Here is a 230,686-nt window from a genome sequence, read left to right on the forward strand (position 1 = left end):
AAGGTCTGCTGATTCCCGGATTCGTTGATGTGCACGTACATGGCGGGGCCGGCCACGACTTCATGTACAGTGATGAAGCCGCTCTTGATACGATCACACAGTTCCACGCTTCACACGGGACTACCTCTATGCTGGCTACGACAATGACGGCTGCCAAGGCGGAGATTGATCAAGTGCTGTCTGAGGTGAATGCTTACCGTGCCCGCGAAGGCGGTATGCCTTATGCAAGGCTGGTAGGCGTGCATCTGGAGGGACCGTTCATCAGCGTAAGATGGCCTGGCGCGCAGAATCCCGAGCATATTGTTCCGGCTAACCTGACCTGGCTGGAGGAGTGGGAAGCCCGGTATCCGGGAATGATCCGCCAGGTTACGCTGGCCCCCGAGCGTGAAGTAGCCCTTGAAGCCATCCAGTGGCTGCGCCAGCATGGCATTACGGCAGCTCTTGGTCACACGGATGCCTCATTCGAGCAGGTCATTGCTGCGGCAGATGCCGGGCTGAATCAGGCGGTTCACATGTTCAACGCCATGACGCCGCTGCATCACCGCAAGCCTGGAGCCGCCGGTGCAGTCCTGTTCGATCCCCGGATTCGCGCCGAGGTGATTGCCGACGGCATCCATGTTCATCCGGCAGCCATCAGTATTATCACCCGGCTCAAGAACAACAACAATCTGCTGCTGATCACAGACGCCATGTCAGCGACCGGACTTCGTGACGGAGAATACGCCATCGGCGATCTGCCTGTCATTGTCAAGGACGGCATAGCTACGCTGAAAGAGCATCCCGAGGCTCTGGCCGGCAGCACACTGACGATGATAAGGGGCTTCCGTTACCTGGTTCAGGAGATCGGCCTCAGCCTGCTGGAGGCCTCATTGGCGGCCAGCTATAATCCAGCGTTGTCGCTTGGTATGCAGCGTTCTATCGGGTCACTCGAGGCTGGCAAACGCGGTGATATCCTGCAGCTGGACAATGACCTTAATCTGCGCGGCGTATGGATCGGCGGACGCAAGCTGGAGGATGAAATCCAGTAAGCGGCGCTATGGTCTGCTTCTGTGGTCCAGTATGTTATGTATAGTAAGCCAAGAAGCCACGGTCCCTCTTTGCAGGGAGCTGTGGCTTCTTGGCTATTTTGCTGTCCTCACATTTGTTTGTATTGCTTTATGTGTCCATCCATATGCCCGTCAACTGAATAAGCCTCATATTCCTCTGGAATACTAGCGTTATTCAAGGCATAAGGGCTGCTTATTCTCCGCTGCGCGCAGGGAAAATACGTTCGGCCATAATCCGGAACTCATTGGCGAAGCCTTTGAGCGGATGTCCGGCACGGAATTCCCGGGCATAATAATCGGCCCGTTCCACAAAATCCGGGTTCGCTGAGACATAGACGTTATTAACGTAAGTGTTTCCTTTTTGTACCTCTGCGGCAATCTTGTCCTTAACTTCCCCGGTAAGCGTGTCTTTATCGGCCGCAGTCCCATTACCAGGCGTTACGCTGCGTGTTCCGATATTGCCGCCCAGGCTCTCGTCAATGTCGCGCTTCATGTGCCGTCCATCGACCATGTTGCTGCGGGACATAATGCCGTTATTGCCGTTCCCCAGATAATCTCCGGGAGTTGCCGTCCCCGTACCGCCAACGGTCCCAGTGCCCGTCAGATTCTGCGGAATTCCAGCCATCGAACCGCCTGTACCCGTCATCCCGGGAACCCCTGCAGCCGTTCCTCTTCCGGTCCCCATATCGCGGGTATTCCTCGTGTGCACACCACCTGAAGCATTCTCCAGTATTACGGCTACATAAGCACTTCTGCCTACCATGATTACGTTAGCCGAACGGACTTCCGGCATGGCCGCTACACGGTCAGCCAATTCCTTGCTCATCTCCATGCTGCCGAAGTCATTGTCACGCATTCCGTTCTGTACAGAGTTCACGTGGATACGCCCGTCTGCCCCCCGTACATTTTTGGTCTGCATATTACCGTTGTCACTTGCAGAGTTATTGGCACCGCAACCGGTAATACTGATGGCACCAACCAGCAGGGCCGCAGAAACCGACAAACCGAATTTCGATCGCAACATTCATTCATCCCCCATCACAGAATAATTAAGTGCGGCGTAACAACCTTAGCATGGCTCCTGCTCTGCCAAGCTATCCTGAGCAGGATTTGGCAACCCTGCCCCAATTAGTCACGCGCGGGAGAAATCCGGCGTATCTTATAAACAGCAGACTGTGTTTCTCCGCAGGGTTAATGTCAGGAGGGGTGAACTTGAAGGTTTTATTTACGTTCTATGTGCCGAGCGGCGGGGTGGAGACTCTGAACAGGCTGCGGTGTGAGACGCTTCAGAAGAACGGCATCGAATGCCATGTGCTCTATCTCATGCCGGGGTTCGGAAGTCACAATTCGGTAAGCTTCCCGGTGTTCATAGCTCCGCAGGATGAGGATATCAAGGCTGTACTGGATACCCATCATTATGACGCCATTATTGTAACTTCTGATTATATACTGATGGAACGCCTGCGCCGGCTGGGGTATGGCGGCATCCTGATCTACGAGTCACAGGGGCTTGGAACAAGAGACGAGGCCAGGAATCTGATTATAGAATCCGTCCCTTACCTGCAAGCCTTCTGCAATGCCGTGCTGCTTCCTCCGACAGATCATTTACTCGAGCTATTCATCGAAATCTGCCCTTGGCTGCAGCGTTATGTCATTCCGAACCTTGTGGATGTACACACCTTCCGGCATATCCCCGGTGAGAAGCCTGTTGATCCGGTTATTGCCTGGGTCGGGCGGCTGGAACCCAACAAAAACTGGAGTGAATATCTGAAGATTGCCCATGCGCTCCGCAAGCATAAGTCTAATCTTCATCTCTGGATGTTCCATGATCCGGCTCTGGCCTCAGAGGAGCAGAAGGAGAGATTCAATGAAGAACTGTATGCACTTGGACTGGATGACCGCCTGATTGTGTTCACGAATATACCGAATCAGACTATGCCTTTATATTATTCATCCATTGCAGGTTCCGGGGGCTTCCTGCTGTCGAGTTCAGTCACAGAAGGGTTTGGATATGCGGTAGCTGAGGCCGTCTGCTGCTCCTGTCCTGTGCTCAGTACCGATTCGGACGGTGTCCGCTCCTTCATCACCCATAATATAACGGGCAAATTTTACCCCATCGGCAATGTGGAGGCCGCTGTTAACGAAGGTCTGGAGCTGATGGATAACATTCCGCTGCGTGAAGCCATATGCTATCAGGGCCGTCAGCATATGGTCACACATTTTGGATTCGATCAATACGCCCATTCCTTCCGGGAGATGATGAACTCCTTCGCAATCTTTTAACTTATGTATACAAAAGAACCCTTAACCCGATCAGCTAACCGGGGTAGAGGGTTCTTTGTGATTGCTGTGATCCTCATCTTGCGCCTTGTTTGGATACAATATCAAACAGCTCTGTCTGGAAAATCTGCATGCTCCGCTCCCAGGTAAAGCGCTGAGAATCCAGCTCTCCCCTGGCGGCCAGACGACAGCGAAGCTCTTTGTCATCAATAAGAGTCACGATATCCGCAGCCAGACGGTTCTCATGACGGTACGACATCAGGCAGTTATGTCCATGTGCGCAGTATTCAAGGTTCCCCCCTGAATATACTGTAACCAGAGCCGCACCGCAGCGCATGGCTTCAAGCCCCGGCAAGGAGCCGGCGTCATTGGTACTGGAGCTGACAAAAATATCGCTCTCATTATAATGATAAGCCAGCTCCACATCATTCCCGGGTGTCCGAAGCTGATAGCTTCGGGTGCTTAACAGCTCCTGCAGACTCTCTGAGGCAGCGTATTCGGCAGGAGGAACAATGATGTAGATTATAACTTCAGGATGAAGACGCTTGACCCTATCCAGCTGCTCAATCAGGTATTCCTGTTCGCGGTGGCCTGAGAATCCGCCCTCCGGCCGCCGCATGATTGCCGAGATGATAAGCGGTCTGTCTGCCCTGTCGCGCAAATGCGTATTATTGAAATCGGGGTTGACTCCCACCGGAACAATTCTGCCCTTAATGCCGTGATTCATTCTAATGATCTCCTGCTGCCAGCGTGATAGTACAAGCAGATTACGGGTGATGCTATAGGAGGAGAACGACAGATTATTATCCGGCAAAAAGGTTGGCTCATAACATAAGGCCAGCCGGATATGCAGCCCTTTCCCCTGCTGGCTGGCCCGCTCTGCAACCGGCACGGTTGTATAGTAATTGGAGATGATCACATCCCCGTAGGGGAAATCTTCCTCCGACAGCACCGGCCTGGGGGCAGTGATGATCGGGCATTTCATCTCATATTCCACCACACCGTTGCTGGGAATAAGTACAACAACCTTATGGCCCATTATAGCCAGACGGTTAGCCAGCTCGGTCAGCATGCGCTGCGCACCGCCTCTGGATAACGTCAGCGCCGGAAAGGTCAGTCTCATGTGCTTCTCTCCTTTCTCAGCAGCCGGGTCAGATTGCCCCTATGCATGGACTGCACCTGTGCAATTTCCCGGCGCTGCGCTTCGCTGTGCAAGACAGAGCCCATCTCGTTATGCACGCGGTAATCAAGCAAAGGCTCGTCAATATAAGACCATTCAAAATGCGGCAGAATCCGCAGCCACAGGTCATAATCCTGGGTATACAAGAGACTTTCATTAAACAGTCCGATCCTGGAGAAGATCTCCATATCACACAGAACCGTACTGCCGTTAACCGGACAGCTTGACATCATGGTCTGAATGAAAGCCTGCCTGGTGAAGGCCGGCATCCGGATGATACCGGAGAACCGTTCCCCGAGCGCATTGATATAATAATAAGCCGTATGATTGAAGAAGGTTCCAGAGCTGCGGATGGTCTCCATTTGCCGTCTGATTTTATCGGGATGGAACAGGTCGTCCGCGCTTAACCAGGCAAAATAAGCCCCGCTGGACACCTGGATTCCTCTATTGAGTGCCGAGGCGGTTCCGCCGTTTGGTTTGCGGATATACACCATTTGGTTCTTATATGCTTCCAGCTTCTCCATATAGAGCGTAGAACCGTCATCGACAACAATCAGCTCAATATCCGTATAGCTCTGCGCCAGCACGCTTTCGACCGCCAAATTCACGTAGGGACAATTATAGAACGGAATCACCACCGAGACCTTGGTCTTATGCTCCATGCGCCGGCCTCCTCACTGAGTTCATTTATACTGTCTTGCAGGCAAGCAGAGCATCCAGCGGCGCATGATTCTCGCCGAATGCTTCCCGGAATGAGGGATTCTCGGCATGGTGGAAGCCCTTCAGCACAGTTACAGCATAGCCCAGCTTCAGGAAATCCTCGGGCTCCCAGCCGCTCCAGTGCTTCTGGTAATACTCCCCGTGCAGATTGAAATGGTCCTTTCCTTCCTGCGGGAAGAATCCCCGCGGTGTAAATACAACCACCCGGTTTGCAGCGATAATCTCTGCCTTGCGGAGCAGCTCCATGCCCTCACTCATCGAGAAATGCTCCAGGGAATCAATCAGTGTGACCGCAGAGAAGGTTCCCGGCAGAAACAGCTTATCAATGTGTCCGGCATCGGCATGAACCGGAATGATATGGGGGGACTTGTATTGGCGGTGTAGCAGATAGGGCCGATGGATATCCAGCCCCAGCACCACAGCGGCTTCATACCGCTCCAGCAACGCACCGGTACCGCTGCCGATATCCAGAATACTCTCGGAGAATTTCAGCTGCTCCAGCAGGACCGGCAGGAAGTCTTTCACTTCTATTTCCCGGTACATAGACTCTCCCTCCTAAGCATTAAGCGGCTTGTATATAGGCTATACCTGGCTTTCATGGGCAGCTAGCCGCCCATGGAAGCAATCAAGCCGCTTAGCGGGGCGTGATAACGGGCACTGGTGGCCGCAGCTTCCGCCATGATAACATCATAGTACTTAAGCGTGCCCATACCGTCATGCCGGCGGTAGGCAGTCAAGGACTGGTTCAGCATCACCGGTGCGTAACCGTTCAGAATGGCCCGGTACCACAGATCATAATCATGGGTATACGGAAGGGCTTCATCAAACAACCCGATGGCGCCGAATATCTCCCGCTTGAACATCACCGTACATCCGTTGATAGGGTTGCCGTGCAGGAAGCAGCGCAAATAGTCAAGCTGGTTATGAAACACAGCCGCCGCATTCAGCTCAACAACCTGCGAGTTTCCATTAATGAAGTTGAAATTAGTGTAGGTGATCAGCAAACGGTTCTGTTCCATGAACAGAACCTGGTTATTGATCTTGTCATGGTAGAACATATCATCCGAGCTGAGCCAGACAACATAATCTCCCGAAGCATGGGCAATCCCGTGATTGAGCGCGGAAGCAGTGCCACCGTTGGCTTTGCCCAGATAGTGGATATGGGGCAGGTAAGGGATTATCCGCTCTGTATGCATCGTTGAACCGTCATCCACCACGATAATCTCATAAGGCCGCCAGGATTGAGCCAGGGCGCTTTGCAGCGCCTGCTCAATATAAGGACAATTATAAAAAGGAATCACTACGGATACTCTGGGCTTCATAACAACCTTCCTTCCTCACCGGCCCTTGTATAGCCGATAATATCCGCCAGTGACCGGTCAAGCCCAATCTCCGGCTTCCAGCCGGGAATGGCAGCATAGTCTTCCGGTTCCACAGGCGGCACCTCTTTACCAGCAGATTCAAACGGAGGCTTCACCGGAACGGCAGATGCCGGGGAGTCCTTCCCCCGGCTGTGCTGCTCCTGATCCGGTCCCCAGTCCATCATAACCGGAGCTGCAGCATGAGCCAGCAGCTTCGCGGCAATATCCCCAAGCTCCCGCTGGGCTCCGGAGTCGATACGGTAGACCTTACCCGTCTCTCCCGAATCCAGAATGAAGCCATAAGCCCGAACCGCATCCCGCACATCCAGGAAGTCACGCAGCGTATGGCGCGAGGAGAGCCTGAATGCTGCAGGAGGCGCCTCTCCGGCTGACGCAGCTTCTTCACTGCGCACAATATGGCGTGCCAGGAGGGAACAGAAGCCGGTCGATGGACCGGGACCGATCAGATTCGAGGGCTCCGCCATCAGCACAGGCTGCTTGAAAAGTGTTCCCCAGGCCAGCGATACCAGCTCCTCCAGCGTCTTGCTAAGGCTGTAGGGATGAGGCGGTTCTTCCGTACCCGGTCTGTACTTAAGCCGGGAGCCGGCCACCAGGATACGGCTGGCCGGCTGGAATCGCAGCGCCTCAAGCAAGTATAGGGTAGCCATTACATTGGTCTCCATATAGAGCAGCGGGTCACGCCAGGACTCCGGGACCGAATTCTTCCCTGCCAGGTGCAATACCAGGTCCGGCTTAACTGCTTCAATCATTGCTGCCACAGCCTTGCGGTCCCCAAGATCGCAGACATACCGCCGAACCCCCGCCGGAAAAATACCCGATTCCGCTGTCTTGGAGCGTACTACAGCTGTCACCTCTGCTCCTCCGGCAGCAAAATAAGCCACGGCATGACGGCCGGTAAATCCGGCAGCTCCGGTAATCAGCAGTCTCCGCCCCTTCATATCGGCAGCTCTGAGCGGGTCGGTATCTCTGAGCGGGCCGGTATCTCTGAGCTGGCAGGTATCTCTGAGCTGTACATAAAATCGGCCAGCTCCCTAAGCATCTGGGGATAGGAAGGCAGCTTTATAGTCACATCGCTTCTGGTACTGACCAGCGTCCGGTCCTGAACCGGATTCTGCTGCGGAAAGATCTCGACATCCTCCTTATGAAATGCAGCCTGCATCATCTGCAGCAGCTCATATTTGCTTACCGGCTGCGGATGGGCCAGATGTATCAGCCCCGAGAGATCGGAGCCAAGCAAGGAATCGACGGCTCTCGCCAGTTCCAGTGTGGTGACTCCATTCCACATCACATGTTCATACCCGGCCACCCGGCCCTTCTGGGCCAGGAACCATTCCATCAGTCCGATCCCGCCGGAGCGGATCTCGGGCCCGATGATTGAGGTGCGGATTGTCAGATGTCCGGGGTCCCGCACTTCTCCAAGACTCTTGGTAAGCGCATAGACCGATGTGCCGTCAGCAGGGTCATCCTCCGTGTAGCTTCCGCGCGTTCCTTCGAATACACAATCAGAGCTGATGTGAATGAGCCGGGCACGGATCTGGTCTGCCACCCGCCGCAGACGATGGGGCAGGAATCCGTTGACATGATACGCACCGATCCGGTCACGTTCGGCAAATTGATTGAGTACCCCCATTGCATTAATGATGCAATGGGGGGAGACGATTTCGACCAGCTTCTCTACGCCGGCAATGTCATCGGCATCTATATACAACCCTCCAAGATCGTTCTTATCCCGGGTTGTGTGGAAGATGTGATGCTTGCCCTGGCGGCGGAAGTATTCCGCCAGCATGTGACCCGCCATACCATTTCCGCCGAGGATAAGGAGTTTCACTGGAGGAACCCTCCCCGCACCAGGATATCCCTGATTTCCGACTGCTGCATCAGGTTATCCTCCGAGCTGAAGCTATTGAAGGACACATGGGGGAAATGGCGGTAATGCTCTTTCAGCTCCGGCATATCCAGGGTTGGCAGAATAACCAGATACTGTTCATCATAGACCACCGTAGTCAGACTCTCGAAGTCACTCATGAGAATCTCGTGGATTTTCTCACCCGGCCGGATGCCTGCCTCGATCATGGTGACATCTCTTCGGCCGGAAGCCTCGATCAGCACCTCGGCCAAATCCACGATCCGGCAGGTCGGCATGGTCATGACGAAGATCTCGCCGCCGAGACTGACCTCGGAAGCCTTGAACAGCAGAGTAATGGCGTCGCGCAGCGTGAAGAAGAACCGGGTCATATTCATGTCCGTGATCCGCACCTGTCCCTTGTCCTGGATCTGCTTCATGAACAGATGGACGACACTGCCGTTCGTTCCCAGCACATTGCCGCCGCGCACCGTGACAAAGCGGGTCCCCGAACCGATCAGGTTGGCGTATACGAACAGCTTCTCACCGATGGCTTTGGTCATGCCGTAGAAGTTCGACGGATTGGCAGCTTTGTCGGTGGAGATGTAGATCGCTTTTTCCACATTATTGGCAATTGCCGCTTCAATCACATTCTGCGTGCCGACTACATTGGTCTTCAGCGCCTCGTACGGCTGGTCTTCGCAGACTGGAACATGCTTGAGCGCCGCCAGGTGGAACACATAATCCACACCGCGGCATGCCGCTACCAGGGCATCCTTGTCACGGATATCGCCGATGATGAAGCTGAGGCGCTTATCTTCAAATTCACGGCTCATGGCTACCTGTGCAGACTCGCTGCGGGAGAATACGATGATTTCTTTGGGATGCTGCGGCAGCAGTTGCCGGATAAGCTCATGCCCCCAGGAACCGGTACCGCCTGTAACCAGAATCCGTTTATTATTGAACATGCAGGTTCCCTCCAAGCAGAAATTTAACTACTTTGACCGAGACACCTTGGGCAAGATACCCTTCCGGCGCCTCCCAATCGGGCTTAAGCGACGTCATCAGCACGGTACAGCGCAGAATACTGTTCTGTTCTACCCCGGACACTACATTACTTCCGCAATCAACGGTCTCCGGACGTTCTGTGGTCCGGCGGATCGTCACCGTAGGCACCCCCATCAGGCAGCACTCCTCCTGAACGGTACCGCTGTCCGTAATGGCGCATAGGGCATAACGTTCCAAATGGACGAAATCAAAAAATCCGAAAGGCTCATGAAACTCCACCAGCGGGTTCATCGTCAGCGGGAACTGCTCCGTAAGCTTGGAGCGTGTACGGGGATGAATGCTGCAGATCAGGCGGAGTCCCAAGTGTTCCGCCACCAGGTTCAGGCCAGACATAATCTGGAGCAGCGACTGCGGATCATCGACATTCTCGGCCCGGTGGGCCGTCACCAGCAGATAGCGGCCTGCTTCAAGCTTCAGCCGGGACAAAATGTTGCTGGACGCGATTTGCTCCTCATAATGTGTAATGACCTCATGGATGGGATTGCCGGTTAACACGATACGCTGGCTGGGGAACCCTTCGCTGAGCAGATGTCTTTTACTCTGCTGGGTATAGGGCATATTTATGGTCGAGACGGCATCTATGACACGGCGGTTTTTCTCCTCCGGCACTTTCAGATCGTAACAGCGGTTGCCTGCTTCCATGTGCACCACAGGAATGCCCATCCGCTCGGCAAGAATGGCACACAGCGCACTGTTGGTGTCGCCCAGCAGCAGAATACGGTCCGGCTTCTCCTGAAGCAGGATACTCTCCAGGCTTCCGAACATGGCGGCCAGCTGGCCCCCGAGTCCGGCCTGCTTATCCTGGAGCACATAGTCCGGTGCACGGAGCCCCAGCTCGGCGAAGAATACCCCGCTGAGGCTGGCTGTGAAATTCTGACCCGTATGCACCAGTACATGCCGCTCCGCATACCGGTCAAGCAGCGGAATGATAACACTGAGGCGGATGATCTCGGGCCGTGTGCCCAAAATCGTCATGATCTTCATGGGTTCACTCCCCTTTGATTATGACCTGCCCTTATGGTAGGGCAGGCGGTTCTGTCCGAGCTGGCGGCCGGACCGGCGCGTCGGCGGTGAAGGAGCGGCCCGCCGAAAGCGGCGGATTCAGAGGGATTTATACCTCTGATTCGCGCGGTTCCGGCGGAGGCGGCAGATTCAGAGGGATTTATACCTCTGATTGGCGCGGTTCCGGCGGAGGCGGCGGGTTCAGAGGGATTTATACCTCTGATTAGCACGGTTCCGGCGGGGGCGGCGGGTTCAGAGGGATTTATACCTCTGATTCGCGCGGTTCCGGCGGGAGCAGCGGGTTCAGAGGGATTTATACCTCTGAATCGTGCGGTTCCGGCGGAGGCGGCGGGTTCAGAGGGATTTATACCTCTGATTGGCGCGGTTCCGGCGGAGGCGGCGGGTTCAGAGGGATTTATACCTCTGATTAGCACGGTTCCGGCGGAGGCGGCGGGTTCAGAGGGATTTATACCTCTGATTAGCACGGTTCCGGCGGGGGCGGCGGGTTCAGAGGGATTTATACCTCTGATTCGCGCGGTTCCGGCGGGAGCAGCGGGTTCAGAGGGATTTATACCTCTGATTCGTGCGGTTCCGGCGGGGGCTGGCGCAGCGCCGGCAAAACGCCGGTCCGCGGCATCCCCCGCGGACCTCAGCCCGCCTTGCGCCGCCGCTTGCTCCGGCGGCCCGCTGCCTGGCCCGCGCGGCGCTTCTTGCCGCCGCCGCTGGCCCTCCGGCGCGCGGAGCCTGCCGCGCGCTTCTTACGGCCCGTGCGCGCACCGGCACGGGCACGGGAAGCGGCGCGGCGCAGCCTGCCGCGCCGGAGCTTCGCGGCCCGCAGCCGTGCGGCGCGGCGCCCGGGCCGTTCCCGCGGCGGCTCTGCCGCGGGGGGGCCTCCGCCCGCAGGCGCGGCGGGCGGACCTCCTGGCCCGCCGATGATCTGCGGCGGGTTCAGGCAGAAGCGGAGATGCCATCTCTCCGCTAAGCCCTGCAGGCGGGCGCGGTAAGCCGCCGGGCCGTAGACGGCCTCGATGCGTTCCCGCGCCTGGCTGCCGATGCCGGCCGCCAGGGCCTGATCGGCCAGCAGAGCGTTCACCCGCTCTGCCAGCGCTCCGATGTCTCCTGCGGGTACGAGCAGATCACCGCAGCCAGCAGCGTCCAGAATCTCCCGCAGGCCGCCGGAATCATACGCGACCACCGGCTTGCTGAAGGCGTAGCCCTCCAGCGCCGTCATGCCGAAGCCTTCACGGATCAGGCTGGGCACGACCAGCAGATCCATAGCGCAATAGGCAGCCGGGAGACATTCCTCGTACCCGACAAATCGGAACCGCGAGGTCAGACCCTCCAGCTTCACCTTGCGGACACAGCGCTCATAGTAGCTTTTATCCCCGGGAGTCCCCACTACAAGGTAGCGGGCAGCCGGATGCTGCTGATGAACCAGTACGGCCATCTTAACGAAATGCTCCAGGCCTTTCTCCTTATTAATGAAGGAAGAGACGTAACCGATCAGCGGTTCGCCCGGAGCGATCTTCAGCTCACTCCGCCGTTCTCCCCTCAGCTTGCTCCAGGCTCCGAACATCATTTCTGCGTCATCCCAGGAGGGAGGAAGCTGGGCCACCTTACCCTCACGGATATCCTCCGGGAAACAAGCTGCCGCCGTCTGCGAAATGGCCAGGATCTCATCGCTGTTGCTCTGGATCAGTTCTACGCTGATCGGGGTGAACTCGTTGTCTGTAATGGTCTCTGAGATCTTCCATATTACTGGTATACCAAGTGATTTCGCGGCCAATGGCGGCAAGGCATGCACACAGGTACTGGTAATTACAAAAGACGGACAGACCTCCGCAAGCCAGGCACACAGCTCATGATACTCCCGGCCCTCCTGTAGCTTGCGGATATCTGCCGGGAGACCTGCGTACGGGGTATACACTCCATAGACCAGTGGAATAGGCATCAGCCGGACATGGAGTCCATAGCTCCGGGCCAGGCGGGTGAGCTTCCCCTCCTGCGGAGCTACAAGGATACAATTGAAGTAAGGTGACAGCTCCCGGCTGAAGAACAATAGCAGCTTCTCCGCACCCGTTATACTGCGTGTATTGGAAACATGGGAAAAGAGGACGATTGTAGCTTTGTCGGCCATGGTGTCTCGGCGCTCCCCTGCGAGGGGCTGTGGAGCAGCCATTCACCTCCCTAAAAGTTTTACGAAGCTTAGCATCAGAGCATTTACATCGCAGTAAAACTCACTTCGGAAGCATAAACTTAAGTTTTACGAAGCTTAGCATCAAGGCATTTACATCGCAGTAAAACTCACTTCGGCATTTGCGTACAGGCTAACATCACTGCCCGGTACTCCAGTATATTGAGGGGGCACAGATGCCGGCACGACACCTGTCCCCTGTGATACGCACATTTTTGGAACAGCCTAACAGGACATTCCCCGCCGCATTACCCGTAAATAACACTAAGCAGCTGATTCAGGCGTTTGGTGTACGTGTGATCCTTCAGCGTCCGTTCAAAAGCGCGCAGCGCCATGTCCCGGCGTTCCTCTTCATGAGTCAGGTAATACTGGATTTTGTCCATCAGCTCCCGGGGGCTGGAGAAGGTATCTACTTCTTCCCCGACCTTGTAGAATGAACCCAGATCACCCCGGGCATCGCTGAGCTGGAGCGTACCGCTGGCAGCAATTTCGAATGTGCGCGGATTCGGCGATAGGGCCGGAATATACAGTGTGTTATTGTTGACGACCTCGTCAATGTGCGAACGGTGGAGGTTGATGACAATTTTCGAGCCGCTGTAAGTGACGGCCGTCTCCTGCGGAGACATCCACTTGCCAATCTCAATCCGGTCGCCATAGAGCGGGGCTTCAGGCAACCGGTCCCACCAGATTCCGTTAATGACCGTGTTATAGCTCATCAGCTCCGGCATAATTTCACGGAAGAAATTAATCCGGTTCCAGTAAGCCGACCCGATGAAGCTGACATCACGGCAGACCGGCGATCTTCCGGTTGTCGGACGGTAATGTTCACGGTGCGCGGCAAAGGGAAGATAATGAACCTCCGTGCAGCCAAGACCGCGGTAGAACTCCACGCAATTAAGCTCCAGGGTGAATACATAGTCATAGTGGGCAACGATTTTCATCGTAAAATCGGTGTAATACGGATCATCCGTGAGCCATATCGCAGTCTTGATGCCCCGGCCGCGCAGAACGGACACCTGCTCCAGCGGCAAATCCAGACCATCCAGCACCAGCACCAGATCAGGACACTGGGCGGAAGCCAGCTCCACCAGATTCTGGCGTACATCGGTAATGGTCACATGAGCCGTTAATCTTTGCAGTGCGCAGAGCACCGCATCATCCAGCGGAGAATACGGATACCCTTTACCCGAAGCCACATACATCACATGGAGATTGCGTACCGGATACGGTTCCTCCGGACGTCCGTCCAGCATCGCCAGACGGCCCCGCAGATAACCTTCATCGTATCCGCTCCTGAAGCCGGTCAGGCGGCCCCGCAGCTTCTCCTCCTCGGCAGGGGTCCTCGGCAGCGGCGGTGTTGGCATGATAAATTGATTATTCATGAGTATTCGCTCCTTTTGATTCATATTGAAATTCACCCTCTTGAAGTAAGAACACCCAGTAAGTGAGGCAGACGCGAAGTAAAGGTATGACGGCGAAGGGTAGTCTGTAATCCCCGCAGCGCATACATACGGCGCTCCTTCTCGTGCTTCAGGTAATAGTCAATTTTGCGCTTCAGCTCATCGGCAGAAGCAAAGGTCTCCAGATCACGGCCCGGCGTATAATGGCTCTCCAGATCCTCACGGACATCCGTCAGCTGCATCGTTCCGCAAGCACTGATCTCGTAGGTCCTGGGGTTAATCGAGAGGGAGGGAAGCTGGAACGTATTCCGGTTGTCCTGCCCTCCCTCCCAGGGACGGTGGATATTGATGACCAGCTTGGCGCCGCTGTAATAATTGGCTGTCTCTTCCGGAGGAATGAAGCCGTCTTTGATGAAGGAAGACAGCTCCTCGAAGTTGTTCAGCCGCTCCCAGAATCCCCCGGCAATCAGTACCTTCTTCCCCCGCAGAAACGGAGTGAGTTCATCGAACAGCTTCGTCCGGTTGCGGAAGGCATTGCCGATAAACACCACATCATAGTGATACTGCGGTCCGGTATGGCGCGGATAGAACATCTGGGGATTGACGCACAGCGGAAGGTAATGCACAGACGCCGTACCCAGTGAACGGTAGAACTCCACACAGCCCAGTTCATGCGTAAACACATAATCATAGTGCCGGCAGATCACCGAAGTGTCCTCGGTAAAATACGGATCATCCACAAACCAGATCGCTGCCGGAATACCCAGCTTCCTGATTTCCGTAATTTGTTCCAGATGATTCGCCGGAAACACATGCAGCCCGTTCATCACCAGCACCGCTCCCGGCGATTCGCGCGATGCTACCTCCAGCATGGTGTCCGGAGGACAGATGATCAGTTCGCTTACCAGCAGCCGCAGCGCTGCTGCCACTCCCGCGTCGATCGCCTGAAATCCCTGGGGAACATACATCAGCTTAAATGGCTGGCATGCTCCCACTTCCGGAGTATTCAGGCGCTTCACGGCTTCGCACAAGCCGAGCTGGTATCCTTCCAGATATCCCTCCCGGTAATCCTGAGGATGCTCGCCTCTCTTTTTTGTTTTCACGGCCTTCACCCTGCCCCGTTATATTCTCAAGACAGTAGTACTATATGCGGAGTCAGCATCCGCCTCATGGACATCTGTCTGTATCGCTGCGAAATTGGCATATGCCCCGGGGCATTCGCCTGCTTGGCCCGAACACTTGCCGAATCCATCCACTTTCTTCCCCAAAGTGAGGCTACACTCCGAAGCTCATCCAAGTACTTTGCGGGGACCCCATAAATCATTTACAATCGGAGGGACAAGCCTTTGCGGGAGAAGATTCTACTAAGGAGGAATTGAGAAATGAGTTCAATCTATGGTCCGATGCTGTATCTCCGTCATGTGGAGCTGCTGCGCGCACTGGTCCCTTCCTTCGGGAGCTATCCGTTTAATCTGCCGGTGGTGCGTGCTTTGGAACGGCTTGCTTTTCAGAAACAGGTTACTTTTCTGGTAGGGGAGAACGGAAGCGGAAAGTCTACCTTGCTGGAGGGAATTGCTGCGGCCTGGGGGTTCAATCCGGAAGGGGGGACGCTGAATTTCTCGTTTAATACCCGTGCCTCGCATTCCAATCTCTATGAATATTTGCGGATTGCCAAAGGGGTGAAGCGGCCGAAGGACGGCTTTTTCCTGCGTGCGGAGAGTTACTACAATGTGGCTTCTTATATCGATGAGCTGGATGAGGAGCCGGGCATGGGGAACCGGATTAAAGACTCCTATGGAGGGAGCTCGCTGCATGAGCAGTCTCATGGAGAATCCTTCTTCTCGACGTTCGTCCACCGTTTCGGCGGACAGGGGATCTATATTCTGGACGAGCCGGAGGCGGCCTTGTCTCCCTTACGTCAAATGTCGCTGCTGGCGCGGATGTATGAGCTGGCTGAGCAGAACTCCCAGTTCATCATCGCTACCCACTCGCCGATTCTGATGTCCTATCCGGGTGCGGAGATTCTCCTGCTGGAGGGAGAACACATTACACCTGTTGCGCTGGAAGACACGGACCATTACGCGGTTACCCGCGCCTTCATGACCGACCGGCAGAAGATGCTCCGTGAGCTGCTGGGCGATGAGTTCGATCCCGTATAAAAAAAGACACCCCGCGGTGTTAACCGTCAAAGTGTCTCTTGTATTGGCATAGCTGCTCAGTAATTCTCTAATAAAGCTGGTCATCCTTCTCTGTATGACAATCACTGTATTCATTCAGAAGCGCATCCAGCTTCACCGATTGGCGGAGCACCCGGACATCCTGCATCCCGTACTCCAAGGCCAGTTTGTTCAGTTCCTGTCTTGCCTGTTCAATCTTATCCTTATATTCGTCATTACCCATAGCGGCCCCCTTATAGGATGAGGCTGTATCAAGCCATTTCCACTCTTTTACTAAAGTTCCAAACACATTGTATTCTATAATCCGCAACGGGTCAATTAACGCTTTGCCCGGGCAGCAGATTTCAGAACTACGGTCAGCTTGTGCAGGATCCAGCCAAACATGGCCACCGCCATCATATCGAAGCAGACATTGAACAGGAACAGGTGCTTGCCGATATCCGCCCGCCCGTCACCGAGGATCGGTACCAGGAACGAGAACAGCCCGATCAGCCCCAGCAGCATCATCAATTCTCCGGCAATCCGCCCGGCAATCTCTCTGCTGCGGAAGTACTGGAACAGTACTCCGCCATAATACACCAGATAGAACACGACCAGGAACCCAAGGGAATGAGGCAGATGCTTGTTCTTGAGCTCGCTCCATCCGCTGTACATACCCGCTACCGCGCCTGGAGGCTTGCCCTCGCTTTTCTCATAGCTTCCTAGATAATAGGGGCGGATGGACATGCTGTTCTCAGCAGCATACTGCATATTATCTATTAATCTGCCAGGATGCTTCATATAAAAGAAAAGTACGTCCTTATGCGACACACGGTCATAGAAATCCGGCGTAAGCGAAGGATCATCCTGTTTGATCACCGTATCTGTCTGGAAATAATTCGTTCCCGCCAGTACCTCCAGCCGCTCCGGCAATCCCAGATCTTGCAGATCTCCGCGCACATCCGGCGATTCATTCAGAATTCCAAAAAACACGGTCTGGTACAAATTGATATGCTTAAGCTCCTTCGGCGCCGCCACATACATGACTACGGATACCAGCGCCGTGGCCACCCCAAGGCTAAGCGCAAGCTTACGCCAACTGCCTGTCCCGTTCAGGGTCCGCAGACGCAGGAAGATCAGCGCAAAGGCGAGACCGACCGGTGCATTCTGGATTTTGGAGCAGATCAGGAACAGCACGGCAATGAAGAACAGCGTCAGCCCTTTGGGTGTTGGCCGTTCTTGCCCTGTAAGTCTCAGTCCCAAGGCGAACGTAAGCAGCATGAAGACCATGGATACCGGTTCGCCATACAGTGAATTGAAATAAGCCAGATATCCGATATCGTAGAATACAAACAGCATTGCCGCACCGAGAAGCAGTCCTGTGGTATAGGAGGCCTTCGCCCCCAGCTTAACAATCATCCACGTGGCAGCCAGCAGCAGCAGCGCATATACAGCGCCCAGTATACGAATATCGAAATAACTGCCATGGACCAGCCCCGCAAGCAGTCTTGGGATCAGCACGACAAGAATCTGCGAGGACGGATAGAAGCCGCTGAACAGATTGTCATAGGAGAAGCTGGAATGACTGAAGCTGAAAAAGCGGTCGGCATAGCTCTCCGCAGCCTCATAATAGTTCAGTCCGATCGTATTCATCATCCGCAGGAAATCGCCGTTGTCGGCCACTCCGATGAAAGGCTTCATGAACAGCAGGTAGATGATCAGTACACCGCCTGCCAGGGTAATGAGATATTCTGATTTTAATAGTCTTTTCATAAGTTCTCCTAACGCTGCGGAAGCAGCTTCACATATTCATCCGAGTAGCCCATCAGCTTCAGAATATAGTCATAATCGCTCTGATACTTATTGAAATCCGCCACCGGCTCATGCGTATCCAGCGAGATGGCTTCTCCGTCCTCGAAGCTTTTGCCAGGCACGAACATGACTTCATTGTTGAAAAAGGAGCCTGTCGGCAAATAATACCGCATGCCTACCACATTCTGGTCAATATTCAGCAGATCATGCCCGAATGCCGTGAACCCTTCGTCCTTCAGCGATACCCCCAGCAGATTAGCCACGGTAGGAAGCACATCCAGCTGTCCGCCGGTCTGCTCCACAACCTGTCCCTGCTTCATGCCGGGCGCATGAATAATGAGCGGAATGTTGAACCGGCTAATCCGGTTATCATACTTGATTCCTAGCGCCCCCTCCACCTGCTCCTCCGGGACATCCTTCGGCTGCAGGCCGAAATGGTCGCCGTACAGCACAAGCACCGTATCCTCCCACATGCCCTGCCGCTTCAATCCGTCAATCAGCGTACCTATCGCATAATCCGTATAATTCACCGCAGTCAGATAATCGCCCAGCATCGTATCCTGGAGCTTGTCCGGCATCTGAATTCTCCGGAAGCTGTCCGGCACCTTGAACGGATGATGGCTGGAGGCGGTCACGAGCTGCGCATAAAAAGGCGTCCCCTTCTTCTCCAGCTGGGCCAGCTTCTCCACAGCGGTAGCATACAGCTGCTCATCGGAAGCACCGAAGGAATTGAACTGGTCATTCTTAAAGTAACCTTTATCATAATACCCGTTGAAGCCAAGCGCCGGATACAGCTCATTGCGGTTCCAGAAGCCCACCTTGTTCACATGAAAAGTGTAAGCCTCATAGCCCTTATCCCGTAGCAGACGCGGCAGGCTGGGCAGCTCACGGTCTCCGAAGCCTGTTGACATCGCCAGGGTGGCAATCGGATAAACCGAGGTGTTGCTTATGAATTCCGCATCCGAGGTATTGCCCGGGCCGACCTGCTGGAAGACATGCGGGAAATAGAAGCCCTCATCAGCCAGACCGTTCATCACCGGTGTCAGCTCTTGCCCGTCCAGCGACTGATGCAGCGGGAAATTTTGAAATGCCTCCAGTTGGATGACGATCACATTTTTACCCTTTTGCGATCCAAAATGTTCCGGCAGTCCGCCTGCAATATCCTTGTATGGATAAGTAGCCTCCAGTGCCTGCACCTTGGCTATGGTTTCAGCAATATCACCGGTCCCGATCAGGCCGCTATCCTCTTGGGCTTTGATCGCCGCGACCACCTCATAATTCAGGAATCCGGCGCTTTCCGCCTGAACCAGCTCGTTGGTGATTCCCCGGGCAGAATCTATGGAATAAGCCGACAGCGAACCGCCGCCGATAATAGCCACCAGCAGCACCACCAGATAGACTCTCCGGGCTCTGCGTGAAGGCTGACTGCCAGGCTGCTGCTGTACGGGACCCTTCTTCCATCTGCGGAAGAGCAAATAGCTAATCATAATCATCAGATCGGCCAAAAACAGATAATCAATCATTTCAATCGTGGATTCCACGCTTTCTTTGACCTGGAATACCTGATGCAGCTCATAGAGCGCCAGATAGGTCGGCACCGAGCCGAAGTGGTTGAAGTACACACTGGCCCCGAACAGCAGTAGTGACAATAGGCCGTTGAAGCTCCAGAAGACAGCCTTTTTCATCCTCCCGGGCGTAATGACGGCCAGCACTCCCAGAATCAGCAGCACCGGCGCGATATCCGCAGCAATCCATTCCCAGGCAATCCGGTCAAAGAACAGCCCTCTCAGCAGCAGCAGCTTCAGCCAGATCAGTCCCGCTACTATATAGAAATGAAACTGCACGGACGCAGGTTTCTTATCGTTCATCATCATCCGATCTCCTCATGCTCTCTTTATTGAAGGTCTGTGTAAACTCTATTGCATTTCTCTGTAAAAGTTCAGATTTCTCTAGTATAACAATACTTGAAATAGTTATCAAAACTGGGTCCTGCCCCAAGTGAATAAGGGTGCTTCCGCGCAGCCGCGTTATTTTGTGAATCTGCTAATTTAAAATCCTGACTATAATACAACATTCCCCTGTTTATTTCGGCTCCATTTCAAAACTGTTGCCCAAAAGTCAGCAATCCTCTCCTCCAAGAGGGTTAGCGGGGACAATTGTTGCAATTTGTGCAACAAGCCTTACGGACACATGGCATCTTGGAATTCAAGCTGCAAAAAGTACAATATCTCCACTGACGTAGCGTGTATAAACAAAAAATCAATAAAAAAACAGAGGACCGGAGTCCCCTGCGTAGTATATAGCTTGACCGGATAGTCGCCCACTCCAACCGATCCTAATTCGGTGAATATTTAGATCTCCAGCCGCCAGGTTACGGATTCTCCAACAGCCTAATTTTAATAAACAGAAGTGCCACCCGTTACCCCAGCGGGGTGTTCACCAGCAGTCTTTTAATGGAACGGTTGGCTTCATGAAGCACGACTTCCTTATCGACGGTCTTCAAGAGGCCCTTAAGCATGAGAAGCTCACCATCCACAATGGTCGTCTCCACATCGGCACGGGTGGCGGAGTAGACGATCCGCGAGACCGGGTCCACATCATAGGAAGGAAACGTGTGAAAATTGCAGAGGTTGAGAATCGCCAGATCCGCTTTTTTGCCGACTTCGATGCTGCCGATCTGATCTTCCATGCCTACCGCCTTCGCTCCGCCGATCGTTGCCATCCGGAATACGCTCCGGGCATCCATCGTAGTCGGGCCATGCAGCGGTTTCTGGATGACTGCCGCCAGGCGCATCTCGTTGAACATATCCAGGTTATTATTGCAGGGGGCACCATCTGCGCCAAGACTGAGGTGAATATGATCCTGCAGCATCCCCGGAGTATCGGCGATGCCGGAAGCCAGCTTGAGATTAGAACCCGGGCAGTGACTGACATGAACACCACGGTCCCGCAGAATCCGCTTCTCTTCCGCATCGAGCCAGACGCAATGGGCCAGAATCAGACGCTCGTTAGCCAGCCCCAGGTGATCCAGATAGACCACATTGCGCATACCGGTCATCGCCTGGACAATCTCAATCTCGCCCAGGTTCTCGGAAGCATGAGTGTGTACTTTGACCCCGTAACGCGCCGAGAGATTACGCACCTCCTTCAGCAGCGGCTCCGTGCAGGAAATGACAAACCGCGGGGAGAACGCATACTGAATCCGCCCGTTCCCGTATCCGTTCCACTTCTCCAGCAGATCCACGCTCTCCTGAAGGGACACCGCCGTCTCCTCCTGGAGGGCCGCCGGGACGTCCGGGTTCTTCTGATCCATCATCACCTTACCCGACAAAGCGCGGATACCGCTCTTCGCAATCGCCTGAAAAGCATAATCCGTATGGTGTACCGTCTCCATATCCACGATGGTCGTTGTTCCGCTTGTAATTAACTCACCAATGCCGAGCATGGCGGAATAATACAGCGACTCTTCATCATGCGCCGCCTCCAGCGGCCAGATCCGCTTGCGCAGCCAGTCCATCAGCTCGAGGTCATCGCCTTTGCCGCGGAACAGCGTCTGGCACAGATGAATATGGGTCTGCACGAAACCGGGGATAACCGTCCGGTTCCTCGCATCCAGCACCGTCTCCTCCCCCTGCACCTCAAGGCCGCTGCCGATCTCCACAATGAGGTTATCCCGGATACGGATATCCCCGTGTATAATGTCCTCCTCCTTATTCATCGTTATGATCTCTGCTTGCTTGATCAGGATGTTCGCCATGGTCTTCTCCCCCTAGTCTGGTTGATATCCGGCTGACGGGTAACACAAAAAGGCCACAAAAATATGCCTCAGCATATTTTCGTAGCCAGAAATTTACGGTTCCCGGTAGAGACCCTTAAACCAATTATTAAGGATATACGAAAAGGACTATTCAGTTGCTTATGAATAATCCCATCATAAAGTAAAGACAGATTATATGTCAACATAAGTTATTAAAGTTAACACATTAACTTTTTTATTATGAAAAAAGGTTTAAATCGTAACTAATAGGTCTTTAACTCGCTAAATATGTAATGTTACATAACACAACCAACATTAATTCTCGGCATTCTCCGTGAGGACCTTCTCAAATACAGGAAAAGCAGCGGTACGGCCGGGAAAATGAATCTCGCCTCTTAGGGAGTACCCCAAGGAAGGATATAGCTTAAGGACCCTGTGATTCTTCGCATAAGTGTCCAGCCGGATACTGGTGTACCCGCCACTTCGGGCGAACTCTTCGGCAAAAGCAATGAGCTGCCGGGCGATCCCCTTCCCCTGAAACTCAGGATGAACCGCCAGCCGGTGCATGATCAGATGCGGCCCCTGTGCCTGTGTCCATTCAATGCTCTTATACTGCTCCGCCTGATTCTCATCCAGCACAAGAATGCCGGCAATAGCTTCACGGTCTAGACAGACAAACAAGGTACCCTTATGGATATCCTCACTGATGACTTCACGGTTAGGGTAGCTCTCATTCCATTGATCGCTTCCTCCGGCCTGCATAACTTGTACACATTTAGAAATCAGATTCATAATCTCCCCGATCTCCCCGCTGCGCGCTCTCCGTATCTCATTTCCAATCATATACACTCCCCGCTTTCCTGTCCGGATGGTGAACCCGATAAAGATTCTGGTAAGAAGTCTACCATATCCGGGCGGAAATTCCGATACTCCGCTGTATGCCAAAGTGTCCCATGAGCTATAGAGGCGGCACAATAGGCGCCAGCCTCTATAACTGTTGTTCTAGGCCACCGCTGTGCCTGCGGCTCTGTCAGCCCAGCTCCAGCTTATGCCCGTCCTCGAAGCCCTTGGCGAAACCGGCGTCGAACCCCACGTTGTATGCTTCGGTGTAGCCCTGCTGAAAGGCGTCTCCCGGCGGCATTTCCGGAGGGACGCCCAGATCCGGGGGGAGCGGAACCACCTGCGGAACCAGAGGTGTCTCTACTCCCGGTATGACCTGAAGGGCACGAGCCCTGCGGAGCCGTCTGCGGAGCCTTCTTTTCTTGCGCAGCAGCAGTGAGTTCCTCCCTGTCTTGCGGAGCAGACCTCTGCGCGTTTTGCGCCCAAGGCTCTTGCGTAACCGTGCCTTCCGTGATAACAGCGGTCTGCGTTTGCGAACCTTGCTTGTGGAACGAAGCTTGCCCTGTTTCTTTCTCTTCATTCTTCTACGCCTCCTGTACTTCATCTACTCCTGGCGGTCCCCTCCCGAGCAAACCTTGCTCAGCCAGGGTGCGGCAGGTACTCCTTCTTTGGGCTCATGCAGCGAAATACCGGATATCATCCGGCACATCGAGCTCTGGTACCCACTAAGAATCCTGATGTTGTCGCTTAGCTTGCGGGCCGTCAGCTCCGATTGCCCCGTCACTTCGGCAATGCTCTCCAGGATGGCCGCGAGCGCTGCCTGGCTACGGGCGATCGAGCGGATCATCTCCAGCTTGACGGCATGTTCGGAGAGAAGCCCGCCGCTCATTTGCTGTCTTCTCCGAAGCTGAAGCCATCTCCGCCATCTCCGCCGAAGCCGCCGCCCTCATCTTCACCGCTGCCCAGCACTGCTTTCAGATTACTGTACAGCCCGTTCTCCAGCTTCGTCAGTCCCTCTACCATTTCCACGATGACCTCATGAATGGAGATGGATTCCTTCAACTGGTCTTCGTGGGAGTCGAATGCTCTAGCGTGGATATGGTGATGGGTCCACTGCTTCACTTTTTCTGCTTCCACCGCTTTGGCCTCAAGAATCATCGCGATGTTCCACTGGATGGCAGCGGTCGACTCCAGCATTTGCAGATATGCCTTTTCTCTGCTCATCCTCCGCCTCCTTGCTCAAGTTACACGACGTTACTCCTACTCTTCTTCCTGACCGTTTAATTCCTTAATTACCCTGCCAACACCCTCAGCCATGGCCTCTTCAAGATCAGCAAGTGCATTCAAGTAAGCAATGATGTTTTTGTTGACTTGACCTGAGCTTTCCACCAGCCCACTGAATCCGCCGAAATCAGGGTCCGCATCCGGCAGATCGTGAACTATTTGCGACATACGGACGGCTACGTGGCGTTCGGCGTCGAGAATCCGTGCCATTTGTTCGTGCGTATGGGCCATGTGCTGCAGGACTTTTGTAATTTTACTCTGCACCTTCATGTCTCCTTTGCTCAAACGCCCTGCTACAGCATATGCGGCATCAGCCTTGGCGGTGCCGGAGAAGCACCGTAAGTTGTAGAGGGATATCTGCGTCAGGGCAGTTGAAGTTCACAGCTTGCCGTGCGAGATTCGCTTCGGGTATAGCGGGACAAATCCCGCGCTGGAGGATATTGACAACAGGCTGAGCCGCAGACTATGCTTGGCTGAAATAAGAGGTTTGAATCCGGAGCTATGTATGCGGATCAGAAGGGGAGGTTATAGATGACACATACAGACAACCGCCTGATGCTGCGGCCCCTGAATGCTGCCGAGCTGGCGTTAGCCTTGGAGGACTATGCGGAGCTGGAGCTTGCGCTGGGCTTGAGAGTTACCCCGGCTGCCACTCTGCTGGATGACGAAGAGATGCGTTATGCTATGCGGGTGAGGTATGCTAAGGTGCTGCAGGATGAGCAGAACTATCCATGGCTAACCCAGTGGGCCGTTATTCACCGGGAGGAGCAGCAGATTATCGGCTTCCTCATTCTCAAGGGCCTCCCGAATGAACAAGGGGAGGTTATTGTAGGCTATGTCATTGATGAGAGATATAGGGGCCAGGGCTACGCTTCAGAAGCGCTGAAGCAGATCACCGCCTGGATCTTCAGCCACCCCGGTACACGCTGGGTCATCGCGGATACTGAGAAGGATAACTTCGCCTCGCACCGTGTCCTCCAGCATCTGGACGCTGAGCCGTACCGGGAGACAGAAGACTTATTCTGGTGGAGAATCGCCCGCCCGGACAAGAGTTGACGACGGGAGGCAGAGTTGACGGCGAGAAGAAGAGTGGATTCAGGATTCAGGTGTACTATTGCTCCTCCTTCGCGCTCCACAGCCACTTTCGGCGGATTCAGGTGCACTATTGCTCCTCCTTTGCGATTCCCAGCTACTTTCGGCAGATTCAGGTGCATTATTGCTCCTCCTTTGCGATTCCCAGCAACTTTCGGCGGATTCAGGTGCACTATTGCTCCTCCTTCGCGCTCATGTAGCCAACTTTCAGCTACATTTGTGGGATTTATCCCCTTGATTTTCCCGTTCAGCCAACTTCCAGCCTCATCTGTGGGATTTATCCCTTTGATTCCTCCGTACAGCCAACTTTCACCCTCATTTGTGGGATTTATCCCTTTGATTCCACCATACTGCCAACTTCCAGCCTCATCTGTGGGATTTATCCCCTTGATTTCTAGTTTCAATGTGAGAGGCGAAGCATGTCCATCCATCTTAACCAAAAAAAGCCGCCCCTCAGGGCAGCGTATCTCTCAGTTTCTCTCCGGCTTCGCGCAGAGACTGGAAGGTTCCCGCGTCACTCCACCAGCCCTTTAGCACATCATAGCTCAGCTTGCGCTCTGCGGCATAGATGTTGTTCACATCGGTGATCTCCAGCTCCCCCCTTCTCGAAGGGGATATGCGGCGGATAATATCGAACACAGCTTCATCGTACATATAGATGCCTGTAACACAGAATTTCGTCTTCGGCTGCTCCGGCTTCTCTTCGATATAAGCAATCAGGGAAGCATCTGCGCTGTCAAACACCGGAACTCCGTACCTCCGCGCATCATCGACAGGCTTCAGGAGCACCTTGGCCGTTCCCTCCGGCTGCTGCAGATAACGCTCCACATAAGGCTTCAGATTATCCATAAACAAATTATCACCCAGCAGCACAACGAACCGTTCACCTGGCAAAATAAAACCTTCCGCCAGCTCCAGCGCTTCCGCAATACCTCCTGCAGCCTCCTGGATTTTGTACGTCAGGGATACGCCAAATTCCGCGCCGCTGCCCAAAAAGTCAGTATACTGTCCTGCGGACTGCTTGCTGATAACCAGGAGAATATCGGTTATTCCCCCCTGGCGCAGCCGTTCAATACCGTAGCACACCATAGGGTATTTGCCGACCGGAAGCAAATGTTTGTTCATAAGCCGGGTCAACGGGTATAGCCTTGTTCCTGTTCCGCCCGCCAGTATGACTCCTTTCACTTACTTTCCTCCTCTTTATCTACGTCTTTAGCCTTTGGCCGGGGTGCCTCAGATGAACTGCGACGGGTCCACTTGCCATTTCTCCATAAAAAGTCTGCGGTTGCGTTCCACAAGCTCCTGCAGCGAGGCCGAATAGACCTCCTTGAAGCTGGCGCTGCCTTCATGATGAACCAGACAATCTCCGGCGATCAGCAGCCGGTATCCCTGCAGCCGTGCACGGTAGCAGTAATCATCATCCTCATAATGCCCCGGCGAAAATCGTTCATCGAGCAGGCCAATCTCGTCCATGAGTTGTCTTTTGAACAAAAAGCATAGACCTACAAGCCTTCTGGTCTCCAGCCACTTTGCCGCATCCGGAAGATTCGCCCTGACCGCCTCTGCATGAAACCCTGAAATATCCGTATAGCTGGTCTTCACCTGCTGCCGGCCGCTGGCATAATTCGTCACCGGTCCGACAATTCCAATATCGGGGGCACTGTACAAGGCATTCTTCAGATTATCCAGCCAGCCCTGCGACACAATGACGTCATTGTTCAGCAGCAGCAGCTCATCTCCCGCAGCCAGCTGCAGCCCGGCATTACAGGCCAGAGGGAAGCCGCGGTTCTCCGGAAAAGAGATGAACTTCAATCCGCTGGCGCGGCAGTAGGCTTCTGTACCGTCGTCCGAGGCATTGTCCACTACAATAATCTCATACGCAGACCCGGTGTACGCTATGATTGATTCTACACAAGTGCGGAGCAGGCCGAGCCTGTTATACGTAGGAATAATAATACTGGTCAGTGTCATAAGGCGTTCCTCCAGGCTGCGATCTGGCGGCGGTGCTCCAGCAGGCTCTCTACAGACAGCTGCCCGCGGGTCCGCTGCTGGGCAATCACCCAGACCAGGGCTTCGGCATGATCGCCGGCAATCAGCTGCTCCATGGCATTACCGGCTCCCGTGTTGCCCTGGCGCAGCCGGTTATGCTTGATCACATTAACCATCCCGGCCTTCTCCACCCGCAGCCCGCCCATAATGGAGAGTGCCAGCGCTTTGGGCGGAACCATCAGCTCACGATACCCAATCTGCTCCAGAGCCCGGCGGGACAACGCATGTGGCACAGCCGTCATCGAACTGGCTCCAAGATCACTGCGCCCGAGAACTTGATTCAGGTACAGCTTGCAGCGGGTAACCGCATCGCTTAGCCCAAAGGGAGGCAGCAGGGGGTCAAGATCATTGAGCGCCACATCCACACCCCGGCCTGCCGCCTCCACGAAGGAGAATAGCTGCCCGGCAGGAATCACCATATCGCCATCCAGAAAAAGCAGAAGGTCTCCCCGACTAAGCTTGGCGCCAACCGAACGCCCCACATCATGTCCGGCCGATTCCGGAATGTATATGACCGTCGCCTGACGGCACAGCCGGGTACGCTGAAAGCTGCGGTCACTGCAGCCGTTCAGCACCACGATAATCTCCTGCGGCTTCAGCCGCATCACCTGCTCCAGCAGCTTCGGCAGAGTCTGCTCCTCGTTCCTTGCGGAGATAATAACCGACAACGAACCCTGACCTGCCGGAAATGGCAGAGCTGCCTGACCGGAAGCAGACTTCCGCTGCCGCTTGGACCTGGAGAGTCCCCGCGCCGCTGCAGCAGGTCTGCTGCGGCGCCGGGCTGACCGCTTAGCCGCCGGTCCCCGGACTGCACGGCGCCTTGCTGCGCGGCCTTTAGAGCTGCCGCTTCCGGCCGCAGGTCGTCCGGATGAAGTATGGCCGCTGACGGATACTTCCCGCTGTTCCATCATCTCACTATCTCCCTTCGCCGGGTGCCGTCACCGAAGCCCGCCCGGCCGCCCCTGCGTTCCAGCACCATTGCCACGGCATCGAGGTGATCCGTAAGGATGACCTGCTGCAGAGGATCATTGCCGCTCATTTTACGGCGGGCGGCGTTCATCTTGCCTACAGGCACATTATGCACCGCTGTCACAAGCAGACCGTCCAGCACCGCCTGCGCATGCGCGAGCGGCGGTCTGGACAAGAGGCCGCTGCCCAGGACGTTCAGCGTCCTGCGGTTAATGGCATGGGGGACGGCTGTCAATGAGCAGCCCTTCAGATCAGGTCTTCCGAGCAGAAGATTCAGCGCATGCTTGGATAACACTACCGGATGCGGAAATCTGCTGCGCACCGGGCCCGAATAATCATTCAGCGCTATATCTGCCCCGCTGCTGACCGCCGTCACGAAAGGACGCAGCTGCGAGGCGGGAATTACCAGATCCCCATCCGTAAACAGCAGAATCTCTCCCTTGGCTGCTGCAGCGCCTACACTTCGCCCCACATCATGCCCGAGCGGCTGCTCATACATGATTACATTCGCTCCGGAGGAGCGCGCAATGTCTGCTGTCCGATCCGCAGAACCGTTAACAATTACAATAACCTCACAGCGGGAATGAACGCCTCTGGCTCCGGCTATCACCGCGGCAATCGTCGTCGCCTCATTCATAGCCGGGATAATGACGGATACATAAGGCTCCGGATGATTCACCGCAGGCGGCGGCACAGCAGGCCGTACCGGCACGATCATCGTCCGCCGTGTTCGCGCTGCCCGCCGCCCCGGGCGGCGGGCAGATGTTCTTTTACGTTTCATACTCATCCACCTTCCTTCAGAGGGCTGCTCCCGGGCTGAGGGTTACACCATAGTCTATGTATTCCGCCACACCCGGTAACGGCAAGTGTCTCCCTGGACTTAGATAATTGGACAAATGCCGCTATGCGCCTCCGACCGGCAATAAGCCGGCAAGTGAACGTTTGCAGGAGCAGCAGAGCCGTATTCGTCCATCAGCAAGCAAGTGGATAAATGCAGCTTAATTTCCCGATATCTAAGGAGAGTACTGAAGCAAGCGGAAAAACAGCATTTAATACTAGCGATTTTGCCGCTTTGGAGGATTTGTCATGATTTAAGTGTTGTTTGTCCACCTGTTGTTGCAGGAGCGTCTATTCGTCCATCAGCAAGTGTACAAAATCCAACTGCTGTCTTGTACTAACATCATTCGGATCTATAATTTCCAGCACATAAAAAGAGCGCAGCCACTGGCTGCGCCCCATGTACATCCTATCCTGTATCTATCAGTCAAACACGCGCTGTTCCACAGAAGGTTTGACCAGCGGAGTCCCAAGCGCGATCCAGGACAGCACTCCGTAGAAATGCTGTGTCTCGCGCAGCCGCACCACTTCAATAGTAGCTTCTCCGCCTGTTCTGTTCTTCAGCGAGGCATGAAAATACGGTTGATTGGCCATGGCAACCAGCACATAGCCGGTATGGCCGAAGCCCTCATCAAAAGAAACCGTCACCTCCACACTCTGGGCATCCCCATTGAACATGAACGCCGTCATACCGAACTGCTGCAGTACCTCCCTGTTCCCTGTACTTTGCACGGGACGGAAGGACAGATGCTCCGGATGAACCGATCCGGGAGCCAGGTGGTCTCCGTTCACTGCACCCTGAACAATGTGATAGCCCTGTACACTGTCTTCTTCAAGATGCCGGGACTGGACCGCAAAGGGGGCGATTTTGGCAGCATCCACCGCTTCATTCTGCAGCTCCGAATTTCCAACTGCCCCTTCAGCCAGATGTCTGGTTCCGATGCTGTCCAGAGCCAGCTTCTCCCCGGTAATACTGCCGTCCGGCAGCAGCTTGGGGCTCAAAGCGTTATCGGCCAGATGCTCCCGGCTGATGCTGCCGCTTCGGATATGACGCCCGTCAATGGCATCCGGGGCCACATGTCCGCCATAGACGCTGCCCGGGGCCAGATGGTTAGAGCCCACTGCACCTTCCGCGAGCTTGCTGCCGTCCACACTGCCTTCTCTGAGCAGTTCAGAAGTCAACACATCTCCGGCCAGATGCTCCCGCTTGATGCTGCCTGCCCGCAGATGGCTGCTGTCCACGGCTTCAGGAGCCAGATGATCTCCGTTCACTGCACCCTGAACAATGTGATAGCCCTGCACGCTGTCTTCTTCAAGATGCCGGGACTGGACCGCAAAGGGGGCGATTTTGGCAGCATCCACCGCTTCGTCCTGCAGCTCCGAATTCCCTACAGCTCCTTCAGCCAGTTGTCTGGTTCCGATGCTGTCCAGAGCCAGCTTCTCCCCGGTAATACTGCCGTCCGGCAGCAGCTTGGGGGTCAAAGCGTTATCGGCCAGATGCTCCCGGCTGATGCTGCCGCTTCGGATATGACGCCCGTCAATGGCATCCGGGGCCACATGTCCGCCATAGACGCTGCCCGGGGCCAGATGGTTAGAGCCCACTGCACCTTCCGCGAGCTTGCTGCCGTCCACACTGCCTTCTCTGAGCAGTTCGGAAGTCAACACATCTCCGGCCAGATGCTCCCGCTTGATGCTGCCTGCCCGCAGATGGCTGCTGTCCACGGCTTCAGGAGCCAGATGATCTCCGTTCACTGCACCCTGAACAATGTGATAGCTCTGCACGCTGTCTTCTTCAAGATGCCGGGACTGGATCGCAAAGGAAGTGATTTTGGCAGCATCCACCGCTTCGTCCTGCAGCTCCGAATTCCCTACAGCTCCTTCAGCCAGTTGCCTGGTTCCCACCGCGCCTGGCGCCAGCCTGCTGCCGTCCACACTGCCCTCTTCCAGCAGCTCTGAGGTCAGCACATCCCCGGCCAGATGCTCCCGCTTGATGCTGCCGGTCCGCAGATGGCAGCTATCTACTGCTTCAGGAGCCAGATGGCCTCCATAGACGCTGCCGGAAGCCAGATGGACAGACCCTACAGAGCCGGCCGCCAGCTTACTTCCTTTAATACTGCCGTCCGGCAGCAGCTCGGCACTGCGGACTTCGTTCGCCAGATGCTCAAGCTTAATCGCACCGTGTTCCACATGCCGTTCCTGAATGGCTCCGTCTGCGAGATGCCCCGCGTCTACGCTCTGCGGATGCAGATGCTGCGATTGCACTGCCCCTTCAGCCAGCTTGCTGCCTTCGATGCTGCCGTCCGGCAGCAGCTCGGCACTGCGAACCTCGTTCGCCAGATGCTCAAGCTTAATCGCACCGCGTCCCACATGCCGTTCCCCGATAGCCCGGTCTGCGAGATGCACCGCCTCTACGCTCTGCGGATGCAGATGCGGTGACTGCACTGCCCCTTCGGCCAGCTTATTGCCTTCAATGCTGCCATCCGGCAGCAGTTCCGCACTAATCGTCTCGGAAGCCAGATGGCTTAACTGGATGCTGCCGGTGCGGATATGACGGCTGTCTACGGCATCCGCTGCCAGATGTCCTCCATATATACTGCCCTGCGCCAGATGGAAAGAGCCCACTGCCCCTGCCCCCAGCTTGCTCCCGCCAATACTGCCGTCCGGCAACAGCTCCGCACTCCGCGTTTCCTCTGCCAGATGCGCAAGCTTGATTAACCCTGGACGCAGATGCCGTTCCTGCACGATACCGTCTACCAGATGTTCTCCATAAATACTCTCTTGCTGCAGATTCAGTGAACCCACCGCACCGGCTGCCAGCTTCCCGCTGTCTATACTGCCGTCAGGCAGCAGATCCGTGGTCAGTGTATCCTTGGCCAGATGATCAAGCTGGATGCTGCCGGTGCGGATATGACGGCTGTCTACGGCACCTTCTGCCAGGTGCCCGCTATACACACTACCCGCTGCAAGGTGGAAGGCACCTACTGCACCTGCTCCCAGCTTGCTTCCGGCGATGCTGCCATCCGGCAGAAGGTCGGCACTGCGCGTCTCCGGTGCCAGATGGGCAAGAGTGATCTCACCTGCACGGATATGGCGGCCTTCCACCGCTTCCTGCGTCAGATGAACGGACTGCACGCTGTCTTCAGCCAAATGAACCGAACCTACAGCCGCCGCTGCCAGCTTTTCTGCCCCAATACTGCCGTCCGGCAAGATCCGGGCACTGCGGGCCTCTTCCGCCAGATGCGCCAGGCCGATGCCGCCATCTACGATATGCCGCCCTTCCACGGCTGCTTCAGCCAAATGGCTTCCGTCCACGCTTCCGGGTGTGAGATGACGGGAGGCCACCGACCCTTCGGCCAGCTTGGCGCTGCCGATGCTGCCATCCTGAATCTGAATGGATGAGACAGAGCTAGGAATGATATGTCCGTTGCCGATCGACATGGGCCGGATCTGTGCACCGCCCACACTTCCAGGTGCGAGATGTCTGCCTTGTACAGACAGGTCACCGAGAGAATCCGGGCCGACAGCACCTGCTGACAGATGCTCACTCTGTACGGCAGAAGCCGCCAGCTTCGCAGCACTCACACTCCCGTCGGCCAGCTTGATTGCAGTAACGGACAGGTCGCCTAATTTATCCGTCGAGACACTCTCCGGCGATAACTTCAATGAAGTCACGGCATGGTCGGCCAAATGATGCGGCTGCACAATAGCAGCAGCGAGATGCGCCTCCCTCACTGCACCGGAAGACAGCTTATCTTCCGTAACCGCACCGGATTGCAGCGCGGACGAAGCTACGCTGTGGTCCCCCAGATGCCGGCGTTCAATCGCGCCGGATGCCAGATGTTCAGCTGCTACCGCCTCTTCCTGCAGCACCCGTCCACTGATACTGCCGTCCGCCAGATGCTTCTCCTCTACAGCGCAGACCGCGATATGCTCGCCGCTTACCGCCTCTCTTGCGATCACATTTCCGCCGACTGCGCCTGTAGCCAGCTTAGCGGATATGATACTGCCGTCGGCCAGCTTGGTTGAGGTAATGCTCTGGGGACTAAGATGCTCCCCTGTAACGGATTCATACCCCAGTTGTTCTTCGGTTACTGCCCCTTTAGCCAGGTGGCCGGTCAGCACGGAATGCTCCTGCAGCTGGACAGATCCAACGGATTCTGCAGCCAGATGGGAATGGTCTACAGCATCGCGTTGCAGATGAGCCGAAGTGATGGCCTGCAGGGCAATCTGCGGACTGCGCACAGCGGATTTCGCAATATGGCGTGTTGTTACCGCTTCATCCGCCAGTTTATGGGCCAGAATGCTCTGATCCGCAATTTTGGAAGAAGTGACCGCCTGCTCAATCAGCTGAGTAGTGCCCACTGCCCCCTCCGCCAGCTTCACGAAGGAAATACTGCGGTCTGCCAGATGGCGGCTGCCAATCTCTCCTTCGGCAATATGCTCCGCCGTAATGCTCTCCGGGTTGATATGCTGGCTGCGGATGGCCTTCGCCGCGATCTGCCGTGACCCGGCTGCTCCATCCGAGAGGTGCCCGCTCTCAATGATTCCGGGCTGAAGCTGTTCTTTGCCGATGAGGCGTGTCGCCAATTGTTCCCGTCCAATGGCACCCGGTGCCAGATGTTTGGCGGTAATTACGCCTTCACCCACATGCCGGCTCTCGATCACAGCATCGCCCAGCTTCACACCGCTGATCTCACCGTCAGCGATTTTGTCGGCGGACACGGCTTCATCGGCCAGCTTAGAGCGGTCAATGCTGCCGTTGGCGAGGTGACGGCTGACAACGCTGCTGCTGAGGATTTTCTCCCCGGTAACGGCACCATCATCCAGCAGCTCCGCCGTGATGATACACCCGCTGAGATGCCGGCTGCTGATCGCAGCGTCGGCAATATGCTCTCCGCCAATAATCCGGTCTGCCAGCTTCTCCGGACCGATGCTGCCGTCCTTCAGCTTCTCGCCGCCGATGGAATGATCAAGCAGCTTCCCCCCGCTGACACTGCTTTCCGCCAGATGCTCACCGGTAACCGACTCCGGCGCGATCTTCGGGGAGGTAACCGCGCGATCCGCAAGATTGATATTCTGCACAGCGTAGTCCTGCAGCCAGGGAGTACCGATGATGCCATGCTTCAGCTTAGACCCGTCGATAGTCCGCGGGGCAATTTTGGGACCGGTGACTGCGGCATCGGACAGATCATCGGTATATACGGGCTTCAGGCGTTCTTTTTCCACGGGAACATATGCAGGCACTTCAGGCAGAGAATCAGTGTCTTCATACTGGTACTCCTCTTCCGCCGCCGCTTCCTGACTCCCCTCCCGTGCATGCAAAGTCTGCTGAAGCGGTTCCGTCACTTCCAGCGTCTCCACCGCGCTCACCTGCAGCTCCCATTCCTCTGCGTCCAATACTTCCACCTCAGCAGCTTCTCTGCTTTCCTTCATTCTGGGACTGCTGCTCAACATGCTAAGTTCAGTCTTGTTGGGATCATCTACATAGTAGAGCGGTCTTTTTGAACTGCGTTGCCGATTTCGTTTGGAGCCCTTCACAAGCAGTCTCCTCCTTCCATCTGTTGTTTCTTCTAGGCATCATATGCAGCTACATGGGCGGATGACACCATTCCTTCCGTTAGGAACACATTCTTATCCTTCCAAAAAAGGGCATCTGCCGCCGCGCATCCGTCCAACCCTTACAGGCACGTACATACATACAATGACAGGAGACAAGTGGAAACGAATACCGTCCTTTTATAAGGACGGTATTCGTTTCAGCGAGAAATATAAGGATAAGTTATCGTGTGCAAGTTATAAATTCTTATATTTCAAAAAAACAGCCGGGAAACTACTTCAAGATAACAGGAGGAACGAACATGGGGCAAAAGCTCGTTGGAATACTGCTAAATGCCGCTATGCACGGGGGCGTTCCCCGGTTAAAAACCGGACAGGAATCTCTGGCAAACTACGAAGAGGCCGCCGCCGCATACGGATTAACCCCTTGCTTTTTGAAGCTGTCCGACATAGATACACAGTCCGGCTTCAGCAGTGTATATATGAAGACAAATTCACAAGGATATCGCAGACATATCATCCCGACGCCAGAGGTCATCCATAACCGGGCCATTTACGATCAGCGCAGCAGCGGCGTCGAACGGCTGCTCCGGCAGGGCATTCATGTATACAACACCTGCAACCGTTACGGCAAGGATCAGATTCACGGACTGCTGGAGCAGAACCGGGAACTGCAGGCCGTGCTGCCGGTCACATCAGCCGGGATATCCGGCCTGAAGGAGATGATGGGCAGCTATACGGATCTGATCCTCAAGCCTTGCCGGGGAAGCGTTGGTAACGGCGTTATGCGTCTCACCCGGAGCGGAGGGGAGCGGTGGATCTGGAGCTACTCTCTTACCGGTTCTAAACGCTCCATCCGCACACCGGTTAACCCGGGTGCTCTTCCCCGGGCGCTCCGCGCACGGCTCTCTTCCGTGCCCTACCTGGTCCAGGAGCGGATTCCGCTGGCCGAGATCAACGGACGCCCGTTCGACCTGCGCGTCACCGTACAGCGGGGCTGGGGCGGAGCGTGGCAGGTCACCGGAATGTTCGCCAAGCTGGCCGCACCCGGCGGCTTTGTCTCTAACATTGCCAGAGGGGGCGAAGCCCTGAAGGCATCATCCGCACTGGAGAAGGCGTTCTCCGGGGAGGAGGCTGCCAGAATCCGCATGTCTGTGCTCTCCCTGAGTCTCTCCATCGCCCGTGAGCTGGAGCAGAGTCTCCCGGGTCTCGCAGATATCGGGCTGGACATCGGGGTCACGAAGCACGGACACCTGTTCTTCATTGAATGCAACGGGCGCGACCAGCGTTACGGCTTCCGCAAAGCCGGACTTAGCGGAGTCTGGAAAGACAGCTACCGCCAGCCTATGGGCTATGCCAGATATCTGCATGAAGCGGCTATAAGAATTAACTCTTATTGATTTGTCTCCTATTCTATGTCAATATAATGCAGAGCGGGTGGAGTCCCTTGGCACGGGACCTTACTGCTGCATGATGGAAGGGAGATGGGCATGGTTAAACAATTGCTGCGGCTGATGACCGAGCTATCCTCGCACAGATGGCTTTCCAGGTTGATGGGGGCTTTTTCCCATAGCAGACTCAGCCGCCTTATGATTCCGGTATTTATACGTTCCTATCAAATTCCTGCCTCCGAGGCAGAGAAGACGGCCGGGGAATACCGCACACTGAATGAATTCTTCAGCCGCCGCCTGAAGCCCGGCATGCGGCCGGTTGCCGGCGGTGACCATGCCGTGGCCAGTCCGGTGGACGCCATGATTACGGCAATGGGCGACATTAACTGCGGAACGATAATGAATGTGAAGGGGCAGGATTATACGCTGGAGGATTTGCTTAATCACTCGCCACACCTCGAACTGTACAAAAAAGGCTACTATTTCGTCCTCTACCTAAGCCCTACCGATTATCACCGGATTCACTCCCCGTTAACCGGACAGCTGAGGGAGAGCGATTATATCCGCGGACGGGCTTACCCCGTGAATGAATTCGGCATGCGACATATGAAGAGTGTCCTGAGCCGCAACGAACGGCTGATTACTTATATAGCCGGCAGCTATGGCGAGACCGCCGTGGTCAAGGTAGGCGCAATGAATGTGAGCAGTATCCGCTACACCGATGAATCCGCCCGTGAATGGCAGCGGGGCGACGACCTGGCCTATTTCGAATTCGGCTCTACGGTAGTCCTGCTGATGGAGAGCGGCACCTTCACCCCGCGTCCAGGACTTACCGTGGACACCAAGGTGAAGATGGGCGAGCTGCTGGGTGAGATGCGGCGGGCTACTTAGCTTCCGGGCTGCATCCTGCCCGAAGAGCGCAGCGTAAGACGTAAGCGGCATGACTGTGCCGTTCTCTTACAGGACGGACCCTGCCAGCGAGAAATATATTTGAAAACAAACCCCGCCCAAGGAACACGACAACGTGTCCTTGGGCGGGGTTTGTTTGGACTTCAGGAGATCCTTCACAGAGAATTGGAGGATTTGCGTTTGCGTTTGCCTTGCCTTTTACCGGATAAAGGTGTTCCTTACCCGTCAGACGCCAAAAAGGGAGTATCCCTCAGCCATGAGATGGCTGGAATACTCCCTTCATTATTATTGTTTCAGGAGACATCATGGATATCTCCAGCTCTACTGTCTTCAGTTACTCCGTAACCTTGCTCTGATTAGCCACCTCGCGGGCTTTTTCCTGGACCTCTTCCGGGACGCCGAGATAGAAGCGGCTAATCGGCTTCACATCGTCGTCGAGCTTATAGACCAGCGGGACGCCGGTTGGGATGTTGAGATCCAGCAGGGCGGTCTCATCAATGTCCTCCATGTATTTGATCAAGGCCCGCAGCGTATTGCCATGGGCGGAGATCAGGACCCGCTCCTTCTTGCGGATCAGCGGCACAATGCGGTTGGCCCAGAAATCGCCGACTCGGTGCACGGTATCCTCCAGGCTCTCCCCGCGCGGGATATCTCCCGGACGGACTTCCTTATAGCGGATATCATTTCTGGCATACCGCGGATCATCCGGCTCCAGCATCGGGGGCCGGACCGAGAGGCTGCGCCGCCAGATATGGAGCTGCTCCTCACCGTATTTCAAGGCGGTTTCACTTTTGCTGAGGCCCTGCAGCGCCCCGTAATGGCGCTCATTCAGCTTCCAGGATTTCTGCACGGGAATCCACAGCAGGTCCATCTCATCCAGCACATAGTTCAGCGTCTTGATCGAACGCTTCAGCACCGAAGCGAAGGCAAGGTCAAACGTATACCCGGCATCCTTCAGCAGGGCCCCCGCTTTCCTGGCCTCTTCCACACCCTTCTCCGTCAGATCGGGATCACTCCAGCCCGTGAACAGATTCTGCCGGTTGTATTCACTCTCTCCATGCCGTATCAGGACGATTTCGTACATAAGTATTCTCCCTCTCCTGTCTTTTGTGTTCATACTTATATTCTGTCACAGACGGATGCCCGCTTCAACTTTTGATGAACCCGATGACGCGGCATTTAGGCGCCCGGGTCAGCGGATTTCCGACGGGCTTTTGCCGGTGTGCTGCTTGAACTGGCGGCTGAAAAAGAAGATATCGCGGTAACCCAGCGCATCCGCCACCTCGGTTACATTCATGCCGGCATACAGCAGCAGATGCTGCGCCCGTTCAATTCTCGCACGGATCACATAGGACTGGACCGAGGAGCCGGTGATCTCTTTGAACTTGATCGAGAAGTAGCGCGGCGACAGCCCCGCCCGGGCGGCCAGATCCTCTACCCGGTGCGCAGCACCCGGATGCTGGCTGACATAGTTGGCGACCTCATGGATCACCTCAGCCAGCTGGTTGCTGACATGGCGTTCAACCGGCACTACCTGATCCTGCCGCAGCAGATGAATCATCAACTGCTTCAGAATCAGGCGGCCTTCCTCCTCCGCGGCATAGGTCTGCACCAGGAACAGGCGGACATAACGGGCCAGCAGATGCTCGAATTCCACCGTCTCCGTCAGCTCATGGTACGGTGCCGGAATCTCGGTTACCTCCTCGGTAACATCGAAATGAATATATGTAAGCACAAGCGGCTTTTGCGGATTGTGTGTCGCACTGGTGTGGTCCCCCGGACGGAACAGGAAGCAGCTTCCCTTCCCCACCTGATAAGGCACCCCGCTGCGCACAACGGTCCCCTCTCCGCTCCAGACATAGAACAAATCATAATTTTGCAGCGGCTTCTCTCTTTTTTGCCACTTCCAGCCCGGTTCACAGACAATCTTCGCCAGGGCCGGGAGGATGACAAAAGAGGATGGCGATGCATGCAGCATATGGTTCCCTCCTAAACGTATAGCGTAAGCTTACTTTTCATAATACCTTGTCCGGTTCCCTTTTGTACATCTTCACGGCTTCAGGCCGTTCCCGAACCTGTCACAGAAAGTCTTGCCCGGCGCGTGATGCCAATGTCCGGCTGAAGAGGAGGCGCTTGCCTGATTCCAAAAGTATTTGTGAAAACGCAGCATTCCTCAGTGACGGCTGCAATCCACGGTGTTATAATGTTAGGCAATGTTAGCGTATATATCCCAGAAGAATACCGGAAGGATGAAACTGATGAATCCACTGGCTGGACAATTGAATGACAGCATCAAGGCAGGCAATGAACATGTGTACGATATGCTCTCTAGTCTCGGTAAAGCAATCTATTTCCCCAAAGAGGGGATCCTGAGCCAATCCGCAGAAGCCACGGCTCATGCCAAGAAGTATAACGCCACCATCGGAATCGCTACCGAGAACGGGTTGCCGATGCACCTTGGTGTGATCCAGGATAAACTCTCCGCCTACAGTCCCAAAGACCTCTACGGCTACGCGCCTCCAGCAGGCAAGCCGGAGCTTCGTTCCGTATGGCGGGAGAAGATGCTGCGTGAGAATCCGTCGCTTGAAGGCAAGTCCTTCAGCAATCCTGTCGTAACGAATGCGCTGACCCACGGGCTTAGCATCGTTGCCGATCTGTTCGCTGAGCAAGGGGATGCCGTCATCTATCCGGACAAAAACTGGGAGAACTACGAGCTGACCTTCGGCATCCGCCGCCTGACCGAGACCGTTAATTATCCGCTGTTCACCGAGGATATGAACTTCAATAGTGAAGGTCTGCTCGATGCGCTGCTGTCCCAGAAGGACCGCGGCAAAGCCATCGTCCTGCTTAACTTCCCGAACAATCCGACCGGATATACACCGGGCATTAAGGAAGGCGAAGCCATCGTTGCCGCTATTCTGCGTGCCGCCGAAGAAGGCATCAATGTGGTCGTGGTCAGCGATGACGCTTATTTCGGACTCTTTTTCGAGGATTCGCTCAAGGAATCCCTGTTCGGCAAGCTGGCGAATCTGCATCCGCGCGTGCTGGCGGTCAAGATTGACGGAGCCACCAAGGAAGAATTCGTCTGGGGCTTCCGTGTCGGCTTCATCACCTACGCTTCAGAGAACAAGGAGCTGCTGGCAGCCCTGGAGCAAAAAACACTGGGCATCATCCGGGCCACCATCTCCAGCGGAGCACATCCATCGCAGACCTTTGTCCTGGACGCGCTGAAGGCGCCGGAATTCGCCGCACAAAAGGAAGAGAAGTTCCAGATCATGAAAGGCCGGGCCAACAAAGTGAAGGCGCTGCTGGACAGCGGCAAATACGGCGGCGACGTATGGACGTATTATCCGTTCAACTCCGGGTACTTCATGTGCCTGAAGCTGCTCACCGTGCCGGCTGAAGCCTTACGGCTCCACCTGATCCACCATTACGGCCTGGGCACCATCGCCCTCGGTGAAACGGATCTGCGCATTGCCTTCTCCTGCATCGAAGAGGAGCAGCTTGAGGATCTGTTCGATCTGGTCTATGCGGGCATCCGTGATTTGGAGAAAGCCTGATCACTAAGCTTTGACATAGGCAAGTAAGTAGCCCCGGAAACCCGGGGCTACTTTTTTTCGCCTGCCCCTATGGCATTGGCCTATACACGTTCATCCCTCCGCACATACAATACGGTGTGTACTCAAGTACAACAACAAACAATCGAAAGGGGAATGAACATGAGCGAAGAAGTTAGAGGCGGATACGGATACGGACACGGTGCATTCACAAGCACAGGCGCAATTCTGGTTCTCTTTATCCTGCTGGTTATCATCAGCCGTTCACTCTTTGTCTAAACCGGGAATCACTCCCTGGAGAGAGCCTTGCGCTCTCTCCACTCCGTGTTACCGCATTCCCCGCTCCATAACAATGGCCTCACACTCTGCGGTAGCGGAGAATGAGGCCATTTGTCATGTGTATAGCATTAGGCACATAGGTGCATAGGTGCATACAGTAAGTTCTATAAGTCATCCTCATCCACGCGCGCTTCCTTGCGGGTGGACGAGACTCTGAACAGATACGCCAGCAGGAACCCGCAGGCGTAGGTTCCCAGGGCCGGCAGCGGCCGGTCCCCCAATTCAAGCAGGAGGGGAAGACCGGTCAGCAGGGCCAGGACCAGATGGGCCCGGAAGACAAACTGGATCGTCCCCTTCCCCTTGCTGCCTTCCGGCAGCGGGTACACGGTCAGCCAGAACGATTCACTGTGCAGCTTGCGCAGCGCTGTCAGCTGAATGCCCATCAGAAAAAGGAAAAATACATAAATGCCGCTGCCAAGGTAGCTGCCTCGTGTCATCCAGACCAGGAACAGATCGAGCACCGCAATCCGCAGGACGATGCCGAAGATGTCGCCGCGGGCGAAGCTTTTGGTCAACAGGAAGCGGTAGGCCGAATTCCGCTGCCAGGTGATGCCGCTCCCCCACTTGCTCAGATAGCGCCGGGCATAGACCCGCTGCTCGCGGCCGGGAACATCGACGAACCAGCCAAGAACCATCAGCGCCCGGGTCCCCTGATTCTTCTCCATGGTAATCAGGCGTTCCCACGGAACGGAATGCCGGCCGGGAACGGACAATGCTGCCGCGTAGGCTGCGGCCAGAATCACGATGAAGATCAGTGCGCGGATGGACGGCTGCCATACCCAGGCGGCAACCATCAGGGTGCCTACTGCCCAGCGCAGCAGATTGTAGCCGGTGGCTGCCGGACGCGAGAGCATAGCCGTCTCCCGCCATAACCCGTAGCTGGACAGCAGCTTCACCAGGATCAGCACCAGAAGCGTAGCCAGCAGCCCCTTAGGCGACTCCTCCGTGCGTATGTACAGCGGCCATAACGTAATGAGTATAAAGGCCAGGCGCAGGATCTTCCACACATTGCCGCTGACCCAGGAAGGGGCGAAATACTCCCTCATCCGGTGACCCTGCGGCAGCAGGAAGATCGTGTCCGGGGTCTGCAGATACGTCCGGAAGCTGCTGTGCACCGCCGCAGGGATCAGCAGAAGAAGCATAATCCAGCGGATGGGTATGCCTGCCGGAATATCGCGCAGCAGTGCAGTATACCAGGCGGAGAACATAATCAGTACCAGCAGGAACACCATCGCTACACCGCTCTGAATAATATAACCCACATAGGGAATCAAGCTACCTGTGAACCGGCTGCGCCGCTGCCGGCGCAGCTCCTTCAAATCCATATCATTTCCCTCCCTGAACCAGCTCGTAGAACAGCTGCTCCAAATTCAAGCCCTGCAGTCCGGCCTTCGCAGTCATCTCGGCAAGCGTTCCCTCTGCGATCACCATTCCGCGATGCAGCACAATGAACCGGTCACAATAGTTCTCGATGGTGGAGAGAATATGCGAGCTGAGCAGAATCGACGCCCCGGACTTCTTCAGATCCAGCATGAAGTCCAGCAGCGAGCGGATACCCAGCGGATCGAGGCCGAGGAAGGGTTCGTCGATGACATACAGGGCCGGGCGCGCTACGAACGCGCACATAATCATAACCTTCTGCTTCATGCCCTTGGATAGATGGGAGGACAGAGTATCCATCTTGTCCTCCATATTGAAGAGTGCGGCCAGCTGGCTGGTGCGTGATTCATAATCATTGCGTTCAACACCATAGGCCCGGGCAGTGAATTCTACATGCTCACGGACCGTCAATTCCTCATAGAGCAAAGGGGATTCCGGCACAAAGGACAGCGCGCTGTGGTAGCTCTCGGGATCGCTGCCCCGGGTCTTCCCCTGTACAGTAATCTCACCCTTATGCGGGGACATCAGCCCCAGGATATGCTTCATCGTGGTGCTTTTGCCCGCACCGTTCAGTCCGATTAACCCGACCATCTCACCTGGCTGCACCTGCAGGCCGATATCATGAAGCACCGGCTTATTCAGGCTGTAGCCTCCGCTTAAGCCCGTAATTTGCAATACGGGAGCTGTATTCATTGACCGTCACCTCTCGGGGTTTTGTTCTTGAGCCACTTCGGGGCTCCCTTATTCTTGCGGTTCTTGTCGCGCTCTGCCTGGCTGCGCGCCTTGCCCGCGGGCCCCGCCGCGCTGCGCGTGCTTGCGGCAATCCCCGGCCGGTGCTGCTCACGCCGCACCGTGCCCTCACCGCTGGCAGCCGCTGGTCCCGGCTGCCCTGCCGGCGCTGCGCCGCCGCTCCCTCCGGCTGCTGTTCCAGCAGCCTCGCTGCGCACCTGCGGCTTGCCGGTGCGCGGGGCTTCGCCGCCGCGCGGTAGAGCCCCCTCGCGGCGGGCGTTTCCGCCCCCGCCGCTGCGCAGTTCACTGCGCTCGCTGTCCGCCAGCGCCTTGCCGAAGGCCATCGCCCGCTCGTCCAGCTGGATATCCAGCTCGCGGGCGAATTTGCGCATGATGAACGTCTGCTGCTCCGTAACAATCGTTACGGACATCCCGCGTTTGCCCATGCGCCCCGTCCGTCCGGCACGGTGGACATAGTGCTCGGAGTCAAAGGCCGGATCGAAGCTGACGACCAGCGTCAGATTCTCAATGTCAAGACCTCTGGCCGCCACGTCACTGGCGACCAGCACCTTGAACTTGCCGCCCTTGAAGCGGGCCAGCACATTGCTGCGCGTCACCTTGTCCGCATCGCCATAGAGCGCGGCGGCCGGAAGTCCAAGGTGGTTCAGCTTGGCCGTCACCTCGGCGATGTCGTCGGTGGCGTTCACGAACACAAGCGCACGCTCCGGCTTGTAGTGGCGGATCACCCGGCGAAGCATATCGAGCTTGTTCCGCTCCTCGGCGACTACATAGTGATGTTCAAGACTCGCCGCGGTCATCATGCCGGGATCAATACCCACCTCGGCAGGATTCTTCATCTCCCGGTTCGCCAGCAGCCGGGTCTCCGGTCCGATCGTTGCAGACAGCATGACCAGCTGCCGGGTACGCAGCGCACTGCTGACAATCTTCGTCACTTCACCGGCGCCGCTAAGCTGGAACATCTGATCGGCCTCATCGAGTATAATCGTGGTTACCTCATGCATCTTCAGCTTGCGCAGCCCGATCAGCTCCCGCACGCGTCCCGGTGTACCTACCACCAGGTGGGGATGCTCCCGCAGCTTGTCAATCTGGCGCTTGATCGCCGCCCCGCCGATCAGCCCTATCGCCCGGATGCCCCGGTGTTCCCCGTAGCGCTCCGCTTCGCGGAGGATCTGCATCGCCAGCTCCTGGGTCGGTGCCAGCACAATTTTTTGCACCGATTTCTGGTCCGGGTTAATCCCTTGCAGCAGCGGCAGCAGATAAGCCAGCGTTTTGCCTGTTCCTGTCTGGGAAGCGGCCAGAACATCTCTTCCTTCCAGCAGAAGCGGAATCGTCTGCTCCTGTACGGGGGATGGTTCGGTAATGCCGAATTCAGACAACCGGGCAGCAAGATCTTCCTGAATGCCGATAGCTGCAAAAGAAGCTTTATTCATAATAGGTATTCATCCTTTTCACTTAAGATAATATGTTCATTATATGCCAAAAAGGCCTCTCCACCAAATGGAAGGCCATAAATCTAAGTCCAAGCCGTATTTATCAAGGGGGACATCTTCCTGTATGCAAAAGGGGACAAGCACTTTGCTTCCTGGCCGGTCATCATTTCCGGTTCATAACATTGTAGGTCAGCTTGTCCGCCAGCCGTGGAATCAGGCCATAGAGACGGATGCCGAAGCCAGCCAGACCGGGGAGGTCGATTTCCTCTTTGCCCTTCTCCATCAGCTTCACGATCTTCGCAGACACATGCTGCGGAGTCATCATGATCCGGCTTACACTTTTCTCATAATTGCCGGAAGGGTCGGCGGTCTTGAAGAATTCGGTGGCAATCGGTCCGGGGTTCACGGCCGAGACAATAATTCCGCTCTTGCGCAGCTCCTGACGGAGCGCATTGGTGAAGCCGAGAACCGCATGTTTGGTGGCGGTATAAGCAACCGCGCGGGCTGTGCCGATTTTGCCGGCCATCGAAGCCACATTCACAATCTGGCCGCTGCCGCGCTCCAGCATATGAGGTACTACCGCCTTGGTGCAGCGGACAATCCCCATATAGTTCACATCCATCATGGCGTCGAATTCGCCCGGCTCCATCTCCGTAAAAGCGGCGAACTTGCCGTAACCGGCATTATTGAGCAGAATATCAATTCTGCCGAACTGCTCCAGGATCTCCCCGAAGGTGCGTTCAACGGCCGCCTCATCGGTCACATCGCAGACGAACAGTCCATGTGCGCCCGGAATTCCCGCCGCGATCTCCTGCAGCTTGTCCTTCGAACGGGCCAGCAGAACCGGGACCGCCCCGCGCTGGCTGAGCATCTGTGCCGTAAGCGCGCCAATCCCGCTGGATGCTCCTGTAATGACCACAATTTTACCTTGTAATGCCATGGAATATATTCAACTCCCGATTATCCGCCTAAGAGATCATTACCTGAATATCAAGCTCTCCGATGCCCTCCATCACAAGAGGGATACTCAGCGCTCTGCGCGGCAGTATGGACATGCTCTCCGACTTCATCAGCTTCGGCGGGGTAATGTCTACAGACACCCCTTGGTTGGAGAGAATAGTACTGGCATTGCCGCTGATCATATTGCCAAGCTCGGATATGGCACTCTGCCCCATCTCATCCATTTCCGTAATTACATAACCGCCCATCATGGCCGACACCATCTTAAGCGCTACCGGTTCGGCAATCCCGAAGATAATATTCCCGCTGAGCTGACCTGTCATTCCCACTTGAATCCATATATGATTATCGATCAGTTCAATATCCTTAATCCCCAGCATACCGGTGGACGGCGAGACTTGGATCACCTGTTCAATTACAATGCGCGCAGACTCTAAAAACGGATTAATTACTTCTGCTTTCATGAAAGTGCTGTCCCCCCTCAACCAGTCTTTAGTCATATACCAAAAGTCCTAAGCAATAAAATTTATTATACTTCATATATCGGTATTATTCACCAAAAATTAATGGTCTTGTCGAATGATTTCTGAAGATAGTTTGGGCGGCAACATTGCCCTCCCGGGAGGAATCTCCTATAATTTAAACAATAAACGTAAAACCTGCGGCGTCAAACCCTCCGAGTGCAGCACTCACAGCAACTATATTTTCCGTTCACCGTGTCAGAATTTGCAGCTAGCCGACTCTAATTCTAAGAAGCAGACATGTGCGCATACGTCCTCTGGAAAGCTAGGGCTTTCCCTGTTTGTACAAATATACGGCGGCACCATCCGGTAGCCATAAGGGGGCAAGTCCATGAATATCAGCCAGCTCGAAACACTGATTACCATCTCCAAAACGATGAGCTTCCGCAAGGCGGGTGAACTGCTCAACCTTACCCAGCCCGCCGTCTCGGCGCAGATCAAAAGCCTGGAGGAAGAATTCAAAACCCAGCTTGTTGACCGGAACCAGCCGGTAACGCTGACGGACAGAGGCAAGGTCTTCCTTGCCCACGCAGAGCAGATTGTAGGTATCGTAGATGAGCTTAAGCAGCGCCTTGCCGATCTCGATGAGAATCCCCAGGGGCATATTATTCTCGGTACGACCACCTCCATCGCTATCCAGATTCTCCCCCGGGTGCTGTCCTATTTCCAAGATCAGTTCCCGCATATCAAAACATCGATCTCATCCATGTCCTCCTCCCAAATCTACCAGCATGTCGAAAACGGGATTGTCGATGTCGGCATCGGCTATCTGATCGGCCGCAACCCGGGGATGACTACTTCAGTCCTGTATTATGATACTTTTGAACTGGTTGTCTCCCCCCGCCATCCGCTGGCCCAGGTCAAATCGGCCGGGATTGAGGCACTGGGGAGAATACCGCTTATCCTGCTCTCGCCGGACACGGTCGGACGTAAATTCGTCGATGAGGTGCTGGCGAAGCACGGCATTCAGCCGCTCGTGATCATGGAGCTGACCAGCAGCGAGGAAGTGAAGCGGATGGTTGAGCTTGACCTGGGCGCGGCGGTCATCTCCAAGCAGTCTGTCATGGCCGAGGTTAGACTTGGCACACTCCGCATCGTTCCGATCATTGAGCTGGAGGTGACCCATCCCGTAGGTGTCATTACCAAATCCGGCAAGTATGTCAATTCTGCGATGAGACAATTCCTGAGCGATCTTAAGGGGATGCCCGAGACCCAGTTCATCGGCTCAGAGTAACCTTTACCCATTCTGCCATATTGGCCTAAGGAGATGTTCCCTGTATGAATTTCGACCTGCACACCCACCATTTCCGCTGCGGTCATGCGGACGGCAATATCAGAGACTACATTGAAGCCGGAATAGCAGCGGGGCTGGATGTCATCGGTATTTCCGACCATTCGCCTTACTTCGGAAGCCCGGACGAGCAGGCTTTTCCGCGTATCGCCATGGCCAAGTCCGAGCTGGCCCGTTATGTCCAGGAAGTTCTGTCGCTGCAACAAGAGTACGAAGGCCGCATAGATGTCCTGCTTGGCATGGAGTCGGATTATTTCCCGGAGCATGCGGAGCTGTACCGCAAGACCTTCGCCGCATATCCGTTCGATTATGTAATCGGCTCAGTGCATCACGTAGAAGAAGTCAGCATCTTCAACAAAAGCCGCTGGAAGGGGCTTGGCACGGAGCAGCAGCTTGCAGCCAAAGCGGAGTACTACCGGCTCATAGCGGAATCTGCGCGCAGCGGCATGTTCCAGGTTCTCGGTCATATTGATGCCATGAAAGGGAATTATCCCCCCTTCTCCGAGATTGCCGCTCCGCAGGAGATTGACGAAGCCTTGCGCATCATCGGCGAATGCGGGCCGGCCATTGAGATCAACACCTCCGGCGGCACCAAGCTATGCGGCGGCTGGTATCCCTCCGATGAGATTCTGGAGCGGGCCCTGCATTTCGGCGTCGAGGTCACCTTCGGCTCTGATGCCCATAAGCCTTCCCGTGTGGCCGATCAGCGTAATCAGGTCGCTGCCAGGCTGAAGGAGATCGGATTTCAGTACTGGGTCTATTACAAGCAGCGCGGGAAGATCAAGGTTGCGCTGTAATCGTGTAACGCCAAAAAACCGTTCCGCAAGAAACTTGCGAAGCGGTTTTTTTGTTATTCAGCTACGCCCATCCCACCCGAATTCGAGCTATCCCGCTTCAATTGTACGCGAAGGATTACTCCTTCTTCAGATTACTGCAGGTGAAGCCCTGCTGCTTCAGCGTATGCTGCGCATCCCCGTACTGCGGATTCAAGGCATAGAAGCGGGCAATCGTACTGCTCCAGTCCCTTTCCGTCAGCCCCTGCGCCTTCAGCGACGCACGGTGGGCCGCATTATATTCTTCAATCAGGCCCTTCTGATCGGGATTATAGACTTCTTCATGATATACAGCCGCGATAGGCAGGCGTGGTTTCTTCGGCTGCTCTTCCGCCGGATAGCCGACGCAGAGACCGACGACCGGGAATACATATTCGGGTAATTGCAGCAGCTCAATGACTCCTGCTGTGTTGCGGCGTACGCCGCCGATGGGGATAATCCCCAGGCCCAGCGATTCGGCGGCAGCCACTGCGTTCGACAGGGCAATGCCTACATCGGTGGCGCCTACCAGCAGGGCATCGACATCCCGGACCGTTTCGAACGGCTGATCTTCAAGCTCCGCCGCAAGCCGGGCCCGGTGAAAGTCCATACAGAACACCAGGAATACCGGCGCGCCTGCCACATGCTTCTGGTTGCCGCTCAGTACCGAGAGCTGCTGCTTCCGTTCTTCGCTGCGTACGGCAATAATGGATACCTGCTGGCCGTTCACCCAGGAGGGGGCGGCCTGGGCGGCCTCAATTATGGTCTTCAGCTTCCAGGGCTCCACCGCTTGCCCTGTAAATTGCCGGAAAGAGCGGTGGTTCATAAGTAGTCTAATCACATCGTTCAAGAGTTCAGATCCTCCCTGCTTACATCATGTTATCTCTATCATCATAGCCTAATCCCCCTGGCGGCCGCCAGCAGAACAAACGGCTGTCCCGCGTCCAAGAGGCAAAAACGCAAAAAAATGGACCCGAATCATCGGGTCCCAACAGCAGTTATATTTTCAAAAGGGGGTCATGTACTTAGTTTAACCGCTCTCTGTTAGAGTTTGATAACGGCATTATTTCATTTGTATGACAATGTGAATACTTTCATTACATCGCCCGAGCCGTCGGCCATCGGGAGAATCCGCTCCAGCGTCAGGCCGTTCTTCAGCATGACCCGGGCCGACCGGAGATTATCCCCGCGGCAGCGCCCCTCGATCTGCTTCAGTCCGAGTTCCCGGAAGCTGTAGTCCAGCAGCAGCCCCAGTGCCTCTGTCGCATAGCCGTGCCCCCACCATGACGGACCCAGCATATAACCCAGCAGCGCCTTCCCCTCATGCCGGTTCCAGTTCTGCAGAGAGACCGACCCGATCAGCTCCGGCTGTCCTTTGATATAGATTCCTGCATGCAGGGCATGGGGATCATAGCCGTGAAGCATCCGGTTCACCAGCTTATCCAGTACCCCCTGCTGTGAAGACGATCCATGGCGTAGCTGAATATGCGGCTGAACCTCAGGGTGGGAGAGCAGCGATCTCAGCCGCACTCCGTCGCCGGACGCCATATTCTTCACTTCGACCGCCGGTCCTTGCAGCGCCATCCGCATAATCATCTCATATGTGCTCATGAACTTCTCCCTCTTCTGATCTCGGGTAGACTTCCCTTCAAGACAGCCCGGCTACCCCCGGCGCAGGGTCAGAACGGTCAGCTCCGGGCGGCACAGGAAGCGGAGCGGCATCAACGTCTCACCGAAACCTCTGTTCACATACACCGGCATCGCCTTATTCCCTGTATAATACAGGCCGTCTATGTATTTCTGTGATCCGTAAGGCGTGAAGGGCGCTCCTATCAGCGGCAGACGGATCTGGCCGCCGTGGCTGTGTCCCGAGAGCTGAAGGTGAAAAGGGTACGCTTCCGCAACCTCGGCGTAATCCGGCTCATGCATCAGCAGCACCGTGAATGTCCCGTCCGGAATCCCCTTGATCGCTGCTTCCGGGTCCGGCTGGCCATGCAGCATGTCATCCAGTCCGGCTACGGCCATCACAGCTCCGCCTTGCTTGATCAGATAGGACTGGTTACGTAATACGCGGAAGCCGGCTTCCGTCAGCAGACGGGTCAGCAGCTCCGTATTCTTGTAATCATGATTCCCGAGGATGGCATACTTCCCCAGCGGGGCTTCAAGCTCAGCGAGAACCGGGACCGAGTCGGTCAGATCCTCGGCATAGCTGTCTACGATATCTCCGGTGAAGCAGATCAGATCCGGCTTCTCTTCCTTGATGTGCTTGACCAGCCGGGCCAAATCGCGGGCATCCTTGTTGAAGCCCAGATGCACATCGCTGAACTGAACCAGCCGGGTCCCGGCAAAAGCGGAAGGCAGCTCCTTCAGAGGCAGCTCCTTGCGGGTAATCTCTAACCAGTTCGGCTCTCCTTGCCAGGCATAGCCGCCGGCAAGCAGACCGGCGCCAACCACCGCTCCCGCCCCACGGGCCAGGAACTGCCGCCGGGTCATCTTCCGGCCTCCCCGGCCTTCCGGCTTCCGGGGGCCAGGTTCGCCGCTGCCCTTAACAGCGGGAACAGAACTGCCGGGAGAGCCCCCGAACGATTGTTTGCTCATAGGGAGATTCTCCTTTCTATCCTTGCAATCTATGCGGTTAATATCACTAATGATTTCCTTACGGACCGTGCGGGTCCATCTCCTCCTGCTTCTCCGATACCGCTTCATCCACCTTGTCATCAATATCCACTTCTATCGCTGCCTCAACCTCTTCTTCCGTACCGGGTCCAAGGATTTTGCGGAACAAGCCCAGCATGGACAGCGCATAGGCGACGGTAATGAAGCTGAAGCAGATCTGCATGACTACAACAAGCCTTGAGGTGTTGTCTATGGGAGCTATATCCCCGTAACCCACGGTTGTAAAGGTTGCTACGCTGAAGTAGAGAAAGGTAATCAACTGGCTAAGCAGATCCTGCCCCAATCCCTCCCCCTGGAAGGAGGACTGTCCAAACAGCTTATAGACGGATGTATATACGACTGTAAAAAAAAGAATGCAGGTAAACGCAGCAATGCTGATGCGGATCAGGGTCTGCTGGAGCCTGACTTCCTTGCTGTTGGAATCCTTGATCTCATGAAAAATAAACAGAATGTAGAACAGGACCGAGGCCAGAACAAACAGCAGAATCAGCCCGCGCAGTCCCCGGTCTCCAGGCACAATAGTGCCCAGTTCGATCAGGTTCAGCAGATCCTCGACCGAGATCAGCGCATAGATCAGGATGGGAGCCAGCAGGACTCCCCTGCTCATCCAGCTCAGCTTCATCCGGGTGAACCACAGTACCAGCATAACTATGACAACCAAATTGAAAGTCCATACCCACCAACCCATGGCCTTTACGCTCCTGTTCTATGGTCCCGGACCCGCCTTACCTCTGCTGTCTCTCCGATGGCTGGCTGGCTCCGGTCTTCACCTGGGAATCCTCTTCCGCTCCGCTAATGACAGTAATCCGGCATTCCTCCTCCGGAGCGTTCCGGTAGGCCTCGGCAATCCCTTTGTCCTCAATCGCCTTCCGGCTGACCCGCCGCTGCTTGAAGCTGACTTCGATCTCCTTCGTGAACGGGAACGGAGTCAGGGTCAGTGTGGTGCTGTCCTGCCACTCAGCCTCAATGGCACGGCCGGAGGTGAAGCTGAACTCCTCGCTGCCCGAGAAGCCGTCTACGAACCAAGGGTGCTTCTCGGATTCAATGCTGCCCGGCTTGCTAAGTGCCAGGAACAGCGACAGGTCATCGCAGAACTGCAGCAGTCTGGCGTCATAGTATAACTCGCCTTCTTCAAGCGGCTTGCTCTGCTCCAGTCCGCGGTGAATACGTGCCCTGCGGTCCGCCTCATCCTGCAGATATTGCGTCAGCTCCGGGCATTCCTCACCCGACACCTCAATCAGCCTTTCAAAATGCGAACTGCACAGCAGCGCCCCGTAAGGCGTCTGTGCTTCAATCTCATCAATTCCCCGTCTGTAGAAGGTCAGCTTCGGCACAACCGGGAAATCGAGGAAGCTATACGGCAATCCCTCCGCATCGTTCCAGAACGGTGTCTCATCCAGGTCGATCCAGCCCCGGTCATGATTACTTACCGCCCACAGCACCTCGGCCCGGCGGCCTTCCGCCGGCGTGTGCTCTTCCTTGAACCATTTCGCGAATTCCCCGGCCAGCAGCCCGTGCTCATGCTGCTTCGTCATTATCAAGACTCCGTCCTGTTCACGGCAAATCACAGTCATTCCTCCCCGTTGTCTAAGTCCCAGAATGCTTTTCTCAGCTATGTAGATTATAACATATCCACCCATATTTATTGGAACCTGCCATACGTATGGCTATTCTATGCATTAACAGGCTCTTCATTACAGGCTGTCTAAAAATGTACCCTGTTTGATCCCCCCCAGAAACACCGGGCACGCTGCCAGTCCTTTCCTCAGCTCTTCAAGCGGTGACATCTCCTCATCCCCGGCATAGCCAAACAGGCCATTTCGGGATTCACTCCCGGATGGCCTGTTGCAGGGTTGCCTATGAATAATAGTCTAAGTTATCTGTCCCCGGTCCTGCGGGTTATACACCCAGCCAGCGCTTGAACATATGCTTCGTAGTCTGCTTGTTGATCTCGGCAATGGAAGTAGTGAGCGGAATGCCCTTAGGGCAGGCGCGTACACAGTTCTGCGAGTTGCCGCAGCCGTCGATACCGCCGTCATCCATCAGCGCATCCAGGCGCTCTTCGGCATTCATCTCGCCCGTTGGATGCGCGTTGAACAGCCGCACCTGCGAGATAGCCGCAGGCCCGATGAAGTCGGTCTTCTCGTTGACGTTCGGGCAGGCCTCCAGGCAGACGCCGCAGGTCATACATTTGGACAACTCATAAGCCCACTGGCGCTTCTTCTCCGGCATACGCGGTCCCGGACCCAGATCATAGGTGCCGTCAATCGGAATCCAGGCCTTGACCCGCTTCAGGGCATTGAACATCCGGCTGCGGTCAATCACCAGGTCGCGGACGACCGGGAAGGTCTTCATCGGCTCGATGCGGACCGGCTGCTCCAGGTTGTCAATCAGTGCGGCACACGCCTGACGGGGTTTGCCGTTGATCACCATCGAGCAGGCGCCGCATACTTCCTCCAGACAGTTGGATTCCCAGCATACGGGAACCGTATTGTCACCCTTCGCGTTCACCGGATTACGCTGGATCTCCATAAGTGCGCTGATCACATTCATCCCCGGACGGTAGGCAAGCTCAAATTCCTCCGTATAGGGGTTCGTTTCCGGTTCGTCCTGGCGGGTAATAATAAATTTCACATTTTTGGGAGCTGCTGCAGTTTCCGCCATGTCAGTTACCTCCTAAAAGTTTGGATTGCTTATCCTTCTTAACCATCGGCATCATTGCATAAATGGTCGGGTTTCGAGATTGGAATAGATTGAAATCTATTCTATTGTATTTCATACAACCAACTCAGGTATTTTCAGCCTGAAATTGAATTCTGCTGCATTTTGTACAATTGTTTTTTGCAATTTGACCCTATTTGGGTCCTATTGCAATATTCTATTGCACAGAATACATTAGTTTGCTTTTTAAGCGGTTAATCGGACGATTCTACTGTACAAAATACAATCGCACAGTATATTCCTATGCTACGCTCAAAGCTCCAATTAGTCCTTCGAGTAATCCCGCACGCGCGGAGGAATCAGCGATACATCCACTTCCTCGTAAGAGATCTGCGGGCCGTCGGCAGTCCAGGCTGCCTTAGTGGTCTTCAGGAATTCTTCATCGTTGCGCGTCGGGAACTCCGGCTTGTAATGCGCTCCCCGGCTCTCGTTGCGCAGCAGGGCTCCAAGCGTCATCGCCTCCGACAGCTCCAGCATGTTCCATAGCTGGCGGGTAAAGGCCACGCCCTGGTTGCTCCAGCGCGAAGTGTCGCTCATATTGATATTTTTGTAGCGTTCCTTCAGCTCTTTGATTTTGCCGATGGTTGCTTCAAGCTTCTTGTTCTCACGCACCACGGTCATGTTGGCCGTCATCCATTCGCCAAGCTCCTTGTGGATTACATAAGCATTCTCCGTACCTGTCATCCCCAGCAGAGACTCATATTTATCCGTCTGCGTCTTGTGGAAGCTGTCGAATACCATGGAGGAGATATCCTGAACCGACTTCTTGAGGCCCTTGATATATTCCACCGCCTTGGGTCCCGATACCATGCCGCCATAAATGGCCGACACCAGCGAGTTCGCGCCGAGGCGGTTCGCCCCGTGGTATTGATATTCACATTCCCCTGCGGCGAAGAGGCCGGGGATATTCGTCATCTGATTATAGTCAACCCACATGCCGCCCATGGAATAATGCACAGCAGGAAAGATTTTCATCGGAATTTTGCGGGGATCGTCTCCCATGAACTTCTCATAGATCTCGATAATCCCGCCCAGCTTCACATCCAGCTCCTTGGGGTCCTTATGGGACAGATCGAGGTACACCATGTTCTCGCCGTTAATGCCCAGTCCCTGATCCACGCAGACATTGAAGATCTCACGTGTAGCAATATCGCGCGGCACCAGGTTGCCGTAAGAAGGATATTTCTCTTCAAGGAAATACCATGGCTTGCCGTCCTTGTAAGTCCAGATACGCCCGCCTTCGCCGCGCGCCGATTCCGACATCAGCCGCAGCTTGTCATCCCCGGGAATGGCCGTCGGGTGGATCTGGATGAATTCCCCGTTCGCATAATGCACACCCTGCTGATACACAGCACTTGCAGCGGTTCCGGTGTTGATGACGGAATTCGTTGTTTTGCCGAAAATAATCCCCGGGCCGCCGCTGGCCAGAATGACCGCATCCGCCGGGAAGGTCTGAATCTCCATCGTCTTCAGATTCTGGGCGCTGATGCCGCGGCATACCCGCTCGTCATCCAGGATCACGGAGAGGAACTCCCAGTTCTCGCTTTTGGTGACCAGGCCTTCGGCTTCCCAGCGGCGCACCTGCTCATCCAGCGCATACAGCAATTGCTGGCCGGTGGTTGCACCGGCGAACGCGGTGCGGTGGCGCTTCGTCCCGCCGAAGCGGCGGAAGTCGAGCAGCCCCTCCGGGGTGCGGTTGAACATAACTCCCATCCGGTCCATCAGGTGAATAATGCCCGGTGCGGCTTCGCACATCGCCTTGACCGGAGGCTGATTCGCCAGGAAGTCACCGCCGTAGACGGTGTCGTCGAAATGCTCCCAGGGCGAGTCTCCCTCGCCCTTTGTATTAACAGCGCCATTAATGCCGCCTTGGGCACAGACCGAGTGGGATCTTTTGACAGGGACCAGTGAGAATAGATGTACATGCGCGCCGGATTCAGCGGCCTTAATGGTAGCCATCAGGCCGGCCAGACCGCCGCCCACGATGATGATATCGGCTGATGCCATGATTGTTCCCTCCTAAAAGTTTTGCGGAAGATCCGCTTCTTAGAGATAGCTATGCAGCAAAACTCGCTTCGGAAGCATAGGCTTAAGTGGTGTCAGCATAAGTTAATCGCATCCACACACCTGTATATTCTAAATGAAACTGCGCAATGACTGCATCGCCGCAGCGGTGGCCTGGAATTCATCGTTACGGAACGTTACCAGTGACAGTACGAACATGAAGGTAACGAGAACAAAAATGCCTAGGCAAAGAACGGATGATACTCTCTGGGAACGCGGGCCAACCGTAATTCCCCAGCTGATCAGGAACGACCATAGTCCGTTGGAGAAATGGAAGCAGGCGGCTACGATACCGACGATATAGAGCGTCATCAGCAGCGGCTGGGTCACAATGTTATGCATGACACCGCCAAGCTCATCATGCTCCACCTTGCCGAGCGCTACCTGGACACGGGTGTCCCACAGATGCCAGACAATGAAGATGAAGGTGACCACTCCACTGATCCGCTGCAGCGTATATCTCCAGTTTCTCTCGAGATTGTAGCGGTTCAGGTTCGGCTTCGACTGGTAGGCGATGTACAGGCCGTACACCCCGTGGTACAGCAGCGGCAGCCAGATGCCGAACAATTCCAGGAAGAAGACCAGCGGCAGGCTGTTCAGCCATAGCACACTGTCTGTGAAACCGGAAGCGCCACCCTCTACTGCTGCGAAGTTCGTCAGCATGTGCTCAAGGAAAAAGGCCCCAAGCGGGATAACGCCGAGCAAGGAATGAATCTTTCTGGAATAAAATCCTCTCATGCAAAGTGTCCCCTTTCCATATAAAACAGCGTTTTCACAAGTAGTCTTTGTAAAGAGCATACACTGCCGGGAGTACAGTTGAAACAGGGAAGCGGCAGGCTTGATTCAGCGGCAAATAGTCTGTTTGCACCACTATCCATTTGTTTTCCCGGACTTTGCTCTATTATTCACAATATGTGAATATCTTGTGTCACTTTTCATGTTACTCTTTTTTCGCTTATAAGGGAATTGCAATCTAATTATTAATCGTTATACAATAAACGCATAAGAATATTTTTTATGTGATAATAATTCTCATTTAGATTCGACATATACGTACAATCCAGGGTTGCCATCCTGTTCGGCAGGAGAACTGCGGTTCACCGGCTATGCTTTTTATCACAGTCTGAACACAAAGGAGCGCTATCCAATGTATGATGATCTAGATGCTTTTGCTGCGGTAGTGGAGCACTCCAGCCTGAACCGGGCCTCCCGCCAGCTCAATCTCTCCCAGCCGGCCCTCTCCCGCAAAATCTCCAAGCTGGAGGAACGGCTCGGTGTCGCCCTGTTCAACCGCTTCGGCAAGCGGCTGGAGCTCACAGAGGTTGGGCGCCTCACCTACACCTATGCGCTGGAGCAGCGGCAGCAGCGTTCCAAATTCCTCGAAGCCTTATCTATATTCAAGGAAGGCGAGCCGCAACTGGTGACCCTCGGCGCCAGCCTGACTACCCTGCAGACCACACTGCCTCCGCTGGTGAAAGCCTATACGGAGCAGTATCCGGCAGCCGAGCTGAAGCTGATCACCGGGAAGACGCATGAGATGGTCACCGCAGTCAGCGAAGGCAAATGCGATGTGGCCATCATTGCCTCCCAGGTACAGGAGCCGGGCCTGCGCTGCATCCCGCTCTTCGAGGACCAGCTCCGGCTGGTCGTCTCCGAGCATCATCCGCTGACTCTGACCCAGCGGCTCACCATGGAGCATCTCTCCCGGCTGCCGATGATCCTCTTCTCCAAGGGCACCTGGTACCGCCGGACCACCGACGATCTGTTCCAGCGATGCGGGGTTGATCCCGATGTACGGATGGAGATCGACTCCTTCGAGGCCATCGTCCGTCTGCTGCCGACCATCAAGGCTGCGGCCCTGCTGCCGAATTCGTATCTGCGCCCGGAGCTGCTGAATGGCGGGGGGCTGGTCTCCCTGCACATCAAGGAGCTGGAGCAGACGCAGCGGACCACTTGTCTGGTCTACCAAGGCAGCGGCGGACTCAGCACGGCAGCGCGCTGCCTGGTGCAGGTCACGGAGGATGTCTTCCTGAACAGCCGCGAGTAAGCCGCGATGAAAAGAGAAATCACCCGGCAAGTTCCGTAACACTACGGATCGACCTGCCGGGTGAGGATATTGCCGGGTAATTATTTTGCTATACTAAGCCAGGCTTACACCGAATTAACGGAATTTGCCTGCATCAATTGCTGCCTGCTTCTCATCGAGAATCTCCTGGTAGCCTGCCTCCAGGTACGTCTTCTTGGCAGCTTCATACGTAGCATCGAATTCAGCTTCCGGAGCGAGCACCACCTTCACATACAGCTCCTGGAACAGCGTGTTCAGATCCGCCTTATATTCGTTCACCTTCTCCAGCACCACATTGAACAGGGCATCCGGTGTGCGGAATTCGGCCACCTCGTCATAGTACTTCACCAGATCATCAGCCAGTGTCTCGTAGCCGGCCGGTGCCCAGTTCCGCAGGTTGGCCGTGCGGGTCTTGGCCGCATCCGGGTACTGGGCGATTTCGGTTACAAGGCCCCAGTAGTCCTTGTTATTGTTCTGTGCCAGAACGGCTTCGCCTTTGTAGTCCGGATTCTTCAGCGCGATGCCGTCTGCGTCGAGCGTATAGTTCTCCCCTTCGATCCCGTTCTGGAATTTGAACAGGTTCTCCGGCTGGCTGAGCCATTCAAGATACATCCAGACTGCAGCCCGTTCTTCCGGCGTAGATTCATAGTTAATCCCCATGATGAAGCCGAATGGCCAGTAGGCGCGCCCTTGAGGCTTATTGCCTTCAGGAACACCTGCATAAGGAGGCACTACAGCAAACTCGGCATCCGGGTTGTTCTGCAGCGTAGCTGCAAAGACATCCGTGTTATTGGCGAGGTAGAACGCAAAGTTGCCTGTTTTGCCCGCTACGAATTCCGCTTTGGTCTTAGGCTCATCGTTGCGCAGGTAGAATTCCTTATCGAGCAGTCCGTTATTGTACTGATAGTTGAGGTTACGCAGGTAAGCCTCCGTATCCTTCGTAGTCAGATCGGCCACGCTAAGATCGGAATACAGCGCACGGTATTTGGCGTCCACCGGCCATTCCCGGAACGGATAGTTGAAGTTGAAGAAGTTCTGCAGCAGAGTACCGGCGGTCACACCGAGTCCGGCTTCTTTCCATTTGACCAGCATCTCATTGTACTTCTCAAGCGAGGTCAAATCCTCAACCTTCATGCCTACCTTCTCCACCCAGTCCTTGCGGATAATGTTGACAAAGTTGTCGGCCTCAGGGCGTGCCGCGAAGAAGAAGGTTTTCTGGTCATCGACGGAACCATACTGTTCAATCGTCTCGCCCATGTTCTTCCAGTAGGTCGGCGCATAATTTTGAATCTCGGCATAGTCTAGCGGCTGCATCACATCCTCACCATAGTAAGTAAGCGCTTGCGGCATATCGTAGTGGAAAATGATATCCGGAGCTTTGTGCGAAGCCAGCAGCTGCTCGTAATCCGTCACTTCCTTGGCGCGGGTAATCGGCACATAGTTAACCTCTATATTGTATTTGTCGCCGAATTCCGCCTGCACCCAGCGGGTATAGTAGTTATCGGACACATTCCAGCCTTCATAGGCGCGCTCGTATACCGGAATATCTAGCGAGACTTTTTGCCCGAAGCCCTTGGAATGATCAGGATAGGCGCCTTCGGCCTGGTTCGTCGCTGCGGCTGTCCCGGCCGGTGTACTGCTGGATTCTGCAGCCTTCTTGGTGTTGTTCCCCCCCGAGCATCCGGCCAGCAGGCCGGCCGCCATGACTGACGCCATCATTAATGAATATACGCTTCTTGTATTCATCTTAGGTTCCCCCCATTTATTATTGTCGGATTCCACAAGATCAGCTATATATCAGAGCGCCGGATTACTCCTTAACGGCCCCGAGCATAACCCCTTGAACGAAATATTTCTGGACGAACGGATACACGCAGAGAATCGGTAAGGTAGCAAATACAACCACGGATGCCTTCAGGACTTCGGGATTGCTGAGCTGCACCTGGCTGGCCTCGAGCTGGAAGCTTTCACTCGCCTGAATGACCAGATAATACAGCTTGAGCTGCAGCGGCCGGAGGGAGATTTCATGCTTGATATAGAACAGTGCGTCCTGATAAGCATTCCAGCGCCCAACGGCGTAGAAGAGCGCAAGTGTAGCCATGATCGGCTTGGACAAGGGCAGTACAATACTGAACAGGATGCGGAAATGTCCGGCACCGTCAATCCGCGCAGACTCTTCCAGACTTACGGGAATCCCGCTGGTCAGCGAGGTCTTCATAATCAGCAGATTGAAGGCGCTGAAGGAGAGCGGCAGAACCAGTGACCAGATCGTATCCATCAGTCCCAGATTATTGATGTTCATATAGTCGGGAATGATGCCTCCGCTGAAGTACATGGTGAACAGGAAAATGAAGGTGATCACCCTGCGGCCCTTGAACTGCGCCCTGGACAGCGGATAGGCGGCACAGATCGTCAGAATCATGCCCAGAATCGTGAACAGCACGGTAACAATGATCGTGATATACAAGGAACGGAGGATGCTGGCATCCGCGAAGATTTTACGGTACGCTTCGATCGTGAAGCCCTGCGGCCACAGGAACACCTTGTTGGCAATGACAAAGGAGTCCGAGCTGAGCGATTTCGATACCACATGAATAAACGGCAGCAGACAGATTAACGAAATAATGACGATGACGAGGCGGATCAGCGATTCCCAGATATCTATACGTGCTTTATGGGGAGCGGCAGAGCCTCCGGCTATTGCTTTCATGGCTCCTCTCCTTTCTACAAAATCCCATCCTCGCCAAGCTTCTTGGCCACGCGGTCAGCGGAGATGACCAGTATAATGCCGATCACGGACTGGAATAATCCGATGGCGGTTGCCCGGCTGAAATTGCCGCTCTCGATCCCCCAGCGGTATACCAGAACCGGTATCGTGGTGGTGAACTCCGTGGTCGCCTTATTCTGCAGCGCGTATATGCGCTCGAAGGAGCCGTCCATTACTTTTCCCAGCGCCATAATCAGCAGGGTTACAATCGTCGCCCGGATGGAGGGAAGCGTAATGCTCCATACCTTTCTCCAGCGGCCTGCCCCGTCCACCGTAGCTGCTTCATACATCTCCGGGTTAATCCCGCTCATCGCCGCCAGATAGATAATCGTGCCCCAGCCCATACTCTGCCACACCCCGATGACCAGATAGCTGATCAGCCAGTTGGTGTCCTGCTGCAGGAACGGAATCCGGGTGCCGCCCATGAGCTCTATCAGATTGTTAACAACGCCGCCGCCCTCACTGAGAAGCTGGTAAGCGATGGCTCCGATAATGACCCAGGACAGGAAATGGGGCAAATACAGCACCGTCTGATTGATGCGTTTGAACCGGATGCTTTTGATCTCATTCAGCAGCAGCGCCAGCACGATGGGCATCGTGAAGCTGAAGCAGAGGTCCAGCACATTAAGCAGCAGTGTGTTGCGGACGGCCCGGATGAAATCAGGCTTGGCGAAAAGATCCTGGAAGACCTGCATCCCGGCCCATTCACTGCCCCAGAAGCCTCTGGCGATCTTGTAGTCCTTGAAGGCGATAACAAGCCCGGTCATCGGCAAATATTTGAATACGATTACAAAAGCCAGCGGAAGCATCACGAGCAGATAAAGCTGCCAATCCCGCTGTAAGTAATAGCCGAATCCCTGTTTCCTTCTTAATAAAGGACTGTGATTTGTTGGTGAAGCGCTTGCAGCTTTCAACCTATTCACCCCCTCTTTGAATTCTTCTTGAATTGGCTTTTGATTGGCTTGCATTAGCTTGCATTGGCTTGCGTGGGCTTACATCGGCTTGCCTTAGCTTGCATTAGCTTGCATTGGCTTGCATTGGCTTGCGTGGGCTTACATCGGCTTGCCTTGGCTTGCCGGCCTCTGGCTTCCGGCCCGATTCCTATGCTATCCCCTTTGCCCGGGCTTGAATATCATGAGTAATGATGATCACCCGTCAAAAATGATTGAAGCCCGGCCCCCAAGGCCTCCACAGCAGCGCCATAATCAAATCTGATAGGTATTCCCAAAATTAATAAAGCGTTTTCATTTTATGGTTAGAACGTAACCTGAACTACCGGGACAACCTCCCGCTCTAATGGACGATCAATGGGTCCGCTTCCTTTCGCAGTGGCCTATTGTATTCGGTTTTCTGTGAAAATACTTCTGGCACAACCTGCGATAAACGCACGACCTTCCAATTGTGTTCGGTTTTCCGATTACATTCGGCCTACGCGGCGCTCACAGTCCAATTGTGTTCGGTTTTCCGATTACATTTGGCCTACGCGGCGCGTCCAGTCCAATTGTGTTCGGTTTTCCGATTACATTCGCCCTACGCGGCACGTCCAGTCCAATTGTGTTCGGTTTTCCGTTAAAATTTGTTAAATAAATGAACAGATTACGTTCTGTTTTTAGGCGCGCTGCTCATTTTCATGCTGGAGTTGTGCCTTGAAAGACATGTTTGTTTTCGCATACAATGGGTCCGGTTCTCTTCGCGGTGGCCCATTGTATTCGGTTGGCTGAACGTTTGGGTTGTAATTCATATTTGTATTAGAGGAGTTCTGTCCTTCTAGCGAACGGTGCTACATCAAACAAAGGCTCCTATGAACTCTTGCTCTTCGCCGATTTGTAGCCGCTTGGCGGCATTCCTTCATACTTACGGAAGAAGCGGTTGAAGCTCTGAACATTATAATAACCGACCTCTGCGGCAATCTGCTTGATCGTCAGTTCGGAATCCCGCAGCAGCTCCTTGGCCTTCTCGATCCGCAGCTGATTCACGAAATCAATCATGCTGCTTCCGGTTTGCTCGTAGACAATTTTGCGCATATAGGAGTAGCTGATGCCAATCTGCTTGGCCATATCCTCGAAGACAATCTCTTCCCGGTAATGCTGCTTCAGATATTCGGTAATCCGCTGCGCATAATTGGTCTCAGGGGTGCTGTGGTCCAGACTCTGTACAATCTCACAGTAAAAATCATACAGGTACTCCTCCAGCTCATCCAGAGTATCCATGGCAGCGAGCATTGAGTATACATTGCCCCTGCCCATAATCATCCGTCCGGTCCCGAGATGGTTCTCCCGGAGATGCTTGAGGGTCGCCCCCATCAGCTGATAATAGATGAACATTATATTATCGTAGGAAATATTGTCCTCTGCGGAGATCCGGCTGCGGATATTCTGAAGTTCTTTGTAGATTCCGGCCAGCTCACCGGCATCCAGGAAGTTGAGAATCCGCCGCTCGCTGCTCTCGGAATCCAGATACTTGCGGCTGTTCTCCTCTTCGTCATGCCAGTACATAATGGCTCCGGCCCCGTTGATCATCCGGCGCTTGATCACTTCCATCGCTTCAAACAGCCGCAGGGTCACCCTCTCGGGACCATCCGCCAGTTCGCTTACTCCAACCGTTACCGAATGCTCCAGCAGTTCGAGTGACTGGTCCCGGACTTCTTCGAGCGCCTGATGCACAAGACGGCCGTGCTCATCCCCCTCCTCCAAGGCATAATTCAGTACGATCACCATACAGCCTTCATTGTGGTAGACGCTGCGGGCGACCATTCCATCCGGGAACAGGCTCTCATACCTGGCACCCAGCAGATACCGGTGATAGCTGCGAGTCTCCACATTGGTATTGCCCACATACCTTCTGTACTGGTCGATGGCGATAACCACCACCCTATAACACGGATGCGGAAAAACCTCCATGATCCGCGGCGGAAGCTCACCGCGCAGAAGACGGTGTACAGCCAGACTGCGGGTATCCTGCTCACGCTCCTGAAGCAGCTGGAACAGGCTCTCCTCCTCCTCCTGCATCCGCTTGAACGCCAGCTTCAGGAAGGCCAGCTCATTCTTGTTCACGACGCCCAGATCGCTCTTAGAGCGTATCATCTGTACCAGCTGCCTCAGCGGCCTGGACAGCCAGGTCGCCAGGAAGACGGCAAGCAGCGTCCCGAGTACGATGATCGCTCCGGTAAGCAGAATGATATTCCCCTGCATCTCCCTTGATTTGCTCATCAGCTCATCCATGGAGCTCCAGCTGACATTCCACCATCCGGACAAGGACGAGCGGTTCCAGGCGTATACCATCCGGTTGCCGTCCAGCTCGCGGAACGTGTAGCCTTCACTGGATTCCTGATTCAGGATCTCCTGCAGGAAGGGCAGCTTGCGGCCGTCAGAGAGCAGCAGGGACCGGTCATTGAAGGAGATCACTTTGCCGTCAGCGTCCAGCAGCAGATCGTTGCTGTTGCCGGCCTCAGCGGCATGCAGATATTTGCCGATCTGGCTCTCCTTCATATTGACGACAATAGTTCCGCTTGTGGTGGTAGAGAGACGGTTGAGCGGGTACACATACGATACAACATGCTCACCCGACGCCAGCTTACGGGGAACCCACACCCCGCTGATCCCCCGGCGTCCTTCAAGCGCTTCTGTGATCCATCCGATGGATTCATAACGCGCCAGTGTCGTGATGCTGTTGTCCGTGGAGAAGACATAATCCGAATCCTTCAGGTAAAAAAAGGAGGAGTACACACCGTCTACCCGGCGGTTCAAATTCAGCAGCTCCTTGGTCACCGACAGCGCCAGGCTGACATTGTTGTAGTTGGCGTTAATCTCATCGTACGTCTCGAAGCTGCGGATGCGGTCAAAAATATTCGTCGCCGCCAGACGCGATGTATCCTGGGCCAGATTGGCAAGCGCATTCTCATTTAATCTGCGGTTGGCATTGAGCCCGGCCAGTGTGGATTCCCCGATGGCCGCTTCGGAGTTCTGTATAATCTGTGACCCGCTGTACCAGGTCAGGATCGCTGTCGGAATAGCCATAATGCAGAATAGAATTAAGGCCAGCTGCAGGAACATCGGTGTCTTTTTCATCACATATCCCCCTAAGGATTTCTCTGTACCTAGCTTGGAGCTGTCTTATGTATGTCGGACCCGTCTTTTGCCGCTGTCTCCGCTGCTGGAGTTATATGTTAACGCTTACAATCCAGAGTTTCCAACCCTTCCGTTATTGCTTTTACGCTCCCTGCTCCCCATACGGCTGCCTCAGTAATTCAATATTTTTATTTTATCATTTCAGGATACATTTTACATATGTGTGTAGGAAATTTTTTCAAAGCGGGAAATTCATCGCACTCAGCGCAGCAGCCGGCTGGCTGGTGTACCGCCGCACCGATGTGCGGATGTAGAGAGCTCCCGGACAAACCAAAAACGCCCGGAGGCATGTCAGCCGGACGTTTTTGGTGTTCCTTTTATATAGATAGTCAGCTCTACTCCGCATTCACCGCTTCGTCCTCGAATTCCTCGATGCTGTGATTGGAGCCGATCACCACCATGATATCCCCCTGATGCACATAATCATGCGCGGTCGGGGCAACAATGATGCCGTCCTCGCGGTTCAGGGCAATGATGCTGCAGCCGTATTTGGCGCGGGTGTTCAGCTCGGAGAGGCTTTTGCCGTTCATGCAGGCGGGGACCGTCAGCTCAACGACCTTGTAATCCTTGGAGATCTCGATATAATCCAGCAGATTCGGCGTCACGAGCTGATGCGCCACACGGACACCCATATCACGCTCGGGAAAAATCACCCGGTCCACGCCCAGCTTCGACAGCGCGCGGCCATGCAGAATGGAGATCGCTTTGCCGACCACCTGCTTGACGCCAAGCTCCTTAAGCAAGATCGCGGCCAGAATACTCCGCTCCATATTATCACCGATCGCCACAATACCGCAGTCGAAATTACGCACCCCGAGGGAACGCATAATCCCTTCATCCGTAGCATCCGCCATTACGGCATGGGTCAGCCGCCCGCTCATTTCCTCCACCCGCTCTTCCTGGTGGTCAATACCAAGCACCTCATAGCCCATGGACATCAGCTCCAGCGCCAGGCTTGAACCGAAGCGGCCCAGGCCGATTACAACAAACTGCTGTGGTTTCATGATTCACTTCCCCTTATCCAATTATCATTTTGCCTTCCGGATATTTATACAAAGGTTTACCCTGTTTGGGACCCAGCGCATAAGCCAGCGTCAGAAGCCCAAGCCGTCCTGCGAACATGGTCAGGCAGATCAGGATTTTGCCGACCTGCGTAAGCTCAGGTGTCAGCCCCAGGCTTAGTCCAACATTGGCAAAGGCCGAGGTCGTCTCGAACAGAATCATCAGGAAAGGGAGACCCTCCGTGGTCGAGAGCATCATGGATACCGTGACGATCAGCAGCAGAGCCAGCAGGGTAATCGTCAGCGCCTTGAACACGCGCTCCTGAGCCAGCCGGTAACGGAAGAGCACGATGTCTTCCCGGCCGCGCAGCATGGAGATTACAGCTCCGATCATCAGCGTGAAGGTCGTCGTCTTGATACCGCCGCCGGTTGAGCCCGGCGAAGCCCCGATGAACATCAGCAGCAGAATGAAGAACTGCGACGCCTGACGCAAGCCCGTAATATCCAGCGTGTTCGCTCCTGCTGTACGCGGTGCTACAGATTGGAACAGGGATGCCCATAGCTTGCTCCCCAGATTCAGCGGTCCCAGAGTCGCCGTATTGGTGAACTCGAAGATGAAGATGACGGCCATGCCTGTAAGGATCAGTCCGGCAGTCATTGACAGCACAACCTTGCTGTGCAGAGACAACCGGCGTTTACGGCGGAACTCGGCCAGATCGGAGATCACAATGAAGCCTATTCCCCCGGAAGTAATCAGCAGCATGACCACCAGATTGATTACAGGGTCACCGACATAGCTGATTAAGCTGTTGTCATGCCCGCCGAACAGATCGAATCCGGCGTTATTAAACATGGATACCGCATGGAATATACCATAATAGATCGCCCGGCCCGGCGGCATATCTACTGCCCAGCGAATAGACAAGAGGACTGCTCCCGCCGCTTCAATCACCAGGGAATAGAGCAATACCTTACGGATCAGCCGTACAATCCCTTCCATCGAGCTCTGGTTCATGGCTTCCTGAAGAATCAGCCGGTCGCGCAGTGAGATTCTGCGCCCGAATACTAAGGCAAACAGCGTGGCCATCGTCATGAAGCCAAGCCCGCCGATCTGTATCAGTACCAGAATGACCGCTTGTCCGAATCCGGTGAGATGGGTTCCGGTATCCACTACAGCCAGCCCGGTCACACATGCGGCGGAGGTGGCGGTAAACAGCGCATCCATGAAGCCAAGCGGCTGACCCGGTACGCTTGATACAGGAAGCATCAGCAGCAGCGTCCCGATGAGGATGACCGCAGCGAAGCTTAGCACCAGGATTTGCGGAGGAGCAAGCTTCAGGAACCGGAAGCCGGTGATTTTGGGAAACGGTGAAGCCAAACTCCTCATCCTTTCAGGTGTTATTATATGGGTAATCAGATCATTGAAGAATGAATGAGAATCAGGGCAAGCATACAAATTATATACGTTATTGCCTAACTTCACAAAGACTCATTTTCACAAATGGAAACAGCAGTACTGCTAAAGGGACTTCCCGGCAGCCGGCGTCGTCACGTGAATTCGCTGATTTAAAAATCCTGCCTATATTACAACATTCCCCTGTTTATTTCGGCTCAAATTCTAAATTGTTGCACAAAAGGATGCATTCTCTCTCCTTCAAGCGGGTTAGCCGGGGCCATTGTTGCAATCTGTGCAACAAGCCTCATGAACGCATGGCACCTTGGGCTTCATGTTGCACAAAGTACAATATTCCCACCGATGCAGCGTGTATTTAACCAGGTTGAACCGGCTGCACCGTCCTTCACAAGGACGGCAGCCGGTTCAGCGGAAAAGATAAGGAATATGTATTGAGCGGAGCGTATAAATACACTTATCTTTTAAAAATAACCTGCCTTCAAGCATAAGCCTGTACTTCTTCACGTAAAAGAATAATACGGCAATTTTTTGTAACTGCCCGGCAAGTAATACTATAATGAATGAATAAGAGCATTTCATTTCAAGGAGGCGTTTCATGAATCCCGTCGGCCAGCCCCTAGAGCAGCGGCCCCTTACTACCAAACTTATCCTTGCTGGAATTCTCGGACTGATCGTATTTGTCATGTTCCAGATCGCTCCCCAGCTCCTCTCCAGCCCGGGCGGGGATACAGCCATCCTCAGCAAAAGCGAAGTCCGGGAGAAAGCTGCCGCATTCGCAGCCAAGCAGCTCGGATACGAACCCGGAAGCCAGGATGAATGGGTCATCCTGTATAAGACAGACTCCTCTTTCTACGGATACATGTCCCGGGAGAAGCTGCTCACAGATTATTCCAAGAACAAGCTGGACCAGCGGTACCCGTTCGATGTTTACCATGCCGTACTCTACACGTCCGGGGAACCGGCGGCCCGCCTGGCTGTCGATCTCAATATGTACACCGGTGAGGTTGCAGCTTTTGCCGTTGGCGCCGATGCCGATGCTGCAGCCGGGCTTGATTACGGAGAGAGACCGGCAGCTTCGGCAATCAAACGTCCAGGTACTATAACCTCTGCAAGCAGCGAACCGGATCTGAGTCTCGAGAGAAAAGAAAGCCTCGCCCGCCCCTGGCTGCAGTTATGGGGGGCCAACCCCGCCAAGCTGAAGATTGAGGCTAACGCTGAAGGCTACGGGCTTGTCTATTCAGACAGCTCGGTCAAAGTAGGCGAATCCCGGCTGAACTATCAATTCAATTATCTGGACGGTGAGGTCTCTTATTTCCGCGCCGGATTCTCTGCTCCCGCCTGGCATGATACCTACGTGGCCGGACAAACCTCGCTCGCCAAGAAGCTCACCTTGTTCGGGTACGGTCTGCCTACAGTGCTTCTGGGTATTCTGGCGCTGATCTACAGTATTCTGCGCAGGAAGCACACTTCCTGGAAGCGCGGCGTCTTCCTGAGCTCGGTTCATTTCCTGATCATGATGGTCAGCAGCTATAATGTGCTGTCCGAATCCGGCAGCGGCAGTGCCGAAGCCAGAATTACGGCTGTTGTTATGTTCATCATCTACGTACTGTATAGTCTGCTGATGTCATTGATGCTCTACTTCTCCCTGGTCGGAGGCGACGGCCTGTGGCGTTCCGAGGAGAAGCTTAATCCCTGGCCCCATGCCAAAGAGCCGGGCTACGGCCGATATGTACTGAACAGTATCCGTGCCGGTTATGTCTGGGCCTTCGTGCTGCTCGGTGTACAGACGGTTATGTTCATTATTCTCTCCTACACTATGGATAACTGGTCCACCACCGACGCCAGCCAGTCACCCTACAACATGAAATATGCCTGGCTGCTGCCTATCGTCGCCTGGCTTGCCGGACTCTCTGAAGAGGCAGTCTACCGGCTGTTCGGTATCCGCATGCTGAAGAAGCTTGTCAAGAACACCTTCATCGCCGCACTGATTACCACCCTGATCTGGGCGCTGGGGCATACCCTCTACCCGATCTATCCGGTAAGCTCACGGCCGATTGAGCTGACTGTGGTTGGGCTGCTGTTCAGCTATATTTTCCTGCGTTACGGGTTCATCACCGTGATGTTCAGCCATGTCGTGTTCGACAGCATCCTGATGGGGGCGACCCTGATCTTCATGCAGGATAAGGTTAATATAGGCGCCGGCATTGTCACGATTATTCTGCCGTTCATTGTCGGTTATCTTGTGTACCGCTTCAATCCTCCGCGGGGGCAGGCGCCGGCGGAACCGGTTAAGCCTATATAGCAGGAGCTGGCCTAAGCAGGTGCCACACTTACGGCTTAGGCTGGAACAAAAATTGCGAGTACTTTCGGCGGATTGGGAGGGATTTATCCCTCTCATCCTCGCGTGCTGCCCACTTTCGGCGGATTCAGAGGGATTTATCCCTCTCATCCTCGCGTGCTGCCCACTTTCGGCGGATTCAGAGGGATTTATCCCTCTCATCCTCGCGTGCAGCCCACTTTCGACGGATTCAGAGGGATTTATCCCTCTCATCCTCACGTGAAGGCCACTTTCGGCGGATTCAGAGGGATTTATCCCTCTCATTCTCGCGTGCTGCCCACTTTCGACGGATTCAGAGGGATTTATCCCTCTCATACTCACGTGAAGGCCACTTTCGGCGGATTCAGAGGGATTTATCCCTCTCATCCTCGCGTGCTGCCCACTTTCGGCGGATTCAGAGGGATTTATCCCTCTCATCCTCGCGTGCTGCCCACTTTGGGCTTATTCGAGTGTACTTTTGCTCCTCATTCCTGCTGGAACCAAACAGCCACGGCAACGCCTCCTTATACCAGGAAGGCGCAGCCGTGGCTGTTTGTAAACTTTTTATTCTATTATAAGGACGGCTCCTCGTCCTTGAGTGCCTCCAGAATCTGACCGGCCAGCTTCTCGCCGATGGACAGCACCTTGAAATCCTCGACGGAAGCTTCCTTAATCTTCTTCAGCGAACCGAAATGCTTGAGCAGCAGCTTCCGGCGTTTATCCCCGATCCCCGGAATCGAATCCAGCTTCGAGGTGACCATCGACTTGCCGCGCTGCTCCCGGTGGAACGTAATAGCGAACCGGTGAACCTCATCCTGGATACGCTGCAGGAGATAGAACTCCTGGCTGTCTCTGGCGAGCGAGACCGGCTCGGCAGCGTCGCCAACCAGCAGTTGGGCCGTTCTATGCTTGTCATCCTTGACCAGCCCGCAGACCGGAATGAACAGTCCCAGCTCATTCTGCAAAATATCAATCGCTGAAGAGATCTGGCCTTTGCCCCCGTCCACTACGATCAGGTCAGGCTGCGGCAGATTCTCCTTCAGCACCCGTTCATAACGCCGCCGGATGACCTCGCGCATCGTCTCATAATCATCCGGCCCCTGAACGGTGCGGACCTTATATTTGCGGTATTCCTTGCGGGCAGGCTTCCCGTCGATGAAGACCACCATAGCCGAGACCGGATTGGCCCCCTGGATATTCGAGTTATCAAAAGCTTCAATCCGGTTAAGCGACGCAAGCCCCAGGCTCTGTCCCAGACTGCTGGCCGCCCCCGAGGTGCGCTCCTCATCCCGCTCAATCAGGCGGAACTTCTCATTCAGCGCCACCCGGCTGTTCTGGCAGGCCATGCCAACCATTTGCTTCTTGAGCCCGCGCTGCGGCACCAGCACCTTGATGCCCAGCCATTCCTGCAGGGCTGCTGCCCCTCCGGCCGCATCCACGGTCCCTTCAGCAGCCGCTTCCTGCTCCAGTTCCGCCTGCTCCTGTGCCGCTTCCGCCGCTGCGCCCGGCCCTGCTGCCCCGGACAGATCAGCCGCAAGCCCCTCACCAGCGGCCGCCCCGCGGGATAACTCTCCGGCCTCCGACTCGTCCTCTGCGCCCAAGGCTGCCATCAGCGCCTGTCCACTCGGCATTCCCCCCGCCTCCGGTCCGCCGCTTCCCTGACCAGCGGCGCTGCCTGCTTCCGGCTGGAGCATCCCGGCACTTGCCATATCCGGCAGGAGAATCTCCTGCGGAAGGGCAGGATTGTCGCTGTAATACTGCGTCACATAGGACATGAAGTCACTGTACGCTTCCCCGTAGAACGGAAAAGCTGACGAGTGGCGCTGAATCATTTTACCCTGCCGCATGTACAGGATCTGCACACACATCCAGCCCTTATCCACCGCATAACCGAAGACGTCACGGTCCTTGGTATCGGCCGTATTGATCTTCTGCTTCTCCATCACGGCGTCAATGTGCATAATCTGGTCGCGCAGCTCCTTGGCCCGCTCGAAATACAGCTCCTCGGCAGCCTCCTGCATCTTCTTCTGCAGATCCTTCTTCACCGCGTCATGTCCCCCGCCGAGGAAGGATGAGATATTCTGGATGATCTCCTCGTACGCAGACTTCGGCACTTCCTTCTCGCACGGCGCCAGGCATTGACCCATGTGATAGTACAGGCAGACCTCCTTCGGCATTACCCCGCATTTGCGCAGCGGATACATCCGGTCCAGCAGCTTCTTCGTCTGCTGGGCCGCGTAGCTGTTCGGATACGGGCCGAAATATTTAGCTTTATCTTTCAGCACCCGGCGGGTAACCTCCAGGCGCGGATGGGCTTCGTTGGTTATTTTGAGATAAGGAAAGGTCTTGTCATCCTTCAGCAGCACGTTGTAGCGCGGCATATGCTTCTTGATCAGATTACACTCCAGAATGAGTGCTTCCATATTGCTCGACGTCACGATATATTCGAAATCCACAATATTGGCGACAAGCCGCTGCGTCTTCCCGTTATGGCTGCCGGTAAAATAAGAACGCACGCGGTTCTTCAGCACCTTGGCCTTGCCCACATATATAATCGTACCCTCTTGATTCTTCATCAGATAGCAGCCGGGCAGATCGGGCAGCAGCGCAAGCTTGTTGCGGATATTATCCATATAATCCATAAGTTCTCCCCCACCTGTTACTACAGCGTTATAAGGTAAGTGTAGAATAGAATGTACTACAGATTCAAGCCTAAATATAGAACATCCGTTTGTATTGGACACACAAAGCGCCTTCGGTAGACCGAAGGCGCTTTGTGTGAAGGGGCCGTAGGCCCCGGTTACAGCAGGTTATAATCAATTATTGATGTTTGGCTACGATATTCTTAAGGGAGTCCTTGGAGTTCAGTCCTACGACTTTGTCCACAGGCTGACCGTCTTTGAAGAAGATCAGAGTAGGAATACTCATTACTCCAAAACGGGAAGCTGTCTCAGGATTCTCATCAACATTCAATTTAGCGATCTTCACATCGTCTCCTAGCTCGGTGGACAATTCCTCGAGAATAGGGGCAAGCATTTTGCAAGGGCCGCACCAAGGTGCCCAGAAATCTACTACTACAGTACCTTGACCTTCCACTTCGTTCACGAAGGATTGGTCAGACACGTTCACGATAGCCATGATATTGTTCCTCCTCAAAAAGTTTTGTTGAGCTTAAGCTGTACGAAATAACTTCCGCTTCTCTAGCCTGAGCCAAGTCTGCCGAAATTACTCCGAGAATATAGCGGGATAAAATGCTTCATGTAATATGATAACCAGATTATCATTTACCGACACATCCCCAGTATAACATAAATACAATGCATTTGTTATATATTTCAGAAAATTATATTGTATAAAATTAATTCGTGCATCTTATTGTAGCGCGGATCTTCTCTTTACATCTTCCTGGCAAGTTCGTATACTTGAAGAAAACGCATTAATTGTCAATGACTTCTCTCACACATGTATAACTGTACCCCACTTTATGCAGTCATGCAACAGCAAGGAGGAAGAAGCGATGGACGTCAATGTCAACGCACAGGTCCGTGACCCGCGGGAGCATATTAACGAGGAGCCCCGCAACGATCTTGGTGATCTGCTGGTCGGTTTCTTCGGAATGACCGGCTTCATGACCGTGGTATTCTTCGGAATGGTCATCATCAAGTTTTTGTCCGAGTAGTCAGGTTAGAAGGCTGGAAGTCCGGCTGTTTCGCTCTGTTCCGAGCGGGATGCCGGATTTTTTTTGCGTTCCAGGAAGAAGCGCCCGAAATAACATAAATTCACAATTTTATAAAAAGAAAACACATTTTTGTTTCCACGGAGCCATGTTACTCTTTATGCGAAAGCGCTTTTATATAATCCATTAAGGAGGCAAGAAGGATGAAAAAGCTATTGGGCATGGCTGTAGCAGGGGTATTGGCATCTGCGCTCTATTCCCCGGTATCATTTGCCGACAACCCTGTGGTACAAACCATCTATACGGCGGACCCGGCTCCGCTGGTATACAACGACACAGTATACCTGTACACCGGACATGACGAAGACAACTCGACCTACTATACGATGAATGATTGGAGGGTCTACTCTTCCAAGGACATGGCGAACTGGACAGATCACGGGTCGCCGTTATCCTACAAGGCTTTCAGCTGGGCAAGCGGAGAAGCATGGGCAAGCCAGGTGATAGAGCGCAACGGTAAATTTTATTTCTATGTGACGGTTAAAAGCACTTCGCTCGGGCGCCCCGCCATCGGAGTCGCCGTTGCAAACAGTCCCACCGGCCCGTTCGTCGACGCCATCGGCAAACCGCTGGTATCCAGCAGCTGGGGCGACATTGACCCGTCGGTCTATATAGACAGTGACGGCCAGGCCTATCTCTATTGGGGGAATCCGGCACTGAAATATGTGAAGCTCAACCCGGATATGATCTCTTATAACCAGAGTACCGGAATTGTCCAGGTGCCTATGACCACAGCGGGCTTCGGTGTACGGAGCGGCAATGCCGACAGACCGACTCTGTACGAAGAAGGACCCTGGTTCTACAAACGCGGCAGCTTATACTATATGGTCTATGGAGCAAGCGGAATTCCCGAGAATATCGCCTATTCTACCAGTTCTTCTCCTACAGGCCCGTGGACGTACAGAGGAATCATTATGCCTACACAGGGCGGAAGCTTCACGAATCACCCCGGCATCATAGATTTCAAAGGGCGCTCCTATTTCTTTTATCATAATGGCGCACTGCCTGGAGGAGGGGGCTTCACCCGGTCGGTCGCTGTCGAACAATTCAACTACAACGCCGACGGCAGCTTCCCGGCCATCAACATGACAACCGCCGGGCCGCAGGCCCTAGCGAATCTTAATCCCTATGTCAGAACACAGGCCGAGACGGGCGCGTGGGCATCCGGGGTAGAGACCGAGACCACCTCTGACACGGACGGCGGGATGAATGTAGGCTTCATAGATCACGGGGATTTCATCAAAATTAAAAATGTGAACTTCGGCGCTGGAGCCGCAGCCTTCGAGGCGAGAGTGGCTTCGGCAGGCAGCGGCGGTACTATCGAGCTGCGGCTGGACAGCCCCACAGGAACACTGATCGGCACCTGCGCGGTCCAGAATACAGGAGGCTGGCAAAGCTGGAAGACCACAACCTGCGCAGTGAGCGGCGCAAACGGGACTCACGACCTCTACCTGAAATTCACGGGCGGCAGCGGGTACCTGTTCAATATCAATTGGTGGAAATTCAGCGCCAGCTGAAATAGAAACGGAGTAGGATCAATGTGAGCACTTGTGTGGACGCTCCGCGAACGGCCCGTTGTTCCAATCGCTGTGGTCTCCAGATTTTATTTATATTCCTAAGTGGTAAAAATCCGGAGACCAAGGCGACCGCTGCCGCTTTTCCACAATCAGTCCGTCCGCTCCGCTGTTTAAATGGAAAAAGTTTCTTCAAACCTTTCTAAAATCACCTTATTCATCGTGATGCTGCCGTTAAACGGCTGGGTGACATCATTTTACGCTGCCTATCCCTGCGGTGGCTGCGACAGCCAAAAACAAAAAAACAGCGATTCTCCAATAACAGGAGTCGCTGTTTATTTAATGTTTGAAGCTTTTGAGAAATTTCTACTAACCTCTGGCTCTGCCCCGCTGATTCTCCCCATGCAGGGGAATAACCTCCACAAACGGGGCGATCCGGTCCATCAGCCGCTGGCCTTTATAAGCCTCTTCGCCATCCTTGCTGGTGATGCTGAGATGCTTCTCCAGCCCGTCCAGCGGATAATTCGAGGTGTAGAAGGTGGGTTTGCGGTTCATCCGGTAGTTCAGGATCGCTCCCAGCACATGGTCACGGGCCCAGGGATTCAGGTTCTCCGCGCCAATGTCGTCAAATATAAGCAGATCGCAATTCTTCATCGTATCAACCATTTCCTTGAGCTTCTGGTTATCCATCATGATCAGCTTCAATTCCTCAATGAAATCGGGCATATACACGATCACACCGCTATAGCCTGAGATCGCAAGCTCATGGAGCAGGTAGCACATCAGGAAAGTTTTGCCCGTCCCGAAGCTGCCCTGCAGATAGATTCCGCGTGAAGTCAGACCCTCCGCCCGCACTGCTGCAATATAGTCAAATATCTTATTCACGGCTGAGGCCCGCCGGGGGTCCTTGCCCATTATATCCATCTCATCATATCCGCCGTTCAGCACCCGCTCGTCCACATAGAAGCTGCGAATCCGCTTGCGGATATTATCCTGGTTATCCTGTGCGATCTTAAGCTTGCACGGGGTTTTGCGTTCATATAGATCCGTTACACCGTTCACCGTCTCCACCGTAAGCTTGCTGTAGTGTCCCTGGAAGTCATTAGGACAATTCGCAAGGCCAGGACAGTTCTTACAGTGCCGGTCCTCCTCGACATACTGGTACAGACGGCTTAAGTGCAGCCGCAGCCGGGACTCGTCCAGCTCGGGATGCTCAGCCTGGAGCTCCTTGACCAGGGGATGATTCAGCAGGGTCTGCTCCAGGTCACGGGAGCGCTGGCGCAGAGCAGGGTTGTTCATCGAACGCAGCACTTCGCCCATGGACTCCATCGCTGCACCTCACTTTCTTCAGGGCGTTCTCAGAACGCCTTTTTTCTTACTGGCCTTGATCTCGGCCGCTTTCTTCATCATCGCCGCGAATTCCTCTTCCGATACCGTTCCGGCACTGCCGTCATCAAGCACAATCGGGATCTCCTGCTTGCCGGAACGCCCGCCGTTCTTCGTATACGAACGCTGCCGGGTTCCCGGGGCGCCTGTGCCGGACGAGGCGGAAGCCGCCCCTTTGCCCTTCACTTTGGACTGGTCGCGGATATAACGCACGGCCTTCTCGTAAGTATTCACCTGCTTCACCAGCATATTGGAGGCAATCGCCTCCACGAAGTTGCGGTTCATCCGCTGATCGCCGCCCGAAGCCACCATCGTCATCAGGTAATGGATCAGCACGTTGATCACTTCACCGTTCAGCTTATAGTTCAGATCAATCTTCTCGAAGATATCCATTAGCTGGCCCGGAACCGCCCCGGGGAAGAACGTCTGCAACAGGCGTGTATAAGGCTCGTTGCGCAGCATCATATTATATTGGTGAATGTCACATTTGGACAGAAATTGCGGAGGCACTTCTACATAAAATTCCATTTCGACCGATTGTTCCACCGGCGCGCCGGAAGGATCACTCTCGTCAACGGCAGAACGCAGCGATACCACCTTGGCCGCGGCGATCTCTCTTTTCTCCTGGCGCTTCAGATCCTGGCGGAAATGCTGGCTCGCCTTGTATTGCAATGTATCCAGAATCACCTCTCCGTCCGGCGTGAAGACATCGTCCTCATCCAGCAGACGGCAGACATCCTGCGGGCCAAGCTCGTATTTGTGGGCCACATAATTAATCACGCCCATCTGATTATGGTCAAACCGCAGCTTCTCCACATGGGCACGGTTAACCGATTCGCGCGGAAAGCGCAGAATAATGTCGCTGTAGGCTATATCCGGCTCACCCGCCAGCGTTATGCCAGGCTGACGCACGGAGGCCACCTCGGCCAATGCCTGCTCCAGCTCATAATCAATCACATGAGTATTCAGCTCAAAAATATCGTAGAAGGGCAGCGATATATTCTCTTTACCGACCGAACGCCGGCTCCATTCCTCCGGTTCCCGGTTCCAGAACTGCTCACGCAGCGACAATACGGCAAATTTGCCGATCTTATCCCGGAGCAGCAGCGTCAAATGCTGGGTCGCAAAAAAATCAGCCGGTGACAGCGGCGGCATTAGTTCATACTCATACATATAATCATCGTTCTCCGCGGCATAAATCCGGGAGGTCTGCAGCAGTCCCACCGCTTCCAGACGGGAAGCCTGGTCTACCAGGTATTTCCGGCCCTTCTCGTTGGGTTCAACGCCCAGGGTCATAAAGAGCCTGCGCTGCTGCTCCACACCGGAATAACCGATCGACTCCGCCGGAATATGCTCGAACAGCAATCTGTACAGGCTGATGGCGAACGCGCCTACCATCGGCTGATAGACTGAACCAAGCATACGTCCGTCCAGATGACTTAGACCGAATTCGCGGGAAACGCAGTACCGATGATGTTCGGTGAAATGATGCAGGTTGCTCATACGCATCTGCGGATACCTCCCCCTCTTCTATACGAATTCATATAGATTTCTATTCTATCACAAAACACCCGGCCGGAAATGTAAAAAAAGACCCAAAAAAACGGCTTCTCCCCGAAATTGCAGGAAATCAGCCGTTTCTTGTCTGTCCGTCCGCGGGACGGGCCTTAGAACATTTTGTATCCGCCGAGCCGCAGCTTCTGAATGGTCCAGCCGCTCAGTACCGCCCCGGCAAGGCCGGCGATACCGGTAAGATAATCAACGATATGGAAGGTGGAGAGATGCTCCCCTAGCGACATAGCGCTCCGGTCCCAGATGGAATAGACCACCACGGGAAGAATAACAATAACGAACAGGTAGGCGGGAAACCAGGTGGTCTTCATTAGCATATTAAGAATGAAGCCAATGCCGAACATCATCACAAAGAATAAAACGGCCAGAACAAACACCGGAATAAATCCCATCGTACCGCCATCCCCTCTCTCTATAAAGAACCGCACACCAAACCTTATATAATAGTAAGTTTACTAGAAAAAATGTAGCGAAGCAATGAACATTATCGTGCAGAAGGCCGCAATGGGCGTGAATCGGGGCATCAGCGTTTGCTCTTGCCCGTTCGCATGCGCTACAATGCAAATAGCAATGGGTAACGAAAAATATGTTTATACATATTAAACGTATGCTTACGGAGCAGATTTTACGCGCAGGAATTCTGACGGAGCTTAAGCTTCGTACAACTTTTAAGGAGTGAACACTATGAACGAAGCCGCTTTGACCCTGGAAGGCTGGTACGCCCTGCATGACTTCCGCTCACTGGACTGGACAACCTGGACAGCAGCCGATGACGAAGAACGGGCAGTTGCCCTGGAAGAGCTGCATGCCTTCATGCAGGAATGGGGACCCGTGGAGGAAGCCAAGGAAGGCAGCTCTGCTGTATATTCCATCGTTGGCCAGAAGGCTGATTTCGTGATGATGTTTCTGCGGGAGAGTCTGGAAGCACTGAATGCACTGGAGACCGCTTTTAACAAAATTGCCTTTGCCCAATATACGACCAAAGCCTATTCCTATGTAAGTATTGTCGAACTCAGCAACTATGCTGCAGGAGGAAGTGCGGGAGACGGCAGCGATCCGATGCTGAATCCGCATGTGGCCGCCCGGCTGAAGCCTATTCTGCCGCAAGCGAAGCATATCTGCTTCTATCCGATGAATAAGAAGCGTGAGCTTGCCGACAACTGGTATATGCTCGATATGGACAAACGCCGTGAATTAATGCATTCGCATGGCCTGATCGGCCGCGGCTACGCCGGCAAGGTGAAGCAGATCATCACCGGCTCCGTGGGATTCGATGACTGGGAATGGGGCGTGACACTGTTCGCTGAAGACGCGCTGCAATTCAAGAAGCTGGTCTACGAGATGCGCTTCGATGAAGTGAGTGCCCGCTACGGCGAGTTCGGCCCCTTCTATGTCGGCAATCTGCTGACCGAGGAATCGTTCGAAGAGCTGCTGAAGCTGTAAAAAAATAGACCGCCCCCTCAGCAGAGGTGTGCGGTCTATTTCTTGACTACTTTTCCGAAAGCCGCCGCCCTTAAAAGCGGCTATTGCATAAGAGAGCCGTATTGCAAGCACGGCTCTCTTTGCATTGTACGTCTTAACTAACTCCACTTAGACCGAAGGTTCTTTATCGTCCTCTTCGGCGTCCTCTTCGGCGTCTTCTTTCTCTTCCCCGTCCCGCAGGCTCTCCAGATATTCAGCCGTCGCCCGGTCACGGGCGCGGCCCTTATCCTTCAGGCGCTCTATGGCCGGGAGGATCAGCAGGTCAATCTCCTTCTGAATAGGGTAGGCCAGATCATACCGAGTCTGATCCTCAAGATAAGAACCCACCTCAATCAGAGCGTTATAGCGGTCCAGCTCCTCACGCGTCAATAGTCCGCGAACTTGTACGCTGCAGTGGCGCATCTTAGAGGAATCTTCCTTTTTTGAGTACCAGCGGGATGCCGCCGATGATTAACAGATAGCGCATATCCACTACCTTCTTCAATTGCGCTGCGGTCCAGCCCTTATAGGTCTTGTCGCCTACTACAGCAATCCCCTGGCCCTTGCCCAGCGAAGCTACGGTCCCCTTGTTGCTGAAGGCGAATTTCTTCGGCTGCTGGCTGCGGATGGCCGCAACGAGATTATGCGCACAGCACTCTCCCTGCTGCATTGCAATCTGTGCGGTCGGCGGGTAAGGACGTCCTTCCGGATTAATCATGAGCGAGCCATCGCCAATAATGAAGATGTTCTCATGTCCCGGAGCGCGCAGATATTCATCCACCTTCACCCGGCCGCGCATAGCTTCGAATCCGGCAGCTTCGATCAGACGGTTGCCGCGGATGCCGCCGGTCCATACGATAGTGGAGGCCTTGATCTCTTCACCAGTCGCAAGAATTACTCCGCCGGGCAGACATTCCTTAATCGCTACGCCCATCTTGAAGGTGACACCCTTCTTGGTAAGCACTGTCATCGCATGCTCCACAAGCTCCGGCGCGAAGCCAGGCAGCGCCGTAGGCGCAGCTTCTATATTGTAGATATTAACCATGCTTGGATCGACATCGAATTCTTTGCACAGCGCAGGAATCCGGTCAGCCAGCTCCGCTACAAACTCAATACCGCTGAAGCCCGCGCCGCCAATCACAAAGTTGATATGCTCCTGTGCATTATTCTCATTCTTGTATTTGGCGAACTGATACTGGATATGCTCACGGATCAGCCGCACAGAGTTGATGCTGCGGATGGTGAGCGCATATTTGTCTAGTCCCGGAATCCCGAATGTTTCAGGCTCGCCGCCAAGTGCAATCACGAGATAATCATACGACAGCGTTCCATCTTCCAGAATAACCTTTTTCTGCTGGGTACGGATTTCCTGTACCGAAGATTTGACCAGATCAATCTTGAACTCATCGATTAATTTGGAGATCGACACGCGCGTATGCTCGATGCTGTCCGTGCCCGCTGCAGGCATATGCAGATGGGTCGTGAAATAGTGATACTCATGGCGGTTTACCAGGGTTACATCTGCTTCATTATAGTTCAAAGCTTTCTGCAGCCGCTGGGCGGTCAAGATCCCTCCATATCCCGCGCCTAGAATAACGATTTTGGGAATACTGCTCATGTTCCGGCTCCTTCCAACAGGTAAATCTGTCTATGTGTTATTTTTTGGTAAAAAATCAGGTTTCTTTTGTGAATTTATACACTTAAATTCAGAAGAATTTCCAATAAAACTTAAAGGATTTCTAAAATAACCATATCCATTGTAAACCTTAGTATCGTTTTAATCAAATATAATCATACAAGAAAATGTCACACTTTTTCAGTGAAATCAAAGCCTTTGCAGGCAGGTGCGACTATGTTTATAATGAGTAGGTACGCAAGTATGGCATTTTGAAACTATCAACTCGGAGGTGCAGTATTTCATGACATTAGAGCAAACCGTTCCTATGAGCGATATGCTGATTATAGGCGGGGGACCAGCCGGTATGTTTGCCGCTTTTTACGGTGGTATGCGCCAGGCTTCGGTAACCCTTATTGAAAGTATGCCCCAGCTCGGAGGGCAGCTTGCTGCGCTGTATCCCGAGAAATATATTTATGATGTAGCCGGCTTCCCTAAGGTGACTGCACAAGAGCTGGTCGATAACCTTACCCGTCAGATGGAGCTGTTCCAGTCGGATATCCGTCTGGAGGAGAAGGTGGTATCTGTTGTGAAACAGGAGGAACGCCATTTCATCGTCACCACCGATAAAGCGGAATATCATACCAAAGCTATCATCATCACCGCAGGCGTAGGCGCATTTGAACCGCGGCGTCTGGAAGTCCCTGATGCACAGCGCTTCGAGAAAGCCAACCTGCATTATTTCGTCAGCGATCTGAATGCTTATAAAGATAAGAAGGTGCTGATCAGCGGCGGCGGCGATTCTGCTGTGGACTGGGCGCTTATGCTGGAGCCCATCGCCGAGCAGGTAACACTGATTCACAGACGGGATAAATTCCGCGCGCATGAGCATAGTGTAGAGAATCTGATGAACTCCAAGGTGAACGTTATTACGCCTTCCGAGATCACCGGGCTGCACGGCGAAGAATTCATTACCAAGGTAACCTTGTCCCATATCAAGACCAAAGAAACCCAGGAGATCGAAGTGGACAGCGTCATTGTCAATTTCGGCTTCGTGTCCTCCCTGGGGCCGATTGCCCAGTGGGGAATCGAGATCGAAGGCAACTCCATTGTGGTGGACTCCCGCATGGAGACCAGTATCCCGGGCATCTTCGCCGCCGGCGATATCACCACCTATCCGGGCAAGCTGAAGCTGATTGCCGTAGGCTTCGGAGAAGCCCCTACTGCCATCAATAACGCCAAGGTGTATATTGATCCGGAAGCGAAGCTGTCTCCCGGACACAGCAGCAATCTTAAGCTCTAGAATTTATCGCTGATTGATAATAAAAGGGTATCCTTTCAGGTTGATTCCACCTCAACTTGAAAAGATACCCTATTTGTTGGTGCTTGCGGTTTAATTAATTCCAATGCTGCAGAGATATGCTCTGATCTTTAATGAAGAACCGCATGGACTGGAGAGTGTAAGTTCCGTTTGCGAATTTCAGCGAGAAGCAGGGCGATGAAATCATGCTCTAAATGCAGCTCTATAGCTCTGTGATAGGAGTCCAGCAGCATCTCATCCGACAATTCAACCATAACGTTCACCTACCTTTCCTTTATTTGGATCTGAATCTATCATAGCAAACTATCATTTTTCGAACAAGCGTTCTCATTATCCACAAGCTGCTGTGGAGATCCTGTGCATAATATGTTAGTAAGGGTTATAAAGTCAGGAAGTGCACAGTGGACTATGGGGATAACAGTTATACACAGGACAGAAACCTGACATCGGCACCAAAAAAATTTTTAGAATGTTCATAATTGGCTGGGATATTTCATGTTGATATTACCTCGGAAAACGCACAACTAAACGCAATATTAGCCTATTAATATATTTATCGTCAAATATAAAAATTTTATTAATCATTTGGGTCTTGTATTTACTTCCAAAATCCAGATTTTCCCCCGTTGATCTACGGCATAATCAAAGCCCAGTTCACCGATCCCGGGAAAGTGCCGCTCCAGCAGCTCCGTACAGATCAGAGTCAGCCTGCGCATTTCTGCCTTCTTGGAAGAAGTACCTACACGCGGCAGTGATCTTCTCAGACCCTGGCGGCAGCTCAGCATCGTCCCCCCTTTACAGAGATTCGTCACGAACAGCCCCGGCCGGGCTACTCTCCCTACCATAGAGCGGAACTCCCAGTGATCGCCGTTCTTCACTACCTTGACCCGGTAATCTATCGGGCGTCCGGAGATCCGCGCCAGGGAAATTCCCTGCTGGATTAAATACTTCCGCTTCACCTTGAATCTGTCCAGCGCCTGCCGCATGGAAGTGAAATCACCATATACACGCGTATTATGCATATACGTGAAGCCATACCCTCTATGATCACGGAACACCTTGATGACTCCATAACCTCCGCCGCCGACAACCGGCTTAATGACAACATTGCCGTAACTCCCAAGCATCGCGGACAATCCGGCAGCACTATATTCCCGCGTTCTCGGAATGTAACCGGCAACCCGTGAATCGCTAAGCAGCGCCGCCGTCTTCAGCAGCTTGCTTGCCAGTTCTCTCCCCGCCATTGTTTGCCCTCTCCTTTCGCATTCCCAGCCTACCCTATAGCTTACTCACCAAAGGCCTTGCCCTCCTGTATGATTGTCCGTGGTGAAGCAGGCCACAGCAAAAAAGGGCATATGGCTGCGGGGCCTTATGTCCCTGATACATTTGACCAGAAGCAGCGGCCACAACCGCTACGGATACAATAGACTGGAAAATCATTAAAATTCATTGTATTATTGCCTGAAGGGAGGGTTTCCTAATGGCAGAGTTTTTTGAAATCCTATATTGGTTTGCGATGATTGGCATGTCTGTAGTACTGGCAGGAACGACGATACTCGTCTGTGCGCTCGGCTTCAAATTCATCAAAGACCGCCGCAGAGTGCTCGGCGCCGGCTGCATCGCCTTTTCCCTGGGGGCTGCCGCCCTGATCCTGTTCATGGTTAATCTCAAGTTTATAATTCCCGCCTGAGGCACACTCCCGGCAGTCCTGGTATAACAGCTCCGCAGGACTAACCGTCCTTGTCATGGCTGCCTTGGAGTGCGTTCCCGCTAATAGATTTGCTTACATACTGTATTCTATGAAACTGCGAAGAGTTGGCCTGTGTATATGGACAGCTTCATTCGCTGAACAGGTTCCGGCCCATTCCTCACTTTTTCTCTCCTTTCCCCTCCTTCAGGACACTCCAATCTTTGAAATTTCCGTTCATACAACAACTTTTTCACTTAATATCCGTAATATGTATGTACAATAATTTGGAAGTCCCAATATATTGAAAAAGGAGATTCTATTGTGTCAAAACCTGTATACGGAAAACAAGCGGCTTCTGTCAAAGCTACGGAGAAGCTTTCAGGGGCAGCTTGGGCGCTTTGCGCTGCGTTCCTCCTGTTCCTCGGCTGGTCCGCTTTTCAGGTCGGATTATTCAACGGAATGAGAGCGGAATTCGAGAAGCCCATTTATGTAGCGGCATTGCTGAGCGGGCTGCTCCTTCTGGCCTGTGCGATCCTGTATTTCAAAGCCTTCAAGCTGGAGGGACAGCGTGATCTGCTCACCGTAGCCGCCCTTCTGCTTCCCCTGACCTACGCTCTGTCGCTGCTTGGGGCTGCTTCACATTATATGGCGATGAATATGCTGTTCACCCAATTTACCTATGCCGCTATTTTCATTACCAGTATGTATCTGCTCCGGCAGAAGCGGCTGAATTACACCATCCAGTTAGGTGTACTCACCATCGCTTACCTGATTGTAGGCTTCGGTCTATTGAACTGGCTCGGGAGCTGGAAGCTTGCCGGCAGTCTGGTGGGCTGGTTCTCAGCCACTGTGGTGGGAGACAGGTACGGAGACGCAGTAATGACCGACTCGAACGGGCTTCGCCTGACTTCCATTTTCCAGTATGCCAATACATATGCGGCATTCCTGATGGCTTTTCTGTTCGTGGCCGTATTCGCGCTGATCCGCAGCCGAAAGTGGACGGGGCAGCTAACGCACGGCTTCATGCTGGTTCCCATCATCGTCTCGCTGCTGCTCACCTTATCCCGCGGCGGACTGGTCCTGCTGCCGGTGGTATTCATTCTCCTGCTGCTCTTCCTAAAGCCGGTGCAGCAGATTCTCTGGACCCTGCATCTCGCTATTGCCGGCGTGTTATCCCTGCTGATTACGAATCCGGTCACCAGCCTGGGGCTGGAGCTGAACTTGGCATTCACCTCTTCGGCAGCCCTGAAGGGCTGGGGCTACCTGCTGGGGGCATCGGCCTGTGCAGGCGCGCTCTCCCTCGTTGTCCAGCGTTACTTGGCGCCTTGGCTAAGCCGTAAGCTGGGCAGCACGGAATCACGCCGCTGGAGCGGAGTGTGGCTCCCGCTGGTGTCTGTGGCTGGCGTCGCGGCGATCGCCTTCTTATTCATCGGCACCAGTGCGCGCAATGTGCTGCCGGCGAATATCGGGACACGGCTGGAGAATATCAACTTCAGGCAGCACAGTGTGCTTGAACGTTTTACCTTTTACAAAGATGCTATGAAAGTAGTCAAGGATTATCCGGTATTCGGAACGGGAGGCGGGGGCTGGGCATCGCTCTATGAGCATTATCAGAACAACCCTTACCTGAGCCGCCAGGTCCATAACTTTTTCCTGCAATATCTGATCGAAGTGGGAATCTTCGGGTTCCTTGTGTTCATGGGCTTTATCCTGTTTATTTTCAGCAAATATATCAAAGGGTACGTGAAGCGGGAGAACGACGACTACAATAACGGGTTCTTCTACCTCATCATTGCCCTCTCTATTCTTGTCCACAGCCTGCTGGATTTCAACTTAAGTTATGCGTTCATGGGTATGATGGTATTCCTGTCGCTGGGGGGCATGGCTGTTGCTATGGAGAGCAAGCCGCTCCGGCTTCAGTGGAACAAGCTCTGGGTTAGAGCGGGTTATTTCGGACTGCTGGGAATCGGCACCGGATATCTGCTGTTCCTGTCTCTCGGGTACATCAGTTCAAGCTCTGAAGCTTATGCAGCCAAGAAGCTGCTCAAAGTGAGCCAGTCCTATGAGGAGATCAAGGCTCCTTTGGTAAAAGCACTCAAAACCCGTCCGAATCACCCGGAATCCGCCACTTATCTGTCTCTGCTGGATCAAAAGGTGTTCACGCAGAACCATAACGAACAGTTCCTGGACGAAGCCCATACGGTAGTCACCCGCGCACTTGAGGATGAGCCGTATAACAAAGAGCTGCTGACCCAGCTCGCAGGCTACTATGACCTGAAGGGCCAGAGTGATGAGGCCTATCATGTCTATCTGGACAACGCGGACAAGTTCATGTGGGACATTAACTGGTACGACCAATTAATCAGCCGTGCTTCCCTCCTTGGATTACAGGCCTACGCCAAGCACGATGAAGCAGGGCAACAGAAGTATTTCGATTCGGCACTGATTGTCTATAAGCATGTAACGGATGGTATAGCGCATCTGAAGAGTCTTCCTCCCGAGCAGCTTCAGGGCCGCGAATTCTTCGTGATCTCAGCGATGGCCCTAAATGCAGGCCGGATCCAGCGCATGTCAGGAGATGAGGAAGCAGCACTGGCAACGATCAAGCAGGGCTTCATCAACGGATATGAGGACCTGACGGACGCCGGAAGCCTGTGGACTACAGAATGGTACAGCGGCGTCATCAGCCGGTCCCAGGAGCTGGGAGCCGCAGCTTTGAAGCGGGCACAGGAGGCCTATTCCCTGGGGAATAATGATCTGGGGGACCAGGAGACACTGGGTAAGAGCCGGTATTTCAAAACCGGGCTGGACGCGTATGCCCACGCGGCTGCAGACCGGGATGCGCAGCAGCAGGGAGCCAAGGTGACGGCAGATATGCTGCTGAACACCGGTAAGATCCAGTATATGTCGCAGGACATGCAGGCCGCCGGGGCAACACTGAAGCAAGGCCTCAACGAGGATTATAACAACCCGGTCAACCGCGAGACTGCCCGCTGGTATCTGGCTGTTCAGCAGCGAACGCAGAGCGCCCAGGACCAGGCTGTCTATCAGAAGCTGATTGCTGCGGATCCGGAGGAAGCGGCGAAGATTAATGAATTAGCGGGTATGCCGCTTTAGCCACACATATCATAGATAGCACTTGTAAATTTTTCGATTTGGGAATAGCCGTGACTCCAGAGAATGTTTGGCCCTCCGGCCGCTGTTGCCCCCAGATTTCTTATATTTGAACCGCTATGAGCGGTGGAAATCCGGTGGCAAAGGCGGACGCTAACGCTCCTACAGTTCCAAAATTCTCCTCCGCCACTTTTCCCTATCTTTATATTTTCAAGTTTACTGTGGACTGGTGAACAGCAAAAGGGCTGTCCCTAAAGTAGATATTCTACTGACAAGTCAGATAAAAAAGCAGCGATTCCCGTTATAGGAGAATCGCTGCTTTTTCTTTTTTGTGTTTGTTGAACAAGGGTTTTCGTATCCCGCTTAAACAGCGGAGAGGACGGAACGAATGTGGAAAAGCGGCAGCGTTCGCGTTGGTCTCCGGATTTTCTCCGCGACCCAAACATCGGTCCGTTCATGCAGCGTCCACCCAAGTGCTCACGTTGATCCTGCTCAAAAACAAAGTGCTGCCCAAGTAGCCATATCATTTTGGGACAGCCCATTTTTCCGGTATGCTGAAGCCGCCGTCAGCGGTGCAGTGCCTGATACTCCTCCTTCAGAATGGAATATTGATAAGAGTCCATCCATTTTCCTTTATGATACATATGGCCTCTAAGATGCCCTTCATAGATCATTCCAAGCTTTTGCATCACTCTGGCCGAACCGATATTCTCCGGGCGGCAGGTTGCGTAGATCCGGTGAAGCCCAAGCTCTTGGAAGCCCCATTCCAGCAGCGCCGCGGAAGCCTCACTGGCATAGCCTTGTCCCCAATAGGACGGGTTAAAGCAATAGCCAATCTCCCCCTGTCCTGCTCCGCTGATGTGTAAACCGCAGCCGCCCGCCAGCTTATTGGACTCCTTGAGAACCACCGCATATTCGAACCCTTGACGCGGCTCCTCCTGCTGTAAATCCAGCATATGGCGGATATATTCGCGGGTATCCTCCAGTGAATTGGGTCCCCAGATCATATACTTAGCTACAGCAGGGTCGGATGCATATTCATGCACCTGCCGGACATCCCCAGGCACGAATTCCCGGATCAACAGGCGTTTGGTCTCCAGTTGCATGGCTCAGTCACATCCTTACATTTATATATTGAACAACCCTCTGCCAATCACATTAGCCGTAACCGGCGTCTTCCCGATCTCCCGCGACCATACAGACAACTGGCCGATATGATGTATCTCATGGGCAATCAGATGACGCATAACTTCGCCATAACTGTGGGGTTCACGTTCCCCCTCATCCGTAACATCAATCATAATGCGGTCTTCCAGACTGTCATTCCAGCCATACACAAATGGAGCAAGCTCCTCGTGACAGCGGGCAGAGAACTCCTCTACCATCTGCAAGCTCGCCACTTCACCGAACTCGGGGATTTCAATAGGCTTCTCCTGTATGCCGCCGCAGATCCAGCCATATTCAACTGCTACAATGTGATACAGCGTTGGAAGGATGTAACCTATGCCACCCGTGCGTAATTTCATCAGTTCTTCCCCGTCCACCGTCCGGCACCAGTCGAACCAGTCCTTGCGCACCTGCCAGTTATACTCAAATAGCTTTTGCATAACACTGCCTCCTTTTAAGGTAATGGCTGCTATTTCCCTGCTATCCATGATTCGCGATATTTACCTGTACTCCTGCCTGTGAAGTTCAACTTCCTTCCCATAGACCGAACAGACCTGCCACCGCACACTGCGGCAACAGGCCTGTTCATTACTCTGACCACGCATCTATTCAAACACATATTCCCCTTCACCCACACGCAGGGTCTGTCCCTTAAGCTGGGGCGAATCGGTCCGCAGCACGACCTGGGTGAACTGGTTCTCCGTGCCCTGCACGAAGTTGAAGGTCTGGTGGTCTCCCGCCTTAAGACTGTAGCTGTCGTCCACAGGTCCTGTAACGGGCAGGCCGAACAGCTCACTCCAATGCCTGGCGGCAGCGGCAGGATCGGAGACATGGAACACCGCGCTCACGATATCAACAGTCCCCGCAGGATGGGGCTGGTTGATTCCGGCTGCATTCAGACTGTCCAGCCGCTCCTCATCGGTCTCGCTCCACTGAATAATGAACGGATAGACCAGTCCCTGGAAGTCACCGTCAATCGTCATCATCCGCCACTCGATTAATCTGCCTTTGTTATCGAGACGCTTACCGTCTATGATGGGAGATAATAACAAACCTGCTCTTGTCAGACTATCCTCAACGGCTTCGATGTCATCTGTCCGCAGGACCACTCTGCTTAACACCTCATGCTCCGGCAGGACGGTAACGGCATCCCGTACGACGACATTATGTTCGGTCGCCCGCGCAAGCTCCAGGTTCTCGATGCCGAGGAACTCCAGATAGGTTAGCCCAAAGTAACTTAAGGCGTTATAGGTCCCCCAAGCCTTATGCGATCCGCCCCGGAAGGCCGCCAACCCATGCTCAGAGAATAGCTGCACCGGCTGATCCAGATCGTTCACATAGTGCACCAGGTGATCCCATTTCAGCACTGCCATTAGTTCTTCACTCCCAGCTCCGTAGTCCGCTTCACCGCTGCCAGCACACTACGCTGGAGACCCGCCGCGAAATCACTGTTGTTCAGCTCGTATAAGCCGTGCATACCGACTCCACCAGGCGAATTGTTGATATCCAGCAGCTGTCTTGGATGCAGTCCGGTCTGCTGGAGCATCGCCACCGCTCCCAGCATATTCTCCAGCGCTACCTTCCAGGCCTGTTCCCGCGGCAGTCCGGCAAGGACTCCGGCATCCGTGAACGACTCAATGAAATAATAGATATAATTCGGTCCGGCTACACCGAAGCCGGTGAAGATATCAATATAGCTCTCCTCCAGATATTGCACCTTGCCGAAGCCGAGCAGGAAGCCCTCCACCTGCTCGCGGGAGGCCGCTGCACCCAGAGCGACACCGCTATATCCATAGCCTGTATCGGTTAATGTATTCGGAATCACGCGGACAATCGGACGCTCCGCTCCGAAATAATCTCCGAGCTGGGCAATCGTTACTCCTGCCACAATGGATATAATGGCGGCGGCAGGTGAAGCGGATTGCCGGACCCGGGCTCCAAGCGCGCTCAGATCATCCTGCGGACGAACCGCAATGACAATCAGATCAGCGGCCTGGAGGCCTTGCTCCTGTGTACTCTCCGTGTCTACACTATATTTGGCCTGTAACAGCTGAAGCCGTCCTTCGTTAATATCCGATACACTGATTTGACTGGCAGACAGTGTTCCGCCTGCGAGGCAGGCCCGGATGATCGCTTCAGCCATTTGCCCGCCGCCTATGAAATGAATCTTGCTCTGTATCACTTCCGCTCACTCCCTGATTAATTATTTGCCCAGGCTTCCGGCAGAATGAACCCGGCATATTTCTCTTGTCCCGTGATGTATTCCTCGAACTCCTTGGATTCATACGCAGACTTCAGATCTTTGGCCCAAGGGGTCTCAGCATCCTTTTGGTTCACCGATACGATGATTCTATGCTGCATAGGCGTGTTCTCAATCTTAAGGGCGTCTGTAATCTTCCGGTCTGGAGCATTGGCAATGTAGTTCCCGTTAACCACACCATAATCCACATCCTGCAGCGAGACCAGAATCTGCGCCGGGTCCAGCACCTTAAGTTCAATCTTGAACTTGTCCGGCTCGACACTGTTCACATTGAAGTCCGCTACACCGGCACCCTCTTTGATTTTGACCCAGCCCAGTTCCTCCAGGATACGCAGTGCCCGCTCCTGATTGACCGGATCATTCGGAACCGCTACAGTAGTGCCGTCCTTCACATCGTCAAGCGTGGTATGATTTACGGAATATAGACCTTGCGGCGCACCCGGAACATACGCAATCCCTACCATATCTGCTCCGATTTCTTCATTGATAGCTTCCATGTAGGCTGTACTCTGGAAGATACTCGCGTCAATCGAGCCTTCCTTCATCGCCGGGTTAACCTGCATATTCTGGGAGAAGGTTTTGATATCTACAGTATAGCCTTTTCCCTCCAGAATGGGCAGAATCGACTGGCGGAACTGCTCTTCATACGTGCCCACACCGAATCCGACTGTAATTTCTTTCTTGTCCCCGGAGCTTGCCGCTTCCTTATTGTTGCCGCAAGCCGCCAGCACCGCCATTGCACTAATCAGCATTACTATCCATATTTTTTTCATAACCATCATCTCCTATTTGAGTACTGTGTTTTTGAAATGCACTAATGCCTCGTCTGTAACTGTCAGCGGAATAGCACAATTGGGCGACAGAATAAACGGCTGATTCTTCATCCTTGCCAGTGCTTCCTTGGCCTGCTGTTCAATCTGCGGCACGTTATTTCCTGCAAACAGCCCATGGTCCACTCCGCCTACCTTCGTGGCCTTGAGCTCTGCTTCGAGTCCGGGATTTCCTTCGGCTATCGTATCCCAGCTGATCCCGTCAATACGGTAATCATTGAATCGCTCAGGCTGGGCATAGGCACCGCAGGTATGTAAAATATTCTTGCCATAGCTGGCAGCCTCCAGCACTATGGAATCATAAGGTCTCGACAGCTCATCGAACATCGCCTCATCGAATAGTCCGGGATGTGCTGTGCCTGTCACCGCATAGAACAAACCATCTGATCCCGCCTGGCGCAGCTCCTGCACATAATCCGCCAGGGTTAAGGCAATGACATGCAGCGCATGATGCGCAGCGGCCCGGTGCTCCTTGAACAGCGAGTCCAGCGTCACCGGCTGCTCAATCCCGAATACGGTCTTGGTAACATAAGCAGAACGCCCCACGAGGAACAGTAGTACCGTCAGCGGTGAGAATACCGTCTGGATCAGGGGTGTATCCGGCAAGCCCCGGCGGATCTTGCGGACGGCCTCCAGATGCTCCAGCAGCGAAGCGGTCCCGCCTGCCTTCTTCACTTCCAGGTCCCAGAGATTCCTGGCTTCCGGAATAACCGTAGTCAGCTGTCTCGGAAATACCGTCTGATAATCGGCGAAGTCGTACTGATTCCCCCAGGCTTCCGCCAGATAGGTCGCTCTCGGGTTGATCTTCACCCAGTCCCAATCATATGTCTCCGTAAAAGAAATCGTTGACTGTGCCAAATCCTCTGCATTCTGCTCCTTGTCAATAAAGTGTCGCCATCCGCTGATGATCGGGCGATCCGCAAGTTCTCCGGATAATATCGCCTGAAAACGATCCTGCTTGCTCCATACACTCATCTGCCGTTCCTCTTTTCTATAGGTGATAGTCTAATAGCGGCGAATTTTACGGGCCAAGGTGTTGCCTAAGGATTGAATGCCCTGCACCAGAATAATGAGAATAATGACGGTAGCAACCATGACCACCTTGTCGAAACGCTGATAGCCATAGACAATGGCCAAATCACCGACCCCGCCGCCGCCTACGGTTCCTGCCATCGCAGTTGCCCCGATTAACCCGATCGTCGCAGTGGTCAGGGAGAGAATCAGCGAGCCTATCGCTTCCGGCAGCAGGAAATACCATATGACCTGTAACGGAGTAGCGCCCATGGCTTCAGCAGCCTCCAGAATGCCCGGATTCACTTCCAGCAGGGAGTTCTCTACCAGCCGCGCAATATAAGGTGCAATGTAGATAATAAGCGGAACAATTGCTGCACTCGTCCCAATTGAAGTATGAACAATTGCTCTTGTTACCGGAATAATAGCAACCAGTAATATAATGAACGGAAGCGAACGGATGATGTTGATCACCGGATTAAGCACGGTATAGAGCCCTTTGTTCTCCAGCACCCCGCCTGGACGGGTAATAACAAGGAGGATGCCCAGCGGAACGCCCAGCAGCGAACCTACGAATAGCGATACGCCCACCATCTGAATCGTCTCGATAATAGCCTTAAGAAATTGCTCACTTGTGATTGATGTCGAGAACATAGGATTTCACCTCCTCTATCCGCACCTCATGTGTGGTCATATAATCCAGAGCCGCTTCAATCTGGGACGGGTCCCCCTGCAATTGAACGATAATCGTACCCAGGGTTGTCTCTTGAATCTCCGTCGTATTCGCAAACAGAATATTCACCTTGACTCCATAGGAGCGGATAATCTCATACAGAACAGGCTCCGAGGCGCTCTCTCCGGCAAAATTCAGTTTATAGAGCTGGCTTCCATGCTCTGCCTTGAGTGTTCTACGGACGCTTGTGGTCATGCTGTTCTGAATGACAGTCTTCACGAAATTCTGCGTAGTCTCATGCTTGGGCTGGCCGAACACATCCAGTACGCTCCCCTGCTCGATAATCCGTCCCTCTTCCATAACGGCTACCTTGTTGCAGATCTCCTGAATCACCGACATCTCATGCGTGATAATCATTACCGTAATGTTGTATTCCGCATTGATTCGTTTGAGCAGCTGCAGAATGGACCGGGTAGTCTGCGGATCGAGTGCAGATGTGGCTTCGTCGCACAATAGAATGGAGGGGTTCGAGGCAAGCGCCCTGGCAATCCCTACCCGCTGCTTCTGCCCGCCTGACAGCTCACTCGGATAACTTCCGGCCTTGTCACTTAATCCGACAAATTCAAGCAGCTCCTGAACCCGCTTGCGGATCTCAGCTTTGTTCTTTTTCAGCAGCACGAGCGGGATCGCCACATTGTCGAACACCTTTTTCGATTCCAGCAGGTTAAAATGCTGAAAAATCATGCCGATGTTTTTCTTGGCTGCCCGCAGCTCTTTGTCGCTGTACGCGCCCAGATCATGCCCGTCTACCAGCACCTGTCCCTCCGAGGGACGTTCCAGGTAATTGACCAGGCGGATTAACGTGCTTTTTCCGGCACCGCTGTAGCCGATGACACCGAAGATATCGCCTTTCTCCACCTTCAGGCTGATTCCCTTCAGAGCTTCAATCTTCACCTCTTTGCGGGTGAAGGTCTTGTACACATCCCGTAATTCAATCATGGTTGTTCCCCTCAATCATCTGGTAAATTTAGGATTCAGGATTCAAGCTTGTGTCTGCAGCCTCGCAAGCGCTTGTTCTGCAAGTGTAGCGAAATACTTGGCAGCGGGCAGGATGGCCGCCTCATCCACATCAAATCGGGGATGATGCAGCGGATGGTTCGGGCCGGCTCCAATATTCACAAAAGCCCCCGGTATCTGCTGTAAATAATATGCGAAATCCTCTCCGCCCATCTGCGGCGGAATATCATGTACCTCATAGCCTGCATGTGCAGCGACCTCTTTGGTGAAGTCAGCCCATTCCTCATGATTAATGGTTGCCGGCGGGCCGGGATACCAATGAAGCTTCGCCTCCGCCCCTGCTGCTGCGGCAATGCCTTCAATGATCCGGGTCATTTGGGCTGGAATGCTGCTGCGGATATCCTCATTGTAGGTGCGTACCGTTCCTTCAAGCTCCACCTTCTCCGGGAGCACATTCCAGGTGAAACCTCCGTTGATTCGGGTCACACTTAACACCACCGGCTCCAGCGTATTATTTTGCCGGCTGACTACGGTTTGCAGCATGGTAATGATCTGCGCGGCAGTGACTATGGTGTCCACCCCTTTTTCGGGAGTAGCTGCGTGAGCCCCTATACCTTTTACCGTAATCTCAAAGCGGTCTACACCAGCCGTCAAGGCTCCCGTTCTGGTACCGAATGCTCCGGCCCGCAGCTCCGGTGAATTATGTATACCGAATATGGCTTCAACCCCGTTCAGTCCGCCGGATGCCAGCACACCCTCTGCACCGTGTCCCGTCTCTTCCGCCGGCTGGAACAATATTCTGACCTTGCCCGGCAGCTCCTCCTCGCGCTGCTTCAGCAGGATGGCGGCCCCCAGGATGACGGCGGTGTGGAAGTCATGGCCACAGGCGTGCATTTTTCCGGGAATCTCTGAGGCATACGGCAGTCCTGTCTGCTCCTCAATCGGCAGTGCATCAATATCACAGCGGATCGCTACAATGCTCCCGCTCCCTTGTCCAATCTCCGCAATAAGTCCGGTCTCCAAGGGAAGGTCCAGGATCGCTATCCCCTCTTCGGTCAGCCATCTGCGCAGCTTCTCAGTCGTTCTGAACTCTTCATAGCTAAGCTCCGGTTCGCGGTGCAGGTTCCTCCGTACTTCCGTTAGCCGTGCTGCCAAAGCCTCTTCCCTCTCCTGCTGTGGTTCCATAAGTCTGCTCCCCCTCCGTTACGTTTGTTCAATTCCCCGAATCCGCTCGAGTGCAGTAGACAGACTGCTTAGGATATGCTCCCGCATGGCTTGTTCTGCGCCGTCCTCATCTCTGGCTACAATCCTCTGCAGAATGGCCAGATGTTCTTCATCCGCCTGTGTATTCCAGTCCCCGTGCAGAGAGACATAACGGCAATACCGGAGGGAACGGTCTCTTAATTGATTCAGCACCTTCTCAAAGGTCTTCAGCGTACTTATCTCCGATAAGTAATCATGGAATTCAAAACCATAGGATACTACATCCTGCTTGTCCCCCATCTGAAAAGAGTGCTTCAGTTGCTCCAGAATCAGCGTTAACCGCTGAATATCCCGGGCCGTAGCATTTCTGGCTGCGCTTCTGGCCATATGGCCTTCAAGCATGCTGCGGATCTGGAAGATCTCTTCCACCTCTGTAATCGTTAACGGAGCTACACGCAGCCTGCCGTTAGGCTGGCGCACCAGGAAATCCTCATTCTCCAGCCGCTGGATGGCCTCTCTTAACGGAGTACGGCTGACGCCGAGGAGTGCTGCCAGATTCTCTTCATTGACCGCTTGATCCGGCTCCAGCTCGCTGTCTATTATTTTTTGCTTGAGTGCATAGTAAGTATTATCCTTCGACAATCTTCTTGAGCGCATTTCCATACCGTTGATTGCTCCTCGCCATTCGTTTGCGGGTCGCCCGAATATTTGTATAATTGTATACAATTTAAATTTAAGCTGAAAGATGAAAGTTTCTTGTGGAAATCTTTCTCGTGAATCAAGCTTTTTTCATACTATAATCCCATTATTCCCACTAGTCAAGTATGTTTTATAAGGGAATTGAATTTTGACACCAAACTGACTTTTTAAAAGGCTTTCATGCGTCCTTTCGGCAAAAAAGCGCAGGCTTCACGAATAATACTTCGTAAAGGCTGCGCTTATCTCAGTCATTCCGTATAGGGTTTTTTTTCATTTTACATAATCCCAATTACGATTTCATCCTCTGACTCCGCCTTCTTAAAAGAGTGGTTATAGGGTCCGAACCTAAATTGTAGTTCTGAAATATCGTCAGGTAAGGGCGGGGTTACTACATATTTATAAGAGGCATGATCAGAACTGCTTGCACCACTTGTCATTCTGGAATCGTATTGTTCGTTAATGAATAGTTCATAGTGGGTATGCTGATGAGAATTGGGTACATTGTCCGGTTGCTCGTCCCAATCTATATTAAGGACCAGAACACTTGCATTGCTATATTGTCTTAAGGAAGTTAGGGTATAGAAACGCCCGTCTTTCTCAACAGCTCTCAGGATTTCAATATGTTTTCTAAATCCTGAGGGTTCAACCCTGGGTTTAAATTGTTTCTCATTCATCATAGTCGTAAATAACGCTTTCAAGAAGTCTTCATAGAGTTCAAACGTCTCTGACCATTCAGAAATATACTCAAACGGAGGATAACCCGGATTATCATCCGAGGCGTCCTTCCTCTGCTGGATCAAAGAACAAATTTCTTTATCAATATCGACGATTCGTTCATCATAATGCTCTGTGGGGCGTTCAAAGGGTAACAGTCTCATTCTTGCCCTCCTCATAGTGTAAGCATAAACATCTCTATTGAATTTTAACATATATTGGTTTGATCAACAAAAAACCTCCTAAGCCGTATAGTTTGCACCATACACCATCAGGAGGTTACGAAAGCCGCAATCCGCGTTAATTAAATCAACTATTTACATCAACGGAGACATTCCTATCATCTCATCGTTTAGCAAGGCTCCGCCGCCGGATTCCCTGCCTCTTCCTTCGTACGGAAAGATGATCCGCAACCACAGGTTGCCGAGGCATTCGGGTTGTTGATGGTGAAGCCTCCGGTCATGCCGGATTCCTCGAAGTCGATCTCCAGGCCGTTGAGGTAACGGAGATCGTCTTTGCTGACGACTACCTTCAGACCTTCAACGTCCATGTATACGTCCTGCTCGCTCTCGCTGTCATCGAAGCCCATAGCGTAGGAGAAGCCGCTGCAGCCCCCGGCGGTTACGCCCAGGCGGAGGAACATATTAGGCACTTCCTGCTCAGCCAGCATCGTCTTCAATTGGCCTGCTGCTGTTTCACTTATGTTAATCATAATGATAACCTCCCGAGAATGAATTAGTTTGTTTATCAATCAGCCTTCCGGCTTCAAGTTAAGAACGGAGTGGCGAAGCTTATTATGAATATGATGTAAATCATTTGCTGCGCCTCATAAATTCAGTATACTCCACTATTCTTCTGCCCTCAAGTCGCAAACTCTCCGCTGATATGCAATTTATACCGGAAGTCCTGCGGTTTCTGGCGGTTGCTCCCCCTCAAGTAGAGGTTTATAATAAGAAAAGCGATAAACGAGTGTATTTTCAAAAAAATTCGGAAATTTGTCACGGGGTTGCAGCAAACCTCTATTTGTAATGCCGGCTGCCCTGCCGGCCATTCTACGATACACAATTATGCGATGCAACTGCTTCGCCAACCTTCAGGAGGAAATTATATGTCTACCCTTATAACACCCCACACGGATGCCCGGATGGCGAACATCATTGAGAAGGTTCGCGGCGGAGAACGATTGAATTTGGAAGACGGCGTTTATTTATATGAGAGCAACGATTTATTGACGATTGGGCAACTGGCCAATGAAGTTAATCAGCGAAAAAACGGGAATAAAGTCTATTTTATTGAGAATATGAGCCTCTATTTCACCAACGTCTGCGAATCCCGCTGTGCATTCTGCAATTTCCGCAAGGATGAAGGCGAAGAAGGGGCTTATACCCTTTCCGGTCAGGAAATGGTGCAATATGTCGAGCAGCATATTCATCCCGGCGTGCGCGAGTTCCATATTGTCGGCGGTCATAATGATAATGTGCCCTTCCAGTACTATGTTGATTCGCTTTCGGCCTTGAACGAGCGCTTCCCGGAGGTCACCCTCAAGGCTTACACTGCGGCAGAAATCGACTTCTTCACTCGCATCAGCGGACTCAGTATCCGTGAAGTGCTGGAGCAGCTGCGCGCCGCCGGATTGAAGACCCTTACCGGTGGGGGAGCAGAGATCTTGTCCGACCAGTACCGCAAAAAAATGCGCGTAGATAAGGCCAACGTCGAGGAGTATCTCGAAGTGCACCGGACGGCTCATCATCTCGGCATGAAGACACACACCACCATGCTGTACGGGTCCATTGAGTCCCGCGAGGACCGCATCCGTCATATGCTGCAAATTCGTGATCTGCAGGACGAAACCGGCGGATTCATGGTCTTCATTCCGCTGTCCATGCAGCCCAAGAACAAGAATGCCGGCATTATGCGCCGCAACTCTGCTTACGAGGACTTGAAGACCATTGCGGTCAGCCGGCTGATGCTGGATAATTTCGACCATATCAAGGCCTACTTCATTAATATCGGGGCCCAGTTGACCCAGGTAGCCCTTAGCTTCGGAGCCTCTGACGTACACGGCACGATCCTTAAGGAACGGATCAGCCATGCTGCCGGTGCACTGACACCCGAGGGTCTGACCCGGGAAGAGCTGATCTGGCTCGTGAAGGGCGCCGGACGGATTCCGGTAGAGCGGGATACCTTCTACAACGAGATCAAAGTATACGAATAAACGAATATCAGCACTGTCATTCGCAGAACTGCCTTGTCTATTTTTGTATCCGAAAGGAAGATCAGTTCGCATGAGAACGTTACTTGTCCTGGGCGGCGGCTACGGCGGTCTTGCCCTCATTCAGCAATTGCTTAATAACCATCTCCCGCATGATGTGGAGATCGTCCTGGTAGACCGGATGCCCTATCAGGGGATCAAGACCGAATATTATGCACTGGCCGCAGGTACCGTCACGGATTATCATCTGCGGATTCAATTTCCGGTTCACCCCCGCCTGACCGTACGTTACGGGGAAGTGGGCTCCATTCATTTGGACAGCCGGATGATCTTCCTCGACTCCGGGGAGCCGATATCCTATGATATTCTGGCGATTGCCCTCGGTTGTACGGATAATTTCCACAACATACCTGGCGCCCAAGAGTATGCTTGCAGTATTCAGAGCTTCGCAGGAACCCGGGAAACCTACCGCCGGCTGAACGATGTGAAGCCTTATGGAACGGTCAACATTGTGGGCGGAGGATTAAGCGGTGTAGAGATTGCTTCAGAGCTAAGGGAGAGCCGGCCCGACCTGAACATCTCCATTATGGACCGGGGAGAACGCATATTGTCTTCTTTCCCGGCCAAGCTGTCTGCCTATGTGGAGGAGTGGTTCAATGAGCATCAGGTGGAGACGATGGGCCGGGTATCCGTCTCACATGTAGAAAAGGATGCCATCTTCAATGGCACCCAGGCGATTCCTGCTGATGTAACGGTATGGACTGCCGGAATTCAGCCTGTGCAGGTCGTGCAGCAGCTTGAACTTCCCAAAGACCGCGGAGGACGGCTTATTGTCGGGAAATATTATAATATAGCCGATTATCCGGAGGTCTATGTGATCGGGGACTGTGCCAGCCTGCCCTTCGCACCCAGTGCACAGGCAGCGGGCGCCCAAGGAGAACAGGTGGGACAGATTATTCAGGCGTTATGGCGCAATGAAACGCCGAAGCTGCATAAGATCAGGCTCAAGGGAACCCTTGGGTCACTGGGTAAAAACGCAGGCTTCGGCCTGATGGGCCGCCGCTCCGTCATGGGCCGCGTTCCGCGCCTGCTGAAGAGCGGCGTCCTGTGGATGTCCAAGCGCCATTTCGGTTAGGTATTCGGTTAGGTATTCGGTTAGGTACATGGCGGGTCCTGGTACAATCCCGGCTTAATCAATCTCAAGGTTGTCCCAGGCCTCTGCTTCCTGAATAGCGGCTTCAATGGCATCTTCCAATGCGGCAGGGGAATCGGCTTCAATAATCTCCCCGTCCACCATAACGAACGGCTGCATGTAACATTCGCCGCAGTTATTCAGACAGCCATATTCCACCACATCATATTCGGGGTTTTGTTCCAGCTTAAGCTTGAGTGCTTCCGTGCCATGTCCGATGTTGCTGGCACAAAATTCTATAATTGGTCTCATGATGATCTCCCTATTCTGCACTAACCATTTTATTTTTTAAGTTTTTGTACTATAATAAACATACGAAAGGAGTGATTGAGAAATGAGTGAGAACGTACAAAGCGCAACCATGTATGATGAAGTACTGGAAGTGCTCGATAAACTTCGTCCGTTCCTGCAGCGCGATGGCGGTGACGTGGAACTGATTGATGTTGAAGACGGCATCGTCAAGTTGAAACTTATGGGTGCATGCGGCAGTTGCCCAAGCTCCACGATCACGCTTAAAGCCGGGATCGAACGCGCCCTCGTTGAAGAAGTAGAAGGCGTGGAAGAAGTTATTCAAGTATTCTAATCCCGTTTCATAAACCGTCCCGGCCTTCCGATGAAGGCCGGGATTTTTTTATTATATTAAATTTTACATTTCGGATCAACCTTAATTCATAGCGGATGGAACTAATTCCAGCATATGGACTGCCTGTCTCTGCAAAAAAAACCAGAGATGCCGGCAGCCATTTCCGGCCGCCCGGACATCTCCGGTCATCAGTCTTCGTTATATTGCCTTAGTCTCAAGCTTAGAATGCCGGGATAATGGCACCTTCGTATTTCTCTTCGATGAAGGCTTTGGCTTCTGCAGAGTTCAGGGCTGCTGCCAGCTTCTTGATCGCATCGGAATCCTTATTGTCAGGACGGGCTACCAGCAGGTTGGCATACGGAGAATCCCCGCCTTCGATGAACAAAGCATCCTTTGTTGGAACCAGACCGGCATCCAGAGCAAAGTTCGTATTAATCAGCGCCAGATCTACTTCCTCCAACTGACGTGGCAGCATGGCAGCATCCAGCTCAATGATATCCAGCTTCTTAGGGTTCTCAGTGATATCTGCTTTGGTGGAAGCAATGTTAGTGTCGTCCTTCAAGGTGATCAGGCCATTCTTGGCCAGCAGAATCAGTGCGCGTCCTCCGTTAGTAGCATCATTCGGGATCGCTACCTTGGCACCTTCAGCCAATTCGTCGATGGATTTGATCTTCTTGGAATAGGCGCCGAAGGGTTCAACATGAACTGCGGTTACAGATACAAGATCCGTGCCGTTCTTGGTATTCTGATCATCCAGATAAGGCTTGTGCTGGAAGAAGTTCGCATCGAGCTGCTTCTCGGCAAGTTGTGTATTAGGAAGAATATAATCTGTGAATTCTTTGATTTCGAGCTTAATGCCTTGGGCTTCAAGCAGCGGGGCAATCGCTTTGAGGATTTCCGCATGCGGTACAGGAGAAGCTCCAATGACCAGGGTTACCGGGTCCGCAGCAGGCGCAGTAGTGGGTTCAGCCGCTGCCGCTTCTGTCGGTGCGGTTGTTGCCGGAGCATTGTTCGCAGTTTTATTGTTTCCGCAGGCTGCAATCACCAATATCAAGGTCAAGCTGAAGAATGTAAGCAGTACTTTTTTCATCTGTAAATCCCCCTCTAATCAGTATGGTTTGTATGAATAAGGCTCTATATGGATGTACCTTATTTCCGTGTAAAATGTCTAACCAGCCGGTCACCGGCCATTTGCAGCAGCTGCACCAGAATCACCATCAGAGCTACCGCGATAATCATGACTTCCTTCTCATAACGATAGTAGCCGTAGCGGATGGCCAGGTCACCCAGACCGCCGCCGCCGATCATCCCCGACATTGCAGTATAGGAGACTAGCGTAACTATGGTGATGGTAACTCCGGCAAGCAGGCCTGGACGAGCCTCGGGCAGCAGTACACGCATAACAATCTGGCCCGTGGAGGCTCCCATACCCTGCGCCGCTTCAATGATTCCCCGGTCCACCTCACGCAGCGCCGTTTCAACCAGCCTCGCGAAGAAGGGAGCCGCGCCGATCACCAGTGCCGGAATCGTTCCAAGTACACCTATGGAGGTGCCCATAATGGATTTGCTTAATGGAATCAGCGCCACCATCAGAATGATAAACGGAACAGACCGCAGGATATTCACAATGAATGATAATGCCGAGTAAACAGCCCTGATAATAACGTTATTTGATTTGCCCCATAAATATAACACAATTCCGAGTGGTAAACCAAGGATTATTGTAAATATTCCTGAAATAGCGATCATTTTAAGCGTGGCAATCGTCGCATCAAGCATTTCATCCCAATTGATACCGCTAAAATCTAATCCGCCCATTACAAAATCACCTCCACATCAAGGCCCTGGGCCGTAAGCTCAGTAATCGTGACTTGAACAGCATCGGCAGGTCCTTCGAACCTGACGATTAACTGCCCGTAAGGAACGTCCTTGATCGTCGAAATGGTTCCGTGGAGAATGGCGAAATGAACACCGGTTCCCTGCACCACTTGGGAGAGTGTGGACTCATATGTCTTATGTCCGAGAAAAGTAATTTTGACCGCCTGTGTGTACCCTGTATGCACCGCGTCAATCGCTTCCCTGAGCGGTCCTTCCGACTGAGTTTCACTGCGGATGAACTCTTTCGTAACCTCATGCTTCGGTTTCAGAAATACCTGAGCCACTTCGCCCTGTTCCACAATTCCGCCGCCATGGATAACCGCAACGCGGTCGCAGATGCTCTGAATAACATGCATCTCATGGGTGATCAGCACGATGGTCAGATTGAACTTGGTATTGATATCCATAAGCAGACGCAGAATGGAGTCTGTTGTCTGCGGATCAAGCGCCGAGGTCGCTTCATCGCATAACAGAACGTCAGGATCACTTGCCAGCGCCCGGGCTATACCGACACGCTGCTTCTGGCCCCCTGATAACTCAGCCGGATACTTGTTCCAATGCTCTTCCAGCCCCACGAGGAACAGCAGTTCTTTCACCTTGCGCTCTATCTCAGCTCCCTCCGTTCCGGCCAGCCGCAGCGGAAAAGCGATATTATTATACACCGTTGCCGAGGAGAGGAGATTGAAGTGCTGAAAGATCATTCCGATCTTACGCCGCTGCACCTGCAGCTGGTGCTTGCGGAGTGCCGTCAGCTCCACACCGTCTACCCAGACCTCGCCCTGAGTCGGGCGTTCCAGCAGATTAATGCAGCGGATCAGCGTGCTTTTGCCCGCCCCGGAGTGGCCGATCACCCCGAAGATCTCCCCCTTCTTAATCGACAGGCTCAGCGCAGAGAGTGCTGTCGCTTGCTTGCTCCCTTTACCGTATACTTTGGTCAAATTCTTCAACTCTATCAATCGTCCCGTCCTCCTTCTTACTATCCTGATCTTATAACCAAAAAAGCCCCCTACGATCCATGCAGATCGCAAGAGGCCTGTGTGTATAATGACAATGCCTTCTCATCTGCCAAATACCACACATCTGGCGGCATTGTAGGAATTAGCACCATGACATTTGGATGCAGCCCTTACGCTGGATTCAAACCGGTTGCCGGGCTTCATCGGGCCTATCCCTCCGCCGCTCTCGATAAGATAAAAAGTATGAAATTTATATATTCCGTTTCATGTCAGAAGTGAATGTATGCCTAAGTATATTCAGTTTCCGGTTTTTTGTCAAAGGTAAGTTTTTACGAATCAGCTTGTCCGGATTTCAGGCTGGGAGCGGCTTTGTTCTTGTGCCATTGCTCATTACCATACCTGAATGCGGCAGCCAGGGATTTGCATACCATCTCCAGGCTCTGCTTCAAATCCTCCAGATGACTGTCGAGATCCTCCAGGCGAATCTTGTCATGCAGCCCCTGATGACGCTGCCAGAGATCGTCGGTCATCTCCGCATTCATGTAATGGATCTCGGCATTGCGCCGTTTGCGCAGATTCTCTACCGGTTCACGGTAGGAATTCTTGATTCGCTCCAGCTCATCCGCCAGCGGGTTATGCGCCCTAAGCAGCTGAAATTGCCGCAGTACCGTGAAATAAGAGAAGTGTGTCTTAACCTTGCCCGTATCCAGATGGTACAGACTATTCAGTACCGTCCCCAGCTTGTCGAGTAGCGAGAAGACACGGATGAAGCCATTTTTATAAAAATACACATATCTGGCGTACTCCCCCTGCTCCATGGACGACATGTCATCCATATAACCGGCAACCACTGACTTCCGGTAAAAGGCAGCAGCGAACCAGCTCTGCTCCAGCTCGTCCAGGGAAGAGATCAGACCGCGTGTCCATATTTCCAGCTTACGGAATTCATGGTCCCGGTCTTCATGGGCAATCATCTCCTTGCGCAGCATGGAGGCAGCCTTCGCCATGTGTTCCATGGCTTCAGCCAGCACCCCGCTGTTCTCGCGCGGAGGCTCTCCCAGCAATATCCGCAGCATATTCGGCCTCCTTAACGTTTTGCGGAAGATCCGCTTCTTCGATTAATACTTGTGAGCAATCCTATGCCTGAGGGAAATAACGGTGCCAGTTGCGGTCCACCCGTTCTGCAATATCCTCCCGCGTAGCCAACTCCTCCGGGTATCCCGGCTTCATTCTGGCATCTATAATGAGCGGCAGCGAATAGCTGAAGCCACCGCGCTGCACCTGGGCCGCCGAATAGATATCGTCGGCCGGATTGAAACGGGTGAATACCGTCCATAAGAATGAGGTCTGCGTGCGGACCGCTTCTTCCGCATGATCCACCAGAACAATCAGCGGCCAGGCGGTCTCCTGTTCCTTGAAGTAAGACACCAGTCTGTCCGGCAGCTCCGGGTCCTCTTCATAGGATGCACCGGAAACGGCTAAACATCCTCCGCAATAAGGCACAGCGGCGGTGATTGATGGAAGTTGGCCCTCTGTGTACGTCCTTGGGAGCTGGCGGACCGGGCTTCCGATGCCGGCCATCACAGCTTTGCTGCCATGATTCAGCTTGCGTCCGGTGTAATCCAGCGTATCCATCGAGGTATTGGCGAAGATCGTTAAGTCCGTCTGCGGGTTGAACCGCTCCAGCACTGTTTCCAGCAGCTTGGGGAAATCGGTAAGTTCCACCGGCACATTCGTCAAAAGCAGGAATTTGGTTAAAGAGAGCTGGCCTTCCCCCAGGATACGAAAAGCAGACACCATATACTCCCGCGGGTAACTTTCCCTGACCACTGCTGCAGTCAGCGAATGCGAGCCGGATTCCGAATAAGACCACAACGCTTTTACGGAAGGGATCAGCAGAGGATAGGCCGGAGACAGCAGCCGCTGTAAATAATCCTTCAGATAATAATCCTCCTGGCGCGGCTTGCCGGTAATCGTCGCCGGATAGATGGCATCCTTGCGGTGCCACATCCGCTGGACATGCATAACCGGGAAATCATGCTGCATCGAATAATAACCAAAGGGGCTGCCATACGGCCCTTCCGCTCTCCGCTCCAGCGGGGATACCCGTCCACGGATCGAGAATTCCGCCTCGGCTGGAATCCTGTGCCCTCCGAGTGGGTCCTGTACCATAGGGAGCTTGCCGCCCAGCATGAACGATGCCAGCAGCAGCTCGGGAATCCGTTCCGAGACCGGAGCCACGGCGGCAGCAATCAGGGCAGGCGGTCCGCCGATGAAGACCGACACGGGCAGGGTCTCCCCGAGAAGCTCTGCCTGCGAATGATGGAATCCGCCTCCCTTATGAATCTGCCAGTGGATGCCGGTGGTGCTGTCATCGTATATCTGAATCCGGTACATTCCGAGATTATGATCTTTGGGGTTGGTTATATTCTCTGTGTAGACCAGAGGAAGTGTAATGAATGACCCGCCATCCTTTGGCCAGGCTGTAATCCGGGGCAGCTCCTTCAGCGGATCATTGCTGCGGCAGACCCCGAGTACCGGGGCTTCGCCTTGCGGTATATTTTTGGTGCCTGCCCTCAGCAGTTCAAGCAGCACCGTCTTCTCCCGCCACAGGCCTGCTGCTGAAGGCGGAATCAGAATCTCCATTGCTGATGTCAGTGACTTCAGCAGTTGCTCCGGCCGGGTCCCGAAGGCCTTGTTCACCCTCCGGACCGTACCGAACAGATTCGTAGCCACCGGAAACGGCGTTCCTTGCACATTCGTGAACAGCAGGGCCGGTCCTTCCTCCTGTACCACCCGGCGGTGAATTTCGGCAAGCTCCAGATGCGGATCAACCGGAGTCTCAATCACTGCGAGATCCTTATCTCTACGGAGCTGCTCAATCCATTGTCGTAAATTACTGTATCGCACTATAGCGTTCCTCCTCAAACAGGACCTTATGCTGACCTGTCCCCCGTTGCCGTGTGATTACCGTTTGCTGCCTCCCCCGCTTAACTGCCAGACCCGGACGCTCATGTAGCACAACACCCCAAAAAGCCCGGAGATCAGCACGATATGGGACAACGCAGCAAATATGTACAGCCTTTCATTATATAACGTATAGACAACAGCCGCTCCGCTGAATACCTGCATCAGGCATAGCAGAACTGCCGACACCCCCAGAGCCCGCAGCTCAGGAATATCTTTATGCTTCCAGAAGGCCAGATGGCCAAGGACAGCCGTAAGGATGAACAGAAGCGCCGCCGCCATCCGGTGCACAAATACGATCCCCACTCCGCCGCTCATCTCCGGAATCCATTCCCCGTTGCACAGCGGCCAGCCCGAGCACCCGCCCTGAGAGCTGGTGTGGCTTACGTAGGCCCCGATATAGACAACGATATAAGAATATACTGCAGTAACCCATGTTAAGTTGCGGAAGCCCTTGCGGACTACAGGTTGTTCCGTACGGCTATCTCCGCCCAAGCCGAAAGCCTGTCTGGTCCCGAGCGCCAGCATCAGCGAACTGGCAAAAGCAATCAGCGAAAAGCCCATATGCAGGGCCATTACTGGAGCAGACTGTGATTTCACAACTGCAAGCGCTCCCATTCCACCTTGAACGATAACGAACAGGAGGGTCAGCCGGGCATAAGCAAGCAAATCCCTGCGGTGCCGGGCGTAACGCCAAAAGGCAAACATGGAAGCCAGAGACAGGAGGCCTGCCAATCCGCTGAACAAACGGTGGGTATATTCAATTAAAGAGCCTATCGTATAGGCAGGAATCAGCCTTCCGTGGCACAGCGGCCACTGATTTCCGCACTCCAGTCCCGAACCGGTCTTGGACACCACTACACCGCCAAACAATGCCATAAACATAATGAGACAGGTCATATAGCTGAGCCATTTCAATTGATGTGTCGTCAATGTTATCACCCGCATTTTATAGGAATGAGTTAGGAGTACATACAGCTAAATAAAATTAAATTATATATTTAGAAAAAAAGCACCGCTTCTGCTCGGGTAGGGCGAAAGCGGTGCTGCTTCATTACTTGTGAATACTGAGATAAACTTCCAGCGACGTATCCAGGAATTTCTCAATGTCCTCCCGGGACTTCCGGAGCTTATTCACAAATCTGACCAGTTCCCGTCCATCGGTGTACGCGACAAAGCTTGGAATGCCCAGTATATTCTGCTCCTGGCTGACATCGCCTACGGCATCGACATCCACTTCTACCAGGGTAAGGCGGTCTGTATATTGTTTCTCCACATCCGGCATGAACGGATCAATGAATTTGCAATCCACGCACCAATCTGCCTTGAATACCGCCACTGTCAGGCGCGGAGACTGAATTGCCACCTGGAACTGGGCAGGCGAGCTGATTTTGTCCATCTATTGACCATTCCTTTCTAATAAAAAGGTTGTACTCGTCCTTTCTCCTTAAGTGAAGCAAAATGTACGGAATAAGTCAAATAAAAAAGACAAAATAAGACAATCATCACAGCATTATTCGCCGGCACGTACACGGGCAGGCTGTAATTTCATCAAAGGCCCCAGCAGCTTGCGCAGCGGACGGGGATAACCTGCAATCTCCTGGCTGCTGAGTACACCCAGAATAATCAAGAGAACCAGGTATACAATGACTACTGCCGCTCCAACCACCAGACAAGTGATCAGGAAGGCCAGACGGGCCGGCATCAGATGAGTCATTAATATTCCCGCTTCATTCAGGCCATAACCGATGCCTGCCGAAGCCAGGACAGCAATGGAGAAGCCTCCCCAGCGTTTGCCGAGAATGGCAAAAGGTACGATTTTTTTGAGCATCCGCAGGTTAAGCAGTGTAATGACAATGAAGCACAGGGCTGTGGAGCCGATAATGCCATAGATGCCGAACCACTGGCTGAACAGGAAGTTTGAGCCGAACTTTACCAGGATACCGACCAGCACGTAGTACATGGAAATCCGCGATTTGCCCATTCCGAGCAGGATCGAGTTGGTGGTCATCATCGTAATCTGGAAAATAGTGCCCAGCGTCAGCATCGCCACAATCCCGCTGCCGTCCATTGTTTTGAACAGCAGTCCATTCACAGAATAAGCAGCCACGACCAGGGAGAGTACAACCGGGGTACCGGTCAGAATGGAAACACGCATTGCCAGTGTGACCTGACGCTGCAGGTGCTGCTCATCTTTACGTGCGTAGGCGGCAGAAATGATCGGAATCAGCGACGCACTAAGGGCAATCGACAATACCGGAGGAATACCGGCTACACTCTGTGCCCGGCTGCCGAAGATCCCCAGCGTCCAGGTAGCCTCCTTCAAGCCGATTTGTCCGCTAAGCAGCGGCACAATAAAGGAAGTATCAATAAAGTTCACCACAGGCACTGTAACGGAGGATAATACAATCGGTATGGACAGTTTGAAAATATCCTTGTAAATCTTCAGAAGAGGCAGACGAGCTTCATTGGATTCATAAAGCGCGATCTTCTCCTCGCTGTTGCGCAGCTTCCTTGCATAATACAGCATCACGCCGAAGGCTCCGATACTGCCGAGCACACTGCCGAAGGAGGCACCCGCTGCCATCCAGGTGTTGCTGTATCCCTGGCGCAGCAGAATGAACGCAAGCAGAATGGCCGTTGATACCCGGGCAATCTGCTCGACAATCTGTGAGATGCCCCCGGCCATCATATTGTTACGCCCCTGGAAATAACCGCGCATCATCGCGATTGCGGGGAACAACAGCAGCGCCGGAGCAATCGCCCGGATGGCCAGTGTACTCTCGGGAACCTTACTGGATTCCGCGTAATAAGGAGCGGCTATGTAGAGTATTACACTCATAAGCACACCTACCACAGCAGCAAAAATCAGGGCTGCCCGGTACACCTGCTGCGCTTCATGCGGGCGGTTCAGCGCGTAGCGCTCGGACACCATTTTACTGAGCGTGCTGGGAATTCCCGCTGTTGCCAGCGGCAGCAGCAGCAGATACACGGTGTTGGCTTGTGTAAAAGCCGCATTGCCGACTTCATTAAACAGATGCTCCAGCGGCACCCGCTGGGCAAGCCCAAGGACGCGGGCTACAAGCGCGGCTGCGGCCAGAATAAGCGTGCCTTTGACAAAGGATTCTTTCTTGGTGGACAAGCTGTTTCGCCTTCTTCACAATAAATTTAATACCGTCCGATCCAGATAAAGAAGAGGACGACCATAACAATCTGCAGAATAATCTTGACTACGGTGCTGCTGAACAGCCCTAGCAGGGCCCCGAAGCTGACCTTGACAGCCTTGCCTGCCTTCTCGCCTGCAATCAGTTCACCAATGAAGGCACCGAGGAACGGGCCGATCAGCAGGCCAAACGCCGGAATCACAAACGGGCCGGCAATCAAACCGATGGTGCTGCCGATAACAGAGGCGCGGGACCCGCCGAACTTCTTGACGCCCCAGGCCCCGACCACGTAATCGGCAACGAACAGAACTACAACAATCAGTGTCTGGGCGATCCAGAACCATGGACCGAAGGAGCCGAAGGAAAAGAACCAGCCGTATACAAAGAAAGCCAGGTAAATCGCCAGCGCCCCCGGCAGGATTGGATATACCGCCCCAGCCAGGCCGATGGCAAACAATGCAATGATCAGAATCCAACCCAGAATCGTCAATTCCTTCAACTCCTTAAGTTTGGATAGCTATATTTAAAGTACAAAAGGTGCAGGTCGTAACTGCGGTGAATTTTGGCTTCCGGCCGCTGTTGTCACCAGATTTCTTGATTTATACCGCTGTTCGCGGTGGAAATCCGGTGACAAAGGCGGTCGCTGACGCTCCTACAGCTCAAACTTCCCCTCCGTTACTCCCCACCATTTGTTGTCTTTCAGATAAAGCTATAAAAATTTGATGAAACTCATTAACACAGCTACGCCTGCTTAGAAATCCTGCCGGCTGAGGTCCCGGCTTCCGCCAGAATATACTTCTGGATCACTTCCGCGATGCCGTCTTCGTTGTTCGTAGCCACCACCGCATCCGCTTCCTGCTTGACGACTTCCTGGGCATTGCCCATCGCCACACCGAAGCCTGCCTGCTGAATGGCCGCCAGATCGTTGAGGCTGTCGCCCACGGCAACGACCTGGGACATATCAATACCAAGCAGCTTGCATACTTCAAGTATGCCTGTAGCCTTGTTGACACCCATCGGATTAATCTCCAGGTTGAACGGTGAGGAGTTGGTAATCTCCAGTCCGCCCAGCTCCTGCAGCCGCATAAGCAGCTTATGACGGATATCGTTATCCTCTGTGGAATAACCGAATTTCAACCATTCCCTGCTGTCAATGTCCCCGTCCCAGCTATCCCGGTTGTATACCTCATCTACAGAATAAGCCCAGAACCAGATATCGAACTCCTCAGCAATCTTATGCATCTGCTTGACCAGCTCCACATCCATCAGAGACCGGCGGTACAGCTCATGAGGTGCGCGCCAGACTTCACTCCCGTTCACCATAATCATCGGAGTCTTCAAGCCTAGCTGATCCGCATAAGGCATCGCACTGCGCGAAGAACGCCCGGTAGACAGACAGACATGTACACCGGCATCCATCGCTTTTTTAATCCATTCCACCGTCAGTGGGGTAATCTTCTGTTCATCATTCAGTAGGGTTCCATCCATATCCAAAGCAAGCAGGCGGTATTTGGCAGTCATATGCCACCCCTCCATTCTTGTATTATGCTCTCCATTCACGGGAGCAATTGTTTATTGTATTATATCAGTTGTTTGTTGCTGCAGTATTATCTGCACCTGCGGCGTTTTCTGGCTTCAGGCTTTTCTTGGGCACGCCATCCAGTCCGTATTCCCAGTCATAGGCATCGAATATTTTACGGGCGACCGGTGCGGCACTGTTGGAGCCGAATCCGCCTTCCGGGATCACCACCGCAACCGCCAGCTTAGGATTATTACGCGGAGCAAAGGCAATAAATACCCCGTTATCGCGTATTTGTCCTTTACCCACCTGCTGCGAGGTCCCCGTCTTGCGGGCGAAATCATAAGGGAAATCATCAAAACTGCTAACCTTACTCTTCATTCCGCTAATAACTTCTCTCCAATAAGCCTTGTCAAAATCCACTTTATTCAATACTTCACGTTCGAAGGATTTCACAACATTATTGGAGGAATCGGTGATTTTGCTGACTAATTGCGGCTTAATCCGTTCTCCTTGATTCGCAATCGTAGATGTGTATTGTGCAAGTTGAAGGGCGGTGTAACTTCCCTGTTGTCCAAAAGATGCATAGACAAGTGCAGACTGGACACTGCCTCTTTCCGCTTCTTTAAAATAGTTCAGGAAACCTTTGTATTCATTGGGTAATCCTACTCCTGTTGCTACACCAAGGCCAAATTCCTTCATATATCTATCCCAGACATTCACACCCTCAGCCCGGTACTTTTCGTACAATTTCTTGCCCACCTTGTCAATCATAAATACGTTGGAGGATTTCTCAATCGCATCTGCGGGTGAGTTGAAATATCCGTAAGCATGCCCGCCCGAATTCTTAACCGTAGTTTCATGTCCCGCTTTCCCGAATTTCGTGCTCCCTGTGTCTGAGTAGGAAGAACGTGTGGTGATAAAACCTTCCTGAAGCCCAATCAACACAGTTAGCGGTTTGATCGTGGAGCCGAGGAAAACGGATGAACTGAACTCATGTCCCGAGATACCTGAAGAGAAGGGGGTAATCGTCCCGTTCTGGTAATTGGTCATGATCTTGTTCCAGACTTCTGCATCCAGTTTTGGTGATGTCCAGACGTTGGTGTCATAGTCAGGCATACTAGCCATAGCTACAATATTCCCGGTATCCACCTCCATCGCTACGGCATAACCCGTTACGGCATCGGGGTGAGTTCTACCCTGAACGGTATTCGAATGGAGCCAGCGGATCTGCTCCATAATAGCCTGTTCCGTCTTAAGCTGAATATTTTTATTGATTGTGGTCCAGATATCGTTCCCCTTTTCAGGAGGAACCACTTTTTCCACTTTTTCGGCCATATTTTGCGGATTCACTGAAATGACCTGATAGCCGTTCTTACCACGCAGTTCGCGTTGATACTGAAGCTCCAGACCGTCAAAACCGACGAATTCATCATCTTTATAGTTGAGGCCGGGATCTGCGTCGAGCTTCTTCATAGCATTCTGAATATTCTTATAGATGTTCAGGGTGTTTGATGATCTGAAGGGCTTAATATACCCGACCGTCTGTACGGCAACGGTATCCTTGTCATAGTGGCGCACGCCTTCTTCCACAATCTCCAGCCCCGGGAATTCGCTCTTGTGTTCCATGAAGTAGGCAATTTCCTTAGCGGTCAGACCGGTTTTGATCTTGCGGGCCATATAACCCGAGGATTTCTTGAAATATAAATCAAGTGAGCTAATCACTTCATTAACCGTCAGCTTCTCACCGTTCGGATCGCCATATTCGCCGAATTTCGCTACCAGGCGATTCGCCAGTGCATAAGCATTGGCTCTGGACTCCGGCTTCAGGGCACTGATGCCTGTCTCCTTGTCCACCGCCTTCGCTGTATATTCCTGGGTGAGCGTAACATAGAGCGATTGCACAGAGCTGGAATACGCTAACTTCTCCCCCTCCGCTGCCAGGATCGATCCCCGGATAGAGGCTAGCGGCACGCTTTTGGTATCCCGGCTGGTCTCTACCTCGGTCAGCATGGGTCCTTCAACAAATTGAATAACGGCCAGACGGATAATAATTACACAAAAAATGACAAACGTGCTGAAGAAAAACACGTTAAGCCGCAGGCCAAGCGAGCTCTTGCTGTTTTTCTCGTCCGGGGGGGAGGCCTGCTTTCGGAAAACACCCACAGTTTTTCACTCCTCTACATCATAAAATAACCTGTTAGTCCACCGTTGACTCGGGTACATTCTTCTTGGGGACTCCATCCAGTCCATATTCAAAATCATAGGCATCAAAAATCCGGCGTGCTACCGGTGCTGCACTGTTCGAACCAAAACCGCCTTCCGGAATGAGCACGGCGACCGCAAGCTTAGGATGCTCACGCGGAGCATAGGCAATGAATACCCCGTTGTCGCGTATGGCCCCGAAGGCTTCCATCTCAGAGGTTCCCGTCTTGCGGGCGAAGTCATACGGAAATCCGTCAAAGGCCGATACCTTCGTATTCATCCCCCGCTTGATCTCCTTCCAGTACGAAGGGTCAAACGAGATGCTATCCAGTACTTCCCGTCCAAATTGCTTAACGGTATGGCCTTCAGGATCGGTTATCCTGCTGACGAGCTGCGGCTTGATCCGCACGCCTTCGTTGGCAAGTGTGGCCGTGTACTGGGCCAGCTGGAGAGCCGTGTATTTCCCCTTCTGCCCGAAGGAAGCATAGACCATCGCCGCCTGGACAGTCTGCCCCTTACTCTTGTAATCGGCAACACCGTCGCTCTCTCCGGGCAGTCCACTCTGTGTGGACACCCCGAGACCGAAGGCCTTCATGTACTTATCCCACACTTCGATGGCTTCTCCCTGATACTTCTTATACAGCGCATTGCCGACCCATTCAACCATAAAAGCATTGGAGGACTCCTGGATGGCCTTCGCCGGATCAAGCGGTCCCAGCACGTGGCCGGAGGAATTCTTCACCGATGAGCTGTTATCTTTGCCGAAATATGCGATCCCTTTATCTATATAAGTATCTCCGGTTGTGAATAAACCTTCTTGCAGACCAATCAACACACTTAACGGCTTAATTGTTGAACCCAGTAAGATCAATGACTGCAGACCATGGCCGGAGACACCGGAGGTGTTCTGGGTAATCGTTCCGTTCTGGTAATTATCCTTGATCTTATCGTACACTTCCGTCGGCAGCTTATCGGCATTCCAGACATTCGTATCGTAGTCCGGCATACTGGCCATAGCCACTATGTTGCCTGTATCGACTTCCATCGCCACGGCATACCCCGTGAGGGCATCCTTATGAAGCTTTCCCTGTACCGGATTACGATGCAGCCAGCTGATCTGATCCATGATCGCCTGCTCTGTCTTAAGCTGAATGTTCTTGTTGATCGTCATCCAGATATCGTTGCCCTTGACAGGAGGAACTGAAGCGATCACTTCCTCAGCCATATTCTGCGCGTTCACCGAAAGGGTCTGATATCCGTTCTTGCCCCTAAGCTCCCGCTGGTACTGCTGTTCCAGGCCATATATCCCGACAAATTCATCTTCCCTGTAACTGAGTCCGGGGTCCGCGTCCATTTGTTTCATGGCATTACGGATATTCTTGTATACATTATAATCCTCTGTAGCACGGAACGGCTTCATATAACCTACGGTCTGAACGGCCACCGTGTCCTTGTCGTAATGGCGGATGCTCTCCTCCACAACAGACATCCCGGGATAATTCTGCTTGTTCTCCATAAGACGGGCGACTTCCTTCATCGTAAGCCCGGCCTTGATCTTACGCGGGACATAACCCAGCGACTTCTTATAGTCAAGGTCCAGCAGAGCCAGGAGATCCTCCCGGCCAAGCTTCTTGGCAGCAGGATCTCCATACTGTTCAAAAACAGAGACGAGCTGCGTCACCAGCGAATCTATATTCGCCTTAGCCTCAGCCGTGAGTTCATAAAGGCCGGTATTCTTATTCTTGACCTTCGCTGTGTATTCTTTGGTTAATGTAACATATAACGACTGTACCGGTGTGGAATGAGCGATGCTCTCGCCTCCAGCCGCTCGAATGGTTCCCCGGATGGCCGCAAGCGGAACATCCTTGGTCTCACGGCTGGCCTCCACTTCGCTTAGACTGGAACCCTCAACAAACTGCAGTCCGGCAAGACGGATAAGAATCAATACAAAAATAAAAAAAGTGCCGAAGAAAAACAGATTTATGCGTAAGCTCAGGTAGTTGCGGGGTACTCCATTATCCGGGCCGGAACCCGGCTTACCGAACCATCTCACAGCCAAGTCCTCTCCTTGTATGGTATGCAGAGCCGATTATTCGTGAACACGGGCAAGACCTCTTCCTGCCCGCTGTTTATTGTACCATAGATGCAAGAGCCACCGCTTCCTTCTCACAGGATGTTCTCCTTGATATGCGTAGAATCGAAATCCTTGGAATTGAACCAGTTGCCGCTGCTGGCCCAGGTAGAGTCAAGCGGTATCCAGGCCTTGCTGCTGCTGATGTAGACCTCATTCCAGGCATGGGGACCATAGCCGCCTTGACCGTCATACCCTCTGCCGGTGACGACACGCACCTGAAGCCCTTGGGAACGGGCCATCATAGCATAGAGGCGCGCGTAATCAATGCACACCCCAAGCCGGGTATCCATCGTATCCTGCGGGGTCTGCTCATGCCAGATCCGTCTCTGCTCATAATTCTCTGCCTTATCGTAGTCATAGGCAATACGTGAGCCGATCCAGTCATACAGCAGCTTGGCCTTCTCCTCATCCCCGCTGGCTTGTCCGGCAATATCTGCGGCTGCACCGGCAATATCCGCCGAGATCTCATGGTCAATCACTTCATATTTGCGCCGGAGAATATCGCTCATCTCCGCGGCTACCGCTTTGGTCAGCACCGGAAGCTTCCCTCTGACCTGTTCACCGGCCAGCGGCTCGAAGACCGCTTCCGCACTCTGGCTGTAGATCGGTGAAGACTGCACATAGCGGCTGAAGCTGCTGTCCGGGTTCAGGGCCACCCCGATATACAGAACAAAGACCAGCACCATAGCGCGGGTAAGCCCTGCTGCGGTACCCAGTAAGGCTCCGCTTAACCGGCTGGCACCCGTAATCTTCCCGGACGTCCGCCCAGACAAGCGCGGCAGACGGATGGGCAGCAGCAGGAACAGCAGACCCAGCAGCAGCCGAATCAGGCTGTAGCACAGTAAGAGCAGCAGCAGAAACCGTACGACCGGCGAATTCGCCAGGACGGAGGCGCCTGTGTAATACAACTGCTGCCACTGGCTTAGCTTGGCATCCGGCGGGGTAAGGCTTGATGCCCAGTTCCCGGCAGCAGGCGAGAGATACACCGCTGCCGGAATCGCCATAACCAGAGATGCTGCTGCCAGCAGTCCTGACCCCAGCAGTCCGAACAGCCCTCCGGCTGCCCTCCGGAAGCCCCGGCCCCAGCCCTGCAATGCAGAGAACAGTACAACCAGCAGCAGAACGATGGAGATGATATTAGCTTCACTAAGACTATCTATCCAGCTATTCAGCATATCACTCCTCCTTCCGGTCCTGGGGGTATCGCTTGATTCCCTGCACTGTTATTTACCTGCCTGCTTCCGGGCTTCGTCGATGAAGGTTTTGGTCGTATCCGTAACACTCCACTTTCCAAGGCTGACTCCACGGAAGACCACTTCTACCTTGTCCTCTGCAGCGGAGCCTTTCACCTCCAGATTAGGAGTAGTGATGGTGAAGGTACCGTCACCGCCGGAGGTATATACAGCCTCCTGCGCCTCTTTTAACATAACCTCTTGCGCTTCCTTCTTCAGAGTACTGACCGTCCCGTCCGCCACTTGGTTAACGGCATTACCAATCTGGTCCATGGTTACTCCGCTATAGATGAAGAGCCCTACAACAATAATGACAACAATTGCCCATTTCAGCATAGTCTTAACGATGTTAACAACTGCGAACAGCAGGACAAGCGCAATAACGATAACAAGCCAATTCTCTCTGATAAATTGTGACCATACTTCCGGATTCATCAATTTCACAACACCCCAATCGCAAATTTCGCCACTTCAGGACTCCGTCCCGTCAGACATTTCATTAATATTAATTATTATACATCAATGACCCTTATAATTCATGGTTGCCGGAATACAGAACCGCATACAGGGGTTGTCAAGAAATTGGTATAAGCCCCCTCAGCCGCACGTAAAGTACAAGTAGGCTGTGTCTTCTGATGGACTTATCCATAATACAGCAACTGGCCACCAATCTGGAGGTGTAATCCGTGAAAACTGCAATGTGGCTGTATCTCTTCATGTTCCTGGCCTTCTTCGATTTACATGCCCAGTATCCTATTCTGACGCCCTTTGCCATGTCCCTGGGAGCGGGACCGGCCTTCATCGGCTGGATGATGGGGATGTATTCCCTGACCCACCTCCCGGGCAATCTGCTGGCCGGTGTGCTTGTTGACCGCAACGGCAGCCGCCGCTACATCGTGTTTGCCCTTACCGTAGCGGGTGTTATTCTGCTGCTGCAGGCCCATGCGCAGCTGCCCTGGCACCTGCTCCTGCTGCGCGCAGCAAGCGGGTTCGCACTGGCGTTCCTCTCCCCTGCCTGCATGACCCTGCTGGCTTCGCTCTCGTCTGACCCTGCGACCCAGGGCAAATACATGTCAGGCAACGGGATTATTCACACGCTGGCCTCTGTAGTCTCACCTGCCGCCGGAGCATTCATCGTGGCCAAAGCCGGCTACTCCGGCACCTTCAGCACCCTGGGCTGGCTCTTGATCTTCACCGGCGTGATGGCGTTCTTCAGCGTGCCGAAGCATAATCCGTCGCTGGCTCTGCAGAAGCCGGTGCTGCCGCTTCAGGAGAAGCTGGCCGGAGCTCCCGCCAGTCCACCTGTATCCAGGCGGTACTATCTGCTGCCCTTCTTCGTCTCCTGCTCCCAGGGAGTGCTATTCTTCGAGCTTCCCCTGTCACAAGGCAAAGACGGGATTGTATCCACAGGCATTCTGCTCTCCCTGCTCAGCCTGGGTGCACTTGTGACTCTCTGCCTGTTCTTCCTGAACCGCGTCTCACCGGGCATCCGTATTGCAACCGCCCTGCTCGGAATGGCTCTCTGCTTCTTCTGCCTGGCCGCCTTCCGCAGCATTCCCGCCGGAATCGTTCTATTCCTGCTTGGAGCAGCCAAAGGGGTGTTATTCCCGGCTATGGCCTCCCTCTTCATCAGCCTGGGCGGGGCAGGCCGGCTGGGCCGCACCTTCTCGATGCAATCCATCGCCATGTCGCTGGGGGCCTTCGCCGGACCTGTGGCTGCCGGACAGCTCAGGGACCAAGTCTCCCCTTACTTCATCGCGTTCGTTCTGCTGATGACAGCCGTTCTGCTGCTGCCTCCGGGCAGAGCCGGCAAACTGCCCTCCTATGCTTCCGGCTGGAACGGCCATGCTGCCTGAATTTGCCCGTATTCGCCAGCAATCACCCGCATTTGTCCTGCCGGGTGATGGTTTGCTGTATATCTATTTATAACGACATTTCCCGGGGAATGAATACATATTGCACACCAAGCTGTTAAAAAAAGCGCAGCTTAGGTACAATATCGTCATAACAACTATGATCCGGGGGCTGATTGTATATGTCCATTACCATTATTGTCGAAGGCAAGAACGACCGCAGCCGCCTAAGACGGCTGCTTGGACCGGAGGTCGACATTCTGTGCACCTTCGGAACACTGAACACCCTTAAGCTGGAGACCCTGCGGAATACGATCCGGGACGGGGAGGTCTATCTGTATATGGATAATGACAGCTCGGGCAAAAAAATCCGGGGTGTTCTGCGTGACGTTTTCCCCGATGCCGTTCATATGTATACCCGAAAGGGTTATGCCGGGGTTGAAGGAACTCCTGACGAGTACAATATTACCCAGCTGGAGAAGGCCGGACTTGAGGAATTCATTATCTATCCCCAGCCGTATCCGCAGGGGATGGAATAAACCCAAAACGAGGGTGTCCCGGGCAGAAGATTCACTGCCTGCGGACACCCTCGTTTCTTTTCTTTCATTAGTTTTCCCGGCTATTCGCGGGCCAGCTTCTTGACCGTCCGGGCCAAAAACTCCGGTGTTACATTCTCCGTATCCCCTGCATCATACAAGCCCCGGAGATTGTTATTCCGGTCTACGAGACCAATAAGGTTAGCGTGGGCAAAGTCATCCTTGCTTGTGCCATAGATCATCACCTTGAAGGATTCCGCTGCCAGCTTGCGTACCTGCTCCTGATCGCCCCGCAGGAAATACCACCCGTTGTAATCCGCATGGAACTTATCAGCGAAGGCCTTGATCGCTTCCCTTGTGTCATTCTTCGGATCGAAGGAAATCGAGACAAACTCGACGTCCTTGCCGAAGCTTCCATCCTTAACCAACAGATCCTGCGTCTGTGACAGCATGAAGGTGGTGATCGGACATACATCCGGACACACGGTGAAGAAGAAATAGACCAGCCTTGCCTTGCCTTCCGTATCCGCCAGACTAACCTGCTTCCCGTCTACATTCTCCAGAGAGAAGTCCTGCACCTGACCGATGACCGGCAGCTTCTTACCTCCGAAATCAAAAGACTGGACTGCCAGATAGACCGCCATTATCACTGCGAGCAGCAGCAACAGCCAAGTCCATTTGTAACGTTTCAAGGTCTGCACAGGACGCCCTCCCCCTCTACTAAGAATGCTTACACGTGAATGGTATTCAGCACCAGGGCAATCAGACTTAACGTCAGATAATTAATGGAGAAGAGGAAGCTTTTCTTCGCCCAGACCTCATCATCCTTGGCCTTGAATCCGATCAGTGTTAAGTAGAGCCAGCCCACTGACAATCCCAGCGATACAATCAGATAATATATACCAGCATAATCATAGGCATACATCAGCACCGGAACCGGGAGCAGCAGCGCAACATAAGGAATCATCTGGAATTTGGTGCGGCGTGTCCCCTTCACAACGGGAAGGAGCGGAAATCCTGCTGCTCTGTACTCCTCTTTGCGGCGGATGCCAAGTGCCCAGAAATGGGGAGGCTGCCACAGAAACAGCATCGCGAACAGCAGCCAGGCCCCGAGGTCCACGGTTCCCGTAACGGCCACATAACCAATTACAGGAGGCATGGCCCCGGAGATTGCACCAACCGAGGTGCTCCAGGTGGATGTTCTTTTGAGCCAAAGGGTATACACTACAACATATACGAACATGCCGACAATGCCGAACAATCCGGCCAGCATACCGCAGAAGGCGAACAGTACGACCAGCCCGGCAATGCCGAGACCGATCCCGTAGATAAGTACGGTTCGAGGCTTCAGCCTTCCTGTAGGCAGCCCCCGTTCACGGGTCCGTTCCATCTTCATATCCAAGTCGCGGTCAAAATAATTATTGAACACACAGGCCGATGCCATTACCAGCATGGTGCCGAGCAACGTCAGAATCAGACGGCCATACTGTACATCCCAGCCTGACGCCACCCAGTACCCTGCGAACGCAGCGATTAGATTGGAGCGGATAATACCCGGTTTCGTAACGGTAACAAAGTCACGCCAGCTTGCACCTTCCGGCGGAGACTTGGCAGACATTGATGCGGAATCAGAAGAAGCTTGATATCTCAATTGATTGTCCACGTATGGGGTTCCTCCTTCTAGGGAACTTCTAACATCCCGCTATTAACTTTATCATAGCAAACTGGGAAAGACTTTGACAATCATTGACCATGATGTTCATTAATTCGACAATTACGTGACAATATTTATTTTCCCGCCCTTAAATAACTGGACGCGAAAATGGGTAGTTATTAATAGAGAACTTCCGTACAAAGGAGATCTGACTAATGGATACCGCTACACATTTTGTTATGGGACTTGGACTTGCCGGTCTGTCCTTCGTCGATCCTGTCGTCGCTTCCAATGGAACCCTTGCCGGAGCGGTGATGGTAGCTACTGTACTGGCTTCTCAGGCCCCTGATGCCGATACCGCACTGCGTCTGAAGGACAATGCGGTGTATATCCGCAATCACAGGGGAATCACTCACTCCCTGCCCTTTTTACTGCTGTGGCCGGCTCTGATCACACTGGTCATTGGGCCGTTGTTCGGATTAACGGATCTCCATACACTGAGCCATGTCGCGCTCTGGAGCTTCATCGGCGTTGCCGTTCATGTATTCTCTGACCTGTTCAACACCTACGGAACCCAGGCCGCACGCCCGTTCACCGAGAAATGGATAGCCTGGAACATTATCCATATCTTCGATCCGTTTATCTTCGGCAGCCATACAGCGGCAATTATTCTGTGGATCAGCGGAATCGTACCTCCCGCTCCTCTGTTCATTACGTTGTATGCCTGCACTGTCCTATACTACATTTGGCGGACACTGGTTCATGCTCGCATTACACGCAACATCAAGAATAAAGATGTTCACCACCTTGCAGGCGACCGTTATTATGTGATCCCCACCATTTCACCTACCCGGTGGAATGTCGTCAAAGCCAAGCCGGAAGGCAGCTATAATATCGGGCTGCTGAACAACGGACGGCTGGAATGGTTCAAGCATGCGGTGTGCTCCACTCACCCCGCCGTTGAGCATTCCAAATCCCATCCGGACATTCAGGCCTTTCTGTACTTCACCTCGTACGCCGTTGCCGAGGTTGAGGAGCTGCCCTCTGGTTATATTGTACGCTGGGGTGATGTTCGTTATTTACACCGCAAGCAATTCCCGTTCGTTGCTGTACTTGTAATGGACCAAGAGTATAAACCGCTGAACACCTATGTCGGCTGGCTCAGCAGTGAGAAGCTTGACGAACGTTTCGCCATTGATCCGGGAACAGTTAAGCTGTAGGAGTTTTTTTGAAGACAGATGGCATCTGCCGGAGCTTATGCCATCTGTTTAATTACATTAACCCTAAAATACATAAACTACCTGCTCCGGTAAAGAAGATGAGTCAGCCTTGCTGTGTAGTCAGAGGCCAAGCTCAGATGTTGTAAATATTGCAACACTGAATCGTGATACTGGGCTAGTTGTATGGAATGTTGCATGAATTGCAGGAATTTCTTCGCTCAGCTGCTTGGAGGAGGAAGACTGCTGCCTTTTGTGCAACATTTTTTGATTAGCGGCGATTTATTAATGGGAATGTTGCAATTTGTACAGGATTATCTAGCTCATCTGATATATTATAGGCTATATTTACCGTGGAGCCATTCCCTTGACGCCCCCTTGACGCCCGGGTCGGCATAAGGCACAATCACAATAAAGCGGTTACAGCGCATTACATTCAAACTAATAATCCCGAAGTGCAGGAAGCACTCCGGGATTCACCTAACGCTATTGCAAGCAGAAAGGAAGGCTGGAACTTATGGGTAAAGGTCTGTCACTGTGGTTCGCCTGCTCTTCAATTCTCCTACTTACGGCGGCTTCCATCACCATCAGCTATAACATTTGGCTCGCGCTTCTGATCGGCGCTCTGTGCGTGCTTAACATCGGCTGGGGCTTCATCGTCAAAGCCAGGCTGAGACGCAAGGCGGAGAGCAAGCTGTCCTCTCCTTAACGGGAGGGCAGGAAGCCCATCCGCTCCTTCACGCCTTCCAGCGTGCGTGCGGCGTTCATGCGTGCACTTTCGGCTCCCTGAGCCAGAATATCGCTCAGCATTCCTGAGCTGCGGATGTCCTGGTATCTTTGCTGGATCGGCTCAAGCAGGGCGACAACCACTTCGCCTAGCTCTTTTTTGAAGCCGCCGTACATTTGGCCTTCATACTTGTCGGCAATCTGCTGCAGGCTCATCCCCGAGCATTCGGCATAGATGCTCATCAGGTTGCTGATCTCCGGCTTATTCGCCGGGTCGAACACAACCTCGCGTCCGGAATCCGTTGTCGCCCGGCTGATCTTCTTGCGGATGACGTCCGGCGGGTCCAAGAGGTTGATTCTGCTGCCGGCATTGGGATCGCTTTTGCTCATCTTCTTGGTTCCGTCATCCAGGGACATGATCCGTGCCCCGACTTCCGGGATGTAGGGCTCAGGGATGGTGAAGAAGTCACCGAACCGGTGATTGAAGCGTCCCGCGAGATCCCGGGTCAGCTCCAGATGCTGCTTCTGATCTTCGCCCACAGGCACCAGATCAGCGTTGTAGACCAGAATATCAGCGGCCATCAGCGACGGATAGACGAACAAGCCCGCGCCTACCGATTCTTTGCCTGCCGATTTATCCTTGAACTGTGTCATCCGCTCCAGCTCACCCATAGCAGTCAGCGTAGTCAGAATCCATCCCAGCTCAGCGTGCTGAGGCACATGGGACTGCATATAGACATGGGCGATGGACGGGTCAATCCCTGCGGCCAGATACAGCGCAGCCACCGATTCCGATTGCTCACGAAGCGCTGCAGGGTCCTGGGCCACCGTAATGGCGTGCAGATCGACCACCATGAAGTAACATTCATATTCCTTTTGAAGCTTGACGAAATTCTTGATCGCCCCGATATAATTCCCGAGTGTGAGTGAGCCGCTGGGCTGAATTCCTGATAATACTTTTTTAGCCATCGTCTTATCCTCCATCATGATTAATTTCCGCTTGCGCAGAACGCAAAAAGGCCCCACATCCGCAAGGGACGTGAGACCGTGGTACCACCCTTATTCGCTGCTTGGTATATCCCCCCGGATACAGGCAAACAGCCTTGGCTTCCGTTAACGGGGAAGAGCCGGCCGGTCTACTTAAGGCTAATGCAGCCTGTTCGATCGCGGCGCTCAAGGGTCCATTCAGTCAGAGGTGCACCGCCGGTTCACATCAGCCACCGGCTTTCTGGAGGTACAGTCTATGCTTACTTGTCCCTGTCATCACATTGCCTGTTATTCATTGATGCCTCCATCATAGAGCCAGCCGGAGAAGTTGTCAAATCCCTAACCACCGCCGGATAAATCTGGTATGATAAAGATATTCGTGTGTGCAATCTGATTACAGCTTATCAAAGGAGCATATCTCTTATGAAACAGGTTACCAAAGGGCAGTGGAACGGTTATGATACGTATATTTTGCATAGCTGCGAACTGGAAGTCACGCTTCTGCCCAGGCTGGGTAATAACGTAATTTCATTATGGGACCGCAAAGAGGAGCGGCAAATCCTCCGCCAGCCGGATGAGAGCGATCTAACTTCATATCTGCAGAAACCTTATCACTTCGGCATGCCTCTCCTGGTGCCCCCCGGACGTATACGCGGCGGGAACTTCCAGTTCGGCGGCACAAGCTACCAGTTCGACAGGAACGCGGGAGAGCATCATATTCATGGTCTTCACCGCACGCAGGCCTGGTGTGTCAGTGATATCGAAGAGGACGAAGAAGGCTGTGCGGTAACAACCGAATTCATAACCACGGATGATCCGGAATGGATCAGGCAATTCCCCGAGCCGCTGAAGTTCGAGATGACCTTCCGGCTGCAGGATGACCGGCTGGAGCAGACCCTGAAGGTCACTCATCTGGGCACCCGGCGTATTCCTTTTGGCGCAGGCTATCATACCTGGTTCATGCTTGACGGAACTCCCGGCCGCTGGAATGTGACCCTGCCTGCGGAGGCCGTTTACGAGCTGAGTGAGGATCTCCTGCCCAGCGGACAGTTATTGCCGCTTGGCGGACTGGAGAGCCTGCATACCCGCCTGAACCTTCAAGGCGCGAATCTTGATACCGTTCTGCGTGTCGCTGAGCAGCAGCCTGCTGAGGCTGTACTGATGCGTGAGGATGGTTACGGGCTGCGTTATTCCGCCGACCGCCATTTCTTTCATCACTGGGTTCTGTATACCAAAGGCGAAGCAGACCAGTTCCTCTGCATCGAACCGCTCACCTGGCTTCCGGATGCGCCCAATCTCCCGCAGGACGATTCCTTTACCGGACTGATCACGCTTGAACCCGGCCAGACCCTTGTTCTTGGCAGCACGCTGCAGATGATTTATCCGGGCTGATAAATTTCATATAATTACCATCCTATAAACCTTCAAAATTCGTGCATGAATTCTTCTCCTAGCGCTCATACTATCTTCACAACGGGCGAAGGAGGTGAACATACATGGGTCAAGCAGGTCAACAAAGTCGTGGTAGCCGTTCTAACAACCTGGTGGTTCCACAAGCGAATGCAGCGCTGCAGCAGTTGAAATACGAAGCAGCACAGGAGCTTGGAGTAACTATCCCGGCTGACGGGTATTATGGGAACTATACTTCCCGCGAAACTGGTTCTTTGGGAGGATATATCACCAAACGTCTGGTGCAACTGGCAGAGCAACAACTGTCCGGTCGTTCGTAGTATTAGCTAGCCTTATCTTAAAGATCCGGCTAAGCCGTGAGGCATAGACCGAGCAGCTTCACAGCCCTCCCGCGTTTCTCGTCGAAGCGCAGGGGGGCTTTTATCTGTGTCCAGGAGAATCTATATTGAATTCAGCCAAAGGATTGGTCGGAGACATCACCTTGGCTGCTGCTGCGCGGATAACGGATCATCAGGTTCGCCATATTGTAATTGGACTCCAGCGTTGCATCAACCACCACCATTCCCTGGCGGACAGCGAATTCGTAGCTAATCTCTCCATGAGTCCACCGTTTCTTGTACTTCAGGCTCTCCAGAGCCATGACCCGGAATGAGGACTGCTGGCCGGAAGTCAGACCTTCCTGCTCTGCGGCGAAGCTGCCGCTGCGTCCGGCAAGCGGATTATGGCGGACTCCAAACTTACCGATGATATTATTTCTGATCTGTACAAATACGGTACCTGAATTCAGTCCTGACAATTCCTCCTGCAGCTCGTGAAACACCAGATCGATCTGTCTTGCAAGCGATAATTGTTCCGTCCTCACATACATTTCCTCCTAAAAGTCTTGTGGGTGATGCAGCCTCATGGCTCTGCCTCACACAATACTTGCTTCGTAAGCAGTTGTTTGAATTTTGTGGGCCTAGCAGCGCTTATATAAGGCTTTAGGCTCATTATAGGTCACTAATCTAACACGTACAACATTATTCAACATAATTGGGTTATAATCCCTACAATTGCGCAATTTTCTTATTAGTATTGGCATATTCCCAACTTTCGTCGTCTTTTTTCGACAAATACACCATATAAAAAGACCCCGAAACCGGGGTCTTTGCGCATTCATACCATATTCAAAAATCAACATTTTACTGCAAAAAACCAATCTGCCTCATTTTCGACAAATTTCTAGCTGCGTTGTTGAGTCATTTCCAGGAATTCGTTAATATCCGCTACAATCAAATCCGCAGCCCCCTGCCAGAAATCCGGCTTGGACAGATCGACGCCCAGATGCTTCGACACCAGATTCTCCAGGGTCATCACTCCGGTATCCTGCAGTAGGCTGTCGTATTTATCCGCAAAGGAGGCCCCTTCCTGCAAAGCAAGCCGGTATAGACCGGTACTGAACATATATCCGACTGTATACGGGAAATTATAGAACGGAACATCCGTAATATAGAAATGAAGCTTTGAAGCCCAGAAATGCGGATGGTATTCAGAGAGGACCCCGCAGAAGGCTTCCTTCTGGGCTTCCTCCATCAGGGCGGACAATTCCTCGCTGCTTACAAGACCTGCCTTGCGTTTCTCGTAGAAGCGGGTCTCAAACAGGAAGCGGGCATGAATATTCATGAAGAACGCCACACTGTTCTGGATCTTCGCTTCAAGCAGCGCCAGCTTCTCTTCACTGTCACCAGCAGACTTCACCTGCGCATCCGACACAATAACCTCAGCGAAGGTAGAGGCCGTCTCAGCCACGTTCATCGCATAATTCTGATTGAACAGCGGCTGATCCTCCAGCAGGAACGAATGATAGGCATGACCCAGCTCATGGGCAAGTGTCGATACATTGGACGGGGTGCCGCTGTAAGTCATGAATATGCGGGATTCCTTGCTCTCCGGGAACGAGACGCAGAAGCCTCCCGGACGCTTCGCGGCACGGTCTTCGACCTCAATCCAATCCTTGTCGAAGGCACGCTCGGCGAAATCCGCCAGCTTGGGACTGAATTTGCGGAACTGGGTAACAATGTCGTCTGCCGCCTGTTCATAAGGGATTTTGCCGGAAGACTTACCGACAGGCGCATCCACATCGACCCAGGCGAGCGATTCCAGACCGAGAATTTCCGCTTTGCGCTTCAGGTAGGACACCAGTGCCGGTTTGCTCTTCGTAATAACCTCCCACATCACATCGAGGGTCTCACGCGACATACGGTTGATACCGAGCGGCTCCTTCAGCACATCCTCCCAGCCGCGGCCTTTATACAGCTTCAGACGGAAGCCGGCCAGATGGTTCAAGGTATCCGCACAATAGTCGGCAGCGCCGCCCCAGGCCTCTTCCCATTTGCGGAACATGGTGCTGCGGACCTCCGGGTTCTCATCAGCCAGCTTGTTGAAGGCTTGCCCGGCTGATAACAGCTTCAGACCCTCCCCATCTTCAAAAGGAATCTGAATCCCGCCGACGATTGTCTCATAATGTTCACTCCAGCCATGATAGCCGTCCACGGCAAGCTCAAGTGCAAGGCTCTCCAGCTCCGGGCTCATCTTCTCCCTAGCCAGATCCCGGCTCTCGCTGAGTACGAAGCTCAGCGGGGCAATCTCCGGCCGGGCCATCCACTCTGTCCATACCGCATCCGGTGTCTGACGCAGCACGTTATCGAATGCGGAGCTGATGCCCTCATATCCGGCGCGCAGGCCTGTCACCTTGGACGACAGTCTTACCGCTCCCTTGTCGAGCTGGTTCTGGGCTCCCAGACAGCCTGTGAATTCCGCAGCCTGTGTAAGGCGCCCGGCGCAGCTCTGCAGCAGCTCGATTACACTGTCCAGCGCTTTCGTTGCGGCAAGTTCAGCCGGTGCAGTTGCGGCGGCCACCTGTCCGCGCAGATTCTCAATATCGGAGGCCAAGCGGTCCAGGAAGCTTTCAAACTGCGGGGAGGCGGAGCCTCCGGGAAAGATGGATTCCAGCTCCCAGGTCAGTGATAATGGTTGTTTCATATCGGGCTCACCATTCCTTTGTTGTATTGTAGTTTTCTTTGTAATTGCGATACAGCCATGGTAAAGTGGATGATGATACTCCACTAATATGAAGGAGGGCATCCTTATGAAGCCATTGCAAATATCGCCGGAAACGGCCATCACGTTATCCAAACAACTCGGCGTTCCGCTGGAACACCTGATGCATATGCCCCAACATATACTGCTGCAAAAGATTGCCGAATTATCCAAGAAGTCCGGCAGCGCATCTGACGAAGGCAGCGAACCTGCACCCTCTGACGAGAAGGACAAGCAATGATTCCCTTCAGTCATACCTGGCCTTATGATATTATCCTTGGAGACATGTACGTACAATATTGCCCGTTCTGCGACCAGGAGAACATTCTTCTGCCGATGAGGCCCAAAGAGCTGCAGAACGTGCGAGAAGGCAAAAAAAAGCTGCTGGTCTTTCCCTGCTGCAGCGCCAGTCCCACGGTCGTCGATAACGACAACGATTACCTGCTGTTTGACCGGGCGGTCCGCTAATAGCAGGTACCGGACTGAGGCTCCCTCATCATCGGGCAGAGGCGTAGGAGGAATTCTCTTCTACGCCTTTTTCGTGTTTCCTTCGTTAAAGAGGCACTTGCTATAAGCACTCTCACTTCGCCGCTCTATGTACCTGACGGAAGCCCGTCCGGATCAACATCCTGCCCGCGCATCTGCTCCCGCAGAATGGCCCACTGTTCGCGTGAAGCCCGGATCATGGCTGCATCCGTAATTCTCTGGTCGTTGATTACCCGGGAGAACCACCTCACAGCAGCGGTGAAATTCCCGGTCCGGCGGTGCAATTCCCCAATCAGATACATCAGCCGCGCATCATTGCCGCCGGAGGTATCATTCTCAAACACCTTCACATACTCATCCAGCGAATAGCTCAGGAAACGCTGTTCCTGTACCGTATCCCCTTGATAACGGTATAGCCAGGCAATATGGTGAAGCAGGCTTGCTATAATACGTTCCTTGTCCTTAATGCTCTGCGCACAGATCAGGGCCAGCTTGTAGGTCTCCAGGGCTTCCTCCCAGCTGCGCTTCTCCCCGAAGTCCCGGGTCTGCCAGCGTCTGCCGACCTGTGTATCGAAGGATTTCTTCTGCCATTCGGCCAACTTGTCCGCCGAATTCTCCGTGGAGGCGAATCCGCATTTGGGACAGACCCGCACCACATAATAATCCGGATTCTCCGCCTTGTAATAGGAGCAGAAGTCCGCGTCGCGGCGGATGGCTTTTTTGAGACTGGGACGTACTCTTGAGGTCGAGAATTCATGTTCACAGTTGGAGCAGGTAACCTTAATTGAGTACAGGGGGATTAATTCCGGCACGGGTGCCCTCATCCTTTCACAAACAACACTTATTCATGGGGCGTATTGACAAAATGATGGGCGGGACCCGCCAGCCGGCTGAGGACAAAGGAGCGCAAGGATTCTTCCACACCGGTCTCTTCAAGTGCAGCCTTCATACAGTCCAGCCAATCCTCCGCACGTTCCGGCGTGATGGGGACATGCATATGTCTGGCTCTCATCATGGGGTGGCCGTGCTGCTCGGAGTACAGGGCAGGGCCGCCAAAAAATTGGCTCAAGAACTGATATTGCTTCTCCAGCACCGGAGTAATATCTTCAGGGAATAACGGGCCGAGCTGGGGATGAAGCTGCACCTTGGCGTAGAATACAGTCACCAGACGGTGTAGACCTTCAGCGCCTCCCAGGTTGTCAAACAGACTCTCATTCGGATTCACTTAGAGGTTCACCTTCTTCCTTATTAATCTAACAGGCAGCCTGCTTATCATTATACCAAAAAATACGCAGTACAGTTATCCCTGCCTTAAGACCTGTACCCGCAAGCCTAATCATAAGAATCCGGACAAAAAAAGGCGCCAAACCTGAGTTCAGCGCTCGTAAGTTATTCAGTATGTTCTAAATTCTTCATCACCAGGCGGGACAAGGGAGACCCGGATCACATATACAAAAGCACAAACGAGCACTCCGGCAACTACACTCATCACCATCACTCCATCCCTGAAAATCCATCTCAAAACGATGTGCATTAATTAAGTTTATAATACCATAATTCCAGCGAAAAAGCACCGCTAAATGTAACCGTTTTCTACGTTTTTTTGTGCTGTTTGTCCAGCTTTTGGCATACAACTAAGCATAGAATTGGAGGCGACAACCGATGACTCTGAAGAAATTATCCGGTCCGCTGCTCGGGATCGTGCTGGCGGGCTGTATGCTGCTGATGCTCGTTCATCCATCCAGTTCCCTGGATGCAGCCCTGCGCGGGCTGGCAGTCTGGTGGGATGTGCTGTTCCCCTCGCTGTTTCCGTTCTTCGTCATCTCAGAGATCATGCTGGGCTTCGGTATTGTCCATCTCTTCGGCGCTTTGCTTGATCCGCTCATGCGTCCGCTTTTCAATATACCCGGAAGCGGCGGCTTCGTGGCAGCGATGGGATATGTATCAGGATACCCTGTCGGCGCGAAATTAACCGCCAAGCTACGGGAGCAGGGGATGATCAGCAAGATTGAGGGCGAGCGGCTCGTGGCCTTCACGACCTCCTCTGACCCGATTTTCCTGCTGGGCGCTGTCTCTGTCGGGTTCTTTCATGACGCTTCCTTGGGGCTTGTGCTCGCCCTTTCACATTACGGGGGAGGACTCATTGTAGGCCTGCTGATGTCCTTTCATGGCCGGAGCAGGCCGGAAGAAGCCGGGTTGAACGTTGCCGTTGATGCTCCGGACAACTTACCTGCAGCTCCAGAAGGACAAGGCTCAGGAAGACTGCGGACTGCACTTAACGCGATGGCTGCGGCCCGCCGGAGTGACGGCAGAAATCTCGGAGAGCTGCTTAAGAGTGCTATCGTCTCTTCGCTTCAGCTTATTATCGTTGTCGGCGGCCTGGTTGTATTCTTCAATGTACTCATGGAGCTGCTCGCCCGCGCCGGAGTGATGTCCGCCCTGTTCAGCATGGCCGGGCGTCTGCTGTCTCTGGCCGGCTTCCCGCCAGAGCTGTCTGCCGCTCTGGTCAGCGGGGTATTCGAGGTGACTCTCGGCGCCAGGTCGGCGGGGGAAGCTGCCGGAGGCGTTCCGCTGCAGTTCAAGGCTGCGGCTGCGGCGTTCATCCTCTCCTGGGGCGGATTATCCGTTCATGCCCAGGTCGCCAGTATTCTGAACGGCACCGGACTGCGTTATCTCCCCTTCATGGCCGCCCGACTGGTCCATGCCCTGCTCTCAGCAGGTCTGCTTCTCCTGCTGTGGGAGCCTGTGGTTGGCACAGGGCTGGCCGGAGCATGGAGTACGCTTCCTGCTGCATCCGGGCTGGCCGCTCCAGAGTCCGCCCTGATCAGCAGCATCGGTCTGCTCTGCCTGCTGCTGGCTATCCTGCTCGCCCTATCTCTTCTGGTCCTGCTGGCGGGTAAGCTGCGGCGTCCGCATGTCCGCCGGTAATGTCCCTGCACCAGATCTCCCGCTGTAGCCTGCTGCGGATTCCCGGCTTTTCACGGCTCTCATATTGTGTTCCGGGTCAAGATTGATTATGATCGGTGTATGACTGAATTATACAAAGGAGCCTGTACATCTTGAGATATTATGTTCTGGACCGCGGAGATGAATTGTCCATCCAACTAGCGGAGCAATTTCACAAGCTGGCGCAAGGCCGGAATCTGGAGCTGGATGCCGAGTCCCCGGAAATTGTGATCTCGATTGGCGGCGACGGCACCATGCTGCATGCTTTTCATACGTTTATTGATCAGATCCCGAACCTGGCTTTTGTGGGCGTGCATACCGGCCATTTGGGCTTCTATGCGGACTGGCAGGCCGAAGAGCTGCCATCCTTGATTGATTATATGTGCGGAGAGGAAGGACCGCATAAACCGCGTATCGTACAGTACCCGCTGCTCGAACTGGAGATTCACAAGAAATCCGGTTCAAGCTCGCATATTGCCCTGAACGAATTCACCCTGAAAGGGGTTGACGGGACGGTTGTTATCCAGGTGGATATCAACGATGTCACCTTCGAAATGTTCCGCGGGGACGGCCTGTGTGTCTCTACACCTTCCGGCAGCACCGCCTATAACAAAAGTCTGGGAGGCGCCATGGTGCACCCCTCGATCGAAGCGCTGCAGATTGCCGAGATTGCATCCATTAACAACCGGGTATTCCGGACTATGGGCTCGCCCCTGCTGCTCCCGAAGCACCATCACTGCGATATCTTCTCGCGCAAGGATCAGCGCCTGCTGCTGACCATTGACCATAATAATATTCCCGTGGATGATCTGATCTCCGTACGTGCTCAGGTATCGGACAAAAAAATCAGCTTCGCCCGCTACCGTCCCTTCCCTTTCTGGAACCGTGTCCGGGAGGCCTTCCTGGTCTGAGCGCTCAACTTATATTATATAAAGCCGGAGATGCCCTGCTTCTCCGGCTTTATTTTGCCGACTGCCGGGAATCTGCTACTCTCCCGGAACATCCCGCAGAATGCATAGACAGAGGGAATTTTCAAATGGTATAATGAACCTATTTTACAAAGTTTTCTAATTGAAGGAGAGAATCTATTGAAGAAATTGTTATCCCTGCTGGGCATCAGCCTGCTGGCCCTTGTGCTGGCTGTTCCTGCTTTTGCCGCAGACAAACCTATTAAAGTCTATATTAACGGCAGCAATCTTACCTTCACCGCCGGAGCTCCTTATCTGAAGGATAATACTGTACTTGTGCCATTCCGTGGTATTTTTGAGAAGCTCGGGCTGAAGGTTCTGTGGGACTCCAAGACGGGGACCGTTACCGGCACCGGGACAGACCTGAGTATCAGCCTTAAGGTCGGCAGCAAACGGGCCAGCATTAATGGAACCGTCAAGCCGCTCACAGTGGCTCCAGTATCCAGCGCAGGTACCACTTACATACCTTTGCGCTTCATTGCAGAAGCCACCGGGGGCACAGCCGCCTGGGAGCCGGCCAGCCGGAGCGTGAAGATTACCGTTCCCCAGTCCTCATCCTCCAGCGAAAAGGATGTCACAGCACTCATTCAATTATCCAACAAGTATTATAATGAAGAGAAAGCGATCAGCTTCTATTCGCTTGTAGATGGAGAATCGGATAATACAGAAGCCGTAGCCAACATGACTTCCCAGTTCGAGCTGTATGATCTGAAGAATACGATCGAAAGCCTCAAAATCCTCAGTCTTTCAGGCAAGGAGGCTACAGTCTACACTGTAGAAAAATCCGTTAGAACCGGCGGCTACTATATGCCGGATGAGCGGTACGAATATTTGTATACGCTGATCCGCCAGGGCGGCTCCTGGAAAATCTCCTCCATGGAGCTGCAGGAATCCTCCGTGCTGCTTACCCGCGAACAAGGCATGAAGCCGGCTGTGGTTCCGCAGGGCGATGCTACCGGGATCAAGAACACGGTCAGCCAATATTACGAGAATATGAATGCCCATAATGTGGACGGAACTGCTGCCTTAATGACCTCTTACGGCGAGGAGCAGGACGCTTCCTACAAAGAAGAGCTGCGTGATTTTTTTGAGACCTACGCTCTTGGCTATTCGATGTCTTCCGCAAATATCTATTATTATGCTACTGCTGCCGATGAAGCCGCCGTCTATACAGAAGTGACTGTTACCGACGGCGAATCAAAGGAGACCTACACCCAATCTCTGATCCTGATTCTCTCCAAATCCGAGAGCGGTGCATGGACGATTGACACTTCTTATCACATTAGCTACGATACGGAATCCTAAATTCAAATTCCATCAAAAGGATGTATGAACTCATGAAATCAGCCAAAATTATCACCTCCGTCCTGAGCGGCTGTCTGGCTCTCTCTATTGCCTGGGCCCCTGCTGCTTCAGCCGCAGACGCTGCCGCCGCTGAGACGGTACAAGCCTCCAAGACGGATGTTATCAATGAAATTATGCAATATCTGGAGTATTACAATGTGGAGGGTGTGGACCAGGATACGCTGATCCGGGGTGCGATTGACGGTATGGTGAGTACACTGGATGACCCTTACAGCCAATACTTTAATAAGGAGGAGGCTGCTGCCTTCGGCCACCAGGTCGATCTGGAATATGTCGGTATCGGCGTCCGGCTCATGTACACTGCCAAAGAGCTGTACATTGAGGAAGTCATGAGCGGTTCCCCGGCAGAGGCAGCAGGACTGAAACGCGGTGACTCCATTCTCAAAATTAATGGGGTACGTGTAGCCGAGACGGCTGGCGATGAGCTGAGCGGCAAAGCCGGCACAAAGGTCTCCCTGCTGGTCCAAAGAAACGGGGCCAACAAATCCTACGTGGTTACCCGCAGCGAAATCGCCACAACCTCCGTGAGCAGTAAAATGCTCGGCTCCAAAATCGCCTATATCTCTATTAACGGCTTCACCCAAACTGCCGATGAAGAGTTCTCCGCAGCGCTGGACAAAGTACGTGCGGCGGGAATGAAATCGCTGGTGCTGGATCTGCGCGATAATACAGGCGGTTACATGGACAGCGCACAGAATATCGTCTCCAAGTTCATGGATGCCGGTATTATGATGTACACCTCCGATCAGACCGGTACCTTGAAGCCTGTGACGATTACGGACGGCAGCAAGATCGGGGTTCCGGTTGTGGTATTGACCAATGAATATACCGCCAGCGCCTCCGAAGCCTTGACCGGTGCTCTTCGTGACAATAAGCTGGCTACGATTGTAGGCACACGTTCTTACGGAAAGGCACGGATTCAGAGCCTGATCCCTATGTCCGGCGGCGGCGAGCTGAAGCTGACCACCATGAAGTACCTGACTCCTAACAAGGAGGATTTCAACCATATCGGGCTTGCTCCGGATATTGAGGTCAAGGGCAAAACCGCCCAGTTGATTACCGCCCTGCAAATTGCCGGGATGAAAGAGATTACAGCCTCTGGAGACCACCATATTCTTGATATTAACGGGTCTGCTTTTGCCGGAAATGTCGGTCTGATCAAGCAGGGAGATCAAGTGTATGCTTCTTCCCGTGTATTGGCCGCTCTTGTTGAGAATGAAGTCTCCTGGGATGCTAAGAATAAAAAGGTGCTGCTGACCAACGGCGCCGGTACTGTGTCCGGGTTCACGCTGGCTTCCAAAGAGGCACTGTTCCAGGATGGAGAGACCTTCATTGAGCTTAGTGCATTCAAGAAAAGATTCCCTGCGTTGGTATGGAGCTATAATGCTGCCCAGAAACATTTGAAGTTATCGGTGAAATAGCAGATAATTGATGTAGTGAGACTATGGATTATTATTCAAAAAAGTCCCTTCAGCCATTTGGCCGAAGGGACTTTTTGGGTTGCTGCATGTTTGCAGCACTGCCTGGGAGTGCACCGATAACACCAGAAAAGCGCTGATAAATGCGCTGCTTACCCCTGGTTGTTATTGTTATTCTTGCTCTGGTTATCCTGTTTGGCTGAATGGTTCGGATTATCCTGTTTAGCCGGGTTGTTCTGGTTGTTTGGATTCTCCTGCTTGTTCGGTCTGTTCGATTTGTTCTCTCTATGCTCTCGGTTCTGCTTAGAGCTGTTGGAATTTCCCTGGCTGCCTTGCTGGCCCCTGCCCTGGAATTCTTTATGGTTCTTCTTGCCCTGGCCGTCTTTGTTCCGGTGATTCCGGCTCTGATGCTCACGCACCGGTCTGTCTTTGACCCCGTCCCGGCTGGAGCCGCCTGCGGTATCCCGGTCCCGGTTCCCAGCCTTTGTCTGCGGTTCCCGGTGTTCTTTCACACTCACTCCTGCTTCAGCATCCTCCTGCTCCAGATCTTCATCCGTCCCAGGCTCGGGAATCTCCTTAATCAGGATATCCTTGAAGGTTCCTTCCTGCGGAGCTTCCTTCAGCTTATGCAGCACAAAATACGCACAGCCAAAATTGCAGTATTCGTTAATATAATCCACCATGCCTGAGATAGCCGTGTCCCGGTTCACCTTGGGGTGATTATCCCGGTAAAAGCCTTTGAGGCGCAATTGGCTGTAACCCCAGTCACCGATAATATAATCGTAACGGTCCAGCACTTCGCTGTATCTTCCGCGGAATGCCTCCGGGTTCCAGCCGTCCTTATGATCGAGCATCAGCTCGTAACCTTTTCCACCTATAACGATCAAGCGTGTGTCGCCTGCCTTTCAATGAGGAATGGGGGCGGGCGTTGATAAGCCGTCATTCCGCGGGATTTTGAATTTCCGGCCGCTGTTGTTGTCTGATTTCCTCCATTTAACCGCTAAGCGGTTGAAATCAGACAACAAAGGCGGACGCTACCGCTCCTACAATTTCAAAATCCCTCTCCATGACTCCATCAACGCGGGGGTGTGAACCACCCCCAAGAGCCGCGTCGCTAATGCTCCTTGGCCCTTTCCACATTTTTAAAAACATTTTAAACATTAAAAACATAAAACATTAAAACCTTTTAAAAGATTAAAACTTAAACCCTAGAGCCTGTGACTCCGTCATCCGGGGAATTTGCAAAAGCAAATTCAACAATTACCCCTGCGATACAGAACGGGCCTCACGGGCCGCGGCAGCAGACTGAACCTGCTCATGGGCACGATAAGAGCTGCGCACCAACGGACCGGCCTCCACATGGCTGAAGCCCCGCTTCAGTCCCTCTTCCTTCAACAAAGCGAAATCCTCCGGCGGATAGTATTTCTCCACATTCAGATGCTTCGGAGAAGGCTGAAGATATTGTCCTAATGTCAATATATCACAATCCACCGCTCTAAGGTCATCCATCGCCTGCAGAATCTCTTCCCACTGCTCACCGACGCCAAGCATGATGCTCGATTTCGTTGGAATCTCCGGCTTCATCTCCTTGGCCCGGCGCAGCAGCTCCAGGGAACGGCGGTACTTGGCTCTGGCCCGGACACGGTCTGACATCCGCTCCACCGTCTCAATATTGTGGTTCAGGATATCCGGGTTACTATTCATCACGGTCTCCAGACTCTCGCGGTCTCCGAGGAAATCAGGAATCAGCACCTCGACACTGCACAGAGGAAGGCGCTTACGGATAGCGGCTACTGTTCCGGCGAAGATTGCTGCTCCCCCGTCCTTCAGATCATCGCGGGCCACACTGGTAACCACACAATGCTTCAGCTGCATGCCTTCAGCAGCCTCAGCCACCCGTTCCGGCTCCAGCAGGTCCAGCTCGGTAGGCAAGCCTGTATTGACCGCACAGAAGCGGCAGGCCCGTGTGCAAATGTCTCCCAGAATCATGAAGGTCGCCGTGCGGTTCGCCCAGCATTCATAAATATTCGGACAACGCGCTTCCTCACATACGGTATGTAACGTCTTGGATCGCATCATGCCCTTAATTTCCTGATAATCCTCACCGGTGGTTAACTTGATTTTGATCCAGTCTGGCTTGGGCTGTTTGGCTGTTCTATTAGTCAAAGTATGGAACCCCGCTTTCGATCTGAATGTCAGTTTCATCGTCAAAAGTTGCTGCCTCATATTATAGCATGTGGAATGAGCAATTGCCTGTTTTTGTGAACCTTGGGGAAGTCACGGATAAAAACAGTCCTTTTGCTTCAATCTAAAGAAAAGCACCCCAAAGGTGCCATTCCGCAAGAATAACTGTTACTAATTCGCCCAAACGCAGGAGGTTGAGATCATGCTGGCCTTATTCACGAACCATTACACCCGCAGAACCCTGTTGTGCATGTCTGCAGCCGCCTTGCTCTGGAGCGGCAGTCCTGCCGTACATGCCAATGCTGCCCGTTATCATACACTGCCTGAGCTGAAATCCGGCGGGCCTGCCGCCCCGGACAGCAAAGAGACCGCTGCCGCCGCCCGCAAAGAGCTCTTCGAACAGATGAGCGCGGCGACCGGGATTCCCTGGTTCAGGTTCGCTGCCATTGATCAGTATGAACGGTCTGTTGCCAAGAAGAAAACAAAATCGGATGCTGCGGAAACCGGTACTGCCGCCGCCAAGCCCCGGGTTACCGGAATTATCATTCCGGCGCCGGTATGGTCTGGGCCGCTGAATCCGGACCAGAATGACAAGCTCCAGGATTCAATCAGCTTCTTCGGCGGCTTGGGACGGGACGGATCGGGGGACGGCAAGGCCGATCCCGGCAATGATGCCGATGTGCTATACAGCATGGCCAGCCACCTGCTCAAGTACGGGGATTCCGCGAGTGACTTCAATATCGCAATCTGGGAATATTATCATAACGGACGGGCCGCTCAGCGTGTATCCCAATTCGCCAAGCTGTATGAGCACTTTGGACGGCTGGATCTGTCGGGCAGCGCTTTTCCGCTGCCGATAGGAACCAACTATTCCTACCGCAGCACCTGGGGGACCGGGCGGAGCTGGGGCGGCGCCCGTATCCACGAAGGTACCGATTTGTTCGCGCCGCATGGCCTGACTGTCCGCAGCACCTGCTTCGGAATCGTAGAGACCAAGGGCTGGAACCGGTATGGGGGATGGCGGATCGGTATCCGCGATATCGAGAACCGCTACCATTATTATGCCCATCTGATGGGCTATGAGAAGACCCTGAAGCGCGGGGATATTGTAGCTCCGGGGCAGACCATCGGGTGGGTGGGCAGCTCCGGCTACGGCAGCCCGGGCACACAGGGCAAATTCCCGCCGCATCTGCATTATGGCATCTACCGCGACCGCGGAATTACGGAGTGGGCATTCGACCCTTATCCGCTGCTCAAGCAATGGGAGAACCAGGAATACCGGCAGCTCCGAAAAAACAAAAAGAAGTAGACCTAATGCAGCATCATACAGCCAAAGGGCTCTATTTCGACCAGAATCCGGGTTGAACTGCGGATGTTGAGCCCGCTTAGCAGGTCGGTCAGCAGATTTTTGTCACATCGGTAATTGGGGAGCTCCAGATGGTAGCGGTTGGGGGAATTATTGATAATCATCCCCATTCTGTCCTGTTCACTGCGCCGGATATAACCCAGAACATTGCGCGTTTCATCTGTGAACCAGGGACGGAATCCCCCTTTGCGCAATACTTCATGCTGTTGTCTCAGCGAGATCAGCCGTTTGTACCATTCCTGCAATCCGGTATCCTGTTCCGTCTCCTCCCAGAGCATCAGCCCCCGGCAATGCGGGTCTGTAGCCCCTTCCATGCCGACTTCATCCCCGTAATAGATCATGGGCAACCCCAGATAAGTCATCTGGAAAAAGACAGCCAGCCTCATCCGGCTCATGGCCGTAGCTTCCCGGTCCCAGCCCCGGCCTCCCTGCTTGCAGGCAGTCAGAAAACGCAAGGTGTCATGACTGCCCAGCAGCTGGAACATGGCCGAATTAGCCTGATCATTGTACAGGGCTTCCTGATGGAGCAGCTGCTCCATGAACCGGACCGGCCCCGCAGACTGCGCTGCAAAAAACTCCAGCACCGCATCCCGCAGCAGATAGTTCATTCCGCCGTCGAACTGGTCGCCCCGGAGCCAGGGCCCTGACGCATGCATAATCTCGCCGATCAGCAGCAGGTCGGGGAACTCCGCCTTCAGCTCCCGGCGGAATCTGCTCCAGAAGGCCGGGTTCACCTCGTTGGCCACATCCAGCCTCCAGCCGTCGATTCCGGCTTCCCGCACCCAATATTTGGCGACCTCCATCATATAATCCGCTACCTCAGGGTGATTCATATTAAGCTTCGGCATGCTCGCTTCCGCCTTGGCGAAGGTCTCATAGCCGGGAACCGGCGCCCCGCTTACCGGGTAGGAATGAATGTAGAACCAGTCCTTGTACGGCGACGCTTCTCCCCGTTCCAGTACATCCCTGAAGGCAAAAAAAGTATCGCCGGAGTGGTTGAACACAGCATCAAGCAGAACCTTCATCCCCAGCCTGTGAGCTGTCCCGACAAGCTCCTTCAGATCCTCCAGCGTACCGAAGCCAGGATCTACCTTGTAATAGTCCGAAGTATTATACTTATGTCCGGATGGCGATTCAAAGATAGGCGTCATATAAATAGCTGTAATGCCAAGCTGCTGCAGGTAGGGAAGCTTGTCTGTGATGCCTTGAAGGGTCCCCTGATGGTAGCTCTCGGGATAAATCTGATAGACCACCGCTTCTGAACTCCAGGCAGGCAGCGTGATGGCCTGAGGGCGGTGAATATAGGCATATTGAAATGCACCCGCCTGCTCCCTGTTCCCGGAGATCCCCCGCTCTCCATACCATACATACTCCCCTGCGGGATTTCCGATATAGAACAGGTATCTGCATTTTCCTGTCTCCGCCGGGATTATTGCTTCATGAATGTCATACGCTCCGGCACAGCCGATCCGCTCCATCTCTTGCGGAAGCTCGCAGCCGGGTGAATCATAACGGTCAGCGTGGATAACGGTGCAGGATAAGCCTTGTCCGCTCTGTACAAATAGTCTGAGCTTAAGCAAACGGGGTCCCACCGGGAAGGCGAAGGGGTCCTCTGCGGTGTGATACATAAATAACCGGGTAAGCATACTATAAGTCTCCTTTAATGCTGCATAGAGCAGCCTCAGCAACTGTGTTATTATGACAGGTAGAACGTACCAATACCTTTAGGACCGGGAGGGATAGCTATGAAAGTTACAATTAAGGATATTGCCCAGGCAGCGGGTGTCGCCAAATCCACCGTATCCAAGGTAATGAATGACTCTCCCAAAATATCGGAGGAAACGAAATCCCGGGTCAGAGAAATTATCAAACAGATGAACTATACCCCAAGCAGTATCGCTACTGGACTTGCCAGACAGAGCAGCAACACGATTGCGATCCTGATTGATATGTCCAAGGAAAGCGAATTCCTGAATCAGTTCTTCTATAATATTATCGGCGGGGTGGAGAGCGTCATCGGACCTCTGAAATATGAGCTGACCATTGCCAATATCCAGCATGACCATGCCGAGGGGCATTTCCTGCACAGACTGGTGCTGAATAAGCGGGTGGACGGAATTATTGCCAACACCTCGGTGCTGACTCCCGACTCCTGCGCTGAACTGAACCGGCTCCAGTTCCCCTATATATCCATCGGTGAGATCGCTGCTCCGGGGGTCTGGGTCGATTGTGACAATGAGCTGGGCGGGTTCATGCTGACAAGGCATCTGCTGGAGCAGGGATATCCGTCTGTTGCCTTTATCGGCGGGCAGAAGGATGAACCGCTCTTCCTCCGCCGCGCTGCCGGGTATAAGCGCGCACTCGGACAGGCAGGAATCGCTGTGCGCGGCGACTGGATCATCAATGGACGGGCTGTCGAGGAGGACGGCTACCAGGCGGCACTTCAGCTGCTGCAAAGCGCAGAACCGCCCGGCTCTATCGTCTGCATGAGTAACTTCTCCGCCTACGGTGTGCTGCAGGCTGCCCGGGAATTACAACTACCGATTCCGTCCGGGCTGGGTATTGCCACCTTCGATGAATATCCCTTATCCCCTTACACCACACCTCCGCTGACTTCCCTGGATATGGATACCTTCCAGTTGGGCGTGTCTGCAGGCCGCCTATTAATGGACAAGCTGAACAATAAGGCTGCTGCCGTGAGCGGACAATTGCTGGAGCCGGAGTTAATTCCCCGTTTATCCTCGCGGCGAAGCAGCATGACACAATAAATTGTCCATTCAGGAAACCGGTTTCCTTAAGTTGAAAGTACCATGCCCCCCGGCTAATGTCAACGTGAAATCATAGAATTAGCCGCAGACCGAAGAACCCTTTCCACCCGTGGAAGGGTTCTTCACCTTACCCGGAAGTGCCCGAGCTGCGGATAAACCGGAGAACCTCATCCATCATAGCGGGACTCTCCCCGCTGTGACAGACCATATGTCCGCTTCTCTCCATAATCAGCACCTGCTTACGCCCGGCAGGAATCGTCTGCTCCAGATAATTCGCACTTTTGAATTTGACCAGATGATCCCGTCTGCCCTGCACAATCAGCGTAGGCAGCTCCACCTGCGGGTAGACCTCAAAGCTCTCACGAACCAGGCGTTGGAACTCCCGGGTAGCTCGCATTGGAGTGGAGCCCAGGTTGCGGATGTACTTCCGCAGCATCTCCGGGCGGACCAGTGTCCTCAGAATCTCGGCCGGATTAAGCGGGAACACCGGAGTAGACAACAGTGTCAGTGACCCGATTCGGGAAGAATATTGTACGGACAGATGGGAAGCGATCAGCGCCCCGGTGGAGAATCCGATCAGATGCACTTTCCCGGAGCCTGCAAGCAGTTGGTTCAGCTCATCCTCGGCGCTTCGCTTCCACCCCCCGCGGCTTGAATGGAGCAGATCGCTGCGGCTGCCTCCATGTCCTTGTAAGGTAAACATTCTGGCCACATAACCGTTCGCCTCCAGAAACCGGGCAAGCGGAGAGATCTCATGTGTGCCTCCGGTGAAGCCATGTATAAACAAACAGCTATCCATGATTGTTCCTCGTTTCCTTTCTGCTATTTCATCCATTTATAGAAAAATAAACCTTAACGGCAATGAAGTCAAGGTTTACTCTCTGGTTACAGCTATGAATACTTCTCACTACTCAATTGTTAATTCACTATTCGCTTCAGCCACACCGTTCAAACTACTATTACTGGTCATGGCCGGAATCGCCTTGAGTCATTTCAACCTCACCGATACTTGTATACCAATATCCGTTATTTTCTGTAATCTTGATCCGGTACTCCGCATAGCTCCCGCTTTGTGAGACGTTGAACGTTTTGGCCTCTCTGATTGTCCAGCCTGTCACATTACTCTCCTGCGACAACACCACCCACCGGGTTCCATCGTACCCCTCGAAGGTCCATGATTTAGGGGAGGCGTTAATAGCTGTGTTCTCATTTCTCGGATAGATTTTATAGGAGATCACGTTCTTGGAGCTTGGGAATTTAAATGCAAGCCAGCCCTCTACAGTACCGTTGGAAATCCATGCCTGCTCCAGATCCAGATGATCGAAGGCTTTGTACGGTAAATAATCGGCACCAAAGTTACTGCTGGCACTGGCGGTACTGCCATCCGGCGACTTGTCTTCTAGCATGACAGGAATAATATTCTGGTCGTCCCACATATTAAAGATTTTATTCACAATTTTTTGGGTCTGATTTCCTTCTTTGTCATAGACATATGAAATCCGATACTTCTGATCATCCTGGAATACAGTGAACCACTGCAACCGGTTGGTTGCATCATACTGGTACTGCTTCCGGTCGAACAGGTAATCGAATTGTACCGTGCTGCTGGTTACACCATTTTTCACGGCAGCAGCCTTAACTCTTGTATCTTTTGAAATGGCTATAGGAGTTCCCGTATACGCTTGGCCTGTTGATAGGGTTGGTTCCCGGCCATCTAACGTATAGATAATTGAATCTGCTCCTGCCGAGCTTAATTGAACCTGAATCGAACCGCTCTTCTGCAGCCCCGGAGGAACGGAGGATTCAATAATTACAGGCTGTACCCAGCCCTTGGTCTTCACCTGCGGATAAGCCCACACATAGACTCCTGAGAATCTCATATTGATTCCATCATTAATAGCCTGGTCAATATTCTTCCAGATCGCATTGTTATTGGTTGAATCTGCACCTGATAGATAATGAATTTGCCCGGGACCATATCCCAGCTTCCGTTGCGCCACTGTCAGCGCCTGTCTATGCTTCTCCATGTTATTGGCGATCAGATAGTCGTAGTCTTCGATCATGAAGAAATCGAGGTTTGGCGACTTCCACTGCTCTATAGGGAAATTCACAATACCCATCATTTTCGGAGCCAATTCAGGATCCACTACAGTAGGAATGAACAACAGAACCGTAAACTGGCCTTGTGGATATACTGCTTTCAAGGTATCCCTGAGGAGAAGGGAGAACTTCCCGTTCTGTTCGCTAAGCCAGCTTAGCATCTCTTCATGACCGCTGATAGAGTCGTAAGCCGATTTGAATTGATGCATTGGCTTGCCGAACTTCTGTTGGTATAAATATTTGGTAGAATCATCATAGAAAGTCGGCGGACTACCCGGCAGGCTATCCATATACCACCACCATGGCTCACCAAGCTGGATAATCGGGGGCATCCCACTGTCTGTATGTATTTTGGATAAGCCCAATATATATTTTTTGTAATAGCTTTGAACTGCTGTATTGGAGAAGCTCAATAGCTTGGGTGCAGGAGACCATAATGTTTCGGCACCTTTCCCATCCCATGTCCTCTGCCACCAGGATGCTGGCGCATCAACATTCTCCATAGAAATTGACGAGATTACTTTGGTTTGACGGGCAGACAAAAATTTCACATAACTGGTATACCAGCTCTTGAAGGCCTCATTAAAAGGATGGTCCGTAATCAGCTCCATCCCGGTTGTTCCGTTATAGACCTTATCGTAGAAATGCGAAGCCCCCACATAGAAATCAACGGTATTCCCAAAGCCTAGTCTGGCATAATCACCCGCAATCCGTTCAGGTGTAAGGTTGTAGGTATCATCATATCCGTCACTGATTCTGACTTTCCCTTCGGGCGCATAGGGTTTCTCATTCATCAAAAATGCATTTCCGTATACATTCCAATCTGAAAAATCAATTTTGAACGGTTTGGATTCAGTGAAGTAGCTTATCTCTGCATCGTTGTAATCATATTCCTGCGGTACAAAAGCCCATTCCAGGCGCTTGATACTAGTGACCGGGACTTTAACCCAATCCGGATTCGGAATCCAGGATACCTCTCCTGCACGATCCTTCCCCTGTACAAAGGGCACCCATCCTGCATACAGATTGTTAAAGTCAAGGCGGATTGCCCCCTCTGTTCCGCTTGCTGTCCCCTCCTCCCGGCCAACTGGAAAAGAGTAGTCAATATTCAGTGAATCGCTGACCTCCTTCTCCCAGCCCTCCATAGGACGGTCGGTCACATAGTTCCATAGCCGTATATAATATGCCTTATCATCTGTTGTTACAACGGTCAGGGTTGGTGATGGCACTCCATTTAGCGGAGTGGCATCGCCGCTTATCGTATAGTTGTACTCCAATACCAAGTCTGAAAAGTCTCCATCCGTTGGATATTTCAGTGTAGGATGGCTGTGCACATCTTCAGTTTCCCAATACATTACATTAAAGTCTTTGCTTGTGCGGAAATTTCCCACCGTAGAGAAATGGTGTTCATCCTCCGTAACGGTTGCGGACATCATATCAAAGTTAAAATTATTGACCAGATACTTCGGTTTTAACTTATAAGCTCTTTCTTCTCCTTGTGCCAAAGAAGTGTGACTTCCTGCATTTATACCTATAAACAAGACTATAGTAAAAGAAAACCAGCGTATGATAGACTTCATTGAGCTCCTCCAGAGATGGTTTCTTTCTGCTTGTGCTGAACTTTTGTGGTGTACAGGTTATAGACCTTGGCAAATTGAGCTTTGGCCTCTTCCGCCTCGGGATTACTCTGCCAAACCAGAGTGGCCAGTTCTAAGGCAAGCTCAGGTTGTTCATTACCAATCAATAATGAAATTAATTGCTGGTTATGTTCCATGTTCTTACTGGAATATTGATGTATGAAGCTGGTTAGTTCCGCTTCTTCCCTGGTACCGGAAATGGCTTCATTTAACGCCTTTATAAGCTCTGGTGAGAGTACAACGGACTCAGATATGGCAGACATGGCAACCACTTCACTTGGCGTATTCCAGGATGCCATCTGTTCCGAATAGCTTTTATTGCTGCCCCCAATATCGTCTTCTTCCACAGCATTACCGTTTGCCTCTATTCGTTCCTTGCTGTCGGAATTATTCAGTCCATAGTAACCGGTTATACTAATTGCCAGAACCAGAACGACTAGGAGTGCTGCCTTTAACCTTGCGTTCATGTACCTACCCCATTCTTTTTGGTGTCAAGTCTGTAGGAATCGATTCAAAATTTAATTAATTATCAGATGCGACATTCATTATAGTTTAAATCGAGTAGGTTTGAGAATAGGGATTAAGAGTCGTTTTTTGTCGAAAATCGTCTAATTTCGCTTTGTTATGTGAACATTCATTCTTAATTTTCTGACAATCACAAAAGAGGCCTCAGCATAAGCCAAGGCCTCCTTTAGTGTACCGGAACAAGCTCACCACCCGTCAGTCATAACGACCGGCTGGATTCCGCCGTCGGCGAAGTCCATTCTGTCGATGCATAACATGCGGTGGCCCGGCTCCGGATCTCCGATGGTTCTCCGGTGATAGACGATCAGCCATTCATCCCGTTCCGGAAGATGCAGGTATCCGTGATGGCCGGGACCTTCCGCCACGGGCTCCTGCCTCTCCAGGATCGTTCCCTTGTTCCCGAACGGACCCAGCGGATTGTCACTTACGCCGTAAGCTACCCGGTAAGTCCCGTTCGTCCACCCGCCCATCGACCACATCAGATAATATAGGCCGTCCTTCTTGATCATACACGGCCCCTCTACATAACCGGGCGGGGTAACGGAACGGATCACTTGCCCGTCCGGCAAAGGGACCAAGCCCGTCATCTCCTCATTCATCCGGGCCACGTTGCAGTGCCCCCAGCCCCCGTAATACAGATAGATTGCACCATCATCGTCCTTGAACAGATGAGCGTCAATGGGCTGTGCGCCGTGAATAAACTTGCCGATCAGCGGCCGGTGGAGATACCCCCTGTATGGACCTTCGGGAGAATCCGCGACGGCAATCTCCAGCCCGCCGGCTTCGCCGTCCTTCTGGATATCGTTCGAGGCGAAGATCAGATAATGGCGGCCGTTATGCTCAATCTGGGTCGGTGCCCAGACCGCTCTCCAGATCCAGGGGAAATCATCCATTTCAATAATGCTCTCGTGGATCGTCCAATGGATTAAGTCCGCGGAACTGAAGACATCCAGATTCATCTGCCGGGTATATTCCGTGAAGGACCTGGTGGCATATATATAATGCCTGCCCTGATAGGTCCGTGCTTCGGGGTCTGCATACCAGCCCGGCACGATCGGGTTCGTAATTCCTCGCAAACAAACCCTCCTTTCTCTGTAATGACTTATTTAGAAGCGGTAGAGGCCGCTCTCTTCCCGTTCCCGGACCCAGACCTGCATGTAACCAGGCTCCCTGTTGTCCCAGGCATAGTAGGGAATGAACCGGAGCGGCCTGCCGTCTTCATCCTGGCTCTGCAGCACCGTAACCCCGCCCAGCAGCTCCGGCAGATGTTCCACCCGGAACTGCGCCCCGGCCGCAATGGAGAAGGTATCATAGGACCATCCGGGATGATCCGTCTGCTCCAGACAGTACACCACGGGTCCCCGCTGAACGGCAACTCTCCCTCTGTCCGCCTCCACTTCCGGCTTAGACCGCACAAGATTCACAGGCATATCCAGCTCAAGCACAACCGTATCTCCCGGCGACCAGTGCCGGTTCAGCACCAGATACCCCTGATCCGTCAAGGCTTCGGCTCCGCTGATGCTGACGCCGCTGGCCTCCAGCCGGTAGCCCCTGCACCATTCCGGCACACGCAGCCGGATACTGAAGTCGGCAGCGGCTGCTGGGTTAACCTCAAGCTCAATCCGGCCATTCCAGGGATACAGGGTTCTCAGCTTCAGCCCGACATCCAGTCCACTGCCCAGCACAAGCTTCGCCTCACTGTTTATATATTGATTGACCGCCAGGCCATCTTCAGTAATGGCATAGACGTATTGGCCCAGGGAAGGCAGGAAGCGTGCCAGATTGGTCGGACAGCAGGAGGTCTCGAACCAGGGCACACGATGATGCCCGCCCTGTGAGGCAAGCGGATTATCATAGAAATACTTATACCCCGACAGCGAGATTCCCGATAAGGCACCGTTGTATATCTCACGCTCCACCACATCGGCATATTTACTGTCCCCGAACGTCAGGTTCATCCGGTGATTCCAGAACACCATGGCAATGGCGGCGCAGGTCTCGCAGTATGCTGTCTCATTGGGCAGATCATAATCGAAGGTGAAGCCTTCATTATGCCTGGACGGGCCAATGCCGCCCGTAATATACATGTTGCGCTCTACCGTATGGCTCCAGACCCGGTGCAGAGCCTCCGCATAAGCGGAATCCCCTGAAGCATGGACAATATCCGCCATGGCCGTATACAGATACATCGCACGGACGGCATGGCCGGTCACCTGCTTAATCTCGCGGACGGGAACATCATCCTGACAATAGGCCGGTCCCCATTCCGGATTGTCCCAGATCGCGCCCACGCCATGCCCATGGCCGCGCTCCTCCAGCAGCCACAGCGCAAGCTTCCAGTAGCGCTCAGCCCTGGTCACGCGGTACAGCTTCACCAGCGCCAGCTCGATCTCCTGATGTCCTTCCACCCAGTGCCGCTTGCCGGGGCCGAAGACCCCGTCAACATGATCCGCCAGACGGCAGGCGACCTCCAGCAGCTCACGCTTGCCCGTCGCTTCATAGTAGGCAACCGCCGCTTCAATCAGGTGGCCGCCGTTGTACATCTCATGCTTCTCCATATCCGTCCATTTGCCCTCAGGATTCTCCAGTGTGAAGTAAGCACACAGGTAGCCGTCTTCTTCCTGCGCTGCGGCGATCAGCCCGATGATCCGGTCGGCCTCAGCCTCAAGCCGGGCATCCCGCTCCGACATCAGCGTATAGGCAATGCCTTCAAGCACCTTATAGACATCCGAGTCATTATAATATTTGCCTTCGTAATGCCCTTCCAGCAGGCCTCCGGCCTTGGCGAAGTTCTTGATGCGGCCGGTCTCCTCACATTTGGACAGACAGTCCGGCAGTGTGGTCTGCCGGAGCACCTTCAGGCGCGGCAGCCAGAACCGATCATTGATTGTAACTCCCGTAAAAGACACACCCTGCCAGACATGCAGCTTCGTTTGGTGCTCTGCCATTTCCGTTCTCGCCTCCTTTATCCTTTCAATCCCGTTAAGGTAATGCCCTCCAGAAAGTAACGCTGACCGGCCAGAAACACAATGACGCAGGGCAGAACGACGGTGGCCGAAGCCGCCATCAGCAGGTCCCACTGCGCGGTGTAGGTACCCTGGAACATTTGCAGGCCCAGAGCAAGGGTGAAGAGACTGTCGCTTTTCAGGTAAATCAGCGGCCCCATGAAGTCGTTCCAGGAAGCCAGGAAGCTGAATAAGGCAACCACGATAATCGCGGAACGGCTTAAGGGGAAGATGATCCGGGTATAGATTTGCCAGTAGTTGGCCCCGTCCACAAAGGCCGCTTCATCGAAATCACGCGGGATGGTCAGATAGAATTGCCGGAGCAGGAAGATATTGAAGATTCCGCCACCGAAATAGGCTGGCACAATCAGCGGATACAGCGTATCGTAGAAGCCCAGCACCTGCCAGCCAAGAAAACTCGGGATCATCGTGACCGCCGCCGGCAGCATCATGCTGGTCATCAGAATGGCGAATACTGTGTCCCTGCCCTTCCACTGAATCCGTGAGAACCCGAACGCTCCGATGCTGCTGGTAATTACGGTCCCCACAAGCACGGTGACCACAATAATCAGCGTGTTCTTGAAGAACACATCGAACGGCAGCACCGTAAGCGCCTTATGGAAGTTGCTCCACTGAAACGGCTTCGGTATCCACTCGGGGGGCATGGTGAAGATCTGCGATAAATTCATCAGCGAGCTGCGGATCAGCCAGACAAATGGAATGATAAACATGCCGGAGATCAGGATAAGCGCTCCGTAGCCTGCGGTAAGTGACAGCTTCGATGGTCTCAAGCCCGGTCCCCCCCTTCGTAATACACCCACGACTTCGAGGTTCTGAAGACGATGAAGGTGAAGAACAGAATGATGATGAACAAGATCCAGGCCAGCGCGGACGCATACCCCATCTCGGCATCCCGGAAGCCCGTTCTCCACAAATAGAATACATAGAACAGACTTCGGTTGTTGGGTCCGCCCTGAGTCAGAATATAGGCTTCGTTGAAGACCTGGAAGGAGCCGATAATCGTCATGATCGTATTGAAAAAGATCGTGGGGGTGACCATCGGAATCGTCACGTGGCTCAGCTTGCGCAGCCAGCCCCCTCCGTCCACCTCAATCGCCTCGTAATACTGCCGGGGGATGCCGGAGAGTCCGGCAAGGAAAATAATCACCGTGCTGCCGATGCCCCACAGTGTGGTCAGTACCACCGACGGAATGACGCTGCCTTCCCCGTACAGCCAGTCACTGGTCGGCAGATGCAGCCGGCTGAGCAGCGAATTAATGAGGCCCAGATCGGGGTTGAGCAGCCACATCCAGATCATGGCCGAAGCCACCGCCGGAACAATGCTCGGAAGATAAATAATCGTACGGAAGATAGCTCTTCCTTTTACATTGAGATTCAGCAGCAGCGCGATCCCGAAGGAGATGAGTATCACCGCAGGCACACGCAGCAGGACGAAATAGAAGGTGATCCCGAGCGATTTGTAGAACAGCTCATCCTCTCCTGAGAACAGCCGCATATAATTATCCACACCGACAAAAGCAGTCTGCTCCTTGAATACATTATAGTCGGTCAGGCTGAGCACCAGGCTTGCGATCATCGGACCCAGCGTAAAAATGGCAAATCCAAGTATGGCGGGGGCCGTGAACAGCAGCCCGTAGAACATTCCCTTTCGCATACCGGCCTCCAGTCTCGAAATTTCGGCAAAAAGAACGGCGAACGAGGATTCGGACGCCGCTCCCTGCTGCTAGTTTCGCAGTTGGTTATTCCTTAATATCACGGCGTCCCTTAATCTGGGCCTGGACCTTTGCGGCAATCGAGTCCATCGCTTCCTGGGCGGTCTGCTGGCCGAGCCATACCTTATCCAGGGCGGGATTGACCAGATCCATAATATTGTTGAAGTTCTTCACATATCCGGTCGGCGTCTGGTGGCCTTTGGTCAGAATTACATCCACGATGGCTTCTTTATAGCCGGAAGGTCTGGCATCCAGATTCTCCGTCCATTTGGCGAGCAGCGCCGGATCGGTGTACCACTCCTTGGGAGATGGCATCCAGGTTCCGGATGTAAGCATGTCAATGGAGGCTTCGGGATCGAGCAGCGCCTTCAGCAGCTCCCAGGTCTCCTGGGGATGCTTGGTGGATTTGAAGATGGAGAACATGCCGCAGACTACGGTGGTAACCGGCTCCTTCATTACAGGCATGACTCCGACATTGAAGTTGAACTTCGACTTGGCGAGGCCTGCGCTTGCCCATTGCCCGTCCACAGTCATCGCCACCTTCTTGGTCTGAAGGGCTACATTCGTTGCCGGAATATTCTTGGACTGCACGGGTGAAGGGGATACGTGATGCACATTCATCAGATCGGAGATCTTCTGAAGGGCCTCCACCGCCTCCGGCTGGTTCAGCCCGAAGGTTTTGCCGTCCGCCGAGATGAAATCTCCGCCATTGGAATAGATAAAGTTGCTGTACACTCCCCACCAGGTGGAGACATTGGCTCCGTATTGTTTGATTTTCTTGGGATCAAAGCCCTCCTGGTCCGCTGTTTTGCCATTCGTGTCTACCGTCAGCTTCTTCGCCACCTCGACAAATTCATCCCAGGTCCAGGCATCGGCCACATTCGACGGGGGAGGTTCAATGCCGGCTTCCTTGAAGATATCCTCATTGTAGAACAGGCCGAAGGATTCCGGTCCCGGTCCGATCCCGATTACATTGCCCGGCTCCAGGGAGTAGATAATATTGGGAACCAGCGTATCCGGACTGATGTCGGCATCCGTATCGAGAAATTCCTGGAGATTGTAGAATTTGCCTTGCTCCGCCATCGGAAAGGCGATTGTGCCTGATTCCATCATGGCGATGTCCGGCACATCATTACCGGCGACCATTGTCGTCAGCTTGGTATCATAATCAGCGGCAATGTGCTGAAGCTCAACTTTGACATTAGGATACTTGGCCTCGAATTTCTGAATGGCTGTTTTGTAAGGAGCCACTTCCTCCGGTGATCCCCAGACGGTCATCCGCAGCGTAATCTTCTCCTTCGATCCGGAATTCCCGGAAGATGCGGACGTATCGGGGCCTGTTGTATTGGGTTTCGAGCATGAAGACAGCACAGCGGCAAGCATCAGAACCAGCGCCAATATAAGGAAGACCGATTTTCTTGGTTGCAACATATTCCGAGCCCCTCTCGATTTCTAAGTTCCACGGGTGGTTCATAGCTGCAGTCTATGATGGCTTTATTATAAAAGATTAGATAGCGCTTACATAACCCTAATCTCTTTGGATTGGTGGACTGTGATTGGGCTTACAGGGGCAGCGTAATGATCACCCTTGTGCCTTGCCCGGGAGCGGAGACCATGGATATTCCGTAGGCGCCGCCATAGGTGATCTGAATGCGGTCAATCGTATTCTTGATGCCCACGGAAGAGGACCGCTCGTGCAGAATCGCTTGTACAGCTTCCTGGCTCATGCCGCGGCCGTTGTCGGCCACCTCATAATACCGGGTACCTCCGTTAATCCAGCCGCGAATCGCGATGAGGCCGCCCGAATCGGTCTGCTCGAAGCCGTGCAGAATCGCGTTCTCCACGAACGGCTGGAACAGCAGTCTAGGCACATCGTATTCAAAAAGACGCGGGTCCATATCCACCTCTACGGTGAACTTGTCCTCGAAGCGGATCGACATAATATAGAAATAGTTATTCATCCAGCTCATTTCCTCTGACAACGGAACGGCGTCCCAGGTCTTGCGGGAGGTATAATGCAGCATATTGGACAGGCAGACTAGCATCCTGCTTAGCTCCTGCTGATCATTCTCAATCGCCATCCAGTTCATCACATTCAGGGTATTGTACAGGAAATGCGGATGCATCTGCATGTTCAGCGCCTGAATCTCGGCCTCCTTCTCCTTCAGCTTGATCTCGTAGTTCTCCGTCACGAGCAGATGAATCCGGTCATTCATGCGGTTGAAGCGCTGCGTCAAAATGCCGAACTCGTCATTGCCGACCACCTCGACGCGGGTCTGGAAATCGCCTTCGCCCACCGATCTCATCGCGCTTAACAGCCGCTTGATGGGCCTGGTAATTTTGCCGGCAATGAAAAAAGCGAACATCAGCGCTACGATTCCCATCACCACCGCCAGCACCGTAATAGAAGTCCGGATCACCGGCACCAGGCTGCTCACCAGGCCCGCTTCAGGAATCCAGACCACAGACATCCATCCGGTCACCTCCGAACGGTCGAAGCAGACAATTACCGCTTCGCCGTTCAGCGTCATACGCCGCGCCCCGCTGTTCTCCCGCTGCAGTTCATCCAGCCATGCCTCCTTGTGTGTCTGCGCAACGGCCCCCGGATCACTGCTGGCCACCACCTTATCTTGCGGATCAAGCACCATGTAGTGCGAGTTGCCCGGAATGCTGTCCGCATACAGGGATTTAAGCACCTCGGATTTGAAGCTTATGGCAAGTACGGGGCGTTCCACCCCCGCAGCCATTTTCTCCAGCTTCGTGTTGCTGAGATAGGTGAAATCAAGCACACGCGTGGCTGAGAACAAATAACGATACTCCAGATTTCCGTTCTGCAGATAGGGCTGATTGAACATGGACACGAAATCAAAGGTAGGAATCCACACCAGCTTTCCCCCCGCCTGCCGGGCGATCCCGTAGATGTCCGATTGAGTCGGGTCTCCTTGCGGGAGCGATTGTCCGAAGGTGAAGTAGGAGGTCCAGAGCTGGTAGGCGTAAATATCCTGGTTCTGGGAGAAATACTTGCTAAGCACTGCCGTCACCTGACGGTCCGCTGCGAACAGATCCGTCTGATTCGCGGGGTCGAGCTGGCTGAAAATGCGGAACAGATCCTTATCGAGAAATAGGGACATGCTGTTCTGGTCCACAATCCGCAGCTTCGTGTCCATGACTTCATTATTCTTTCTGACAATCTCATACACATTGTTCTGCGCCTGCTCCGTGATAATCTTCAGGCTGGTCCGGTAGAACAATGCCCCGAGTACGAGCAGGGGAATCGCAATCAGCAGAATGTAGCTTGCCAGCAGCCGGTAACGGAAGGTGATTTTCATATCTCACGTTTCCTTTGCGAGCGTACGTGCTGATAGGCTTTGGGAGACAGGCCGTGAACCTTCTTGAAAACGCGGCAAAAATATTTCGTGTCCTGAAATCCGCATTCCAGGGAAATTTCATATATTCTGAGCTGCTCCCCGGCAAGCAGTTCCTTGGCCCGCTTCATCCGGGCTGCCGTCACATGCTCGGAGAAGGTCTTGCCCGTCTTGCTCTTGATCAGTGTACTGAAATAGGAGGGGTTGAAATGGAACAGCTCGGCTGTCCGCTCCAGCGTTATATTCTCTTTCGTATGGTGTTCTATCCAGTCCAGGCATTCGGCGATAACCGCCTCCCCCTTATCCTGTCTGGATAAGGCGAGGGCCAGATGCACTTCCCGGAGCGCATGGTTCAGCAGGTCGATCAATTCCCCGTACGAGCGGCATGAATGGATGAGCAGTGTGGCCGTATCGGTCAGGATCTGCCCGGCCCTTTTGCCCAGAAGATCCTGATGGTCGCTGCGGATCTGCAGCAGCATCAGCGATGCTTGCTCCTTCAGCCGCATGGGGCTGGCCTGTCCGCCCTCCGCAAGCTGGCAGACAGCCTCAAGGCAGGCTTCCTGAACAAGAGCGGCATCCTCCATGAACAAAGCCTCGTACACTCTGCCCCAATCGGGGGCCACCGCCCCGGCAGCGGAACCCAGCTCATCCGCGAACAGCAGCCCTTGCCGGAAATCGTAGAAGTTATAGCTGTTGGCCGTTCTGGCAGCCAGATAAGACCGCGGCGCTTCAGCCAACAGAGATTGGCATTCCGGTCCGATCCCGTGGGCAAGCTGTCCTGCACTTGCCCATTCGGCCGCCAGGGAACGGGAGATGGACCGGGCCTGCTCCCTATTCTCCGGGGTAAGCCGTTCCAGTGTAACCAAGGTAACAGCTGCCAGAAGCCCCTCCTCCAGCATTCCGCCGAGCGGAACTGTTATGGCGTCCCCCCACTTGCACCAGGCCTGCTCCAGCGCACGGACGAACAAGCTGCTGTCCGGCCCGCCGCCGCTGTCCCGGCCGTATTTCAGCTCCGAATACACAGCGGCCCCGCTCCCCTGAAGCCATTCATAACGCTCCAGCTCCTCCAGCTCCTCCAAGGCTGCACCGCCATTCAGCCAGGACAGCATCAGCCGGCTCAGATAAGCGGAAGAGGCCAGCTTCAGCCGGTGCTGCCGCTCCTCCTCTTCCCGGTACTGCTCCTTTTCCTCTGTCAGCAGAAGGTCAATCCGGCTTAAGACATCCGCGATTTTGTCCGTCTCCACCGGCTTCAGCAGGTAATCATAAGCACCATGACGAACCGCCTTCTGCGCATACTCGAACAGATTGTAAGCGGATACCATTACAACCCTGGTTCGCACGCCCTCTACCTTCAGCCGTTCCAGAAATTCAAGCCCGTCCATGCCAGGCATACGGATATCCGTCAATATGGCTTCCGGCCGCTGGGATTTCACCAGCTCCATAGCCGCCAAGCCGTCCTTCGCCGTCACCACCTGATCCTCCGGCCGAAGGCGCCCAATCAGATGAACCATCCCTCTGAGATGCCTGGGCTCATCATCTACGATCAATATTCTCACTGTACTCAGCCCCCCGACATTAAGTTTGCGGTGCAGATCAGCCTCAGCTTTGCCCTAATTATAAAAGTCATTCCGGCTTAATCATAGTGCACTAATATTGGATTGGTGGATTATCATTGGGGCCGGGTGAAGTACGCTATGCCACGCAAAAAGAAGAACCACCTGTTCAGGAGGTTCTGGGGTTCTGGGCCTTTCTCATTATCACATCAATGGCCCGGCGGCCCGCATATTGCTGTACCTGTACCTGTCCCTGTCCCTGTTTCTGCACCTCTCCCTGTCCCTGCACCTCTCCCTGTCCCTCCAAGGTACAGCAGTTGGATTTCCTCCACTTAATCATTCCGGTTGGCTTGCTTTACGGAAATTAAGTGGATTTATGGCACTTACTTCTGCCTATATCCCCGCTGTCAGCGTATCCGGCTGAAATTAAGTGCCCTTTTTCCAACTAAGTCACCGGAATCAGAGATTCTGCCAACAGCAGATGGAGTTTTTCCACTTAATGTTTTACCAACCTCAATCCTGCATCCCTACCCTGTATCCTGCACCCTCTATCCCCTGCATCCTGCATCCTCTACTCTCCATCCTCCATCCTCTACTCTCAACCTCTCCATCCTCTAACCTATATCCCCCATCCCATCCCATCACCTCAACCCTTAACCCTCCATCCCCCTAATCACCACTGCCTGAATTAGCTCCGGCACTCCCGGCATTACCGGCATTCCCCGTATTCCCGCCGCTCCCGGCATTTGCCCCCGGCGCAGAGTTGCCGCTACTGTCCGGCGAGTTATTCCCACCGTTGTTCGCATTTCCGCCCGGCCCGCTTCCGCCCGCTGGCGTGCTATCCTTGCCGGTACTGCTATGCTCTGTATTCAGCGAAGGTGCCGGAATGGCGATTCCCGGTGCGCTGCTACCGTTCTCGCCGACAGGCTGGCCCTGATTATCGTAGTAATACATCGGAACATCGCCGACAACCATCAGGTAGGACACCGGGATTTCTGTATCTACCACCTGCGGCTCCATATCGAATGGAATCACGACTGCAACCTCGGTCACAATATGGATAAAGACTTCTACCAGAATCATATTGATTCCGGCGTTTTGCTGCCGTGTGTTCAGCTCTACCTTAACGGCGCCCTGAGGCTCGATCTTGATCGGAATATCAGGACCATAGGAGGCAATCAGCGGACTGCCGAGCGCCTGGCCGAGCGGAATATATTCTGTCTGGTTATGCAGCTCCTGCAGCGTGGACTGGATGACCTCGGCAGCCTGGGAGGTAATCCGCATATGCTCCTTGTAATTGAGCATGAACCCGGAGATCTTGCCGTTCTTATCGGTCTTCCAGTCGATCAGCGCCTCCGCATTCCCGCCGTCCGCAACCTGAGAGGTAATCGCCTTGTTAATGGATTCTGTGGCGATCTGCTTCACCCGGATCTGTGCCAGATGGAGAATCGGCGGCTTCAGATGCTGCTCCACATATCGCAGTCCCTGAAGCACCGCCAGAATCAGCAGCAGGCTCACAATGATCCAGAACCGGCCCCGTCTGCGCGGCTTCCGCCCCCTGCCTTCGCCGGGTTCCGGCCTCTTCCCGCCCCTGCTGCGGAACAGGCTGAACCCGCCCCCGGTCCGGCTGGCCTTGCGCCAGACCCGCTGGCCCGGAGCGCCCGGTCCCGTGCCGGACGCAGCCGCTTCGTTACGGCCCGCCCGGCCTCCGGATCTGGAGGGCTTCGCCACGAAGCCCCCGCTCCGGCCCCGCGCCGCCGGTCGCGGCCCCGATCTTGACGGCTTCGCCTCGAATCTGGTCCCCGGACCCGGCAGCCTGAACCCGGCCTTGGACGGCTTGGCCTTGAAGGCCGAACGGCGTCCGGCCGGTCCCCTCAGCCCGCCCCAGCTGAAGCCCGGCAGACGCAGACCGCCGAAGAATGGTATGCCTGCGCTGCGCTTCCCCCATTTTCTGATTCTGCCCATGCCCTGCAGTCCCTCCCGACATTTCTGCGGTCAAGCCGCTCTCTTGTACTAATAGGCTATTCAGGGCAGACGCAAAAAAGAAGAACATCCCTGCGGCAGATCACCGCAGATACATTCTTCATAGGCAAGTGGAAACGGCAATGCTGTCCTTGTAAAGGACGTAGCGTTCAAGCAGACACAACTTCGCCGTCCTAACCCTAATGCCCCGCCCGCTTGCGCTTATCCTCCTGCAAATGCCCCCAATGCAGCCGGACAAAGATAGCAAGGAGAATCAGCATAAACACCGCATACCACGTAAGGAACCCGTTCCATTCCTCCCGGGGGACAATCAGCGAGGAGCTGATCGTGCCGAACAGCCAGATATAAGACAGATTGCCAAGCACCGTTCCCCAGACAAAAGCCGCCGGCTTAATAGGAGATACTGCCGACATCAGGTTGATGATATTGCTGGGCACAATCGGAATCGTACGCAGCAGCACCAGGGTCCAGATGCCGTAACGGTCCAGATAGACCTGCCATTTCTCATACTTCTGGAGCTTGTAGCCCCATTTCCGGTCAAACCAGTCAAAGAGATAACGCCGGAAGAGAAAATAGACAAATACCGCACCAATATTGCAGGCCAGCCAACTGACAGCCATCCCGCCTATCACTTCAAATACAGAGACATGGAGCACAATCAGAATCGCCAAGGGGAAAAATCCGAACAAGCTTTGCAGCAGGGCGAGCGGGAAGGTAGCGAAAACAATGTAAGGGCCGCTGAGTCCGAGACTCTGCAGCAGCCAGTCGATCCAGGCATTGATGGTCTCAGTCATGGAGCGCTCTCCTTTCCCGACTTCTTGCAGGGAATCCTTTCAGCCAGAAACATAAAGAACCGCCCGTTCATTAACGTATTCGTTAATTTTCAAGAAAAACACCCCTCTCGGGGTGTTCGTTGAATAAGTCTGCTTATGACATACTAAGATAAAGTACTGTGGGTAGCCTACAAGTTACAGAATTGTTGCTTATGTTCTTGTATCATAGCACACATCGATCTCCGCTGCCAGATCACATTGAACACACCAGCTTTCCTTTAAGAAGAAATACCGGTAATCCATTCATTCACTTTGGCCTCATTGTTCTCTACCCATTCCTTGGCCGCATCCTCCGGCGATTGTCCGCCCTGGATCTTGACCATAACCTGAGCCATATCCTCTGCCGTCCACTTGAACTGGCTTAAGAACAAATGCACATCAGGCATATCTTCCTTGAGGCCCTTACGGACCATCGTATGAATCTGCTCGGCACCGCCGTATACATTCTTCGGGTCATCCAGGTATTTCAGGTCCATATTGGCGAACATCCAGTGCGGAGTCCAGCCGGTTACCACTATAGGTTCATTCTTGTCAAAAGCCTTCTGCAGCTCCTGCGCCATCGCCGCCGAGGAACTCTCCAGCAGCGTATATTCGCTTAAGCCGTAGGCTTCAAGCGCAGACTCCGTAGCCGTCATAATTCCGGCACCCGGCTCAATCCCGATAATCCGCTTATCCAGCGTGGCCGCAACCTCCGCATTGTTCAGATCTTCAATGGAGTTAATCTCCATATAAGCCGGAACGGCAAGGCCGGTCTTCGTTCCATCCAGATTCACACCGGCATCCTCAATATCCTTGCCGTATTTCTCCAGATAGGAGGCATGGGTGCCCGGCAGCCAGGCGGCTACCATCGCATCCGCACTTCCGTCGGCAATCCCGGCCCACATCGGCCCGGCATCGACCTGGAGCATTTCCACCTTAACATTAAGCTTCGATTCAAGCACTTCCTTGACTACGTTAGTACTGGCGATCTCGGAATCCCAGGCTACATAAGCCAGCTTCACCGTACTGCCGTCCTTGGACGAGCAGCCGGCTAGCAGAACAACTGCCATCAGCAGCAGCACCAAGATTAACGGACGGCGCTTCATTGATTTCATTGTATTCATATTTATAATACACTCCTATCCTTGTGGTTTGGATTTGAACAGCTTCTGGGTCAGACGGTCCAGCAGTATGGCAATAATAACAATGGCGATCCCCGCCTCGAAGCCCGCGCCGGTCTTGGCCTGCGATACCGCACGGTATACATAGGCTCCGACCCCCTGGGCTCCAATCATGGACGAGATAACGACCATCGACAGGGACAGCATGATCGTCTGATTAATACCGGCCATAATGGTCGGCAGTGCGATCGGCAGCTGCAGCTTGAACAGCTTCTGGCTTGCGGTTGAACCGAAGGCATCCGCAGCTTCCACCAGCTCCGGCGACACCTGACGGATGCCCAGGTTGGTTAAGCGGATCGTTGGCGGAATCGCAAATATAATAGAAGCAATGACGCCGGGAACAACCCCCAGCGAGAAGAATGAGACAGCCGGAAGCAGATAGACGAACGCAGGCATCGTCTGCATGAAGTCTAGGATAGGGGTGGCAATGTTCTGGAAGGTCTTGCTCTGCGCACAGAATACTCCCAGCGGAACCCCGATAACTACAGCCAATAAGGAGGCTGTCAGCACAAGGGCCAGCGACTGCATCGACGGGCCCCATAACCCCAGATTATCTATCAGCAAAAGCCCGAGCACTGCAAACAGCGCCATCCGCCATTTGCCAATCCAGTAGGCCAGAGCAGCGATAAGAAGGGTCAACACAATCGCGGGCAGGAAATTCAGCGCCGCATCAATCCCGCTCACCATTCCCCCGATCACAGCATGAATGAAATCAAATATAGGGCCGAAGTAGGTCGTGAGCCAATCTTCGATCCATTCTACGCCCTTTCCGAGCGGTATCTTGGGTATATTCATGAACCTAATCCTCCTTCAGGAACCGCGTTACCGGCCAGGGCAGATAGCACAGCCCCTTTGATAACAATGCCCTTCAGCTTCTCGCCTTCCCCTACTACAGCAACGGGCAGATGTGTCTCCGACATCAGCTCGAACAGATCATTCAGCAGCGTATCCGGCTGAACACGGGGAATATCACGCAGCATCACATCGAGTATGCTGCGGTTCTCCTTCAACGCCTGCGAGGCATTATCCGCAGTCAGCAGACCTTGCAGCCGCATCTCATTATCCGCAACATACAGGCTGGATACGCCGCTGTCCCGCATAAGCTGCAGGGCAACCCGGGGTCCGCGTTCCGGGCGGATCATCTCCGGCTGGCGCATCACATGAGAAGCAGTCAGGACCTTGGACAGATCCACATCCTCCACGAAACGCTCCACATATTTGTTCGCAGGCTGGATCAGAATTTCTTCCGGCGATCCGATCTGGACAATGACCCCGTCCTTCATCAGGGCAATTCGGTCCCCGATCCGCAGCGCCTCATCCAGATCATGCGTGATGAATACAATCGTCTTCTTCACTCTGGACTGCAGCTCCAGCAGCTCCTGCTGCATATCCTTGCGGATCAGCGGATCAAGCGCACTGAACGCTTCATCCATCAGCAGGATGTCAGGATCATTGGCCAGACCGCGCGCCAGGCCGACACGCTGCTGCATGCCCCCGCTAAGCTGATCCGGACGGTGATTCTCCCAGCCTTTTAGGCCCACCAGCTCAAGAGCCTCCATGGCAAGACGGGTTCTCTTACTTTTCTCCACCCCTTGAACTTCCAGTCCATATTCAGCGTTGGCCAGCACACTGCGGTGCGGGAACAGCGCGAACTTTTGAAAGACCATGCCGATGTTCTTCCGCCGGAATTCTCTTAGCTGCTCCGGGTTCATCTTGACAACATCCTTACCCTTGAACAGCACCTGCCCCCCGGTGGGCTCAATCAGCCGGTTCAATAGACGGACGAGCGTGGATTTACCACTGCCCGACAATCCCATAATGACAAATATTTCTCCTTCTTCAATGCTGAATTCGGCTTTGTTCACTCCAACCGTCAGCTTGGCCTCCTTGGCGATTCTCTCTTTGGACCAGCCTTGCTCCAGTAATGGAAGCGCCCGTGCTGCATCATGACCGAATACTTTGGTTAACTGTTTCACCTCTATAATTGCCATGGTGACCTCCTTCTCCCCTTTTACTTTCGGGTTAATGCTACTGACCTAGTGTAACGGACTTACGAAAAGAGAAGCAAAGCGCATATTCGGTTAAAATTTAGTGTACAGTTTTAACTTTACAAACTTTACGTATAGAATACTCTGTTTAACGCCATATTCCGTTATTGATGAATTCTTTACTTCTTGCCAAGGATTTGATTACAATACACTGGAGAGGTTTCTAGCCTGTCAGCCTATTCCTCAGGAGGGACATCATGAACGATTTAGAGGGGCTTCTGCCCGAGCAAATAGAGAAAATCAGCAAGGCCCGTGAACGAGTGATCGATTCTATCGGCAAAAACATGGATTTATACGGAATCACCTTGTCCATCGGGCATTTATACGGTTACATGTACTTCAAGGAGGGCCCGGTCACACTGGATGAACTGAGCAGTAACATGGGCATGAGCAAGACCTCAATGAGTACTGGAGTGCGTACCCTGCTGGATTTGAAGATGATCGACAAAGTCTGGGGCAAGGGCACCCGCAAGGATCTGTTCGAGGTGGTCCCCGACTGGCATCAGAACTTCAGCGACTACTTCTCCATTAAATGGAGAAAAGCGGTTGAAGGAAATATGACCGCACTTAACAAATCACTGGCCGAGATCCGGCAGATGAAAACCGACTATGCGGACGAGCCTGACACTACCCGCCTGCTCCAGACCGACGAGATCAAAATTGAGGAAGCCATCAAATATTACCGCTGGCTGCTGAAGTTGATTGAAGCGCTTGAAACCGGTAAGATCTTTGAATTAATCCCTAAAGAATAATATCAGCTATATGTGCCCATCCTATTCCACAGCCAAGCGGAAAAAGCTATGCCGTCCTCTAACTGGACGGTACGGTTCAGCATTGGACCAACAACAAAAAGCAGCGATTCTCCTATAACGGAATCGCTGCTTTTTTAAAATTGTACCCTTACAGATTCTCCACCAGGCTGACGTCATCCATGTAAATATGATTGCCTGCTGCGATGGCAGCATTGGTCTCCGGGCTGTTGCCTTCGATCTGACCCAGCAGGAATACCAGATGCGCTCCGGCATCCGTTCCACCGTTCATGGTGAAGGTGTAGCTGAAGTGCTGCATTTCGCCCGTTAATGCAGCCGGGGTTGCCGGCAGATATTTCGTGTAATCCCCGCCGAAGTGCTCCACCGCCACCTCAACCAGCCGGTTCACATCTGAGCGGGCATTGAAGCTCAAGGTGTAGCTCTTGCCCTGCACCAGCTTCAGATCTCTGTAATCAACCTGGGCGGCGTAGTTCGCTGATCCGGTATAGTTCAGCAGGACTTCCAGTTCCCCGTCCCTGGCTGCGGCTGATCCGGGCCCTTCGAAGTATTGCGTCCAGCCCTTCAGGCCTTGACCGGCATCGAAGGTTCCGTTCTCCAGCGTGCCGCTGACCGGTTCAATGACCGGACCGCCTGTAACCTCCCGGACCGCAATATCGTCCAGAGAGATCGTATGCGCTGTGCTGTTGGCCGTTCCGTCTTCGCCCAGCGTTTTGCCGATCAGATAGTTCAGCTTCAACAGATTGTTATTGGTAACCGTGAACTGCGCACTGTAAGTCGCCCAGGTTGCCGTGACCTCGAACTTCGCTTGGGCTGGCTGGGCAGAGGTGCCGCCATACTCCACAATCATCTGCCGCGGAACCGTAGATTTGGCTTTGAAGCTCAGTTCATAGGTTGTGCCTGCTTCAAGCCGGATATTCTCCTGATAGAGCTGCGTATGCCAGACTTCTGAACCGGCAGCGTTAATCTGCACCTCCGCTACACCGCCAGCCACTTGGAAGGACGACATTCCCTTGTCCGGGGACCAGATTGACCAGCCTGCATCGCCTGCGCCGAATGAACCGTTGAACACCAGATTATCGCCGCTTGCCAGAATGTACTGGACCACCGGTGCAGCAACATATCCGTCGGCTTCTACGGAGATCATATAGCGGTCCTCTGCCGGGAATACCGCCGCATCCAGCCGAATGCTACCGGATTGAACCGCGTACAGCTCCTTCCCGAGCGTTGTTCCGTTTACCTTCACTGTCTTAATTTTGCTTGACCAATCCTCTTTCTCGGCAAAAGTAAGCTCGACCGGCTGCAGCGCCCGGTTATTGGTGCTGTCCGCAACCAGTTCCTGCGGCTTGGCCGGAGCATCCTTAACCTCGAATTTCACATTGTCGATCATAATATCATGAGCCTGCGCAATGCTTACACCCTCCACTTTGCCGAGCAGGAACTTCAGCGACAAGGTATCCTTGGTCAGTTGCGTAAATTCCATTACGTAATGCTTCTTTTCCGGTGACAGCTTCACAATCTCGCCATGCGATGGGGAATTTTGTCCATTCTCTGCCCTTACGCTAATCTCACGGGCTACACTGGAACTGGCATCGAATTCGATGATATATTTCGATCCGGCCGCGGCCTTCAGGCCATTCTGGAACAGCATGACCGAATAGGCCTCGTTGCCGGTATTCGTAATGTGGAACCTCGCGGCCCCGTCTCCTGCCGCTGAACTGCTCTGTCCGCCCTTCTCGAAGAGCAGCTGATCCCAGCCATTAAAGCCATTGCTGAAATCGCCGTTCTTAAGCGGAAAGTAGTCGATATCGGGATCGTAATAGAAGCTTGTGCGCAGCAGCAGGAACTGATCCAGCACCACGGTTCCGGCGTCGCCGCCAAGCCGCAGCACGAATTGGCCCAGATGATCCGTTACTCCCGCGAGATCAGTGAACACAGCTTCCGCCTGCTGCTTGCCTGCAGTAAGCTGCACCGGCTGTGAAGCATATACCGAACCGTCATGGCCCCGCAGTTCAATTGTGGCCGTCCGTGCGGAGGAGCTGTCCGCCTCGAAGGTCAGCTTGTAATCATGCCCCTGCACCAGGAAAATCCCCTTCTGCAGCAGGGTAACATCAGCCTCCGCGCCTCCGTTTCCTGCAATCCCCAGCTCCAGCCGGCCGTCCTTAACCACCGGGCTGACCTCAGCACCTCCCGTACCTTCGACATGCCAATAACTGCGTCCGTTCACTTCTCCCAGATCGAAGCTGCCATTGTAGAGATGGTTGCCGCTGCCGAGCGGCGTTTTGGCGCTGTCATGATCGAAGGGAATCTGATCAATCTCTTCTAGTCTTGCATTGCCGAGCCATACCGGGGAAGCATTAGTGCCCATGTTGAACTCGACCCGAGCCGCATTATCCGAGTTCTCCTTCATCTGGAACATCGTCTCGAAATGCTGAATGTCCGGTGTCAGCTCCGCCTTGAACGCCGGAGAATACGATGGGAATCCCAGCGTTGCGCCGCCGGTCAGCCGGGCTGTGAACTCCCGGGCCGTATCTGTCTTCGCGTCGAAGCTCAGCTTGTAGAATCTGCCCTTCGCCAGAGAGACAATGGCCTGCGGCTGAATGGAGTAGGTATTGCCTCCGGGCTTGCTGATGTTCACCTGAAGGAAATTCTTCCCGCCGAGCTGCTCAACGGACAGAGCCGCATCCGCTCCTTCATCCTTATACAGTACCCAATGTGCTGTATTCGGGATGCCCATTCCGGCATCACCCTCCACTTGTTCAGTGAAGCTGCTGTTATGAATGAAGTTGCCGTCTGCAAGCGGCAGCTTAGCCCCCTCCAGATACGGCTCCTTCTCCCACTGGACAGGAACCGGTTGCTTGTAGTCGCGTCCCGTCAGCTCGTATATTCGTACATAGTCAATCTCCATGGAACTCGGAAATAACGTATCCTCCGTAGGATTACCGTCGAAGTTGCCGCCGACCGCCAGATTCATCAGCAGGTGGAACTTCTGGTTGAACGGTGCCGGATAAGCATTCATGGCCGGCTGGCCGCTGCTCTTGCTGTACCAGTCATTCTTCGTGGAGTATAATACGCCATCCACGTACCAGCGGATTTCTCCAGGCTCCCACTCAATAGAATAGGTGTGGAACTCTTCAATCGTGGAGCCGCCCGGCAGCACATATTCCTTGCCGGAATAGACATTATCCGGCCACTGGGAACCATAGTGGATGGTGCCGGCAACCACATTCGGACGGCTGCCCCAGCCTTCCATAATATCAATCTCCCCGGAGGCTGCCCAATTGCCGTAGGCATAATTCTCCGGCAGCATCCAGATTGCCGGCCACAGCCCCTTGCCTGTCGGTGCCTTCGCCCGGATCTCGAATTTGCCGTACATTTTGCTGTATAGTCCGTTAGTCTTAATTCTTGTGGAAGTATATTCCTTGCCGCCTACCGCTTCTTTGCGCGCGGTGATGATCAGCTTCCCGCCCTGTTCCTGCACATTCTTCGCATCATTGGTGTAATACTCCAGCTCATTGTTGCCCCAGCCCGGATTCCCGACAGCGGTGCCATCACCGAGATCATAGGTCCACTTGGCCGGATCAATGACATTGTCATCGAATTCGTCATTCCACACGAGGCTCCATGGATCTGTGGTTGGCGCCGGGGTTGCTTCCGGCGTCGGCTCTGGCGTAACCACTGGTGCAGGCGTCCGTGTCGGCTCCGGCGTAGCTGTGACAGCCGGTGTAGCCGTGGCCGTCTCACCGCCGCCTCCGGCAGCAGGTGCCCCGCTGGCCTGCGGTGCAGCCGGATTCAGGTTCGTGCTGCTCCCCTGCTTGAGGACGAAGCCGCCGACAGTAACACCATCCGCCTGGTTCAGCACAGTGCCGAAGCTGCCGCTGCCCCGGATTGCCAGGCCTTTGGCACCGGCCCGGATGAGCAGCTCGGCCACCTGTGCTTTGTCCTGCAGCACAATTGTGCCGGGAGCGCCCCAGATCAGCTTGGCGAGCTTGCCGGAGAAATTCAGCGTAAGGCTCCCTCCGGCCGGATCTGCGGTGGATACCACTCCATAATTCCCTTTAAGGGCGACCGTCTTCTCCCCCGCCGGAAGTATAACATCGGTGAATCCCTCTCCGGTCAGGCTGCTTTCTTCAAGGCTGGCACCGGAGTTCAGGTATACGGTTCCCGTCACGGTGGTCCCGCTGGCAACGATGCGGATGGTGCCCCGGGGCTTCGCAACCTGAACAGCGCCGAGGCTGCTGTTCAATAAGGTCACGCTATGTTCACCGCCGCCGCGGATATAGGTTGTGCCTTTTACCTGCACACCTTCAATCCGGATATCGCCTTCTCCGATACCCTCGGTAAGATACAGATTCCCTTCAATAACGCTGTCCTTGAGCGTAGCTCCTTCATGGTTCAGCACCACATTTCCGTGTACCGTTCCCGGCTTCACTTCCCCGCCGGAGGAATACAGCTCCTGCACCAGTGTGTCTGCCAGCTTGGCCAGCTCGGCGCGGGTAATACTCCCGCCCGGCTTGAACAATCCGCCAGGGTAACCCTGGATGTATCCGGCTGCCGAGAAGGCATCCGCTGCAGATTTGACCTCGCTGTCCGCTCCGGCCAGATCGCTGTATAAGGCCCCGGTATGGTTGACAGTCTCCAGCCGGAAGATCTTCTGCAGCGCCACAACCGCCTCCCCGCGCTTCAGCTTGGCTGCGGGCTGGATATGATGATCCGCTCCCGCGCTTAGATATCCCGCCGCTACCGCCTTGGAGATATCGTTCTTGTACCACGCTCCCGCAGGCACATCAGCCGGGAGCGAAGCAGCCATCTCCGTGTAGCCGAATATACGGTTGACGATTGCCGTGAATTCTGCCCGGGTCACCTGCTGATCCGGCCGGAAGCTGCCGTCCCCGTAGCCGGAGATCACCCCGCTGCGGCTCCAGCGCTGCACGGCATGTGCCGCCCAGCTATCTGTCTTCACATCAGTAAACGCTTTCAATTTATCGCTGGCCAAGCTTCCGTTCTGTATAGCAGCGGCGCTCTCCGTGGCTGCTGCATACCCACTCTTGGACGGCAAGGCGCCTGCCGTTCCGCCTCCCAGCGGCGACAAGAGTCCAGTAACGATTACAGCAGCTGCTAACAACGCTGATATATTCTTTTGCATAGGGTAAATGCCTCCTCTAGATTCAGTCTTGTCCTTCCCGTAATCACACGGTCAGGCCTTGCTCAGCTGCAATAATCGAAATCGGTTTCGGTCATACGCGTACTTGTCCCCTGGCTGCAATTAACCTTTGACTTGTTTCGGTAAGTTGAATAGACTCTAGGAAGCGGGGGTGGCAACAGCCATGCAAATGAATATCAAAAAAATTGCCGAAATGGCCGGGGTCTCTGTATCCACTGTCTCAAAAATTATGAACAATTACAGCGATGTCTCCGAAAAAACGAAGCGAAGAGTGCTCGATATTATCGAACAAACCGGATATACGCCCTCAAGCTCCGCCAAGACGCTGGCGACCAAGAAGTCGAACCTGATCGGGGTTATTTTTGCCGGTGAGCTGAATGTGGAATTTACCCATCCTTTTTTCGTAGAAGTGCTGAATTCCTTCAAGAAACAGATGGGCGTACTGGGTTACGATCTGATCTTCTTCTCGAATGAGAAGTTCATTAACAGCGGCGATTACTATTCGCGTTGCCTGCATTTCCATGTGGACGGCTGTGTCATTATCTCCGGTCAACAGATGGAGCCTGCGATCCAGGAGCTGGACCGGAGCCATATCCCCTGTATCGGCGTTGATCTGGAGCTGACCGGCAAGAAATCAGGGTATGTCATGTCGGACAATTACCAGATTGCCTCCAAAGTGGTGGAGCATTTCTACCTGCTCGGTCACCGGGAGCTTGGATTCATAGGCAGCACAGCAGATTCGGACATCTCCAACCGCCGTGAAGCGGGATATGTCAGCGCCATTGCCGGGTTCGGCCTGGTCATGAATCCGCAGTGGTTCGTACACGGTGACGATTTCTTCGAACCCAGCGGCTATGCGGCGATGAGCTCGTTAATTCATTCGGGAGATTTGCCAAAAGCAATCTTCACCGCCTCCGACCTCCTCGCCCTCGGCGCAGTCCGCGCCTTGAAGGAGCAGGGTCTGCGTGTTCCCGAGGATGTGGCCATCATCGGCTGTGACGATATCGAGGCCTGCCAGTATACCAGTCCTACACTGACTACCATCCGCCAGAACAAGGAACGGCTGGGTGTGCTTGCGGCCCATATGCTGTTCGATCTCATCAACAATCAGTCTGAAGGCGGCTCCTTTGTCGTCGAACCGGCTCTGATCGTCCGCGAATCCTGCGGTAGCGGGCTGAGCCGGTGAACCGCAGTCTCCTCCGGGTACAGATTACACTACCTCCCCTCTGTTTCTTTGTTCTGCTTGCTTGCCTGAATCCTTCTGAAACCGCTTTCGATTATATAATCTCTCATTTGATAGGATGGTTCAAGGCACCATTTTTCTGATTAGGGGGACCATATTTCGGCTTGGTCCCCATTATTTGTGTTTAATTTAAAAAGCTGTTGGAGCAGACACCTGAGGGTCCAGCGATAGTCTGACCAATTGACCCGCATGGGCAAGGCCTGCTCCGAAGCCGTACAGTAATACCCGCTGGCCGCTGCGTACCTTACCTTCGCGGATACCCAGGTCAAGGGCAAGCGGAATACTGGCCGCTGAGGTATTGCCGAAATATTCAAGACTATATAACGCCTGCTCAAAAGGATAGCGGAGCCGTTCACAGATCGGTTCAATCATCCGCAGATTGGCGCTGTGCGGGATGAACCAGTCTACTTCTGCGAGGTCTGCCCCTGCGTTCTCCAGCACCTGCTGTACCCCCTGCGGAACTGTACGGACCGCCCATTTGAAGACCTCCCGTCCGTTCTGTACCAGCTTGCCAGTACCTGCGAGTTCTAATCCGTTCACCTTGTCCGCCAGCCCCGTGCGGTAGACATGCTGCGCCCCGCTCCCGTCACTGCCGAGATGGAATCCCAAAAAATCATCCTGGCCGCTCCCGCTCTCCACCAGCACCGCTCCTGCTCCATCACCGAACAGAATGCAGGTGCTGCGGTCGGTGTAATCGGTTATTTTAGACAACGCATCGGCACCTATAACCAGCACTTTATGATGGAGTCCCGAGGACACCAGCGCATGGGCCGTATGCAGTGCATAGACGAATCCGGCACAGGCGGCACTCAGATCTATCGCCCCTGAAGTCAGCGGAATGCCCAGACGATGCTGCACAATGGACGCCACAGAGGGGAACGTGAAATCAGGCGTGCTGGTAGCCACGAGAATCATGTCCACATCGCCTACGCTTTTACCGTAACGCTGCATCAGATCCTGCACGGCGGCTGTACATAGATCACTGGTGTGTTCATCGCTGCCGCTGATTCTGCGCTCCCGGATACCCGTCCGCTGCACAATCCATTCGTCATTGGTATCGACCATCTGCTCCAGATCATGATTCGTCAGTCTCCGGGCCGGCACATAAGTTCCAATCGCTGTAATTCTTGCACCCTTCATCTTCATTTTAGGTTCACCTCATATTTAAATTTAGTTTAGTATCTACTATTAGTACTTGGTACTAATTATAACTCTGCTCCGGTTATTTTGCAAAAATGTTTTCTCGCAAGCGTCAAGTGTTTGCGGAGGCAGTAGGGAATGGTGTAACCCATCGCATACTAAGAGTTTGCCGTGCCCGATTAAAGTACATGTCGTCTACTTAATTGCACTCCATACACCTAAATCATCTGAAATTCCACCTATGATACGTTTAGTTGTATTTCGTACACCTAAAATTCCGTCTCTACCGGGTTTCTTCCTATTCGGGCAGATTTAGTTGTACAAATTACAGTTAGAAGAGGAAATTCTTCCTTTTCACAGTTTTTAAATGTACAGAATACAACTATCCCTTTGTTTGATTTTTTGCAATCGTAGTATAGAATATCTCTTACATAGTCTGCCAAAAAGGGGATGCCTATGAACAGGTTAGGAAAGTTATTATTAGCACTTATTCTTATAGTGGTAATCACTGGGTGTAGTAAATTCAGTTCTATGCCGTTACCTGAGATGGTTGCTACTTTGGAGACCGGGGAGACGGTTCCTGTGGAGATTAGTACATATAGTTGGGGTGCCAAAGAATTATATGGTGGCCCATGGGAAGCTATGGAGGACAAAGATCCCGCGATCATTCCGGACGGATCTACAATTACTATACAATTCGACTCTACACCTGATTCCATACTAATAAGAGAACACTTTAGTAAATACAAGTTCAAAGATATAACCGAATCTAACCAATTTCATGTCCCGGATAGTAAAGGCACCTACATTTATGGAGTAATGGCTACTTGGAAGAAGGGTTCTGCGATTTATGCCTTGAAGATTCAAGTTGAATAGAGCAAACTTCTATTTAACCTTAAAAGCCCGGTCCCCTAACAGGACCAGGCTCTTTCACTTACAAATTCTATTCGCACGCCCCAAGGAACGACTCCCCCTCATCTCACCAGATCTCACAGGTCTCTCCTGATCTGACCGGCCCCAGGCTTTTATCGTTCCGCCAACTCCCCACCAAGCCGCTCCACTAGCTTCTCCGGCTTGGCGGTGTTCCGCGAACGGCAGTTCAGAAGCTCCACTGCTTCTCCATTCTCGATGTAAAAGGCCGGGCCGTCGTGGTTCTCAATGCTGACCTGCTGAAACTGCACATCGCGGACATTGCCGAGATAGAAGCCCCGGCGCTGCATATCCTCCATGCCGCTCATCATATCGGGATGGCCGGGCACCGCATGTTCCGCCATGGAAATATCAATATTGGTGAAGCTGATCTCCGAGATCACCTGCTCGGCCAGCCCGTACAGGAACCCAGCCGCTGCATGGACATTGCGGGCCGTAATATTGGCATAATGAATCCGCCGGAACTGCGGCGTCTCCGCTGTCACCGGATACGGATTCTTGTCCCAGACGTATTTCTCCTCACCCCGGGGTCCGCAGAAATAATAGAGATTCAGCGTAAAGGGGCAGATCACATCCTCCATCACAATGTTGCTGATACGGATATCCTCAATAATCCCGCCCCGTCCCCGCCGGGACTTCATGCGGATGCCGCGGTCCGTCTGCTTGAACACACAGTTGCTGATCGTCACATTGCGGATATCGCCGCTCATCTCACTGCCCAGCACCACCGCTCCGTGGCCGTGGACCATAACACAGTTCGTAATCGTCATATTCTCGCAGGGAATCCGTTCCTTGGTATCCTCGGTGCCTGCCTTGATGGCAATACAGTCATCGCCGACATCGATATGGCAGTTGCTGATACGCACATCGCGGCAGGATTCGGGATTGATTCCATCGGTATTCGGGGAATCTGCAGGATTCAGAATCGACAGATTATCGATCATCACATTGCTGCAATTGATCGGATTCACCGTCCAGCTTGGGGAATTCATCAGCGTCAGATCGCGGAGGGTGACCCGGCTGCAATCATCAAAGCCAATTAGTCTCGGGCGCGGATACTCCAACTCTTCCGGGCGGCTGCGGTGCTTGTCCCACCAGGGTTCCCCATTCCCGTCAATGGTTCCGCTACCAGTAATAGAGACATTAGTCAGGCCCGCTCCATAGATACAGGGCATATGGACTTCCTGCTTCACCCCTTCCCACCGTGATTCCACAGCGGGATAATCGGCCGGATCGGTACTGAAGGACAATACCGCACCAGGACTGAGATGCAGCTCAATGTTGCTGCGTAGCCTAACCGCGCCTGTCAGGAAAGTACCAGCCGGAATATATACCGTCCCGCCACCAGCCCCGTGCGCTGCTGCAATCGCATCCGCAATCGCCTGCGTTACCGGTACCACGCTGTCCAGCTGCGCTCCGTAGTCCACTATGTTATACACGGTCCGCCTCCTCTTCTAATCCGCTGCCGGTCCAGACAGCTTCCTGCTCTATTACGCCTATGCCTGAACTAGCAGCTCCTAACCCCACTCAGCGTAGCCGGATACAAATCCTGCATCTCCACGCAAGCCATAACCAGCGCCCCCACCCCATGCAGATCGTTGCTGACCTTCGGGCGGGTGACATAGCTCTGGTAATCTCCCGCTGAAGTTCCGATGCAGATATCCGGCAGAATCAGCCGGTCCTGCTCATCCCACTGCAGCACCTGAATTAAGCCTTCATAGCCTTTGCGTGCTGCAGTTGCGGCTTCTTCCACCACGGAAGAGGGCAGGATACCCAGCTTCACCGCCCGGGCAATCGTGTAGACGAACAGGCAGGAGCCGGAGGTCTCCAGCCAGTTATCCGGCTCCGCTCCCTTATCGACTACCTGATACCACAGACCGCTCTGCGGGTCCTGATAGCGGATCAGCGCCTGCACGAATCCGCTCAGCTCGGCAGCCAGCTCCACCCGCCCCCGATCTTGCTCCGGCAACTCATCCATAAACTGCGAGAGCGCCAGCCCGTACCAGCCGAGCGAACGGCTCCAGAACTCCGGCGAGCAGCCGGTATCCGGGTTCGCCCAGGGCATTCTGCGGCTCTCATCCCAGGCATGGTAGAGAAGTCCCGTGGCCTCGTCCTTCATATATTTGCGCATCAGCCGCTCCTGATGCAGTACCTCGCTGCGCAGGCCCTCTTCTCCATAGGCATTCGCATACTTCAGCGAGAATACCCCGGCCATATATAGTCCGTCAAGCCACATCTGATTCGCATATTTATCCTTATGCCAGTACCCGCCTTCGGAGGTCCGGTTCAGCGTCAGCAGCAGATGGCGGAGCTTGGCCGCTGCTTCCCGGTACTTCGGCTTCCCGGTCCGTTCATGCAGCTTGAACAGCAGCAGCCCTGCTTGTACGGCATCCAGCTCATCCCGGGCAAAATCCAAATTGCCGTATTCATCCACCAGATCATCCACATACTGCTGGATATATTCGATGTAGCGGTCTTCCCGGACCACCTCCCACAGCAGCTCCATTCCGCACAGGAATACCCCTTGGTGGTAATGCCAGCGGTGTGCAGGCGGGAGCTCTCCCGCCTGATACGTATCCATCAATGAATCACAGGCCTTTTGCGCCCATTCTATCGGTGTTTGCGGCAGACTGCCAATCATCGTTATTCCCCTTTCAATCATTCAGAATATCCGGTCCTCCCTTAGCATCAGCGATTTCCCCGTCAGCATCAGCCCTTCATCGAGCCCAACATCGCACCCTTGGCAAAATGCTTTTGCAGGAACGGATACACCATCAGAATCGGCAGCGTAGCCACCACGATAACAGCCATCTTGATCGTCTGATCCGGCGGCGGCACCGTGCCATCGAGCGTTGCACTGTGATCCATCCCGCTGGCCAGCACGACAATCTGCCGCAGCAGGACCTGAATCGGCCATTTAGCGCTGTTATCCAGATAGAGAATGGCGCTCATATAAGTGTTCCAGTACGTCACGGCGTAGAACAGGGAGATCGTGGAAATCGCCGGCAGCGACAGGGGCAGTACGATTTTGAACAGAATCCCGAAGTCATTGCAGCCGTCAATCTTGGCCGATTCCTCCAGTCCTTCAGGAATGTTCTGAAAAAAATTCTTCAATATAATCATATTAAACGCACTGATCGCGGACGGAAGAATAAGCGCCGCATACGAGTCGATCAGTCCCAGCTCCTTCACCACCAGGAACGTCGGAATCATTCCGCCGTGGAACAGCATCGTGAACACCACCAGAAAGTTGAAGACCCGGCGGCCGTCCAGATCCCTGCGGGAGAGCCCGTAAGCCATCAGCGCCGTGACGAACATACTGAACAGAGTTCCTATCAGCGTTACCCCGATGGATACGCCGAGCGCCCTGAAAATCGTATTCGTTGAGAAAATAAATTTATAAGCCTCAAAGCTCCATACCTTGGGAATCAGCACAAACTTGTTGGCGGCCAGCTCTGCACTGGTAGTGAAGGAGCCTGCGACTACATGGACGAACGGAAGCACTGTTACCAGCGCGATGAGTGCAAGCAGCGTAAAGTTGACGGCAGAGAATATTCTGCCGCTGATCGTGCGGTCTTCTACCATTTCAATTCCTCCTGCGGCATATTAATAAACGCCTTCTTCTCCTATTTTCTTGGAAATCTTGTTGACGGTCATGACCATGATCAGACCCACGATCGACTTGAAGAAGCCAATGGCGGTACTGTAGCTGAACTGCCCTTGCCGCAGTCCGGCGGTGTAGACATACGTATCAATAATTTCCGCCACCTCACGGTTCATGGAATTGAGCAGCAGATAGACATGCTCGAAGCCCAGATCGAGGACGGAACCGATTTTCAGAATAAACAGAGTAATGATCACTCCCCGGATGGCCGGAAGGGTAATATGCCAGACTTGTCTGAGCCGTCCGGCTCCGTCCATGCGCGAAGCTTCATACAGCCCGGGATCAATCGCAGCGATGGATGCCAGATAGATAATCGTCCCCCAGCCCGCTTCCCGCCAGATCACCTGAAGGATATACATCGGCCGGAACCAGCCGGGGCTGAGCAGGAAATTGATTTTGGAGAATCCGAAGTAGGCCAGCAGCTCGTTGATAATCCCCCCGTCCATCGTCACCATGACGAAGGAGATCGAGACGACGATGACCCAGGACATGAAATGCGGCAGATAGACCAGGGTCTGGAAGAATCTTTTGAAGAAGGTGCCTCTCAGTTCATTAAGCATCAGGGCCAGAATAATCGGAATCGGAAAATAAATCAGGATATTCATCCCGAACAGAATCAGCGTATTCGCCAGAATGTTCAGAAAATCAGGTTCGGTGAACAGGCGGCTGAAATGCTTCATTCCAACCCACTCGCTCCCGGTAATCCCTTGGTAGGGCTTGTAGTCCTGGAAGGAAATAATCAGCCCGTACATCGGGAAATATTTGAAGACAATGAAATACAGCACGCCGGGGATCAGCATCACATAGAGTAATTTGTTTCTCCACAGCCGCTTCTTCAGCTCACTGCTGCTCTTATATTGCTTCGGCTTCGGTTCGGGAACTGCGCGGGGCGGGGCGGTAACTTCCTGCATGATTCTCTTCCTTTCTCTGTAAATTCTTCTATAGTGGAGAAAAAAGCTGCCGGAGCGCTAACCCGAGGCAGCCCACTTCCTGTTCAGCTCACAGCCAAAGCTGCTGCGCTCTGTTTATTTGGTGTACGCGGCATTATATTCTTCGATGATGTTCGCCCCGCCCCGGCTTTTCCAGTTCTCGACTTCCTTCTCGAATCCGGACTTATCGAGCTGACCGTACATGTATTTATAAGTGGCATCCGTAATAATCTGCTGAAGCTCAACACCCTTAGACGTATAGGTTGCCGAATCCAGTGCTGCTGTAGGATCTGCTACCCCTACCTTCACATTCTCCAGCACCAGCTCTTCCGCATGAATCCGGCCCGGCAGCACGTTCAGACTCTGATACATACCGTTCGTTTCGTATTCGCCGATGACGCTGTCCTTGAAGCCTTTGACTTCACGTTCAATCAGCTCTTTATTGTCTGTAGCCTTGGCCTTGCCGTCCACTACGGTGTAATGGGTGCCTTCAATGCCCCAGTACATCAGGTTGGACACTTCAGGGGTCATCATATAGTCGAAGAACTTCAGAATTTGCTTCAGCTCCGCTTCATCCTTCACCGCAGATTTCGGGAACAGCACTACGTTGTTATAACCGGGAATCATCCACTGGGCGAACTTGCCTTCAGGTCCGGCCACCATACTGTGGGTATCCAGCACGGCATCCGGCACGTTCTTGATCAGGTCCTTGTTCAGGGAATCAATATCCTGCATCGAGCCGCCGATATAGAGGCCCGCCTTGCCGCTGACGAACGTATTCACCGCATCCGTCTTACTGGTTGCTGCGAAGTCCTGGTTCATGTATCCGCCTTCACGCAGCTTCCGGAAAAAATCCATCGTGTCGATGTATTGCGGGAAGGTGAATTCCGGTGCCAGCTGGCCGTCCTTCTCCGCCCAGTTGTTCGGCGTGCCGAACCAGGAAGAGACCGTTTTGAATGCGCCATACACCAGCTCATTGCGGTCCACCAGTCCGATGGTATCCTTCACGCCGTTGCCGTCCGGGTCCTGCTCGGTGAAGGCTTTGGCCATGGCGAACAATTCCTCGGTATTGGCCGGTGCGGCCAGTCCCAGCTTATCCGCCCAGTCCTTGCGGTAGATAATCCCCTGGCGGGCCAGCGGACGCCCGATGTACAGGGTATAGAGCTTGCCGTCCACCTTCGTGTTATTCAGGATCTCCGGCTTCAGCTTGTTCAGGTTCGGGAATTCGCTGAGGAGCGGCCCGATCTCCCAGAACTGCCCGTCCTTAATCGCTTCCTTCATCTGCAGGAAGGTCGTCTGATTCTTCAGATAGGTCACCTGCGGCAGAGAGCCTGTGGCGAACGAGGAGTTCAGCTTCTCTTCATACGTATCTGCCGGGAAAAACTGATAGGTCAGCTTCGTATTCGTTATTTTCTCCACTTCCGTCTTGATCGTGTCAGGCGGAGTATCTGTCGTGTTCAGCGGTAGCATAATCTTGATCTCTGTCGGCTTCTCCGGCTCTGCGGCCGGCTCCGTGGTTGCGGCTGTGTTGGTCCCCGTGCTGGCGCCCGGGTCTTTCGTAGCTGCCGCCTCTTTGTTGTTACCGCCGCAAGCGGACAACATGCTGAGTGTCAGCAGCGAGCTTAGGAGCAGGGTGAAGGATTTTTTCGTCATTCCTTTGTGACCTCCGTTTAACTTGTATTGGTTACAAGCCTCACAATACAGGGCACGAAGGATTACGAATACAATCATTTCCTCATAAAAGCGCGCTGGGCGTAGGGGTGTGGGTTAATGATTATCGTGTGATGGGGGGAGGGGGATATGCATTGGAAGCTAACCCCTTGGGGAGCGGCGGGGGGCGGGACTGCGTGAGCTTTGAACTTTCGGCCGCTGTTGTCTCCTGATGTTGTTGATTATATTGCTTGCAGCAGATAACACCGGAGACAAAGGCGGACGCTATCGCTCCTACAGTTCCAAATCTCCCTCCGTCCCTTTCTGCCGCTCCAGGGGTGGGCCTTTCAATGCATATCCTTGAAAGGGGAGGCAAAAGGCTACCCCGCCCCTTCGCGCGGCGGGGCCGGGATGGGGGAGAACCGGGATGTGGCGTGTGGAACTCTTCCAAATATACGCATTCGAAGAAGCACAGCCGTAAAAATTCTCCCGCATATGTTGATGACGCTCTAATAGCAGAACTGGAGACAGCACTAGGCTATTCTGGACGGTGTTACTATTGCTGGCATTCACTTCCTGTCGTAATCTAGATAGCGGGAGGTGGAATTGTGTTAATACATATCCGAAGCGGAGAGACATACCCTATTTCATTCCATATTTTGCAGCCTCATGATATCATGGATCAGATGTATGATTGGGAAGACAACTTCGACTGGTCAGTATATTTCGGGCAGCATGGCATTACAGTGTATAAGATGGTTATACATGGTGATGATGTAATACAAGGAGCTATAGCTCTTGAGCGTAGGGAAGATCATGTGTGGGTTCATCTGATTGAGAGTATTCCTAGAGCGCGCAAAGAGTTCGATTTAATTGGTGAACACCTAATGGCTTTCGCTTGCAAATGTAGCATGGAGATTGGCTTTGAAGGTGCAGTTGCTTTTCAGTCAAAGTTGAAAGCGCCACTTATTCAATATTACATGGATGTCATTGGTGCAAGAAGGATCACTTCTAATGTTATGCTTATTGATGAATCTGTCGCGGAACGCTTGGTTATGCTATACTTATGCTAAGAGGTGATTGTCATGAAGAAGAAAATAAGTCTTGATGATGCCGCTCGTCGATTTGCAGGCGGTCATTACGTTGAGCAAACGATGCCTGGCGCCGATCCCGAGCGCGACAAATTAATTAGTGATGCAATAGCTAAATTAAAGCAGGGTCAATCTGCTGCCAAGGTTCGTCAATAGGGCGGACCTTTTTGTTGAAGAATAATGAAACAAGTACAATCGGCTACGCCTCTGCAACGTAAATCCCATTGTTTTGACAAGCTGGATGGCAAAGGTACCTACGCCGCCCGCTCCTCATCAACCTCAAGCATTCAATGAAGTTCCGAGCCTTATGCAAGTTTACTTTGCTTGGCTATACACAAGTGTAACAGGAGTTACCAGTCCATTTGATACGACTAATGTTGACCTTGATAAAAAGATCCATCCGCTCATCATTTCTGGAATTACCCATCATTTAATTGGTTATATTCATCTATTTCTTAGACAACTACAACGTTACGATAGAATAAAACATATTCGTGAATTGCTTGGCAAAGGACATGCGAAAACAAGTTTGAATGGATTAGCAGGATGGATGACGGAGAAGTTTTCCTCAGAAAATTATTTGATGATACCCTAGATGCCTCTTCCTCAAGTGTTGCCAAGAATATTTCAAAACTTAAAGAGTTAGGTGTTATTAAGTCAGGAGAAGATCGCGGAGAATATATCGTCTGTATAGTGGATTAGTCATGCTTAAGCCCCACCGCTGTAGCAAGTGGTAGGGCTTTTATTTGGATCATCGGATTATGTCCATCAAAGATTGTCAAGGAATAACTCAGCCTTCCCCGTGAGTGTATAAGGATATCCCTGGGGAATTCGGTATGGTTGGACCGGCAATAATAGGCACTAGAATGATACTAAGAACAGTAAGAAGCACGACTACTTTTTTCTTCATAATTTACCCCTCCTGAAAGTTGAGTTCCAATTCAGAATTAACCACAATAGCTTAAGAATCATTAGCCATCAAGTATCTAAATGTAGCTTAACCCTCTCCGTGATTAAATAAGGATAAAATAGGGGAGTTCGGTGCTTCCACCACTACAATAATCGGTGACAAGATGATGCTAAAAACCGTTAGAAGTACAACTACTTTTTTCTTCATAACATACCCCTCCTAATAGTTGAGTTTGATACTGATCCTGAATTTCTTGATTCGCAACATTTCTAAACCTTTCAAATAGAGTCACACATTCAAGTACATTCCTTTCATTATTTAAGTGTTGGAAATTTATTATAGTTTTTAACAATAAATCAAAACCTTTAGTGTACTCCTCTTTATATAAATAATAATAAGCGAGTTCATAGATTAAATTAGCTTGACGATCCATAGCAAGGTTTCGCGAATACCTACTTTTAATAAGCTCAATTAATATTTCTTCTACTTCTTGCTGATAAAACTCTAGCGTCCTATCAATATTAAGTTGATTTTTATTAGCTGCTCTCAAAATATATAACAAACCAATAACTAGTTCATTTCTATGTTTATCAATATAGGCGACATAAGATTCCAATACTGTGGTATCCCCACTCAGTAACTTTGTAATATAAATATTTGCTTTTGACCATTCATGAAACAAGTTCTTCCAGTGTTCTACAGCATCGCCCTGCTCTCTTACCCAGCTTAAATCAGCATACGCATCTTTGTATCCCAATGCCCCCTCATAATCCCCCAGCTCATCACAAACGTTCCCCCGCAGCAAGTCACTGTATGCAATATAAAAGAACAAAGGCCTTATAGGAAGTTTGCCGGATTCGGCCGATTTCAGGTCAGAATGGTATTTCAGGTCGTATTGGATTCTGGCCTTGTGACCCATTGTAGAAGCAAATTCATCGACCTTGTCCCAGCGCTGTAGCGAACGGTATGTATTGGCAAGCTCTTTGAGTGCGTGCAGTTGGTCCACTTCATCCAGTCGCTCGACAAAAGGCTCGAACCGGTTAGCCGCCCACAAATTTCTGTCCTGATCATCACTGAGCGATATGGTGAACAGCCTGAACTGGCATAACGCCAGCCGTTCCGAATGCTGGTAGCGTTCGGCTTCGGCGACAATCTCATAGATCATGGCGGCGGCCTTCATTTTACCGGCAGTCAACATCTCTTCGGCAATATCAAACAGCAAGGGCGCATACATCAAATTGTCCAGAATATGGCGGGCAATCCGCTGCATGCTATCCAGCTTATTCAGATCTGCACAGCGGAGCAGCAGCGGACCAATTCTGCGCCCGTCAGAAGAACCGCCGATAATGTAATTATCAATATACAGGTCGTAGAAGAATCCCTCCTCCTGCCCCATAGCCTGCGTGATCCGGTCAAGCTGCTGCATCGCAATCGGCCGGTACCCATGAAGTATATTACTAAGTGTGCCGGAATGAAGCTGGGAACGCTTGGCGAATTGAGTGATCGTCAGAGCCTTTTGCCTCAAATACTCCTCCAGTTCTCCTAATATCGTGGTTGTTGTTGCCTCCAAGTCCTAACCACCTCTCTCATTCAAATTTGGCAGTAAATAGAATTTTATCCCTTTTGTTATACAAAATATACCAGTGGTCGATTCAATTATCAAGCTTTATTTATGTATTTTTCCTAAACTTTTAAAATTTGGCATTACAGTTGCCACTTTCGCCATCCAAGGCATCTTTTAACTTATTCAGGTGCGGAAATAGGAGCTGGACGCTTCGAATTTCCACGGGTAGACGGCGGCTCGCTGTTCTGCAATAAGTGAATCGGGCGGGCGTGGGTCTGCCGGAGAAGGCAGGACTGAATCCATTGGGTGATGGTGATGCATAGAGTCAAGGTAGCTTACGTGCATTGCTGAGCGCGGCGGATGATCTAAATGGAATTTGTACATCTAATTTTACAACATTAGCACATTTACAGAGAATAATTGGATAAACAACACTTAATCGCTCCGATTTCTGCTAAATCCAAAAGGTTCGGTGAATTAGATGTACTTTTTCCAACTGCTTACCCCCAGCACTACGTTACCGTAGAATTAAGTGCCTTTTTTCCAACTCCTGCTTGCCCTGCCCTCCCCCTCAAAGCAGGACATCAATGCAAAAAGCCCCACCGCTTCGCGGCAGGGCCTTTCAGATAATAACGGGTTCCATATTTTATCCTCATAATCCAGCAAGTTATAAATAACCCTTATCTTACCACAATTTAGAAGTTATACGCGACATAGCGGCTTATCTCTGAGCTAGTTGTAACCCCGGCTCTATACATCTGTCCCTCACTCCTCCAGACTCCTCGCCTTAGCCTCCGCCTCCGAGTACTCCTGAATAATCAGGCTGCCCCCGCTGATCCGCCATTTCTCGACCTCCCCGGCGAAGCCGGCGGCGTCGATGTTGCCCAGAATATAATTGTAGGTCGCATCCACGATAATGGCGGACAGCTCGGCGTTCTTCTCATCATAGGTTGGGGAGGTTAGACGTACCGCTGGGTCATCGACCAGGAATTGCTCGTTATCCCGGCTGAGCTGGTCGGCAAGGGCTGTAAGCTGCTCTTTCCGGGCGACCTCCTTGATATGCGGGTTGCCCACATCGGCGATCATCAGGGAATTGAGCGGATTGACCTCATACACCCGTAACTGCGAGGTCTCCTCGGGAAGAATTACCTTGCCCTCTCCATCCAGCCTGTAATGCCAGCCCTCGAAGCCGTATGCCATCAGATTGGCCACATCCTCATCCATCGTGCGGTCGAAGAATCCGAGGACCTGCTTCAGCTCCTGCTCGGTGGCAATGGCTTTGCGGGAAAAGAGATATAAGCCGTTGTACTTGGGAATGGACCATACCCTGTACCCTTGCGGCCCTTTAATCCGGTTAATGAGCGTCAGCTCCGCTCTGGGGTTGATTGCCTTGGCCTCAATGGAGAGCCGCTGCACATCTGTCATACTCCCGATAAAAATCCCCGCTCTCCCGTGGATGAACTTATCCCGCTGCACCTCTTTGCTGGTCAGGGCGAAATCCTGGTTGATGATCTGCTCCTTATATAGCTTGCGCATGAAATTCATCGTGTCCATATATTCAGGGGTCGCAAATTCCGGGATGAACCGGCCGTTCTCGATCTTCCAGTTATTCGGCGTGCCGAAATAGGAGCTTAACGTCTTAAATACCCCGTACACCAGATCGTTGCGGTCCACCAGTCCGAGGGTGTCTGCCCGGCCGTTGCCGTCCGGATCACTATAAGTGAACTGCTTCATCACCTCGTACAGCTCCTCCAGCGTTCCCGGCGGACTGAGGTGCAGCTTCTCCAGCCAGTCCTTACGGATAATAATGCCCTGCCGGGAGGCAGGCCTTTCTGTATACAGTCCATAGATCCCCCCGTCCACCGTGGTCTGTCTGAGAATCGCCGCATTCAGCCGTCTGAGATTCGGGAATTCCTCCAGGTAGGGGCCAATCTCCCAAAAAGCGCCGGAACGGATCATATTCTTAACCGGATTATAATCGGTGAATTTCACGAACGTCACTTTACCCAGAGACCCGGTGGTCAGCGCTGTATTCATTTTGTCGGTGTAGACCCCCTCCGGCACCCAGGTCATATCCAGCTGGGTCCCGGTTAATCGCTCAATCTCGGCGATCAGCTCCCCCGAAGGCGTCTGCGGAAAATGCAGCGGAGCCAGAATCGAGATCGGCGCAGGGGCACCCGCTGGATCGGAACGCTCAGACTCATCCCCGCTGCAAGCGCTTAATATAATGAACGATAAAAATAATATGAAGTACCCTGCAAGAGTCCCCTTCCTGCGCGCCAATCCTTTGAACATTCCATAACCTCCTGAATTTGAAATATTCATATCATTTCAGCCCTGTTGTATTGAATAATTCAGCGTATGTATGAATGAATAGAGATAATGATTATTGCGGCACCAGATGATTATTGTTATTATCCTTCGTGATGCATACACTTAAGACAGTGATTTCCATATTTCATGCAAAGGTGCTGAACGCTGTTGAAACATCTTAGCTTTCTCAGTAAATTAACCATGTTCGCGTTTGCTATCAGCATCCTGCCGGTGCTGTTCATTGGCTCCTTCTCTTATTTCACATCCTCCAGCGAAATTCAAAAAAATGTTAACGAAAGCAAAAAGGAGCTTATTTTACAAATTACCTCAAATGTAGAGCATAAGCTGAATACTGTCAACCAGACATTGAACCAGGTCGTGAATTCATCAGTGCTGAAAAAGGCGCTTAACAACCCGCTGAATGAAACCGATTTCATTTTATATAACGATATCCGTAATGAGATCCGCAATATGCAGTCGTTCGATACCCGGCTGGAGGATGTCATTCTGCTTAATCAGCGGCAGAACTGGATGATTAAGAATTCCGGGCTCTACCGGTTGAATGAATACCAGAATTACGAGCAGCTCACGAACCTGATGAACGTGGAAGGCAGTTCCTCCTGGGTGCTGAACCCCTCCTCCCTGTTCTATAGCGAAGAGAGCATTAATGTGACCGGCTGCAACTACAGCATCAGCCTGATCAAGAAGCTGCCGACCACCAAGCTGCAGAAATATGGACTGGCTCTGGCGAATATTCCGGCCTGCAGTCTCCAGGACTTCATCAACCCTGATATGCAGCCGCTGGACAGTATTATGGTATTGGATAAAAGCGGGCGGATTCTGCTGCATTCTGACCGCAATTTGATTGGAGAGCCTGCCGAGGCTGGCGGATTCACGGGCTTCCAGCGGATTGCCACTGCAGCCGAGCCGTCCGGACAATTCAAGACCCAGATGAATGAAGCGGAATATTCCATAACCTATATGCGTTCCCAGCTTAACGGCTGGATCTATCTGTCGGTGACTTCAATTGAGAGTCTGACCCGCGAATCCGGCAAAATCGGCACCTATACGGTATTCGTCTGCACGTTCATGCTGCTGCTGTCTGTGCTGCTGGCCTGGCTGGGCTCCCGGCGCATGTACACGCCAATCGAGCGGCTGCTCACTCAGATCGGACTGCGCCGGCCCGGTCTGCGGGCGGGACGTACGGATGAATTCCAGCTCATCGGCGAGCAGGTGCATTCCCTGTTCCAATCCAAGTCACAACTGGAGAAGGAGGTCAGCCAGCATATCGGGCAGGTGCGGACCTTCTTCCTTATTCAGGCCTTCGGGGGCAATCTTCGGAGACGGGAGCTGATGGAGGAGCTGGAGCAATACGGGTACCGCAAGCAAGTCGAGGAGTGGAAGACGATGGCTGTCATTACACTGAGCATCGACTTCTCGGAAGAGAGCAGCTATGAGAAAAAAGATCTCAATCTGCTGTTATTCGCGGCGCATAATATGACGCAGGAACTGGTCTCTGCGGATCACAGGCTAACCCCCGTGATGATGGGTCATGCCCTGGCTGTCTTAATCGGCAGTCACGATGAGGACACGGAAGCTTTTCACCGGATGCTCTATGCCTTGACGGAGAAGCTCCAGCAGGAGATTAATCATGTCTTGAAGCTGCAGGTCAGCATCGGGCTTAGCCTGCCGTTCCATTCTTTTGACAAAATGTCCATTGCCTACAGGGAAAGCCTGGAAGCGCTGAAGCACCGGATTACCCTGGGCAAAGGCATCATCATCCAGTACGAGAATATCAACTCCGGCAAACACTATCTCAATCTGAACTACCCGACCCATACCGAAAATGACCTGATGGATGCCATCAAGCTGGCGGACAGTGATAAGGCGAAGGAGCTGCTGCATAAGCTGTTCAAATGTGTGTTCGCGCTGGGGCTCTCGCCGCAGGAATATCAAATTCCGCTCACCCGGCTGCTGAACAACACACTTATTATGATGCAGGAATCGGGGATCACTCTGAATCAGATCTATCATGCAAGCGGATCATTGTTCGAGGAGCTGACGGATCTGCATATTGTCGCAGAGATTGAAGACTGGTTCTGGACGATAGTGATCCAGCCGGTTATCGCGATTTTTCACAGCAGGCAGAATGCCCAGTACCATAATATCTCCGAGAAGCTGATCGACATCGTCCAGCATGAGTATGATCAGGATCTGACGCTGGAGGAATGCGCTTCCCGGCTGCATTATAACGCCAACTATATCAGCAGTGTGTTCCGCAAGGAGACCCAGTATTACTTCAGTGACTACCTCACCATGTACCGGTTCAAAATGGCCAAGAAATGGCTGGAGGAGACCGACATGCCGGTGAAGGATATCGCCTCCCGCTTAAGATACAATAATTCGCAGAATTTCATCCGTTCCTTCCGCAAGCAGGAGGGAATGACCCCCGGCCAGTACCGGGACAGCTTCCACTCGAAGCCTAGAGCTGTCCAGGAGGATGATTAAGCGCGGTTGCCTCAGGCGGAGCCTTGGGCTTGCGCAGCTTTCTTTTTCTGATATATAAGGTAAGCAGTACGGCCACAATTAGCACTATACCGCCCACAGTAATGGCAATATTCTTGATATCCGGCACATATACTACAAGCCGCAGCGGCTCGGAATCAGCAAGTGAAACAGGCCAGGTTAAGGTATTGCCGTCCTGCTCCGCCGCATTATTAGGCCCGTACAGGTTATAGGGGATTGTTAATTTGAAATCAACGGAGAAGCTACCCATCAGCAGCCGGACCAGGGACTTCGGCACACTTATGCTGCCAAGGCCGTCAATAATTTCATCTGAATAGGCGTTCAGCTTAGGCTGGGCTACCACATCATATTTGGTATACAGCCACCGGTCACTCTGTCCGACCTCAGCGTCCACAATATCAAAGCCGCTGCTGCTGTTCTTCAGCTCCTCCATCGAGGCATACGATTTATGAAACTGATATTCCGTGGATTTGCCGCTTGCCGTCTTATTCAGCTCAATGCCTGCGGCGGCGAGCCGGGTGCTCAGAAGCTCCTCCACTTTGCCGCTGACCAGCTTCTCTGCCCGAGCATCCAGCAGCAGACTGAAGGCCAGATCCAGTGAGCCATCCTTCTTCACGGTCATATGGGCCGTTCCTTGCGCGCAGCCCGTGAGCAGCAGCATAAGCATGATCATAGTTAGTACAATCTTACCTGTGAATCCGTTCAAAGTCCGTTCCTTCAACCCTATTCCCTCCATCCGCTGCCTGCTTGTCCAATTGGTACTATCTCGAATTCAGCTTACCACAATTTCAGCTTTCATTGAATATTACCGCAGAAGCCCCCCGCCACCGGATGACCGGAGAGCGGAGGGCTTCTGCGCAACATTTTGTTATTTTTTCAAATGATAAGGAACGGTAGTGATAATGACATTTCTGCGGTACAGCAGATGTGCACGGATCAGAAGACTGGACTGGTTATGCAGGATATTATGCCAGCCCTTCTTCGGAATGAATTGCGGCACAATGACGGTCACCTGATAATTCGATTCGCTGGCCTTGCGCTGAACCGTATCAATGAACTTGGTCAGGGGATGGATAATGCTGCGGTATGGCGAATATAGCGTGACCAGCCGCACCTCGGGATGGAATTTCTTCCATTTCTCTTCAAAAATAGCGTCATCCTCCCGCTCGAACGGGATGTGTACCGCGATTATCTGCTGGGCCCCCAGAGACTGGGCATACCGCAGCGAATTCTCCACCACATGCGTAATTCCCGCTACCGGCAGAATAATGATATTCCCTTCAATCGCAAGCGGCGGCTCGCCGCAGGTCGTGATCCGCAGCTGGTCGGCAACCGATTCATAATGCTTATGGATGCGGTAAAAGAACAGGATAATCAGCGGCAGGAAGACCAGCACCGGCCAGATTTGCGCGAATTTGGTCAGGAAGAACATGATGGTGACGATGAAGCTGATGAGCGCCCCGGTCGTGTTGATTATCAGCTTGGGCAGCCAGCCTTCCGGCCTCTGCCGGATCCACTTGACCATCATACCGGTCTGCGAGAGCGTGAATGGAATGAATACCCCTACCGCATACAGCGGGATGAGATGCTCGGTCCGGCCCTCGAAGGCAATGATCAGAATAATCGACAGAATGCCAAGGCTGAGAATCCCGTTAGAGTAACCCAACCGGTCCCCGCGCACGGTGAACATCCGGGGAATGAATTTGTCCTTGGCCAGATTCACAGCGAGCAGCGGAAATGCAGAATATCCGGTATTCGCTGCCAGAACCAGAATTAGGGCGGTAGTCCCCTGAACGAAGTAATACATGAAGTTCCGGCCGAAGACCTGCTCGGCAATATCGGAGACAACCGTAACTTCTTCCCGCGGGGCAATGCCGTAATAATAAGCCAGGAACACAATCCCTGAGAATAACAGCGCCAGCAGGATACCCATCGCCGCCAGTGTCTTCGCTGCATTGTTCGGTGCCGGAGCCTTGAAGTTGGGAATAGCGTTCGAGATAGCCTCCACCCCTGTCAGCGCCGAGCTCCCTGAGGAGAATGCCCGGAGCAGCAGGAACAAGCTGACCCCGGCCACAGGCGTACCAAGAGAAGTATGAAGCTCAGCCGGCACATTCCCGCTCACAATATTGAACAGGCCAAGCCCGATCATAATGAACAGCGCCAAGACGAACAGATAGACCGGATACGCCAGGTAAGAGGCCGATTCTGTAACCCCGCGCAAATTCAGGGTTGTGATCAGAAGCACGAAGATAATGGCAATGGGCACGTTATACGGATGAAGACTTGGAAAAGCTGAAGTAATGGCATCCGTTCCGGCAGATACACTTACCGCTACGGTCAATATATAGTCGACGAGCAATGAACCGCCGGCCACCAGTCCCGGATATTTGCCCAGATTCTCCTTCGATACCACATAGGCGCCACCGCCTTGGGGATAGGCAAAGATAATCTGCCGGTAGGACAGAATCAGGGCCAGCAGCAGCACGAGCACCCCTACAGCGATAGGAATCGAATACCAGAAGGCCGCTGTACTGATGGTAATCAGCACCAGCAGAATCTGTTCCGGCCCGTAAGCAACCGAAGACAAGGCATCCGAGGACAGAATGGCAAGGGCTTTGGTTTTGTTCAGCTTCTGTTCGCCCAGCTGATCTGACTTGAGCGGCCGTCCAATCAGGAATCTTTTTACGGAAGACATCATCTTCACCCGACTTTTTTTAATGTTATATTACCCATGGCATGCAATAATAATCTGAACTTATAACTGGAAGGCACGCCTATATTTGCTGTGTGTTCGATACTACAGTAATCCTTTTATGACCGTCTGTATAGATGCAGATATCCTAGACAAACTGCAAATATTTAAGAATAAATGGATACTGCCGAAAGACACAGCAAACAGGACGAAGCAGGCTTTCTGCTTCGTCCTGTTTGCTTATTTCAGCTTTTTTTGCTATATTCAGCCAAATTCAGGCTTAGATAATACACTGACCGCCACTGTCTCAGAGCCAAACCTGTGTAAGCAGCTTACGCAGTATCTCTACCTGCTCCTTGCCGATCCGGGCCGTGATCTCGGCTTCAATCGTCTGTTTGATCTCCAGCATACTCCGGCAGGCCTCTGCTCCCTTCAGAGTTAGCAAGATAGGCTTGTCCCGGCTGTTCCCTTCCTTGGCCGCAGTGTCTACGTAACCCTCGGCCAGCAGATTGTTGATCGTCTTTTGTGTTCCCTGGCGGGATATGCCGATCAGCCTGCTGACCTCCGAGATGGACAACGTGCCGTGCAGCTCCAGCATCGCCAGAATATGCGTCTCCGTCTTATTCAGCGGCTCCCCGCTCATCTCGTTCACCTTGTCCCGCAGCACCTTATGCTTCTCGCTGATTAAATCGACCAGGTTCAACCCGGAGATATACTCATTCATCTGCAAGCCTCCTTCTAGAAATAGTTCATACCCCTACACCACTATATAAGGTGGGATAAGCTCAACTTAAGTTTCCCACTGAAATCCTGCATAAAATACAATAACTACCTCCTAATATCGGGCGTTATCCGCAATTTGTTGTACAGAAGGCAGCATTCCTCCTCATACAAACAGCTTAGCAGAACAATTCCTGCATTTCATGCAACAACCCTTCCGAATCCGCCAGTATCTGCCCGTCCGTCATAATTCAAGGCTTGTTCCGGCCGCCTATTTTTGATGGGCTGAGGCCTGCTAACCTTAGTATGGTGCATTTTGGATATACACAAGAGGTGGGCAAGAATATTGTCAACTAGGTTGACAATAACCATTTCCACTGCTACTATAAATGAAGTTTAAAAAACTTACATTTAAGGGAGTTCGGAACATGGGCAGCAACAAAAAAGAAGCTTTAATTTTCACCAGCATGATGTGTTTTTGCATGGTCGTCTTCATGTCTTTTTATAATGTGATTATGGTTAATGGGGTGAGCAGCAGGCTGTTCGCGGATGTGGCTGCCGGCTTGCTCCCGGCCCTTGCCGTTGCCTTGTTCTGCGATATTGTGGTGGTCGGCAGAATCGCCAAAGGGCTGGCCTTCAAAATAGTGAAGTCCTCCGCGCCCAAGATCCGAAAAGTCCTGACGATCTCGTGCTTCATGGTATGCGGGATGGTCATTCTCATGTCTCTATACGGCACACTAGCACACTACGGATTCGGAGACAACTTCTTCCGTCATTACTTCTCCGTCCTGGGACTTAATTTCATCTGTGCCCTTCCGCTGCAGCTGATCGTTGTCGGTCCGCTGACCCGCTTCCTGTTCAGCCGGATGTTTCCGGTGCAGACTGCCGCCCCGAGCCTCTGAGACTGGCGGTGACTGTCTGCACCAAGGTCGGGGCCATCGCAGCGCGCTGCCTGCGCCGGAAGAGCCGACTCGTCCTGTACAAGGCTGACCGAGAGCTTATAGGATTTCATTTGTACCAAGATGCCTCACAGCCGCTCGTGATACACACGGCTGTGGGGCATCTTTTTTGCTTTGGCGCTGAGAAGCCAATCATTCCCTGCTGTTTTGATCACAGACACCTTGGCCTAGTCGTAATATGATAAGCACATTATCATACGACTGAAGGAGCAGCTTTTGCATGAAAACGAAACAAGAATTCGATAATCTCCTGGCTTTTGCCAAGGATTTAATCAACGAGAATCTCGGCTTTTATTATGATATCAATTATGGCTACTTCCAGCCTGAGACCCACCCCATTGTGGACTTCATACGTCTTATAGGCAGACGGGTTCAGAGCCAGCTCATGCTGATGCCCGTGCTCCATGGGGAGATTGACCAGGTGGAGCGGATATTCTCGGACAACCTGTTCTTTGACGAATGGGCCGAGGTTACGCTGGACGGAAAGAGCTTCCACTTCCTGATGAGACAGATTGACAACAGCAGCCGGATTATTGACCTCGCACGTGACCTGGTCTTTCCCTCCCCCTGGATTCCCCGGAAGCTGCGCGATAGTCTGATCCGCATAGGGGAAGGCACCTTGAACGGAAGCTGGCGGCAGGATATTGGTCATGAAGTCACCCTCTGGCTCCCCCTCGGCATCTCCTTCGTAGAAGGCTCGGGACATCATTCCATAACCTCAGGTATCGCCAAGGGTGAAGGAGAGCTTTACCCTACCTCGGTGTATGACATCAGCCTCATCTATGATCATGTGTACACCGATGGCAAATACTACTACCGGACGCATGACCATTCCATCATCTCCGAGGTTCACTTCGTAGAGTGTGCAGCCATCTTTGAAATCGGCCGGATCATGGCGGCGCAGAAGATTATTTTCTGACGCTCCTGCGGGGGAGGTCAACTTGAAGGAGGGCTATGCCAAGTGCCGTAAATGCTGCTTGGCATGGCCCTTTGTCTGTTTTACGAGGCGCCCCGCTTCGCGCGCGGATTCAGAGGGATTTATCCCTTTCATTTGCTGCTCCCGCCCACTTTCGGCGGATTCAGAGGGATTTATCCCTCTCGTTTGCTCCTCCCGCCCACTTTCGGCGGATTCAGAGGGATTTATCCCTCTCGTTTGCTCCTCCCGCCCACTTTCGGCGGATTCAGAGGGATTTATCCCTCTCGTTTGCTCCTCCCGCCCACTTCTGGCGGATTCAGAGGGATTTATCCCTCTCGTTTGCTCCTCCCGCCCACTTTCGGCGGATTCAGAGGGATTTATCCCTCTCGTTTGCTCCTCCCGCCCACTTTCGGCGGATTCAGAGGGATTTATCCCTCTCGTTTGCTCGTCCCGCCCACTTCCGGCGGATTCAGGTGCACTTTTGCTCTTCCTTCCCTCGTCCCGCCGACTTCCTGGCGATTCAGGTGCACTTCTGCTCCTCCTTCCCTCATCCCGCCGACTTCTGGCGGATTCAGGTGCACTTCTGCTCCTCCTTTCCTCATCCCGCCCACTTCCGGCGGATTCAGGTGCACTTTTGCTCCTCCTTCCCTCGTCCCGCCGACTTCTGGCGGATTCAGGAGCACTTCTGCTCCTCCTTCCCTCGTCCCGCCGACTTCCTGGCGGATTCCAGGTGCACTTTTGCCCCTCCTTCCCTCGTCTCGCCGACTTCCAGCGGAGACAACACAAACTTCCTTTCAGCATGAGCAACTCAAAAAAGCCGCGAACCCGCCCAAATCGGACGGTTCACGGCTTATTCAAGTAGTTGCTCTCTGTACGAGCTGGAATTCAAGCTCCTGCTGCCCGGGCTCTGCTCCCCCCAGCTTACCGAGAATCAAATAGAGCGCATTCTGCGCCTGCGCGGCAATCGGATTATCAATCGAGGTGATCCCCAGCGTATGGGCCAGCTCCGTATTGTCGAATCCGACAATCGCCAGCTCCTCCGGCACCTTGACCTTAAGCCTGCGGGCCTCGCTCAGTATACCTGCCGCCACCATATCATTGGCGCAGAGGATGGCGTTTGGATGCTCTCCTGGACTCAGCAGCAGCCCCCGGACCAGCTCTTCGCCCTGGCGGATAGAATGGATGCCCGTCTGCGACCATTTCGGGTTCACCTCCAGATGATATTTGCGGGCAGCATCCTGGTACGCCTGTATCCGCCCGGAGGTATTCATACTGGTCGGCCTGCCCCAAGCATTGGCAATCCGCGTATACCCCCGTCCGATCACATGCTCAAGTCCCAGCATGTACCCGTCATATTGATTCATGGCAACACTCTGAATCTCCGGAAGCTGCATCCGCTGCCAGGAGACAATCGGTCCGTATTTGCAGTAGGAGCCAAGGAGCGCCTGATCGTTGACGCAGGTGCTGATCACCAGCGCATCAACTCTTTTGCGCCGCATATCCTCGAAGGCTTGCAGCTCTTTGGCCGGATCGCCCCCGGAGGTATAGATAATCGTCTGATATCCGTGCTGGCTGGCGGTCTCCACGAAGCTGTTCAGAAAAGGCAGCATCACCTCGTTGATCCCCTCCGTAACCATCCCGATCTGCATCGTCTGTCCTCTGGATAAGGAAATGGCATTGCCGTTCGGCACGTAGTCCAGCTCTTCCATAATCTTCAGGATGCTCTCCCGCGTCGCCTGACTTACATGGGGAGAACGATTCAGTACTCTTGATACCGTAGCCTTGGAGAATCCCGACAATTTGGCGATTTGATCCAGATTCGACATGATGGCACTCCTTACATATATTCTCATCTTTTAAATAATACTTGACATGTAACGCGTTACAACATTTAGCATGGAATTATGGGACATATTAATAGCTTACCATATCTGACCATAACTATAAAAAGGCGGGATAATCCATGAGTACTCCATTTCCTGAAGGCTTCCTGTGGGGCGGCGCAGTAGCTGCCAATCAATTGGAAGGCGCATATAACGAGGACGGCAAAGGCCTGTCCACCCAAGACGTAGCTCCGCAAGGAATCAAGGGTCCGATCACCGAGGTGCCTACCGAGGATAATATGAAGCTGGTCGGGATCGACTTTTACCACCGGTACAAAGAAGATGTTAAGCTTTTTGCCGAAATGGGCTTCAAGGTCTTCCGTACCTCCATCGCCTGGTCACGGATCTTCCCGAACGGTGATGAGCTGGAGCCGAATGAGCAAGGCCTGCAATTCTATGATGACCTGTTCGATGAATGTCACAAATACGGCATTGAGCCGCTGGTGACCCTCTCCCACTACGAGACTCCGCTGCACTTGTCGAAGCAGTATGACGGCTGGGTCAACCGCAAATTAGTTGGTTTCTACGAACGGTATGCCAGAACGGTATTCACCCGCTACAAGGATAAAGTGAAGTATTGGCTGACCTTCAACGAGATCAACTCGATTCTGCACGAACCCTTCATGAGCGGCGGAATTTACACACCGAAGGACAAGCTGAGCAAGCAGGATCTGTATCAGGCGATTCATCACGAGCTGGTAGCAAGTGCTACTGCGGTCAAAATCGGACATGAGATCAACCCGCAGGCCCAGATCGGCTGTATGATCCTCAGTATGCCAACCTATCCGCTGACACCTAACCCGGACGATGTGATTGCGGCGATGAAATCGGAGCATATGAACTATTTCTTCGGAGATGTTCATGCGAGAGGCGTGTATCCCGGCTATATGAAACGTTACTTCAGAGAGCACGGCATTGAGATTCACATGGAGCCTGGAGATGCTGAGATACTTAAGCACACCGTAGATTTCATTTCATTCAGCTACTATGTGAGCATCTGTGAGACCGGAGACAGCAGCAAACGCACCCAGGAAGGCAACCTGATCGGCGGCGCACCCAATCCCTACCTGAAGGCTTCCGAATGGGGCTGGCAGATTGACCCGCAGGGTCTGCGTTACGTGCTGAATATGTTCTATGACCGTTACCAGAAGCCGTTGTTCATTGTCGAGAACGGACTCGGGGCCAAGGACGAGCTGGTCACCGGCGAAGACGGCGTGCCGACCGTTAATGACGACTACCGGATTGAGTACCTGAATGACCATCTGGTGCAGGTGGGCGAAGCCATCGAGGACGGCGTTGAAGTCATGGGCTACACCTCTTGGGGTTGTATTGACCTGGTCAGTGCATCAACCGCAGAGCTAAGTAAACGCTATGGCTTCATCTATGTAGACCGCCACGACGACAATACAGGAACACTCGAGCGCTACCGCAAGAAATCCTTCCACTGGTACAAGGATGTTATTGCCACCAACGGACAGAGCCTGCAGCACAAAGGTAACTAAATAGACGTTCTACATTTAAACAGTACAGGGTTGTCCCCAAAAAGCCATGAGCAGGCGGATGGGGGCAGCCTTTTTATGATTAAAAATATTATGGAGATAACAGGCACAGCGTTTCCAACGGTCCCTTCCTGTCTCCACCCCTCCAGGAGATAACTAAAAATATATATGTTAGAGGATAGTCATAACAAGTAGCAGAAGGACCGAAGGGGAAATTTGGAACTGTAGGAGCGGTAGCGGCCGGAAGTCCAAATGTTCACCGCAGTGACGTCTTAGCTTCTTGTTAGCCCCATAACCTCAGCGCCGATAGACATTCAGATAGCTCCTTTACCATTTTGCAACTAATTGCCAGAAAGGTTGGGATATACTAGCCACAGATGAATCATAAGGAGCGTAACTCTGATGAACAAATATACATTCGGCCTGAGCGGCCTTCTATTCTTAAGCCTGGTCACCTCCGGCTGCGGTACCATGAAGACGCCCAGCGATCTGCTGCAAGCCCCGTCACAGGGTAATGCCGACGGCAACCTTACCGGTATTGTAAAATCCTTTCTGCCCGCTAGTGCGCGCTTAACTGTACCTGTGCACTCCGAATCCGGCAGCGCCATTCAATTGCAGGACCTGAACAACGACGGGCAGGATGAACTGCTGGCCTTCTACAAAACAGACAAAACCGATTACGAGATCAACACTCTGCTCCTCTCGCAGCAAGACGGCAAATGGCAGAAGCTCGCCACCCTCACCGGGGTCGGAAGCGAGCTGGATTACGTATCCTTCACGGATGTTACCGCTGATGGGGCAGCGGATCTGCTGCTCGGTTACAGCGGAGGCGAAGGACTAAGCAAAGAACTGTCTGTCCACAGCCTGAGCGGCGGCACGCTGGCAGAACTGCTCAAGCAGCCTTACGACCAGTTCGTCCTGGCTGATCTGTCCGGAGCGGGACAGACCGAGATTGCCGTGCTTCAGGGAATCTACACTACCGATACTCAGCCTGAGACTCATCTTAAGCTGCTGCAGCTTCAAGGCGGAACACTGAAGATTGTATCCGATCAAAAGCTTGACGGGAATGTGTTAGGGGCTGTGTTCGCCAAGGCGTCCCCTACCCGCAGCGCATTAATCATCGACGCCGCAGTTGGCGCGCACTCTTCCTATACTTCGCTGTTGACTTGGGAAAATGGCAAGTTTACTGATATACTGGCAACAGAAGATTATCAGCGTGCTGCGCTCGCCTCCAGTAAGGATCTGGTACTGGCCCCGCCGGCGTCCCCGCCTGATGCGCTGCTAGGCAGCAACAGCATTGCGATTAAGGACTACATGCAGACCAGCTCGGATATTAACGGCGATGGAATTATGGAGATCGCCTTCCTTGTCCCGCCCCCAGGTACGGAAGGTTTCCCTCCGCTGGCTACTCCATTCATCAGCAAATATTATCAATGGGATGGACAATCCGGCCTGAAATTCGTACAGGAGCAGTTTGACCGCTGGGGCTTCAACTTCCGGATTCCCCGGTCCTGGGCTGCCCGGACGCTGCTGGAGGTTCCTGGAGAGTCTCCGGCTCCCTGGGAGAATGTCCTCTTCAGCTACAAGAATACCGGATCTGCTGCGAAGACTCCGCTGCTGGAGCTTCGTCTGCTGACGAAGAAGGCCTGGATTGCGGCAGAGGCCAAGCTGAAGACTGAGAATAGAGAATATAAGATGCTGTATGAACTGGCCAATACCAATGATGATAGGGAGCCGACAGTGTTCGTTGCTGTATTGCCTGCTGCGGATGCAGCAGGCAAGCTACAGGGGCCTGAGCTACAGGAGTATAATCAGCTTAAGCTGACACTGGATGAGGTCGTGCAGCTGGCGGGAACACCGCAGCAACCCCGGCTATAATGAAGGAGGCTGTTCATGAAAGTACTGATACTGGAAGATGAGAAGCCTATCCGTGATATGCTGTCTGTGAATCTTAAGCGCGCAGGCTTCGAAGTAGCTGAGGCTTCTACTGGCGAGGAGGCGCTGAGAACTGCCAAGGAGCGGATGGATTTTGACATCGCCATTCTGGACCTGATGCTCCCCGGACTCAGCGGCTTCGAGGTGTGCACCCGTCTTCGCGGACAGTTCCCCCGGCTTGGAATCATTATGCTCACCGCCAAAAGTCAGGAAATCGACAAGGTCATGGGCCTGGAATCCGGTGCAGACGATTACGTGGTCAAGCCCTTCAGTCCGGTTGAGCTGATCGCACGGGTGCGCTCGCTGTACCGCCGGATGTATCCGGGAGAGACGCTTCCGCACGAGAACCGTATCGAGCTTCCGCCTTTTACCCTTATGCTGGATGAACGTAAATTACTGAAGGACGGGCAGGATATCCCGCTGACCCCTACGGAATTCATGATCGTCAAGCTGCTGATGGAGCAGCCGAACAAAGCGATGAACCGGGACGAGATTCTGACGGCTGTGTGGGGGCAGTACTTCATGGGCGACCTTAAGATTGTAGATGTGAATATCAGCCGAATCCGCCAAAAAATCGGGCAGGAGCCCTCCGGGCCGCAGTTCCTCGAAACGTTGTGGGGATTCGGATACATATGGAGGGGCTAAATTTGCTGAAGGGAATCAGGTCCAGGCTTATCGTCTATATTACCCTTATGCTGCTCCTGATCGTCCTGCTGCTGGAGGGGGTTTTCATTGCTGCCGTCCACTCCTACTATCTGGGCAGCGCGATGGAAACGTTGAATTCCCGGGCCGCCACTTCCGCGACCTTTTTCAACAAGTATCTGGAGGGCTATAGCTTAAGTGAACGGGCGAGATATATCCTGGAGAATCTGTCTCCTGAGGAGAGCAGTAAGGTGGAGGTGCTGAATCCGGCGGGGAGTGTGATCATTAATTCGTTCGGCTTCTCAAGCACAGAGAGAGTGAGTACACCGGATGTCAGAGCAGCCCTGATCAACGGCAAAGGAAGCTTCCAGAGCATTAAGCCGGTACAAGGAGAACGGATCATTGCCGTATCTATCGCACTGAGGGACTCCGGGAACACGATTGGCGTGCTGCGCTACTCTGTTTCGGCAGAGCCGCTATATCATGTTATTCTGACAATCGCACTGAATGCCGCTCTCATCGGGCTGCTCGTCATTGCCTTCGGCTTCATTCTCAGTCTCATTATCGCCAAACGGATTGTAGGTCCGATTCAACAACTGACCGGGGTCGCCAAGGAGATGGCCACCGGTAATTTTGCCGTACGTGCCACCAAACGGTATGACGATGAGGTCGGCACACTCGCGGTGACGCTGAATTATATGTCACAGGAGATTCTCAAGAGTGAGAAGCTCAAATATGATTTCATCTCTTCCGTTACCCATGAGCTGCGGACCCCGCTGACTTCGATCAAAGGCTGGGGGGAAACACTGCTGGTCGGGGATTTGTCGGATAAGCAAGAGACCTTGCAGGGTCTTGAGGTCATGACCGGGGAGACGGACAGGCTGATTGGCCTGGTGGAGGATCTGCTGGACTTCTCCAAATTCCAGGCCGGAGAGATTCGGATTGTGCGCCAGCCGTATGATCTCAGGGGTCTACTGGAGGATTTGCTGCTGCAGTTCAGATACAGGGGGCAGACGAAGCAGATCCGCCTCTATGCCGACCTTCCCGATCAGCCCCTGCCGGTGGACGGTGATTTCAACCGTTTGAAGCAGGTTTTTGTCAACTTGTTGGATAATGCCTTCAAATTCACTCCTGCCGAGGGGGAGATCCGCCTTAAGGCAGTGGTGGACGGAGAGCTGATAAGCGTCACCGTCACCGACAACGGCGAAGGCATTGAGGCCGCAGACCTGGCACAGCTTGGCACCAAATTCTTCAAAGGACGATCCCGCCAGTCGGGAAGCGGCCTGGGCCTGGCCATCTGCAAAGAAATCATCGAGCTGCATGACGGACGTCTGCGGATTGAGAGTGAATTCACCAAGGGCACCTCTGTAATTGTAGAGCTTCCCCGCTTCCAAGTAGAGCAGCATGAGGCTCCGCAAATGCCACTCTAATGTTGTGCCTCCGCTACTTCAATGGCAGGGAACGTCTCAATGGAGACGTTCCCTGCCACGGCTCTGGAGATCATACAGGACTCTTCCGCCTTATACGCCAGCCGCTCTGCCATCTTGAGCTCCACCGCTGAGGCACCCGCCTGAAGCACAATACGCGGGGTATGCACGATTTTTTCATAAGTGAATACATTATTCGTCACATCTACTATCGCTTCAGAGGCTAGTGTCAGCTCCTGCGGTACAATATCCGAACGTTCCAGCATCGCTGCCAGGGTGATCAAATAACAGGTCGCTGCCGCGCCGAGCAGCATCTCATCAGGGTTCGTGCCGGTTCCCGGCCCTCCCATCTCCTGCGGAATCGATATGACCGTTTGCAGCCCGCCAGCATCAATATGCCCTTCATCGTTCCGCCCGCCATTCCATACAGCCTTCAGGTGAAAAGGATGCTTCATCTCATTCCCTCCTTCCTCTCTTGTTCAGATTCGTCCAATCCGTCTTGTCTCCAGCCGTTGATCTGCCTGTCTATATACATGGTAGATCATCTCCGTCAAATTCACCATACCAAGCGACCGCTCTTCAAGCACCTGGTAGGTATTGGAGCCCATATCACAGTTCATCCGTACTCCGTCAAAATAAATCCGTTCAACCGGCGTATGCCCGTGAATCACCGGCCTGCCGCCTGTTAAGCTAAGCAGCGGTTCATGCGGCTGCCGGTAGAACTCATATTCCGTCATCCATAGAATCTCCCGGCTCTGCTGCTCCAGAGGCTCTTCCGGATACAGCCCGGCATGGGTGTACACATATTCTTCATCCTCGAAATAGAGCGGCAAGGAGTAAGCCCATTCCATAAGCGCCTGCTGCTCCTCCTGACCGGGACAAGTCCGGGCAAAGCTCCCCAGCGTATCATTCCCGCCATGGCTCAGCCAGAGCTTATCGCCGTGCTTGATATAATCGCCCATCATTTCCTCATGATTGCCGATAAGCGCGTGAACCTGACCGGGGTGCCTTTCCGTAAGTTGCTTGATATGTTTGACTACACCTGCCGAGTCCTTTCCCCGGTTAATCATATCGCCCCCAACAACAAGCTGATCCTGTTTCCAATCAACCTCAGCCTTACTTAGCAGGAGCTCCAGCCCCTTTGTATCACCATGAATATCTGTTATGAAGAATTTGCGCATGAAATCCCCTTCCCGCTATTGCCATTTAATCTCTTCAAAAAGACCGGGCTGCGGATCAGTCTGACTCAGAGATACCCCTTCGTTCCCTCTTCCACTTCCGCCCAGGTATTTAGCGAGCAGCTCCTCTACCTGTGCCAGAGTGGCCGGCTTCGCGGAATCCTGCAGTTCGTATCCCAACTGGCCGTTAGGTTCAATCGTAGCTGTTTTGACGTCGCTCAGCCTGGAGATTCCTTGCCCCCGCAGACTCATCTCCAGCTCATCTACCGTTAATCTCAACTTCCTCAGATTGTTGATATCAGGCTTACCCTCTTCAAGAACAATGACTGAGGGTCCTTTGATCAGCTTCTCAAAAGTACTCCACCGGACCTGCAACCATTCCACCCCTATCAATACGGCAATGAAGACCGCAGCAGCCACAATCGTAATCAAGATGTTATGATCCGCTATCGGCTGTACAATAATTGTACCGATTGAGATCATAGCGATTGTCGTCGGAATGGTCATTTGCGAGATAGATTTCCGTCCGGCGAGCCGCAGCACCAGCATTCCGACAAGGATGAGCACCAGCGCCTTCCATATTTCACTCCAGATTTCATGCATAGGGCTGTCTCCTTTGGGAATTTTTCTTCGAGCTATTTTTTGCCAGTTAGGAGATTAATATTCATGGTACAGAGTGCTTGGCGGCTGACTGCTGGCATCAGAGAAGGGGGGCCCTGCAAATACCGGCATGAATCCCTAAGCTGTTATAATGCTGTTTGATGTTAATTATTGCATGTCCGCTGATGACGCGCGAGACCTTCTCTTCAATTGGACCGGCATCCACCTGTTCCTTCTGAAGCAACCGGCTGACTGCCTTCCTGATTTCCTGCGGATATATATTTCCGGCAACACTTGAGAGGCCGTTGCATCTGCCCGTGTTGAAATGCTCCACAACATTCACATCCCCGGCAGCAAACATGATGAACTCATCCGGATAAGTGACCGGCAGATGCCGCTGTAAATCGCCTGTTTCTTTATAGCCAACAATATTCGGATAGCGGCTGATTAACGTATATAGAGACTCCGGGGTCAGGTCGAATCCGGTCCGTCCAGGATTATTATAGAGGGCGACCGGCTTGGTTGTATGGCTTAGCAGCTCTTCCACATAAGTAATCGCCTGCTGCTGCGTGGGCCGGATGTACGGCGGGAATCCAATCAGAATCACATCTATCACCGATGTCTCCAGCGCCTGGACCAGAGTCACAGCGTCGCGGGTTCTTATGGCAGAGACCCCGAATATAAGCTCTATCCCCTGGAAACGCTGCTGATCGAAATACCGGATAATCTCTAGTCTCTCCCCAATACTCATCGAATGCTGCTCGCCCGTGCTTCCTGAGAGAAGCAGCGATTCTATACCGTTTTGCTTCTGGTAAGCAACGATGCCTTCGAATCCCTCCACATGAAGACTCTCATCCCCATGAAAAGGAGTAGGGATCGCTACATTTAGTCTTTTCATATTACATCCCTTTCTATCGGCATCGGCATCGCTCCACCCCTTCTTCAACAAATACCCGCCGCATATTTTTTCTATCTCCAATGTAACAAAAAATCCTGATGAATCAAGAAATACTTGATCATCAGGACGGATTCAGTCATATAACAATACAGCTTCCGGCTTATTTAGCCTTACCGGCAGGCTCATAGATCAGACAGCGCAGCTGCTTACCCGGATAGCGGAATTCCGCATTATATTTGCTTCCATCTTCCAGTAATACATCCACCGCTACCATCCCGCGTTTGTTGTTCACCTCGGTGTCCGTCAGATAAGCTTTGACTATCTTTCGTTTCTCTCCCTGCTTGTCCTTCACAATCCGGGTAGCTTCCTTTATCCAGCTGTCATCCTTCTTCATGGCAGTCGCTGCTGCCGCGTCGATAGGGGTTCTTTTTATAATAGAGTTAAAAGCTGTCGTATCTACCACCACCCCGGTGTCAGGGTCGATCTGTACACTATACTGCCAGTATTCCTGACCTTGTCCAAGCAGGGTAAGCGACTTATATGGTGCAGAGTGAACCGACCAAAATGAGGGTATGCCATAACCCGGTTCAACCAGCATAACATTTGTTTTCAGCTTGGAGACATCAGCATCGAACAGCTTACGTACACTTTCAGCCGCCTGTGCCACTACTTCATCCTTGCTGAATTTCTCCGGTACGGCAACGGCCGGAGCAGTTATATTACGTTTGGATGACAGAAGATTAACCCGGTAGTACCAGTCAATCATTTGCAACAGCTCTTCATCCGTCCAGGTACGCTCAGGTTGATAATACGTATTGGTCTTTATATCGAAATACACTTCTCCCTGCCCCGCCTGTAGCGGCAATGGCTTCTGTGGCCGCACACCATCATACACATACTGATCCTCCAGCACCCGTCTACGGTTGATCTCCGCATCGGTCATTTCCCGGCCTGAAGTGCGGGGATCGCCTGGCAGCTCCATATAGTCGTAGATTTGCTGGATTTCTGCCTCTGTCATCTGCTTCAGCAGCAGATCATCATTCACGGTAGATACCGGCGCCGGTGCCTCCACCTTCAGGACAGGAACGGTGCTTCCTGCCGGACTTACCTTAGCATGGACCTGAGTTGCCGTATTGTTCTTCGCGACAACTGCGGAGTTCGCCAGGCTGGGGACGAGGAATGCGCTGAATGCGAACATACCGCCAGAGCATAAGACGACAGCCATAGTAACAGACCACTTCTTCTTGTTCAATTGTATTACCTCCATCGGGATTTAGGATATTAACTCTATCCATAGCTTAATCCCGGGATATTATAGAGTAGGAGGGCAGTTGTTAGGAAGTTGTAAAAAGATACGGATGCTCGTCCCCTGCCCGGAGACCGATTGCAGCTCAACCCTGGCCTGATGCGCTTCGGCAATCTGACGGCATAGAGAGAGACCGAGACCCGCATTGCCATAAGCCCGCGAGCGTGACGGATCTGCGCGGTAGAACGGCTCAAATGCACGCCTTCTCTGTTCTTCCGTCATCCCGCTTCCGCTGTCCTGAACTTCAAGCACCCCTTCCCCGTCCTGCGGATAGGCCAGCAAGCGGATTGTGCTGCCTGGCTGAGACGCAGGAATGGCATTCTCGATCAGATTTACCAGAAAAGAGGCCAGAAGATCTGCATCTCCCCATACAGCGGGAATGGAGCTGTCCAAGTGCAGCAATAATCCGTTATCGGTTACCCTCTGCTGTTCGGTCTGCGCCGCTGTTTCAAACAGAGTAGCAACGTCCACCTCTGCCAGCAATAGCGGCTGATGCCGCAGAACGGACAAATCAAGCAGCTTGAAAGCCAGATTCTTCAGCCGCATAGTCTCGCTTAAGATATATTGGCCGGCCTTGATCTGATCCTCCTGGCCGATATTGGCCGAGGTCAGCAGCTCCGCGAATCCCTGCATACTGGTCAGCGGTGTCCGCAGCTCATGGGCCAGATTATCGACCATCCGCTGTCTATCCTCTGCCATGCCTGCAAGATCGCTCATCCGCTGCTCTATCACAGCCGCCATCTTGTTAAAGTTGAAGGCCAGCTCCCCGAATTCATCCCTGCTGTTCAGCTCCACACGGTTCGAATAATCACCTTCGGCAATCGTTTTGGTCGTCTCGGACAACAGCTTCAGCGGCTTGGTCAGCTGCCGGATCAGAAGATAGAGCAGCACCAGCAGGAGGGGACCGACAATCCAGTTAATCATCACGAAAAAATGGTTAAGCTCCTCCTGCTGGGCATACAGCCCGCTGATATCACGCTTGTACGCCAGCTCCAGATGCTCATAAGGAGCAGGGAACGGCATCGCTAACGTCAAGATATGTTCTTCCTGCGCTGCACGCACCTCTTCCTGACCGGAGCTCCCCCCGTCCTGAACGGGATAGAGCAGCAGTCCATTCTCCCGTAGCTCCAGTTCTATGCCCTGTTTGCGGTAGTACTGACCATAAGATTTAGCTACGCTGACCAACAGTGCCGGGTTCAGGGACACGCCTCTGACCTGAATCGAATCCAGATTCTCATATATATTGTTTGTGATCAGCAGCTGCTCGCTGGCCGCGCGTTCGCTCTCACTGTCCATGTTCAGCTGCCAGCTCTTTTTCATCACCATCACTACACTTACATCAAGAGCTGCTATAAACAGCACCAGTACAGCAAGAAGAATCTTATGCCAGAACTTCATAACTAGACCTGAACTTCCAGCCGGTAGCCCAGCTTGAATACCGTCTTAATCCGTTCTTCCCAGCCCAGTTTTTTGCGCAGCTGACGGATATGTACATCTACAGTGCGGGTATCACCGGCAAAATCATAACCCCAAGCCAGTTCAAGCAGCTTCTCTCTGGAAAGAGCGATATTACGGTTGCGGATCAGCACTTCGAGCAGCTCAAACTCCCTGGCCGTCAGATCCACCGGAAGCTGATCCACCCGGACCTGGCGCTCCGGCAAGCGGACCTCAACCTCGCCACAGATAAAGACAGCCCCCGCCTGTTCATTCCTGCGAAGCACGACATTGATGCGGGCCAGCAGCTCCAGAATCTCAAAGGGCTTGATAATATAATCATCCGCACCCAGCTCGAATCCTCTGATCCGGTCAGAGAGTGCATTCCGGGCCGTAATCAGAATGACCGGAATCTGCAAAGGGGCAATCTGCTGCATCACCCCGAATCCATCCAGACCGGGAAGCATCACATCGAGCAGAACCAGATCCGCCCGCTCCTTCTCCAGCATTCCCGCAACCTCTGATCCCGTATATGCCTTGGAGTAGGTGTGTCCTACCAGCTTAAGATTCATAGTAATCAAATCATTAATCGGCTGTTCATCCTCAACAACAAGTATATGAGCCATCTGCTTAAATATCCTCCTCCGCCCTGCGGCAGCAGCGTATGCCGTCCATTATTAACCTAATCTTCATCATACCAGATTACAGAGCATCCATAACCTGTTAGCTCGACTTAAATGTTACACACCCACCCGCAAAAAAATCCTGACGAATCAAGAACTGCTTGATCCTCAGGACGGCACATTAATTACTCACTGTCAGTCTTAGCCTGGTATTACCCTGCATGACTCCACCGGGAAATCAAATTATATCTCTACTAATACCCTAATCCCTGCATGTTATAGAGTAGAGTGGCAGTTGTTATGAAGTTGTAAAAAGAAACAGGAGCTTTCCCTTCACTAAGGGCAAAACAGAAGTGGAATTGGGAGAGAGACCTGGACTGACTGGATTGACACTGGAACCGAAACGGCATGTACAGCAAGCAAAAGAAAAAAGGTATCGTTTGAGTGGTCTGTCCTATTCCACAAGGAAAGGCTTTCGTAATGCCTTGAAGAAAACAAAAAAGCCATTGTCGATGACTCAACAATGGCTTCATGTGCTTGGCAACGTCCTACTCTCCCAGGACCCTTCGGTCCAAGTACCATCGGCGCTGGAGGGCTTAACGGTCGTGTTCGGGATGGGTACGCGTGGAACCCCTCCGCTATCGCCACCAAACGGGCATTTACAGCGTAAATGCTTCAGGATTTGATTCCTGAAAACTGAATCCGAAACGAATCTGCGTATTAGTGTATTTGGATAAGCCCTCGACCGATTAGTATTGGTCAGCTCCATGCATTGCTGCACTTCCACCTCCAACCTATCTACCTCGTCGTCTTCAAGGGGTCTTACTAATTGGGAAATCTCATCTTGAGGGGGGCTTCACGCTTAGATGCTTTCAGCGCTTATCCCGTCCGTACGTAGCTACTCAGCCATGCTCCTGGCGGAACAACTGATGCACCAGCGGTACGTCCATCCCGGTCCTCTCGTACTAAGGACAGCTCCTCTCAAATTTCCTGCGCCCACGACAGATAGGGACCGAACTGTCTCACGACGTTCTGAACCCAGCTCGCGTACCGCTTTAATGGGCGAACAGCCCAACCCTTGGGACCTACTTCAGCCCCAGGATGCGATGAGCCGACATCGAGGTGCCAAACCTCCCCGTCGATGTGGACTCTTGGGGGAGATAAGCCTGTTATCCCCAGGGTAGCTTTTATCCGTTGAGCGATGGCCCTTCCATGCGGTACCACCGGATCACTAAGTCCGACTTTCGTCCCTGCTCGACTTGTAGGTCTCGCAGTCAAGCTCCCTTATGCCTTTGCACTCTGCGAATGATTTCCAACCATTCTGAGGGAACCTTTGAACGCCTCCGTTACTCTTTAGGAGGCGACCGCCCCAGTCAAACTGCCCGCCTGACACGGTCCCCGTACCCGATGAGGGCACCAGGTTAGAACCTAGATACGATCAGGGTGGTATCCCAACGGCGCCTCCGCAGAAGCTTGCGCTCCTGCCTCACCGGCTCCCACCTATCCTGTACAGATCGTACCCAAATTCAATATCAAGCTGCAGTAAAGCTCCATGGGGTCTTTCCGTCTTGTCGCGGGTAACCTGCATCTTCACAGGTATTAAAATTTCACCGGATCTCTCGTTGAGACAGCGCCCAAGTCGTTACGCCATTCGTGCGGGTCAGAATTTACCTGACAAGGAATTTCGCTACCTTAGGACCGTTATAGTTACGGCCGCCGTTTACTGGGGCTTCGGTTCACAGCTTCGGGTTGCCCCTAACCACTCCCCTTAACCTTCCAGCACCGGGCAGGCGTCAGCCCGTATACTTCGCCTTACGGCTTCGCACAGACCTGTGTTTTTGCTAAACAGTCGCTTGGGCCTTTTCACTGCGGCCCCCTCGGGCTATTCACCCTACCGAGGCACCTCTTCTCCCGAAGTTACGAGGTCATTTTGCCGAGTTCCTTAACGAGAGTTCTTCCGCGCGCCTTAGAATTCTCTTCTCGCCTACCTGTGTCGGTTTGCGGTACGGGCACCTTCTCCTGGCTAGAGGCTTTTCTTGGCAGTGTGAGATCATGACCTTCGCTACTATAATTTTCGCTCCCCATCACAGCCCAGCCTTCACGATGTGCGGATTTGCCTACACATCAGCCTCACTGCTTAGACGGACATCCATCAGTCCGCGTCACTACCCTCCTGCGTCACCCCATCGCTCATAGCGGATTACGGTGGTACAGTAATTTCAAACTGTTGTCCTTCGACTACGCCTGTCGGCCTCGCCTTAGGTCCCGACTTACCCTGAGCGGACGAGCCTTCCTCAGGAAACCTTGGGCTTTCGGCGGATCAGATTCTCACTGATCTTTTCGTTACTCATACCGGCATTCTCACTTGTATGCTGTCCAGCGCTCCTTACGGTACACCTTCAACCCACATACAACGCTCCCCTACCCCAGATGCAAAGCATCTAGCCATAGCTTCGGTGGTGTGTTTAGCCCCGTTACATTTTCGGCGCAGAGTCACTCGACCAGTGAGCTATTACGCACTCTTTCAATGGTGGCTGCTTCTAAGCCAACATCCTGGTTGTCTGTGCAACTCCACATCCTTTCCCACTTAACACACACTTGGGGACCTTAGCTGATGGTCTGGGCTGTTTCCCTTTTGACAATGGATCTTAGCACTCACTGTCTGACTCCCGGCAAGAAGTTAATGGCATTCGGAGTTTGACTGAGCTTGGTAACCCTTGCGGGCCCCGCACCCAATCAGTGCTCTACCTCCACCACTCCATTCACCGAGGCTAGCCCTAAAGCTATTTCGGGGAGAACCAGCTATCTCCGAGTTCGATTGGAATTTCTCCGCTACCCCCACCTCATCCCCGCATTTTTCAACATGCGTGGGTTCGGGCCTCCAGTGCGTGTTACCGCACCTTCACCCTGGACAGGGGTAGATCACACGGTTTCGGGTCTACGTCCACATACTCAGTCGCCCTATTCAGACTCGCTTTCGCTGCGGCTCCGGCTTCTCACCTTAACCTTGCATGTTAAACGTAACTCGCCGGTTCATTCTACAAAAGGCACGCCATCACCCATAAAAAGGGCTCTGACTTTTTGTAAGCACACGGTTTCAGGTTCTATTTCACTCCCCTTCCGGGGTGCTTTTCACCTTTCCCTCACGGTACTGTTTCACTATCGGTCGCCAGGTAGTATTTAGCCTTAGCAGATGGTCCTGCTGGATTCATACGGGGTTTCACGTGCCCCGCACTACTCGGGATCCGTCTCGGAGAGAATACAGTTTAGGCTACAGGGCTTTTACCTCTATCGCAGGCCTTTCCAGACCTCTTCGCCTACCATATTCCTTTGTAACTCCATGTGAGACGTCCCACAACCCCAAGGGGCAAGCCCCTTGGTTTAGGCTGTTCCGCGTTCGCTCGCCGCTACTGACGGAATCACTATTGTTTTCTCTTCCTCAGGGTACTTAGATGTTTCAGTTCCCCTGGTCTGCCTCTGCGTATCCTATGTATTCAGATACGAGTAACTGCGAATTACCACAGCTGGGTTTCCCCATTCGGACACCCCCGGATCAAAGCTTGCTTACAGCTCCCCGAGGCAGTTTCGTTGTTCGCCACGTCCTTCGTCGGCTCCTGGCGCCTAGGCATCCTCCGTGTGCTCTTATTAGCTTAACCAACGCTCCGGTGTTTCGCTTGTTTGCTCATCTTGTTTTGAATGCTGTTCATGGATTGCTCCATTCACCAACACATTCAAAGCCAAAGGTCGCTGCACAATCGAAAACCTTCGCTTTCAGCTTCACTAAAAACTTCAAAACTTGTTTACACAAGTTCAGCTTAAAGGAATGTTCTAAAACGCAAATTCGTTTCGGTATCCAGTTTTCAAGGATCAAGGTAAAGATGAGAGCTTCAACTCTCAAAACTGACCAACGAGTGAGTAACAGGCCTAAACCCGAGTTTTGGAAGCTAAGCTTCCGATTTGAATGTCTCCATTGCAGGAAACGATTCTCCATAGAAAGGAGGTGATCCAGCCGCACCTTCCGATACGGCTACCTTGTTACGACTTCACCCCAATCATCTACCCCACCTTCGGCGGCTGGCTCCCTTGCGGGTTACCCCACCGACTTCGGGTGTTGTAAACTCTCGTGGTGTGACGGGCGGTGTGTACAAGACCCGGGAACGTATTCACCGCGGCATGCTGATCCGCGATTACTAGCAATTCCGACTTCATGCAGGCGAGTTGCAGCCTGCAATCCGAACTGAGACCGGCTTTGCTGGGATTGGCTCCACCTCGCGGTTTCGCTTCCCGTTGTACCGGCCATTGTAGTACGTGTGTAGCCCAGGTCATAAGGGGCATGATGATTTGACGTCATCCCCACCTTCCTCCGGTTTGTCACCGGCAGTCACTCTAGAGTGCCCAGCTCAACCTGCTGGCAACTAAAGTCAAGGGTTGCGCTCGTTGCGGGACTTAACCCAACATCTCACGACACGAGCTGACGACAACCATGCACCACCTGTCTCCGATGCTCCGAAGAGGGGCACTATCTCTAATGCTTTCATCGGGATGTCAAGACCTGGTAAGGTTCTTCGCGTTGCTTCGAATTAAACCACATACTCCACTGCTTGTGCGGGTCCCCGTCAATTCCTTTGAGTTTCAGTCTTGCGACCGTACTCCCCAGGCGGAGTGCTTACTGTGTTAACTTCGGCACCAAGGGTATCGAAACCCCTAACACCTAGCACTCATCGTTTACGGCGTGGACTACCAGGGTATCTAATCCTGTTTGCTCCCCACGCTTTCGCGCCTCAGCGTCAGTTACAGCCCAGAAAGTCGCCTTCGCCACTGGTGTTCCTCCACATATCTACGCATTTCACCGCTACACGTGGAATTCCACTTTCCTCTTCTGTACTCAAGTTACCCAGTTTCCAGTGCGACCTCAGGTTGAGCCCAAGGTTTAAACACCAGACTTAAATAACCGCCTGCGCGCGCTTTACGCCCAATAATTCCGGACAACGCTTGCCCCCTACGTATTACCGCGGCTGCTGGCACGTAGTTAGCCGGGGCTTTCTTCTCAGGTACCGTCACTCCGATAGCAGTTACTCTACCGGACGTTCTTCCCTGGCAACAGAGCTTTACGATCCGAAAACCTTCATCACTCACGCGGCATTGCTCCGTCAGGCTTGCGCCCATTGCGGAAGATTCCCTACTGCTGCCTCCCGTAGGAGTCTGGGCCGTGTCTCAGTCCCAGTGTGGCCGTTCACCCTCTCAGGTCGGCTACGCATCGTCGCCTTGGTGAGCCGTTACCCCACCAACTAGCTAATGCGCCGCAGGCCCATCCCCAAGTGGCAGATTGCTCCGCCTTTCATTCTCTCTTCAGGAGAGGAAAGAAATTATCCGGTATTAGCTACCGTTTCCGGTAGTTATCCCAGTCTTGAGGGCAGGTTGCCTACGTGTTACTCACCCGTCCGCCGCTAAGTTCAAAAGGAAGCAAGCTTCCTTTTGAACTCCGCTCGACTTGCATGTATTAGGCATGCCGCCAGCGTTCGTCCTGAGCCAGGATCAAACTCTCCAATTAGTATTGAAAAGAGCGATTGCTCATTTTGAAACATCTGACGAGAATTTACATTCTCACGATGAGATTTCTAAAGCGTACAAGACGCTGTGAAATTCATCATTTTTGGAATTCACTTTCGTGATTTCCCACTCACTCGTTGTTCAGTTTTCAAAGATCAAGCTCGTTGTTGGTGTCGATTAGCTCGTCATCAGCAACTTTTATAATATATCATGATATTTAGGAACATGCAACTATTATTTTACTAATCGCTCAAACTTCTTTATTAGCTCTCTCCGCACAATTGTATTTGTTTGCCCTGTCTTTAAGCAGAAACAGGCAGGTTTCCGAGGAGATTACGCAAGAAACGTTTGTAAAAGCAGTGAAAAATATCAACCAGTTCAAGGGTAACTGCAAGCTCAGCGTCTTGTTGTGTCAAATCGCCAAAAACACCTATTTCACTTATATGGGCAACAAAAGCACTACGAACCGGGCGATCCCCAGAAAAAAACACAAGAGAACAGTTTCTCGATTGAACAAAAGCTGATTCTGATCTGGAAGCAAGGCATGGAACTGCCCCCCGGCCACCGCTAATGTCAAGGCTCAGTTTATCAATTGAAAGAAGTATTAAAATACTCTTCTGAACACCACTTTATTTGTGCTGCTCTACATTTCTCATGAAGGTTGATTAACTGATTCAATACGAATATCCGTTGCACATTATCTTGGGCAATATAATACTGCCTCTTGTAATAATTGATTTCCTGCTGATAGGGACTTGGGGGCTTTCTGTTTTTTTCATAGATTGAAAGTAACTGGACATGAAGTTCAAACACTTCATCATAGGACAAACTAATCCCTCCGTTGGACGATAGAGTCCGAATATACTTTTTAACATTATCTGCGCGGAAAATAAAAAGTATACGTAGAGGGGGTTAACTAAAGGAATTAGTAATTCTTGATCGAATAAAAGTTATATATGCAGTCTAAGGTAGTCATTTGTAAATATAAGGAGGTAAGACGATGACAAAAAGTAAACTGCTAAGAATGGATAATGTTAGCATCGTTGTAGAATCTCTTGATGATGCAATTTCTTTCTTCGAGGAGATTGGTTTAAAGCTTGAGGGAAGAGCTACTGTGGAAGGGGAATGGGCTGGTCGGGTAACCGGGCTAGGCTCACAGACTGTAGAGATTGCTATGATGGTTACCCCAGACGGCCATAGTCGGATTGAACTCTCGCGGTTTCTAACCCCACCTACGATATCAGATCATCGAGCAGCTCCAGTGAATGCCCTCGGTTATCTACGTGTCATGTTCACTGTTGATGACATTGACGAATTGCTATCCAGACTCACTAAGCATGGTGCTCAGCTCGTTGGTGAAGTGGTTCAGTACGAGAATTCGTATCGGCTCTGCTACATTCGCGGAAATGAAGGACTTCTAATCGGTTTGGCGGAACAACTCAGTAACAAATAATTGGTCATTATCTTTTTTCTCATCAGCAGGTTCTGTATTAAATCAAAAAAGTCCTGATCAATTAAGTGTTCCTTGATTATCAGGACTTAAATGCTCTTGGCTACACCTTATCCCTTCCCAATCCCCCGCTGCCGCATCCCCTCAAACAACAAAATCGTTGCCGCCATAGCCGCATTCAGCGATTCAGCGCGGCCGGCCATCGGGATGAGGATGCTCTTGTCGACCAGGGCTGCCGTCTCCGGTGAGATGCCCCGGCCTTCGCTGCCGATCAGCAGCCACTGGCTGCCGTGAAAATCATGGGTGTAGCAGGAATCTTCACCTGTCAGCGAAGTGCTGACCAGCAGCGCACCACGCTCCCGTGCCTGTGGCAGAATCGTGCCAAGCTCTCCCTCCACTACCGGTAGATGGAACATGGAGCCCATCGTGGAGCGGATGGTCTTCGGGTTGAAGAGATCGGCGCAGCCTTGGCCGAGGATCACACCGTCCGCACCTGCCGCATCGGCGCTGCGGATAATCGTCCCTACATTGCCGGGGTCCTGGACCCCGTCAAGTACCACAACCAGGCTGTCCGGCTTCGCCAGAATGGCCTCTACGCCCTGCTGCTCCTTGCGGACCACCGCAAACACCGGCTGCGGCGTATTCGTGCTGCTGCACTTCGCAATCACCGCCGCCGATACACCGATCACCTCCATACCCTGAACAGCCTGCAGCAGGGGCTTCAGCTCAGACGGCATTCCTTTATCAAGGTCGAAGGCCAGGCATTCCACAGCCGCTTCGGCCTGCAGCGCCTCATGCACCAGATGAATGCCCTCCACAATATATTTGCCGGATCTGTCGCGGTGTTTCTTCTCCTGCAGCCCGGCCCATTCCTTCACCCGCGTATTTTGCGGCGACATAATTTCCATGAGGTCCTACCTTTCTGTTCGTTACAGATTCCTATTGATAAGCCATTTCCAGCTTGGTCAGGTTGTCCTTCCGTCCGACAATAACCAGAACGTCGCCTTCAGTCAGGCGGTCCTCTGCTCTCGGGGAAATATTCATTTCCTCGCCCCGGCGGATAGCCATCACATTGCAGCCGTATTTGGCGCGTATGTTAAGCTCCTGCAGATTCTTCCCCAGCATCGGCCCGGAGACTCTCATATCCAGAATGCTGTAGTCCGGGGACAGCTCTATATAATCGAGGATGTTCGGTGAAGCAAGATGGTGCGCTACCCGCATCCCCATATCCCGTTCAGGATAAATGACCTTGTCCGCTCCAATTTTACCCAGTACCTTGCCGTGTAGCTCACTCTTGGCTTTGGCCAGTATTGCCGGCACTCCCAGATCCTTCAGAATCAGCGTGGTTAGAATGCTGGCCTGAATATCTTCGCCAATGGCAACCACCACTACATCGAAGTTACGGATGCCAAGCGCACGCAGGGCCTCCTCATCGGTGGAATCCGCAGATACGGCATGAGTCACAATATTGGAGATTTCCTGGGTACGCTGCTCATCCGCATCAATTGCCAGCACCTCAAAGCCCATCCCGCTGAGCGCCTTGGCTACACTGGAACCGAAGCGTCCCATTCCGATGACGGCATATTGTTTTTTGGCCATTGCCCTTGTACCTCCCGTCCGCATTTCGCATTTCACACAGTATAGCATAAGCCATTATAAACTTGAATTATCAGCGCTGCCGCAGGGCACCTTATAATAAGTGCTAACCACAAATTCAAGGAGGCCGATTATGCCAGTTACGCTTGATTTACGCCAGGCCATCGTTCACAAAGTGCACGGTCAGTCCGAAGAAGGTCTGCGGGAGGTCATTGAGAACTCCGTGGACGGGCCGGAAGCCGCGCTTCCCGGACTGGGTGTTGTCTTTGAAATGATCTGGAAGGATCTCGATCCTGCCAAGCAGGACCGCGTCCTCTCCATGCTGCACCGGCATCTTGACAAGCTAACCCCAGGGTCCATCACCTCGTAAGTGAGGGGCATTCCGCCAAAAACCTCCGCTGCCACCATGCTGCTTGCACATGTTGGGCGGAGGTTTTTTGATAGCCAGCCGTGGAACAAGCTCTTCCGCTTATTCTACTTCAGCAGTACAAATCAAGGCGCAGTTTCGAGGAATTTCGCCGTCGGATTCTTCTCCATGGCCGTACGCATAGCGTATTCGTTTTCGAACAGCACCACGTAGTTCCCCTTCTTATCCGTAACGAGTGTAGAGTTGATCCGGAACTTGCTTGCATCCGGCTTATTCTCATCATCCACGATCCAGCGTGCGAACTGGTAGCTCATACGCTGCAGCTGTACATCTACGCCGTATTCACCCTTCATCCGGTACTCGAATACCTCGAATTGCAGCTGTCCGACAACCCCCAGGAGGATGTCATCGAAATTCACAGTGCGGAACACCTGAATCATGCCCTCTTCGGTCAGCTGGTCAATCCCCTTCTGGAACTGCTTTGACTTCAGCGCATTCTTAATGGTTACTTTGGAGAAAATCTCCGGCGAGAAGGTTGGCAGCTCATCGAATTCGATATCCCCCGCCTGACTCAGCGTGTCGCCAATCCGGAAAATCCCCGGATCAAACAGACCGATAATATCTCCCGGATACGCCTCTTCGACGATATCCCGGTCCTGGGCCAGGAACTGCTGCGGCTGGGACAGCTTGATGTCTTTGCCGGCGCGCACATGCTTCACGCTCATCCCACGCTCGAACTTGCCCGACACGATACGAAGGAAGGCAATACGGTCGCGGTGTGCGGGATTCATGTTAGCCTGGATTTTGAACACATAGCCGGTGAACTTCTCATTCGTTGGTTCCACTGCACCCGCGGTACTGCGGCGTGGTTCAGGCTTCGGTGCCAGCTCCAGGAAGTTGTCGAGGAACGTCTGCACCCCGAAGTTATTGATCGCACTGCCGAAGAATACCGGAGTAATCTCCCCGCGAAGTACTTTCTCATAGTCAAAAGGATCGCCCGCTACGTCCAGCAGTTCCAAATCCGCGCATAGCTGATCATGCAGGTACTCTCCGGCCATCTCGCGGATGATCGGGTCGCGGTAGCTCTCTACCTTTTGCACCCTGATGACAGAGTGGTCGTCGCCCTGGAACAATTCCACCTGATTCTTCATCCGGTCATATACACCGCATAGCTCCCGGCCCATACCAATCGGCCAGTTCATCGGTACAGAACGGATACCCAGTACATTCTCCAGCTCCTCCATCAGGTCGAACGGGCTGCGGCCTTCACGGTCCAGCTTGTTGATGAAGGTAAAAATCGGAATTCCGCGTTTGGCACATACCTGGAACAGCTTAATTGTCTGAGTCTCCACACCCTTGGCTACGTCAATCAGCATGACTGCGCTGTCGGCGGCTGTTAATGTCCGGTAGGTATCTTCACTGAAATCCTGGTGACCCGGGGTATCCAGAATGTTCACCCGGTGGTCCAGGTAATCAAACTGCATTACGGAGGAGGTAACGGAGATCCCGCGCTGCTTCTCAATTTCCATCCAGTCACTCGTTGCGTGCTTGCTTGCCTTACGGGCTTTGACGGTACCTGCCAGACGAATGGCGCCCCCGAAGAGCAGCAGCTTCTCGGTCAGGGTTGTTTTACCCGCATCCGGGTGGGAAATAATCGCAAAGGTTCTGCGTTTGTCTACCTCATTCTGAAGCTTGTGATCCGTTGCCTTGTTCATTGCACATATCCCTTCATATATAAATTCATGCTTCTGCTCCAATTGCCGGATTCCATCAAATCGGACTGCTACTCATAGGTTCAGATCCTTTCAGCAGGGATTCATCTTACATTTCCTTATCGTACCGTTTATAGGATCATCTATAGCGCTAGGCTTAGAAATCTTTATTGTGAAAGCATCCTTCTCAGTATAGCAAAATCCGGCGAACATTATCTACAAAAAAGCGCTCCAAGTCAAATATCTTGTAATATTGTACAAAAGATCCCCCTGCAGCAATATGCAAGGGGATCTTCATCGGTACTCTATTCAGGATCTAGCGGTTAACCTGCCAGACCACATTGTCTTCGTCCTGGCCGTTGACCGGCCACCAGTGGAAGCCTTCTCCGGCAAGCAGCTGGTCCGCTTCAACCGGACCCCAGGAGCCGGCAGGATAGGAAGCCAGATCATTGCTCTCTTCCTTCCACGCCTTGGCGATCCGGTCCACGAAGGACCAGGCCGAGGAGACTTCATCCCAGCGGGTGAAGTAGGTGGAGTCGCCGCGCGCAGCATCATGCAGCAGACGCTCATAAGCTTCCGGCGAGTTAATGCCGATCATGCAGCTCTGGCAGAAATCCATGGCCAGCGGCTGAATCTCGGATTCCGAGCCCGGCTTCTTCGCGTTGATCTTCACGTAGATGCCTTCCATCGGATTGACCCGGATAACGAGCAGATTGGGCTCCAGATTATGCTTTTGACCCAGATAAACGTTAGTCGGCATTCCTTTGAACTCTACAACCACTTCCGTGGTCTTTACAGGCAGACGTTTGCCGGTACGGATATAGAACGGAACACCGGCCCAGCGGAAGTTATCAACGAATACGCGGGCCGCGAAATACGTCTCTGTATTGGATTCCGGGTCTACTTTGTCTTCCTGGCGGTAAGCCGGAAGTGTCTTGCCCTTATAGAGACCCTGTGTGTACTGGCCGCGAACTACATTCTCGCGTACTTCTTCAGCCGAAGCATACGGACGCAGCGAACGCAGTACCTTCACTTTCTCGTCACGGATATCTTCAGCCAGCAGACGGCTAGGAGGCTCCATAGCAATCATCGTCAGCAGCTGCAAAATATGGTTCTGGCCCATATCGCGCAGAGCACCCGCATGGTCGTAATACCCGCCGCGTTCTTCTACACCCACAGTTTCGCCGAGTGTGATCTGAATGTTGGCGATATGCTTGTTGTTCCACAGCGGCTCGAAGAAGGCATTGGCGAACCGGATGACTTCAATATTCTGAACCATTTCCTTGCCCAGGTAATGATCAATCCGGTAAATCTCCTCTTCCTTAAATACCTGGCGGATCTGCTCGTTCAGCTCCTCAGCGGATTCGAGATTATAGCCGAACGGCTTCTCGATAACCAGACGGTTCCAGCCTCTGGCCTGCAGCATACCGCCTGCCTTCAGGTTGAAGGAGACACTGCCGAACAGCTCCGGTGCGAGCGCCAGATAGAACATCCGGTTGCCCGGAATATTGAATTTCTCTTCGAGTACCTCCGTCTGCTCATTCAGCTCACGGAAGCCGTCGATATTGTTGATGTCGAGTGACTTGTATTCAAAATGCTGTACGAACTCGTTCCATTCCGCAGCATCTCCTGCCTGATAACGGCAGAACTCGCGGATAGATTCCTTCACATCTTCCCGGAATTCATCCTGGGTACGGGGACGCCGAGCCACGCCAATTACCGCAAAATCATGGGTCAGCTTGCCTTCACGGTACAAACTGTAAATCGCCGGGAAAAGCTTACGCCGGGCCAGATCTCCGGTTGCCCCGAAGATAAAGAATACAGCACCGGGTGTATGCAGTGCATCAAGGGTTTGATTTTCAGCCATGGCTCCTCATCTCTCTGTATGTAATATAGTTGACATTCATTCTCAGGCGCCTATATGAGACGATATACGTCTAAGGGCGTGATGTCATTTTATCATAATTGCACTGAGGATGCCATCACATTCCTGACAGTTTTTCTCGGGATTTCGCAATTTTCCATTACTCTTTCTTATGCTTTCATCGAATCCGGCTTATAATGTCTGTATTCTATCAGTACTCGACCGTGATCAGCGGCATTCCGATAGTCAGCCGGTTCCTGTCCTCATTGACGTTCTTATGCACTGCCAGCTGCAATGCCAAGCTGTGGCTTCCGCTGCTGACCGTACGCGAAAGGCCCGGCACACTGTAGGAACGGCTGGTTGTAGTTACGTCTGCGTAATTCTCTTCCGCATGAATACCGGGGAGCTGCTCGGCCAAGGTCTGCTCTGTAGCCAGGAGTGCAGCCTGCGAAGCGCCCTGCTCCTTGGCCGGTGCCTGGAGCGAAGCATTCCACTCTGCTGCGATCCCGGCCTGCAGCATGATCCGTCCGGCATCAGCCGCTGCGGCCGGCAGCTCCGGCGAGCCCAGAAGATCCGCCGTCTCCAAGGTGACAATAGAGTAGCTGCGTCCGCCGCCAAGCTCACTCCAGAACAGGGAGATCTGCGCATCTCCAGGGAGCCGCGCAGAGGAACGCCAGGTCAGGTGCCCGTCTTCATCCGTGCCGCTGAGTTCACCAAGCCCAAGCCGCGTAGCCAGGCTCTGCGCTGCAACTGCAGCTTCAGCCCGATCCCCGCCGCTGTATTCCCCCTGCCATTTCAATACGAGCCGAAGCGGAGCCCCTGGAGCAGAAGCCCGAGTGCCTAGTGTAGTCAGAAGAGCAAGGGATTCCTGAAGCTCTCCGGCAGCGTCCAGAATACCGGCAGGAGCAGGAACAGTTGTACTCTGTACGCCGTTTCTTCCTGCCGCTTCCCCGCTGCGGAACCCGCTCAGCAGCAGTGCCAGCATGCATATTCCCGCCAGTACCCGTATCACTTTGCTCTGTCCTTTATTCCCCACTTCGCATCTCCCTCTCAATCCGTTCTAGTAATCTACTAGACAGGATATCCAACTTGAGAGGAGGATATACTTACTGAGCTTTCTCCACGCAAAAACACTTTCAAGAGAACTGCCCCGGTCCTGCGGCGGGGTGGTTCTCTTGAAAGTGCTCATCTGCGTCCATAGACGGAAGCTTATTCCGCCAGTCCGTTCTTATATGCATAAATAGCCGCCTGGGTCCGGTCTTCGACACCCAGCTTGGCGAGAACATTCGTGACATGAAATTTCACGGTCTTGATTCCGATAATTAATTGATCGGCAATATCCTGATTGGATTTGCCCTGAGCTAACAGCTTCAATACTTCCATCTCGCGTTCGGTAAGCTCTTTGTAAGCCGGCGCTTCTCCTCTTGCATTGGAACGGAACCGGTTCATCATCTTGGAGGCCACCTGTGACTCCAGCACCGACTGGCCTCTTGCTGCCGCCCGGATCGCATCTGCGACTTCGCTTGCCCGCGAGGTTTTGAGCAGGTAACTGAACGCCCCGGCTTCAATAACCGGATACATCTTTTCATCATCCAGATAACTGGTCAGTACAATAACCTTACAGTCCGGGTACAGCTTCAGCAGCTGTCTTGTCGTCTCGATCCCGTCCATCCCGTCCATCACCAAATCCATCAGCACCACATCCGGTGTATATTCCTGGGCCAGCCGTATGCCCTCTTCGCCGCTTCCGGCTTCACCTACGACTTCAATTCCATCCTCAGTGCCAAGCACCGCTGCAAGTCCGATCCGGACCATCTCATGATCGTCTACAAGCAGGACCTTGATTGCTTCCGCTTCATCTATCTCCATGGTTACACCTGCCCTCCTATTCATTGACTACCGGTACGGTAATATCGATGCGCATTCCTTTGCCGGGGGCGGTGATGAACTGAATCGAGCCCCCGATCTCTGTGATCCGCTCCTGCATATTAGACAGCCCGTAGGATGTCTGCTTGCTGTCATCCATCTCGAAGCCGATTCCGTCATCGCGCAGCGTCAGCCGGACAGTATCGCCCCGGCGGTGCAGGCGGATCTCCATCTTCTCCGCTTTGGCATGGCGCAGCGTATTGGAGATCGCCTCCTGCACAATACGGAATAAATGATTCTCAACGCCCTTCAGCAGCTGCACTCCCTGATCCATCTCGAACACAATATCAATCGGAACCTTGATCTTCAGTTCCTTGATCAGCTCCTGCAGCCCTTCCTCCAGCCCCTTGCCTTCCAGGTATACCGGTCTCAGGTGCAGCAGGAGTGCCCGCATCTCCGACTGGGCTACAGCGGACATCTCTTCGATCAGCGCAATTTGCCGCTGTGCCTTATCGAAGTCCTTCTCCAGCGTCCGGCCTACAGCCGTTGCCGTCATAGAGATGGCGAACAGCTGCTGTGATACCGCGTCATGCAGCTCACGTGCCAACCGCTGCCGCTCCTCCATGATTGCTGTAACCCGCGCCTGCTCGGCAAGCTTCGCGTTATTGGTGGAGAGCCGCTGCAGCGTGTTCACCTGATTCTCCCACTTGCCGCTGATCCGCCCCAGTTGTTCCCCAAGCCGCCCCAGCTCATCGCTGCCGAGGTCCGGCATGGCCGGGTTAAGATTGCCCTTCTCCCAGGCTACCAGCGTTGCCCGCAACAATTCCAGCTTGCGCTTGCTGCGGAAGCCCTGATAGAAGCCATACCCGATGCCGAAGGCCATCGGCAGCAGAATCAGCGTCATTGCGGTTCTCAGACCTACCCGCCAGTTCTCAAACGGCTGTAATAATCCATATGTATACATAATATATGTAATAACGAGCAGCATGAACAAAGAGAACAGAGCCCCCTCGCCCATACTGCGCGTTACCATATTGCTATTTTTTTTACCCATGCGGGAGCCCTCCCTTCTCTCTGCCCTAACATACCCTTTAAGGTACCCGAATGTCCAGATCCCCCATCAGATAAGAAATGTTAAATTTCACTTTATGCTCACAGCTGTCGTAGTTGGGAGATCTCCAGTTCAGCCGGTTCAGCATCCCTGTATCACGGTTACTGCCGGACTCAATCGAGCCGAACAGCACGAACGCCTCAATCTCCACCCCATAATCCTCAGACAGCAGAATATCCACATCGCCAAAAATACCCTGGAACAGCATTATCGTCTCTTGCTCTTCCGCCATGGCCAGTGAAAGATCCACATCGGCCTCACCCAGCACATGCCAGGCGCTCAGGCTGCGCATGACCCAGGGCGAGAGATCCCAGTCGAATCGGGAAGAAAAGCTTTGCTTCTGCGTAAACCCCGCCTTGCGCTGCATTCGTTTGGATTTGACAAAGAACATCCCCAGCGAAATCAGGCAGATGCCAAGCACCAGCAGCAGATGGTCCAGCAGCAGCAGCACTGCGCCGATTCCCAGGAGCTTATAGCCTTGCTTCACCTTCCCCGACGTCGTCCGATGGATTCCCAGCAGCAGGAACAGGAGCGCGACAATGGAGAAGAAGCCGATCCATTTGCCAAATATCATCAAGCAGCCTACACCGATCAATCCAATGGCAATCAAACGGTTCCGTTTATCCATTTCGCACCTCCTTTAAGATTTTGCCGCATCCGCTACAAAAGCCATACCGGTATGGAGAATCCATACCGTATGGCTTTACCTTAATCAGCATATCATATCCGGCTGTTCTTTAGGAACAGGGATTATTGTTCTTTTTTGTTCAGGGGAGGGGCTGCCGGAGTGGAATTCAGCTTACTCTTCAAGGCTGCGAGCTGTTCTTCCACTTTCAGTTCCTTCTCGTGATCTACCGGCTTAGCATATGCGGTTGCCGAAGGGCTATACGGAGCGCGCATCACATCTGCTTCCGCTTCGAGCTGCATGATCTTTTCTTCCATACGGTGGAATCCAAGGGATGCACTTCCGCTCTCGATGGAATGTACGCTGCTGATCTGGGACATTTGCTTCTTGGCTTTGGCCATTTGGGCGCGGGACACCAGTTCATTCCGTTTGTTGCGCAGCTTGTAGAACTCATCCTTCATATCATGAAGCTGCTGCACCAGTTCCTTGGCCTGAACTTCAGCCTGTGCATGAAGCTCGCCGTATTCGGTAAACTTCTGATCGAAGTAGATCTTCTCCTCCAGTAGCTTACGGGTAACTTCTTCCTGCCCGTTCTTGAGTGCAAGCTCAGCCTGTGCTGCGCGTTGTCCGGATACCTTAGCGGCTTCGTCCACACGCTGTTTCATCCGGCGTTCATTAGCCATTTGCTTCGCTACCGTTACTTCAGCCTCATGGATCTCAGCCTCCATATCGCGCAGGTATTGATTAAGCATCACAATCGGGTCCTCTACCTTATCCAACATATCATTTACCGACGCTTTAGTCATATCTTTAATCCGTTTGAATACTCCCATGATTTACACTTCTCCCTTCTCGTATTTAGACAGTTTTTGTTTGAGCTCTTCCACTTCTTTTTGCAGGGCCTTCTTCTCAATATCCTTCATCATGGCATCCAGACCGGAATCTGGAGCCGCGTGAGTGCTGGCCTTGTCATAACCGGGATTGTAGCCCGGCTGCCCGCCATATGGGCCATATCCTTGAGGACCTTGGTGGGGTCCCTGTGGTCCTTGTGGTCCGCGGTGATACTCAGGTCCACCGGCGTAAGGGCCACCGTATGGGCCGCCCGGCGCACCAGGTCCGGGACCGAACGGGTTATACTGGGTAGGTTCTTTGGGAATTACCATTGCTGCGATAAGATATACCAGGATTGTGGCTCCTCCGCTAAATGGAATACTGACCACCAGCAGAATTCTGAACAGTGTAGAGTCGATGCCGAGAGTCTCGGACAATCCACCTGCCAGCCCTGTCATTACTTTGTCTCTTGTTGAACGATACAATCGGGTCATACTACTACTCCTTTCTGCCATCATTGTTCAGCTTCTCCTTTAGACGGGCCATTTCTCTTTCGAGCACGGTTGCCACTGTCTCTCCAGCCTGCACCGCATATTCCTGTCCCATCCGGCGCAGGTCGCTCAGGCTTTTGGCTTCAAGCTCCCAGTCGGTCATCTTGTCTTCCAGACGGCCGAACATCTTGGGAACATCCCCGCCGCCGCCGTAAGCACCGGCTCTTTGATTCATGCGCTGCTGAAGCCGCAGGGACTCCATCCGTGCTGCATAGAACTGGCGTTTGCTGTATACCGTCTGATACTCGATTTTGAGTTCATTCAGCTGGGTTTCAAGCTCAAAAAGTGATTGCTGGCTGGTTTCCAGCAGCCCGCTGTATTGCTCCAGCTTTTCTTCGTGGATAATCTTCTCCTGCAGTGCCAGCTTGGCCAGATGGTCTTCGCCTGCCTTGAGTGCGAGGAGCGCCTGCTCTTCACGTTTGTTCCTCATGGCGGTTGCCTGATTCACCTGCTGCTGCAATTGCTTCGTATGGGAAGCGTACTGCTGGTACAGCCGTTCAGCCTCCCCGATCTCTTCACGGGTTGAATGTAGAAATTGATCAATCAGCTTCACGGGATCTTGGCTCTGCTCCAGACGTTCATTCAAGTTGGCTACGGTGATATCCCTCATTCTGCGAAAAACACTCATGATTTCCTGCTCCCTCCCTGCCTTTTAATAAGTATGAAATGTAACAATTAGTATGTTCTGCTTTGTCTGCCCTTCAGCACCGAGATGCCCCATACTACCAGAGCCACACCAAGCAGTGGACCAATAATCCAGGAAAGCTTGGATATCAGGGTCATGATCCCGATGAACATTACCACCCAGCCGATAATCTTGCGTCCGCTCTTAATTCCGTAGTATCCGAGAACCACCAGTACTGCCGGGAACAAGATGCCGAAGATGCCGTGGATCAGATGAGGCAGAATCCCTAGCAGCATGACCGCTCCGATTATAATCAGCGCAATCGCAATTCCGTTACCTTTGTTTCTTTGCATTGTTTATCACCGCCTTTCGCTGATCTCTTTCTTATATCCTTATTCTAGGGCAATCCTCAGATTTTCAAAACAGACTGTGGACGGTTTTATGTACTGGACCTTAGTCGGGGATGCTTGCACGACTACAGGCGGCTGTTCCCAGGCTCTAAGTGTACTTACTGCTGCTGCCCTTGTATATCAAGAGCTGCTTGAGTATCCGCCCGCTGTGGCTTGCCGCGAAAAACAGTCACCAAAACCACAGCCCCGATAATGATGACAGCAGCGATCAGGGTGTTCAAGGTAAGCTGTTCTCCAACCAGCAGCCAGCCAAGCAGCACCGCCACTACCGGATTAACGAAGGCGTAAGTGGAGACGAGTGCAGCGTCAGCATTCTTAAGCAGCCAGATGTAGGCCGTGTAACCGACAATGGAGCCGAATGTGATCAGGTAGGCCAGAGCCAGATACGATCGCATAGAAATGCCGGAGATATTAAGTGTGGACCAGTCGCCGGTAAAATAAGAGAATATCACCAGCAGCGCGCCTCCTGTTAGCATCTGCGCCGCTGTCGCCATCAAGGGTGAACCCGGCATGGCCGCGCTTCGGGAGTACATCGACCCTACGGCCCAGCTGATGGAAGCTGCCAGCACGGTAATAATTCCGAACAGATCGGTAGCAGTGCCCATCTCCCCCTTCCCCGGCTGGAAGACCAGTACGGCGATGCCGAGCAGTCCAAGTACAATTCCGGCGATGACACCGGCAGTCGGACGTTTGCCGCCTCGGCCAAACCAGCCCATCAGCATCATCCAGACAGGAACGGCGGCCACGATTAATGAAGCGATGGATGAAGAGACTCTTTGCTCTGACCAGGCCACCACCCCGTTGCCCCCAAGCAGCAGCAATGCGCCAACAATAGCAGAGGACCGCCATTCACGCCCGGCTGGACGCTTCGCCCCGCTTAATCTTGCAATAATATACAGCACCACACCCGCCGCAAAAAAGCGGACACCTGCCATCAGAAAAGGCGGCATCGTCTCGATGGCAATCTTCATGCCGACATAGGTACCTCCCCAAAATAAGTAAACAAATAATAGCGCAATCCCTACTGCGTATACCGAATTGACTTTCGATTTCTGCTTCATGCAGCATTCTCCTTCTCTCTGTTGCTAAAATCTCATTATACTCTAAGAATCTCCTGTGTATCTCAATGTCAGCGGCTGCTCCTCATCAATTCCTATATTCGTTATATCTCCATCTTCAATGACGTTATTTATAAACAGCTTCCATTGGTTAGTTTGATTATTCTCTATCTCATCCACCTTAACTATTTGTCCTTTCTGATCCTTTTCAATTGTCATCCCCTGTTCAGCATGGTCTGAGATTGCCTGAAGTGCTTTCCACACTGTAGGGTGATCATCAATAACCTTAACCATCTGCAGAAATAGAACCTCATCTTCATTGTAAATAACCACATTAACTTTTGTTTCCAAAGTACCTTGCCCTGTGTACTTTACGCCATGATACTCAGGAGCAATACCTTCTCCCTTGTTCGTTCCGCATGCTGTTAAGGAAAGTGCAATCAAGATGAATACAATTAAGCAACCGTAGTAAGGTTTTGTAAAGTTCACTTTATACTGATGCACAGTTATAGTCCTCCTATAAAATTCAGTTATTTGCTTTCCCTCATTTATTCACTAAACCGGATTCGTTCCATTAGGCTCTCCTTGCTGAGGCGCCACTGCATATAGAAGGTAGTCACCACTTGAACTGTACAATAGGCGCATACCAGGGTCAGCATGGCTGCCATTGGCAATTGATACTGAACATAGCTGGCTGATTGCTTGAACATTCCCACGCCAAAGTATCCGGCAGGTATCCCCAATGAAAAGGTGATTAACAAGCTGAACAGAATGACAATGAAACCTTCACTGCCTAGCTGCATGGTTAGTTGACTCCGTGACATGCCAATGGCTTCAACTAAACTAATTTCCCGCTTCCTGGCATACATACTGGTCAAATTAGAATTAATTAAGTTAAATATACTGATAATCAGCAATGCTGAAGTAAGGCTATTAGCCGCCAACTGGAGTACTTTCTTCATTCCATTGAACTCCTGATAAGTCTCCTGGAACGAAGTGAATGTTATTCTTCGATCAGCAGTTGCAATGCCTTTTAAGTTCCGTTCCACTTCCCCTTGTTGTCCTTCATTAACTTGAACGCTAACCTGCTTGATACGCTGATCCAGATCCAATCGTTTAAACAGGTCCTGATGGGCAATAAGAACTCCTCCATCTGAAGAATTACCTTTATACGTAACATAGTTGGGCAATACACCAACAATAGTGAATACACGTTCTTTCTGTCCTTCGCCAAACTTTGCCAATCGTATTTTGTCTCCCACTTGGTACCCTCCATCTTCCGCGACCGCAATGAGATTATCGCCACTTCTCAGTTCTGTAAGCATAGAATCATCTTTCCCAAGCCTTTTGAGTGTACTTGTCATTAAGGCGTCATCGTAAGCATAGATATCCGTTCGAATATCCGGGTTTTTCATACTTGCCAAGTCCTTGAGATGAAGGTTTGCATCCTGCTTGTTATAAATTAATACATCATACATTTCGGTCAATACAGTTGTGACCCCAGGCATAGTCTTCACTTGCTGCATAACCTTATCGTTCAACAAATCGAGTTGTTCGTCAGAGTCAAGGTTAGCAGCACTTAGTTTATAGTCTCCAGGCACCATACTTCCAGCCATATTATCAATATTCATACTACTGAAGATACTCCCTGTGACCACAAAAATAAAACCCGTCAGCGTAATGGATATTACAGTTACCCAGGTACGTTTACGATATCGAATAAGCTGTGCCGACACCAGGGAGAACCCGCTAATTGAATTTTTCAATTTGCTCTTGGTGTCGAGGCTTCTCTTTCCCAGGGGTTCAGCCGGATTATAACGAATCGCTGCAATCTCTGTAAGGCTTCCTACTTTTCTAGCAGGCATATAAACAGATAGCATAACGAGAATCAGACCCATAACAAAAACAGCACAAGCAATATAAGGGGACAATTCAACATATAATGCGGAGTTTCCACTAGCCATATTTCCTAAGAAGGGAATGAATGCCGTGCTTCCCCCTCCCCCCAACAGAAGACCCATGGAGCTGCCCGCCAGTGAAATAATAAGCCCTTCTGTAAGTATCATGCTCCGTAGTTGCTTAGGAGTCATTCCTATCGCTTTCATCATCCCGAATAAACGGATCTGCTCGGATAGATATATATTGAAAATATTATAAATAACCATGGCTGCACTAATTAAAATTACAAATACAATTATGGCTGCTTTCAGAATAGATACAGGATTCTGCTCATATGCGCCGCTATAACGCTCATTGATTTGGATTTGATCTTCTTGTAACTTAGCTCCCTCACCAATTTTGTGTGCCGTTGATGTGGCATTGAAGTCCGAATTTAAAAGAGCAAATATAACAATATCCGGATCAGGACTATAACGCTGGGAGAGGGTTTTGGAAATAAACATTAGGCCGGCCCTAGCCGCCTTACGTACAGCTATATCATCAACAATGCCCACCAGCTTAAAACTTTTTGTTATATATTCCGTTTTCCCTGTACTCTTAATTTGTAAATCTAAGGGTATTACTTCTCCCAGCTTGGAGGGAAAACCCATTTCCTCTATGACCCACTTATCCAGTACCATTTCGTCGTCCGTTACCGGGGCTCTTCCTTCCCTTAATTGAATCAGCCCTGCATTAATTCCTTCCATATAACCTATAGCCATATTAATATTCAGTTTTTCAAATAAGCCGGATTTAACATTTTTACTGTTATAGGAAAGATAATGTTTTTGGATCTTGGGATTATTCACAATTTCTTCTTGCTGCTTCGGTGACAGATGCTCATATTGCACATGATAGGCACCTAGTTCATTAGTCGCTTCCCGTTTACTCCGCTGGTCATCGGAATAGAAATAAGTCAGCACTACAAAAATCAGGGCTACAGCTAAAGCAACTGTACCTACAGTCAATACTGTCCTGCTTTTGTGATGACGTAAATTTTTTAGGGATACCTGGTGAACCGAAATCCTATTTTTCATTGTTCTACCTCTGCTGCAATGGAACCGTCTACTACCCGAACCGTCCGGTCTGCAAGCTTCGCCACTTCGTCATTATGCGTTACAACAATCAAAGTCTGATTGTATTTCTCAACCGATAAACGCAGCAGATCCAACACGTTGTTACTGGAACGGCTATCCAGATTTCCTGTGGGTTCATCTGCGAGTACAATAGCCGGTCTGGCTGCCAAAGCGCGTGCGATTGCTACCCTTTGCTGCTGCCCGCCAGACAATACTGTGAGCAGACTGGTCCGTTTTTCATAGATCCCCAAAGTATTTAATATATCTTCAATATAGCTAACCTCTGCCTTCTTTCCATCCAGCCCGATGGGTAAAATGATGTTCTCCCACACATTAAGTGAGGGTACCAAATTAAAAGCCTGAAACACAAATCCGATCTGGCGGCGGCGAAATACGGCTAATGGACTCATTGGCATTGTATAAATAGAAGTCCCATTGATGATGACCTCACCGCTAGTAGGTGCATCTAAGCCGCCAATAATGTGCATTAATGTGCTTTTTCCAGCACCCGACTGCCCGACAATAGAAATAAACTCCCCTTTTGCCACAGCGAAATCCACATCATGAATAGCCTTCACTCGACTCTCTCCAGTGCCATAATATTTGCACAATTTCTTCCCTTGCAGAATCATATCGGCGCCTCCCTTTATATATGGATACAAAAATATCCTCCCCCAGGTTGTTCTCTAGGAAAGGATATCCAATAAATATCTATTTTTTATCAACTTTGGTGCAGCATTATCCAAACCTTCACACAGGCGCCGCCTGACTTATGGTTTGTTAGCTGAATACCGCCCCCCAGCTTCTCAGCCAGTACCTTGCAAATATTCAACCCCATGCCGTAATGGCTCTCCTCAGCTTCCGTCCTGCTAGTATAAAACGGAGTGGTAGCGAGCTTCAGATCCTGGCTTGAGAACCCTTTGCCATCATCACTGACTGTAATCGAAAAGAATCCCTCATCCATTTCAAATCGGACAGAAATCGTCTGACTCGCATAACGAAGGGAATTGGCAATCAAGTTTTCGTATATCCTGGTAACCATTCCTGTATCCAAATACAAAGATGGTTCAGATATATGATTTTCAAATGAAAGTTCCAGTGACTGTTCCCGTGCCAGACATTCAGCTAAACTGCTTAGTTGTTCCAAAAAAACGGAAACCTCTACTTTGGTCCATGCTACCGAGATATCGTCGAGTTTTTGGGCCTCGCCCATAATTTGCACATAGTTCTCCAGCCGTAATATATGTGTACTCATGGTTGATATCGTATCCAGCAGCTTCTCTTTGCTTATTTTATCTTCTGGCAGATATTTATTTAAAAAATCCGCGTAACCTCTTAGTACTGTCAGTGGTGTCCGCAAATCATGTGAAAAAGCTGCATTTAACTGTTTTCTATCCTCTATGGATCGCCACATCTGACGGTTATTATCCTCCAGCGCGGCTCTCATGCGCTCAAAAGACCCGCATAGCTGTCCCATCTCATCTTCACTAGCTTGCGGAATATGAAAGTTCAAGTCGTTGCCGGATATTTTTTGAGAAGCCTCGCGCAAAGTCCCAATCGGTTGTTTGAGCTTATTATGGTAAAACAACCAGGAGGCCGACAAGGTAGCCAGCCCAAAAAATATCAAAATAGACCAGGAGTCCAGAAAACTGCATAACTTAATAATTTGTTGGTCTTTATAAGAATAGTCCGTATTGAAGTCCTTCATATTATAGATAATTGCCGGGTTCTCGATATCCGCTGAGGTATAGGAGGCGTTATACTTCAGAAACATATTATTACGTATCTGGCCTACCCCAGTAATGGTAATCACACTAAGGAGTCCGGCAATAAGTACAAATATAAGCATATAGATCATAAATGTCACCCTGATGGATAAGTTACGAAAACCTTTTGTTAACCTACCCATTTATAGCCCACACCCCATACTGTTGAAATGTATACATGATCACTAACCTCAGTGAACTTAACCCGGATTCTTCTGATATGCTCTGCAACAACGGCGCTGTCTCCTTCATGCTCCAGGCCCCAGACCCTTTCAAAAATATGTTCCTTATCAAATACTTGACCGCTGTTTATGGATAATAATTCAATGATCCCAAATTCTTTTTTGGCAAAAGATATTGGGCATCCTTTGCAGTAAACCATTCTGGAAGAATAGTCTATCACTAAATCCTCTGAAAATTTGGTTTGTGTCTTAATGGATTGTCTCTGTTCACGGCGCAGATGTGCCTCCACCCTCGCTCCAAGCTCGTCAATGCTGAAGGGCTTCACGATATAATCATCACCACCGGCGCGAAAGCCATTGATTTTATCGGTCTCTTCTACTTTGGCGGTTAAGAATATAATAGGGCAGGATACATAATCCCGAATTCGAGTACATACTTCAAGACCGTTAATCTCCGGCATATTAATATCCAATAAAATAATGTCTGGACTATACGCTACCTTTTGTAAAGCCTCCGTTCCACTTCGTGCGGTTAAGACCTGATAACCATTGATCTCAAAATAATCTTGCAGCAGCTTAATAATATCCGCCTCATCATCAACGATCAGAATTTGCTTGGTCATAGCTTATATTCCGCCCCTCCCCCCGGCAACTCCCCGCCGAAGATCTCCCCTTCCGCAAGTCCTGACACGAAGCGCTGCAGCCAAACATAATATTCAGCCGCATGTTTCAGCTTCTCCAAATCCCGGAGGCAGGTCTGCCGCTCCTCTTCGGGAGTGTCCTCCGAGCGGGCCAGCGCCTCCAGCGCGGGCATCGCCGCCCCCATGGCTTCCTGCATGACATCAATCTCCCGCTGAAGCTTCAGCGTGAAGAAGTTGCGGAAGGCCTGGAAGAAGTCCGTCTCCGCAGCGTACAGCTCCTTCCGCTCACGCTTCTCCGGCAGCTTCGTTACCATCCGGGAGGCGATCAGGGAGCGGACACCGTAGCTCATGTTGCTTTTGCTCATATTCATTACCTGCTTCATTTCCTCCAGCGTCATCGGCTTGTCCTCAAAGAACATCACCCCGTACAGCTGTCCGAAGGAATAATTCGCTCCATATAAATCCATCGTCTGTGCTATGGCATCAATCATCGGGCCGAGCAGTTGCTCCCGGGGTGAACGATGCGGGTTGTCCCCGCCAAATGCGGCCTGCTTCATCAGGTGGCACCTCATTTTCGGATAGAATCGTTCCCTCTACATTACACAATACTGAAGCTTTAAGGCAGTCATTCTACAAATTTTACACAAATTCCGACCGGGCTTTACTCCCGCTTGACCATAGGTCTGCTTGTTGAGTGTACAATTTTTTTTGAACAGAGGAACTGGCCTCTGCATTATATCGCATCAAACAATGTGAATGGAATGGGGAATCCGGACGAAAATGACACGTTCAAAGTTTATCGGCGGCTTGAAGCCCGTGCTGTTCACCCTGCCGGCCATGGTCCCGTTCGCTGTGTTCTGGCTCGCACCGCTGCTGTATGTGCTGTATCTCAGCTTCACGGAATGGGATTTCATGAGCCCGGAGAAAACCTTTGTCGGCTTGCAGAATTATACCGATCTGCTCAGTAACCCGGCTTTTTACAAGGCGCTCAAAGTCACTGCGCTCTTCTGTATCGGCAGTGTGCTGCCAGTGATCCTGCTGGGACTTGGGCTCGCCCTCCTAATGAACCGCAAGCTGAAAGGCTCCGCCCTCTATCAGGTGCTGCTGTTCTCGCCCTGGGTGACGCCAACCGTAGCAGTCTCGATCGTCTGGTCCTGGATTTATCAGCCTGAAGCCGGGCTTGCGAATGCTGTACTAAATTTCTTCGGCCTGGAGTCTATCGGCTGGCTGCAAGACCCCAAATGGGCATTAACCGGTGTCCTGCTAGTGACCATCTGGAAATCGGTAGGCTGGGCGATGATCTTCTATCTGGTGGCGCTGCGGAATGTGCCCTCTGATCTGCTGGAAGCCGGAGAGCTGGATGGGGCAAGCCCGGTGCAAAAGTTCCTGCGGATCACGCTGCCGCTTATCTCGCCAACCACTCTCTTCCTGTTCGTGGTTCAACTGATCTCGGCGCTTCAGGCCTATGACCAGATCAATGTGCTGACCCAAGGCGGCCCGTCAGGCTCCACCCGTACGCTGCTGTATCTGTATTATCAGTCCGCCTTTGAATCGTTCCAGATCGGAGAAGCCTCATCTGTAGCGGTTGTCCTGGTCTTCCTCTGTATGCTGCTGTCTGTCTTCTCATTCAGCATCAGCAAGCGCACTACTCATTATCAATAGAAGCTTCATTATTCACAAGGAGGTCACACCGCTTTGCGTATGCTCTCATCTCTCGGCGGGCTGGCCCGCCAGATTTTGTTCGCCGCACTGGCTCTCTTGATGGCCTTTCCGTTCTACTGGATGGTCACCAGCGCCCTCAAAACCAATGATGAAATCTGGCGCTCCCCGCCCACTCTCTGGCCCGAGGTGCCTCTGTGGGGGAACTTCGCCGCTGCCTGGAACGAGGCGCCGTTCGCCAGATATATGGGTAACAGTATCTTCGTCGCTGTCTCCATTGTCATCCTGCAGATCATCAATTCCGGCATGATGGCTTA

201 protein-coding genes, 3 rRNA genes and 2 riboswitches (2 of these 206 cut by a window edge) are annotated in these 230,686 nt (G+C 52.8%); of the genes, 53 read left to right on the forward strand and 151 right to left on the reverse strand.

Annotation, left to right across the window (positions count from 1 at the left end):
* Positions 1–1,028: the 3' portion of an N-acetylglucosamine-6-phosphate deacetylase gene (nagA, locus tag KDC22_RS27150; RefSeq protein WP_211720997.1), read on the forward strand. It extends 175 nt beyond the left edge of the window; the window shows 1,028 of its 1,203 coding nt (coding positions 176–1,203); the start codon falls outside the window, past its left edge; its stop codon occupies positions 1,026–1,028.
* 211 nt (positions 1,029–1,239) lie between these two features.
* Here the strand turns inward: nagA and KDC22_RS27155 are convergent, their stop codons facing one another.
* Positions 1,240–2,070, reverse strand: coding sequence for a YhcN/YlaJ family sporulation lipoprotein (locus KDC22_RS27155; RefSeq protein ID WP_211720998.1), 831 nt, complete (start codon positions 2,068–2,070; stop codon positions 1,240–1,242).
* Positions 2,071–2,252: 182 nt separating this feature from the next.
* On the opposite strand from KDC22_RS27155, the gene KDC22_RS27160 reads away from it, so the two are divergent.
* Positions 2,253–3,329, forward strand: coding sequence for a glycosyltransferase family 4 protein (locus KDC22_RS27160; RefSeq protein ID WP_343221811.1), 1,077 nt, complete (start codon positions 2,253–2,255; stop codon positions 3,327–3,329).
* Between the two features lie 73 nt (positions 3,330–3,402).
* On the opposite strand, the gene KDC22_RS27165 is transcribed toward KDC22_RS27160, so the two are convergent.
* From KDC22_RS27165 to KDC22_RS27215, 11 genes are all read right to left on the reverse strand, one after another.
* The gene (locus tag KDC22_RS27165) at positions 3,403–4,449 is read right to left on the reverse strand and encodes a glycosyltransferase family 4 protein (protein WP_173131932.1); all 1,047 of its coding nucleotides are present in this window, start codon (positions 4,447–4,449) and stop codon (positions 3,403–3,405) included.
* On the reverse strand, positions 4,446–5,168 hold the full coding sequence (locus tag KDC22_RS27170; RefSeq protein WP_173131930.1) for a glycosyltransferase: 723 nt from the start codon (positions 5,166–5,168) through the stop codon (positions 4,446–4,448). The genes KDC22_RS27165 and KDC22_RS27170 overlap by 4 nt, the downstream gene beginning before the upstream one ends.
* A 25-nt stretch (positions 5,169–5,193) precedes the next feature.
* Positions 5,194–5,769: a class I SAM-dependent methyltransferase gene (locus KDC22_RS27175; RefSeq protein ID WP_173131927.1), complete on the reverse strand. Its 576-nt coding sequence runs from the start codon at positions 5,767–5,769 to the stop codon at positions 5,194–5,196.
* Between the two features lie 62 nt (positions 5,770–5,831).
* A complete protein-coding gene (locus KDC22_RS27180; protein WP_173131924.1) occupies positions 5,832–6,548 on the reverse strand; it encodes a glycosyltransferase in 717 nt (238 codons plus the stop codon).
* Positions 6,545–7,546 carry an SDR family oxidoreductase gene (locus KDC22_RS27185; RefSeq protein WP_173131920.1) on the reverse strand — a complete coding sequence of 334 codons (1,002 nt, stop codon included), beginning with the start codon at positions 7,544–7,546 and terminating at the stop codon, positions 6,545–6,547. The genes KDC22_RS27180 and KDC22_RS27185 overlap by 4 nt, the downstream gene beginning before the upstream one ends.
* Positions 7,543–8,436, reverse strand: coding sequence for an SDR family oxidoreductase (locus tag KDC22_RS27190; RefSeq protein ID WP_211721000.1), 894 nt, complete (start codon positions 8,434–8,436; stop codon positions 7,543–7,545). The genes KDC22_RS27185 and KDC22_RS27190 overlap by 4 nt, the downstream gene beginning before the upstream one ends.
* Positions 8,433–9,419, reverse strand: a complete 987-nt coding sequence (locus KDC22_RS27195) for a polysaccharide biosynthesis protein (RefSeq protein WP_173131913.1) — start codon at positions 9,417–9,419, stop codon at positions 8,433–8,435. The genes KDC22_RS27190 and KDC22_RS27195 overlap by 4 nt, the downstream gene beginning before the upstream one ends.
* On the reverse strand, positions 9,409–10,503 hold the full coding sequence (gene wecB, locus KDC22_RS27200) for a non-hydrolyzing UDP-N-acetylglucosamine 2-epimerase (protein ID WP_173131910.1): 1,095 nt from the start codon (positions 10,501–10,503) through the stop codon (positions 9,409–9,411). The genes KDC22_RS27195 and wecB overlap by 11 nt, the downstream gene beginning before the upstream one ends.
* 667 nt (positions 10,504–11,170) lie before the next feature.
* The gene (locus tag KDC22_RS27205) at positions 11,171–12,658 is read right to left on the reverse strand and encodes a glycosyltransferase (protein ID WP_211721001.1); all 1,488 of its coding nucleotides are present in this window, start codon (positions 12,656–12,658) and stop codon (positions 11,171–11,173) included.
* 305 nt (positions 12,659–12,963) lie between these two features.
* Complete coding sequence (locus KDC22_RS27210; RefSeq protein ID WP_173131904.1) at positions 12,964–14,097, reverse strand: CgeB family protein; 1,134 nt, start codon at positions 14,095–14,097, stop codon at positions 12,964–12,966.
* Positions 14,098–14,129: 32 nt separating this feature from the next.
* Complete coding sequence (locus KDC22_RS27215) at positions 14,130–15,227, reverse strand: CgeB family protein (protein WP_425516971.1); 1,098 nt, start codon at positions 15,225–15,227, stop codon at positions 14,130–14,132.
* A 270-nt stretch (positions 15,228–15,497) separates the two neighbouring features.
* Between KDC22_RS27215 and KDC22_RS27220 the strand changes: the two genes are divergently transcribed.
* Positions 15,498–16,274: an AAA family ATPase gene (locus tag KDC22_RS27220; protein WP_211721003.1), complete on the forward strand. Its 777-nt coding sequence runs from the start codon at positions 15,498–15,500 to the stop codon at positions 16,272–16,274.
* A 67-nt stretch (positions 16,275–16,341) separates the two neighbouring features.
* Here the strand turns inward: KDC22_RS27220 and KDC22_RS27225 are convergent, their stop codons facing one another.
* From KDC22_RS27225 to KDC22_RS27265, 9 genes are all read right to left on the reverse strand, one after another.
* Entirely contained in the window at positions 16,342–16,515 is a 174-nt protein-coding gene (locus KDC22_RS27225; protein WP_173131895.1) for an aspartyl-phosphate phosphatase Spo0E family protein, read from the reverse strand.
* Between the two features lie 95 nt (positions 16,516–16,610).
* The gene (wsfD, locus tag KDC22_RS27230; RefSeq protein ID WP_211721004.1) at positions 16,611–18,044 is read right to left on the reverse strand and encodes a glycan biosynthesis hexose transferase WsfD; all 1,434 of its coding nucleotides are present in this window, start codon (positions 18,042–18,044) and stop codon (positions 16,611–16,613) included.
* Positions 18,045–18,052: 8 nt separating this feature from the next.
* A complete protein-coding gene (locus KDC22_RS27235; RefSeq protein ID WP_425517079.1) occupies positions 18,053–19,954 on the reverse strand; it encodes an LTA synthase family protein in 1,902 nt (633 codons plus the stop codon).
* 548 nt (positions 19,955–20,502) lie between these two features.
* Positions 20,503–21,840 (reverse strand): 5'-deoxyadenosine deaminase, encoded by a 1,338-nt coding sequence (locus KDC22_RS27240; protein ID WP_211721005.1) that lies wholly within the window; start codon positions 21,838–21,840, stop codon positions 20,503–20,505.
* A gap of 62 nt (positions 21,841–21,902) precedes the next feature.
* A riboswitch (purine riboswitch) is annotated at positions 21,903–22,001 on the reverse strand.
* A 154-nt stretch (positions 22,002–22,155) separates the two neighbouring features.
* Positions 22,156–22,683 (reverse strand): GNAT family N-acetyltransferase, encoded by a 528-nt coding sequence (locus KDC22_RS27245; protein WP_246553035.1) that lies wholly within the window; start codon positions 22,681–22,683, stop codon positions 22,156–22,158.
* 187 nt (positions 22,684–22,870) lie between these two features.
* Positions 22,871–23,260, reverse strand: a complete 390-nt coding sequence (locus KDC22_RS27250; RefSeq protein WP_211724290.1) for a FliH/SctL family protein — start codon at positions 23,258–23,260, stop codon at positions 22,871–22,873.
* Between the two features lie 24 nt (positions 23,261–23,284).
* On the reverse strand, positions 23,285–23,569 hold the full coding sequence (locus KDC22_RS27255) for a hypothetical protein (RefSeq protein WP_173131881.1): 285 nt from the start codon (positions 23,567–23,569) through the stop codon (positions 23,285–23,287).
* Complete coding sequence (locus KDC22_RS27260; RefSeq protein WP_173131878.1) at positions 23,566–23,904, reverse strand: alpha-helical endospore appendage domain-containing protein; 339 nt, start codon at positions 23,902–23,904, stop codon at positions 23,566–23,568. The genes KDC22_RS27255 and KDC22_RS27260 overlap by 4 nt, the downstream gene beginning before the upstream one ends.
* 36 nt (positions 23,905–23,940) lie before the next feature.
* A complete protein-coding gene (locus KDC22_RS27265) occupies positions 23,941–24,234 on the reverse strand; it encodes a nucleoside-diphosphate sugar epimerase (protein ID WP_081751236.1) in 294 nt (97 codons plus the stop codon).
* A 261-nt stretch (positions 24,235–24,495) separates the two neighbouring features.
* Here KDC22_RS27265 and KDC22_RS27270 point away from each other — a divergent pair, with 261 nt between their 5' ends.
* Positions 24,496–25,020 (forward strand): GNAT family N-acetyltransferase, encoded by a 525-nt coding sequence (locus KDC22_RS27270; RefSeq protein WP_211721006.1) that lies wholly within the window; start codon positions 24,496–24,498, stop codon positions 25,018–25,020.
* A gap of 489 nt (positions 25,021–25,509) precedes the next feature.
* Here the strand turns inward: KDC22_RS27270 and KDC22_RS27275 are convergent, their stop codons facing one another.
* The 5 genes from KDC22_RS27275 to KDC22_RS27295 form a co-directional block, all read right to left on the reverse strand.
* Positions 25,510–26,241, reverse strand: coding sequence for a sugar phosphate nucleotidyltransferase (locus KDC22_RS27275; protein WP_173131869.1), 732 nt, complete (start codon positions 26,239–26,241; stop codon positions 25,510–25,512).
* Positions 26,242–26,289: 48 nt separating this feature from the next.
* Positions 26,290–27,027, reverse strand: coding sequence for a glycosyltransferase family 2 protein (locus tag KDC22_RS27280; RefSeq protein WP_173131865.1), 738 nt, complete (start codon positions 27,025–27,027; stop codon positions 26,290–26,292).
* On the reverse strand, positions 27,024–28,016 hold the full coding sequence (locus tag KDC22_RS27285; RefSeq protein WP_173131862.1) for a glycosyltransferase family 2 protein: 993 nt from the start codon (positions 28,014–28,016) through the stop codon (positions 27,024–27,026). The genes KDC22_RS27280 and KDC22_RS27285 overlap by 4 nt, the downstream gene beginning before the upstream one ends.
* The gene (locus KDC22_RS27290) at positions 28,013–28,855 is read right to left on the reverse strand and encodes a glycosyltransferase family 2 protein (protein ID WP_246553037.1); all 843 of its coding nucleotides are present in this window, start codon (positions 28,853–28,855) and stop codon (positions 28,013–28,015) included. Before KDC22_RS27290 ends, KDC22_RS27285 begins: the two co-directional genes overlap by 4 nt.
* A 479-nt stretch (positions 28,856–29,334) precedes the next feature.
* A complete protein-coding gene (locus KDC22_RS27295) occupies positions 29,335–34,344 on the reverse strand; it encodes a WIAG-tail domain (RefSeq protein ID WP_211721007.1) in 5,010 nt (1,669 codons plus the stop codon).
* 425 nt (positions 34,345–34,769) lie between these two features.
* Between KDC22_RS27295 and KDC22_RS27300 the strand changes: the two genes are divergently transcribed.
* Together KDC22_RS27300 and asd are read left to right on the forward strand one after the other, a co-directional pair.
* Positions 34,770–35,867, forward strand: coding sequence for a YheC/YheD family endospore coat-associated protein (locus tag KDC22_RS27300; protein ID WP_173131852.1), 1,098 nt, complete (start codon positions 34,770–34,772; stop codon positions 35,865–35,867).
* A gap of 90 nt (positions 35,868–35,957) precedes the next feature.
* Complete coding sequence (gene asd / locus KDC22_RS27305; RefSeq protein WP_173131849.1) at positions 35,958–36,749, forward strand: archaetidylserine decarboxylase; 792 nt, start codon at positions 35,958–35,960, stop codon at positions 36,747–36,749.
* Between the two features lie 352 nt (positions 36,750–37,101).
* Here asd and gpmA read toward each other — a convergent pair whose 3' ends face one another.
* Positions 37,102–37,851: a 2,3-diphosphoglycerate-dependent phosphoglycerate mutase gene (gpmA, locus tag KDC22_RS27310; protein WP_173131846.1), complete on the reverse strand. Its 750-nt coding sequence runs from the start codon at positions 37,849–37,851 to the stop codon at positions 37,102–37,104.
* Positions 37,852–37,959: 108 nt separating this feature from the next.
* Positions 37,960–38,745 (reverse strand): helix-turn-helix domain-containing protein, encoded by a 786-nt coding sequence (locus tag KDC22_RS27315; protein ID WP_173131843.1) that lies wholly within the window; start codon positions 38,743–38,745, stop codon positions 37,960–37,962.
* Between the two features lie 280 nt (positions 38,746–39,025).
* On the opposite strand from KDC22_RS27315, the gene KDC22_RS27320 reads away from it, so the two are divergent.
* Both KDC22_RS27320 and KDC22_RS27325 read left to right on the forward strand, forming a co-directional pair.
* Positions 39,026–40,327, forward strand: coding sequence for an aminotransferase class I/II-fold pyridoxal phosphate-dependent enzyme (locus KDC22_RS27320; RefSeq protein WP_211721008.1), 1,302 nt, complete (start codon positions 39,026–39,028; stop codon positions 40,325–40,327).
* A 159-nt stretch (positions 40,328–40,486) separates the two neighbouring features.
* Entirely contained in the window at positions 40,487–40,603 is a 117-nt protein-coding gene (locus tag KDC22_RS27325) for a YjcZ family sporulation protein (RefSeq protein WP_209994562.1), read from the forward strand.
* Between the two features lie 164 nt (positions 40,604–40,767).
* Here KDC22_RS27325 and KDC22_RS27330 read toward each other — a convergent pair whose 3' ends face one another.
* The 5 genes from KDC22_RS27330 to KDC22_RS27350 form a co-directional block, all read right to left on the reverse strand.
* Positions 40,768–41,988: an ABC transporter permease gene (locus tag KDC22_RS27330; protein WP_211721009.1), complete on the reverse strand. Its 1,221-nt coding sequence runs from the start codon at positions 41,986–41,988 to the stop codon at positions 40,768–40,770.
* A gap of 1 nt (position 41,989) precedes the next feature.
* Positions 41,990–42,736: an ABC transporter ATP-binding protein gene (locus tag KDC22_RS27335; RefSeq protein WP_211721010.1), complete on the reverse strand. Its 747-nt coding sequence runs from the start codon at positions 42,734–42,736 to the stop codon at positions 41,990–41,992.
* Positions 42,733–44,223 carry a DEAD/DEAH box helicase gene (locus KDC22_RS27340; protein WP_173131831.1) on the reverse strand — a complete coding sequence of 497 codons (1,491 nt, stop codon included), beginning with the start codon at positions 44,221–44,223 and terminating at the stop codon, positions 42,733–42,735. Before KDC22_RS27340 ends, KDC22_RS27335 begins: the two co-directional genes overlap by 4 nt.
* A gap of 163 nt (positions 44,224–44,386) precedes the next feature.
* Entirely contained in the window at positions 44,387–45,163 is a 777-nt protein-coding gene (locus KDC22_RS27345) for an SDR family NAD(P)-dependent oxidoreductase (RefSeq protein WP_211721011.1), read from the reverse strand.
* Between the two features lie 28 nt (positions 45,164–45,191).
* Positions 45,192–45,647, reverse strand: a complete 456-nt coding sequence (locus KDC22_RS27350) for a chemotaxis protein CheX (protein WP_173131824.1) — start codon at positions 45,645–45,647, stop codon at positions 45,192–45,194.
* Between the two features lie 388 nt (positions 45,648–46,035).
* On the opposite strand from KDC22_RS27350, the gene KDC22_RS27355 reads away from it, so the two are divergent.
* Positions 46,036–46,938, forward strand: a complete 903-nt coding sequence (locus KDC22_RS27355; RefSeq protein WP_173131821.1) for a LysR family transcriptional regulator — start codon at positions 46,036–46,038, stop codon at positions 46,936–46,938.
* Positions 46,939–46,982: 44 nt separating this feature from the next.
* Positions 46,983–47,792, forward strand: coding sequence for a histidinol-phosphatase (locus KDC22_RS27360; protein ID WP_173131818.1), 810 nt, complete (start codon positions 46,983–46,985; stop codon positions 47,790–47,792).
* Positions 47,793–47,907: 115 nt separating this feature from the next.
* On the opposite strand, the gene KDC22_RS27365 is transcribed toward KDC22_RS27360, so the two are convergent.
* The 8 genes from KDC22_RS27365 to KDC22_RS27400 form a co-directional block, all read right to left on the reverse strand.
* A complete protein-coding gene (locus tag KDC22_RS27365) occupies positions 47,908–48,648 on the reverse strand; it encodes an NADPH-dependent oxidoreductase (protein WP_246553789.1) in 741 nt (246 codons plus the stop codon).
* Positions 48,649–48,875: 227 nt separating this feature from the next.
* Positions 48,876–49,418, reverse strand: coding sequence for a GNAT family N-acetyltransferase (locus KDC22_RS27370; protein ID WP_173131811.1), 543 nt, complete (start codon positions 49,416–49,418; stop codon positions 48,876–48,878).
* A 51-nt stretch (positions 49,419–49,469) separates the two neighbouring features.
* Positions 49,470–50,405 carry a metallophosphoesterase gene (locus tag KDC22_RS27375; protein ID WP_211721013.1) on the reverse strand — a complete coding sequence of 312 codons (936 nt, stop codon included), beginning with the start codon at positions 50,403–50,405 and terminating at the stop codon, positions 49,470–49,472.
* Between the two features lie 58 nt (positions 50,406–50,463).
* A complete protein-coding gene (locus tag KDC22_RS27380) occupies positions 50,464–51,129 on the reverse strand; it encodes a potassium channel family protein (protein WP_246553038.1) in 666 nt (221 codons plus the stop codon).
* A gap of 79 nt (positions 51,130–51,208) precedes the next feature.
* Entirely contained in the window at positions 51,209–52,123 is a 915-nt protein-coding gene (locus KDC22_RS27385; protein WP_343221815.1) for a DUF3891 family protein, read from the reverse strand.
* Between the two features lie 259 nt (positions 52,124–52,382).
* Complete coding sequence (gene sdhB, locus KDC22_RS27390; protein WP_173131801.1) at positions 52,383–53,147, reverse strand: succinate dehydrogenase iron-sulfur subunit; 765 nt, start codon at positions 53,145–53,147, stop codon at positions 52,383–52,385.
* Positions 53,148–53,468: 321 nt separating this feature from the next.
* On the reverse strand, positions 53,469–55,211 hold the full coding sequence (gene sdhA, locus KDC22_RS27395) for a succinate dehydrogenase flavoprotein subunit (protein WP_211721015.1): 1,743 nt from the start codon (positions 55,209–55,211) through the stop codon (positions 53,469–53,471).
* A gap of 129 nt (positions 55,212–55,340) precedes the next feature.
* Complete coding sequence (locus KDC22_RS27400; protein WP_173131798.1) at positions 55,341–56,006, reverse strand: succinate dehydrogenase cytochrome b558 subunit; 666 nt, start codon at positions 56,004–56,006, stop codon at positions 55,341–55,343.
* Positions 56,007–56,415: 409 nt separating this feature from the next.
* Between KDC22_RS27400 and KDC22_RS27405 the strand changes: the two genes are divergently transcribed.
* A complete protein-coding gene (locus KDC22_RS27405) occupies positions 56,416–57,315 on the forward strand; it encodes a LysR family transcriptional regulator (RefSeq protein WP_211721016.1) in 900 nt (299 codons plus the stop codon).
* A 114-nt stretch (positions 57,316–57,429) separates the two neighbouring features.
* On the opposite strand, the gene KDC22_RS27410 is transcribed toward KDC22_RS27405, so the two are convergent.
* The 6 genes from KDC22_RS27410 to KDC22_RS27435 form a co-directional block, all read right to left on the reverse strand.
* Positions 57,430–59,079: a type 2 periplasmic-binding domain-containing protein gene (locus KDC22_RS27410; RefSeq protein ID WP_211721017.1), complete on the reverse strand. Its 1,650-nt coding sequence runs from the start codon at positions 59,077–59,079 to the stop codon at positions 57,430–57,432.
* A 64-nt stretch (positions 59,080–59,143) separates the two neighbouring features.
* Entirely contained in the window at positions 59,144–60,043 is a 900-nt protein-coding gene (locus KDC22_RS27415; protein WP_211721018.1) for a carbohydrate ABC transporter permease, read from the reverse strand.
* Positions 60,044–60,057: 14 nt separating this feature from the next.
* Positions 60,058–61,014 carry an ABC transporter permease gene (locus tag KDC22_RS27420; RefSeq protein ID WP_425516972.1) on the reverse strand — a complete coding sequence of 319 codons (957 nt, stop codon included), beginning with the start codon at positions 61,012–61,014 and terminating at the stop codon, positions 60,058–60,060.
* 885 nt (positions 61,015–61,899) lie between these two features.
* On the reverse strand, positions 61,900–64,167 hold the full coding sequence (locus tag KDC22_RS27425; RefSeq protein ID WP_211721020.1) for an AraC family transcriptional regulator: 2,268 nt from the start codon (positions 64,165–64,167) through the stop codon (positions 61,900–61,902).
* Positions 64,168–64,562: 395 nt separating this feature from the next.
* Positions 64,563–65,231: a potassium channel family protein gene (locus KDC22_RS27430; RefSeq protein ID WP_173131782.1), complete on the reverse strand. Its 669-nt coding sequence runs from the start codon at positions 65,229–65,231 to the stop codon at positions 64,563–64,565.
* Between the two features lie 13 nt (positions 65,232–65,244).
* Positions 65,245–66,606, reverse strand: a complete 1,362-nt coding sequence (locus KDC22_RS27435; RefSeq protein ID WP_246553040.1) for a TrkH family potassium uptake protein — start codon at positions 66,604–66,606, stop codon at positions 65,245–65,247.
* Positions 66,607–67,237: 631 nt separating this feature from the next.
* On the opposite strand from KDC22_RS27435, the gene KDC22_RS27440 reads away from it, so the two are divergent.
* Complete coding sequence (locus tag KDC22_RS27440) at positions 67,238–68,944, forward strand: CPBP family intramembrane glutamic endopeptidase (RefSeq protein ID WP_211721022.1); 1,707 nt, start codon at positions 67,238–67,240, stop codon at positions 68,942–68,944.
* A gap of 587 nt (positions 68,945–69,531) precedes the next feature.
* Here KDC22_RS27440 and uvrC read toward each other — a convergent pair.
* The gene (gene uvrC / locus KDC22_RS27445) at positions 69,532–71,601 is read right to left on the reverse strand and encodes an excinuclease ABC subunit UvrC (RefSeq protein WP_211721023.1); all 2,070 of its coding nucleotides are present in this window, start codon (positions 71,599–71,601) and stop codon (positions 69,532–69,534) included.
* 178 nt (positions 71,602–71,779) lie between these two features.
* A complete protein-coding gene (gene trxA / locus KDC22_RS27450) occupies positions 71,780–72,097 on the reverse strand; it encodes a thioredoxin (RefSeq protein WP_036701616.1) in 318 nt (105 codons plus the stop codon).
* Between the two features lie 379 nt (positions 72,098–72,476).
* Here trxA and KDC22_RS27455 point away from each other — a divergent pair, with 379 nt between their 5' ends.
* Positions 72,477–72,638 carry a YqzM family protein gene (locus KDC22_RS27455; RefSeq protein WP_173131770.1) on the forward strand — a complete coding sequence of 54 codons (162 nt, stop codon included), beginning with the start codon at positions 72,477–72,479 and terminating at the stop codon, positions 72,636–72,638.
* 200 nt (positions 72,639–72,838) lie between these two features.
* Entirely contained in the window at positions 72,839–74,212 is a 1,374-nt protein-coding gene (locus KDC22_RS27460) for a glycoside hydrolase family 43 protein (RefSeq protein WP_211721024.1), read from the forward strand.
* Positions 74,213–74,578: 366 nt separating this feature from the next.
* On the opposite strand, the gene dnaI is transcribed toward KDC22_RS27460, so the two are convergent.
* The 3 genes from dnaI to KDC22_RS27475 form a co-directional block, all read right to left on the reverse strand.
* The gene (gene dnaI, locus KDC22_RS27465; protein WP_173131764.1) at positions 74,579–75,538 is read right to left on the reverse strand and encodes a primosomal protein DnaI; all 960 of its coding nucleotides are present in this window, start codon (positions 75,536–75,538) and stop codon (positions 74,579–74,581) included.
* A gap of 18 nt (positions 75,539–75,556) precedes the next feature.
* Positions 75,557–77,104 (reverse strand): replication initiation and membrane attachment family protein, encoded by a 1,548-nt coding sequence (locus tag KDC22_RS27470; protein WP_211721025.1) that lies wholly within the window; start codon positions 77,102–77,104, stop codon positions 75,557–75,559.
* 158 nt (positions 77,105–77,262) lie between these two features.
* Positions 77,263–77,559: a YuiB family protein gene (locus KDC22_RS27475; protein WP_173131758.1), complete on the reverse strand. Its 297-nt coding sequence runs from the start codon at positions 77,557–77,559 to the stop codon at positions 77,263–77,265.
* A 292-nt stretch (positions 77,560–77,851) separates the two neighbouring features.
* Between KDC22_RS27475 and hemQ the strand changes: the two genes are divergently transcribed.
* Positions 77,852–78,610 carry a hydrogen peroxide-dependent heme synthase gene (gene hemQ, locus KDC22_RS27480; RefSeq protein ID WP_173131756.1) on the forward strand — a complete coding sequence of 253 codons (759 nt, stop codon included), beginning with the start codon at positions 77,852–77,854 and terminating at the stop codon, positions 78,608–78,610.
* Between the two features lie 147 nt (positions 78,611–78,757).
* Here hemQ and KDC22_RS27485 read toward each other — a convergent pair whose 3' ends face one another.
* Together KDC22_RS27485 and KDC22_RS27490 are read right to left on the reverse strand one after the other, a co-directional pair.
* Positions 78,758–79,051: a hypothetical protein gene (locus tag KDC22_RS27485; protein ID WP_211721026.1), complete on the reverse strand. Its 294-nt coding sequence runs from the start codon at positions 79,049–79,051 to the stop codon at positions 78,758–78,760.
* A 1-nt stretch (position 79,052) separates the two neighbouring features.
* Positions 79,053–80,246 (reverse strand): NAD(P)/FAD-dependent oxidoreductase, encoded by a 1,194-nt coding sequence (locus tag KDC22_RS27490; RefSeq protein WP_173131751.1) that lies wholly within the window; start codon positions 80,244–80,246, stop codon positions 79,053–79,055.
* A gap of 301 nt (positions 80,247–80,547) precedes the next feature.
* Between KDC22_RS27490 and KDC22_RS27495 the strand changes: the two genes are divergently transcribed.
* Complete coding sequence (locus tag KDC22_RS27495; protein ID WP_211721027.1) at positions 80,548–81,546, forward strand: NAD(P)/FAD-dependent oxidoreductase; 999 nt, start codon at positions 80,548–80,550, stop codon at positions 81,544–81,546.
* Positions 81,547–81,674: 128 nt separating this feature from the next.
* Here KDC22_RS27495 and sda read toward each other — a convergent pair whose 3' ends face one another.
* The gene (gene sda, locus KDC22_RS27500; protein ID WP_173131749.1) at positions 81,675–81,818 is read right to left on the reverse strand and encodes a sporulation histidine kinase inhibitor Sda; all 144 of its coding nucleotides are present in this window, start codon (positions 81,816–81,818) and stop codon (positions 81,675–81,677) included.
* A gap of 327 nt (positions 81,819–82,145) precedes the next feature.
* On the reverse strand, positions 82,146–82,808 hold the full coding sequence (locus KDC22_RS27505; protein WP_211721028.1) for a YheC/YheD family protein: 663 nt from the start codon (positions 82,806–82,808) through the stop codon (positions 82,146–82,148).
* Positions 82,809–83,044: 236 nt separating this feature from the next.
* On the opposite strand from KDC22_RS27505, the gene KDC22_RS27510 reads away from it, so the two are divergent.
* Positions 83,045–83,254 (forward strand): hypothetical protein, encoded by a 210-nt coding sequence (locus KDC22_RS27510; protein WP_173131745.1) that lies wholly within the window; start codon positions 83,045–83,047, stop codon positions 83,252–83,254.
* A 321-nt stretch (positions 83,255–83,575) separates the two neighbouring features.
* A complete protein-coding gene (locus KDC22_RS27515; protein WP_211721029.1) occupies positions 83,576–86,371 on the forward strand; it encodes an O-antigen ligase family protein in 2,796 nt (931 codons plus the stop codon).
* Positions 86,372–86,934: 563 nt separating this feature from the next.
* Here KDC22_RS27515 and KDC22_RS27520 read toward each other — a convergent pair.
* From KDC22_RS27520 to KDC22_RS27575, 12 genes are all read right to left on the reverse strand, one after another.
* Complete coding sequence (locus tag KDC22_RS27520) at positions 86,935–87,474, reverse strand: GNAT family N-acetyltransferase (protein ID WP_211721030.1); 540 nt, start codon at positions 87,472–87,474, stop codon at positions 86,935–86,937.
* A 21-nt stretch (positions 87,475–87,495) separates the two neighbouring features.
* The gene (locus KDC22_RS27525; RefSeq protein ID WP_211721031.1) at positions 87,496–87,975 is read right to left on the reverse strand and encodes a DinB family protein; all 480 of its coding nucleotides are present in this window, start codon (positions 87,973–87,975) and stop codon (positions 87,496–87,498) included.
* 165 nt (positions 87,976–88,140) lie between these two features.
* Positions 88,141–88,908: a VOC family protein gene (locus KDC22_RS27530; protein ID WP_173131735.1), complete on the reverse strand. Its 768-nt coding sequence runs from the start codon at positions 88,906–88,908 to the stop codon at positions 88,141–88,143.
* Positions 88,908–89,717: a pyrroline-5-carboxylate reductase gene (gene proC / locus KDC22_RS27535; RefSeq protein WP_343221816.1), complete on the reverse strand. Its 810-nt coding sequence runs from the start codon at positions 89,715–89,717 to the stop codon at positions 88,908–88,910. The genes KDC22_RS27530 and proC overlap by 1 nt, the downstream gene beginning before the upstream one ends.
* A gap of 17 nt (positions 89,718–89,734) precedes the next feature.
* Positions 89,735–90,568 (reverse strand): MetQ/NlpA family ABC transporter substrate-binding protein, encoded by an 834-nt coding sequence (locus KDC22_RS27540; RefSeq protein ID WP_173131732.1) that lies wholly within the window; start codon positions 90,566–90,568, stop codon positions 89,735–89,737.
* 12 nt (positions 90,569–90,580) lie between these two features.
* Positions 90,581–91,600, reverse strand: a complete 1,020-nt coding sequence (locus KDC22_RS27545; protein WP_211721032.1) for a uroporphyrinogen decarboxylase family protein — start codon at positions 91,598–91,600, stop codon at positions 90,581–90,583.
* Between the two features lie 30 nt (positions 91,601–91,630).
* The gene (locus KDC22_RS27550) at positions 91,631–92,290 is read right to left on the reverse strand and encodes a methionine ABC transporter permease (protein ID WP_173131726.1); all 660 of its coding nucleotides are present in this window, start codon (positions 92,288–92,290) and stop codon (positions 91,631–91,633) included.
* Complete coding sequence (locus tag KDC22_RS27555) at positions 92,265–93,308, reverse strand: methionine ABC transporter ATP-binding protein (protein ID WP_211721033.1); 1,044 nt, start codon at positions 93,306–93,308, stop codon at positions 92,265–92,267. The genes KDC22_RS27550 and KDC22_RS27555 overlap by 26 nt, the downstream gene beginning before the upstream one ends.
* Positions 93,309–93,350: 42 nt before the next feature.
* Positions 93,351–94,511, reverse strand: a complete 1,161-nt coding sequence (locus KDC22_RS27560; RefSeq protein WP_211721034.1) for an amidohydrolase — start codon at positions 94,509–94,511, stop codon at positions 93,351–93,353.
* Between the two features lie 18 nt (positions 94,512–94,529).
* Positions 94,530–95,192: a GntR family transcriptional regulator gene (locus tag KDC22_RS27565; protein ID WP_211721035.1), complete on the reverse strand. Its 663-nt coding sequence runs from the start codon at positions 95,190–95,192 to the stop codon at positions 94,530–94,532.
* Between the two features lie 311 nt (positions 95,193–95,503).
* A complete protein-coding gene (locus tag KDC22_RS27570) occupies positions 95,504–96,106 on the reverse strand; it encodes a hypothetical protein (RefSeq protein WP_211721036.1) in 603 nt (200 codons plus the stop codon).
* Positions 96,107–96,294: 188 nt separating this feature from the next.
* Complete coding sequence (locus KDC22_RS27575) at positions 96,295–96,654, reverse strand: HesB/IscA family protein (RefSeq protein ID WP_173131710.1); 360 nt, start codon at positions 96,652–96,654, stop codon at positions 96,295–96,297.
* A gap of 396 nt (positions 96,655–97,050) precedes the next feature.
* Here KDC22_RS27575 and mqnE point away from each other — a divergent pair, with 396 nt between their 5' ends.
* Positions 97,051–98,157 carry an aminofutalosine synthase MqnE gene (mqnE, locus tag KDC22_RS27580; RefSeq protein WP_173131706.1) on the forward strand — a complete coding sequence of 369 codons (1,107 nt, stop codon included), beginning with the start codon at positions 97,051–97,053 and terminating at the stop codon, positions 98,155–98,157.
* A gap of 70 nt (positions 98,158–98,227) precedes the next feature.
* Entirely contained in the window at positions 98,228–99,289 is a 1,062-nt protein-coding gene (locus KDC22_RS27585) for an NAD(P)/FAD-dependent oxidoreductase (RefSeq protein WP_173131703.1), read from the forward strand.
* Between the two features lie 54 nt (positions 99,290–99,343).
* On the opposite strand, the gene KDC22_RS27590 is transcribed toward KDC22_RS27585, so the two are convergent.
* Positions 99,344–99,598, reverse strand: coding sequence for a YuzB family protein (locus tag KDC22_RS27590; RefSeq protein ID WP_211721037.1), 255 nt, complete (start codon positions 99,596–99,598; stop codon positions 99,344–99,346).
* Between the two features lie 82 nt (positions 99,599–99,680).
* Between KDC22_RS27590 and KDC22_RS27595 the strand changes: the two genes are divergently transcribed.
* Positions 99,681–99,929, forward strand: a complete 249-nt coding sequence (locus tag KDC22_RS27595; protein WP_039307240.1) for a NifU family protein — start codon at positions 99,681–99,683, stop codon at positions 99,927–99,929.
* Positions 99,930–100,149: 220 nt separating this feature from the next.
* Here the strand turns inward: KDC22_RS27595 and KDC22_RS27600 are convergent, their stop codons facing one another.
* The 14 genes from KDC22_RS27600 to KDC22_RS27665 form a co-directional block, all read right to left on the reverse strand.
* Positions 100,150–101,019 carry a MetQ/NlpA family ABC transporter substrate-binding protein gene (locus tag KDC22_RS27600; RefSeq protein WP_173131696.1) on the reverse strand — a complete coding sequence of 290 codons (870 nt, stop codon included), beginning with the start codon at positions 101,017–101,019 and terminating at the stop codon, positions 100,150–100,152.
* A 59-nt stretch (positions 101,020–101,078) separates the two neighbouring features.
* Positions 101,079–101,747, reverse strand: coding sequence for a methionine ABC transporter permease (locus tag KDC22_RS27605; protein ID WP_211721038.1), 669 nt, complete (start codon positions 101,745–101,747; stop codon positions 101,079–101,081).
* Complete coding sequence (locus KDC22_RS27610; protein ID WP_211721039.1) at positions 101,747–102,763, reverse strand: methionine ABC transporter ATP-binding protein; 1,017 nt, start codon at positions 102,761–102,763, stop codon at positions 101,747–101,749. Before KDC22_RS27610 ends, KDC22_RS27605 begins: the two co-directional genes overlap by 1 nt.
* A gap of 99 nt (positions 102,764–102,862) precedes the next feature.
* Positions 102,863–102,999, reverse strand: a riboswitch (SAM riboswitch).
* Positions 103,000–103,092: 93 nt separating this feature from the next.
* Positions 103,093–103,839, reverse strand: a complete 747-nt coding sequence (locus tag KDC22_RS27615) for a Cthe_2314 family HEPN domain-containing protein (protein ID WP_173131687.1) — start codon at positions 103,837–103,839, stop codon at positions 103,093–103,095.
* Between the two features lie 61 nt (positions 103,840–103,900).
* Entirely contained in the window at positions 103,901–105,673 is a 1,773-nt protein-coding gene (locus KDC22_RS27620) for a UbiD family decarboxylase (RefSeq protein WP_211721040.1), read from the reverse strand.
* A 57-nt stretch (positions 105,674–105,730) separates the two neighbouring features.
* Complete coding sequence (locus KDC22_RS27625; protein WP_211721041.1) at positions 105,731–106,663, reverse strand: COX15/CtaA family protein; 933 nt, start codon at positions 106,661–106,663, stop codon at positions 105,731–105,733.
* A gap of 121 nt (positions 106,664–106,784) precedes the next feature.
* Positions 106,785–107,129 (reverse strand): thioredoxin family protein, encoded by a 345-nt coding sequence (locus KDC22_RS27630; RefSeq protein WP_211721042.1) that lies wholly within the window; start codon positions 107,127–107,129, stop codon positions 106,785–106,787.
* A gap of 114 nt (positions 107,130–107,243) precedes the next feature.
* Entirely contained in the window at positions 107,244–108,872 is a 1,629-nt protein-coding gene (locus KDC22_RS27635; RefSeq protein WP_211721043.1) for a putative polysaccharide biosynthesis protein, read from the reverse strand.
* Positions 108,873–108,898: 26 nt separating this feature from the next.
* On the reverse strand, positions 108,899–109,384 hold the full coding sequence (locus KDC22_RS27640) for a DUF456 domain-containing protein (protein ID WP_211721044.1): 486 nt from the start codon (positions 109,382–109,384) through the stop codon (positions 108,899–108,901).
* 251 nt (positions 109,385–109,635) lie between these two features.
* Complete coding sequence (locus KDC22_RS27645) at positions 109,636–110,415, reverse strand: Cof-type HAD-IIB family hydrolase (protein WP_173131667.1); 780 nt, start codon at positions 110,413–110,415, stop codon at positions 109,636–109,638.
* Between the two features lie 64 nt (positions 110,416–110,479).
* Entirely contained in the window at positions 110,480–112,579 is a 2,100-nt protein-coding gene (locus KDC22_RS27650; protein ID WP_211721045.1) for a peptidoglycan D,D-transpeptidase FtsI family protein, read from the reverse strand.
* Positions 112,580–112,613: 34 nt separating this feature from the next.
* Positions 112,614–114,671 (reverse strand): peptidoglycan D,D-transpeptidase FtsI family protein, encoded by a 2,058-nt coding sequence (locus tag KDC22_RS27655; RefSeq protein WP_211721046.1) that lies wholly within the window; start codon positions 114,669–114,671, stop codon positions 112,614–112,616.
* A 113-nt stretch (positions 114,672–114,784) separates the two neighbouring features.
* The gene (locus KDC22_RS27660) at positions 114,785–115,927 is read right to left on the reverse strand and encodes a transglutaminase domain-containing protein (protein ID WP_211721047.1); all 1,143 of its coding nucleotides are present in this window, start codon (positions 115,925–115,927) and stop codon (positions 114,785–114,787) included.
* A 48-nt stretch (positions 115,928–115,975) separates the two neighbouring features.
* Positions 115,976–116,419: a hypothetical protein gene (locus KDC22_RS27665; RefSeq protein ID WP_211721048.1), complete on the reverse strand. Its 444-nt coding sequence runs from the start codon at positions 116,417–116,419 to the stop codon at positions 115,976–115,978.
* A 251-nt stretch (positions 116,420–116,670) separates the two neighbouring features.
* Here KDC22_RS27665 and KDC22_RS27670 point away from each other — a divergent pair, with 251 nt between their 5' ends.
* Positions 116,671–117,840: an MFS transporter gene (locus tag KDC22_RS27670; RefSeq protein WP_211721049.1), complete on the forward strand. Its 1,170-nt coding sequence runs from the start codon at positions 116,671–116,673 to the stop codon at positions 117,838–117,840.
* 179 nt (positions 117,841–118,019) lie between these two features.
* Positions 118,020–118,376: a toprim domain-containing protein gene (locus KDC22_RS27675; protein ID WP_173131649.1), complete on the forward strand. Its 357-nt coding sequence runs from the start codon at positions 118,020–118,022 to the stop codon at positions 118,374–118,376.
* Positions 118,377–118,456: 80 nt separating this feature from the next.
* Here the strand turns inward: KDC22_RS27675 and KDC22_RS27680 are convergent, their stop codons facing one another.
* Both KDC22_RS27680 and cyoE read right to left on the reverse strand, forming a co-directional pair.
* On the reverse strand, positions 118,457–119,074 hold the full coding sequence (locus KDC22_RS27680; RefSeq protein WP_173131645.1) for an SCO family protein: 618 nt from the start codon (positions 119,072–119,074) through the stop codon (positions 118,457–118,459).
* A gap of 29 nt (positions 119,075–119,103) precedes the next feature.
* On the reverse strand, positions 119,104–120,036 hold the full coding sequence (cyoE, locus tag KDC22_RS27685; RefSeq protein ID WP_173131643.1) for a heme o synthase: 933 nt from the start codon (positions 120,034–120,036) through the stop codon (positions 119,104–119,106).
* Between the two features lie 206 nt (positions 120,037–120,242).
* Here cyoE and KDC22_RS27690 point away from each other — a divergent pair, with 206 nt between their 5' ends.
* Together KDC22_RS27690 and KDC22_RS27695 are read left to right on the forward strand one after the other, a co-directional pair.
* Positions 120,243–121,247 (forward strand): metal-dependent hydrolase, encoded by a 1,005-nt coding sequence (locus tag KDC22_RS27690; RefSeq protein WP_211721050.1) that lies wholly within the window; start codon positions 120,243–120,245, stop codon positions 121,245–121,247.
* Positions 121,248–121,761: 514 nt separating this feature from the next.
* On the forward strand, positions 121,762–121,953 hold the full coding sequence (locus KDC22_RS27695) for a hypothetical protein (protein ID WP_211721051.1): 192 nt from the start codon (positions 121,762–121,764) through the stop codon (positions 121,951–121,953).
* Here the strand turns inward: KDC22_RS27695 and trpS are convergent.
* Positions 121,950–122,939 (reverse strand): tryptophan--tRNA ligase, encoded by a 990-nt coding sequence (gene trpS, locus KDC22_RS27700; RefSeq protein ID WP_173131634.1) that lies wholly within the window; start codon positions 122,937–122,939, stop codon positions 121,950–121,952. The genes KDC22_RS27695 and trpS overlap by 4 nt on opposite strands.
* Before the next feature lie 441 nt (positions 122,940–123,380).
* On the opposite strand from trpS, the gene KDC22_RS27705 reads away from it, so the two are divergent.
* Entirely contained in the window at positions 123,381–124,349 is a 969-nt protein-coding gene (locus tag KDC22_RS27705) for an aldose 1-epimerase (protein WP_211721052.1), read from the forward strand.
* Between the two features lie 104 nt (positions 124,350–124,453).
* Complete coding sequence (locus KDC22_RS27710) at positions 124,454–124,687, forward strand: alpha/beta-type small acid-soluble spore protein (protein ID WP_036701727.1); 234 nt, start codon at positions 124,454–124,456, stop codon at positions 124,685–124,687.
* Between the two features lie 131 nt (positions 124,688–124,818).
* Here KDC22_RS27710 and KDC22_RS27715 read toward each other — a convergent pair whose 3' ends face one another.
* Together KDC22_RS27715 and KDC22_RS27720 are read right to left on the reverse strand one after the other, a co-directional pair.
* Complete coding sequence (locus KDC22_RS27715; RefSeq protein ID WP_246553043.1) at positions 124,819–125,229, reverse strand: O-methyltransferase; 411 nt, start codon at positions 125,227–125,229, stop codon at positions 124,819–124,821.
* 359 nt (positions 125,230–125,588) lie between these two features.
* Entirely contained in the window at positions 125,589–127,388 is a 1,800-nt protein-coding gene (locus KDC22_RS27720) for a M3 family oligoendopeptidase (protein ID WP_211721054.1), read from the reverse strand.
* A gap of 106 nt (positions 127,389–127,494) precedes the next feature.
* On the opposite strand from KDC22_RS27720, the gene KDC22_RS27725 reads away from it, so the two are divergent.
* A complete protein-coding gene (locus KDC22_RS27725) occupies positions 127,495–127,686 on the forward strand; it encodes a YycC family protein (protein WP_173131622.1) in 192 nt (63 codons plus the stop codon).
* A complete protein-coding gene (locus KDC22_RS27730; RefSeq protein WP_173131619.1) occupies positions 127,683–127,913 on the forward strand; it encodes a hypothetical protein in 231 nt (76 codons plus the stop codon). The genes KDC22_RS27725 and KDC22_RS27730 overlap by 4 nt, the downstream gene beginning before the upstream one ends.
* 125 nt (positions 127,914–128,038) lie before the next feature.
* Here KDC22_RS27730 and KDC22_RS27735 read toward each other — a convergent pair whose 3' ends face one another.
* Both KDC22_RS27735 and KDC22_RS27740 read right to left on the reverse strand, forming a co-directional pair.
* Positions 128,039–128,743 carry a DUF2225 domain-containing protein gene (locus KDC22_RS27735; protein ID WP_246553045.1) on the reverse strand — a complete coding sequence of 235 codons (705 nt, stop codon included), beginning with the start codon at positions 128,741–128,743 and terminating at the stop codon, positions 128,039–128,041.
* A gap of 29 nt (positions 128,744–128,772) precedes the next feature.
* Positions 128,773–129,156: a globin domain-containing protein gene (locus KDC22_RS27740; protein ID WP_173131613.1), complete on the reverse strand. Its 384-nt coding sequence runs from the start codon at positions 129,154–129,156 to the stop codon at positions 128,773–128,775.
* A 437-nt stretch (positions 129,157–129,593) separates the two neighbouring features.
* Between KDC22_RS27740 and ylbJ the strand changes: the two genes are divergently transcribed.
* The 4 genes from ylbJ (at position 129,594) to KDC22_RS27760 (ending at position 134,631) form a co-directional block, all read left to right on the forward strand.
* Positions 129,594–130,859 (forward strand): sporulation integral membrane protein YlbJ, encoded by a 1,266-nt coding sequence (gene ylbJ, locus KDC22_RS27745; RefSeq protein ID WP_211721056.1) that lies wholly within the window; start codon positions 129,594–129,596, stop codon positions 130,857–130,859.
* A 131-nt stretch (positions 130,860–130,990) separates the two neighbouring features.
* Entirely contained in the window at positions 130,991–131,788 is a 798-nt protein-coding gene (locus tag KDC22_RS27750) for an NAD kinase (protein ID WP_173131607.1), read from the forward strand.
* A 177-nt stretch (positions 131,789–131,965) separates the two neighbouring features.
* Positions 131,966–133,150 (forward strand): stalk domain-containing protein, encoded by a 1,185-nt coding sequence (locus KDC22_RS27755; protein WP_211721057.1) that lies wholly within the window; start codon positions 131,966–131,968, stop codon positions 133,148–133,150.
* A 32-nt stretch (positions 133,151–133,182) separates the two neighbouring features.
* On the forward strand, positions 133,183–134,631 hold the full coding sequence (locus tag KDC22_RS27760) for a S41 family peptidase (protein ID WP_211721058.1): 1,449 nt from the start codon (positions 133,183–133,185) through the stop codon (positions 134,629–134,631).
* 149 nt (positions 134,632–134,780) lie between these two features.
* Here KDC22_RS27760 and KDC22_RS27765 read toward each other — a convergent pair whose 3' ends face one another.
* On the reverse strand, positions 134,781–135,515 hold the full coding sequence (locus KDC22_RS27765; protein WP_211721059.1) for a YutD family protein: 735 nt from the start codon (positions 135,513–135,515) through the stop codon (positions 134,781–134,783).
* 373 nt (positions 135,516–135,888) lie between these two features.
* Positions 135,889–136,794 (reverse strand): lipoyl synthase, encoded by a 906-nt coding sequence (lipA, locus tag KDC22_RS27770; RefSeq protein ID WP_246553048.1) that lies wholly within the window; start codon positions 136,792–136,794, stop codon positions 135,889–135,891.
* A gap of 220 nt (positions 136,795–137,014) precedes the next feature.
* Here lipA and KDC22_RS27775 point away from each other — a divergent pair, with 220 nt between their 5' ends.
* Entirely contained in the window at positions 137,015–138,121 is a 1,107-nt protein-coding gene (locus tag KDC22_RS27775; RefSeq protein WP_173131595.1) for a M23 family metallopeptidase, read from the forward strand.
* Between the two features lie 2 nt (positions 138,122–138,123).
* On the opposite strand, the gene KDC22_RS27780 is transcribed toward KDC22_RS27775, so the two are convergent.
* Positions 138,124–139,824, reverse strand: coding sequence for an alpha amylase N-terminal ig-like domain-containing protein (locus KDC22_RS27780; RefSeq protein WP_211721060.1), 1,701 nt, complete (start codon positions 139,822–139,824; stop codon positions 138,124–138,126).
* A 99-nt stretch (positions 139,825–139,923) separates the two neighbouring features.
* Here KDC22_RS27780 and KDC22_RS27785 point away from each other — a divergent pair, with 99 nt between their 5' ends.
* Positions 139,924–140,946, forward strand: a complete 1,023-nt coding sequence (locus KDC22_RS27785; RefSeq protein WP_211721061.1) for a LacI family DNA-binding transcriptional regulator — start codon at positions 139,924–139,926, stop codon at positions 140,944–140,946.
* 127 nt (positions 140,947–141,073) lie between these two features.
* On the opposite strand, the gene KDC22_RS27790 is transcribed toward KDC22_RS27785, so the two are convergent.
* From KDC22_RS27790 to KDC22_RS27860, 15 genes are all read right to left on the reverse strand, one after another.
* Positions 141,074–141,745 carry an alpha/beta hydrolase gene (locus KDC22_RS27790; protein ID WP_211721062.1) on the reverse strand — a complete coding sequence of 224 codons (672 nt, stop codon included), beginning with the start codon at positions 141,743–141,745 and terminating at the stop codon, positions 141,074–141,076.
* A gap of 160 nt (positions 141,746–141,905) precedes the next feature.
* On the reverse strand, positions 141,906–144,551 hold the full coding sequence (locus tag KDC22_RS27795; RefSeq protein ID WP_211721063.1) for a non-contractile tail sheath protein: 2,646 nt from the start codon (positions 144,549–144,551) through the stop codon (positions 141,906–141,908).
* Between the two features lie 71 nt (positions 144,552–144,622).
* The gene (locus KDC22_RS27800) at positions 144,623–145,150 is read right to left on the reverse strand and encodes a hypothetical protein (protein WP_173131580.1); all 528 of its coding nucleotides are present in this window, start codon (positions 145,148–145,150) and stop codon (positions 144,623–144,625) included.
* 243 nt (positions 145,151–145,393) lie between these two features.
* Positions 145,394–146,284, reverse strand: a complete 891-nt coding sequence (locus tag KDC22_RS27805; protein WP_246553051.1) for a glycoside hydrolase family 43 protein — start codon at positions 146,282–146,284, stop codon at positions 145,394–145,396.
* Positions 146,285–146,314: 30 nt separating this feature from the next.
* On the reverse strand, positions 146,315–148,156 hold the full coding sequence (locus tag KDC22_RS27810) for a glycoside hydrolase family 127 protein (RefSeq protein WP_211721064.1): 1,842 nt from the start codon (positions 148,154–148,156) through the stop codon (positions 146,315–146,317).
* 17 nt (positions 148,157–148,173) lie between these two features.
* Positions 148,174–148,944 carry a carbohydrate ABC transporter permease gene (locus tag KDC22_RS27815; protein WP_211724214.1) on the reverse strand — a complete coding sequence of 257 codons (771 nt, stop codon included), beginning with the start codon at positions 148,942–148,944 and terminating at the stop codon, positions 148,174–148,176.
* 56 nt (positions 148,945–149,000) lie between these two features.
* Positions 149,001–149,888, reverse strand: coding sequence for a carbohydrate ABC transporter permease (locus KDC22_RS27820; RefSeq protein ID WP_173131574.1), 888 nt, complete (start codon positions 149,886–149,888; stop codon positions 149,001–149,003).
* An 85-nt stretch (positions 149,889–149,973) separates the two neighbouring features.
* Positions 149,974–151,377 carry an ABC transporter substrate-binding protein gene (locus tag KDC22_RS27825; RefSeq protein WP_211721065.1) on the reverse strand — a complete coding sequence of 468 codons (1,404 nt, stop codon included), beginning with the start codon at positions 151,375–151,377 and terminating at the stop codon, positions 149,974–149,976.
* Positions 151,378–151,508: 131 nt separating this feature from the next.
* The gene (locus KDC22_RS27830; RefSeq protein WP_211721066.1) at positions 151,509–153,275 is read right to left on the reverse strand and encodes a sensor histidine kinase; all 1,767 of its coding nucleotides are present in this window, start codon (positions 153,273–153,275) and stop codon (positions 151,509–151,511) included.
* Positions 153,272–154,867, reverse strand: a complete 1,596-nt coding sequence (locus KDC22_RS27835; protein WP_211721067.1) for a response regulator transcription factor — start codon at positions 154,865–154,867, stop codon at positions 153,272–153,274. The genes KDC22_RS27830 and KDC22_RS27835 overlap by 4 nt, the downstream gene beginning before the upstream one ends.
* Before the next feature lie 666 nt (positions 154,868–155,533).
* Positions 155,534–156,388, reverse strand: a complete 855-nt coding sequence (gene yunB / locus KDC22_RS27840; protein WP_343222055.1) for a sporulation protein YunB — start codon at positions 156,386–156,388, stop codon at positions 155,534–155,536.
* Between the two features lie 638 nt (positions 156,389–157,026).
* Positions 157,027–157,641, reverse strand: a complete 615-nt coding sequence (locus tag KDC22_RS27845) for a TVP38/TMEM64 family protein (RefSeq protein WP_173131543.1) — start codon at positions 157,639–157,641, stop codon at positions 157,027–157,029.
* A gap of 257 nt (positions 157,642–157,898) precedes the next feature.
* Entirely contained in the window at positions 157,899–158,774 is an 876-nt protein-coding gene (locus tag KDC22_RS27850) for a glycine betaine ABC transporter substrate-binding protein (RefSeq protein WP_246553792.1), read from the reverse strand.
* Positions 158,775–158,798: 24 nt separating this feature from the next.
* Complete coding sequence (locus tag KDC22_RS27855; protein ID WP_173131540.1) at positions 158,799–159,635, reverse strand: ABC transporter permease; 837 nt, start codon at positions 159,633–159,635, stop codon at positions 158,799–158,801.
* The gene (locus KDC22_RS27860) at positions 159,632–160,831 is read right to left on the reverse strand and encodes a quaternary amine ABC transporter ATP-binding protein (protein ID WP_211721069.1); all 1,200 of its coding nucleotides are present in this window, start codon (positions 160,829–160,831) and stop codon (positions 159,632–159,634) included. The genes KDC22_RS27855 and KDC22_RS27860 overlap by 4 nt, the downstream gene beginning before the upstream one ends.
* 254 nt (positions 160,832–161,085) lie before the next feature.
* On the opposite strand from KDC22_RS27860, the gene KDC22_RS27865 reads away from it, so the two are divergent.
* On the forward strand, positions 161,086–161,640 hold the full coding sequence (locus KDC22_RS27865; protein WP_211721070.1) for a GbsR/MarR family transcriptional regulator: 555 nt from the start codon (positions 161,086–161,088) through the stop codon (positions 161,638–161,640).
* Positions 161,641–161,788: 148 nt separating this feature from the next.
* Here the strand turns inward: KDC22_RS27865 and KDC22_RS27870 are convergent, their stop codons facing one another.
* Entirely contained in the window at positions 161,789–166,801 is a 5,013-nt protein-coding gene (locus tag KDC22_RS27870; RefSeq protein ID WP_211721071.1) for a carbohydrate binding domain-containing protein, read from the reverse strand.
* 187 nt (positions 166,802–166,988) lie between these two features.
* Between KDC22_RS27870 and KDC22_RS27875 the strand changes: the two genes are divergently transcribed.
* Positions 166,989–168,005: a LacI family DNA-binding transcriptional regulator gene (locus tag KDC22_RS27875; RefSeq protein ID WP_211721072.1), complete on the forward strand. Its 1,017-nt coding sequence runs from the start codon at positions 166,989–166,991 to the stop codon at positions 168,003–168,005.
* Between the two features lie 186 nt (positions 168,006–168,191).
* Here the strand turns inward: KDC22_RS27875 and KDC22_RS27880 are convergent, their stop codons facing one another.
* Positions 168,192–169,202 carry a ketoacyl-ACP synthase III gene (locus KDC22_RS27880; protein ID WP_211724215.1) on the reverse strand — a complete coding sequence of 337 codons (1,011 nt, stop codon included), beginning with the start codon at positions 169,200–169,202 and terminating at the stop codon, positions 168,192–168,194.
* Between the two features lie 456 nt (positions 169,203–169,658).
* Between KDC22_RS27880 and KDC22_RS27885 the strand changes: the two genes are divergently transcribed.
* Positions 169,659–170,078, forward strand: coding sequence for a hypothetical protein (locus KDC22_RS27885; RefSeq protein ID WP_211721073.1), 420 nt, complete (start codon positions 169,659–169,661; stop codon positions 170,076–170,078).
* Positions 170,079–170,227: 149 nt separating this feature from the next.
* Here the strand turns inward: KDC22_RS27885 and KDC22_RS27890 are convergent, their stop codons facing one another.
* From KDC22_RS27890 to KDC22_RS27910, 5 genes are all read right to left on the reverse strand, one after another.
* Positions 170,228–171,571 carry a glycoside hydrolase family 28 protein gene (locus KDC22_RS27890; RefSeq protein ID WP_211721074.1) on the reverse strand — a complete coding sequence of 448 codons (1,344 nt, stop codon included), beginning with the start codon at positions 171,569–171,571 and terminating at the stop codon, positions 170,228–170,230.
* Positions 171,572–171,639: 68 nt separating this feature from the next.
* Positions 171,640–172,794 carry a glycoside hydrolase family 88/105 protein gene (locus tag KDC22_RS27895; RefSeq protein ID WP_281424942.1) on the reverse strand — a complete coding sequence of 385 codons (1,155 nt, stop codon included), beginning with the start codon at positions 172,792–172,794 and terminating at the stop codon, positions 171,640–171,642.
* Positions 172,795–172,841: 47 nt separating this feature from the next.
* Positions 172,842–173,717, reverse strand: a complete 876-nt coding sequence (locus tag KDC22_RS27900; protein WP_211721075.1) for a carbohydrate ABC transporter permease — start codon at positions 173,715–173,717, stop codon at positions 172,842–172,844.
* A 21-nt stretch (positions 173,718–173,738) separates the two neighbouring features.
* Entirely contained in the window at positions 173,739–174,707 is a 969-nt protein-coding gene (locus tag KDC22_RS27905) for an ABC transporter permease (protein ID WP_173131512.1), read from the reverse strand.
* Between the two features lie 114 nt (positions 174,708–174,821).
* Positions 174,822–176,378: an extracellular solute-binding protein gene (locus KDC22_RS27910; protein WP_211721076.1), complete on the reverse strand. Its 1,557-nt coding sequence runs from the start codon at positions 176,376–176,378 to the stop codon at positions 174,822–174,824.
* A gap of 605 nt (positions 176,379–176,983) precedes the next feature.
* Between KDC22_RS27910 and KDC22_RS27915 the strand changes: the two genes are divergently transcribed.
* The 3 genes from KDC22_RS27915 to KDC22_RS27925 all read left to right on the forward strand — a co-directional run bounded on the left by KDC22_RS27915 (position 176,984) and on the right by KDC22_RS27925 (position 178,061).
* Complete coding sequence (locus KDC22_RS27915) at positions 176,984–177,448, forward strand: hypothetical protein (protein ID WP_211721077.1); 465 nt, start codon at positions 176,984–176,986, stop codon at positions 177,446–177,448.
* A gap of 12 nt (positions 177,449–177,460) precedes the next feature.
* Positions 177,461–177,622, forward strand: coding sequence for a hypothetical protein (locus KDC22_RS27920; RefSeq protein WP_211721078.1), 162 nt, complete (start codon positions 177,461–177,463; stop codon positions 177,620–177,622).
* 73 nt (positions 177,623–177,695) lie between these two features.
* A complete protein-coding gene (locus KDC22_RS27925) occupies positions 177,696–178,061 on the forward strand; it encodes a hypothetical protein (protein ID WP_211721079.1) in 366 nt (121 codons plus the stop codon).
* 484 nt (positions 178,062–178,545) lie between these two features.
* Here the strand turns inward: KDC22_RS27925 and KDC22_RS27930 are convergent, their stop codons facing one another.
* Both KDC22_RS27930 and KDC22_RS27935 read right to left on the reverse strand, forming a co-directional pair.
* The gene (locus KDC22_RS27930; RefSeq protein WP_211721080.1) at positions 178,546–179,946 is read right to left on the reverse strand and encodes a helix-turn-helix domain-containing protein; all 1,401 of its coding nucleotides are present in this window, start codon (positions 179,944–179,946) and stop codon (positions 178,546–178,548) included.
* 759 nt (positions 179,947–180,705) lie between these two features.
* Positions 180,706–182,235 carry an extracellular solute-binding protein gene (locus KDC22_RS27935; protein ID WP_211721081.1) on the reverse strand — a complete coding sequence of 510 codons (1,530 nt, stop codon included), beginning with the start codon at positions 182,233–182,235 and terminating at the stop codon, positions 180,706–180,708.
* 219 nt (positions 182,236–182,454) lie between these two features.
* Here KDC22_RS27935 and KDC22_RS27940 point away from each other — a divergent pair, with 219 nt between their 5' ends.
* Positions 182,455–184,761, forward strand: a complete 2,307-nt coding sequence (locus tag KDC22_RS27940; RefSeq protein WP_246553054.1) for an AraC family transcriptional regulator — start codon at positions 182,455–182,457, stop codon at positions 184,759–184,761.
* Here KDC22_RS27940 and KDC22_RS27945 read toward each other — a convergent pair.
* The 3 genes from KDC22_RS27945 to KDC22_RS27955 all read right to left on the reverse strand — a co-directional run bounded on the left by KDC22_RS27945 (position 184,736) and on the right by KDC22_RS27955 (position 188,195).
* Positions 184,736–185,500, reverse strand: a complete 765-nt coding sequence (locus KDC22_RS27945) for a hypothetical protein (protein WP_211721083.1) — start codon at positions 185,498–185,500, stop codon at positions 184,736–184,738. The two genes, KDC22_RS27940 and KDC22_RS27945, sit on opposite strands and share 26 nt — an antisense overlap.
* Positions 185,501–185,647: 147 nt before the next feature.
* Entirely contained in the window at positions 185,648–187,477 is a 1,830-nt protein-coding gene (locus KDC22_RS27950; protein ID WP_173131488.1) for an APC family permease, read from the reverse strand.
* A gap of 301 nt (positions 187,478–187,778) precedes the next feature.
* A complete protein-coding gene (locus KDC22_RS27955; protein ID WP_211721084.1) occupies positions 187,779–188,195 on the reverse strand; it encodes a MarR family winged helix-turn-helix transcriptional regulator in 417 nt (138 codons plus the stop codon).
* A gap of 424 nt (positions 188,196–188,619) precedes the next feature.
* Between KDC22_RS27955 and KDC22_RS27960 the strand changes: the two genes are divergently transcribed.
* Both KDC22_RS27960 and KDC22_RS27965 read left to right on the forward strand, forming a co-directional pair.
* Entirely contained in the window at positions 188,620–189,093 is a 474-nt protein-coding gene (locus KDC22_RS27960; protein WP_211721085.1) for a DUF2798 domain-containing protein, read from the forward strand.
* 277 nt (positions 189,094–189,370) lie between these two features.
* Positions 189,371–190,069 (forward strand): DUF6710 family protein, encoded by a 699-nt coding sequence (locus tag KDC22_RS27965; protein WP_211721086.1) that lies wholly within the window; start codon positions 189,371–189,373, stop codon positions 190,067–190,069.
* Positions 190,070–190,494: 425 nt separating this feature from the next.
* Here the strand turns inward: KDC22_RS27965 and KDC22_RS27970 are convergent, their stop codons facing one another.
* Together KDC22_RS27970 and KDC22_RS27975 are read right to left on the reverse strand one after the other, a co-directional pair.
* Positions 190,495–190,698, reverse strand: a complete 204-nt coding sequence (locus KDC22_RS27970) for a hypothetical protein (protein ID WP_211721087.1) — start codon at positions 190,696–190,698, stop codon at positions 190,495–190,497.
* A gap of 222 nt (positions 190,699–190,920) precedes the next feature.
* Positions 190,921–191,892, reverse strand: coding sequence for a LacI family DNA-binding transcriptional regulator (locus KDC22_RS27975; protein ID WP_211721088.1), 972 nt, complete (start codon positions 191,890–191,892; stop codon positions 190,921–190,923).
* A 137-nt stretch (positions 191,893–192,029) separates the two neighbouring features.
* Here KDC22_RS27975 and KDC22_RS27980 point away from each other — a divergent pair, with 137 nt between their 5' ends.
* The 4 genes from KDC22_RS27980 (at position 192,030) to KDC22_RS27995 (ending at position 197,455) form a co-directional block, all read left to right on the forward strand.
* Positions 192,030–193,451: a glycoside hydrolase family 1 protein gene (locus KDC22_RS27980; protein ID WP_211721089.1), complete on the forward strand. Its 1,422-nt coding sequence runs from the start codon at positions 192,030–192,032 to the stop codon at positions 193,449–193,451.
* A gap of 399 nt (positions 193,452–193,850) precedes the next feature.
* Positions 193,851–195,326, forward strand: a complete 1,476-nt coding sequence (locus KDC22_RS27985) for an FG-GAP repeat domain-containing protein (protein ID WP_211721090.1) — start codon at positions 193,851–193,853, stop codon at positions 195,324–195,326.
* 15 nt (positions 195,327–195,341) lie between these two features.
* A complete protein-coding gene (locus KDC22_RS27990) occupies positions 195,342–196,028 on the forward strand; it encodes a response regulator transcription factor (RefSeq protein ID WP_211721091.1) in 687 nt (228 codons plus the stop codon).
* Between the two features lie 2 nt (positions 196,029–196,030).
* Positions 196,031–197,455, forward strand: a complete 1,425-nt coding sequence (locus KDC22_RS27995) for an ATP-binding protein (protein ID WP_343221819.1) — start codon at positions 196,031–196,033, stop codon at positions 197,453–197,455.
* Here the strand turns inward: KDC22_RS27995 and KDC22_RS28000 are convergent.
* The 10 genes from KDC22_RS28000 to KDC22_RS28045 all read right to left on the reverse strand — a co-directional run bounded on the left by KDC22_RS28000 (position 197,452) and on the right by KDC22_RS28045 (position 209,042).
* A complete protein-coding gene (locus tag KDC22_RS28000; protein WP_211721093.1) occupies positions 197,452–197,907 on the reverse strand; it encodes an OsmC family protein in 456 nt (151 codons plus the stop codon). The genes KDC22_RS27995 and KDC22_RS28000 overlap by 4 nt on opposite strands.
* A 24-nt stretch (positions 197,908–197,931) precedes the next feature.
* Positions 197,932–198,633 (reverse strand): metallophosphoesterase, encoded by a 702-nt coding sequence (locus KDC22_RS28005; protein WP_211721094.1) that lies wholly within the window; start codon positions 198,631–198,633, stop codon positions 197,932–197,934.
* A gap of 15 nt (positions 198,634–198,648) precedes the next feature.
* Complete coding sequence (locus KDC22_RS28010; RefSeq protein WP_211721095.1) at positions 198,649–199,233, reverse strand: DUF421 domain-containing protein; 585 nt, start codon at positions 199,231–199,233, stop codon at positions 198,649–198,651.
* A 97-nt stretch (positions 199,234–199,330) separates the two neighbouring features.
* Positions 199,331–200,128: a dihydrodipicolinate synthase family protein gene (locus KDC22_RS28015; RefSeq protein WP_211721096.1), complete on the reverse strand. Its 798-nt coding sequence runs from the start codon at positions 200,126–200,128 to the stop codon at positions 199,331–199,333.
* A 160-nt stretch (positions 200,129–200,288) separates the two neighbouring features.
* Positions 200,289–201,380, reverse strand: a complete 1,092-nt coding sequence (locus KDC22_RS28020; RefSeq protein ID WP_211721097.1) for a hypothetical protein — start codon at positions 201,378–201,380, stop codon at positions 200,289–200,291.
* A 60-nt stretch (positions 201,381–201,440) separates the two neighbouring features.
* Entirely contained in the window at positions 201,441–202,832 is a 1,392-nt protein-coding gene (locus KDC22_RS28025) for a HAMP domain-containing sensor histidine kinase (RefSeq protein WP_211721098.1), read from the reverse strand.
* Between the two features lie 2 nt (positions 202,833–202,834).
* Entirely contained in the window at positions 202,835–203,494 is a 660-nt protein-coding gene (locus KDC22_RS28030; RefSeq protein WP_211721099.1) for a response regulator transcription factor, read from the reverse strand.
* 532 nt (positions 203,495–204,026) lie between these two features.
* A 5S ribosomal RNA gene (gene rrf, locus KDC22_RS28035) occupies positions 204,027–204,143 on the reverse strand.
* Between the two features lie 77 nt (positions 204,144–204,220).
* Positions 204,221–207,147 (reverse strand): 23S ribosomal RNA (locus tag KDC22_RS28040).
* A 337-nt stretch (positions 207,148–207,484) separates the two neighbouring features.
* Positions 207,485–209,042 (reverse strand): 16S ribosomal RNA (locus KDC22_RS28045).
* Together the 16S, 23S and 5S rRNA genes form the textbook arrangement of a ribosomal RNA operon.
* A 286-nt stretch (positions 209,043–209,328) precedes the next feature.
* Between KDC22_RS28045 and KDC22_RS28050 the strand changes: the two genes are divergently transcribed.
* Both KDC22_RS28050 and KDC22_RS28055 read left to right on the forward strand, forming a co-directional pair.
* Positions 209,329–209,565, forward strand: coding sequence for an RNA polymerase sigma factor (locus KDC22_RS28050; protein WP_246553794.1), 237 nt, complete (start codon positions 209,329–209,331; stop codon positions 209,563–209,565).
* 476 nt (positions 209,566–210,041) lie between these two features.
* Positions 210,042–210,494, forward strand: coding sequence for a VOC family protein (locus KDC22_RS28055; RefSeq protein ID WP_211721100.1), 453 nt, complete (start codon positions 210,042–210,044; stop codon positions 210,492–210,494).
* 107 nt (positions 210,495–210,601) lie between these two features.
* On the opposite strand, the gene KDC22_RS28060 is transcribed toward KDC22_RS28055, so the two are convergent.
* Both KDC22_RS28060 and KDC22_RS28065 read right to left on the reverse strand, forming a co-directional pair.
* Positions 210,602–211,399 (reverse strand): TrmH family RNA methyltransferase, encoded by a 798-nt coding sequence (locus KDC22_RS28060; RefSeq protein ID WP_211721101.1) that lies wholly within the window; start codon positions 211,397–211,399, stop codon positions 210,602–210,604.
* A 31-nt stretch (positions 211,400–211,430) separates the two neighbouring features.
* Positions 211,431–212,114, reverse strand: a complete 684-nt coding sequence (locus tag KDC22_RS28065; protein ID WP_301953246.1) for a potassium channel family protein — start codon at positions 212,112–212,114, stop codon at positions 211,431–211,433.
* Positions 212,115–212,220: 106 nt separating this feature from the next.
* Between KDC22_RS28065 and KDC22_RS28070 the strand changes: the two genes are divergently transcribed.
* Positions 212,221–212,457, forward strand: a complete 237-nt coding sequence (locus tag KDC22_RS28070; protein ID WP_173140644.1) for a small acid-soluble spore protein SspI — start codon at positions 212,221–212,223, stop codon at positions 212,455–212,457.
* A 122-nt stretch (positions 212,458–212,579) separates the two neighbouring features.
* On the opposite strand, the gene KDC22_RS28075 is transcribed toward KDC22_RS28070, so the two are convergent.
* The 17 genes from KDC22_RS28075 to KDC22_RS28155 form a co-directional block, all read right to left on the reverse strand.
* The gene (locus KDC22_RS28075) at positions 212,580–214,169 is read right to left on the reverse strand and encodes a peptide chain release factor 3 (RefSeq protein WP_173140642.1); all 1,590 of its coding nucleotides are present in this window, start codon (positions 214,167–214,169) and stop codon (positions 212,580–212,582) included.
* Positions 214,170–214,482: 313 nt separating this feature from the next.
* Positions 214,483–216,033 (reverse strand): glucose-6-phosphate dehydrogenase, encoded by a 1,551-nt coding sequence (gene zwf, locus KDC22_RS28080; protein WP_173140640.1) that lies wholly within the window; start codon positions 216,031–216,033, stop codon positions 214,483–214,485.
* A 208-nt stretch (positions 216,034–216,241) separates the two neighbouring features.
* On the reverse strand, positions 216,242–217,066 hold the full coding sequence (locus tag KDC22_RS28085; protein WP_211721102.1) for a YwmB family TATA-box binding protein: 825 nt from the start codon (positions 217,064–217,066) through the stop codon (positions 216,242–216,244).
* Between the two features lie 173 nt (positions 217,067–217,239).
* Entirely contained in the window at positions 217,240–217,899 is a 660-nt protein-coding gene (locus tag KDC22_RS28090) for a response regulator (RefSeq protein ID WP_173140636.1), read from the reverse strand.
* 16 nt (positions 217,900–217,915) lie between these two features.
* Positions 217,916–218,950: a sensor histidine kinase gene (locus KDC22_RS28095; protein ID WP_173140634.1), complete on the reverse strand. Its 1,035-nt coding sequence runs from the start codon at positions 218,948–218,950 to the stop codon at positions 217,916–217,918.
* Positions 218,951–218,987: 37 nt separating this feature from the next.
* Positions 218,988–219,635 (reverse strand): cell wall-active antibiotics response protein LiaF, encoded by a 648-nt coding sequence (gene liaF, locus KDC22_RS28100; RefSeq protein WP_173140632.1) that lies wholly within the window; start codon positions 219,633–219,635, stop codon positions 218,988–218,990.
* A 122-nt stretch (positions 219,636–219,757) separates the two neighbouring features.
* Entirely contained in the window at positions 219,758–220,465 is a 708-nt protein-coding gene (locus KDC22_RS28105; RefSeq protein ID WP_173140630.1) for a PspA/IM30 family protein, read from the reverse strand.
* A 3-nt stretch (positions 220,466–220,468) separates the two neighbouring features.
* On the reverse strand, positions 220,469–220,957 hold the full coding sequence (locus tag KDC22_RS28110; protein ID WP_211721103.1) for a PspC domain-containing protein: 489 nt from the start codon (positions 220,955–220,957) through the stop codon (positions 220,469–220,471).
* A 4-nt stretch (positions 220,958–220,961) separates the two neighbouring features.
* Complete coding sequence (locus KDC22_RS28115) at positions 220,962–221,642, reverse strand: PspA/IM30 family protein (protein WP_173140626.1); 681 nt, start codon at positions 221,640–221,642, stop codon at positions 220,962–220,964.
* Positions 221,643–221,689: 47 nt separating this feature from the next.
* Positions 221,690–221,992 (reverse strand): LiaF transmembrane domain-containing protein, encoded by a 303-nt coding sequence (locus tag KDC22_RS28120; RefSeq protein ID WP_173140624.1) that lies wholly within the window; start codon positions 221,990–221,992, stop codon positions 221,690–221,692.
* 155 nt (positions 221,993–222,147) lie between these two features.
* Positions 222,148–223,110: an EamA family transporter gene (locus KDC22_RS28125; protein WP_211721104.1), complete on the reverse strand. Its 963-nt coding sequence runs from the start codon at positions 223,108–223,110 to the stop codon at positions 222,148–222,150.
* Between the two features lie 42 nt (positions 223,111–223,152).
* Positions 223,153–223,611 (reverse strand): hypothetical protein, encoded by a 459-nt coding sequence (locus tag KDC22_RS28130; protein WP_211721105.1) that lies wholly within the window; start codon positions 223,609–223,611, stop codon positions 223,153–223,155.
* A 44-nt stretch (positions 223,612–223,655) separates the two neighbouring features.
* Positions 223,656–226,013, reverse strand: coding sequence for an ABC transporter permease (locus tag KDC22_RS28135; RefSeq protein WP_211721106.1), 2,358 nt, complete (start codon positions 226,011–226,013; stop codon positions 223,656–223,658).
* A gap of 65 nt (positions 226,014–226,078) precedes the next feature.
* Complete coding sequence (locus tag KDC22_RS28140; protein WP_211721107.1) at positions 226,079–226,753, reverse strand: ABC transporter ATP-binding protein; 675 nt, start codon at positions 226,751–226,753, stop codon at positions 226,079–226,081.
* Positions 226,754–226,842: 89 nt separating this feature from the next.
* On the reverse strand, positions 226,843–227,979 hold the full coding sequence (locus KDC22_RS28145) for a HAMP domain-containing sensor histidine kinase (RefSeq protein WP_211721108.1): 1,137 nt from the start codon (positions 227,977–227,979) through the stop codon (positions 226,843–226,845).
* A gap of 38 nt (positions 227,980–228,017) precedes the next feature.
* Positions 228,018–228,692: a response regulator transcription factor gene (locus KDC22_RS28150; protein WP_211721109.1), complete on the reverse strand. Its 675-nt coding sequence runs from the start codon at positions 228,690–228,692 to the stop codon at positions 228,018–228,020.
* Positions 228,689–229,267: a GbsR/MarR family transcriptional regulator gene (locus KDC22_RS28155; protein ID WP_211721110.1), complete on the reverse strand. Its 579-nt coding sequence runs from the start codon at positions 229,265–229,267 to the stop codon at positions 228,689–228,691. Before KDC22_RS28155 ends, KDC22_RS28150 begins: the two co-directional genes overlap by 4 nt.
* A gap of 223 nt (positions 229,268–229,490) precedes the next feature.
* Here KDC22_RS28155 and KDC22_RS28160 point away from each other — a divergent pair, with 223 nt between their 5' ends.
* Both KDC22_RS28160 and KDC22_RS28165 read left to right on the forward strand, forming a co-directional pair.
* The gene (locus tag KDC22_RS28160; RefSeq protein ID WP_246553057.1) at positions 229,491–230,372 is read left to right on the forward strand and encodes a carbohydrate ABC transporter permease; all 882 of its coding nucleotides are present in this window, start codon (positions 229,491–229,493) and stop codon (positions 230,370–230,372) included.
* A gap of 39 nt (positions 230,373–230,411) precedes the next feature.
* A protein-coding gene (locus KDC22_RS28165) for a carbohydrate ABC transporter permease (RefSeq protein ID WP_211724218.1) crosses the window boundary here: on the forward strand, positions 230,412–230,686 show its beginning. The gene runs 562 nt beyond the window's last position; only the first 275 of its 837 coding nucleotides appear in the window; it begins with the start codon at positions 230,412–230,414; its stop codon lies beyond the right edge, outside the window.

The sequence above is a fragment of the Paenibacillus tritici genome, from assembly GCF_018207515.1.
GTDB classification, from domain to species: domain Bacteria; phylum Bacillota; class Bacilli; order Paenibacillales; family Paenibacillaceae; genus Paenibacillus_AQ; species Paenibacillus_AQ tritici.

What these genes read in the sequence shown, in the direction of transcription:
- KDC22_RS27560 (WP_211721034.1), bottom strand. Translation starts at nt 94,511, where the DNA reads ATGGAACCACAGCAGGAGAGGGAAGAGGCTTTGGCAGCACGGCTAACG.
- KDC22_RS28105 (WP_173140630.1), bottom strand. Translation starts at nt 220,465, where the DNA reads ATGGGAGTATTCAAACGGATTAAAGATATGACTAAAGCGTCGGTAAAT.
- KDC22_RS27590 (WP_211721037.1), bottom strand. Translation starts at nt 99,598, where the DNA reads ATGAGACCAATTATAGAATTTTGTGCCAGCAACATCGGACATGGCACG.
- KDC22_RS27320 (WP_211721008.1), top strand. Translation starts at nt 39,026, where the DNA reads ATGAATCCACTGGCTGGACAATTGAATGACAGCATCAAGGCAGGCAAT.
- KDC22_RS27475 (WP_173131758.1), bottom strand. Translation starts at nt 77,559, where the DNA reads ATGGGATTTATTCCGGTGTTTGTTCTGGCCGTTTTATTCTTTGTGATG.
- liaF (WP_173140632.1), bottom strand. Translation starts at nt 219,635, where the DNA reads ATGGATAAACGGAACCGTTTGATTGCCATTGGATTGATCGGTGTAGGC.
- KDC22_RS27470 (WP_211721025.1), bottom strand. Translation starts at nt 77,104, where the DNA reads ATGCGTATGAGCAACCTGCATCATTTCACCGAACATCATCGGTACTGC.
- KDC22_RS27785 (WP_211721061.1), top strand. Translation starts at nt 139,924, where the DNA reads ATGAAAGTTACAATTAAGGATATTGCCCAGGCAGCGGGTGTCGCCAAA.
- KDC22_RS27370 (WP_173131811.1), bottom strand. Translation starts at nt 49,418, where the DNA reads ATGAGCACATATGAGATGATTATGCGGATGGCGCTGCAAGGACCGGCG.
- KDC22_RS27905 (WP_173131512.1), bottom strand. Translation starts at nt 174,707, where the DNA reads ATGCAGGAAGTTACCGCCCCGCCCCGCGCAGTTCCCGAACCGAAGCCG.
- KDC22_RS27790 (WP_211721062.1), bottom strand. Translation starts at nt 141,745, where the DNA reads ATGGATAGCTGTTTGTTTATACATGGCTTCACCGGAGGCACACATGAG.
- KDC22_RS27875 (WP_211721072.1), top strand. Translation starts at nt 166,989, where the DNA reads ATGAATATCAAAAAAATTGCCGAAATGGCCGGGGTCTCTGTATCCACT.
- KDC22_RS27690 (WP_211721050.1), top strand. Translation starts at nt 120,243, where the DNA reads ATGGATACCGCTACACATTTTGTTATGGGACTTGGACTTGCCGGTCTG.
- KDC22_RS27760 (WP_211721058.1), top strand. Translation starts at nt 133,183, where the DNA reads ATGAAATCAGCCAAAATTATCACCTCCGTCCTGAGCGGCTGTCTGGCT.
- KDC22_RS27920 (WP_211721078.1), top strand. Translation starts at nt 177,461, where the DNA reads ATGAAGAAGAAAATAAGTCTTGATGATGCCGCTCGTCGATTTGCAGGC.
- KDC22_RS27240 (WP_211721005.1), bottom strand. Translation starts at nt 21,840, where the DNA reads ATGGCGAACATCCTGATCAAGCAAGCAGAGATCATAACGATGAATAAG.
- KDC22_RS27220 (WP_211721003.1), top strand. Translation starts at nt 15,498, where the DNA reads ATGAGTTCAATCTATGGTCCGATGCTGTATCTCCGTCATGTGGAGCTG.
- KDC22_RS27730 (WP_173131619.1), top strand. Translation starts at nt 127,683, where the DNA reads ATGATTCCCTTCAGTCATACCTGGCCTTATGATATTATCCTTGGAGAC.
- KDC22_RS27315 (WP_173131843.1), bottom strand. Translation starts at nt 38,745, where the DNA reads ATGCTGCATGCATCGCCATCCTCTTTTGTCATCCTCCCGGCCCTGGCG.
- KDC22_RS27820 (WP_173131574.1), bottom strand. Translation starts at nt 149,888, where the DNA reads ATGCGAAAGGGAATGTTCTACGGGCTGCTGTTCACGGCCCCCGCCATA.
- KDC22_RS27935 (WP_211721081.1), bottom strand. Translation starts at nt 182,235, where the DNA reads ATGTTCAAAGGATTGGCGCGCAGGAAGGGGACTCTTGCAGGGTACTTC.
- KDC22_RS27185 (WP_173131920.1), bottom strand. Translation starts at nt 7,546, where the DNA reads ATGAAGGGGCGGAGACTGCTGATTACCGGAGCTGCCGGATTTACCGGC.
- KDC22_RS27565 (WP_211721035.1), bottom strand. Translation starts at nt 95,192, where the DNA reads ATGGAAATGCGCTCAAGAAGATTGTCGAAGGATAATACTTACTATGCA.
- KDC22_RS27585 (WP_173131703.1), top strand. Translation starts at nt 98,228, where the DNA reads ATGAGAACGTTACTTGTCCTGGGCGGCGGCTACGGCGGTCTTGCCCTC.
- KDC22_RS27340 (WP_173131831.1), bottom strand. Translation starts at nt 44,223, where the DNA reads ATGAATAAAGCTTCTTTTGCAGCTATCGGCATTCAGGAAGATCTTGCT.
- KDC22_RS28075 (WP_173140642.1), bottom strand. Translation starts at nt 214,169, where the DNA reads ATGAACAAGGCAACGGATCACAAGCTTCAGAATGAGGTAGACAAACGC.
- KDC22_RS27885 (WP_211721073.1), top strand. Translation starts at nt 169,659, where the DNA reads ATGAACAGGTTAGGAAAGTTATTATTAGCACTTATTCTTATAGTGGTA.
- KDC22_RS27540 (WP_173131732.1), bottom strand. Translation starts at nt 90,568, where the DNA reads ATGAAAAAAATATGGATAGTAATGCTGATTAGTGCAATGGCGGTGCTG.
- KDC22_RS28070 (WP_173140644.1), top strand. Translation starts at nt 212,221, where the DNA reads ATGCCAGTTACGCTTGATTTACGCCAGGCCATCGTTCACAAAGTGCAC.
- KDC22_RS27525 (WP_211721031.1), bottom strand. Translation starts at nt 87,975, where the DNA reads ATGCAAAAGCTATTTGAGTATAACTGGCAGGTGCGCAAGGACTGGTTC.
- KDC22_RS27360 (WP_173131818.1), top strand. Translation starts at nt 46,983, where the DNA reads ATGAATTTCGACCTGCACACCCACCATTTCCGCTGCGGTCATGCGGAC.
- KDC22_RS28150 (WP_211721109.1), bottom strand. Translation starts at nt 228,692, where the DNA reads ATGACCAAGCAAATTCTGATCGTTGATGATGAGGCGGATATTATTAAG.
- KDC22_RS27975 (WP_211721088.1), bottom strand. Translation starts at nt 191,892, where the DNA reads ATGTCGAATCTGGATCAAATCGCCAAATTGTCGGGATTCTCCAAGGCT.
- KDC22_RS27175 (WP_173131927.1), bottom strand. Translation starts at nt 5,769, where the DNA reads ATGTACCGGGAAATAGAAGTGAAAGACTTCCTGCCGGTCCTGCTGGAG.
- KDC22_RS27570 (WP_211721036.1), bottom strand. Translation starts at nt 96,106, where the DNA reads ATGAGACTGTTACCCTTTGAACGCCCCACAGAGCATTATGATGAACGA.
- KDC22_RS27270 (WP_211721006.1), top strand. Translation starts at nt 24,496, where the DNA reads ATGACACATACAGACAACCGCCTGATGCTGCGGCCCCTGAATGCTGCC.
- KDC22_RS27355 (WP_173131821.1), top strand. Translation starts at nt 46,036, where the DNA reads ATGAATATCAGCCAGCTCGAAACACTGATTACCATCTCCAAAACGATG.
- KDC22_RS27245 (WP_246553035.1), bottom strand. Translation starts at nt 22,683, where the DNA reads ATGATTGGAAATGAGATACGGAGAGCGCGCAGCGGGGAGATCGGGGAG.
- KDC22_RS28140 (WP_211721107.1), bottom strand. Translation starts at nt 226,753, where the DNA reads ATGATTCTGCAAGGGAAGAAATTGTGCAAATATTATGGCACTGGAGAG.
- KDC22_RS27800 (WP_173131580.1), bottom strand. Translation starts at nt 145,150, where the DNA reads ATGAACGCAAGGTTAAAGGCAGCACTCCTAGTCGTTCTGGTTCTGGCA.
- sda (WP_173131749.1), bottom strand. Translation starts at nt 81,818, where the DNA reads ATGGTTGAATTGTCGGATGAGATGCTGCTGGACTCCTATCACAGAGCT.
- KDC22_RS27705 (WP_211721052.1), top strand. Translation starts at nt 123,381, where the DNA reads ATGAAACAGGTTACCAAAGGGCAGTGGAACGGTTATGATACGTATATT.
- KDC22_RS27415 (WP_211721018.1), bottom strand. Translation starts at nt 60,043, where the DNA reads ATGAAAGCAATAGCCGGAGGCTCTGCCGCTCCCCATAAAGCACGTATA.
- KDC22_RS28120 (WP_173140624.1), bottom strand. Translation starts at nt 221,992, where the DNA reads ATGCAAAGAAACAAAGGTAACGGAATTGCGATTGCGCTGATTATAATC.
- KDC22_RS27600 (WP_173131696.1), bottom strand. Translation starts at nt 101,019, where the DNA reads ATGAAAAAAGTACTGCTTACATTCTTCAGCTTGACCTTGATATTGGTG.
- KDC22_RS27350 (WP_173131824.1), bottom strand. Translation starts at nt 45,647, where the DNA reads ATGAAAGCAGAAGTAATTAATCCGTTTTTAGAGTCTGCGCGCATTGTA.
- KDC22_RS27485 (WP_211721026.1), bottom strand. Translation starts at nt 79,051, where the DNA reads ATGCGCCACTGCAGCGTACAAGTTCGCGGACTATTGACGCGTGAGGAG.
- KDC22_RS27430 (WP_173131782.1), bottom strand. Translation starts at nt 65,231, where the DNA reads ATGAAACCACAGCAGTTTGTTGTAATCGGCCTGGGCCGCTTCGGTTCA.
- wecB (WP_173131910.1), bottom strand. Translation starts at nt 10,503, where the DNA reads ATGAAGATCATGACGATTTTGGGCACACGGCCCGAGATCATCCGCCTC.
- KDC22_RS27775 (WP_173131595.1), top strand. Translation starts at nt 137,015, where the DNA reads ATGCTGGCCTTATTCACGAACCATTACACCCGCAGAACCCTGTTGTGC.
- KDC22_RS27855 (WP_173131540.1), bottom strand. Translation starts at nt 159,635, where the DNA reads ATGAATATACCCAAGATACCGCTCGGAAAGGGCGTAGAATGGATCGAA.
- dnaI (WP_173131764.1), bottom strand. Translation starts at nt 75,538, where the DNA reads ATGGAGTCCATGGGCGAAGTGCTGCGTTCGATGAACAACCCTGCTCTG.
- KDC22_RS28145 (WP_211721108.1), bottom strand. Translation starts at nt 227,979, where the DNA reads ATGATCTATATGCTTATATTTGTACTTATTGCCGGACTCCTTAGTGTG.
- KDC22_RS27575 (WP_173131710.1), bottom strand. Translation starts at nt 96,654, where the DNA reads ATGATTAACATAAGTGAAACAGCAGCAGGCCAATTGAAGACGATGCTG.
- KDC22_RS27300 (WP_173131852.1), top strand. Translation starts at nt 34,770, where the DNA reads ATGGGGCAAAAGCTCGTTGGAATACTGCTAAATGCCGCTATGCACGGG.
- KDC22_RS27880 (WP_211724215.1), bottom strand. Translation starts at nt 169,202, where the DNA reads ATGAAGGGTGCAAGAATTACAGCGATTGGAACTTATGTGCCGGCCCGG.
- KDC22_RS27440 (WP_211721022.1), top strand. Translation starts at nt 67,238, where the DNA reads ATGAATCCCGTCGGCCAGCCCCTAGAGCAGCGGCCCCTTACTACCAAA.
- KDC22_RS27250 (WP_211724290.1), bottom strand. Translation starts at nt 23,260, where the DNA reads ATGAAGAGAAAGAAACAGGGCAAGCTTCGTTCCACAAGCAAGGTTCGC.
- KDC22_RS28115 (WP_173140626.1), bottom strand. Translation starts at nt 221,642, where the DNA reads ATGAGTGTTTTTCGCAGAATGAGGGATATCACCGTAGCCAACTTGAAT.
- KDC22_RS27940 (WP_246553054.1), top strand. Translation starts at nt 182,455, where the DNA reads ATGTTCGCGTTTGCTATCAGCATCCTGCCGGTGCTGTTCATTGGCTCC.
- mqnE (WP_173131706.1), top strand. Translation starts at nt 97,051, where the DNA reads ATGTCTACCCTTATAACACCCCACACGGATGCCCGGATGGCGAACATC.
- KDC22_RS27960 (WP_211721085.1), top strand. Translation starts at nt 188,620, where the DNA reads ATGGGCAGCAACAAAAAAGAAGCTTTAATTTTCACCAGCATGATGTGT.
- KDC22_RS27545 (WP_211721032.1), bottom strand. Translation starts at nt 91,600, where the DNA reads ATGAGTGTATGGAGCAAGCAGGATCGTTTTCAGGCGATATTATCCGGA.
- KDC22_RS28060 (WP_211721101.1), bottom strand. Translation starts at nt 211,399, where the DNA reads ATGGAAATTATGTCGCCGCAAAATACGCGGGTGAAGGAATGGGCCGGG.
- KDC22_RS27830 (WP_211721066.1), bottom strand. Translation starts at nt 153,275, where the DNA reads ATGAAAATCACCTTCCGTTACCGGCTGCTGGCAAGCTACATTCTGCTG.
- KDC22_RS27870 (WP_211721071.1), bottom strand. Translation starts at nt 166,801, where the DNA reads ATGCAAAAGAATATATCAGCGTTGTTAGCAGCTGCTGTAATCGTTACT.
- KDC22_RS27990 (WP_211721091.1), top strand. Translation starts at nt 195,342, where the DNA reads ATGAAAGTACTGATACTGGAAGATGAGAAGCCTATCCGTGATATGCTG.
- KDC22_RS27510 (WP_173131745.1), top strand. Translation starts at nt 83,045, where the DNA reads ATGGCAGAGTTTTTTGAAATCCTATATTGGTTTGCGATGATTGGCATG.
- uvrC (WP_211721023.1), bottom strand. Translation starts at nt 71,601, where the DNA reads ATGGATTATATGGATAATATCCGCAACAAGCTTGCGCTGCTGCCCGAT.
- KDC22_RS27345 (WP_211721011.1), bottom strand. Translation starts at nt 45,163, where the DNA reads ATGGCATTACAAGGTAAAATTGTGGTCATTACAGGAGCATCCAGCGGG.
- ylbJ (WP_211721056.1), top strand. Translation starts at nt 129,594, where the DNA reads ATGACTCTGAAGAAATTATCCGGTCCGCTGCTCGGGATCGTGCTGGCG.
- gpmA (WP_173131846.1), bottom strand. Translation starts at nt 37,851, where the DNA reads ATGTACGAAATCGTCCTGATACGGCATGGAGAGAGTGAATACAACCGG.
- KDC22_RS27225 (WP_173131895.1), bottom strand. Translation starts at nt 16,515, where the DNA reads ATGGGTAATGACGAATATAAGGATAAGATTGAACAGGCAAGACAGGAA.
- hemQ (WP_173131756.1), top strand. Translation starts at nt 77,852, where the DNA reads ATGAACGAAGCCGCTTTGACCCTGGAAGGCTGGTACGCCCTGCATGAC.
- KDC22_RS27425 (WP_211721020.1), bottom strand. Translation starts at nt 64,167, where the DNA reads ATGAAAAAGACACCGATGTTCCTGCAGCTGGCCTTAATTCTATTCTGC.
- KDC22_RS27280 (WP_173131865.1), bottom strand. Translation starts at nt 27,027, where the DNA reads ATGACACTGACCAGTATTATTATTCCTACGTATAACAGGCTCGGCCTG.
- KDC22_RS27290 (WP_246553037.1), bottom strand. Translation starts at nt 28,855, where the DNA reads ATGAAACGTAAAAGAACATCTGCCCGCCGCCCGGGGCGGCGGGCAGCG.
- KDC22_RS27815 (WP_211724214.1), bottom strand. Translation starts at nt 148,944, where the DNA reads ATGTTTATCATTCCATTTGTCTGGCTGATCCGCAGCTCGCTGATGAAT.
- KDC22_RS27615 (WP_173131687.1), bottom strand. Translation starts at nt 103,839, where the DNA reads ATGCTGCGGATATTGCTGGGAGAGCCTCCGCGCGAGAACAGCGGGGTG.
- KDC22_RS27555 (WP_211721033.1), bottom strand. Translation starts at nt 93,308, where the DNA reads ATGATTGAATTACGGGATGTGTACAAGACCTTCACCCGCAAAGAGGTG.
- KDC22_RS27985 (WP_211721090.1), top strand. Translation starts at nt 193,851, where the DNA reads ATGAACAAATATACATTCGGCCTGAGCGGCCTTCTATTCTTAAGCCTG.
- KDC22_RS27725 (WP_173131622.1), top strand. Translation starts at nt 127,495, where the DNA reads ATGAAGCCATTGCAAATATCGCCGGAAACGGCCATCACGTTATCCAAA.
- KDC22_RS27720 (WP_211721054.1), bottom strand. Translation starts at nt 127,388, where the DNA reads ATGAAACAACCATTATCACTGACCTGGGAGCTGGAATCCATCTTTCCC.
- KDC22_RS27695 (WP_211721051.1), top strand. Translation starts at nt 121,762, where the DNA reads ATGGGTAAAGGTCTGTCACTGTGGTTCGCCTGCTCTTCAATTCTCCTA.
- KDC22_RS27325 (WP_209994562.1), top strand. Translation starts at nt 40,487, where the DNA reads ATGAGCGAAGAAGTTAGAGGCGGATACGGATACGGACACGGTGCATTC.
- trxA (WP_036701616.1), bottom strand. Translation starts at nt 72,097, where the DNA reads ATGGCTATCGTGAACGTGTCTGACCAATCCTTCGTGAACGAAGTGGAA.
- KDC22_RS27405 (WP_211721016.1), top strand. Translation starts at nt 56,416, where the DNA reads ATGTATGATGATCTAGATGCTTTTGCTGCGGTAGTGGAGCACTCCAGC.
- KDC22_RS27460 (WP_211721024.1), top strand. Translation starts at nt 72,839, where the DNA reads ATGAAAAAGCTATTGGGCATGGCTGTAGCAGGGGTATTGGCATCTGCG.
- KDC22_RS27965 (WP_211721086.1), top strand. Translation starts at nt 189,371, where the DNA reads ATGAAAACGAAACAAGAATTCGATAATCTCCTGGCTTTTGCCAAGGAT.
- KDC22_RS27595 (WP_039307240.1), top strand. Translation starts at nt 99,681, where the DNA reads ATGAGTGAGAACGTACAAAGCGCAACCATGTATGATGAAGTACTGGAA.
- KDC22_RS27455 (WP_173131770.1), top strand. Translation starts at nt 72,477, where the DNA reads ATGGACGTCAATGTCAACGCACAGGTCCGTGACCCGCGGGAGCATATT.
- KDC22_RS28055 (WP_211721100.1), top strand. Translation starts at nt 210,042, where the DNA reads ATGACAAAAAGTAAACTGCTAAGAATGGATAATGTTAGCATCGTTGTA.
- KDC22_RS27630 (WP_211721042.1), bottom strand. Translation starts at nt 107,129, where the DNA reads ATGGACAAAATCAGCTCGCCTGCCCAGTTCCAGGTGGCAATTCAGTCT.
- KDC22_RS28155 (WP_211721110.1), bottom strand. Translation starts at nt 229,267, where the DNA reads ATGAAGCAGGCCGCATTTGGCGGGGACAACCCGCATCGTTCACCCCGG.
- KDC22_RS27400 (WP_173131798.1), bottom strand. Translation starts at nt 56,006, where the DNA reads ATGAGAGGATTTTATTCCAGAAAGATTCATTCCTTGCTCGGCGTTATC.
- KDC22_RS27330 (WP_211721009.1), bottom strand. Translation starts at nt 41,988, where the DNA reads ATGGATTTGAAGGAGCTGCGCCGGCAGCGGCGCAGCCGGTTCACAGGT.
- KDC22_RS27675 (WP_173131649.1), top strand. Translation starts at nt 118,020, where the DNA reads ATGTCCATTACCATTATTGTCGAAGGCAAGAACGACCGCAGCCGCCTA.
- sdhA (WP_211721015.1), bottom strand. Translation starts at nt 55,211, where the DNA reads ATGGCATCAGCCGATATCATCATCGTGGGCGGCGGTCTGGCCGGCCTG.
- KDC22_RS27210 (WP_173131904.1), bottom strand. Translation starts at nt 14,097, where the DNA reads ATGAATAATCAATTTATCATGCCAACACCGCCGCTGCCGAGGACCCCT.
- KDC22_RS27255 (WP_173131881.1), bottom strand. Translation starts at nt 23,569, where the DNA reads ATGAGCGGCGGGCTTCTCTCCGAACATGCCGTCAAGCTGGAGATGATC.
- KDC22_RS27895 (WP_281424942.1), bottom strand. Translation starts at nt 172,794, where the DNA reads ATGATTGAAAGGGGAATAACGATGATTGGCAGTCTGCCGCAAACACCG.
- KDC22_RS27410 (WP_211721017.1), bottom strand. Translation starts at nt 59,079, where the DNA reads ATGAATACAAGAAGCGTATATTCATTAATGATGGCGTCAGTCATGGCG.
- KDC22_RS27845 (WP_173131543.1), bottom strand. Translation starts at nt 157,641, where the DNA reads ATGACTGAGACCATCAATGCCTGGATCGACTGGCTGCTGCAGAGTCTC.
- KDC22_RS27850 (WP_246553792.1), bottom strand. Translation starts at nt 158,774, where the DNA reads ATGAAATCAATGAAGCGCCGTCCGTTAATCTTGGTGCTGCTGCTGATG.
- KDC22_RS27195 (WP_173131913.1), bottom strand. Translation starts at nt 9,419, where the DNA reads ATGTTCAATAATAAACGGATTCTGGTTACAGGCGGTACCGGTTCCTGG.
- KDC22_RS27295 (WP_211721007.1), bottom strand. Translation starts at nt 34,344, where the DNA reads ATGAAGGAAAGCAGAGAAGCTGCTGAGGTGGAAGTATTGGACGCAGAG.
- KDC22_RS28065 (WP_301953246.1), bottom strand. Translation starts at nt 212,114, where the DNA reads ATGCGGACGGGAGGTACAAGGGCAATGGCCAAAAAACAATATGCCGTC.
- KDC22_RS27505 (WP_211721028.1), bottom strand. Translation starts at nt 82,808, where the DNA reads ATGGCGGGGAGAGAACTGGCAAGCAAGCTGCTGAAGACGGCGGCGCTG.
- zwf (WP_173140640.1), bottom strand. Translation starts at nt 216,033, where the DNA reads ATGGCTGAAAATCAAACCCTTGATGCACTGCATACACCCGGTGCTGTA.
- KDC22_RS27165 (WP_173131932.1), bottom strand. Translation starts at nt 4,449, where the DNA reads ATGAGACTGACCTTTCCGGCGCTGACGTTATCCAGAGGCGGTGCGCAG.
- KDC22_RS27235 (WP_425517079.1), bottom strand. Translation starts at nt 19,954, where the DNA reads ATGATGAACGATAAGAAACCTGCGTCCGTGCAGTTTCATTTCTATATA.
- KDC22_RS27170 (WP_173131930.1), bottom strand. Translation starts at nt 5,168, where the DNA reads ATGGAGCATAAGACCAAGGTCTCGGTGGTGATTCCGTTCTATAATTGT.
- KDC22_RS28010 (WP_211721095.1), bottom strand. Translation starts at nt 199,233, where the DNA reads ATGCATGAAATCTGGAGTGAAATATGGAAGGCGCTGGTGCTCATCCTT.
- sdhB (WP_173131801.1), bottom strand. Translation starts at nt 53,147, where the DNA reads ATGGCGGAAACTGCAGCAGCTCCCAAAAATGTGAAATTTATTATTACC.
- KDC22_RS27155 (WP_211720998.1), bottom strand. Translation starts at nt 2,070, where the DNA reads ATGTTGCGATCGAAATTCGGTTTGTCGGTTTCTGCGGCCCTGCTGGTT.
- KDC22_RS27645 (WP_173131667.1), bottom strand. Translation starts at nt 110,415, where the DNA reads ATGACTGCCAAATACCGCCTGCTTGCTTTGGATATGGATGGAACCCTA.
- KDC22_RS27900 (WP_211721075.1), bottom strand. Translation starts at nt 173,717, where the DNA reads ATGGTAGAAGACCGCACGATCAGCGGCAGAATATTCTCTGCCGTCAAC.
- KDC22_RS27285 (WP_173131862.1), bottom strand. Translation starts at nt 28,016, where the DNA reads ATGATGGAACAGCGGGAAGTATCCGTCAGCGGCCATACTTCATCCGGA.
- KDC22_RS27375 (WP_211721013.1), bottom strand. Translation starts at nt 50,405, where the DNA reads ATGAGCAAACAATCGTTCGGGGGCTCTCCCGGCAGTTCTGTTCCCGCT.
- KDC22_RS28005 (WP_211721094.1), bottom strand. Translation starts at nt 198,633, where the DNA reads ATGCGCAAATTCTTCATAACAGATATTCATGGTGATACAAAGGGGCTG.
- KDC22_RS27780 (WP_211721060.1), bottom strand. Translation starts at nt 139,824, where the DNA reads ATGCTTACCCGGTTATTTATGTATCACACCGCAGAGGACCCCTTCGCC.
- KDC22_RS27385 (WP_343221815.1), bottom strand. Translation starts at nt 52,123, where the DNA reads ATGGGTGGATATGTTATAATCTACATAGCTGAGAAAAGCATTCTGGGA.
- KDC22_RS28025 (WP_211721098.1), bottom strand. Translation starts at nt 202,832, where the DNA reads ATGAAGTTCTGGCATAAGATTCTTCTTGCTGTACTGGTGCTGTTTATA.
- KDC22_RS28000 (WP_211721093.1), bottom strand. Translation starts at nt 197,907, where the DNA reads ATGAAGCATCCTTTTCACCTGAAGGCTGTATGGAATGGCGGGCGGAAC.
- KDC22_RS27955 (WP_211721084.1), bottom strand. Translation starts at nt 188,195, where the DNA reads ATGAATGAGTATATCTCCGGGTTGAACCTGGTCGATTTAATCAGCGAG.
- KDC22_RS27260 (WP_173131878.1), bottom strand. Translation starts at nt 23,904, where the DNA reads ATGAGCAGAGAAAAGGCATATCTGCAAATGCTGGAGTCGACCGCTGCC.
- KDC22_RS27710 (WP_036701727.1), top strand. Translation starts at nt 124,454, where the DNA reads ATGGGTCAAGCAGGTCAACAAAGTCGTGGTAGCCGTTCTAACAACCTG.
- KDC22_RS28110 (WP_211721103.1), bottom strand. Translation starts at nt 220,957, where the DNA reads ATGACCCGATTGTATCGTTCAACAAGAGACAAAGTAATGACAGGGCTG.
- KDC22_RS27335 (WP_211721010.1), bottom strand. Translation starts at nt 42,736, where the DNA reads ATGAATACAGCTCCCGTATTGCAAATTACGGGCTTAAGCGGAGGCTAC.
- KDC22_RS27180 (WP_173131924.1), bottom strand. Translation starts at nt 6,548, where the DNA reads ATGAAGCCCAGAGTATCCGTAGTGATTCCTTTTTATAATTGTCCTTAT.
- KDC22_RS27950 (WP_173131488.1), bottom strand. Translation starts at nt 187,477, where the DNA reads ATGATGTCTTCCGTAAAAAGATTCCTGATTGGACGGCCGCTCAAGTCA.
- KDC22_RS28015 (WP_211721096.1), bottom strand. Translation starts at nt 200,128, where the DNA reads ATGAAAAGACTAAATGTAGCGATCCCTACTCCTTTTCATGGGGATGAG.
- KDC22_RS27980 (WP_211721089.1), top strand. Translation starts at nt 192,030, where the DNA reads ATGAGTACTCCATTTCCTGAAGGCTTCCTGTGGGGCGGCGCAGTAGCT.
- asd (WP_173131849.1), top strand. Translation starts at nt 35,958, where the DNA reads ATGGTTAAACAATTGCTGCGGCTGATGACCGAGCTATCCTCGCACAGA.
- KDC22_RS27520 (WP_211721030.1), bottom strand. Translation starts at nt 87,474, where the DNA reads ATGCAACTGGAGACCAAACGCCTGTTGATCCGGGAATTCGTGCCTGGG.
- KDC22_RS27660 (WP_211721047.1), bottom strand. Translation starts at nt 115,927, where the DNA reads ATGCTGAATAGCTGGATAGATAGTCTTAGTGAAGCTAATATCATCTCC.
- trpS (WP_173131634.1), bottom strand. Translation starts at nt 122,939, where the DNA reads ATGGCTAAAAAAGTATTATCAGGAATTCAGCCCAGCGGCTCACTCACA.
- KDC22_RS27205 (WP_211721001.1), bottom strand. Translation starts at nt 12,658, where the DNA reads ATGGCCGACAAAGCTACAATCGTCCTCTTTTCCCATGTTTCCAATACA.
- KDC22_RS27860 (WP_211721069.1), bottom strand. Translation starts at nt 160,831, where the DNA reads ATGGCAATTATAGAGGTGAAACAGTTAACCAAAGTATTCGGTCATGAT.
- KDC22_RS27550 (WP_173131726.1), bottom strand. Translation starts at nt 92,290, where the DNA reads ATGTTCTCGACATCAATCACAAGTGAGCAATTTCTTAAGGCTATTATC.
- KDC22_RS28125 (WP_211721104.1), bottom strand. Translation starts at nt 223,110, where the DNA reads ATGAAGCAGAAATCGAAAGTCAATTCGGTATACGCAGTAGGGATTGCG.
- KDC22_RS27495 (WP_211721027.1), top strand. Translation starts at nt 80,548, where the DNA reads ATGACATTAGAGCAAACCGTTCCTATGAGCGATATGCTGATTATAGGC.
- KDC22_RS27865 (WP_211721070.1), top strand. Translation starts at nt 161,086, where the DNA reads ATGAACGATTTAGAGGGGCTTCTGCCCGAGCAAATAGAGAAAATCAGC.
- KDC22_RS27380 (WP_246553038.1), bottom strand. Translation starts at nt 51,129, where the DNA reads ATGCTGGTACTGTGGTTCACCCGGATGAAGCTGAGCTGGATGAGCAGG.
- KDC22_RS28095 (WP_173140634.1), bottom strand. Translation starts at nt 218,950, where the DNA reads ATGGGTAAAAAAAATAGCAATATGGTAACGCGCAGTATGGGCGAGGGG.
- KDC22_RS27490 (WP_173131751.1), bottom strand. Translation starts at nt 80,246, where the DNA reads ATGAGCAGTATTCCCAAAATCGTTATTCTAGGCGCGGGATATGGAGGG.
- KDC22_RS27530 (WP_173131735.1), bottom strand. Translation starts at nt 88,908, where the DNA reads ATGGCAGTGCTGAAATGGGATCACCTGGTGCACTATGTGAACGATCTG.
- wsfD (WP_211721004.1), bottom strand. Translation starts at nt 18,044, where the DNA reads ATGAAAAGACTATTAAAATCAGAATATCTCATTACCCTGGCAGGCGGT.
- KDC22_RS28030 (WP_211721099.1), bottom strand. Translation starts at nt 203,494, where the DNA reads ATGGCTCATATACTTGTTGTTGAGGATGAACAGCCGATTAATGATTTG.
- KDC22_RS27810 (WP_211721064.1), bottom strand. Translation starts at nt 148,156, where the DNA reads ATGGCAGAGCACCAAACGAAGCTGCATGTCTGGCAGGGTGTGTCTTTT.
- KDC22_RS27825 (WP_211721065.1), bottom strand. Translation starts at nt 151,377, where the DNA reads ATGTTGCAACCAAGAAAATCGGTCTTCCTTATATTGGCGCTGGTTCTG.
- KDC22_RS28160 (WP_246553057.1), top strand. Translation starts at nt 229,491, where the DNA reads ATGACACGTTCAAAGTTTATCGGCGGCTTGAAGCCCGTGCTGTTCACC.
- KDC22_RS28090 (WP_173140636.1), bottom strand. Translation starts at nt 217,899, where the DNA reads ATGGAGATAGATGAAGCGGAAGCAATCAAGGTCCTGCTTGTAGACGAT.
- KDC22_RS27605 (WP_211721038.1), bottom strand. Translation starts at nt 101,747, where the DNA reads ATGGGCGGATTAGATTTTAGCGGTATCAATTGGGATGAAATGCTTGAT.
- KDC22_RS27910 (WP_211721076.1), bottom strand. Translation starts at nt 176,378, where the DNA reads ATGACGAAAAAATCCTTCACCCTGCTCCTAAGCTCGCTGCTGACACTC.
- KDC22_RS27265 (WP_081751236.1), bottom strand. Translation starts at nt 24,234, where the DNA reads ATGAAGGTGCAGAGTAAAATTACAAAAGTCCTGCAGCACATGGCCCAT.
- KDC22_RS27665 (WP_211721048.1), bottom strand. Translation starts at nt 116,419, where the DNA reads ATGAATCCGGAAGTATGGTCACAATTTATCAGAGAGAATTGGCTTGTT.